The organism is Methylobacterium sp. Gmos3 (assembly GCF_056430985.1).
The window spans coordinates 1-222,061 of record NZ_JBWJYL010000003.1; the positions used below are offsets into that span (position 1 = coordinate 1).

General features: G+C 69.3%; 220 protein-coding genes and 1 tRNA gene (1 of these 221 cut by a window edge). 131 read left to right on the forward strand and 90 right to left on the reverse strand.

Annotated elements, in window-relative coordinates:
* Nucleotides 1–119: 119 nt before the first annotated feature.
* The 3 genes from ACS5Q7_RS06290 to rpoZ form a co-directional block, all read right to left on the reverse strand.
* Nucleotides 120–752, reverse strand: coding sequence for a LabA-like NYN domain-containing protein (locus tag ACS5Q7_RS06290; RefSeq protein WP_478338567.1), 633 nt, complete (start codon nt 750–752; stop codon nt 120–122).
* Between the two features lie 392 nt (nt 753–1,144).
* Nucleotides 1,145–3,367 (reverse strand): RelA/SpoT family protein, encoded by a 2,223-nt coding sequence (locus tag ACS5Q7_RS06295; RefSeq protein WP_478338956.1) that lies wholly within the window; start codon nt 3,365–3,367, stop codon nt 1,145–1,147.
* Between the two features lie 159 nt (nt 3,368–3,526).
* Nucleotides 3,527–3,937, reverse strand: a complete 411-nt coding sequence (gene rpoZ, locus ACS5Q7_RS06300; protein ID WP_478338568.1) for a DNA-directed RNA polymerase subunit omega — start codon at nt 3,935–3,937, stop codon at nt 3,527–3,529.
* A gap of 304 nt (nt 3,938–4,241) precedes the next feature.
* On the opposite strand from rpoZ, the gene rpoN reads away from it, so the two are divergent.
* The 5 genes from rpoN (at nt 4,242) to ACS5Q7_RS06325 (ending at nt 11,068) form a co-directional block, all read left to right on the forward strand.
* A complete protein-coding gene (gene rpoN / locus ACS5Q7_RS06305; RefSeq protein ID WP_478338569.1) occupies nt 4,242–5,804 on the forward strand; it encodes an RNA polymerase factor sigma-54 in 1,563 nt (520 codons plus the stop codon).
* A 48-nt stretch (nt 5,805–5,852) separates the two neighbouring features.
* Entirely contained in the window at nt 5,853–7,226 is a 1,374-nt protein-coding gene (gene glmU, locus ACS5Q7_RS06310; RefSeq protein WP_478338570.1) for a bifunctional UDP-N-acetylglucosamine diphosphorylase/glucosamine-1-phosphate N-acetyltransferase GlmU, read from the forward strand.
* Between the two features lie 27 nt (nt 7,227–7,253).
* Nucleotides 7,254–8,039 (forward strand): aldolase, encoded by a 786-nt coding sequence (locus ACS5Q7_RS06315; RefSeq protein WP_478338571.1) that lies wholly within the window; start codon nt 7,254–7,256, stop codon nt 8,037–8,039.
* A gap of 247 nt (nt 8,040–8,286) precedes the next feature.
* On the forward strand, nt 8,287–10,113 hold the full coding sequence (gene glmS / locus ACS5Q7_RS06320; RefSeq protein ID WP_478338572.1) for a glutamine--fructose-6-phosphate transaminase (isomerizing): 1,827 nt from the start codon (nt 8,287–8,289) through the stop codon (nt 10,111–10,113).
* Between the two features lie 205 nt (nt 10,114–10,318).
* Entirely contained in the window at nt 10,319–11,068 is a 750-nt protein-coding gene (locus ACS5Q7_RS06325) for a collagen-like protein (RefSeq protein WP_478338573.1), read from the forward strand.
* Here the strand turns inward: ACS5Q7_RS06325 and ACS5Q7_RS06330 are convergent.
* The gene (locus ACS5Q7_RS06330) at nt 10,999–12,273 is read right to left on the reverse strand and encodes a TIGR03862 family flavoprotein (protein WP_478338574.1); all 1,275 of its coding nucleotides are present in this window, start codon (nt 12,271–12,273) and stop codon (nt 10,999–11,001) included. The two genes, ACS5Q7_RS06325 and ACS5Q7_RS06330, sit on opposite strands and share 70 nt — an antisense overlap.
* A 190-nt stretch (nt 12,274–12,463) precedes the next feature.
* Between ACS5Q7_RS06330 and ACS5Q7_RS06335 the strand changes: the two genes are divergently transcribed.
* Nucleotides 12,464–13,495: a TerC family protein gene (locus tag ACS5Q7_RS06335; protein ID WP_478338575.1), complete on the forward strand. Its 1,032-nt coding sequence runs from the start codon at nt 12,464–12,466 to the stop codon at nt 13,493–13,495.
* Between the two features lie 3 nt (nt 13,496–13,498).
* On the opposite strand, the gene ACS5Q7_RS06340 is transcribed toward ACS5Q7_RS06335, so the two are convergent.
* Nucleotides 13,499–14,254: an N-acetylmuramoyl-L-alanine amidase gene (locus ACS5Q7_RS06340; protein ID WP_478338576.1), complete on the reverse strand. Its 756-nt coding sequence runs from the start codon at nt 14,252–14,254 to the stop codon at nt 13,499–13,501.
* A 101-nt stretch (nt 14,255–14,355) separates the two neighbouring features.
* Here ACS5Q7_RS06340 and ACS5Q7_RS06345 point away from each other — a divergent pair, with 101 nt between their 5' ends.
* Both ACS5Q7_RS06345 and ACS5Q7_RS06350 read left to right on the forward strand, forming a co-directional pair.
* Nucleotides 14,356–14,601 carry a type II toxin-antitoxin system Phd/YefM family antitoxin gene (locus ACS5Q7_RS06345; RefSeq protein ID WP_478338577.1) on the forward strand — a complete coding sequence of 82 codons (246 nt, stop codon included), beginning with the start codon at nt 14,356–14,358 and terminating at the stop codon, nt 14,599–14,601.
* A complete protein-coding gene (locus tag ACS5Q7_RS06350; protein ID WP_478338578.1) occupies nt 14,598–15,002 on the forward strand; it encodes a type II toxin-antitoxin system VapC family toxin in 405 nt (134 codons plus the stop codon). Before ACS5Q7_RS06345 ends, ACS5Q7_RS06350 begins: the two co-directional genes overlap by 4 nt.
* On the opposite strand, the gene ACS5Q7_RS06355 is transcribed toward ACS5Q7_RS06350, so the two are convergent.
* Nucleotides 14,994–15,749: a TerB family tellurite resistance protein gene (locus ACS5Q7_RS06355; RefSeq protein ID WP_478338579.1), complete on the reverse strand. Its 756-nt coding sequence runs from the start codon at nt 15,747–15,749 to the stop codon at nt 14,994–14,996. The two genes, ACS5Q7_RS06350 and ACS5Q7_RS06355, sit on opposite strands and share 9 nt — an antisense overlap.
* A 103-nt stretch (nt 15,750–15,852) precedes the next feature.
* Nucleotides 15,853–16,122, reverse strand: coding sequence for a hypothetical protein (locus ACS5Q7_RS06360; protein WP_243958803.1), 270 nt, complete (start codon nt 16,120–16,122; stop codon nt 15,853–15,855).
* 194 nt (nt 16,123–16,316) lie between these two features.
* On the opposite strand from ACS5Q7_RS06360, the gene ACS5Q7_RS06365 reads away from it, so the two are divergent.
* The 3 genes from ACS5Q7_RS06365 to ACS5Q7_RS06375 all read left to right on the forward strand — a co-directional run bounded on the left by ACS5Q7_RS06365 (nt 16,317) and on the right by ACS5Q7_RS06375 (nt 18,309).
* Nucleotides 16,317–16,967 (forward strand): urease accessory protein UreE, encoded by a 651-nt coding sequence (locus tag ACS5Q7_RS06365; protein ID WP_478338580.1) that lies wholly within the window; start codon nt 16,317–16,319, stop codon nt 16,965–16,967.
* Complete coding sequence (locus ACS5Q7_RS06370; protein ID WP_478338581.1) at nt 16,957–17,745, forward strand: CDP-diacylglycerol diphosphatase; 789 nt, start codon at nt 16,957–16,959, stop codon at nt 17,743–17,745. Before ACS5Q7_RS06365 ends, ACS5Q7_RS06370 begins: the two co-directional genes overlap by 11 nt.
* Before the next feature lie 90 nt (nt 17,746–17,835).
* Entirely contained in the window at nt 17,836–18,309 is a 474-nt protein-coding gene (locus tag ACS5Q7_RS06375) for a hypothetical protein (protein ID WP_478338582.1), read from the forward strand.
* A 25-nt stretch (nt 18,310–18,334) separates the two neighbouring features.
* Here ACS5Q7_RS06375 and ACS5Q7_RS06380 read toward each other — a convergent pair whose 3' ends face one another.
* Nucleotides 18,335–19,201, reverse strand: a complete 867-nt coding sequence (locus tag ACS5Q7_RS06380) for an NAD(P)-dependent oxidoreductase (RefSeq protein WP_478338583.1) — start codon at nt 19,199–19,201, stop codon at nt 18,335–18,337.
* 326 nt (nt 19,202–19,527) lie between these two features.
* Between ACS5Q7_RS06380 and ACS5Q7_RS06385 the strand changes: the two genes are divergently transcribed.
* From ACS5Q7_RS06385 to ACS5Q7_RS06410, 6 genes are all read left to right on the forward strand, one after another.
* Nucleotides 19,528–21,585, forward strand: a complete 2,058-nt coding sequence (locus tag ACS5Q7_RS06385) for a carbon starvation CstA family protein (protein ID WP_478338584.1) — start codon at nt 19,528–19,530, stop codon at nt 21,583–21,585.
* Nucleotides 21,586–21,592: 7 nt separating this feature from the next.
* The gene (locus ACS5Q7_RS06390) at nt 21,593–21,811 is read left to right on the forward strand and encodes a YbdD/YjiX family protein (protein ID WP_478338585.1); all 219 of its coding nucleotides are present in this window, start codon (nt 21,593–21,595) and stop codon (nt 21,809–21,811) included.
* Between the two features lie 58 nt (nt 21,812–21,869).
* A complete protein-coding gene (locus ACS5Q7_RS06395; RefSeq protein WP_478338586.1) occupies nt 21,870–22,304 on the forward strand; it encodes a tellurite resistance TerB family protein in 435 nt (144 codons plus the stop codon).
* 93 nt (nt 22,305–22,397) lie between these two features.
* Nucleotides 22,398–23,678 (forward strand): DUF898 family protein, encoded by a 1,281-nt coding sequence (locus ACS5Q7_RS06400; protein ID WP_478338587.1) that lies wholly within the window; start codon nt 22,398–22,400, stop codon nt 23,676–23,678.
* 15 nt (nt 23,679–23,693) lie between these two features.
* Nucleotides 23,694–24,905 (forward strand): M48 family metallopeptidase, encoded by a 1,212-nt coding sequence (locus ACS5Q7_RS06405; protein ID WP_478338588.1) that lies wholly within the window; start codon nt 23,694–23,696, stop codon nt 24,903–24,905.
* Nucleotides 24,906–24,992: 87 nt separating this feature from the next.
* Complete coding sequence (locus ACS5Q7_RS06410; protein ID WP_478338589.1) at nt 24,993–28,271, forward strand: efflux RND transporter permease subunit; 3,279 nt, start codon at nt 24,993–24,995, stop codon at nt 28,269–28,271.
* Here ACS5Q7_RS06410 and ACS5Q7_RS06415 read toward each other — a convergent pair.
* The 4 genes from ACS5Q7_RS06415 to glcE form a co-directional block, all read right to left on the reverse strand.
* Nucleotides 28,268–29,380, reverse strand: a complete 1,113-nt coding sequence (locus ACS5Q7_RS06415; protein WP_478338590.1) for a methyl-accepting chemotaxis protein — start codon at nt 29,378–29,380, stop codon at nt 28,268–28,270. The genes ACS5Q7_RS06410 and ACS5Q7_RS06415 overlap by 4 nt on opposite strands.
* Nucleotides 29,381–29,713: 333 nt before the next feature.
* Entirely contained in the window at nt 29,714–32,593 is a 2,880-nt protein-coding gene (locus tag ACS5Q7_RS06420) for an Rne/Rng family ribonuclease (RefSeq protein WP_478338591.1), read from the reverse strand.
* 549 nt (nt 32,594–33,142) lie between these two features.
* Nucleotides 33,143–34,471 (reverse strand): glycolate oxidase subunit GlcF, encoded by a 1,329-nt coding sequence (gene glcF, locus ACS5Q7_RS06425; RefSeq protein WP_478338592.1) that lies wholly within the window; start codon nt 34,469–34,471, stop codon nt 33,143–33,145.
* 40 nt (nt 34,472–34,511) lie between these two features.
* Nucleotides 34,512–35,699, reverse strand: coding sequence for a glycolate oxidase subunit GlcE (gene glcE / locus ACS5Q7_RS06430; protein ID WP_478338593.1), 1,188 nt, complete (start codon nt 35,697–35,699; stop codon nt 34,512–34,514).
* A gap of 222 nt (nt 35,700–35,921) precedes the next feature.
* On the opposite strand from glcE, the gene ACS5Q7_RS06435 reads away from it, so the two are divergent.
* Nucleotides 35,922–36,155, forward strand: a complete 234-nt coding sequence (locus ACS5Q7_RS06435) for a hypothetical protein (protein ID WP_478338594.1) — start codon at nt 35,922–35,924, stop codon at nt 36,153–36,155.
* Here ACS5Q7_RS06435 and ACS5Q7_RS06440 read toward each other — a convergent pair.
* Nucleotides 36,125–36,751, reverse strand: a complete 627-nt coding sequence (locus ACS5Q7_RS06440) for a TetR/AcrR family transcriptional regulator (RefSeq protein ID WP_478338595.1) — start codon at nt 36,749–36,751, stop codon at nt 36,125–36,127. The two genes, ACS5Q7_RS06435 and ACS5Q7_RS06440, sit on opposite strands and share 31 nt — an antisense overlap.
* A gap of 141 nt (nt 36,752–36,892) precedes the next feature.
* Between ACS5Q7_RS06440 and ACS5Q7_RS06445 the strand changes: the two genes are divergently transcribed.
* The 5 genes from ACS5Q7_RS06445 to ACS5Q7_RS06465 all read left to right on the forward strand — a co-directional run bounded on the left by ACS5Q7_RS06445 (nt 36,893) and on the right by ACS5Q7_RS06465 (nt 42,812).
* Nucleotides 36,893–38,215 carry an HlyD family secretion protein gene (locus ACS5Q7_RS06445; protein ID WP_478338596.1) on the forward strand — a complete coding sequence of 441 codons (1,323 nt, stop codon included), beginning with the start codon at nt 36,893–36,895 and terminating at the stop codon, nt 38,213–38,215.
* The gene (locus ACS5Q7_RS06450) at nt 38,212–39,789 is read left to right on the forward strand and encodes a DHA2 family efflux MFS transporter permease subunit (protein WP_478338597.1); all 1,578 of its coding nucleotides are present in this window, start codon (nt 38,212–38,214) and stop codon (nt 39,787–39,789) included. The genes ACS5Q7_RS06445 and ACS5Q7_RS06450 overlap by 4 nt, the downstream gene beginning before the upstream one ends.
* A gap of 136 nt (nt 39,790–39,925) precedes the next feature.
* Nucleotides 39,926–41,488: an efflux transporter outer membrane subunit gene (locus ACS5Q7_RS06455; RefSeq protein ID WP_478338598.1), complete on the forward strand. Its 1,563-nt coding sequence runs from the start codon at nt 39,926–39,928 to the stop codon at nt 41,486–41,488.
* 65 nt (nt 41,489–41,553) lie between these two features.
* Nucleotides 41,554–42,105 carry a sigma-70 family RNA polymerase sigma factor gene (locus tag ACS5Q7_RS06460; RefSeq protein WP_478338599.1) on the forward strand — a complete coding sequence of 184 codons (552 nt, stop codon included), beginning with the start codon at nt 41,554–41,556 and terminating at the stop codon, nt 42,103–42,105.
* Nucleotides 42,102–42,812: an anti-sigma factor gene (locus tag ACS5Q7_RS06465; protein WP_478338600.1), complete on the forward strand. Its 711-nt coding sequence runs from the start codon at nt 42,102–42,104 to the stop codon at nt 42,810–42,812. The genes ACS5Q7_RS06460 and ACS5Q7_RS06465 overlap by 4 nt, the downstream gene beginning before the upstream one ends.
* A gap of 146 nt (nt 42,813–42,958) precedes the next feature.
* Here ACS5Q7_RS06465 and ACS5Q7_RS06470 read toward each other — a convergent pair whose 3' ends face one another.
* Nucleotides 42,959–43,513, reverse strand: coding sequence for a fasciclin domain-containing protein (locus tag ACS5Q7_RS06470; protein ID WP_478338601.1), 555 nt, complete (start codon nt 43,511–43,513; stop codon nt 42,959–42,961).
* A 184-nt stretch (nt 43,514–43,697) separates the two neighbouring features.
* On the opposite strand from ACS5Q7_RS06470, the gene ACS5Q7_RS06475 reads away from it, so the two are divergent.
* The 4 genes from ACS5Q7_RS06475 to ACS5Q7_RS06490 all read left to right on the forward strand — a co-directional run bounded on the left by ACS5Q7_RS06475 (nt 43,698) and on the right by ACS5Q7_RS06490 (nt 50,528).
* Complete coding sequence (locus ACS5Q7_RS06475; RefSeq protein WP_478338602.1) at nt 43,698–44,936, forward strand: metallophosphoesterase family protein; 1,239 nt, start codon at nt 43,698–43,700, stop codon at nt 44,934–44,936.
* A complete protein-coding gene (locus ACS5Q7_RS06480) occupies nt 44,936–48,418 on the forward strand; it encodes an AAA family ATPase (RefSeq protein ID WP_478338603.1) in 3,483 nt (1,160 codons plus the stop codon). The genes ACS5Q7_RS06475 and ACS5Q7_RS06480 overlap by 1 nt, the downstream gene beginning before the upstream one ends.
* Nucleotides 48,419–49,194: 776 nt before the next feature.
* Nucleotides 49,195–49,869: a class I SAM-dependent methyltransferase gene (locus ACS5Q7_RS06485; protein ID WP_478338957.1), complete on the forward strand. Its 675-nt coding sequence runs from the start codon at nt 49,195–49,197 to the stop codon at nt 49,867–49,869.
* Nucleotides 49,870–49,916: 47 nt separating this feature from the next.
* The gene (locus ACS5Q7_RS06490; RefSeq protein ID WP_243958755.1) at nt 49,917–50,528 is read left to right on the forward strand and encodes a hypothetical protein; all 612 of its coding nucleotides are present in this window, start codon (nt 49,917–49,919) and stop codon (nt 50,526–50,528) included.
* Between the two features lie 210 nt (nt 50,529–50,738).
* Here the strand turns inward: ACS5Q7_RS06490 and ACS5Q7_RS06495 are convergent, their stop codons facing one another.
* Nucleotides 50,739–52,400, reverse strand: coding sequence for an aminotransferase class III-fold pyridoxal phosphate-dependent enzyme (locus ACS5Q7_RS06495; protein WP_478338604.1), 1,662 nt, complete (start codon nt 52,398–52,400; stop codon nt 50,739–50,741).
* A gap of 35 nt (nt 52,401–52,435) precedes the next feature.
* Here ACS5Q7_RS06495 and asd point away from each other — a divergent pair, with 35 nt between their 5' ends.
* The 7 genes from asd to phnE (ACS5Q7_RS06530) all read left to right on the forward strand — a co-directional run bounded on the left by asd (nt 52,436) and on the right by phnE (ACS5Q7_RS06530) (nt 58,270).
* Nucleotides 52,436–53,311, forward strand: a complete 876-nt coding sequence (gene asd / locus ACS5Q7_RS06500; protein ID WP_478338605.1) for an archaetidylserine decarboxylase — start codon at nt 52,436–52,438, stop codon at nt 53,309–53,311.
* A complete protein-coding gene (locus ACS5Q7_RS06505) occupies nt 53,308–53,988 on the forward strand; it encodes a DUF1045 domain-containing protein (protein WP_478338606.1) in 681 nt (226 codons plus the stop codon). The genes asd and ACS5Q7_RS06505 overlap by 4 nt, the downstream gene beginning before the upstream one ends.
* Nucleotides 53,981–54,598: a DapH/DapD/GlmU-related protein gene (locus tag ACS5Q7_RS06510; protein ID WP_478338607.1), complete on the forward strand. Its 618-nt coding sequence runs from the start codon at nt 53,981–53,983 to the stop codon at nt 54,596–54,598. The genes ACS5Q7_RS06505 and ACS5Q7_RS06510 overlap by 8 nt, the downstream gene beginning before the upstream one ends.
* Nucleotides 54,599–54,675: 77 nt before the next feature.
* The gene (gene phnC / locus ACS5Q7_RS06515) at nt 54,676–55,506 is read left to right on the forward strand and encodes a phosphonate ABC transporter ATP-binding protein (protein WP_478338608.1); all 831 of its coding nucleotides are present in this window, start codon (nt 54,676–54,678) and stop codon (nt 55,504–55,506) included.
* A gap of 76 nt (nt 55,507–55,582) precedes the next feature.
* Nucleotides 55,583–56,515 (forward strand): phosphonate ABC transporter substrate-binding protein, encoded by a 933-nt coding sequence (phnD, locus tag ACS5Q7_RS06520; RefSeq protein WP_478338609.1) that lies wholly within the window; start codon nt 55,583–55,585, stop codon nt 56,513–56,515.
* Between the two features lie 7 nt (nt 56,516–56,522).
* Nucleotides 56,523–57,404 (forward strand): phosphonate ABC transporter, permease protein PhnE, encoded by an 882-nt coding sequence (phnE, locus tag ACS5Q7_RS06525; protein ID WP_478338610.1) that lies wholly within the window; start codon nt 56,523–56,525, stop codon nt 57,402–57,404.
* The gene (phnE, locus tag ACS5Q7_RS06530; RefSeq protein WP_478338611.1) at nt 57,401–58,270 is read left to right on the forward strand and encodes a phosphonate ABC transporter, permease protein PhnE; all 870 of its coding nucleotides are present in this window, start codon (nt 57,401–57,403) and stop codon (nt 58,268–58,270) included. The genes phnE (ACS5Q7_RS06525) and phnE (ACS5Q7_RS06530) overlap by 4 nt, the downstream gene beginning before the upstream one ends.
* Nucleotides 58,271–58,448: 178 nt before the next feature.
* On the opposite strand, the gene phnF is transcribed toward phnE (ACS5Q7_RS06530), so the two are convergent.
* Nucleotides 58,449–59,186 carry a phosphonate metabolism transcriptional regulator PhnF gene (gene phnF, locus ACS5Q7_RS06535; RefSeq protein WP_478338612.1) on the reverse strand — a complete coding sequence of 246 codons (738 nt, stop codon included), beginning with the start codon at nt 59,184–59,186 and terminating at the stop codon, nt 58,449–58,451.
* Between the two features lie 96 nt (nt 59,187–59,282).
* Here phnF and phnG point away from each other — a divergent pair, with 96 nt between their 5' ends.
* From phnG to ACS5Q7_RS06580, 9 genes are all read left to right on the forward strand, one after another.
* Nucleotides 59,283–59,735 (forward strand): phosphonate C-P lyase system protein PhnG, encoded by a 453-nt coding sequence (phnG, locus tag ACS5Q7_RS06540; protein ID WP_478338613.1) that lies wholly within the window; start codon nt 59,283–59,285, stop codon nt 59,733–59,735.
* A gap of 1 nt (nt 59,736) precedes the next feature.
* The gene (phnH, locus tag ACS5Q7_RS06545) at nt 59,737–60,321 is read left to right on the forward strand and encodes a phosphonate C-P lyase system protein PhnH (RefSeq protein ID WP_478338614.1); all 585 of its coding nucleotides are present in this window, start codon (nt 59,737–59,739) and stop codon (nt 60,319–60,321) included.
* 4 nt (nt 60,322–60,325) lie between these two features.
* Complete coding sequence (locus ACS5Q7_RS06550; protein ID WP_478338615.1) at nt 60,326–61,414, forward strand: carbon-phosphorus lyase complex subunit; 1,089 nt, start codon at nt 60,326–60,328, stop codon at nt 61,412–61,414.
* On the forward strand, nt 61,411–62,454 hold the full coding sequence (locus tag ACS5Q7_RS06555) for an alpha-D-ribose 1-methylphosphonate 5-phosphate C-P-lyase PhnJ (protein WP_478338616.1): 1,044 nt from the start codon (nt 61,411–61,413) through the stop codon (nt 62,452–62,454). Before ACS5Q7_RS06550 ends, ACS5Q7_RS06555 begins: the two co-directional genes overlap by 4 nt.
* On the forward strand, nt 62,451–63,221 hold the full coding sequence (gene phnK / locus ACS5Q7_RS06560) for a phosphonate C-P lyase system protein PhnK (RefSeq protein WP_478338617.1): 771 nt from the start codon (nt 62,451–62,453) through the stop codon (nt 63,219–63,221). The genes ACS5Q7_RS06555 and phnK overlap by 4 nt, the downstream gene beginning before the upstream one ends.
* Nucleotides 63,218–63,922, forward strand: coding sequence for a phosphonate C-P lyase system protein PhnL (gene phnL, locus ACS5Q7_RS06565; RefSeq protein ID WP_478338618.1), 705 nt, complete (start codon nt 63,218–63,220; stop codon nt 63,920–63,922). The genes phnK and phnL overlap by 4 nt, the downstream gene beginning before the upstream one ends.
* A 142-nt stretch (nt 63,923–64,064) precedes the next feature.
* A complete protein-coding gene (locus tag ACS5Q7_RS06570; RefSeq protein WP_478338619.1) occupies nt 64,065–65,201 on the forward strand; it encodes an alpha-D-ribose 1-methylphosphonate 5-triphosphate diphosphatase in 1,137 nt (378 codons plus the stop codon).
* Complete coding sequence (gene phnN, locus ACS5Q7_RS06575) at nt 65,201–65,737, forward strand: phosphonate metabolism protein/1,5-bisphosphokinase (PRPP-forming) PhnN (RefSeq protein ID WP_478338620.1); 537 nt, start codon at nt 65,201–65,203, stop codon at nt 65,735–65,737. Before ACS5Q7_RS06570 ends, phnN begins: the two co-directional genes overlap by 1 nt.
* 59 nt (nt 65,738–65,796) lie before the next feature.
* On the forward strand, nt 65,797–66,036 hold the full coding sequence (locus ACS5Q7_RS06580; protein WP_243958719.1) for a hypothetical protein: 240 nt from the start codon (nt 65,797–65,799) through the stop codon (nt 66,034–66,036).
* A gap of 182 nt (nt 66,037–66,218) precedes the next feature.
* On the opposite strand, the gene ACS5Q7_RS06585 is transcribed toward ACS5Q7_RS06580, so the two are convergent.
* From ACS5Q7_RS06585 to ACS5Q7_RS06600, 4 genes are all read right to left on the reverse strand, one after another.
* Nucleotides 66,219–67,709, reverse strand: a complete 1,491-nt coding sequence (locus tag ACS5Q7_RS06585) for a carboxypeptidase M32 (RefSeq protein WP_478338621.1) — start codon at nt 67,707–67,709, stop codon at nt 66,219–66,221.
* Between the two features lie 130 nt (nt 67,710–67,839).
* Complete coding sequence (gene ggt, locus ACS5Q7_RS06590) at nt 67,840–69,429, reverse strand: gamma-glutamyltransferase (RefSeq protein ID WP_478338622.1); 1,590 nt, start codon at nt 69,427–69,429, stop codon at nt 67,840–67,842.
* 174 nt (nt 69,430–69,603) lie between these two features.
* A complete protein-coding gene (phbB, locus tag ACS5Q7_RS06595; protein ID WP_478338623.1) occupies nt 69,604–70,332 on the reverse strand; it encodes an acetoacetyl-CoA reductase in 729 nt (242 codons plus the stop codon).
* A gap of 134 nt (nt 70,333–70,466) precedes the next feature.
* A complete protein-coding gene (locus tag ACS5Q7_RS06600) occupies nt 70,467–71,651 on the reverse strand; it encodes an acetyl-CoA C-acetyltransferase (protein ID WP_478338624.1) in 1,185 nt (394 codons plus the stop codon).
* A gap of 355 nt (nt 71,652–72,006) precedes the next feature.
* Here ACS5Q7_RS06600 and phaR point away from each other — a divergent pair, with 355 nt between their 5' ends.
* Together phaR and ACS5Q7_RS06610 are read left to right on the forward strand one after the other, a co-directional pair.
* On the forward strand, nt 72,007–72,594 hold the full coding sequence (gene phaR, locus ACS5Q7_RS06605; RefSeq protein ID WP_478338625.1) for a polyhydroxyalkanoate synthesis repressor PhaR: 588 nt from the start codon (nt 72,007–72,009) through the stop codon (nt 72,592–72,594).
* Between the two features lie 92 nt (nt 72,595–72,686).
* Nucleotides 72,687–72,977: a hypothetical protein gene (locus tag ACS5Q7_RS06610; RefSeq protein ID WP_478338626.1), complete on the forward strand. Its 291-nt coding sequence runs from the start codon at nt 72,687–72,689 to the stop codon at nt 72,975–72,977.
* Nucleotides 72,978–73,468: 491 nt separating this feature from the next.
* Here ACS5Q7_RS06610 and rpmF read toward each other — a convergent pair whose 3' ends face one another.
* Nucleotides 73,469–73,657, reverse strand: a complete 189-nt coding sequence (rpmF, locus tag ACS5Q7_RS06615) for a 50S ribosomal protein L32 (RefSeq protein WP_003601373.1) — start codon at nt 73,655–73,657, stop codon at nt 73,469–73,471.
* Between the two features lie 152 nt (nt 73,658–73,809).
* On the reverse strand, nt 73,810–74,352 hold the full coding sequence (locus ACS5Q7_RS06620; protein WP_478338627.1) for a PAS domain-containing protein: 543 nt from the start codon (nt 74,350–74,352) through the stop codon (nt 73,810–73,812).
* Between the two features lie 229 nt (nt 74,353–74,581).
* On the opposite strand from ACS5Q7_RS06620, the gene ACS5Q7_RS06625 reads away from it, so the two are divergent.
* Nucleotides 74,582–74,938 carry a ComEA family DNA-binding protein gene (locus ACS5Q7_RS06625; protein WP_478338628.1) on the forward strand — a complete coding sequence of 119 codons (357 nt, stop codon included), beginning with the start codon at nt 74,582–74,584 and terminating at the stop codon, nt 74,936–74,938.
* 18 nt (nt 74,939–74,956) lie between these two features.
* On the opposite strand, the gene ACS5Q7_RS06630 is transcribed toward ACS5Q7_RS06625, so the two are convergent.
* A complete protein-coding gene (locus ACS5Q7_RS06630; protein ID WP_478338629.1) occupies nt 74,957–75,523 on the reverse strand; it encodes a hypothetical protein in 567 nt (188 codons plus the stop codon).
* The gene (locus ACS5Q7_RS06635) at nt 75,520–75,771 is read right to left on the reverse strand and encodes a hypothetical protein (protein WP_478338630.1); all 252 of its coding nucleotides are present in this window, start codon (nt 75,769–75,771) and stop codon (nt 75,520–75,522) included. Before ACS5Q7_RS06635 ends, ACS5Q7_RS06630 begins: the two co-directional genes overlap by 4 nt.
* Before the next feature lie 110 nt (nt 75,772–75,881).
* Here ACS5Q7_RS06635 and ACS5Q7_RS06640 point away from each other — a divergent pair, with 110 nt between their 5' ends.
* The 4 genes from ACS5Q7_RS06640 to ACS5Q7_RS06655 all read left to right on the forward strand — a co-directional run bounded on the left by ACS5Q7_RS06640 (nt 75,882) and on the right by ACS5Q7_RS06655 (nt 82,236).
* A complete protein-coding gene (locus tag ACS5Q7_RS06640) occupies nt 75,882–78,752 on the forward strand; it encodes a phosphoenolpyruvate carboxylase (RefSeq protein ID WP_478338631.1) in 2,871 nt (956 codons plus the stop codon).
* A gap of 236 nt (nt 78,753–78,988) precedes the next feature.
* Nucleotides 78,989–80,086 (forward strand): glycosyltransferase family 4 protein, encoded by a 1,098-nt coding sequence (locus ACS5Q7_RS06645; RefSeq protein ID WP_478338632.1) that lies wholly within the window; start codon nt 78,989–78,991, stop codon nt 80,084–80,086.
* Nucleotides 80,087–80,107: 21 nt separating this feature from the next.
* A complete protein-coding gene (locus tag ACS5Q7_RS06650; protein ID WP_478338633.1) occupies nt 80,108–81,193 on the forward strand; it encodes a glycosyltransferase family 2 protein in 1,086 nt (361 codons plus the stop codon).
* Nucleotides 81,190–82,236: a glycosyltransferase gene (locus tag ACS5Q7_RS06655; RefSeq protein ID WP_478338634.1), complete on the forward strand. Its 1,047-nt coding sequence runs from the start codon at nt 81,190–81,192 to the stop codon at nt 82,234–82,236. Before ACS5Q7_RS06650 ends, ACS5Q7_RS06655 begins: the two co-directional genes overlap by 4 nt.
* 9 nt (nt 82,237–82,245) lie before the next feature.
* On the opposite strand, the gene ACS5Q7_RS06660 is transcribed toward ACS5Q7_RS06655, so the two are convergent.
* Nucleotides 82,246–82,428 (reverse strand): hypothetical protein, encoded by a 183-nt coding sequence (locus ACS5Q7_RS06660; RefSeq protein ID WP_478338635.1) that lies wholly within the window; start codon nt 82,426–82,428, stop codon nt 82,246–82,248.
* A gap of 125 nt (nt 82,429–82,553) precedes the next feature.
* Here ACS5Q7_RS06660 and ACS5Q7_RS06665 point away from each other — a divergent pair, with 125 nt between their 5' ends.
* The 4 genes from ACS5Q7_RS06665 to ACS5Q7_RS06680 all read left to right on the forward strand — a co-directional run bounded on the left by ACS5Q7_RS06665 (nt 82,554) and on the right by ACS5Q7_RS06680 (nt 88,162).
* Nucleotides 82,554–83,795, forward strand: coding sequence for an efflux RND transporter periplasmic adaptor subunit (locus ACS5Q7_RS06665; protein WP_478338636.1), 1,242 nt, complete (start codon nt 82,554–82,556; stop codon nt 83,793–83,795).
* 9 nt (nt 83,796–83,804) lie between these two features.
* Nucleotides 83,805–86,939: an efflux RND transporter permease subunit gene (locus ACS5Q7_RS06670; RefSeq protein ID WP_478338637.1), complete on the forward strand. Its 3,135-nt coding sequence runs from the start codon at nt 83,805–83,807 to the stop codon at nt 86,937–86,939.
* A 71-nt stretch (nt 86,940–87,010) separates the two neighbouring features.
* Entirely contained in the window at nt 87,011–87,568 is a 558-nt protein-coding gene (locus ACS5Q7_RS06675; protein ID WP_478338638.1) for a DUF4337 domain-containing protein, read from the forward strand.
* A gap of 57 nt (nt 87,569–87,625) precedes the next feature.
* Nucleotides 87,626–88,162 (forward strand): phosphate-starvation-inducible PsiE family protein, encoded by a 537-nt coding sequence (locus tag ACS5Q7_RS06680; protein WP_478338639.1) that lies wholly within the window; start codon nt 87,626–87,628, stop codon nt 88,160–88,162.
* A gap of 12 nt (nt 88,163–88,174) precedes the next feature.
* Here the strand turns inward: ACS5Q7_RS06680 and ACS5Q7_RS06685 are convergent, their stop codons facing one another.
* Nucleotides 88,175–88,693 carry a TspO/MBR family protein gene (locus ACS5Q7_RS06685; RefSeq protein WP_478338640.1) on the reverse strand — a complete coding sequence of 173 codons (519 nt, stop codon included), beginning with the start codon at nt 88,691–88,693 and terminating at the stop codon, nt 88,175–88,177.
* Between the two features lie 79 nt (nt 88,694–88,772).
* Here ACS5Q7_RS06685 and ACS5Q7_RS06690 point away from each other — a divergent pair, with 79 nt between their 5' ends.
* From ACS5Q7_RS06690 to ACS5Q7_RS06715, 6 genes are all read left to right on the forward strand, one after another.
* Complete coding sequence (locus ACS5Q7_RS06690) at nt 88,773–89,978, forward strand: trans-sulfuration enzyme family protein (RefSeq protein ID WP_478338641.1); 1,206 nt, start codon at nt 88,773–88,775, stop codon at nt 89,976–89,978.
* Nucleotides 89,979–90,067: 89 nt separating this feature from the next.
* Complete coding sequence (locus ACS5Q7_RS06695; RefSeq protein ID WP_478338642.1) at nt 90,068–90,523, forward strand: hypothetical protein; 456 nt, start codon at nt 90,068–90,070, stop codon at nt 90,521–90,523.
* A gap of 521 nt (nt 90,524–91,044) precedes the next feature.
* Nucleotides 91,045–91,974 carry an AEC family transporter gene (locus tag ACS5Q7_RS06700; protein ID WP_478338643.1) on the forward strand — a complete coding sequence of 310 codons (930 nt, stop codon included), beginning with the start codon at nt 91,045–91,047 and terminating at the stop codon, nt 91,972–91,974.
* 108 nt (nt 91,975–92,082) lie between these two features.
* Nucleotides 92,083–93,312, forward strand: coding sequence for an acyl-CoA dehydrogenase (locus ACS5Q7_RS06705; protein ID WP_478338644.1), 1,230 nt, complete (start codon nt 92,083–92,085; stop codon nt 93,310–93,312).
* 859 nt (nt 93,313–94,171) lie between these two features.
* Nucleotides 94,172–94,618: a DUF6978 family protein gene (locus ACS5Q7_RS06710; RefSeq protein ID WP_478338645.1), complete on the forward strand. Its 447-nt coding sequence runs from the start codon at nt 94,172–94,174 to the stop codon at nt 94,616–94,618.
* Nucleotides 94,615–95,376 (forward strand): DUF1829 domain-containing protein, encoded by a 762-nt coding sequence (locus tag ACS5Q7_RS06715; protein WP_478338646.1) that lies wholly within the window; start codon nt 94,615–94,617, stop codon nt 95,374–95,376. Before ACS5Q7_RS06710 ends, ACS5Q7_RS06715 begins: the two co-directional genes overlap by 4 nt.
* Nucleotides 95,377–95,450: 74 nt before the next feature.
* On the opposite strand, the gene ACS5Q7_RS06720 is transcribed toward ACS5Q7_RS06715, so the two are convergent.
* From ACS5Q7_RS06720 to ACS5Q7_RS06740, 5 genes are all read right to left on the reverse strand, one after another.
* Nucleotides 95,451–97,868, reverse strand: a complete 2,418-nt coding sequence (locus ACS5Q7_RS06720) for a penicillin-binding protein 1A (RefSeq protein WP_478338647.1) — start codon at nt 97,866–97,868, stop codon at nt 95,451–95,453.
* 144 nt (nt 97,869–98,012) lie between these two features.
* Nucleotides 98,013–99,269 carry an N-acetylmuramoyl-L-alanine amidase gene (locus ACS5Q7_RS06725; protein ID WP_478338648.1) on the reverse strand — a complete coding sequence of 419 codons (1,257 nt, stop codon included), beginning with the start codon at nt 99,267–99,269 and terminating at the stop codon, nt 98,013–98,015.
* A 188-nt stretch (nt 99,270–99,457) separates the two neighbouring features.
* A complete protein-coding gene (locus ACS5Q7_RS06730; protein ID WP_478338649.1) occupies nt 99,458–99,832 on the reverse strand; it encodes a hypothetical protein in 375 nt (124 codons plus the stop codon).
* Nucleotides 99,833–100,058: 226 nt separating this feature from the next.
* On the reverse strand, nt 100,059–100,412 hold the full coding sequence (locus tag ACS5Q7_RS06735) for a phasin (protein ID WP_478338650.1): 354 nt from the start codon (nt 100,410–100,412) through the stop codon (nt 100,059–100,061).
* 338 nt (nt 100,413–100,750) lie between these two features.
* A complete protein-coding gene (locus ACS5Q7_RS06740; protein ID WP_478338651.1) occupies nt 100,751–101,992 on the reverse strand; it encodes a glycosyltransferase family 4 protein in 1,242 nt (413 codons plus the stop codon).
* Between the two features lie 104 nt (nt 101,993–102,096).
* Here ACS5Q7_RS06740 and ACS5Q7_RS06745 point away from each other — a divergent pair, with 104 nt between their 5' ends.
* Nucleotides 102,097–103,398, forward strand: coding sequence for a glycosyltransferase family 4 protein (locus tag ACS5Q7_RS06745; protein ID WP_478338652.1), 1,302 nt, complete (start codon nt 102,097–102,099; stop codon nt 103,396–103,398).
* Nucleotides 103,399–103,447: 49 nt separating this feature from the next.
* Nucleotides 103,448–103,621, forward strand: a complete 174-nt coding sequence (locus ACS5Q7_RS06750) for a hypothetical protein (protein ID WP_478338653.1) — start codon at nt 103,448–103,450, stop codon at nt 103,619–103,621.
* A 39-nt stretch (nt 103,622–103,660) separates the two neighbouring features.
* Here the strand turns inward: ACS5Q7_RS06750 and ACS5Q7_RS06755 are convergent, their stop codons facing one another.
* From ACS5Q7_RS06755 to ACS5Q7_RS06770, 4 genes are all read right to left on the reverse strand, one after another.
* Nucleotides 103,661–105,343 (reverse strand): acyl-CoA dehydrogenase family protein, encoded by a 1,683-nt coding sequence (locus ACS5Q7_RS06755; RefSeq protein WP_478338654.1) that lies wholly within the window; start codon nt 105,341–105,343, stop codon nt 103,661–103,663.
* 109 nt (nt 105,344–105,452) lie between these two features.
* Nucleotides 105,453–105,659 carry a hypothetical protein gene (locus tag ACS5Q7_RS06760; protein ID WP_478338655.1) on the reverse strand — a complete coding sequence of 69 codons (207 nt, stop codon included), beginning with the start codon at nt 105,657–105,659 and terminating at the stop codon, nt 105,453–105,455.
* Nucleotides 105,660–105,749: 90 nt separating this feature from the next.
* The gene (locus tag ACS5Q7_RS06765; protein WP_478338656.1) at nt 105,750–107,303 is read right to left on the reverse strand and encodes an FAD-dependent oxidoreductase; all 1,554 of its coding nucleotides are present in this window, start codon (nt 107,301–107,303) and stop codon (nt 105,750–105,752) included.
* A gap of 86 nt (nt 107,304–107,389) precedes the next feature.
* Nucleotides 107,390–108,286 carry a DMT family transporter gene (locus ACS5Q7_RS06770; protein ID WP_478338657.1) on the reverse strand — a complete coding sequence of 299 codons (897 nt, stop codon included), beginning with the start codon at nt 108,284–108,286 and terminating at the stop codon, nt 107,390–107,392.
* A gap of 200 nt (nt 108,287–108,486) precedes the next feature.
* Between ACS5Q7_RS06770 and ACS5Q7_RS06775 the strand changes: the two genes are divergently transcribed.
* The 6 genes from ACS5Q7_RS06775 to ACS5Q7_RS06800 all read left to right on the forward strand — a co-directional run bounded on the left by ACS5Q7_RS06775 (nt 108,487) and on the right by ACS5Q7_RS06800 (nt 112,870).
* On the forward strand, nt 108,487–109,425 hold the full coding sequence (locus tag ACS5Q7_RS06775) for a YihY/virulence factor BrkB family protein (protein ID WP_478338658.1): 939 nt from the start codon (nt 108,487–108,489) through the stop codon (nt 109,423–109,425).
* 31 nt (nt 109,426–109,456) lie between these two features.
* Nucleotides 109,457–110,326 (forward strand): dienelactone hydrolase family protein, encoded by an 870-nt coding sequence (locus tag ACS5Q7_RS06780; RefSeq protein ID WP_478338659.1) that lies wholly within the window; start codon nt 109,457–109,459, stop codon nt 110,324–110,326.
* Between the two features lie 247 nt (nt 110,327–110,573).
* On the forward strand, nt 110,574–111,017 hold the full coding sequence (locus ACS5Q7_RS06785; RefSeq protein WP_478338660.1) for a response regulator: 444 nt from the start codon (nt 110,574–110,576) through the stop codon (nt 111,015–111,017).
* A gap of 118 nt (nt 111,018–111,135) precedes the next feature.
* Nucleotides 111,136–111,333: a hypothetical protein gene (locus ACS5Q7_RS06790; RefSeq protein ID WP_478338661.1), complete on the forward strand. Its 198-nt coding sequence runs from the start codon at nt 111,136–111,138 to the stop codon at nt 111,331–111,333.
* Nucleotides 111,334–111,431: 98 nt separating this feature from the next.
* Nucleotides 111,432–112,577 (forward strand): alpha/beta hydrolase family protein, encoded by a 1,146-nt coding sequence (locus ACS5Q7_RS06795; protein ID WP_478338662.1) that lies wholly within the window; start codon nt 111,432–111,434, stop codon nt 112,575–112,577.
* Nucleotides 112,578–112,669: 92 nt separating this feature from the next.
* The gene (locus ACS5Q7_RS06800; RefSeq protein WP_243958624.1) at nt 112,670–112,870 is read left to right on the forward strand and encodes a hypothetical protein; all 201 of its coding nucleotides are present in this window, start codon (nt 112,670–112,672) and stop codon (nt 112,868–112,870) included.
* Nucleotides 112,871–113,065: 195 nt separating this feature from the next.
* On the opposite strand, the gene ACS5Q7_RS06805 is transcribed toward ACS5Q7_RS06800, so the two are convergent.
* The 7 genes from ACS5Q7_RS06805 to ACS5Q7_RS06835 form a co-directional block, all read right to left on the reverse strand.
* On the reverse strand, nt 113,066–114,064 hold the full coding sequence (locus tag ACS5Q7_RS06805; RefSeq protein ID WP_478338663.1) for a YncE family protein: 999 nt from the start codon (nt 114,062–114,064) through the stop codon (nt 113,066–113,068).
* 53 nt (nt 114,065–114,117) lie between these two features.
* The gene (locus tag ACS5Q7_RS06810; protein ID WP_478338664.1) at nt 114,118–114,651 is read right to left on the reverse strand and encodes an SRPBCC family protein; all 534 of its coding nucleotides are present in this window, start codon (nt 114,649–114,651) and stop codon (nt 114,118–114,120) included.
* 21 nt (nt 114,652–114,672) lie between these two features.
* Nucleotides 114,673–115,263 carry a DUF447 domain-containing protein gene (locus tag ACS5Q7_RS06815; protein WP_478338665.1) on the reverse strand — a complete coding sequence of 197 codons (591 nt, stop codon included), beginning with the start codon at nt 115,261–115,263 and terminating at the stop codon, nt 114,673–114,675.
* Nucleotides 115,264–115,267: 4 nt separating this feature from the next.
* On the reverse strand, nt 115,268–116,773 hold the full coding sequence (locus tag ACS5Q7_RS06820; RefSeq protein ID WP_478338666.1) for a DUF6513 domain-containing protein: 1,506 nt from the start codon (nt 116,771–116,773) through the stop codon (nt 115,268–115,270).
* Nucleotides 116,770–117,339, reverse strand: a complete 570-nt coding sequence (locus ACS5Q7_RS06825; RefSeq protein ID WP_478338667.1) for an amino acid kinase family protein — start codon at nt 117,337–117,339, stop codon at nt 116,770–116,772. Before ACS5Q7_RS06825 ends, ACS5Q7_RS06820 begins: the two co-directional genes overlap by 4 nt.
* Complete coding sequence (locus ACS5Q7_RS06830; protein WP_478338668.1) at nt 117,336–118,022, reverse strand: (5-formylfuran-3-yl)methyl phosphate synthase; 687 nt, start codon at nt 118,020–118,022, stop codon at nt 117,336–117,338. Before ACS5Q7_RS06830 ends, ACS5Q7_RS06825 begins: the two co-directional genes overlap by 4 nt.
* 80 nt (nt 118,023–118,102) lie before the next feature.
* A complete protein-coding gene (locus ACS5Q7_RS06835; RefSeq protein WP_478338669.1) occupies nt 118,103–118,630 on the reverse strand; it encodes a DUF3280 domain-containing protein in 528 nt (175 codons plus the stop codon).
* Nucleotides 118,631–118,822: 192 nt separating this feature from the next.
* Between ACS5Q7_RS06835 and ACS5Q7_RS06840 the strand changes: the two genes are divergently transcribed.
* From ACS5Q7_RS06840 to ACS5Q7_RS06880, 9 genes are all read left to right on the forward strand, one after another.
* Nucleotides 118,823–120,040, forward strand: coding sequence for an ABC transporter substrate-binding protein (locus ACS5Q7_RS06840; protein ID WP_478338670.1), 1,218 nt, complete (start codon nt 118,823–118,825; stop codon nt 120,038–120,040).
* A 131-nt stretch (nt 120,041–120,171) separates the two neighbouring features.
* On the forward strand, nt 120,172–121,155 hold the full coding sequence (locus ACS5Q7_RS06845) for a YVTN family beta-propeller repeat protein (RefSeq protein ID WP_478338671.1): 984 nt from the start codon (nt 120,172–120,174) through the stop codon (nt 121,153–121,155).
* Nucleotides 121,156–121,314: 159 nt separating this feature from the next.
* Nucleotides 121,315–121,722 (forward strand): cupredoxin domain-containing protein, encoded by a 408-nt coding sequence (locus ACS5Q7_RS06850; RefSeq protein ID WP_478338958.1) that lies wholly within the window; start codon nt 121,315–121,317, stop codon nt 121,720–121,722.
* The gene (locus tag ACS5Q7_RS06855; RefSeq protein ID WP_478338672.1) at nt 121,722–121,967 is read left to right on the forward strand and encodes a hypothetical protein; all 246 of its coding nucleotides are present in this window, start codon (nt 121,722–121,724) and stop codon (nt 121,965–121,967) included. Before ACS5Q7_RS06850 ends, ACS5Q7_RS06855 begins: the two co-directional genes overlap by 1 nt.
* Complete coding sequence (locus ACS5Q7_RS06860; RefSeq protein WP_478338673.1) at nt 121,964–122,710, forward strand: ABC transporter ATP-binding protein; 747 nt, start codon at nt 121,964–121,966, stop codon at nt 122,708–122,710. Before ACS5Q7_RS06855 ends, ACS5Q7_RS06860 begins: the two co-directional genes overlap by 4 nt.
* A 175-nt stretch (nt 122,711–122,885) precedes the next feature.
* Entirely contained in the window at nt 122,886–123,773 is an 888-nt protein-coding gene (locus ACS5Q7_RS06865) for an ABC transporter permease (RefSeq protein WP_478338674.1), read from the forward strand.
* Nucleotides 123,770–124,396, forward strand: coding sequence for a hypothetical protein (locus ACS5Q7_RS06870; protein WP_478338675.1), 627 nt, complete (start codon nt 123,770–123,772; stop codon nt 124,394–124,396). Before ACS5Q7_RS06865 ends, ACS5Q7_RS06870 begins: the two co-directional genes overlap by 4 nt.
* A 406-nt stretch (nt 124,397–124,802) precedes the next feature.
* Entirely contained in the window at nt 124,803–127,355 is a 2,553-nt protein-coding gene (locus tag ACS5Q7_RS06875) for a TonB-dependent receptor (RefSeq protein ID WP_478338676.1), read from the forward strand.
* Between the two features lie 157 nt (nt 127,356–127,512).
* The gene (locus ACS5Q7_RS06880; RefSeq protein ID WP_478338677.1) at nt 127,513–127,872 is read left to right on the forward strand and encodes a hypothetical protein; all 360 of its coding nucleotides are present in this window, start codon (nt 127,513–127,515) and stop codon (nt 127,870–127,872) included.
* Nucleotides 127,873–127,911: 39 nt separating this feature from the next.
* On the opposite strand, the gene glpX is transcribed toward ACS5Q7_RS06880, so the two are convergent.
* The 3 genes from glpX to ACS5Q7_RS06895 form a co-directional block, all read right to left on the reverse strand.
* Complete coding sequence (gene glpX / locus ACS5Q7_RS06885) at nt 127,912–128,901, reverse strand: class II fructose-bisphosphatase (RefSeq protein ID WP_478338678.1); 990 nt, start codon at nt 128,899–128,901, stop codon at nt 127,912–127,914.
* Between the two features lie 134 nt (nt 128,902–129,035).
* On the reverse strand, nt 129,036–130,352 hold the full coding sequence (locus tag ACS5Q7_RS06890; RefSeq protein WP_478338679.1) for a homoserine dehydrogenase: 1,317 nt from the start codon (nt 130,350–130,352) through the stop codon (nt 129,036–129,038).
* Between the two features lie 58 nt (nt 130,353–130,410).
* Complete coding sequence (locus ACS5Q7_RS06895) at nt 130,411–131,136, reverse strand: ceramidase domain-containing protein (RefSeq protein WP_478338959.1); 726 nt, start codon at nt 131,134–131,136, stop codon at nt 130,411–130,413.
* A 92-nt stretch (nt 131,137–131,228) separates the two neighbouring features.
* Between ACS5Q7_RS06895 and xth the strand changes: the two genes are divergently transcribed.
* Both xth and ACS5Q7_RS06905 read left to right on the forward strand, forming a co-directional pair.
* Nucleotides 131,229–132,023 (forward strand): exodeoxyribonuclease III, encoded by a 795-nt coding sequence (xth, locus tag ACS5Q7_RS06900; RefSeq protein ID WP_478338680.1) that lies wholly within the window; start codon nt 131,229–131,231, stop codon nt 132,021–132,023.
* A 17-nt stretch (nt 132,024–132,040) separates the two neighbouring features.
* Entirely contained in the window at nt 132,041–132,664 is a 624-nt protein-coding gene (locus ACS5Q7_RS06905; RefSeq protein ID WP_478338681.1) for a glutathione S-transferase family protein, read from the forward strand.
* Between the two features lie 6 nt (nt 132,665–132,670).
* On the opposite strand, the gene ACS5Q7_RS06910 is transcribed toward ACS5Q7_RS06905, so the two are convergent.
* The 3 genes from ACS5Q7_RS06910 to ACS5Q7_RS06920 all read right to left on the reverse strand — a co-directional run bounded on the left by ACS5Q7_RS06910 (nt 132,671) and on the right by ACS5Q7_RS06920 (nt 136,988).
* Nucleotides 132,671–133,555 carry a tetratricopeptide repeat protein gene (locus ACS5Q7_RS06910; protein WP_478338682.1) on the reverse strand — a complete coding sequence of 295 codons (885 nt, stop codon included), beginning with the start codon at nt 133,553–133,555 and terminating at the stop codon, nt 132,671–132,673.
* On the reverse strand, nt 133,542–135,272 hold the full coding sequence (ilvD, locus tag ACS5Q7_RS06915; protein WP_478338683.1) for a dihydroxy-acid dehydratase: 1,731 nt from the start codon (nt 135,270–135,272) through the stop codon (nt 133,542–133,544). Before ilvD ends, ACS5Q7_RS06910 begins: the two co-directional genes overlap by 14 nt.
* 855 nt (nt 135,273–136,127) lie before the next feature.
* Nucleotides 136,128–136,988: a transglutaminase-like domain-containing protein gene (locus ACS5Q7_RS06920; RefSeq protein WP_478338684.1), complete on the reverse strand. Its 861-nt coding sequence runs from the start codon at nt 136,986–136,988 to the stop codon at nt 136,128–136,130.
* A gap of 249 nt (nt 136,989–137,237) precedes the next feature.
* Between ACS5Q7_RS06920 and ACS5Q7_RS06925 the strand changes: the two genes are divergently transcribed.
* Complete coding sequence (locus ACS5Q7_RS06925; protein WP_478338685.1) at nt 137,238–137,630, forward strand: DUF2267 domain-containing protein; 393 nt, start codon at nt 137,238–137,240, stop codon at nt 137,628–137,630.
* A 204-nt stretch (nt 137,631–137,834) separates the two neighbouring features.
* Nucleotides 137,835–138,053 (forward strand): hypothetical protein, encoded by a 219-nt coding sequence (locus ACS5Q7_RS06930; RefSeq protein ID WP_478338686.1) that lies wholly within the window; start codon nt 137,835–137,837, stop codon nt 138,051–138,053.
* A gap of 9 nt (nt 138,054–138,062) precedes the next feature.
* Here the strand turns inward: ACS5Q7_RS06930 and ACS5Q7_RS06935 are convergent, their stop codons facing one another.
* Together ACS5Q7_RS06935 and ACS5Q7_RS06940 are read right to left on the reverse strand one after the other, a co-directional pair.
* Nucleotides 138,063–138,923, reverse strand: coding sequence for a hypothetical protein (locus ACS5Q7_RS06935; protein WP_478338687.1), 861 nt, complete (start codon nt 138,921–138,923; stop codon nt 138,063–138,065).
* A gap of 86 nt (nt 138,924–139,009) precedes the next feature.
* On the reverse strand, nt 139,010–141,085 hold the full coding sequence (locus ACS5Q7_RS06940; protein WP_478338688.1) for a M3 family metallopeptidase: 2,076 nt from the start codon (nt 141,083–141,085) through the stop codon (nt 139,010–139,012).
* Between the two features lie 139 nt (nt 141,086–141,224).
* Here ACS5Q7_RS06940 and ACS5Q7_RS06945 point away from each other — a divergent pair, with 139 nt between their 5' ends.
* From ACS5Q7_RS06945 to ACS5Q7_RS06955, 3 genes are all read left to right on the forward strand, one after another.
* The gene (locus ACS5Q7_RS06945) at nt 141,225–142,022 is read left to right on the forward strand and encodes an extensin-like domain-containing protein (protein WP_478338689.1); all 798 of its coding nucleotides are present in this window, start codon (nt 141,225–141,227) and stop codon (nt 142,020–142,022) included.
* 82 nt (nt 142,023–142,104) lie between these two features.
* The gene (locus ACS5Q7_RS06950; protein ID WP_478338690.1) at nt 142,105–143,172 is read left to right on the forward strand and encodes a L,D-transpeptidase; all 1,068 of its coding nucleotides are present in this window, start codon (nt 142,105–142,107) and stop codon (nt 143,170–143,172) included.
* 289 nt (nt 143,173–143,461) lie between these two features.
* Nucleotides 143,462–143,851, forward strand: coding sequence for a response regulator (locus tag ACS5Q7_RS06955; RefSeq protein ID WP_243958547.1), 390 nt, complete (start codon nt 143,462–143,464; stop codon nt 143,849–143,851).
* Nucleotides 143,852–143,857: 6 nt separating this feature from the next.
* On the opposite strand, the gene ACS5Q7_RS06960 is transcribed toward ACS5Q7_RS06955, so the two are convergent.
* Together ACS5Q7_RS06960 and rsmI are read right to left on the reverse strand one after the other, a co-directional pair.
* A complete protein-coding gene (locus ACS5Q7_RS06960) occupies nt 143,858–144,241 on the reverse strand; it encodes a YraN family protein (RefSeq protein ID WP_478338691.1) in 384 nt (127 codons plus the stop codon).
* Nucleotides 144,238–145,173 (reverse strand): 16S rRNA (cytidine(1402)-2'-O)-methyltransferase, encoded by a 936-nt coding sequence (gene rsmI / locus ACS5Q7_RS06965; protein WP_478338692.1) that lies wholly within the window; start codon nt 145,171–145,173, stop codon nt 144,238–144,240. Before rsmI ends, ACS5Q7_RS06960 begins: the two co-directional genes overlap by 4 nt.
* 138 nt (nt 145,174–145,311) lie before the next feature.
* Here rsmI and ACS5Q7_RS06970 point away from each other — a divergent pair, with 138 nt between their 5' ends.
* Nucleotides 145,312–146,547 (forward strand): penicillin-binding protein activator, encoded by a 1,236-nt coding sequence (locus ACS5Q7_RS06970; RefSeq protein ID WP_478338693.1) that lies wholly within the window; start codon nt 145,312–145,314, stop codon nt 146,545–146,547.
* Here ACS5Q7_RS06970 and ACS5Q7_RS06975 read toward each other — a convergent pair.
* From ACS5Q7_RS06975 to ACS5Q7_RS06990, 4 genes are all read right to left on the reverse strand, one after another.
* Nucleotides 146,541–148,055 carry an undecaprenyl-phosphate glucose phosphotransferase gene (locus tag ACS5Q7_RS06975; protein WP_478338694.1) on the reverse strand — a complete coding sequence of 505 codons (1,515 nt, stop codon included), beginning with the start codon at nt 148,053–148,055 and terminating at the stop codon, nt 146,541–146,543. The two genes, ACS5Q7_RS06970 and ACS5Q7_RS06975, sit on opposite strands and share 7 nt — an antisense overlap.
* A 221-nt stretch (nt 148,056–148,276) precedes the next feature.
* Complete coding sequence (locus ACS5Q7_RS06980; protein WP_478338695.1) at nt 148,277–149,464, reverse strand: glycosyltransferase family 4 protein; 1,188 nt, start codon at nt 149,462–149,464, stop codon at nt 148,277–148,279.
* A gap of 120 nt (nt 149,465–149,584) precedes the next feature.
* On the reverse strand, nt 149,585–150,268 hold the full coding sequence (gene trhA, locus ACS5Q7_RS06985) for a PAQR family membrane homeostasis protein TrhA (RefSeq protein ID WP_478338696.1): 684 nt from the start codon (nt 150,266–150,268) through the stop codon (nt 149,585–149,587).
* Between the two features lie 150 nt (nt 150,269–150,418).
* Complete coding sequence (locus tag ACS5Q7_RS06990) at nt 150,419–151,531, reverse strand: COX15/CtaA family protein (protein WP_478338697.1); 1,113 nt, start codon at nt 151,529–151,531, stop codon at nt 150,419–150,421.
* Nucleotides 151,532–151,686: 155 nt separating this feature from the next.
* Between ACS5Q7_RS06990 and ACS5Q7_RS06995 the strand changes: the two genes are divergently transcribed.
* Together ACS5Q7_RS06995 and ACS5Q7_RS07000 are read left to right on the forward strand one after the other, a co-directional pair.
* Nucleotides 151,687–151,890 (forward strand): DUF2842 domain-containing protein, encoded by a 204-nt coding sequence (locus ACS5Q7_RS06995; protein ID WP_478338698.1) that lies wholly within the window; start codon nt 151,687–151,689, stop codon nt 151,888–151,890.
* Nucleotides 151,891–151,998: 108 nt separating this feature from the next.
* Nucleotides 151,999–152,334, forward strand: coding sequence for a hypothetical protein (locus ACS5Q7_RS07000; RefSeq protein WP_478338699.1), 336 nt, complete (start codon nt 151,999–152,001; stop codon nt 152,332–152,334).
* A gap of 6 nt (nt 152,335–152,340) precedes the next feature.
* Here the strand turns inward: ACS5Q7_RS07000 and ACS5Q7_RS07005 are convergent, their stop codons facing one another.
* Complete coding sequence (locus tag ACS5Q7_RS07005; protein WP_478338700.1) at nt 152,341–153,402, reverse strand: polysaccharide deacetylase family protein; 1,062 nt, start codon at nt 153,400–153,402, stop codon at nt 152,341–152,343.
* Nucleotides 153,403–153,665: 263 nt separating this feature from the next.
* On the opposite strand from ACS5Q7_RS07005, the gene ACS5Q7_RS07010 reads away from it, so the two are divergent.
* Nucleotides 153,666–154,796: a GNAT family N-acetyltransferase gene (locus ACS5Q7_RS07010; protein ID WP_478338701.1), complete on the forward strand. Its 1,131-nt coding sequence runs from the start codon at nt 153,666–153,668 to the stop codon at nt 154,794–154,796.
* Between the two features lie 6 nt (nt 154,797–154,802).
* On the opposite strand, the gene ACS5Q7_RS07015 is transcribed toward ACS5Q7_RS07010, so the two are convergent.
* Nucleotides 154,803–157,139 (reverse strand): lipopolysaccharide biosynthesis protein, encoded by a 2,337-nt coding sequence (locus ACS5Q7_RS07015; RefSeq protein WP_478338702.1) that lies wholly within the window; start codon nt 157,137–157,139, stop codon nt 154,803–154,805.
* Nucleotides 157,140–157,324: 185 nt separating this feature from the next.
* Between ACS5Q7_RS07015 and ACS5Q7_RS07020 the strand changes: the two genes are divergently transcribed.
* On the forward strand, nt 157,325–157,903 hold the full coding sequence (locus ACS5Q7_RS07020) for a polysaccharide biosynthesis/export family protein (protein WP_478338703.1): 579 nt from the start codon (nt 157,325–157,327) through the stop codon (nt 157,901–157,903).
* Here the strand turns inward: ACS5Q7_RS07020 and ACS5Q7_RS07025 are convergent, their stop codons facing one another.
* Together ACS5Q7_RS07025 and ACS5Q7_RS07030 are read right to left on the reverse strand one after the other, a co-directional pair.
* Complete coding sequence (locus ACS5Q7_RS07025; protein WP_478338704.1) at nt 157,904–158,464, reverse strand: hypothetical protein; 561 nt, start codon at nt 158,462–158,464, stop codon at nt 157,904–157,906.
* Between the two features lie 132 nt (nt 158,465–158,596).
* Nucleotides 158,597–158,845, reverse strand: coding sequence for a hypothetical protein (locus ACS5Q7_RS07030; protein WP_478338705.1), 249 nt, complete (start codon nt 158,843–158,845; stop codon nt 158,597–158,599).
* A gap of 260 nt (nt 158,846–159,105) precedes the next feature.
* Here ACS5Q7_RS07030 and ACS5Q7_RS07035 point away from each other — a divergent pair, with 260 nt between their 5' ends.
* Nucleotides 159,106–159,333 carry a hypothetical protein gene (locus ACS5Q7_RS07035; RefSeq protein WP_478338706.1) on the forward strand — a complete coding sequence of 76 codons (228 nt, stop codon included), beginning with the start codon at nt 159,106–159,108 and terminating at the stop codon, nt 159,331–159,333.
* A 3-nt stretch (nt 159,334–159,336) separates the two neighbouring features.
* On the opposite strand, the gene ACS5Q7_RS07040 is transcribed toward ACS5Q7_RS07035, so the two are convergent.
* Both ACS5Q7_RS07040 and ACS5Q7_RS07045 read right to left on the reverse strand, forming a co-directional pair.
* Nucleotides 159,337–160,407 (reverse strand): hypothetical protein, encoded by a 1,071-nt coding sequence (locus ACS5Q7_RS07040; protein WP_478338707.1) that lies wholly within the window; start codon nt 160,405–160,407, stop codon nt 159,337–159,339.
* Between the two features lie 26 nt (nt 160,408–160,433).
* Nucleotides 160,434–163,472 (reverse strand): penicillin-binding protein 1A, encoded by a 3,039-nt coding sequence (locus ACS5Q7_RS07045; RefSeq protein ID WP_478338708.1) that lies wholly within the window; start codon nt 163,470–163,472, stop codon nt 160,434–160,436.
* Nucleotides 163,473–164,074: 602 nt separating this feature from the next.
* Between ACS5Q7_RS07045 and ACS5Q7_RS07050 the strand changes: the two genes are divergently transcribed.
* From ACS5Q7_RS07050 to gyrB, 3 genes are all read left to right on the forward strand, one after another.
* A complete protein-coding gene (locus ACS5Q7_RS07050; RefSeq protein ID WP_478338709.1) occupies nt 164,075–164,719 on the forward strand; it encodes an MBL fold metallo-hydrolase in 645 nt (214 codons plus the stop codon).
* A gap of 4 nt (nt 164,720–164,723) precedes the next feature.
* Nucleotides 164,724–165,692 (forward strand): aldo/keto reductase, encoded by a 969-nt coding sequence (locus ACS5Q7_RS07055; RefSeq protein ID WP_478338710.1) that lies wholly within the window; start codon nt 164,724–164,726, stop codon nt 165,690–165,692.
* Nucleotides 165,693–166,092: 400 nt separating this feature from the next.
* Entirely contained in the window at nt 166,093–168,537 is a 2,445-nt protein-coding gene (gyrB, locus tag ACS5Q7_RS07060; protein WP_478338711.1) for a DNA topoisomerase (ATP-hydrolyzing) subunit B, read from the forward strand.
* Between the two features lie 86 nt (nt 168,538–168,623).
* Here the strand turns inward: gyrB and ACS5Q7_RS07065 are convergent, their stop codons facing one another.
* The 5 genes from ACS5Q7_RS07065 to ACS5Q7_RS07085 are packed head-to-tail and all read right to left on the reverse strand — an operon-like array spanning nt 168,624 to nt 172,415.
* On the reverse strand, nt 168,624–169,961 hold the full coding sequence (locus ACS5Q7_RS07065) for an NTP/NDP exchange transporter (RefSeq protein ID WP_478338712.1): 1,338 nt from the start codon (nt 169,959–169,961) through the stop codon (nt 168,624–168,626).
* Entirely contained in the window at nt 169,958–170,695 is a 738-nt protein-coding gene (locus ACS5Q7_RS07070; RefSeq protein WP_243958484.1) for an NADPH-dependent F420 reductase, read from the reverse strand. Before ACS5Q7_RS07070 ends, ACS5Q7_RS07065 begins: the two co-directional genes overlap by 4 nt.
* Nucleotides 170,685–171,590, reverse strand: a complete 906-nt coding sequence (locus ACS5Q7_RS07075) for an aldo/keto reductase (protein WP_478338713.1) — start codon at nt 171,588–171,590, stop codon at nt 170,685–170,687. Before ACS5Q7_RS07075 ends, ACS5Q7_RS07070 begins: the two co-directional genes overlap by 11 nt.
* 31 nt (nt 171,591–171,621) lie before the next feature.
* Entirely contained in the window at nt 171,622–171,957 is a 336-nt protein-coding gene (locus ACS5Q7_RS07080) for a hypothetical protein (RefSeq protein ID WP_478338714.1), read from the reverse strand.
* A gap of 29 nt (nt 171,958–171,986) precedes the next feature.
* Complete coding sequence (locus tag ACS5Q7_RS07085; RefSeq protein WP_478338715.1) at nt 171,987–172,415, reverse strand: CHRD domain-containing protein; 429 nt, start codon at nt 172,413–172,415, stop codon at nt 171,987–171,989.
* A gap of 132 nt (nt 172,416–172,547) precedes the next feature.
* On the opposite strand from ACS5Q7_RS07085, the gene ACS5Q7_RS07090 reads away from it, so the two are divergent.
* From ACS5Q7_RS07090 to ACS5Q7_RS07105, 4 genes are all read left to right on the forward strand, one after another.
* A complete protein-coding gene (locus tag ACS5Q7_RS07090; protein WP_478338716.1) occupies nt 172,548–174,515 on the forward strand; it encodes an OPT family oligopeptide transporter in 1,968 nt (655 codons plus the stop codon).
* Between the two features lie 94 nt (nt 174,516–174,609).
* Nucleotides 174,610–174,686 (forward strand) — tRNA-Met (locus tag ACS5Q7_RS07095).
* 284 nt (nt 174,687–174,970) lie between these two features.
* Nucleotides 174,971–175,150: a hypothetical protein gene (locus tag ACS5Q7_RS07100; protein WP_055959102.1), complete on the forward strand. Its 180-nt coding sequence runs from the start codon at nt 174,971–174,973 to the stop codon at nt 175,148–175,150.
* Nucleotides 175,151–175,273, forward strand: coding sequence for a hypothetical protein (locus ACS5Q7_RS07105; protein ID WP_272481521.1), 123 nt, complete (start codon nt 175,151–175,153; stop codon nt 175,271–175,273). It begins immediately after the preceding gene.
* 76 nt (nt 175,274–175,349) lie between these two features.
* On the opposite strand, the gene ACS5Q7_RS07110 is transcribed toward ACS5Q7_RS07105, so the two are convergent.
* From ACS5Q7_RS07110 to ACS5Q7_RS07155, 10 genes are all read right to left on the reverse strand, one after another.
* Nucleotides 175,350–175,817 (reverse strand): hypothetical protein, encoded by a 468-nt coding sequence (locus tag ACS5Q7_RS07110; protein ID WP_055959100.1) that lies wholly within the window; start codon nt 175,815–175,817, stop codon nt 175,350–175,352.
* Nucleotides 175,818–175,851: 34 nt separating this feature from the next.
* Entirely contained in the window at nt 175,852–176,073 is a 222-nt protein-coding gene (locus ACS5Q7_RS07115) for a hypothetical protein (RefSeq protein WP_243214760.1), read from the reverse strand.
* A 75-nt stretch (nt 176,074–176,148) separates the two neighbouring features.
* Nucleotides 176,149–176,940, reverse strand: coding sequence for a hypothetical protein (locus ACS5Q7_RS07120; RefSeq protein WP_055959093.1), 792 nt, complete (start codon nt 176,938–176,940; stop codon nt 176,149–176,151).
* 61 nt (nt 176,941–177,001) lie between these two features.
* Nucleotides 177,002–177,196: a hypothetical protein gene (locus ACS5Q7_RS07125; RefSeq protein ID WP_055959090.1), complete on the reverse strand. Its 195-nt coding sequence runs from the start codon at nt 177,194–177,196 to the stop codon at nt 177,002–177,004.
* Nucleotides 177,193–177,648, reverse strand: coding sequence for a hypothetical protein (locus tag ACS5Q7_RS07130; protein ID WP_478338717.1), 456 nt, complete (start codon nt 177,646–177,648; stop codon nt 177,193–177,195). Before ACS5Q7_RS07130 ends, ACS5Q7_RS07125 begins: the two co-directional genes overlap by 4 nt.
* Nucleotides 177,645–177,875 (reverse strand): hypothetical protein, encoded by a 231-nt coding sequence (locus tag ACS5Q7_RS07135; protein ID WP_055959084.1) that lies wholly within the window; start codon nt 177,873–177,875, stop codon nt 177,645–177,647. The genes ACS5Q7_RS07130 and ACS5Q7_RS07135 overlap by 4 nt, the downstream gene beginning before the upstream one ends.
* On the reverse strand, nt 177,872–178,231 hold the full coding sequence (locus ACS5Q7_RS07140) for a fasciclin domain-containing protein (protein ID WP_146180520.1): 360 nt from the start codon (nt 178,229–178,231) through the stop codon (nt 177,872–177,874). Before ACS5Q7_RS07140 ends, ACS5Q7_RS07135 begins: the two co-directional genes overlap by 4 nt.
* Nucleotides 178,232–178,233: 2 nt before the next feature.
* The gene (locus ACS5Q7_RS07145) at nt 178,234–178,614 is read right to left on the reverse strand and encodes a hypothetical protein (RefSeq protein ID WP_055959078.1); all 381 of its coding nucleotides are present in this window, start codon (nt 178,612–178,614) and stop codon (nt 178,234–178,236) included.
* Nucleotides 178,615–178,616: 2 nt separating this feature from the next.
* Nucleotides 178,617–178,895, reverse strand: a complete 279-nt coding sequence (locus ACS5Q7_RS07150) for a hypothetical protein (protein WP_146180521.1) — start codon at nt 178,893–178,895, stop codon at nt 178,617–178,619.
* A gap of 9 nt (nt 178,896–178,904) precedes the next feature.
* Entirely contained in the window at nt 178,905–179,099 is a 195-nt protein-coding gene (locus ACS5Q7_RS07155; RefSeq protein WP_146180522.1) for a hypothetical protein, read from the reverse strand.
* Between the two features lie 110 nt (nt 179,100–179,209).
* Between ACS5Q7_RS07155 and ACS5Q7_RS07160 the strand changes: the two genes are divergently transcribed.
* Nucleotides 179,210–179,509, forward strand: a complete 300-nt coding sequence (locus ACS5Q7_RS07160; protein ID WP_055959069.1) for a hypothetical protein — start codon at nt 179,210–179,212, stop codon at nt 179,507–179,509.
* A gap of 11 nt (nt 179,510–179,520) precedes the next feature.
* On the opposite strand, the gene ACS5Q7_RS07165 is transcribed toward ACS5Q7_RS07160, so the two are convergent.
* The gene (locus tag ACS5Q7_RS07165; RefSeq protein ID WP_156375894.1) at nt 179,521–179,691 is read right to left on the reverse strand and encodes a hypothetical protein; all 171 of its coding nucleotides are present in this window, start codon (nt 179,689–179,691) and stop codon (nt 179,521–179,523) included.
* Nucleotides 179,691–180,023, reverse strand: coding sequence for a hypothetical protein (locus tag ACS5Q7_RS07170; RefSeq protein WP_055959066.1), 333 nt, complete (start codon nt 180,021–180,023; stop codon nt 179,691–179,693). Before ACS5Q7_RS07170 ends, ACS5Q7_RS07165 begins: the two co-directional genes overlap by 1 nt.
* A gap of 362 nt (nt 180,024–180,385) precedes the next feature.
* On the opposite strand from ACS5Q7_RS07170, the gene ACS5Q7_RS07175 reads away from it, so the two are divergent.
* From ACS5Q7_RS07175 to ACS5Q7_RS07205, 7 genes are all read left to right on the forward strand, one after another.
* Nucleotides 180,386–180,679: a helix-turn-helix domain-containing protein gene (locus tag ACS5Q7_RS07175; protein WP_055959065.1), complete on the forward strand. Its 294-nt coding sequence runs from the start codon at nt 180,386–180,388 to the stop codon at nt 180,677–180,679.
* A gap of 185 nt (nt 180,680–180,864) precedes the next feature.
* Complete coding sequence (locus tag ACS5Q7_RS07180) at nt 180,865–182,553, forward strand: AAA family ATPase (protein ID WP_055959062.1); 1,689 nt, start codon at nt 180,865–180,867, stop codon at nt 182,551–182,553.
* Between the two features lie 27 nt (nt 182,554–182,580).
* Nucleotides 182,581–182,847, forward strand: a complete 267-nt coding sequence (locus ACS5Q7_RS07185; RefSeq protein ID WP_055959058.1) for a hypothetical protein — start codon at nt 182,581–182,583, stop codon at nt 182,845–182,847.
* 52 nt (nt 182,848–182,899) lie between these two features.
* A complete protein-coding gene (locus ACS5Q7_RS07190) occupies nt 182,900–183,499 on the forward strand; it encodes a hypothetical protein (RefSeq protein WP_055959056.1) in 600 nt (199 codons plus the stop codon).
* A complete protein-coding gene (locus ACS5Q7_RS07195) occupies nt 183,486–183,845 on the forward strand; it encodes a hypothetical protein (RefSeq protein WP_055959052.1) in 360 nt (119 codons plus the stop codon). The genes ACS5Q7_RS07190 and ACS5Q7_RS07195 overlap by 14 nt, the downstream gene beginning before the upstream one ends.
* Entirely contained in the window at nt 183,820–184,611 is a 792-nt protein-coding gene (locus ACS5Q7_RS07200) for a metallophosphoesterase (RefSeq protein WP_055959048.1), read from the forward strand. Before ACS5Q7_RS07195 ends, ACS5Q7_RS07200 begins: the two co-directional genes overlap by 26 nt.
* 2 nt (nt 184,612–184,613) lie before the next feature.
* Nucleotides 184,614–184,934, forward strand: coding sequence for a hypothetical protein (locus ACS5Q7_RS07205; RefSeq protein WP_055959045.1), 321 nt, complete (start codon nt 184,614–184,616; stop codon nt 184,932–184,934).
* 263 nt (nt 184,935–185,197) lie between these two features.
* Here ACS5Q7_RS07205 and ACS5Q7_RS07210 read toward each other — a convergent pair whose 3' ends face one another.
* On the reverse strand, nt 185,198–186,064 hold the full coding sequence (locus tag ACS5Q7_RS07210; RefSeq protein WP_055959042.1) for a phage antirepressor: 867 nt from the start codon (nt 186,062–186,064) through the stop codon (nt 185,198–185,200).
* On the reverse strand, nt 186,061–186,693 hold the full coding sequence (locus ACS5Q7_RS07215) for a hypothetical protein (RefSeq protein WP_162238979.1): 633 nt from the start codon (nt 186,691–186,693) through the stop codon (nt 186,061–186,063). The genes ACS5Q7_RS07210 and ACS5Q7_RS07215 overlap by 4 nt, the downstream gene beginning before the upstream one ends.
* A 205-nt stretch (nt 186,694–186,898) precedes the next feature.
* On the opposite strand from ACS5Q7_RS07215, the gene ACS5Q7_RS07220 reads away from it, so the two are divergent.
* The 3 genes from ACS5Q7_RS07220 (at nt 186,899) to ACS5Q7_RS07230 (ending at nt 190,156) form a co-directional block, all read left to right on the forward strand.
* Nucleotides 186,899–187,162 (forward strand): helix-turn-helix transcriptional regulator, encoded by a 264-nt coding sequence (locus tag ACS5Q7_RS07220; protein WP_146180523.1) that lies wholly within the window; start codon nt 186,899–186,901, stop codon nt 187,160–187,162.
* A gap of 802 nt (nt 187,163–187,964) precedes the next feature.
* Nucleotides 187,965–189,203 (forward strand): hypothetical protein, encoded by a 1,239-nt coding sequence (locus ACS5Q7_RS07225; RefSeq protein ID WP_055959032.1) that lies wholly within the window; start codon nt 187,965–187,967, stop codon nt 189,201–189,203.
* A gap of 599 nt (nt 189,204–189,802) precedes the next feature.
* Nucleotides 189,803–190,156 carry a DUF4376 domain-containing protein gene (locus ACS5Q7_RS07230; RefSeq protein ID WP_056251355.1) on the forward strand — a complete coding sequence of 118 codons (354 nt, stop codon included), beginning with the start codon at nt 189,803–189,805 and terminating at the stop codon, nt 190,154–190,156.
* A 517-nt stretch (nt 190,157–190,673) separates the two neighbouring features.
* On the opposite strand, the gene arsH is transcribed toward ACS5Q7_RS07230, so the two are convergent.
* The gene (gene arsH, locus ACS5Q7_RS07235; protein WP_055959029.1) at nt 190,674–191,426 is read right to left on the reverse strand and encodes an arsenical resistance protein ArsH; all 753 of its coding nucleotides are present in this window, start codon (nt 191,424–191,426) and stop codon (nt 190,674–190,676) included.
* 47 nt (nt 191,427–191,473) lie between these two features.
* Here arsH and ACS5Q7_RS07240 point away from each other — a divergent pair, with 47 nt between their 5' ends.
* From ACS5Q7_RS07240 to ACS5Q7_RS07265, 6 genes are all read left to right on the forward strand, one after another.
* Nucleotides 191,474–191,821, forward strand: a complete 348-nt coding sequence (locus tag ACS5Q7_RS07240; RefSeq protein WP_055959026.1) for an ArsR/SmtB family transcription factor — start codon at nt 191,474–191,476, stop codon at nt 191,819–191,821.
* Complete coding sequence (gene arsC, locus ACS5Q7_RS07245; RefSeq protein WP_055959023.1) at nt 191,821–192,246, forward strand: arsenate reductase (glutaredoxin); 426 nt, start codon at nt 191,821–191,823, stop codon at nt 192,244–192,246. The genes ACS5Q7_RS07240 and arsC overlap by 1 nt, the downstream gene beginning before the upstream one ends.
* A 36-nt stretch (nt 192,247–192,282) precedes the next feature.
* Nucleotides 192,283–193,578, forward strand: coding sequence for an arsenic transporter (locus ACS5Q7_RS07250; protein ID WP_055959020.1), 1,296 nt, complete (start codon nt 192,283–192,285; stop codon nt 193,576–193,578).
* A gap of 7 nt (nt 193,579–193,585) precedes the next feature.
* On the forward strand, nt 193,586–194,758 hold the full coding sequence (locus tag ACS5Q7_RS07255) for an MFS transporter (RefSeq protein ID WP_055959019.1): 1,173 nt from the start codon (nt 193,586–193,588) through the stop codon (nt 194,756–194,758).
* 113 nt (nt 194,759–194,871) lie between these two features.
* Complete coding sequence (locus tag ACS5Q7_RS07260) at nt 194,872–195,258, forward strand: ArsR/SmtB family transcription factor (RefSeq protein ID WP_055959016.1); 387 nt, start codon at nt 194,872–194,874, stop codon at nt 195,256–195,258.
* Nucleotides 195,255–196,232: an arsenic resistance protein gene (locus ACS5Q7_RS07265; protein ID WP_055959013.1), complete on the forward strand. Its 978-nt coding sequence runs from the start codon at nt 195,255–195,257 to the stop codon at nt 196,230–196,232. Before ACS5Q7_RS07260 ends, ACS5Q7_RS07265 begins: the two co-directional genes overlap by 4 nt.
* A gap of 127 nt (nt 196,233–196,359) precedes the next feature.
* Here the strand turns inward: ACS5Q7_RS07265 and ACS5Q7_RS07270 are convergent, their stop codons facing one another.
* Complete coding sequence (locus ACS5Q7_RS07270) at nt 196,360–196,773, reverse strand: MerR family transcriptional regulator (RefSeq protein WP_055959010.1); 414 nt, start codon at nt 196,771–196,773, stop codon at nt 196,360–196,362.
* Between the two features lie 44 nt (nt 196,774–196,817).
* Between ACS5Q7_RS07270 and ACS5Q7_RS07275 the strand changes: the two genes are divergently transcribed.
* The 7 genes from ACS5Q7_RS07275 to ACS5Q7_RS07305 all read left to right on the forward strand — a co-directional run bounded on the left by ACS5Q7_RS07275 (nt 196,818) and on the right by ACS5Q7_RS07305 (nt 203,851).
* A complete protein-coding gene (locus tag ACS5Q7_RS07275) occupies nt 196,818–197,255 on the forward strand; it encodes a mercury transporter MerT (protein ID WP_162238978.1) in 438 nt (145 codons plus the stop codon).
* 8 nt (nt 197,256–197,263) lie between these two features.
* The gene (locus tag ACS5Q7_RS07280; protein ID WP_055959007.1) at nt 197,264–197,494 is read left to right on the forward strand and encodes a GDCCVxC domain-containing (seleno)protein; all 231 of its coding nucleotides are present in this window, start codon (nt 197,264–197,266) and stop codon (nt 197,492–197,494) included.
* A 286-nt stretch (nt 197,495–197,780) separates the two neighbouring features.
* Nucleotides 197,781–198,176 carry a hypothetical protein gene (locus ACS5Q7_RS07285; RefSeq protein WP_055959004.1) on the forward strand — a complete coding sequence of 132 codons (396 nt, stop codon included), beginning with the start codon at nt 197,781–197,783 and terminating at the stop codon, nt 198,174–198,176.
* Between the two features lie 81 nt (nt 198,177–198,257).
* A complete protein-coding gene (locus tag ACS5Q7_RS07290; protein WP_055959001.1) occupies nt 198,258–198,662 on the forward strand; it encodes a FixH family protein in 405 nt (134 codons plus the stop codon).
* On the forward strand, nt 198,659–200,185 hold the full coding sequence (locus ACS5Q7_RS07295; protein ID WP_055958997.1) for an efflux RND transporter periplasmic adaptor subunit: 1,527 nt from the start codon (nt 198,659–198,661) through the stop codon (nt 200,183–200,185). The genes ACS5Q7_RS07290 and ACS5Q7_RS07295 overlap by 4 nt, the downstream gene beginning before the upstream one ends.
* On the forward strand, nt 200,182–203,358 hold the full coding sequence (locus ACS5Q7_RS07300; RefSeq protein WP_055958995.1) for an efflux RND transporter permease subunit: 3,177 nt from the start codon (nt 200,182–200,184) through the stop codon (nt 203,356–203,358). Before ACS5Q7_RS07295 ends, ACS5Q7_RS07300 begins: the two co-directional genes overlap by 4 nt.
* Before the next feature lie 160 nt (nt 203,359–203,518).
* Nucleotides 203,519–203,851, forward strand: coding sequence for a four-helix bundle copper-binding protein (locus tag ACS5Q7_RS07305; protein ID WP_055958992.1), 333 nt, complete (start codon nt 203,519–203,521; stop codon nt 203,849–203,851).
* Nucleotides 203,852–203,879: 28 nt separating this feature from the next.
* On the opposite strand, the gene cueR is transcribed toward ACS5Q7_RS07305, so the two are convergent.
* Nucleotides 203,880–204,353, reverse strand: coding sequence for a Cu(I)-responsive transcriptional regulator (gene cueR, locus ACS5Q7_RS07310; protein WP_055958989.1), 474 nt, complete (start codon nt 204,351–204,353; stop codon nt 203,880–203,882).
* A 137-nt stretch (nt 204,354–204,490) separates the two neighbouring features.
* On the opposite strand from cueR, the gene ACS5Q7_RS07315 reads away from it, so the two are divergent.
* Complete coding sequence (locus ACS5Q7_RS07315; protein WP_055958985.1) at nt 204,491–205,240, forward strand: MauE/DoxX family redox-associated membrane protein; 750 nt, start codon at nt 204,491–204,493, stop codon at nt 205,238–205,240.
* A gap of 5 nt (nt 205,241–205,245) precedes the next feature.
* Nucleotides 205,246–205,989 carry a DUF4396 domain-containing protein gene (locus ACS5Q7_RS07320; protein ID WP_055958982.1) on the forward strand — a complete coding sequence of 248 codons (744 nt, stop codon included), beginning with the start codon at nt 205,246–205,248 and terminating at the stop codon, nt 205,987–205,989.
* A gap of 92 nt (nt 205,990–206,081) precedes the next feature.
* Here the strand turns inward: ACS5Q7_RS07320 and ACS5Q7_RS07325 are convergent, their stop codons facing one another.
* Entirely contained in the window at nt 206,082–206,348 is a 267-nt protein-coding gene (locus ACS5Q7_RS07325) for a hypothetical protein (protein WP_055958979.1), read from the reverse strand.
* A gap of 232 nt (nt 206,349–206,580) precedes the next feature.
* Entirely contained in the window at nt 206,581–208,764 is a 2,184-nt protein-coding gene (locus ACS5Q7_RS07330) for a heavy metal translocating P-type ATPase (RefSeq protein ID WP_055958976.1), read from the reverse strand.
* A gap of 99 nt (nt 208,765–208,863) precedes the next feature.
* On the opposite strand from ACS5Q7_RS07330, the gene ACS5Q7_RS07335 reads away from it, so the two are divergent.
* A complete protein-coding gene (locus ACS5Q7_RS07335) occupies nt 208,864–209,265 on the forward strand; it encodes a MerR family transcriptional regulator (RefSeq protein ID WP_055958972.1) in 402 nt (133 codons plus the stop codon).
* Nucleotides 209,266–209,487: 222 nt separating this feature from the next.
* On the opposite strand, the gene ACS5Q7_RS07340 is transcribed toward ACS5Q7_RS07335, so the two are convergent.
* The 3 genes from ACS5Q7_RS07340 to ACS5Q7_RS07350 all read right to left on the reverse strand — a co-directional run bounded on the left by ACS5Q7_RS07340 (nt 209,488) and on the right by ACS5Q7_RS07350 (nt 214,590).
* Nucleotides 209,488–212,733: an efflux RND transporter permease subunit gene (locus tag ACS5Q7_RS07340; RefSeq protein ID WP_055958969.1), complete on the reverse strand. Its 3,246-nt coding sequence runs from the start codon at nt 212,731–212,733 to the stop codon at nt 209,488–209,490.
* 11 nt (nt 212,734–212,744) lie between these two features.
* On the reverse strand, nt 212,745–214,052 hold the full coding sequence (locus tag ACS5Q7_RS07345; protein ID WP_055958966.1) for an efflux RND transporter periplasmic adaptor subunit: 1,308 nt from the start codon (nt 214,050–214,052) through the stop codon (nt 212,745–212,747).
* 139 nt (nt 214,053–214,191) lie between these two features.
* Entirely contained in the window at nt 214,192–214,590 is a 399-nt protein-coding gene (locus ACS5Q7_RS07350) for a hypothetical protein (RefSeq protein ID WP_243214755.1), read from the reverse strand.
* Between the two features lie 388 nt (nt 214,591–214,978).
* Here ACS5Q7_RS07350 and ACS5Q7_RS07355 point away from each other — a divergent pair, with 388 nt between their 5' ends.
* The 5 genes from ACS5Q7_RS07355 to ACS5Q7_RS07375 all read left to right on the forward strand — a co-directional run bounded on the left by ACS5Q7_RS07355 (nt 214,979) and on the right by ACS5Q7_RS07375 (nt 217,975).
* Nucleotides 214,979–215,296, forward strand: a complete 318-nt coding sequence (locus ACS5Q7_RS07355; RefSeq protein WP_055958963.1) for a type II toxin-antitoxin system MqsR family toxin — start codon at nt 214,979–214,981, stop codon at nt 215,294–215,296.
* Nucleotides 215,293–215,895, forward strand: a complete 603-nt coding sequence (locus tag ACS5Q7_RS07360) for a type II TA system antitoxin MqsA family protein (protein ID WP_082473294.1) — start codon at nt 215,293–215,295, stop codon at nt 215,893–215,895. The genes ACS5Q7_RS07355 and ACS5Q7_RS07360 overlap by 4 nt, the downstream gene beginning before the upstream one ends.
* Complete coding sequence (locus ACS5Q7_RS07365) at nt 215,892–216,557, forward strand: hypothetical protein (RefSeq protein WP_056149076.1); 666 nt, start codon at nt 215,892–215,894, stop codon at nt 216,555–216,557. The genes ACS5Q7_RS07360 and ACS5Q7_RS07365 overlap by 4 nt, the downstream gene beginning before the upstream one ends.
* A gap of 168 nt (nt 216,558–216,725) precedes the next feature.
* Complete coding sequence (locus ACS5Q7_RS07370; RefSeq protein WP_146180524.1) at nt 216,726–217,469, forward strand: hypothetical protein; 744 nt, start codon at nt 216,726–216,728, stop codon at nt 217,467–217,469.
* A gap of 260 nt (nt 217,470–217,729) precedes the next feature.
* Complete coding sequence (locus ACS5Q7_RS07375) at nt 217,730–217,975, forward strand: SDR family oxidoreductase (protein ID WP_055958954.1); 246 nt, start codon at nt 217,730–217,732, stop codon at nt 217,973–217,975.
* Between the two features lie 229 nt (nt 217,976–218,204).
* Here ACS5Q7_RS07375 and ACS5Q7_RS07380 read toward each other — a convergent pair whose 3' ends face one another.
* Nucleotides 218,205–220,472, reverse strand: coding sequence for an AAA family ATPase (locus tag ACS5Q7_RS07380; protein WP_478338718.1), 2,268 nt, complete (start codon nt 220,470–220,472; stop codon nt 218,205–218,207).
* A gap of 677 nt (nt 220,473–221,149) precedes the next feature.
* Between ACS5Q7_RS07380 and ACS5Q7_RS07385 the strand changes: the two genes are divergently transcribed.
* Both ACS5Q7_RS07385 and ACS5Q7_RS07390 read left to right on the forward strand, forming a co-directional pair.
* Nucleotides 221,150–221,305: a hypothetical protein gene (locus ACS5Q7_RS07385; RefSeq protein ID WP_156375892.1), complete on the forward strand. Its 156-nt coding sequence runs from the start codon at nt 221,150–221,152 to the stop codon at nt 221,303–221,305.
* Between the two features lie 369 nt (nt 221,306–221,674).
* Nucleotides 221,675–222,061: the 5' portion of a 2,3-bisphosphoglycerate-dependent phosphoglycerate mutase gene (locus ACS5Q7_RS07390; RefSeq protein WP_055958948.1), read on the forward strand. The gene runs 252 nt beyond the window's last position; the window shows 387 of its 639 coding nt (coding positions 1–387); its start codon is at nt 221,675–221,677; the stop codon falls past the right edge of the window.

Consider the following 222,061-nt stretch of genomic DNA (forward strand, 5'->3'; position numbering starts at 1 on the left):
GAGCGAAGCGAAGCAATCCAGGGATCCGCCACATCCGTTCAGGTCCCGCTGCCCTGGATTGCTTCGCTGTCGCTCGCAAAGACGGTGAAGCAGGTGATCCGGATCAAACCGAAACCGCTCTAGGCGTCGTCCTCCGGCTGGCGGATGCCGTAGCGGTTCTCGAGGTTCGGGCGCGATTCGGCGCGGTGGCGGGTCGGCGTCTCGCCCGTGGGGCGCGGGGCGCGCTCGGTGGGCTCGCGGCCGATCCGCGAGGCGAGGGTCGACAGGTCCACGAACTCGTCCGCCTGCCGCCGCAACTCGTCGGAGATCATCGCCGGCTGCGTCTGGATCGTGGAGATCACTGTGACGCGCACGCCCCGGCGCTGCATCGCCTCGACCAGCGAGCGGAAATCACCGTCGCCCGAGAACAGCACCATGTGGTCGAGGCGCGGAGCGAGTTCGAGGGCGTCGATCGCCAGCTCGATGTCCATGTTGCCCTTGAAGCGGCGGCGCCCGGCGGAATCCGTGAATTCCCGCACCGGCTTCGTCACCACGCGGTAGCCGTTGTAGTCCAGCCAATCGACCAGCGGCCGGATCGAGGAGTATTCCTGATCCTCGATCATGGCCGTATAGTAAAAGGCCCGGATCAGATTCTCGCGCGACTGGAAGTCCTTGAGCAACTTCCGATAGTCGATGTCGAAGCCGAGTGCCTTGGTGGTCGCATAGAGATTGGCGCCATCGATGAAGATGGCGCACCGTTGATCGGATGACATTTATATCTTTCCAAATACCAATAGTAAAAATAAATCAGGATGCGCAAACAGGATACGGCTAATGTTTCATTAAAAATCGAGTTTCAAGAAACAATGATGTAAACTGTATCTTCGTTGCACACCGCCCAAGTCGAGGCGCAATAAAGATCGCGGAGCCATGCCCCGGTGTCAAGGCGGTCGGGCCTACGCGTCCGAGGATGGTGCTTTCGTCAACCTGAGAGCCTGGCTGGAAAGTCGCAACGGCGCCTCACGCCTCACCGTCTTTGCGAGCGTGAGCGAAGCAATCCAGGGGCGGGCGAGTCGCTTCCGACCGTGGAGCGTCCCTGGATTGCTTCGTTCCTCGCAATGACGGACGCGGACGCGACCCTCCCGGCCAGACTCTGAGGTGTCCTTCATCCGTTGACGCGCTGGACGCTGCTCACCGGCCGCTTGCTGCGCAGCTCCGCCACGATGGCGTTCAGGTGCTGGAGATCCCACACCGACAGGTCGAGGGTGATGTCGGTGAAATCCTGGGTGCGGCGCTTCATCGAAATGTTGTCGATGTTGCCGTCATGGTCCGCGATGACTTGGGCGATCTGGGCGAACACACCGGGCTCGTTGATCGATTGCAGCGAGAGTCGCGCCGGGAAGCGCTCGCCGCTCGATGCGTCGGTATCCCAGCGGACGTCGAGCCAGCGTTCCGGCTCGTTGTCGAAGGCCGCGAGCGCCGCCGACTGGATCGGGTAAACCGTCACGCCGACACCGGGGGTAAGGATGCCGACGATCCGGTCTCCCGGCACGGCGCCGCCGTTGGGCGCGAAGGTGACGGGCAGGTCGCCCGCGAGGCCCCGGATCGGGATCGCGTCCGGCGAGGCTTCGCCGCTGCCGTTGAAGGTCAGGCGCATGGTCTGGTCGGGGGAGCGGACGAGCCGTCCCGCGCCGGTGGCGCCAGGCTGCCCGGCCGAGGGGCGGCGTTCCTCCCGGTGGTCGGGATAGACCGCGCGCACGACGTCGCCGGAGAACATCTCGCCGCGCCCCACGGCGGCGAACACGTCCTCCGTGGAGGACCGGGCGAGGCGAGGCAGGGCGCCGCGCAACTTGTCCTCGGAGAAGCTCTTGGCCGCGCGCTCAAAGGCCCGCTCCAGGATCTGCTTGCCGAGGCCGGCATATTGCCGCCGCACCGCCGCGCGGGTCGCCCGGCGGATCGCCGAGCGCGCCTTGCCCGTCACCACCAGGGATTCCCAGGCGGCGGGCGGGGAGGCGCCGTCCGAGCGGCTGATCTCGACCTCGTCGCCGTTCGAGAGTTCGTGCAGCAGCGGCACCATGCGGCCGTTGATCTTGGCGCCCACCGCCGAGTTGCCGACATCCGTGTGAACGGCGTAGGCGAAGTCGATCGGCGTCGCGCCCCGGGGCAGGGCGATGAGTCGGCCCTTCGGGGTGAAGCAGAACACCTGATCCTGGAAGAGTTCGAGCTTGGTGTGCTCCAGGAACTCTTCCGGGCTGTCGCCCTCGGCGAGCAATTCGATGGTGCGGCGCAGCCATTGGTAGGCGCCGCTCTCGGTGGCGAGCTTCGGGTGGACGCTGCCGACGGTGTCCCGCCCGCTCACGTCCTTGTAATGGGCGTGGGCGGCGATGCCGTATTCGGCGATGTCGTCCATCGCCTGGGTGCGGATCTGCAGTTCGACGCGCTGGCTCTTGGGGCCGATCACCGTGGTGTGGATCGAGCGGTAATCGTTCTGCTTCGGGGTCGAGATGTAGTCCTTGTAGCGCCCCGGTACCATCGGCCAGCTGGTGTGGACGACGCCCAGCGCCGCGTAGCAATCCTCCAGGGCCTTCACGATCACCCGGAAGCCGAAGATGTCGGACAGCTGTTCGAAGGCGAGCGACTTGCGCTCCATCTTCGCCCAGATCGAATAGGGCCGCTTCTGCCGCCCCGTCACCTCCGCCTCGATGCCGCGGGCCGAGAGTTTTTCCGACAGCACCTTCTCGATGTCCTCGACCATCCGGCCGGACTTGGCCGTCAGCCGGGACAGACGCTCGGTGATGGTGGCGTAGATCTCCGGTTCGAGGAAGCGGAAGCCGAGGTCTTCCAGTTCCTCGCGCAGCTCCTGCATGCCCATGCGGGCGGCGAGCGGCGCGTAGATGTCCAGCGTTTCCTGGGCGATGCGGCGACGCTTGTCGTCGCGCATGTGCTCCAGGGTTCGCATGTTGTGCAAACGGTCGGCGAGCTTCACGAGGAGTACGCGCACATCCGCCGCGACGGCGAGCAGCAGCTTGCGGAAGTTCTCGCCCTGGGCGGCCTGTTTCGAGACGAGGTCGAGCCGCTTAAGCTTGGTCAGCCCGTCGACCAGGGCGCCGATCTCGTCGCCGAACAGGCGGCGGATCTCATCCAGCGTGGCTTCGGTGTCCTCGACCGTGTCGTGCAGGACGGCGGCGATGATCGTCGCGTCGTCGAGATGCAGATCGGTGAGGATCGCGGCGACTTCGAGGGGATGGGCGAAGAACGGATCGCCCGAGGCCCGCTTCTGGGTGCCGTGGGCCTGCATCGCATAGACGTAGGCGCGGTTGAGCAGATCCTCGTCGGCGGCGGGATTGTAGCGCTTGACCCGCTCGACGAGTTCGTACTGGCGCATGATCCGCCGGGAAATCGGTGCCTCCTGAACGCTGTACGCGCCGCCGCCTCGGGGGAAAGTCTCCCGCAATGCGGCGGCGGACACCAGAGGCAAGGCGCCGCAATCGGCGCATCAACCGCTTTTTTCTTTGCGCCGGGGGCGAATCGCCCCCGACTGCCGGCCTTACTCGGCCTCTTCGTCGGTTTCGACCGGCGGGGCGAGGTTTTCCAGGCCGCGCAGGAGGTCTTCCTCGCTCATGCGGTCGAACTGCACGCCGGCATCGTCGCTGGACGATTGCGGCGCGTGGGCGGCGGCGGCCGGCGAGCTCGACAGGAGCGGCACGGTCTCGGCCTCCGGCTCGTCCACCTCGACGTACTTCTGGAGCGAGTGGATCAACTGCTCCTTCAGATCCTCGGAGGTGATGGTGCCGTCACCGATCTCGCGCAGGGCGACGACCGGATTCTTGTCGCGGTCGCGGTCCACCGTCAGCGGCGCGCCGGCGGCCAGCAGGCGAGCGCGGTGGCTCGCCAGGAGGACGAGCTCGAACCGGTTCTCGACCTTTTCGATGCAATCTTCGACGGTGACGCGCGCCATGCCTGACGGCTCCTTCGCGGAACGAATTCTCTCGGGATGGCCCGCGTCTTACACCGGATGCGGTTTGGCAACAAGCTGAGAGGCTTGACGGCAGGGCCGCCTCTCCCGCCTCATGCCGTTCAAAGCTTCCTTAAGCGCGGAACGCCAGAGTGCGAACCCGCCCCGATCTCGGCATGGGACGCGCGAATGCCCGGCTTTGACGCGCCGCGGCATTCGGTCTAAAGATCGGGCAGAACGAACAAGCAAGAACCGTGCCGGGCACCAGCGCCCGGACAATCCGAACTGTGCGCAATCGGGGCCTGTTATGAGTTTGCTGCAAAGGCTGGAGGTGCGACAGGGCCAAGCCCTGGTCATGACGCCTCAGCTCCTGCAGGCGATCAAGCTCCTGCAGCTCTCCCATCTCGATCTCGCCGCCTATGTCGATGCGGAGCTTGAGCGCAACCCGCTCCTGGAGCGCGCCGAGGCCGAGCCGCCGGGCGGGCAGGACTCCCCCGAGGCGCCCGCCGCCTCGGACGATCATGCGGGCGACGATGGGTTCGACGGTGGCGAGTCGGAAACCTGGCTCGCGCCGGAACTGAACCCCGGGCGCGGCGAGATCGAGGGCGAGATCGACACCCGCCTCGACAACGTCTTCCAGGACGAGACCCCCACCCGCATCCGCGAATCGGAGGCCGGCGACATGCTGAGCCTCACGCCCGCACCCTATGGCAGCACCGGCGGCAGCTTCGACGCGGAGGCGCCCGATTTCGAGGCGACGCTGACCTCGGAGGTGAGCCTGCGCGAGCACTTGGCCGCGCAGCTCGATCTCGCCACCCGCGATCCCATCGAGCGGCTGATCGGCGGCTTCCTCATCGATGCCGTGGACGAGGCCGGCTACCTGCGCGAGACGGTTGAAGCCGTGGCCGAACGGCTCGCGGCCGCGCCGTCCCTGGTGACGAAGGTTCTCACCCTGGTGCAGGGCTTCGACCCGGCCGGCGTCGCCGCGCGCGATCTCGCGGAATGCTTGAGCATCCAGTTGCGGGAAAACAACCGCTTCGATCCGGCGATGGAGGCCCTGGTCTCGCGCCTCGACCTCGTGGCCAAGCGCGACTTCGCGGCGCTCCGCCGCCTCTGCGGCGTCAACGACGAAGACCTCGTGGACATGCTGGCGGAGATCCGCCGCCTCGACCCCAAGCCCGGCCGCGCCTTCGGATCGAGCGCCGTGGAGGTGCTGGTGCCGGACGTGTTCGTCCGCGCCGCGCCGGACGGCTCCTGGCTCGTGGAGCTCAACAGCGAGGCGCTGCCGCGCGTGCTCGTGAACCAGAGCTACTACGCCCGCGTCTCTCGCACCGCCCGCGCCGAGGGCGACAAGGCCTTCCTATCCGAGGCCTTGCAGAACGCGAACTGGCTCACCCGCAGCCTGGAACAGCGGGCCCGCACGATCCTGAAGGTCGCCACCGAGATCGTGCGCCAGCAGGACGGGTTCTTCGCCCACGGCGTCGCCCACCTCCGGCCCCTCAACCTGAAGACGGTGGCCGAGGCCATCGGGATGCACGAATCGACCGTCTCGCGCGTCACCTCGAACAAGGCCATCGGCACCAGCCGGGGCACGCTGGAGATGAAGTACTTCTTCACCGCCGCCATCCCCGGCGCGGCGGGGGCGGCGGCCCATTCCTCCGAGGCGGTGCGCCACCGCATCAAGCAGCTCGTGGACGGCGAGACTGCCGACAACGTCCTGTCGGACGACGCGCTGGTGCAGAAGCTGCGAGACGAGGGCGTCGACATCGCCCGCCGCACCGTGGCCAAGTACCGGGAATCCCTGCGCATCCCCAGCTCCATCGAGCGGCGGCGGGAGCGCTCGGCGCAGGCCGTCCGGGTGCTTGCCTGAACGGCCGGTTCGGCCCATTCAGCCCGGCGACCCCGATCGGACTCCGTGATGACGACCTCTCCCTCGCCGCGCAGCCTGACTGCCATCGTCCTCGCCGCCGGCAAGGGAACGCGGATGCGCTCCGACCTGCCGAAGGTGCTCCACAAGGTTGCCGGGCGGACCATGCTCGGCCATGTGCTCGCCGCCGTGCGTGAGGCCGGCGCGACGCGGATCGGCGTCGTGGCCGAGCCCGGCCGGGCGGATGTCGCCGCCGAGATCGAGCGGCAGGCGCCCGGCGCGGCCGTCTTCGCCCAGGCGGAACGGCTCGGCACCGCGCACGCCGTGCTCGCGGCCCGCGCGCTGCTCTCGGAATTCGCCGACGACGTGATCGTCGCCTTCGGGGACACGCCCCTCGTGACGCCCGAGACCTTCACCCGCCTGCGCGCTCCGCTCGCCGCCGGCGCTTCCGTCGCCGTGCTCGCCTTCGAGACCGAGACCCCCACCGGCTACGGGCGGGTGCTCACCGAGGGTGAGCGCGTCGTCGCGATCCGCGAGGAGAAGGACGCGAGCCCCGCCGAGCGGCAGGTGCGCCTGTGCAATGCCGGGCTCATGGCGCTCAACGGCGCGGAGGCCCTGTCGCTGCTGGATCGGATCGGCAACGACAACGCGGCCGGCGAATATTACCTGCCCGACGCGGTGGCGCTGGCGGTGGCCGACGGCCTTACCGTCGCGGTCGTGCCCGTGGACGAGCCGGAGGCGCAGGGCGTCAACGACCGGGTGCAGCTCGCCGCCGCCGAGGCGGTGGTCCAGTCCCGCCTGCGCCGGGCGGCGCTCCTGGGCGGCGCGACCCTGGTGGCGCCGGAGACGGTGTTCTTCAGCCACGACACGGTGCTCGGCCGCGACGTGATCGTGGAGCCGAACGTGGTGTTCGGCCCCGGCGTGACGGTCGCCGATGGCTGCACGGTGCGGGCCTTCGCGCATCTGGCGGATGTTCGCCTGGAGGCGGGGGTGAAGGTCGGTCCGTTCGTGCGGATGCGCGGCGGCGCGGTGCTGGAGCAGGGCGCCGAGATCGGCAACTTCGTGGAACTCAAGAACACCCGCATGGGGCCGGGCGCCAAGGCCGCGCACCTGACCTATCTCGGCGATGCCGAGGTGGGGGCGAAGGCCAATGTCGGCGCGGGCACCATCACCTGCAATTACGACGGCGTGTTCAAGCACCGCACCAGCATCGGCGCGGGGGCCTTCATCGGCTCGAACTCGGCCCTCGTCGCCCCCGTCACCATCGGGGCCGGGGCCCTGGTCGGGGCCGGCTCGGTCATCACGCAGGATGTGCCGGAGGGCGCCCTGGCGGTGGCGCGCGGCCGGCAGGAGGTGCGGCCGGGCTGGGCCGTGAAGATGCGCGAGCGCTTGCTGGCGCTCAAGGAGCGGCGCAAGGGCGGGTGAGCGCGGCCGGCGAGGGGGAGATGCGACATGGCTCATGAATTCCGCGTGGTGGAGGGCGGCAAGGCCGACCTCGGCGCCATCGACCGCGAGGCGCTGCGTCAGGCGCGGATCGACCTCGCCGCCTGCTTCCGCATGGCCGCGCGCTACGGCCTGGAAGAGGGCATCTGCAACCACTTCTCGGCCATGGTGCCGGGGCGGGACGACCTGTTCCTCGTGAACCCCTACGGGCTGGCCTTCTGCGAAGTGACGGCGTCGAGCCTCCTCGTCTGCGACTTTCACGGGCGGGTGGTGGAGGGGGAGGGCCAGCCCGAGGCCACGGCCTTCTTCATCCATGCCCGCGTGCACCGGAACGTGCCGCGCGCCCGGGCGGCGTTCCACACCCACATGCCCTACGCCACGGCGCTGAGCATGACCGAGGGCGAGCCCCTGGCCTATGCCGGGCAGACGGCCCTGAAGTTCTACGGCCGCACGGCGTTGGACGATGCCTATAACGGCCTCGCCCTGGACGAGGCCGAGGGCGACCGCATCGCGGCGACGCTGGGCGACGCCGACCTCGTGTTCCTGCGCAACCACGGGGTGATGGTCACCGGCCCGACCATCGCGGAAGCCTGGGACGACCTCTATTATCTGGAGCGCGCCGCCGAGGTGCAGGTGAAGGCCCTCTCCACGGGCCGGCGCCTTCTGCCGGTCGATCCGGCCATCGCCAAGGCCGCCGCCGCGCAGATGCGCGAGGGCGACCCCGAGAGTGCCCGCCTGCATTTGGAGAGCATCAAGCGGGTGCTGACGCGGGATGGCGACACCTACGCGGAATAACGCTATCGGATCGCAGGCCTCTCATCCTGAACCTCATCCTGAGGTGCGGCGAAGCCGCCTCGAAGGAGGGCTCCAGGGATCGCGGAGGCTTCTGGAGCCCTCCTTCGAGGCCCGCTGACGCGGGCACCTCAGGATGAGGATGGGCGCTGGAACGATACGAGTGATCCGCCTGGTGCGATGCGGTAACCTCGACCGCATATAAGGGCCTGGTCCCGGCCGGGCGGACCTTTCGAATGGAAGACGGATCATGTGCGGCATCGTCGGCATCGTCGGGCGCGACGCGGTGGCGGGACAGGTGGTCGAGGCGCTGCGCCGCCTCGAATACCGGGGCTACGATTCCGCCGGCATCGCCACCCTGGAGCACGGCAGCCTTCAGCGCCGCCGCGCCTCGGGCAAGCTCGTCAACCTCGAAGCCAAGCTCGCCGAACAGCCGCTGACCGGCACGATCGGCATCGGCCACACCCGCTGGGCGACCCATGGCCGCCCCACCGAGGTGAACGCCCATCCCCATGCCACCAAGCGACTCGCCGTCGTGCACAACGGCATCATCGAGAACTTTCGCGAGCTGAAGGCCGAGCTTGAGGCGGACGGGATCCGCTTCGAGAGCGACACCGACACCGAGGTCGTCGTCCAGCTCGTGAGCCGCCTGATGGACAGGGGCGCCGGCCCGGTCGAGGCCGTGGCCGCCGCCCTGCCGCGCCTGCGCGGGGCTTTCGCCCTCGGCTTCATCTTCGCGGGGCAGGAGAACCTGCTGATCGGCGCCCGGCACGGCGCGCCGCTCGCGGTCGGCTACGGGAACGGTGCGACCTATCTCGGCTCGGACGCCCTGGCGCTCGCGCCCTTCACCGACGCCATCGCCTATCTCGACGAGGGCGATTGGGCGATCCTCACCCGCGAGGGCGCCGAGTTCCGCGACGCTTCCGGCGCCGTGGTAGAGCGCCCCCGGCAGACCATCGCCACTCAGGCGTTCCGGGTCGACAAGGGCGAGTACCGCCACTTCATGGCGAAGGAGATCCACGAGCAGCCGGAGGTCGTGGGCCGCACGCTGGCCCATTACGTCGACATGGCCGAGGGCCGGGTGATCCTGCCGGAGGCGCTGCCCTTCGACTTCGCCAAGCTCAGCCGCGTCTACATCACCGCCTGCGGCACGGCCTTCTATGCCGGCCTCGTCGCCCGCTACTGGTTCGAGCAGATCGCTCGCCTGCCGGTGGAGATCGATGTCGCGTCGGAGGCCCGCTACCGCGAGGCGCCCCTGGAGCGGGACGGGCTGACGCTGGTCATCTCGCAATCGGGCGAGACCGCCGACACCCTGGCCTCCTTGCGCTACGCCAAGAGCCAGGGCCAGCACACGCTCAGCGTCGTGAACGTGCCGACCTCGACCATCGCGCGGGAATCCTCCGTGGTGATGCCGACGCTCGCCGGGCCGGAGATCGGCGTGGCCTCGACCAAGGCGTTCTCCTGCCAGCTCACCGTGCTCCTCTGCCTCGCCATCGCGGCGGGCCGGGCGCGGGGCACCCTCGACGCGGCCGGCGAGCGGCGGCTGATCGACGGGCTCATCAAGGCGCCGGGCCTGATGGCCGAGGCGCTGGCGCAGGAGCCGGACATCGAGGGGCTGGCCCGCGAGGTCGCGAAGGCGCGGGACGTCCTCTACCTCGGGCGCGGCACGAGCTACCCGATGGCGCTGGAAGGCGCCCTGAAGCTCAAGGAAATCAGCTACATCCACGCCGAGGGCTACGCCGCGGGCGAGCTGAAGCACGGGCCGATCGCCCTCATCGACGAGAGCGTGCCGGTCATCGTCATCGCGCCGCACGACGCGGTGTTCGAGAAGACCGTCTCGAACATGCAGGAAGTCGCGGCGCGGGGCGGGCGCATCGTGCTGATCGGCGACGCGAAAGGTGCGGCGGAGCACGGGCTCGACACGATGGCGACCTTCACCATGCCGGCGCTCGATCCCGTCGTCGCGCCCATCGTCTACGCGGTGCCGGTGCAGCTCCTCGCCTATCACGTCGCCGTCGTGATGGGGAAAGACGTCGACCAGCCCCGCAACCTCGCGAAATCCGTCACGGTGGAGTGACGGATCCTCGGGCCGGTCGCGCACCTCTGGGGTGTAGAACTACCGAGTTTTCAATTGACGATACTGGGCGGCACAGCCAAGGTCCGCCGCCGCCCGACCGGCGCGGTGGAGATCCGGGAAGAGCATGCGCGCAGCCCTCGTCCTGCCATTGCTGTTGGGCCTGACAGCCCCCGTTTTCGCCCAGCCGGCGACGACGGATCCGGGCATGAGCCAGAGGGCGCCGGCCCCCGTACGCCGCACCGCGCCGCCGCGCCGGCCGCAGGCGCCGAGCCAGCCGATCAACGTCTACGACGCGCGGATCGAGGCAGGCGACCTTCGCCTGTCGGGCTCGGTGCGCAAGCCGGGCGCCATCGTGGAGATGGACGGCGACATCTCGATCCAGGCCGACAATCGCGGCCGGTTCGTGTTCAAGCTGCCATACAAGCCCTCGACCTGCGTCGTGACCCTGAAGAGCGGCGAGGACGAGCGCGAGGCGGTGGTGGCCAATTGCGCGCCGGAGGGCGCCCCCGGTCCCGCCGGGCCGCAGGGTGCGCCCGGACCCGCCGGGGAGAAGGGCGAGACCGGACCCAAGGGCGACGCTGGGCCCAAAGGCGACGCTGGTGCGAAGGGCGAGGCAGGGCCGAAGGGCGAACAGGGTCCGCACGGCGAGCAGGGACCGGCCGGACCGCAGGGTGAGCCCGGCACGCCGGGTCTGCCCGGCCCGAAGGGCGAGGCGGGACCTGCCGGACCCCGTGGTCCCGTCGGCGGGCGCGGCGAGCCCGGCAAGCCCGCGACCTCCTCCTTTAGAGTGCTGCGCAAGACCGAGTGCGGTGGCGCCTGCACCGCCACCTGCGACGAGGGCGAAGTGATGGTCGCCGCCCGCTGCCTCGGCGGCGGGACCGTGGCCTACGAGGGGGAGGGGGCGTCCTGCCCGTCCGAGGCGACCGGCCTCGTCGGCTTCTGCGCCAAGCCCTGATCGGCGAGCCAGCGCAGCATTGCCCCGGCGGCCGCCCGGCCGCCGGCCATCGCGCCCTGCAGGAGGTAGCCGCCGGTCGGCGCCTCCCAATCGAGCATCTCGCCCGCCAGGAACAGGCCGGGCCGCGCCCGCAGCATGGCGTTGCCGTCGAGGGCGCCCAGGTCCACGCCGCCGGCGGTCGAGATCGCCCGTTCGAGGCCCATCATGCCGGTGAGGGTGAGTGGCGCCGCCTTGATCAGATGCGCGAGGGCTTCGGGTTCGGCCGGCAGCGCGGTGCCCGCCGCTTCCCGCATCAGTCCGATGGCGACGGGCGGCAGGCCGGCGGCCTTGCGCAGCCGTGCCGACGCGGAATCGCCCTTCCGCCCGCCGGAAAGCCGGGCCGCCAGCGCCTCGACGCCGAGGTCGGGGCGCAGATCCACCACGAGCCGCGCCGCGCCCTCCGCCAGGATCGCCTCGCGCAGGCGCCGTGACAGGGCGTAGACGGCCCCGCCCTCCAGGCCCGTCCGCGTCACGATGGCTTCGCCGGGCACCGTTTGGCCGTCGAAGGTGAGGGCGATGCGCTTCAGCGGCGTGCCGGCATGGCGCTCGCGAAACATGTCGGACCACGCGCAGGCGAACCCCGCATTGGCCGGGCGCAGGGGCGAGACCACGACGCCGAGCCCTGCGAGCAGCGGCACCCAGGCTCCATCGGAGCCGAGACGTGGCCAGCTCGCCCCGCCGAGCGCCAGCAGGGTCGCGGCGGGGCGCACGGTGAGGTCGCCCTCCGGTGTCTCGAAGGTCAGGTCGCCGTCGCCAAGGCCGACGAGGCGATGGCGGGTGCGGATCGCCACGCCGTGCTCGCCAAGACGGGCGAGCCAGGCGCGCAGCAGCGGCGAGGCCTTGAAGCTCTCCGGGAAGACCCGGCCGCTCGACCCGACGAAGGTCGGCTGCCCAAGCCCTGCGCACCAGTGCCGCAGGGCCTCGGGCGGGAAGGCCTCGACGGCCCCGGTCAGGCTCTGCGGCGGGTGATAGCGGGCGAGGAAGGCGGGCAGGGGCTCGCTATGCGTGAGGTTGAGCCCGCCGCGCCCGGCCATCAGCAGTTTGCGCCCGAGGGAGGGCATCCTATCGTAGAGCGTGACCGTGCGGCCGGACGCCGCCAGAATTTCCGCCGCCGCCAGTCCGGCCGGGCCGCCGCCCACCACCGCGATGTCGCATCCTTGCACCATGGCGCCGAGAGGCGCGTCGGGCGGTTGCGTGTCAAGCACTGCCGATGCGCGAGGGGGCGCCCTTGATTCGCCGCGTTCCCCCTCTTACGTCGCGGCCATCGACTGCGGGCCCCTCTGGCGGACGCTCCTTGAGGCGTCCGTGATGTCGGAGTCGATGCTTTCCTCCCGGAAGGAGCATCAGGTCCCGCCCATGGTCGATTTCCTATACGTCGAATGGCTCGGCAAGCCGCTCTGGATGTGGCTCGGCTTCCACGTCCTCATCGCGTCCCTGCTCGCCTTCGATCTCGGCCTGCTGCACCGGGACAAGGAGCACGAGATCGGCGTGCGCGAGAGCCTCGGGCTCACGGCCTTTTACCTGACGCTGGGCCTCGCCTTCGGCGGTTTCATCTGGTGGGAGCTCGGCTGGCAACCGGCCGAGGAATACGTCACCGGCCTCGTGGTCGAGAAGTCGCTGTCCATGGACAACGTCTTCGTCATCGCGATGATCCTCACCGGGCTCGGCGTGCCGCGCGTGGCGCAGCACCGGGTGCTGCTGTGGGGCATCCTCGCGGCGGTGCTGCTGCGCGGGCTGATGATCGGCCTCGGCGCGGCCCTGGTGCATCAAGTGCATTGGATCCTGTCGGCGTTCGCGGCCTTCCTGATCTATGCCGGCCTCAAGATCCTGTTCTCCGGCGAGGAGGAGCAGGGCGACTTCGGCAACAGCAAGATCGTCTGCTGGATGCGCCGCCGCTTCCGCGTGACGCCGGAACTGCACGGCCAGAAATTCGCCGTGCGCAAGGCCGATCCCAAGACCGGCCGGAAGGCTTTGTGGTTCACGCCCCTCGCCCTGGCGTTGGTGCTGGTGAACGGCGCGGACGTGATCTTCGCCGTCGACAGCGTGCCGGCGATCTTCGCGATCACCACCGACACCTTCGTGGTCTACACCTCGAACATCTTCGCGATCCTGGGCCTGCGCGCCCTCTACTTCGCTCTCGCGGCGATGGTGGACCGCTTCGCCTACCTGAAGACCGCGCTCGCGTTCATCCTGATCTTCATCGGCGCGAAGATCGTGGTGGCCGACACGTTCGGGCTGATCGAGATCCCGCCGTGGGTGTCGCTGGTCGTCACGCTGGTCCTGCTGCTCGGGGGCGTCGTCTACAGCCTGTGGCGCACGCGCAGCGAGGCCAGGACCGAGCCCCAGGCAGCCCTGCCGGAGGGCGAGGCGCGGGCGCACCGCGCCTGAGCTTCAGGCGGCCGGCAGGCTCGCCAGCAGGTCGCGGAGCGTCGTGATGGTGGAGCTGTCGGCGACGCCATCCACACGCGCCTGCCGGAAATGGCGCTGGAAGGCGGTGACGACCGCCTTCGTCCGGGCGTGGAAGGTGCCGTTCACCGGCAGGTCGTAGCCGTATAGAGCGAACATCGCCTGCAGCGCCTCCACCGGCTGGCCGGCATCGCCCTCTGCGAAGAAGCGCCCGTCCCGCAGCGGCGCGGGCGGCACGCAATGGCCGAGGCCGGCTTCCGCGAGGCGCAGCCACGGAAAGGTTTCGCCGGGATCTTCCTTGCGCTCCGGCGCGACGTCGGAATGGGCCAGCACCCGCTCCCGTGGGATACCCCAGCGCCCCGTGATGTCGAGGCCCAGCGCGATCACCGCCGCGATCTGCGCATCGGGATAGGGCGGCAACCCGCCGACATGGCCGGGATGGACGATCTCGATGCCGATGGAGCGCGAGTTGATGTCGGTGACGCCCTTCCAGGCCCCGGCCCCCGCGTGCCACGCCCGCGCCCCCTCGGCCACGAGCTGCACCGTGCCCCCATCCTCGAACACGACGTAATGCGCCGAGACCTCGCTCATCGGATCGCGCAGCCGCGCCAGGGCCGCCGCGCCGCTCTCCATGCCGGTGTAGTGCAGGATCAGCATGTCCGGCCGCAGGCCTCGCCGGTCCCCCTGGTTCGGGGAGGGCGCCACCTTGCGGGCGAGGGGGGTGTCGGGGGTGAGGGTCATCTAAACCTCGTCTGAGCGAGGCTCCTTAGCACGATGGATGCGCGACGCGATTGACGCTCCAGCCTCGTGTACGCATAGTGCGTACACTTTGGGAGCAAACCGTGCCGTCGCAACAAGTGGGAATCCGTGCCTTCCGCGAGCACCTCTCCGGGTATTTGCGGCAGGCCCGCGACGGCGAGACCTTTCTGGTCACGTCGAACGGTGAGGTGCTGGCCGAAATCCGGCCGCCGCCGCTCGCCGCCCGGCCGCCGCGCCGCCCCGGCGCCCTCCGTGGTCAGATCGTTCTGGCGCCCGATTTCGACACCCTCCCGGCGGATGTCGTCGCGGCCATGGAAGGCGAGGAGTGAAGCTTCTCCTCGACACTCACGCCCTGCTGTGGTGGCTGAGCGACGATCCCTCGCTCGGTGACTTTGCGCGGGACCTGATCGCCGATCCAGGCAACGACGTCCTCGTCAGCATCGTCTCCCTGTGGGAGATCGTGCTGAAGGCCCGCATCGGAAAGCTCCAGGCCGATATCCGCGCGATCACCGCCGCCGTGGAGGAGGGCGGCTTCTCGCGTCTCGATCTCGCCGTTGAGCATCTGCTCGGCCTCGACCGGTTGCCGGTCGATCCGGCCCACCGCGACCCGTTCGATCATCTGCTGGTCGCGCAAGCCATCGCGGAGGAGGCGATCTTCATGACCGAGGACCGGCGCATGGCCCTCTATCCCGTGCGCACCCTGTCGTGCGCCGCGACGGCCCTACCGTAACCCCCGCTCCGCCGCGACCAGATCGTAGGCCGCGTTGATCGCCGCGAGGCGCTGGCTGGCGATGGCCACGGCCTCCGGGGGGAGGCCACGGGCCAGCGCCCGGTCGGGATGGTGCTCGGAGACGAGGCTCCGGTGGCGGGCCTTCACCGCCGCATCGTCGGCGCTGCGCTCCAGGCCCAGCACCTCGTAGGGATCGTCCTTTAGGCGGACATGCCGCGCGGCGATGCGCCGGAACGCGGCCTCGTCGAAGCCGAAGATCGCCGAGACGGCGCGCAGATACCGCTCCTCGGCCGCGTGGATCGCCCCGTCCGCGCCTGCGATCTGGAACAGGCCGTCGAGCACGTCCTCCAGCAGGGCCGGCTCGTCGCCGAAGGTCGCCGCGAGCTGGTGGGCATAGGCTTCGTAGCCGTCGGTGGTGCGCTTGGCGAGGTCGAACAGGCGCGTCACCCCGGCCTGGGCCGAGGGCTCGACATGCACCACGCGGGCGAAGGCCTCGACCTCGGAGGGTGCGACCACGCCGTCCGATTTGGCCATCTTGGCCGCCAGCGCCACGAGTCCGGTGGTGAAGATCACGTCGCGCGGGGTCGGGCCGAAGGGCGCGCCGACCCTGTCGACGAGGAAGTGGCCGGCCACGCCGCCGATCAGCCCGCCGAGGGGGCCTCCGACCGCCAGCCCGATGCCGGCGCCGCCGAGCTTGCCCCAGATTCCGGAGGCGCGAGGCGAAGGCGTCCGGCTGTCGTGACTCATGGGGCGGCTATGGCGTCATCCGCCGGGATGGCCCCGGCCGCCATCGGATAGACCGGCGGCGCCCGGGGTGGAAGGGCCGGGATGGCGCCCGGCCGAGCAGGATTTAGCGGCAGTACACGTTGCCGTAGGCGTCACGGTAGGTGCCGTAGGGGCAGCGCGGCGCGGTCGAGGCGCCGACGATGGCGCCACCCGCGCCGCCGATGGCCGCACCCGCCAGGGCGCCGCCGGCCCGGCCGGTCGCCGCGCCGCCGATGGCCGCACCGGCCAGCGCGCCGAGGCCCGCGCCGCCGAGAGCCCGGTCCTCGGGCGTGTTGCAGGCGCCGAGCGAGAGCGCCGCAAGGCCGGCGAGGGCGGCCGCGATGGTCTTCTTCATGTCTCTACAACTCCCCTGTGCATCCGTTTTGGCTTTAGCCGTTTTGGCTGCGAATCGAGCTTAGCAGGAACACAACGCCATCCCTACGGCCAAGGTTCCGAACTGTGAACGGGGCAGTTGCGTCCTGTCATCCTCCCGCCCTATGCCACCGGGAAGGCGGCCTGCCCGGGCTGCCGCCGGATTTCGAGGCTCCCATGCTGAAAGCCACCACGATCGTCCGCCGCCCGGCCGTGCGGGCCGACCGCATCGCCGATACGGTCGAGCTCGACCATGGCGCGAGGGCCGCCCTGCCGTCGAGCCTCACCGCCGCAGGCGGCCTCGCCTTCGAGGTCGCGCTGCCCAAGGCCGGTTCGCTGGAAGACGGCGACGCCCTGCGCCTGGACGACGGGCGCCTCGTCGTGGTGAAGGCGGCGGCCGAACCGCTCCTCGAAGTGCGCGCCGAGAATCCGGCCCGGCTGATGCGCCTCGCATGGCAACTCGGCGGCAACCATGTCGACGCGGAGATCGGCACCGACGCTCTCCACATCCCCGCCTCGCCGGCGAATGCCGAACTGGTGCGCGGTCAGGGCTGCCTCGCGACCCCGGTGACCCGCGCCTTCCGCCCGGAGAAGGCCGCGCACGACCACAGCACCTGCGGCCACGATCACGGGCATGACCATCACGGGCATGACCATGGCCACGAACATCATGACCACGCGCATGGGCACGATCATCATGACCACGATCACGGCCATTCGCATGGTCACGATCACGCCCACGATCACGGCCATTCCCATGACCATGCGCACACGCATGATCACCACCACGATCACGGCCATTCGCACAGCCACGAGCATGACCACTGATCCGCGGCGCGGGCGGCGGATCGCGCTGACGGCGGGGTTGATCGGGCTGGTCGTCGCCTACCCCGCCTCGGCTGGGTCGGACCCGACCCGCGACGTGCTGTGGATGGCGCTCAAGACCTGCGTGCTCGCCAAACGGCTCGCCAACCGCACCTTCCCCTGCCTCGACGTCGACCTCGGTGGCGGCGAGCGGCCGGGCACGGCGGTGCTGCGGGCGCCGGGCGAGCCGACGCACATCGTCGTCATGCCGACCGATACGGTATCGGGGCTCGAATCCTCACCCCTGCGCGGCGCGCGCGGGGTGTCGTATTGGAAAGCCGCACTCGCGGCTCGGCATTTCGTGACGGATTCGCTCCCGAAACACGTGCCGGAGGGCGACATCGGCCTCGCGGTGAACTCGGCGCGCGGACGCAGCCAGGATCAACTGCACATCCATCTCGATTGCCTGCGGCCGAAGGTGCTCGACGCCCTCGACGCCCACGGCCGCGCCGTCGGCAGGACCTGGGCGCCGTTCCCGGTGCCGCTGGCCTATGACCGCTTCCAGGCGATGCGGGTGCGCGCGGCCGATCTCGAGACGTTCAATCCCTTCGCCGCCCTCACGACGCTCCCAGGACGCCGCGACCTGACGCGGACCACCTTCGCGGCGGTGGCGACCCGGCCCAACGACCCGGAACCGGGGCTGATCCTGCTCGCCTATCGCGGACGACAGGCCAGCGCCGAGGACATCATGGACCACGGCTGCTCCATCGCGGACCCGCGTCGGGCCAAGCCGACCGGGTAGTCTCTGCCCGCTCCGCAGAGGAAGACTGTCCTTGCCCAGTCTAGGTGCGGGCCAAGCGGAACCATTAGCTTGGCCTCACGTTGAAGCGGCATGGAACACTTCAAGTCCACCATCGCCACGACAGCGATTGCAGCTTTCGGCCTCCTCGCCGCAGCGCATATCCTGCATCCGGGCAATTTCGAGCCCACGACATACCCGTCGCGGCCCGTCGCGACGGTGGCGGACCAAGCCTGGGTCAACCCGCCCGCCGCGCCGACGGTTTCCATCCCCGCCCCCGTCGTCCAGGCGGAGGCCCCGCAGGCGGTGCCGGCTCCCGTGGCCTGGACGTCGGCCCGCGCCGAGACGGCGGCCCCGGTTCGGACGGCGGAAGCCGCGCCGGAGCATCGCCGGAAGGCCGGTGTCCACCGCCGCAAGCTCTCGCAGCGTCCTGCGCCGGTCCGTCAGGCCGCCCTCGCCCAGGTGGCCCAGCCTTCGGCGGTCGCCCCCGCGCCGAAGCCGGCGGCGAACCGCATCGATCCGATCGGCGACATCATTCGCGGCCTGGGGCTCGGCAGCGACAGCTGATCCGCTGCCGCCGCGCCCTCGTCCGTCAGCGTTCCAGGCGGGCGACGAGGCTCGACGTGTCCCAGCGGTTGCCGCCCATCGCCTGCACCTCGGCGTAGAACTGATCGACCAGGGCCGAGACCGGGAGCTTGGCGCCGTTGCGCCGCGCCTCGTCCAGCAGGATGCCGAGATCCTTGCGCATCCAGTCGACGGCGAAACCGAAGTCGAATTTGCCCTCGTTCATGGTCTTGCCGCGGTTCTCCATCTGCCAGGAGCCGGCGGCGCCCTTCGAGATGACATCGAGCACGGCCTCGACATCGAGGCCCGCGCGCTTGGCGAAGTGCACGCCCTCCGAGAGGCCCTGCACGAGGCCCGCGATGCAGATCTGGTTGACCATCTTGGTGAGCTGGCCGGAGCCGACCGGACCCATCAGCCGGCAGGCGCGGGCGAAGCTCTTGATGGCCTCCTCGACCTTCGCATAGGTCTCGGGCTCGCCGCCGCACATCACCGTCAGGACGCCGTTCTCGGCGCCGGCCTGCCCACCGGAGACGGGGGCGTCGATGAAGCCGAGGCCCTTCTCCTGCGCGGCGCCGGCGAGTTCGCGGGCGACCTCGGCCGACGCGGTGGTGTGGTCCACGAAGACCGCGCCCGGCTCCATGCCGGCCAGCGCCCCGTCCTCACCCAGCACGACGCTGCGCAGATCGTTGTCGTTGCCGACGCAGGCGAAGACGATCGCGGCGCCCTTCACGGCTTCGCGCGGCGTGGCCGCATGGGCGCCGCCGTGCGCCTTCACCCAGGCCTCCGCCTTGGCGCCCGTCCGGTTGTAGACCGTGACATCGTGGCCCTTCTTCGCGAGGTGCCCGGCCATCGGGCCGCCCATCACGCCGAGTCCCAGAAAAGCGACCTTGGCCATCATTCGTCTCCACCCGCACGAAGCGGGCCATTTGGAGCGGCCCGCTTTCCCCTGCCTATGCCCGGCAGGTGCTCGACCTATAGCGCAAGCCGGCGGGGGCGACAGGGTGGGGGTTGGGGCCGAACGGGAAAAATCACGTTTGGATGAAGGGCGGTTTCCCCTCTCCCCGCCTGCGGGGAGAGGGGGAGTCACGGCGACAACGCCCCGCCGTTTGTCCGCGTCCGGCCGCCTGAAAATCTTTGCACGCCGTAAAAATTCCGGCAGAACGCAGGCCAGATCACAGGCCCTGTCAGGGTCGTTCGAGTGTGGGCCGGGGAGGCCACGCCATGACCGCCATTCAGAAGCACGGGCCGTGGGCCCTCGTCGGGGCGCTCGGCGCCGCCGCCCTGTCCATCGTGGCCGTCGAGCGCGGCGAGGCCGTGAATGCCCTCTGGATCGTGGTCGCGGCGGTCTGCGTCTACCTGATCGCCTACCGCTATTACTCGAAGTTCATCGCCGACAAGGTGATGCGCCTCGACGCCAAGCGCGAGACCCCGGCCCTGCGCCACAACGACGGGCTCGATTACGTCCCCACCAACAAGAGCGTGCTGTTCGGCCACCATTTCGCGGCCATCGCGGGCGCCGGCCCGCTGGTCGGCCCGGTGCTCGCCGCGCAGATGGGCTACCTGCCCGGCATGCTGTGGATCCTGGCGGGCGTCGTCCTCGCGGGCGCCGTGCAGGATTTCATGGTCCTGTTCGTTTCCATGCGCCGGGACGGGCGCTCGCTGGGCGAGCTGATCCGCGCCGAACTCGGGGCGGTGCCGGGCGTCATCGCCCTGTTCGGCACCTTCCTCATCATGATCATCCTGCTGGCGGTGCTGGCGCTGATCGTGGTGAAGGCGCTGGCCGAGAGCCCGTGGGGCACCTTCACGGTGATGTCCACGATCCCGATCGCCTTCTTCATGGGCCTGTACACCCGCTACATCCGGCCGGGTAAGATCGGCGAAGTCTCCGTCGTCGGCTTCGTCCTGCTGATGGCCGCGATCTTCGGCGGTGGGCAGGTGGCGGCGAGCCCGGTCTGGGCGCCGGCCTTCACCTACACCGGCACGCAGCTGTGCTGGATGCTGATCGGCTATGGCTTCGTCGCCTCGGTGCTGCCGGTGTGGCTGCTGCTCGCCCCGCGCGACTACCTCTCGACCTTCCTGAAGATCGGCACCATCGTCGGCCTCGCGCTCGGCATCGCCGTCGTGGCCCCGCACCTGCAGATGCCGGCGATGACCAAGTTCGTGGACGGCACCGGCCCGGTCTGGGCGGGCAGCCTGTTCCCGTTCCTGTTCATCACCATCGCCTGCGGCTCGGTCTCGGGCTTCCACGCGCTGATCTCGTCGGGAACCACGCCGAAGCTCATCGCCACCGAACTCGATGCCCGCTTTGTCGGCTACGGCGCGATGCTGATGGAATCCTTCGTGGCGATCATGGCGCTGGTCTCGGCCTGCGTGATCGACCCCGGCGTGTACTTCACCATGAACTCCCCGGCGGCCCTCGTGGGCACCACGCCGGAGACCGCCGCCGCCGCCGTGACCAAGCTCGGCTTCGCCACGACGCCCGACGTCATCACCCAGACCGCCGCCGATGTCGGCGAGCACACCATCATCTCCCGCGCGGGCGGCGCCCCGACGCTGGCGGTGGGCATGGCGCACATCATCTCGTCGGCCATCGGCGGCAAGGCGATGATGGCCTTCTGGTACCACTTCGCCATCCTGTTCGAGGCGCTGTTCATCCTCACCGCCGTCGATGCGGGAACCCGGGCCTGCCGCTTCATGGTGCAGGACCTCGTGGGGCTCGTCGCGCCGGGCTTCAAACGCACGGACGCCTGGGTGCCGAGTATCCTCGCGACCGCGATCTCGGTCGGCGCCTGGGGCTACTTCCTCTACCAGGGCGTCACGGATCCGCTGGGCGGCATCAACACCCTGTGGCCGCTCTTCGGCATCTCGAACCAGATGCTGGCGGCGGTGGCGCTGACGCTGTGCACGGTGGTGATCTTCAAGATGAAGCGCGAAAAATACGCCTTCGTCACGATCATCCCGACCGTGTGGCTGTGCATCTGCACCCTGACGGCCGGCTGGCAGAAGATCTTCTCGGCCGACCCGAAGATCGGCTTCCTGGCGCACGCCGAGCGCTACGCGACGGCCGCCGCCGAGGGCAAGCTGCTGGCGCCGGCCAAGACCGACGCCCAGATGAGCCAGATCATCCTCAACGACCGGATCGACGCGGTGCTGGCCGCGTTGTTCATCGCGCTCGTGGTGGCGATCGCGGTCTTCGGCATCATGGCCTGCGTGAAGGCGCTGCGCGCCGACCGCTGGACCGCGCTGGAGACCGAGCCGCGCATGGTGGCGGCGGAGTGAGGCGGTGATGCCGGCGCAGGGCTTTCGCAACCAGCTGCGGACGCTGACGAAATGCGTCTGCGACGGGGCGCGGCTGATGGTGGGGCAGGGCGACTATTCCGCCTATGCCGAGCATATCCGCCGCACCCATCCCGACCGGGAGCCGATGACCGAGACGGAGTTCTTCCGCAACCGGGAGAACGCCCGCTTCGGCGTCGGCAACACCTCAGGCTTCCGCTGTTGCTGAGGCCACGCTTGACTCAGAGCGCCCTTCTCCCGCCATCTCGGATCAACGGGAGAGGGGCATGAGTATTTTCCAGGACGCCATCCTTCGCTTCGGCCGGACCATCATGTCCTATGCCGGCGATGCCCTGTTCCTTCAGGCGGCCGTCTCGGCGGCGGCCAACGTCATCGTCGCGGACGGCGACGTGGCGGAGGAGGAGGTCGAGGCCGCCATCGTCGGCATCCGCGCCAACCCGATCCTCGAGAAGTCCTACGACACCCTGCGTGTCGAGCAGGAGTTGTACGAGGCCATCGCGCGCGCCAAGACCCGCGCCGGCCGGATCGAGAACCTCCGCGCCGCCTCGGCCATCGCCGACCGGCCCATCGAGCAGCGGCAGGACGTGTTCCTGATCGCGGCGGACGTGGCCGATTTCGACGGCATCAGCGCGGTCGAGCACACGGCGCTCGACGAGATTGCGAATGCGCTGGAAGTGGAGAAGTCGGCGCTGCTGAGGTAATCGTCGGGAAATCAATCCTAGATTGCTTGTTGTGGAAAGTCGTTTCCGTTATCGGCGGACCCGATTGCGCGGCTCTGCGCATCGAGGTCGCCGATGTCCACGTCAATCCTGGCCGCACCCGTCACTTCAAGCGGCCACGCTGCGATTCACTACGATGAATCCACCGAGGGTTCTTTCTGGTTCATCATCAAGGGTGTGATCCTGACCTTGCTGACGGTCGGGATCTACCGTTTCTGGTTCACGACGGCGCTTCGGAAGAACCTATGGGCTCGGGCCTTCATCGATGGCTCACCCGTCGAGTACGTGGGCAAGGCGCATGAGCTTCTGCTCGGATTCCTCGTCGCCATCGCGGTTCTGCTCCCAGTTTACATCGGTGCGTTCATCGCCACGATGTATTTGCCGGATCCGATACTCGGCTACCTCACCGTGTACATCCTGCTCTTCCTGCTCGTTCAGTTCGCTCGATATCGGGCGCGGCGCTACATCGCCTCGCGGACGCTCTGGCGCGGCATCGGGTTCCAGCAGGACGGGTCGGCTCTGGCCTACACCGCGCTGGCAACCGGCTGGACCCTCATCACTCTGGTCACACTTGGTGTGGCCTATCCGTTCATGCGCGCAAGCCTTGAGCGCTATCGCATGGGCCACACCCTGCTCGGCGAAGCTCGCTTCGCATCCGATGCCAGGGGCCAGAGCCTCATCGGTCATTGGTTGATCGTCTACGCGCTGGGTGTGCTTCCCATTCTCGGCTGTGCTGTTGCATTGATCATTTTTAACAATTTTAAAATTCCAATGGCGGCGCTTCAAGGTGAGTCGATCAGTGAAAACGCTACTATGTTGTATGTATATTACATCCAGACTTTGCCAAAGCCCACAATCAGGGCGATAATTTTCACTGCCGCTGGCTCTTTTGCGTTGTGGATTGTCTTGACGCCGTATTATCGAGCGAGAGAAACCCGTTCTTTCTGTTCTGCGGTAAAGGTCGGCGGTACGCAGTTGAATTCGAAACTTTCAGCAACTGAAATATACATCAATAGTTTCTTTTTCTATTTTTCTATCGCGATGACATTCTCTTTGATGATCGTGTTGGGTTTCGTGGCGGGGATCATCCTTTCAAAAATGAAGTTGGAAATCGACATAGCGCAATATGTATACGTGTATGTTGCATTTTGCTACGCCGTATTCATTCTCTTGGTCTCTTGGTTTTACTTCCGCTTCCTGCAAGTGGGGAGACTTGCGATCGTCGTCGGATCGTTGTCGATCAGCGGTGCCGAGGCCCTTGCGGACGTGACGGTCTCGACTCGCAAGGTCGGCGGTCGCTTCGCCGAGGGCGTTGCGGACGCGGTCGATCCCGGCGGGATCGAAATCGGCTTCTAGAGCGAGCGTCAGGCCATGGCTCGCCGCTGGCGCTTCGCCGGCAAGTTCCCGATGGTCCGGCGGGGCCATCCTGTCGCCTTGCCGGATGGCGATGCGAAGGATGTCGCACCGCCGGACGTCGTGGGCGAAGGGATCTTCTTCAACGGGGCGAGCGCCAAGCCCATTCCCGTCTCCGTCCGCGTGGCGGGCGGGCGGCTGATCCTGGATGGCCCCGTGCAGCGCGCGTGGGACTGTCGGGAGTTGCGCGCTTCCGAGACCGTTGGCTCCTTCATGAGGGTTGGCCCGGCCCAGGACAGCGAACGACTCGAATTGCGCGATGAGGCTATCGGCGCGGCGATCAAGGCGGCCTCGCCCGAGCTCCGCTCCCGCGACCGGGTTCCTTACCGGCTCATCGGTGGCAGCATTGCGGCTGCTGTGGCGCTGCTGGTGTTTGCGGTCTACGGCTTGCCGATCCTCGTCGATTTCATCGTGCCTGCGATCCCGCTCAGTTTCGAGCGCCGGGTGGCCGAAGTGGCCCGGAAGCAACTCACCGCCACGCTGCTCACATCGCAGGAATGCATGGAACCGGCGGGGTCTGCCGCCCTCGACCAGATGGTCGCTTCCCTCAAGATCGCGGCCTGGGATCCGGCACTCCACCTGCCGCCCGTCGAGGTCGATGTGCGGGTCTTCGAGTCGCCCTCGGCCAATGCTTTCGCCCTGCCCGGGGGCAACATCATCGTCACCTCACGGCTGGTCGCCCGCGCGCGGAGCGCCGACGAGTTGGCAAGCGTCATCGCGCACGAACTTGGCCACGTGGCGGCACGCGACCCCACGCGCTTGATGCTCCAACAATTGGGGCGATCCCTTCTGCTCGGGTTCTTCATGGGCGACGTCTCGGGGGCGACCGTCCTCGTCGCCCTGGGCAACGAGGTTGTCACAGCGCGATACGGGCGCGCGGCCGAGGGCGCAGCGGACGCTTTCGCGGCCCGAACCATGAAAACGGCGGGAGCGGACGCCACCGCCCTTGCCGCATTCCTCGAACGGATCGATCCGGACGAAGCCGGACCCCCGGCGTTCTTACGCAGCCACCCATTCACACGCGACCGAGCCGCCGCGATCCGTGCGCAGGCGTTGGCCGACCGTAAAACGCATTCGATCCTCGATGACGAGGCCTGGGCTGCCCTGAAGGCGATTTGCCCACCCCGGCGGGGGTCACGCCTGAAGATCGACTCCGCTCCCGGGCAGTGATCCCTGCGGCATCGCGGCTCGGTACTTGTCGGCCCGGGCGGGTTAGCTCACCCTGGTGCTCGCACGTCCGGGGGGCCGGGAGATCGCATGGGCCTCGTCCTCTACGCCCTCAAGTTCCGCATCACGACCTACGTGCTCGCGGTGCTGATGATGCTCGGCGGGCTCGGCGCCATCGTCGTCATGCCCAAGGATGTGCTGCCCGTCGTCGATATCCCCGTCGTCGTGGTGGTGTGGACCTATACCGGCCTGTCCACGCCGGAGATGGAGACCCGCGTCACGACCTATGCCGAGTTCGGCATCTCCAATAACGTCAACAACATCCGCCGCATGGAATCGACCACCCTGCAGGGCACGGCGGTCCAGCGGATCTATTTCGATCCGAGCGTGAGCATCGACCTCGCCATCGCGCAGGTCGTGTCGTCCACGAACTCCATCCGCGCCGCGATGCCGCCGGGCATCCAGCCGCCGGTGATCGTGCGCTACTCGGCCTCTTCCGTGCCGGTGATCCAGCTGGCCCTGTCCTCGGCCAGCCAGAGCCTCAACGAGATCTACGATTACGCCCAGTACCGCATCCGCCAGACCCTGGCGCAGGTGCCGGGCTCGACCCTGCCCGCGCCGTTCGGCGGGGCGCCGCGCCAGATCATGGTCGATCTCGACCTCAACGCCCTCCAAGCGCTCGGCCTGACGCCGCTCGACGTCACCAACGCCATGACGGAGCAGAACCTCACCGTCCCGTCCGGTCTCGCCAAGATCGGCGAGCAGCAATACCCGATCCAGCTCAACGCGACGCCGCCCTCCATCGAGACCCTGAACACCGCGCCGATCAAGATCGTGGCCGGGCAGCCGGTGCTGGTGCGCGACGTGGCCTTCGTCCGCGACGGCGGACCGCCGCAGATCAACGTGGTCCGCGCCGACGGCAGCCAGGCCGTGCTGATGCAGGTCATCAAGAACGGCAACGCCTCGACGCTCAGCGTCGTGAACAACGTCAAGGCGGCGATGCCGACGATCCAGGCCGCCGCCCCCGAGGGCATGAACATCAAGCTGCTGTTCGACCAGTCGGTCTTCGTGTCGAACGCCATCGAGGGGGTGCTGCACGAGGCGGCCATCGCCGCCGCGCTCACCGGGCTCGCGATCCTGCTGTTCCTGGGTTCGTGGCGCTCGACCCTCGTCGTGCTGATCTCGATCCCCCTCTGCGTGATGACCTCGCTGGCCGTGCTGGCGGCGCTCGGCCAGACCATCAACATCATGACGCTGGGCGGCCTCGCCCTGGCGGTGGGTATCCTCGTGGACGACGCCACGGTCGCCATCGAGAACACCTATCGGCTGTTCGAGGAGGGCGAGGAGTTCCGGGAGAGCGTGGTTCACGGCGCGGCCGGCATCGCCAAGCCGGCACTGATCTCGACGCTGTCGATCTGCGCGGCCTTCACCGCTGTCTTCGCCCTCACCGACACGCCGAAATACCTGTTCACCCCGCAGGCGCTCGCGGTCGTGTTCGCGATGCTGACCTCCTACCTGCTGTCGCGGACCCTGGTGCCCCTGCTGATCGACGTGATCGTGGCGCCGGAATACGCGGCCAAGCACGCCAAGAACCGGCACGAGAAGGGCGAGGCCCCCCGCCGGACGCGGATCGGCCGGGTCGTCGGCGCCGTGGGGGCGCCGCTGATGCGCTTCGCGGGCGCCTTCCACCGGGGCTTCGAGGCGCGCTTCACCCGCTTCCATCGCGGCTATGTCGGGCTGCTCCACGCCGCCCTGCGGCACCGCGTCGTGACCGCGATCATCACCGTCTGCGTGCTGGCGCTCGGCGGCACGCTGTTCGTGTTCACGGGGCAGGATTACTTCCCCGACATCGAATCCCGCCAGATGACGATGCACCTGCGCGCCCGCGCCGGGCTTCGCATCGAGACGACGCAGCAGGTCTTCGCGCAGGTCGAGGACGTGGTGCGCGAGGTGATCCCCGAGCACGAGCTGGAGCAGATCCTCGATAACATCGGCGTGCCGTCGATCAACTACAACTTCGCCTTCTCGGACGGGTCGTTCGTGTCCTACAACGACGGGCAGATGCTCATCAGCCTCAAGGAGGAGCACGGCTCGGTGGCGGGCTACAAGAAGCGCCTGCGCGAGGTGCTGATGCAGCGCTTTCCCGACCTGACGGTCTATTTCCAGCCGGCCGACATCATCACCCAGATCCTGAACTTCGGTGTCATCACGCCGATCGACATCCAGGTGTCGGGCCGCAACAAGGAGAAGGACCTGGAGGTCGCCCAGAACATCGTCCGCCGCCTGCGCGACACGAAAGGCCTCGTGGACGTGCATCTTCAGCAGATCGTCAACGTCCCGCAATTCTACGTGGACGTGGACCGGCGGCTCGCCTCGGAACTCGGGCTCACCGAGCAATCCGTGGCGCAGAACATGAACATCTCGCTCTCGGGCAGCTATCAGGTCACGCCGAACTTCTGGCCGGACCCCAAGACCGGCATCCCCTACCAGCTGTGGGTGCAGACGCCGGAATACCGCAACGCCTCCCTCACGGACCTGCGCAACACGCCGCTCTTCGTGCGCGCCGCCGCCACCTCGGGCTCGGGGCCGGGGGTGCTGACGCTGCTGTCCAGCGTCGCGGACATGAAGCGCGTGCCGACGCAGACGGTGATCAACCACGTCAACATCCAGCCGACCTTCGACATCTTCGCCTCGGTGCAGGACCGGGACCTCGGCTCCGTCGCCCGCGAGATCGATACGATCGTGCAGGAGGAGCAGAAGAACCTGAGCGCCCCGGACAAGATCACCGTGCGCGGCCAGATCGAGAACATGCGCTCGGCGTTCCTGCGGCTGGGCATCGGCCTCGGCATCGCGCTGATCGCCGTCTACCTGCTGATGGCGGTGAACTATCAGAGCTGGGGCGACCCGTTCGTGGTCATCGCCGCCCTGCCCATCGCCTTCTGCGGCATCACCACCGGCCTGTTCGTGACGGGCACGACCTTCTCGATCCCCTCGATCTTCGGGGCGATCATGTCGGTGGGCATCGCCTCGGCGAACTCGATCCTGCTCGTCACCTTCGCCAAGGAGCACCGGGAGGCGACCGGGTGCAGCGCCGCCGAGGCCGCCATCGCGGCGGGGGAGACGCGCCTGCGGCCGGTGCTGATGACCGCCTCGGCGATGTTCCTGGGATTGATCCCGATGGCGCTGGGCACGGGGGAGGGCGGAGAGCAGAACGCGGCGCTCGCCCGCGCGGTGATGGGCGGCATCGCCTTCGCGACGCCCGCCACGCTGCTTCTGGTGCCGTTCCTCTACACGCTGCTGCGCAGCGGCCCCGCCCAACCGGTGGAGGATTACCTCCCGCCGGGCGGAGCCAAGCCGGAGGCCGCCTAAACCGCCGCCTGCGCGGTCGCAATGGCCGCCTCGAAGGCCTGGAACGCGGCGGTGGCCTCGTCCCAGCGCGAGGCCTGGACGTGGGTCATCATCGCCCGGCACTCGGCGCGCGCCTTGGCGAGGGCCGTCTCCGCCGGGCCGTGGAAGGCCGGGTGCGGGGCGATCTCGCCCTGGTCGGCATCGGCCGGGCGCATGCCGATCAGGACCGTGGCAAGGCGGCGGCGCCAAGCCGCGCAATCGGCAGGCAGGCGGGCGCGGCGAAGCTCGATCTCGTCGCCCTTCTGCTTGTCGAGGAGGGTCTGGCTGAGGGTCTCGATCCGGTCGATCCGGTCGATGGCGTCGCTGATCTCCTTGTGGGCCTTGTCGGCGCCCGCCGAGACCCGGCCGACGCTGTCGGCGATCTCGCTCGTGGCCTGGATCTGCTGGTCGAGGAGGCTGGAGGCCATGCGCATCTCGGCGGACACGCTCGCGACCTTGGCGCTCTCCGTCTCGACGCGAGCGCTGGCCTGCGACATCGCCAGGGCACCGGACTTCACCGCTTCGCGGCTCTGGCTCACGGCCTCGCGCATGGCGGACATCTCGTCCCGCAGGCTCTTGATGCGCTGGTGGATCTCGTCGGTCGCGCGTGCGGTCTGGGCCGAGAGCGCCTTCACTTCGGCGGCAACCACGGCGAAGCCGCGTCCCGCCGCGCCGGCCCGGGCAGCCTCGATGGTGGCGTTCAGGGCGAGAAGATTGGTCTGGCCGGAGATCGCGGCGATGGCGCCGGCCATCTCCTCGATCCGCGCGGCGGCCTGGGAAAACCCGTCGAGGCGGCGGCCGATCTCGTCGGCGCCGCCCTCGATCCGGCGCATACCGTCGGAGGCGCGATGGATGTCGTCCGCGCAGGCCGCGATGCCGCCGCTCGCCGCCTCGGAGCTGCTCGCCACGTCGGCGGAGCGCGCCGCGATCTCACGGGTCGTGGCGGCCAGTTCCTCGGTGGCCGCCGCCATCAGGCGGGCCTGCTCGGCCATGCCGGTGGAATCGTAGGCCATCCAGCCCAGGGAGGTGCCGGCCTCGGACGCCGCCGCCGACAGGCGCCCGGGCAGGCCCATCAGTTCGCGATCGATCACCGGCGCGGGAACCGGCGCGAGGGTGACGACCGGCGTTTCGCTGACGGGAACAGGCCGAAGGGCGGGGGCCTGGTCGACCGGCTGGGCTTTTCTCTGGAGGCCAAACATCCGGCAGCTCAACTTCAGTTTCGGAAACGCGCCCGAAACTGTGCCGCATGTCTATGAAGGAAAAGTTCACGCGCAAGATGGGTTGCACGTGATCGGGCGTAACTTATGATATCTGGCATACCATTCGACTGGCCAGGCGGGAGGGTTCAGCCGCAGCCGTCGACGAATGCTTCGGTGTTGTCCCGGTAAGTGAAGGCTTACCGGGACGAATACCTTTGAGGTCGATCACTCGCCCGTGAGCGCAGCCTTGGTGCGCGACCACCAGCCTGCCCGCTTCGGACGGGACGGGTCGGAGGGCGGAGTCAAGACGACGGCGACGGGTTCGGTCGGCGGCTCGGCGGGAGCCGGAGCGGCCGTCTCCGCAGGCGCTTGCGCGGCATCCGTGTCCGGCGCGGGCTCGGCTGTCGCCTGCGCGACCTCTTCGGCCGTCACCGGCTGCTCCGCCGCAGGCGCGACGGTGCGGGCCGGCGCCGGCTCCGCGACGGCCTCGATGGTCTCGGCGCTGACGGGTTCCTCGGCAACGGAGATGGCCTCGTCCGAAGCCTCGCCGGCCTCGGCCTCGCCCTCGTCGTCACGCTGGCCGGTGCGCTCCACCCGGCCGCGACCGCCACGGCGACCACGACGGCGGCGGCGGCCCTTGTCGCCGTTTCCGGCAGACGCATCCTCACCCTCGGCGCCGGGCGCGGCCTCGGCCGCTTCCTCGTCACCCTCGGAGGCGCCGGCCTCGGCGGGCTCCTCCTCGCCCTCGTCCTCACCCTCGTCGGCGCCGCCCTCGCGGGCCTCCTGGCCCTCGGTGCGACCGCCCCGGCGGCGGCGGCGGCGGCGGCGGCGACGGCCTTCGCCGTCCTCGCGCGCCTCTTCGGAACCCGCCTCACCGGATGCGGCCTCGGACGTCTCGGTGGCCTCGACCTCATCAGTCTCGTCCTCGGCCTCGTCCTCGAACTCCATGGACGGGGAGATGGCCGTGGCGCGCACGCCCGTCACCGGACCCTCGGCCCGCTGGGCGGGCTCGCCGCGATCCAGCTGGAAGGCCGAGGTCGCGGGCAGGCGCTCGTCGGCGGCGATGGTGACCGTGACGCCGAAATGGACCTCGATCTCGTGCAGATGCGCGCGCTTCTGGTTGAGGATGTAGAGCGCCACCTCCGTGCGAGTCCGCAGGATGAGGTTGTGGCTCGCGGACTTGAGCAGCGCCTCCTCGATGGAGCGCAGGATGTGCAGGGCCACCGAGGCGGTGGCGCGCACGAAGCCCGAGCCGCCGCAATGCGGGCAGGGGATCGAGGAGGATTCGAGCAGGCCGGTGCGGATGCGCTGGCGGCTCATCTCCATGAGGCCGAAGGGCGAGATCCGGCCGACCTGGATCCGGGCGCGGTCGTTCTTCAGGCAGTCGTTCAGCTTCTTCTCGACGGCGCGGTTGTTCCGCTTCTCCTCCATGTCGATGAAGTCGATGACGATCAGGCCCGCGAGGTCGCGCAGGCGCAATTGCCGGGCGACTTCCTCGGCGGCTTCGAGGTTCGTCTTGAGGGCCGTGTCCTCGATGTCGTGCTCGCGGGTGGCGCGGCCGGAGTTCACGTCGATCGAGACCAGCGCCTCGGTCGGGTTGATGACGAGGTAGCCGCCCGACTTCAGGGAGACGTGGGTCGAGAACATCGCGTCGAGCTGCGCCTCGACCCCGAAGCGGGCGAAGATCGGCGTGGTGTCGCGGTAGGGCTTCACGACCTTGGTCTGGTCGGGCATCAGCATCCGCATGAAGTCTTTGGCCTCGCGGTAGGCGTCCTCGCCCGCCACGAGCACCTCGTCCAATTCCTTGTTGTAGAGGTCACGGATCGCCCGCTTGATGAGCGAGCCCTCCTCATAGACCAGCGACGGGGCGATGGAGGTGAGGGTCAGCTCCCGCACCGATTCCCACAGGCGCATCAGGTATTCGAAGTCGCGGGCGATCTCCGGCTTCGAGCGCGAGGCGCCGGCCGTGCGCAGGATGACACCCATCCCCTCCGGCACGTCGAGGTCGGCCACGACCTCCTTCAGCCGCTTGCGGTCGGCCGCCGAGGTGATCTTGCGGGAGATGCCGCCGCCGCGCCCGGTATTGGGCATCAGCACCGAGTAGCGCCCGGCGAGGGACAGGTAGGTGGTGAGCGCCGCGCCCTTGGTGCCGCGCTCTTCCTTCACGACCTGCACGAGGATGATCTGGCGGCGCTTGATCACCTCCTGGATCTTGTAGTGGCGGCGGGGGGCGCGGGGACGCTCGGGGATCTCGGCGAGCGCGTCGCCGTTGCCGCCGACCTGGGCGATCTTGGGCTCGGCGTCCGGATCGTCGGACTCGTCCTCGCCTTCGTCGTCCTCGTCGCCCTCATCCTCGTCTTCGTCGGACTCGTCCTCGTCGTCTTCCTCGTCGTCGGACTCGTCCTCATCCTCGGCATCCGCCTCGTCGGCTTCATCCGACTCGAACGGGGCCGGGGCCTCCTCGACGGCGGTCAACTCCTCCGTGACGGCGATCACCGCCTCGGGAGGGACCTCGGAATCGAGTTCGGTCGCGGCCGAAACCGGCTCGCCGGGGGCGGGCTCGTCATGGGAGTGCTCGTCGTGGGCGGCCGGTTCGGCGGCATGACCCTCGGTGGCGAATTCCTCGCGCACGGCCTCGGCGTTGTCGGAGAGGGCGTCGGGCAAGGTTTCGGTGGCGAAGGCCTCACCGTCCACGGCCGAGACGGTCTCTTCGGCGCTCACCGTGTCGTCACGGCGCGAGCGCGCCTCGGCCCGGCGCCCGCGCGAACGGCGGGGCGAGCGGCGGCGGCGCTCCTCGCGCTCGCGGTATTCCTCGGCCTCGCGGGCCTCCTCCTCGAGGAGGGCCTGACGGTCGGCCAGGGGGATCTGGTAATAGTCCGGGTGGATCTCGTTGAAGGCCAGGAAGCCGTGGCGGTTGCCGCCATACTCCACGAAGGCCGCCTGGAGCGACGGTTCCACGCGCGTGACCTTGGCGAGATAGATGTTGCCGCGCAGCTGCCTGCGGCTGGCGGATTCGAAGTCGAACTCTTCGACCTTAGACCCTTGGACCGTGACTACCCGGGTCTCTTCCGGGTGCATCGCGTCGATGAGCATCTTGTTGGCCATGACGAACTCTCGGCATGGCGGCCGACGTCGCGCTCCGTGCCCGGAGCCCCGGCGGCGCCTCGCCCGACCGTGTACGCGTCGAGCCAGGGGCCGGCCTCGTCACCGAGGCCGCGGGGAGGAGGGATGGGATTGTGCCGTCAACCGCCTTAGGGCGCCCTTGGCGCCTGGGGTTGAAACTGGCCGGGCGGATGGTGGGGACGGCGCAACGCGACATGCGTGCGCGCAGGGCACGAGCAGCGGCAAGCGGTGCTGTGCGTCCCTCCATCCTCTCCCGACCTCACGAAAGCATCTCGACCGGTCTGGTCCGGTCGTGAATTCCTGTGCGGCGAACTACGCCGCGTAGTTTGACACCCGTCCGGCCGGTGAGTGGTCCGCCATCGCTTGCGCGGGCAACACACCCGCTGCGACGCCGCGTCCGTTTTCTCATCAGAATTCGGAAGCGTCCGCGGGTTGCATCTGCGACCGGCGGGACCGGAAAGGGGTCCTTACCATTACAAACCGTAGCAGCGGTTTGGCAAGGGCCAGCCGCGCGAACTCGTCACGCAATTGTCATTCCGCAGCCGCGAGATGCGGGCGAATGGCCTGGAGCGCGGCGGGCTTCGGACCGCCGGTCGCCCAATCGAGCAGTTCCACGGTGTGAACGATCGGGATGACCGTTCCCTTCCCGATCTGCGTGGCGCATCCGATATTGCCGGTGGCGATCACGTCGGGGCGGATCCGCTCGATGTTGGCGACCTTGCGCTCCCGCAGCTTCTCCGCGATCTCCGGCTGGAGGATGTTGTAGGTGCCGGCCGAGCCGCAGCAGATGTGGCCCTCGGGCACCTCCTTCACCGTGAAGCCGGCCCGGCTCAGCAGCGCCTTCGGCTCGGTGCGGATGCCCTGGCCGTGCTGCATCGAGCAGGCCGAGTGGTAGGCGACGACGAGGTCGCTCTCCACCACCGGCTCCGCCAGCGGCAGGGTGGCGACGAACTCGGTCACGTCCTTGGCCAGCGCCGAGACCCGCGCCGCCTTCTCGGCATAGGCCGCGTCTTCCCGGAACATGAAACCGTAATCCTTGATCGTCGTGCCGCAGCCGGAGGCGGTGACGAGGATCGCGTCGAGCCCCTTGGCGATCTCGGCGTCCCAGGCGTCGATCGCCTGTTTCGCCAGGGCGTGGGACGAGTGCTCCTTGCCCATGTGGTGGGTCAGCGCCCCGCAGCAGCCTTCCTGCGCGTGGACCACCTCGACGCCGTGGCGGTTGAGCAGGCGGATCGCGGCCTCGTTGAAATCGGGCCGCAGGACGCTCTGGGCGCAGCCCCGCAGCAGCGCGACGCGCTTGGTCGCGGCGCCCTTCGGCGGGAAGGTGCCGGCCCGGTTCGTGGGGTTGCGGCCCGGCATCGAGGCCGGGGCGAGGTCGAGCATCGCCGCGAGCCGGCGGCCGACCTGCGGCACGCGGGCGACGAGCCCCTTGAACGGCTGGCCGAGCTTCGCGGCCCGGAGCGCGAGGCGGAACCGGCCGGGATAGGGCAGGACCTGCGCGAGCAGCGCCCGCAGGAACCGGTCGCCCGCCGGGCGGGGATAGGTCGTCTCGATATGCGCGCGGGCATGGTCGACGAGGTGCATGTAGTGCACGCCCGAGGGGCAGGTCGTCATGCAGGACAGGCAGGAGAGGCAGCGGTCGACATGGCGGACCACCTCGGCGCTCGCCGGCTTGCCGCCCTCCAGCATGTCCTTGATCAGGTAGATGCGCCCGCGCGGGGAATCGAGCTCGTCCCCGAGCAGCAGGTAGGTCGGGCAGGTCGCGGTGCAGAAGCCGCAATGCACGCAGGTCCGCAGGATCTTCTCGGACGCCGCCATGGCGGGATCGGCGAGCTGGGCGAGGGAGAAGTTGGTCTGCACTGTCGGATCCTGAGCGTTCTGATCCCCGGAGCGGACGGCGTCAGACGCCCGCGTACATCCGGCCGGGGTTGAAGATTCCCGCCGCGTCGTGGGCGGCCTTGATGCCGGCGGTGACGCGCATCAGCGGCTCCGGCAGCGGCTCGAAGACCGGCACGGCGGCGCGCACCGCGTCGGGGGCGCGGACCAGGGTCGCGTGGCCCCCCTGCGCCCGCACTGCGGCGCGGATCGCTTCCGCGCCGGCATCGCCTTCCGCCGGAGTGGCGAGCCAGACGAGGCCGCCGCCCCAATCGTAGAACCAGCGCGCCTCGCGCCGGGCCGCGACGGCGGCCGTGAGCGCCGGGCCCTTCGACGGGGCCGTCGAGATCCGCCACAGGGCGTCCCCGCGCGGCTCCACCAGGGGGGCGGCATCGCGCACGCCGCGCCAAAGGGCGGCGCTGGCCTCGCCGTCCAGGGTCTCTGGGGCGCCGAACCGCTTCAGCAGGCGGCGCAACTCCCCGAGCCGGTAGGTGATGGAATCCGAGAATCCCTCGATGCGGATGAGGGTGCGAGCCTCCCCCGCCCCGCGCCCGGCGGGGAGATGGGCCGCGCCGGTCGGCTCGAAGGGCGAGCACAGCGCCGCCGCCAGCAGTTCGATGGCCTTGGCGTCGTCGAGGCCGGAGAAGACCAGGGTCGAGACCCGCTCGTTGACGGGCAGCACCTTGAACGTCACCTCGGTGAGGAAGCCCAGCGTCCCGTGGGCGCCGGCCATCAGCTTCACGAGGTCGAGGCCGGTGACGTTCTTCATCACCCGCCCGCCCGACTTGATCGCCTCGCCTCGCCCGTTGACGAAGCGCACGCCGATGAGGCTGTCGCGGGCGGCGCCGGCATTGATGCGCCGGGGGCCGGAATTGTTGATCGCCGCCACGGCGCCGATGGTCGGCTCGCCATCCGTGCCGAACACGCCCCGGTAATCCACCGGCTCGAAGGGCAACATCTGCCCCTTCGTGGCGAGAAGCGCCTCGACCTCGGCCAGCGTCGTGCCCGCGCGGGCACCGATCACCATCTCGGCCGGCTCGTAGAGGGTGATGCCGGTCAGGCCCCGCGCCGAGAGGCTGGCCTCGTCCTGCGGCGGGCGGCCGAGCCCCGCCTTGGTGCCGCCGCCGACGATCCGCAGGCGCTCCGACCGGGCCGACGCCGCGCGCACGCGCTCACAGGCTTCCGCCTCGGTGCCGGGCTCAGTGCCGCCCATCGTCTCCCGCCCCGTCTCTTGTTTGGATCGTATCCAGACACGGGTGTCGCCGGAACGGCGGGACGTTTCAAGCCGGGCAACCGGCCGCGCCTGTCAGCCGGCGCGTTTTCTCCCATCGGCGGAGGCATTCTGTCGCGTCACCGGCGATTCAGCCGTTTCACTTCGCTTTTGGAGCGGCGGCGGTGATGAAATGCTGGGGACTTCTTGTTACGGTTCGCTCCGATGGAGAAGATCGCAGCAAGTATCGCGCAAATTGCAGCCGAAGCCCTGCTCAAGGCGGGCGCGAACGCGCGTGAGCTCGGCGCAGACCTTCCCGAGCCCGTGGCGGCGGCGCTGAAGGCGTGGATCGCCGACCAGCCGGAGCCTCGCCCGTCATGGCCCGAGGCGGTGGAGCGCGGCCTGTCGGAATGGCTCACGGGGAAGGGCTACCTTCCGGCTCCAACCTCGGCGGGCTGACCGTAGCGGCCCAGGAACAGGGCGACCGCCTCGTCGACCCGCCTGTCGATCTCGGCGGCCTCCATCGGGCGCTCGGGCGGGCGCAGCAGGTTGATGAGCGAGGCGTTGCCCAGGACGGCGCCGATGTAGAGCGAGGCCGCCAGCTCGGCATCTAATCCGTGGAAATCCCCGCGGCCTTTCGCCGCCTCGAGATAGGCCGAGAGCCGCCGGGTCGTCCGTTCCGGCCCCGCCGTGAACAGGGCCAGGCCCAGCGCCGGGTTCCGCACCGTCTCTGTCACGACGATGCGCAGGAGGGGGATCACCTCGTCGTTTCCCATCGCTGCGAGGAGGTTGCGGCCGATCTCGCGCAGCACCGTCGCCAAGGGCGCGCCGCTCTCGAAATTCGCGTCCAGCGCCTGCCTTAGCGCCTGTGTGCGGGCGAGGACGACCTCGATCAGCAGGTCGTCCTTGCTGTTGAAATGGCGGTACAGGGTCTCCTTCGAGGCTCCCGCCTCCTCCGCGACGCGCTGCATCGTCGTCTCGGTGAAACCCTGGCGGAGCAGGGTCCGCTCGGCCACCGCGAGGATCTCGCTCCGGCGCCGCTGACCCCGGGGCACCGGCCCGTCGCGGCGTCTTGGGGGTGTATCGCCTCCAATTGACATCTTCTGCGCGACTCCCCTTAGTAAGCGTACTTAACGGTTCGCTTGTGCCGCGGCAATTGTCGCCTGCCGGCCAGCGCCAGGATCGAGCAGCCCAGAATGCGTGACAGCGACGACGAGGCGTTCGGGCCGCGCCAGGGGCGTGGCCGGTCGGGCTCCCGGCGTCGGGATTATCTCGACGTGGGCGCCCGCCGGGATGACGACGACGCGGACGAGAATGGCGAGGAGCAGCAATCCTCGAACGGGCGCCGCTCCGGCGGCGAGACGTCCAAGGATGGCGAGTCGAAGGACAGCCGGTCGAAGGACGGCCAGCAGGCGTCCAAGGACAAGAAGGACGATGAGTCCGACCACAAGAAGGACCAAGAGGAAGGCGAGCGGCGTCGCAAGAGCCGGCGACCGCTGGTCATCGGCATCGCGGCGGTGGTGGTGCTGCTCCTGATCGGCGGCGGCGTTTATTACTGGCTCTCCACCCGTGGCAAGGCTTCCACCGACGACGCCTATACGGACGGCAACATCGTCACCATCGCGCCCCAGGTTTCGGGGCAGGTCGTCAGCCTCGACGTCACGGATAACCAATTCGTGCACAAGGGCGATCCGTTGTTCCGTATCGATCCCCGACAATTTGTGTTCAGCCAAGAACAGGCGCAGGGGCAGCTCGATACGACCAAGGCTCAGGCGGCCAGCCAGAAGCTCGGCGTCGAAATCGCCAAGAAGAACTTCCCGGCAGCCCTCGAACTGGCGAAGGCCAATCTCGACGCGGCCAAGGCGAACCTGCAACTGCAGCAATCCAACTACGACCGGCAGAAGAGCCTGCCCAAGCTCGCCACGACCCAGCAGGAGGTCGACACCACGGCGGCGAACCTCGCCCAGGCCAAGGCGCAGGTGGAGCAGGCCCAGGCCCGCCTCATCCAGGCCGAGCCGGTGAAGCAGAATATCGGCCAGTCCGAGGAGCAGGTCACGCAGATCGAGGGCCAGATCGAGCAGGCGCAGGGGCGCCTCGATCAGGCCAAGCTCAACGTCGAGTGGACGGTGGTGCGCGCGCCGCAGGACGGCTGGGTGACGCGCCGCAACGTCAACGCGGGCAACTACGTCTCCTCCGGCCAGCAGGTCATGTCCCTGGTGACGACCGATGTCTGGGTGACGGCGAACTACAAGGAGACCGAACTGAACGGGATGCAGCCCGGCCAGAAGGTGACGATCACCGTCGACGCCTATCCCGACCTCGACCTGCACGGCCACGTGGATTCGATCCAGCGGGGCTCCGGCTCGAAATTCTCCGCATTCCCGGCCGAGAACGCCACGGGCAACTTCATCAAGATCGTGCAGCGGGTGCCGGTGAAGATCCTGATCGATTCCGGGCTCAAGCCCGATGAGCCGCTGCCGCTCGGCATCAGCGTCGAGCCGACGGTGATGCTCAAGTGAGCGGCGCGTCGGACCAGGCCTGGAAGCCGCGCTACAACCCGTGGCTGATCGCCATCGTGGTGACGATGGCGGCGTTCATGGAGATCCTCGACACCACCATCGTCAACGTGGCGCTGCCCTACATTGCCGGGTCGCTCGCCGCCTCGAACGACGAGGCGACCTACACGCTCACCGCCTATCTCGTCGCCAACGGCATCGTCCTCACCATCGCCGGGTGGCTGTCCGACACGATCGGGCGCAAGCGCTACTTCATCATCTGCATCGGCATGTTCACGGTCTCGTCGCTGCTCTGCGGCCTCAGTCAGAGCCTCGGGCAGATCATCCTGTTCCGGTTGATGCAGGGCTTCTTCGGCGGCGGCCTCCAGCCGAGCCAGCAGGCGATCATCCTCGATACCTTCCCGCCGGCCAAGCGCGGCGCGGCCTTCGGCGTCACGGCGGTGGCGACCATCGTCGCGCCGGTGCTGGGGCCGACGCTGGGCGGCTACCTCGTCGAGCACCTCGACTGGCGCTGGATCTTCTTCGTGAACGTGCCGGTGGGCATCCTGGCGGTGATCCTGAACTCGATCCTCGTGGAGGATCCGCCCCACGAGCAGGCCAAGAAGAACCGCAAGCGCGGGATCGATTACATCGGCCTGTCGCTGATCGTGATCGGCATCGGCTGCCTGCAGATCGTGTTCGACCGGGGCGAGGACGACGGCTGGTTCGGCTCGCCGTTCATCGTCACCATGACGATCATCGGCGGCCTCGGGGTTTTCTTCGCGATCTGCTGGCTGCTCACCGCGAGGAAGCCGATCATCGACCTCGACGTGTTCCGCGACAAGAACTTCGCCATCGGCTGCATACTCATCGGCGCGATGGGCTTTGCCCTCTACGCCAGCGCCGTGATCATCCCGCAATTCGCGCAGAACGTGCTCGGCTACCCGGCCCTGCAATCGGGCCTGATCCTCTCGCCCGGCGGCATGGTGGTGATCGTGCTGATCCCCATCGTCGGGCAGCTGATGAAGGTGGTGCAGACCCGCTATCTCGTGATGTTCGGCTTCTCGCTGATGGGCGTGGCGCTGATGTATTCGAGCAAGCTCGCCCCCGACATCGACTTCAAGACCCTGGTGATCATGCGGTCCATGCAGACCGCCGCGCTCGGGTTCCTGTTCGTGCCGATCTCGACCATCGCCTACCTGACCCTGCCGCAGAAATACCGCAGCGACGGGGCGGCTTTGTTCTCGATGTTCCGCAACGTGTTCGGCTCGCTGGGGATCTCCCTCTCGACCGCAGCTGTCACCGAGCGGCGGCAGGCGGATCAGGCGCACCTCTCCGGCTTCATGACGCCCCTGCGGCAGGGCTACAACACCCTGATCCAGGAGAGCGAGCACACGCTGCGTTCCCTCGGGCGCGCGGCGGATGCCGTTCACCAGCAGGCGGTGGCCCACACCTACCAGACCTACATGAAGCAGGCCTCGATCCTCGCCTACGGCAACGTCTTCCAATACACGGCCATCATCGCCTTCCTCGTGGTGCCGTTCTGTTTCCTCATCTCGGCCAAGACCGCCTCGGGCGGCGGCGGCGGAGGGCACTGACATGGCGATCCGCCTCCTGAATGTCCGGCCGATGCCGGCCCAAGCAACTCCGTCTTTGCGAGCGCAGCGAAGCAACCCAGGGCAGCGGGACGTTTCACGGCGTGGCGGATCCCTGGATTGCTTCGCTGCGCTCGCAATGACGGCATTGGGGGCGACCGGCCTCCTCGGCGGCTGCGTCGTGGGGCCGGATTTCGTGCGCCCCGTCCCCACGGTCGCGGCCTCGGCGACCTATGTCGAGCCCGCGCCGGGGCGCCCGGTCCACACCTCGCTGCCGCTCCTGCGCGGCACGACCGACGCCCCGCCCGACGTCGAGTGGTGGCGCGCCTTCCGCGATCCCGTCCTCGACGGGCTCGAAGCGCGCATCGCCGCCCAGAACCTCGACGTGCAGACGGCGACCGCCCGCCTGCTCCAGAGCCGGGCGCAGCTCGGCACCAGCGCGGCGGCGGCCCTGCCGACGCTGTCCGGCACGGGCTCGGCGTACCGGCAGCAATTCAGCAAGAACGGCACGATCGGCCTGCTGTCGAACTCCCTCGGCGGCCTGACCGGCGGCACCGACCCGACCGCGCCCCTCACCAACGGCTTCGAGAGCTACACCCTCGGCTTCGACGCCTCCTGGGAACTCGACCTGTGGGGCCGGGTCCGCCGCTCGGTGGAATCCGCCCAGGCCCAGGCCGAGGCCTCGGCGGAGGGGCGCCGGGGCACCCTGGTCTCGGCCCAGGGCGAACTCGCCCGCGACTACATCCAGCTGCGCGGCACGCAGGATCTCGTCCGGATCTACCAATCCTACGTGCGGGTGAACCAGCAGATCCTCGACGTCGTGCGCATCCGCCAGCAGAAGGGCCTCGTCACCGGGCTCGATGTGGCGAGCGCCGCCTCGCAGGTGGAGGCGATCCAGGCGCAGATCCCGCAATTGCAGCAGCAGGAAATCCAGCAGATCAACGCGATCTCACTGCTGCTGGGCGAGCCGCCGCTGGCCCTGGCGCAGGACCTGACCGGCGGACGCGGCGTCCCCCCCGTGCCGCCGAAGGTGCCGGTGGGCATTCCCTCCGAACTGATCCGCCGCCGGCCCGACATCCGCCAGGCCGAGGCGACGCTTCACTCTGCCATTGCCGAGATCGGTGAGGCCGAGGCCGAGTTCTTCCCGCGCGTGACGCTCACCGCGAGCCCGACGGTCAACGCCATCGACCCGGCCAAGATCTTCCGGGGCTCGTCGCTGCAATACATGAACATCGGCCCGTCCCTCTCGATCCCCCTGTTCGAGGGCGGGCGGCTGCGCTCCAACCTCGTCCTGCGGCAGGCGCAGCAGCAGGAGGCGGCCATCGCCTACCAGAAGGCGGTGCTCCAGGGCTGGCACGAGGTCGTCAACGCGCTCGCGTCCCTCCAGGGCGATGCCGGCCGCCGGGCGCGGCTCGCCCGGCAGGTGGTCGACGCGCGGCGGGGCCTCGACCTCGCGCGGGCGCGCTACACGCAGGGCGTCGAGATCTTCACCACCGTGCTGCAGAACGCGCAGGTGGTGCTGCAGGCCGAAACCAACCTGTCCCAGGCCAACGCCGCCGTCTCGACGGATTTCGTCGCGCTCTCGAAGGCGCTCGGCGGCGGCTGGGAGGGCGCCTTCCCGCCCCAGCCCGCGCCACCCGGCCCGCCGGAGGGGGCGCAGGTGCCTGTGGCCGAGATCATCCCCCGGCCGGTGGTGCCGTAGCGCCCTCACCGGGGCGCGGTTATGGTGCCGCCCCGAGCGGCTTGGCCGCAGCAGGGGGGAGTGCCTTGGGGAGCGCCCAGCGCGACGGCGATTTGGCGCGGCTGATCGAGGCCGTCGCCGGGGGCGATCAGGCGGCCCTGCGCGCCCTTTATGATCAGACCGCCCCGAAACTTCTGGGGATCGTTCTCCGTATCCTTCGGGATCGGGGCGCGGCGGAAGACACGCTGCAGGAGGTGTTCGTGCGCATCTGGCAGCGGGCTGGCAGCTATGACTCACGGGCCGGCGCCCCGCTCGTCTGGCTGGTCGCCATCGCCCGGAATGGCGCCATCGACCGGCTGCGGCAGGAGAAGGCCGCCCGCCTGACGCAGGTCGAGGAGGGCTGGCTGGAACGCCTGCCCGATCTCGGCGACGGCGAGGGCGACCTCGCCCGGCGCGATGCCCTGGCCCATTGCCTCGGCACGGTGGAGGTGCCGCAGCGCGAATGCCTCGTCCTCGCCTATTGCGAGGGCTGGTCGCGGGAGGAACTGGCCGCGCGGTTCGGCTGCCCCGTCAACACGGTGAAGACGTGGCTGCGCCGGGGCCTCATCAGCCTGCGCGGCTGCCTGGAGGCGGCATGAGCACCCCGCATTCCTGGCCCGACGATCCGGACGGCACGGCCGGCGAATACGTGCTCGGCACCCTTCCGCCGGAGGAACGCGCCGCCTTCGCCCGCGCCCTCGACGGGGATGCGGACCTGCGCGCCCTCGTGGCCAGCTGGGAGGCGCGGCTCGCGCCGCTCGCCGTGGCAACGCCTCCGGTGGCGCCGAGCCCCGCCACCTGGGCGGGCGTCGCGGCGCGGACCGGCGGGACGCCCGGCGCGGTCGCGGGCGGGGCGCAGATCATCCGCCTGGAGCGGGCGGCACGGCGCTGGCGCGTGGCGGCGATGGGGGCGGGGGCGCTCGCGGCGGGCCTCGCCCTGTGGATCGCCGCCGGGCCGCGCCCGGCCGGCGAGGGTGCGCAGTATCTCGCGGTGGTGGATCGGGGCGGTGCCCTTCCGGCGCTGATCGTGCGCGTCGATCTCGGCAGCGGCCTCGTGCAGGTCCGCAGCCTCGCGGCGGAGACGCCGCCGGATCGCAGCCTGGAACTCTGGTACGTGGGGGCGGGAGCGGCGCCGCGCTCGCTGGGTCTCGTGACCGACGCCTCGGCCCGTCTGCCCGTGCCGGCGGCCCTGCGCCAGGGCGCCGAGGGGGCAAGTCTCGCGGTGTCGGTGGAGCCGAAGGGCGGCTCGCCGACCGGTTCGCCGACCGGCCCGGTGATCTACTCGGGCAAGCTCGTCCGCGATTGAAAAGGGGCGGACCCCGGCTAGGGCAGAGACGCATTCACTCCGTTCATGTGTCTCTGCCCTAGCGTCTTGTTGATGCATCGATTTTTCCAGACACGGCCGAGGCCTTAGTCCGGATCGATGCACTGGGCCGGGGCCCGCAGGCCCGATCAGGGCATCATCACGCCGTTGATGACGTGGATCACGCCGTTCGACTGCATGACGTTCGGGATCGTGACCTTGGCCATGTTGCCCTTGGTGTCGGTGAGCATCACGGCCTTGCCCTTGGTCGTCACGGTCAGGGGCTCGCCCTGCACGGTCTTCAGCTCAGCCTGGCCGCCGCCCTGGCGCACCGCCGCCATCAGCTCCTTGGCGGTGTAGACGCCCGGAACGACGTGGTAGGTCAGGATGCTGGTCAGCTGCGCCTTGTTCTGCGGCTGGACCAGGGTCTCGACGGTGCCCGGCGGCAGCTTGGCGAAGGCGGCGTTGGTCGGCGCGAAGACGGTGAACGGGCCGGGGCCGGACAGGGTGTCCACGAGGCCAGCCGCCTTCACGGCCGCGACCAGGGTGGTGTGGTCCTTCGAGTTCACCGCGTTCTCGACGATGGTCTTGTTGGCGTACATCGGCGCGCCGCCGACCATCGGGTTCTTGGCAAGGGCCGGGCTCGCGGCGGCGGCGGCGGCGAGGCCCAGCGCGAGGGCGAGGCGACGGATCGACTTGGACATGGTGGCTCCCTTGATCAGCGCCCATCGGGGCGTCGCTGGCCTCTACGGAGGCCGGGGGCCGGAAAGTTTCAGCGGCAGGAAACCGGGTGCGAAAAAATTAACGCGGCGGTGGACGCCCCCACCCGCTCCCTTGAGCCGCCGCACCGGAACGTCCTAAGAACACCGGCCGTCGCCCAGGACCCGGATGTCGCGTTTCAAGTTCGTCCACGCCGCCGACCTCCATCTCGGCAGCCCGCTCACCGGGCTCGCCGGGCGCGATGCCGACCTTGCCCGGCGCCTCGCGGCGGCGGGGCGGGGGGCGTTCGAGGATCTCGTCACCGCCGCCATCGCGCGGAAGGTGGCCTTCGTCGTGGTGGCCGGCGACATCTATGACGGCGACTGGGCGGATGCCTCCATCGGCCTGTTCTTCGCCCGGCAAGTCGGGCGGCTGGACCGCGCCGGCATCCCCGTCGTGATGGTGCGCGGCAACCACGATGCCGAGAGCGTAATCACCCGCTCGATCACCCTGCCGCCCTCCGTCCACGTCTTCCCCTCCAACCGGGCGACGACGCACCGGCTCGACGCCTGGAAGGTCGCCCTGCACGGGCGCAGCTTCCCGAACCGGGCGGTGGAGGAGAACATCGCGCTCGGCTATCCGGCCGCCGTGCCGGGCTGGTTCAACCTCGGCGTGCTGCACACCTCCTGCGCCGGCTACGCCGAGCACGCGACCTACGCCCCGTGCTCAGTGCAGGATCTCGCGCTGCGCGGCTACGAATACTGGGCGCTCGGCCATATCCACGAGTATCAGGAACTCTCCCAAGACCCGTGGATCGTCTTCCCCGGCAATCTCCAGGGAAGGAGCGTGCGCGAATGCGGCCCGCGCGGCGCCGTGCTCGTCACGGTGGAGGACGGGCGGGTGCGCGAGGTCGAGCGGCTGGTCTTCGACCGGGCGCGGTTCGAACGCCTCGCCGTCGACCTCTCTGGCGTGTCCGAGCCCTCGGCGGCCCATGAGCGGGTGGAGGCGGCCCTGCGCCCGCTCGCATCGGTCGCGGCCTCGCGCCTGATCCTCGTGCGCGTCCACCTGACCGGCGAGAGCGCCGCCCATGACCGGCTCTGCGCCGACCGGGACGACCTCGCCGCCGAGGTGCAGGCCGCCGCGCACCGGGTGCATGAGGAGATCTGGCTGGAACGGCTGAAGGTCGAGACGCGCCGGCCCCGAGCCGAGATCCCCGCCCTCGCGGCGGGCATCGACCCCAGCGCCCTGTTGGCCGACATCGACCGCGATCCGGACTTCCGCGAGCGCGCCCAGGCGGCGCTCGCCGAGATCGTCCGCAAGATGCCAGCCGGCGTCGCGGAGGAGGCCGCCATCGAGGCCGAGTTCGACGCCCTCTGCGCCGAGGCGCAGGCCCTCGTCCTGGGCCGCCTCTCCGGGCGGAGCTGCTGATGCGCCTCCTCAGCCTCACCCTGGAGCGCTTCGGCGCCTTCACCGACCGCACCCTGACCTTCCGGCCGGATGCCCGGCTGCATGTGGTGCTCGGCGCCAACGAGGCCGGCAAGAGCACCGCGCTCGCCGCCGTCACCGACCTGCTGTTCGGGTTCGGCAAGAGCACCGATTACGCCTTCCTGCACGACATGCCGTCGCTGCGCATCGGCGCCGAGATCGCGGCGGCCGACGGGCGGCGCCTCGCCTTCCGCCGCCGCAAGGGCAACGCCCGCACCCTCGTCGACGGAGCGGACGCGGCCCTGCCCGACGACGCCCTGGCGCCGTTCCTCGGCGGACTGTCGCGCCCGGTCTTCTGCCGCGCCTTCGGCCTCGATGCCGAGGCCCTGCGCAAGGGCGGCAAGGAGATGGTCGCCGTGGAGGGCGAGGTCGGCGCGAGCCTGTTCGCGGCGGGCTCCGGCCTGCGCGGCCTCACCGAGTTACAGGCCCGGCTCGACGGCGAGGCCGAGGCGATCTTCACCCCGCGCAAGGCGGGGCACCGCACCTTCTACCAAGCCCTCGACAGCTGGCAGGACTCGCGCAAGGCCGAGCGCGAGACCGGCCTCTCCCCCGCCGAGTGGCGGCAGCTCAACGAGACCATCGACGCGGCGGGCGCGGACCTCGACGCGCTCCGCACCGAGCGCGGGCGCCTCGCCGCCGCGCGGGCGCGCCTGGAGCGGCTGAAGCGGGCGGGGCCGGTTCTGGCCGAGATCGACGCCCTGGAAGCGCGCCTCGCGGAGGATCCCCTCGCCGTCGAGGCGGACGGCGCCTGGATCGCGCGGCTCGGGCAGGCGCTGGCCGAATGCCGCGCCGCCGAGGTCGAGGCCGCCCGCGCCGCCGCCGCCCTCGCCAGGGCGCGGGCCGAGGTCGAGGCGCTGCCCCCGGCGGCGCCCCTCGCGCTGCGGGCCGAGGAGATCCTGGAGGCGTTCCGGGGGATCGACCGCTTCGAGAAGGACGGGACCGATCTCACCCGCCTGCGCGGCGAGGCCGAGCGGGCCGAACAGGCCCTCGACCGGCTCTGTGCCCGGCTGGGCTTGCGCAGCCGCGAGGCCTTGGCCGACGCCCTCCCCACCGACGCCGCCCGCGCCGGGATCGAGCGCCTTTTGCGCGAGGGCCGGGCGCTCGATGCCGCCGAGGCCCAGGCAACGCGGGAGGCCGAGACCGCCCGCGCCGAGCGCGACCGCCTGATCCGCGAGGGCGAGGCGGCCGGCTCCGTCCTCGATCCCGCCCCCTTGCGCGAGATGCTGCGCCCCTTCGTGAGCCTTCGCGAGACCATCGCCCGGCACCGGGAATTCGAGGACGGCATCCGCCGGGCCGCCGATTTCCTGCGCGACCGGGCGGGGCGCCTCTCCCCGTCCATCGCCGACCCCGCCGCCCTGGCGCGGACCCCGCTTCCCTCGGCCGAGGCCATCGGGCGGTTCCAGACCCTTCTGGACGAGGCGGCGCGGGAGCGCGGGCGGGTCGCCGACCGCCTCGCCGCCGCCCGCCGCCGGGTCGCGGAGATCCGCGTCCGCCTCGACGAGCGCGAGGCCGCCGGGCCCGTGGCGACGCAGGAGCGCCTCGCCGCCCTGCGCGAGGCCCGCTCCGGCGCCTTCGCCCCCCTGCGCGATGCCCTCATCGCCGGAACCGGCGCCGCCCCCGAGGCCGTCGCCGCCTTCGAGCGGGCGGTGGAGGCCGCCGACCGTCTCGCCGACGCCCGCGCGGAGGATGCGGCGCGGGTCGCGGCCCATGCCGCCGACCAGCACCGCCTCGCGGCCTGCCTCGCCGAGGTGGCCGAGGAGGAAGGCGCGCTCGCGGCCTGCGAGGCCGACGTCGCCGAGGGCGAGGCCGCGTGGCAGGAGGCTTGGCGGGAGGCGGGCATCCGCCCCGGCCCGCCCGTCGAGATGGCCCGCTGGCTCGCCGAGGCGCAGGCGGTGATCGGGGCCGAGCAGGACCTCGCCGACGAGCGCATCAGCCGCGATCGCTACGCCGCCGAAATCGCGGCCGCCCGGGAGCCCCTGGCGGCCCTCTGCACCCGCGCCGGGATGGAGGTGCTGCCGGGGCTCGACCTCACCGCCCTGCTGGACGGGCTGGAGGGGCACCTGCGCGCCCTCGCCACGAAGTGGGAGGCCGGGCGGGAGGCGACCGGCCGGCTCGGCGCCGCCCGTCAGGCGGCCGAGCGGCAGGAGGCGATCCTGGCCGAGACGGCCGCCCGCCGCGCCCTCTGGCGCGACGCCTGGGCCGGCGCGGTCACGGCCCTGGCGTTGCCCGCGAGCGCCGGCTTGGAGGAGGCCGAGGGCGCCTTGGCCGCGTGGCGCGATGTGCCCCAGGCCCTGGCGCAGCATTCGGACCTCGCCCGCCGGGTGAGGGGGCTGGTCCGCGACCGGGACCTGTTCCAATCCGCCGCCGCGTCCCTGGTGGGCGACCTTGCGCCCGACCTCGCCGACATGTCGCCGGGCGCCGGCATCCGCACCCTGCACACCCGTCTCGAAGCGGCCCAGGCCGAGGCCGTCCGCCGGACGGAGCTGACGCGGTTGCAGGACGCCGCCGGACGCGCCGCCGCCGAGGCCGCGAGCGAGGGCGAGGTGGCGCGGGGCCGGCTCGTCGCCCTCGCCTCCGAGCGGCTGCCGGACCACGGGGCGCCCTCCCTGGACGACCTCGCCGCCCTGCATGCCCGGCTCGACGCCCGCGAGCGTCTGCGTGGGGACCTCGCCCGGTTGCGCGGGCGCGACCTCGCCACGGCCGGCGATGGGCTGTCGGAGGCGGATCTGCGCGCGGGCCTCGCCGAGACCCCGCCCGAGGCGATCGAGGCCGGTCTGGCGGCCTTGGCCGCCGAGGCCGAGGCGGTCGAGGACCGCAGCCGGGTCGTCTATTCCGACCGCGAGCGCGAGCTTGCCCGCCGCGCCGAACTCGAAGGCGGCACCGGCGCCGAACTGGCGCTCGCCGCACGCAAGGGCGCCGAGGCGCAGATGCAGGAGGCGGCGCGCTCCTGGGCGGTGCTGCGGCTGGCCGGGATGATGCTCGGCGCGGCCGTCGCCAAGCACCGCGCTGGACAACAGGATCCCATGATCACACGGGCCGGGATCCTGTTCCGGCGGCTCACCGGCGGCGGCTTCGACGGGCTCGCCCAAAGCTACGACGCGGACGACACGCCCCGCCTCGTGGGACGGCGTGCGGCGGGGGGCGAGCTCGTCGGCATCGAGGCCATGAGTGAGGGCACCCGCGACCAGCTCTACCTCGCCCTGCGCCTCGCCCATCTGGAGGATTACGCCGGCCGCGCCGAGCCCGCGCCCTTCGTCGGCGACGACCTGTTCTCGACCTTCGACGATGCCCGCACCGCCCACGGGCTCGAAACCCTGGCCGAGATCGGCGGCACGGTGCAGCCGATCCTGTTCACCCACCACCGCCACGTCGCCGAGATCGCGACCGCGCGGCTGGGGAGCGCGGTGGACGTGCTGTCGCTGTAGCGCTCGACGCCACCGTCATTCCGAGCGAAGCGAAGCAATCCAGGGAAGCGGGGAGTCTGGAGGTGGCCCGACGGCCCTCGATGGCCACGCGAGTGTGGCTGCCGTTCAGGTTGAGGCCGCTCCAACCCTTCGCCTCATCCTGAGGTGCCCGCGTCAGCGGGCCTCGAAGGAGGGCTCCAGGGATCACGCGGCAGGCTGGAGCCCCCCTTCGAGGCCACCGCTTCGCGACGGCACCTCAGGATGAGGGCGAGAGAAGGGAGGGAGATTGAATCAACTCGGTCGTTTGCCGGCCTAGTGTGGTTTTGGTTCGATCTGGCTCGTCCGCTCAACTGTCATTGCGAGCGAAGCGAAGCAATCGAGGACAGCGCTACGGTTCGGAAACGTCCCGCTGTCCTCGATTGCTTCGCTTCGCTCGCAACGACGGGAGGCGGTGCTTGAGCCGCGTTTCCCCGAAAATGCGCTGACTCTCGCAAAGACGATTCGGCCGCGAGATACAAGTCACTCGGACGCTGCACCAACCCTGGATTGCTCCGCGTCACACGCCATGACAGCGCAGCAGGTTGTTTGCCGACTTGTTTGGCATAATTCGCGGTTTTCAGCGCTAAGCCGGCTAGTTAAATCTTGCAACGCGCAATCCAATAGTGCGGCTGTCGTGCATGGTGTCACAGAACATTCAAAAATCAACCATACATCTGCTGTCGGCTTCGCATCGAGGCGGGCGGGCTCGCCGCCTGACGCCACCGCCTGAGGGAAGGTTTCGACACTTGGCCATCGGATTGGACAGCCGGGATTCCTCCCGGCCGGGTGCGCTCGGCGCTGCCCTGAACCGTGATGGGGTTGCGCGGGCCTACGGGCGCTGGGCGCCCGTCTATGATCTCGTCTTCGGGCCCGTCTTCGCCCGGGGCCGCAGCCTCGCCGCCTCGGCGGCCGAGCGCGTCGGCGGGCGGGTGCTCGAAGTGGGTGTCGGCACCGGCCTGTCGCTGCCGGCCTATGCCAAGTCGCGCAGCGTCTTCGGCATCGATATCTCGGCGCCCATGCTGGACAAGGCGCGCGCCCGCGTCGCCCGCCTCGGCCTGCGCAACGTCGAGGGTCTGGCGGTGATGGACGCCGAGCGCCTCGAACTGCCCGACGAATCCTTCGACGTCGTGGTGGCGCAATACGTGGTGACGGCGGTGCCGAATCCCGAAGCCGCCCTCGATGAGTTCGCCCGCGTGCTCCGGCCCGGCGGCGAGATCATCATCACCAGCCGCATCGGCGCCGAAACCGGCCTGCGCAAGGCCATCGAGCACGCGCTCGCCCCCATCACCAGCCGTCTCGGCTGGCGCACGGAGTTTCCGTGGGCGCGCTACACCACCTGGGCCGCCGCCGCGCCCGGCATCGAGATCGTGGAGCGACGGGAATTGCCGCCGCTCGGCCACTTCTCCCTCATCCGCATGCGCAAGACGGCCTGACCGGCCGCTTCCTTCTCCACAGAAATCACAGAACGGAGTGTCGAGGCATGGCCAGCTTCAGGGAAGCGCTGCGCACCCAGCGTTGGGATGACCACCGCTACTATCACCACAACCTCATCAACCAGAGCCTGCACGTGGTCAGCGCCATCTGCTTCCTGGTGGCCTACGTGCTGGCGTTCAAGGATCCGGCCAAGGCCGCCCTGGTCGGCTGGCTCCTGGCGATGACGAGCCGTCAGGCGGGGCATCTGTTCTTCGAGCCGAAAGGCTACGATCACGTCAACCACGCGACCCACGAGCACAAGGAAGAGATCAAGGTCGGATACAACCTGCAGCGCAAGATCGTGCTGCTCTCGATCTGGGTGCTGTCGCCCCTGCCGCTCTACTTCAGCCCGAGCTTCTTCGGCCTGCTCACCCCGGCGGCGGATTGGTCCGGCGTGGTGCACAATGTCGGCTGGGTCTGGCTGTGGCTGGCGCTCGGCGGCCTGCTCTTCCGCGTCGGCCAGCTCTGCATCCAGCAGAGCGTGCAGACCGGCGTGGTCTGGGCGACCAAGATCCTCACCGACCCGTTCCATGACATCAAGCTCTACCACAAGGCGCCGCTGCGGCTGCTCCAGGGCGAGATGATCGACGAGGAAGAGCAGGCCGAACACCACGCCTGATCGGTTTTCCTGGCCAAGACGCGCCTCCTTTCCCCGTCGCAGGGGGAAGGGGGTGCGCTGCGTTTCAGGGGAGGTGCTGCCGTCATCGCGAACGCAGTGAAGCGACCCAGGGCAGCGGGCCGCTTCCTGATGTGGCGGTTCCCTGGATTGCTTCGCTTCGCTCGCAAAGACGGCGGTGCGAACCGAGGCGTCCTGCTAGAATCGGCCGCATCACCCCCGCGGCGCCAGCCCGAGCCGCACCCGCGCCGCTTCCTTCAGCACCGAGCGGCGGATCGCCTTGTCGGTGGTCTCCGGCCCGTCCCACCAGCGGTCGGCCTTCATCGCGGCACAGGCGGCGACGAACCGGTCGGCCACGGTGGCGAAGTCTGTATCGCCATAGGCGAGGCTGAAGATCAGCCGGCCGGTGCCGACCCAGGACAGGTGAAGGCCCGCCGACCGCAGGTAGAATTGCAGCATCCAATTGTAGCGGGAGGGCCGGGTGTAGAGCACGGTCCAGACCGTCGAAAGGTTGGCGACCCGCACCGGCAGGCCCGCCTCCTCCAGCCGCCGGTTCAGCGCGGCGGCCCGCCCGTCCCAGGTGGCGTCGAGGCCGTCGTACAGCGCCGCGACCTCCGGCTTCTCCAGCCTGTCGAGGAAGGCGGCCATGGCGCCCATCACCTGCGGGTGGGCGTTGAAGGTGCCGCGCGCGAAGCAGATGTCGACCGGCCGGTCCTCCCGGTAGCGGCGCATCAGGTCGGCCCGGCCGCAGAGCACGCCCACCGGCAACCCGCCGCCGAGCGTCTTGCCGTAGGTCACGAGGTCGGCGCGGACGTTGAAGTATTCCTGCGCGCCCCCTTTCGCGAGGCGGAAGCCCAGGAAGACCTCATCGAGAATGAGAACGATGCCGCGCTTGGTGCAGACCTCGCGCAGCTTGGCGAGCCACTCCGTGTAGGCGGCGCGGTCGAAATGCGCCTTGCGGGCGCTGTCGACCAGGGCCGAATCGGACGGGGCGCCCGCGTTCGGGTGCATGGCCTGCAACGGGTTCACGAGGACGCAGGCCACATCCTTGCGGGTGGCCAGCACGTGCAGCGTCCGCTCGGACATCTCGGCCAGCGTCAGCGTGTCGTTGGCCGCGACGGGGTTGCCGATGCCCGGCTGCACGTCGCCCCACCAGCCGTGATAGGCGCCGCAGAACCGGACGATCCGGCGCTTTCCCGTATGATAGCGGGCGAGCCGCACCGCCTGCATCACCGCCTCGGTGCCGGACATGTGGAACGACACCTCGTCGAGGCCGGAGAGGGCCTTCAGCCGGGCGACGTTGTGGGCCACCACCGGGTGGAGCGAGCCGAGCACCGGCCCCAGGGCCGCGACGCGGGCGGCTCCATCCTCCAGGCAGGCCCGGTAAAAATCGACGCCGAACAGGTTCACGCCGTAGGAGCCGGCGAGATCGTGGAACGTGTTGCCGTCGAGATCGGTGATCGTCACCCCGTTCGAGGCGGCCATGAAGGCGCCCGCGCCGAGATTCCGGCGGACGGGCTCCGCGAACTGGAACGGCACCCGGTAGAGGCCGGTGAATTGCAGGTCCGAGAGGCCGGAGCGGACGCTCTCGGTCTCGGCGCGGCTCTTGGCGAAGCGCGTGCGGAACTCGTCCGACAGGCGGGCGAAGGCGTCCTCGCGGGCCAGCGCCACCTCCTCGGCCGGATCGTCGGCGCGGAAGAACTGTCGTGAATCGTAGGCATAGGCTGGGATCTGGCGGGCGATTCGCCGGGCCATCCGGGCATGGCCGGTCAGCGACGGGTGCTTCGCTCGCGAGAGCTGAAGGCGCCGCACGGTGGGCGGCAGGGCGAGGGCGACCGCCGCGGCGGCCGACAGGGAAGTGAGAAGCGCGTCCATCACGGTCGCGGCTAACGGGAACGGTTCACGGGATGATGACGCTTCGCACCGCGTTGGGCCGAATCGGCGCGCAGGAAGACCTGAACTTCCTTCTCACCAACCGCCTGCCCCGCAGGCTCGCCACCCAGGCCATGGGCCGAGTCAGCCGCATCGAGCAGCCGCTGGTGCGCGATGCCTCCCTCTTCCTGTGGCGGCTGTTCTGCGATGTCGATCTTTCCGACGCGAAGGAGACGCGCTTCAAGAGCCTGCACGATGCCTTCGTGCGCGAGTTGCGGCCCGGCGCGCGGAGCGTGGACCCGGACCCCGCCGTACTGGTCAGCCCCTCCGACGCGATCCTCGGGGCGAACGGCACCGTCTCGGCCGGGCAGGTGCTGCAGGTGAAGGGCAGCGCCTATCGCCTCGCCGACCTTCTGCAGGACGAGGCCCTGGCCCGCGCCCACGAGGGCTGCGCCTACGCGACGCTTCGCCTGACGGCGGGAATGTATCACCGGTTCCACGCCCCCGCCGACCTGCGGGTCGATTCGGTGCGCCACCTCTGGGGCGACACGTGGAACGTGAACCCCATCGCGCTGAAGCGCGTCGAGGCCCTGTTCTGCCGCAACGAGCGGGCGGTGATTCGCGTGCGCCTGGACGATGGGGCGGCGATGACCCTCGTGCCCGTGGCGGCGATCCTCGTGGCCGGGCTGAAGCTCGGCTTCCTGGCCGAGGGACAAGACCTGCGGGCGACTGGCGGGCGCCTGCTCCCCTGTTCCGCGCACCTGACGAAGGGCGCGGAGATGGGCTGGTTCGAGCACGGCTCGACCATCGTGGTGCTGGCCCCGCCGGGCTACACCCTCGCGCCGGGCTTGCGCGAGGGCGCGCGGCTGCGCATGGGCGAGAGGCTTCTTCTCAGCCCCGGAGCCTCCCGATGAGCGAACCCCGCTACGCGATCTACGCGCTGCCGGAGCCCGGCTCGGCGCTGGAGGTCTTCGGCCGGGCGGTGCTCGGCTATGACAACGTGGCGGGCGAGGCCGTGCCGCAGGAGCCCGGTCTCGCGGAGGTCACGGCGGGGGCGCGGGTCTACGGCTTCCACGCGACGCTGAAGGCGCCGATGCGCCTCGCCGCCGGGGTGGGCGAGGCCGCCCTGCTGGCGATGGCCGAACGGCTCGCGGCCGCGCATCCGCCGGTCGAGGTGGGGCCTCTCGCGGTGGCGGCACTGGGCCGCTTCCTCGCGCTGGTGCCGGTGGCGCCGCCCCCCGCCCTCGGTCTGTTCGCGGCGGAATGCGTCGCCGCGTTCGAGCCGCTGCGCGCGCCGCTCACCGAGGCCGAGCGGGCCAAGCGCCGGCCGGAGCGGCTGAGCCCCCGCGCTCGCGCGCTCCTCGACGCCTGGGGCTACCCGCACGTGTTCGAGGAATTCCGCTTCCACATGACCCTCACCGACGCCCTTCCCGAGGAGGCGCAGGCCGACTGGCACGCCCGCCTGACGGAGGCATTCCGGGACAGCGGCGCCGGGCCGCTCACGATCCGCTCCCTCGGCATCCTGCGCCAGGACGAGGCAAAGCCGTTCAGGCTGCTGGCGCGCATTCCATTCGGAGACGGACATGGCTGAGCGGCTGAGCGAGACCCCCACAATCGATCCGAGCGCAAAGGTCACGGCGTGCCGGCTCGGCCGCTTCACCGAAGTCGGCGCCCGCACCCGCCTGACCGAGACCGAACTCGGCGATTACTCGTACATCGTCGAGGATGGCGAGGTGATCTACACGACCATCGGCCGGTTCACCTCCATCGCCGCGAGCGTGCGCATCAACCCGGGCAACCATCCCATGGAGCGGGCGAGCCAAGCGCATTTCACCTACCGCGCCCGCGCCTACTGGCCCGACGAGGCGAACGAGGACAGTTTCTTCGACCGTCGCCGCGCGAGCCCGGTCGCCATCGGCCACGATGTCTGGATCGGCCACGGCGCGATCATCCTGCCCGGGCGAACCATCGGGACCGGGGCGGTGGTCGGCGCGGGGGCCATCGTGACCCGCGACGTGGCCCCCTACGCCATCGTCGTCGGCAACCCGGCGCGGCCGGTGCGCGAGCGATTCCCCTCGGCCATCGCCGAGCGCTTGCAACGCCTGGCATGGTGGAATTGGGATTACAACCGTCTTCGCCAAGCTTTGCCGGACTTCCGAAGCCTATCGATCGAGGAATTCCTTGAACGCCACGAAGCGTAGAGATACTTCGCCGGCAATCGTCATCCAAGTGTCGTGCAAGCTGTGTCTACGGAACCCATCCTTTTCCGGGTTCCCGAATGCTCGTCATCGATAACCTGACGCGTCAATACGGTGATCGCCGTGCCCTGGACGGGGTGTCCCTGCGGATCGAGCCGGGTAGCTTCGTCGGGGTGATCGGCCGGTCTGGCGCGGGAAAGTCGACGCTGCTGCGCCTGGTCAACCGCCTCGCCGAGCCGAGTTCCGGACGCATCCTGCACGGCAGCACGGACGTCACCGCCCTCCGCGGCCGCCGCCTGCGCGACTGGCGGGCGCGCTGCGCCATGATCTTCCAGCAATTCAACCTCGTCGGCCGGCTCGACGTGATGACCAACGTGCTGATGGGCCGGCTGAGCCATGTGCCGAGCCACCGCTCGCTCCTGAGGCTGTGGTCCGAGGCCGACCGGGCCATGGCGCTGGCCGCCCTCGACGGGTTCGACATGGGCCAGTTCGCCGCCGTGCGGGCGGACCAGCTCTCCGGCGGCCAGCAGCAGCGCGTCGCCATCGCCCGCGCCCTGGTGCAGGAGCCGGAGATCATCCTGGCGGACGAGCCCGTCGCCTCCCTCGATCCGCGCAACACGCGCCTCGTGATGGACGCCCTGGCGGAGGTGAACAAGCGCTACGGCATCACCGTGGTGTGCAACCTCCATTCGCTGGATCTCGCCCGCGCCTATTGCGACCGCCTCGTCGGGCTGGTGGCCGGGCGGGTGGTGTTCGACGGGCGCGGCTTCGACCTGACCGAGGACGTGGCGCGCCGCCTCTACGGCCTGGAGGCCGGCGAGGTGCTGGACGACGACGCGGCGGGAAACACCCCCTTCCCGCCCATGCCGATCCCGGCGGGCCCGATGCGCGAAGCCGCGCTCGGCGCCTGAGAACCGGACACGAGGAAACGCCCCGTGATGCGTCCGGCCTTCAGGCCGGATGCCGACCTGCGAACGGAGATTCACAATGATCACGAGACGGTTTCTCACCGGCGCCGCCCTGGCGTTCGGGCTCCTCGGTGGCGCGGCCCAGGCGGATGACGCGTGGAAGGCGCAGGTGCCGGAACTCACCCTCGCCGTGATCCCGGCCGAGAACGCCTCCGGCACGACCGACCGCTACGCGCCGCTCACCGAATACCTCACCAAGGAAATCGGCGTGCCGGTGAAGCTGCGCGTCGCGAACGACTACGCGGCGGTGATCGAGGGTCAGCGCGCGGGCAACATCCAGCTCGCCTTCTACGGCCCGGCCTCCTTCGCCCGCGCGGTGATGACCGGCGTGAAGATCGAGCCCATCGTCAACCAGAAGCACGACACCGGCGTCTCGGGCTATTACTCGGTCATCTACGTGAAGGCCGACAGCCCCTACAAGACGATCGACGATCTGAAGGGTAAGAACCTCGCCCTGGTCGATCCGAATTCCACCTCCGGCAACCAGGCCCCGCGCTTCTTCCTGAAGAAGGCCGGGTACGAGGTCGACAAGTTCTTCGGCAAGACGGTCTTCGCCGGCAGCCACGAGAACGCCGTGCTCGCGCTCACCCAGGGCACCGCCGACGCGGCGGCGAACCTCTGGAATGCCGAAGACGACACCATGGTCACGCGCATGGTGGCCAAGGGCGTGCTCAAGAACGCCGACGGCACCCCGATGAAGCAGTCGGATTTCCGCGTGGTGTTCAAGTCGGAGTTCCTGCCGGAAGGCCCCTTCGCGATGCTGGATTCCCTGCCGGCCGAGCTGAAGACGAAGCTCCGCACCGCCTTCGAGGAGCTGCCGACCAAGGACAAGGCCGCCTTCGACCGCCTGTCCGACGGCAAGGACAAGGGCCTCACCCCGGTGACGCTGAAGGATTACCAGCCGATCATCGACATGCTGAAGTTCAACGACGAGCAGCGCCGGAAGTCGTGACACAGCCTTGCGCCGCCTGACACCCCTTCCGCCCCAGCGGGCCGCCGACCTCGTCGGACGCTACGCCGCCGAGCGGGCGGGCGCCCGGCGGCGCGTCCTCATCGGGCTCGCGGTGATGGCGGTGCTCGTCGTCCTCGCCGGCTATGCTGCCGAGGTGCGCCCCCTCGTGCTGGCCGCCAACATCGACAAGTTCACGGCCTATCTCGGCCAGATCCTGCCGGTGTTGCGGCCCGCCCATCTCGGGGAAGATGTCGCCGAGTGGTATTGGGGCCTGCCAAAATGGCTGAAGCTCCTCGGTGAAACCCTGCTGATGGCCTATCTCGGCACCCTGCTCGGGGCGGTCGGCGGGTTCGTCCTGTGCTTCGTCGCGGCGGGCAACCTCGTGCGGAGCGCCGCCCTGCGCTTCGCCGCCAAGCGCTACCTCGAAATATGCCGCACGGTGCCGGAGATCGTCTTCGCGCTGATCTTCGTCATCGCCTTCGGCCTCGGCCCGATGGTCGGGGTGTTGGCGCTGGCGATCCACACCACGGGGGCGCTCGGCAAGCTGTTCTCCGAGGTGGTCGAGAACATCGACATGAAGCCGGTCGAGGGGCTCACCGGTACGGGGGCGAGCTGGGTCGAGACGGTGCGCTTCGCCGTGCTGCCGCAAGTCCTGTCGAACTTCGCCTCCTACGCGCTGCTGCGCTTCGAGATCAACGTGCGCGGCGCGGGCGTGATGGGGTTCGTCGGCGCGGGCGGGATCGGGCAGGAATTGCTGATCGCGATTCGCAACTTCTACTACTCTGATGTCAGTGCGATCCTCCTGCTGATCGTGCTCACCGTGTTCGCCATCGATCTCGGCACCGAGAAGCTGCGCCATCACCTCATCGGCGCGGAGGGGACGCAATGACCGGGCGCACCCCGTCCTCCCTGCGCGCCACGGCGGTCGCCGAACTGGATGTGATCCGCGCCCGCCATCCGGAGCAATTCCGCACGGATATCGCGGGCCGCCTGCGGCTTCTGGCGGTGCTCGGTGCCATCCTCGGGCTCGCCGTCTACGGGATGTGGGCGCTCGAATTCTCGCTGGCGCGCATCCTCGGCGGCCTCGGGCGTCTCGGCGGCTTCGCGCTGGAGATGCTGCCGCCGAGCGCCGGCGGGCGCTTCGGCGTATTCCTTCACGCGCTCGCGGAAACCCTCGGCATCGCCTTCCTCGGCACGCTCACGGCGGCGATCCTCGCCTTCCCCGTGGCCTTCCTGGCGGCGCGGAACGTGGTGCCGAACCCCTTCGCGCGGTTCGCCGTGCGACGGGGGCTCGACGTCATCCGCTCCGTCGATGTGCTGATCTGGGCGCTCATCTGGATCAACGTCGTGGGGCTCGGCCCCTTCGCCGGGGCGCTCGCCATCGCCTGCTCGGATGTCGGAGCCTTCGGCAAATTGTTCTCCGAGGCCATCGAGACCTGCGACCGCAGGCCCGCCGAGGGCGTCGTCGCCTCGGGCGGGTCGGCGCTCCACCGCATCCGCTTCGGCCTCATCCCCGGCGTGCTGCCGGTGCTGGCGAGCCAGGTGCTGTACTTCTTCGAATCGAACACCCGCTCCGCGACGATCATCGGCATCGTCGGGGCGGGCGGCATCGGCCAGTACCTCACGGAACTGATCCGCGTGCTGGAACTGCAGCAGGTCGCGTTTCTGGTGCTGATGATCCTCGTGACCGTCGCGGTGATCGATTGGGTTTCCGGGCGCCTGCGCCGGGCGATCATCGGCGGCGCGGGGCGGTGAGGGCGACCCTGGAGCGGTTTCTGGGAGATTTGGATCACCGCTCCTCAACCGTCTTTGCGAGCGCAGCGAAGCAATCCAGGGCCAGCGGGCCGTTTCCGGGTGTGGCGTTCTCCTGGATTGCTTCGCTCCGCTCGCAATGACGAAGTGGCTGCTCGATCCAACGATTGTGAAGACCGCGCTAAGTCCCCACCACCACTTCCACTCGGTCCGCCGCGAACACCGCCCGGTTGGCCTGCACCGGTACGCCCGCGCCGTCGACGTTCACGCTCGAGACCACGATGACCACGCGCCCCGGCGTCAGGTCGAGCCGCGCGGCCTCGGCCGGGTCGGCGAGGCGGGCGCGGATGCGCGTCGAGAGGCGGGTGTAGTCGGGCACGCCGCAGGCGGCGAGCGCCCGCGTGATCGAGCCGGACGCCGCATAGGCCTCCGCGAACCCGGCGAAGCGCGGCAGGGGCAGCCATGTCCGGGCGGTGGAGAGCGGCACGCCGTCCGCCCTATGGACGGTGACGAGTTCGATCAGAGGGGCGCCCTCGGCGATTCCGAGCATCGCCGCGCCTTCGGCGTCGGCTTCGATCTCCGCATGGGCCACGAGATCCCCCCAGGGCTCCCGCCCGGCCCCGGTGACGATCTCGGAGAAGCGCGTGCGCCGGCCGATCGGGTAGGCGAGGGGCGGCGCCTCCACGAAGGTGCCGCGCCCCTGGCTCGCGCGGATCAGCCCGCGCTCGGCGAGCGTCCCCAGCGCCCGGCGGACGGTGTGCCGGTTCACGCCGAAGCGCATGGCCAGCACCGCCTCGGTGGGAAGCTGCGCCCCCTGCGCCAAGCTGCCCGTCGCGATCTCCGATTCGAGGGCATCCGCGATCTGCCGCCACGCGGCGAGACCCGCCCCACGGCTCAACGCTTCGACCGGTTCACTCACGCAGGCCCCGCCCTCCTGAAACAGCGGCGTCATACAAACTTCATTTGCGCTCCCGGCGCCAGTTGTCTAAACATATAGACAAGCACGGAGGTCGTCATGAACGTGGCTGATCGGGACGCGGGGACGGAGGCGCGCAGAAGCGTCATGGCCCTCTGCACCGCCGCGACAGTAGACGAACTCGCCCGCGCCCTCGTCGGGCTCGGCGCGCCGGAGGCCGAGGATCTGCGCGCGCCGGAGATCGGGCTCGTGATGGCCACCGGCCGCATCGGCGGCGACGGGCGGCCCTTCAACCTTGGGGAAGTCAGCGTCACCCGCGCCGCCGTGCGGTTGGCCGATGGGCGGACGGGCTTCGCCTACCATCTCGGCCGCGACCGCCGCCGGGCGCGGCAGGCCGCCATCCTCGACGCCCTCTGGCAGGGCGACCGCGCGGGGGTCGAGGCGGCTCTCGCCCCCGTCGCCCGGCGGCAGGCGGCGGAGCAGGCCGCCGAGGCGAGGCGCATTGCCGCGACGCGAGTCGATTTCCTGACGCTCGCCCGTGGGGAGGATTGAGATGCTTCGCCCTGGCTTCCGCGATCCCGTCCACGACGCGCAGGGCGTGTTCCGCGCCGTGCTCGACGCCCTGGCCCGGCCGGGGACGATCCACGCCATTTCGACACACCTCGATCCGCCGGAGCCCCTGACGCCCGAACTCGCGGCCATCGCGCTCGCGCTGACCGATGGCGACACGCCGGTCTGGCTCGATCCCGCGCTGGCCGCAGCCCCCGAGGTCGCCGCGTATATGCGCTTCCACACCGGGGCGCCGCTGACCGACGATCCGGCGCGGGCCGCCTTCGCCCTGGTGCGGGAGTCCGGACGCTGCCCGCCGCTCGCCACCTTCGCGCAAGGCTCGCCCGCCTATCCCGACGGCTCGACCACCCTGGTTCTCGCGCTGGACGCCCTCGACGCCGGCATGGGCCTGCGCCTCACCGGGCCGGGCATTCGCGGCACGGCGGATCTGGCGCTGGCGCCGATGCCGCCAGGCTGGCCCGAAGCCCTGCGGGAGAACCATGCCGGCTTCCCCCTCGGGGTCGATGGCCTGCTCACCGCCCCCGGCCGCGTGGCCGGGTTGCCGCGCTCGACCGCCGTGGAGGGCTGAGCCGATGTATGTGGCCGTGAAGGGCGGCGAGGCCGCCATCGACAACGCCCACCGGCTCCTCGCGGAGGTGCGCCGGGGCGATCCGGCGGTGCCGGAACTGACCGTCGCGCAGATCCGCGAGCAGATGGCCCTGCTGGTGGACCGGGTGATGGCCGAAGGCTCGCTCAACGATCCCGACCTCGCGGCGCTGGCGCTGAAGCAGGCGCGGGGCGACGTGGTGGAGGCGGTGTTCCTCGTGCGGGCCTTCCGCACGACGCTGCCGCGCTTCGGCGCCTCGGTGCCCCTCGACACGGGGGCGATGGCCCTGCGGCGGCGGGTCTCGGCGACCTTCAAGGACCTGCCCGGCGGGCAGGTGCTGGGGCCGACCTTCGACTACACGCACCGCCTCGTGGATTTCGCCCTCGCCGAGGACGGCGCCCCCGAGACGGCGGCCGAGGCCGAGCCCCGCGAGGACGCCGCCGCGACGCCCCGGGTGACGGACCTCCTCGGCCGGGACGGGCTGATCGAGCCCTCGCCGCAGGATGACGGCACGCCGCTGCCCGACATCACCCGCGAGCCGGTCGACTACCCCTGCGACCGGGCGACGAGGCTGCAAGCCCTGGCGCGGGGCGACGAGGGCTTCATCCTGGCGCTCGGCTACTCGACCCAGCGCGGCTACGGGCGCACCCACCCCTTCGTGGGCGAGATCCGGGTCGGCACGGTCGAGGTCGAGTTCGTGCCGGAGGAACTGGGCTTCCCCGTGCCGCTCGGCACCGTGCAGGTCACGGAGTGCCAGATGGTCAACCAGTTCAAGGGCTCGCGCGCGGTGCCGCCGCAATTCACGCGGGGCTACGGGCTGGTCTTCGGCCAGAGCGAGCGCAAGGCCATGGCCATGGCGCTGGTGGACCGGGCGCTCCGGGCGGGCGAGTTGGGCGAGCCGCTGGCGAGCCCGGCGCAGGATCAGGAATTCGTCCTGGCCCATTGCGACAGCCTTCAGGCGACGGGCTTCGTGGAGCACCTGAAGCTGCCCCACTACGTCGATTTCCAGGCGGAACTCGAACTGGTGCGCCGCCTGCGCGCCGAGTTCGAAGCCGGGCGGGAGGCTGCGGAATGAGCGAGGCGCGCGATGTCCAGCTGAGCACCGACCCCTCTCCCCGCCTGCGGGGAGAGGGCCGAGCCTCCCTTGTCGGGGGCGAGGCGAGCCCGAAGGGCGAAGGTGAGGGGGGCGCCATCTCCGAAGAGCCCCCTCACCTTCGGCTGCCGCCTCGCTCCGGCGACGACAAGGTCGCCGGAGCCCTCTCCCCGCAGGCGGGGAGAGGGGATGCTGCCTACAACTTCGCCTATCTGGATGAGGGCACCAAGCGGATGATCCGCCGGGCGCTGCTGAAGGCGGTGGCGGTGCCGGGCTATCAGGTGCCCTTCGCCTCGCGCGAGATGCCGATGCCCTACGGCTGGGGCACGGGCGGCGTGCAGGTGACGGCGGCGATCCTCGGCCGGTCGGACGTGCTCAAGGTCATCGACCAGGGGGCCGACGACACGACCAACGCCGTTTCGATCCGTCGCTTCTTCGCCAAGACCGCAGGAATCGCCACCACCACCCGCACCACCGAGGCGAGTGTCATCCAGACCCGCCACCGTATCCCCGAGACGCCGCTGCACGAGGGCCAGACGCTGGTCTATCAGGTGCCGATCCCGGAGCCCCTGCGCTTCCTCGAACCGCGCGAGACCGAGACGCGCCAGATGCATGCTCTGGCCGAATACGGCCTGATGCATGTGAAGCTCTACGAGGACATCAGCCGCCACGGCCACATCGCGACCACCTACGCCTATCCGGTGGAGGTCGCCGGCCGCTACGTGATGGACCCGTCGCCGACGCCGAAGTTCGACAACCCCAAGATGGACGATTGCCCGGCGCTTCAACTCTTCGGCGCGGGGCGCGAGCGGCGGATCTACGCCGTGCCGCCCTACACGACGGTGCGCAGCCTCGATTTCGAGGACCATCCGTTCCGGGTGCAGACCTTCACCGAGCCCTGCGCCCTGTGCGGAGCACGCGGGCACTACCTCGATGAGGTCGTCACCGACGATGCGGGCGGGCGGATGTACATCTGCTCCGACACCGATGCCTGCGAGACCCGCCGGGAGGATGCGCAATGACCCCGCTGCTCTCGGCCCACGGCCTCACCAAGGCCTACGGCCCCCGCAAGGCCTGCGATGGCGTCGACATCGACGTCACCGAGGGGGAGGTGCTGGCGATCGTCGGGGAATCGGGCTCGGGCAAGTCGACCCTTCTGTCGATGCTCGCGGGCGAGTTGGCCCCGGATGACGGCGAGGTCCGCTACCGCGACCGGGAGGGCCGGGTGCGCTCGCTCGGGGAGATCGGCCCGGCGGAACTCCGGGCGCTCGCCCGCACCGATTGGGGCTTCGTCCGGCAGGACGCGGCGCAGGGCCTGCGCATGGCGGTCTCGGCCGGCGGCAATGTCGGCGAGCGGCTGATGGGGCTCGGGCAGCGCCACTACGGCAACATCCGCGCCCAGGCGCTCGATTGGCTCGACCGCGTGGAGATCGCCGCCGACCGGATCGACGATCCGCCGACGCGCTTCTCCGGCGGCATGCGCCAGCGGTTGCAGATCGCCCGCAACCTCGTCACCGCGCCCCGCCTCGTGCTGATGGACGAGCCGACCTCCGGCCTCGACGTCTCGGTGCAGGCGCGCCTCCTCGACCTGATCCGGCGGCTCTCGGGCGAACTCGGCCTCGCCGTCGTCATCGTCACCCACGACCTCGCCGTGGCGCGGCTCCTGTCCCACCGCATCGCCGTGATGCGTGCGGGCAAGGTGGTCGAAACCGGCCTGACCGATCAGGTGCTGGACGACCCCGCCGACGCCTACACCCAACTCCTCGTCTCCTCGGTGCTCGCCGCATGACCACCGCCCTCGAATTTCGCGACGTCGCCAAGAGCTTCACCCTGCATCTGCGCGGCGGCACCGTGCTGCCGGTGGTCTTAGGCGCGACCTTCTCCGTCGCGCCCGGCGAATGCGCCGTGCTGTGGGGGCCGTCCGGGGCGGGCAAGTCCTCGCTGCTGCGCATGGCCTACGGCAATTATCGCTGCGATTCCGGCGCGATCCTCGTCCGCGACGGCGAGCGCGTGGTGGACGTGGCCCGCGCCGCCCCCCGTGACGTGCTGGCGCTCCGGGCGCGGACCATGTCCTACGTCTCGCAATTCCTGCGGGTGATCCCCCGCGTGTCGGCCCGCGACGTCGTCGAGGCGGCGGGCCGCGAGGGCGGGCTGTCCGAGGGCGAGGCCCGCGACCGGGCGGGCGACCTGCTGGCGCGGCTCAACCTGCCGGATCGGCTGTGGGGCCTGCCGCCCGCGACCTTCTCCGGCGGCGAGCAGCAGCGGGTGAACATCGCCCGCGGGCTGATCGCGCCCCGGCCGATCCTCCTGCTGGACGAGCCGACCGCCTCCCTCGACGCGGAGAACCGCACCGTGGTGGCGGATCTCATCGCCGAGCGAAGGGCGGCGGGCGCGGCGATCCTCGGGATCGTCCACGATGCGGCCATGCGCGAGGCCATCGGCGGGCGGATCATCGACGTAACGGCGTTCGGCACGGCGCGGGCGGCATGAAGACTGCGCTATTGCGGAAAACACCGTCATTGCGAGCGAAGCAAAGCAATCCAGGGTCGCGGGACGTTCCCGAATGTGGCGCTTCCCTGGATTGCTTCGCTTTGCTCGCAAAGACGGACGGAACGAAGAGGACGGGAGGCCCATGACGGATTTCGTGATCGAGAACGCCACCCTCGTGCTGCCCGACAGGGTGCAGCACGGCTGGCTCGCGGTGGTCGACGGGCGCATCGCCGAGATCGGCGAGGGGCGGGCGCCGGAGCGCGGCCTCGACCTCGGCGGCGACCACCTGATCCCCGGCCTGATCGAGCTGCACACCGACCATCTGGAGAGCCATTACGCGCCCCGGCCGAAGGTGCGCTGGCATCCCCTCGGCGCCGTGCTCGCCTACGATTCGCAGATCGCGGCGTCGGGCATCACCACCGTGTTCGATTCCCTGCGCGCGGGCAGCGACCCGGACGGCAGCGGGCTCGGCCCCGAACTCGATGCCCTCGCGGAGGCCATCGACACGGCGCGGCAGGGCGACCTGCTCCGGGCCGAGCACCGGACGCATCTGCGCTGCGAATTGCCCTCGGACGACGTGATCGCCACCGTCGAGTCCTTCGCAACCCGCTACACGATCGACCTGATCTCGCTGATGGACCACACCCCCGGCCAGCGGCAGTTCCGGGACATCGGCAAGTACGAGACTTACGCCACGCGTGGCGGCCGCTCCCTCGACGAGATCCGCAAGGCGACCGCCTGGAAGATCGAGAAGGGCAGGGCGCTCAACGCCGTGAACCGCCCGGCCCTGGTGGCGCTCGCGCAGGCGAAGGGCATTCCGCTCGCGAGCCACGACGACACTACGCTGGGCGATGTCGATCTCGCCTCCGGCGAGGGCGTGGCGCTCGCCGAATTCCCCACCACCCGCGAGGCGGCCGAGGCCGCCCACGGGCGCGGCATCACCGTGATGATGGGGGCGCCGAACCTCCTGCGCGGGGGCTCGCATTCCGGCAACGTCGCGGCGCAGGACCTCGCCGAGGCCGGCTTCCTCGACATCCTCTCCTCGGATTACGTGCCCGCGAGCCTCGCCATGGCCGCGTTCGTGATCCCCGAGCGGGTGCCGGGCATCGGCCTGCCCGAGGCCATCGCCACGGTGACGGCCAACCCCGCCCGCGCCACGGGCCTCACCGACCGGGGCGAATTGCGGCCCGGCCTGCGCGCCGACCTCGCCCGCGTGCGCCTCGCCGCCGGCATCCCGGTGATGCGCGAGGTGTGGCGCGCCGGCCTCCGGGTGGTGTGATGGGCTTCGTCCTCGTCGTCGGCCCGAGCGGAGCGGGCAAGGACACGCTGATCCGCATGGCGCGGGAGGCGCTGGCCGGCGAGCCCGGCATCGTCTTCCCGCAGCGCCTCGTCACGCGCCCGCCCTCGGCGGACGAGGACAACGCGCCCATTGATGACGACGCCTTCGCCCGCGCCGAGGCAGAGGGGCGCTTCGCCCTGTCGTGGCGGGCGCACGGCCTCGGCTATGCCCTGCCGGCGCGCTGCGGCCGGCTCGCTCGCAGCGGGCGCGTGGTGGTGAGCAACGTCTCCCGCCGGATCGTGGCCGAGGCCCGGTCCCGCTACCCCGGCACGCGGGTGGTGAAGATCGCCGCGCCGCCGGAAGTGCTGGCGCAGCGCCTCGCCGCGCGGGCGCGGGCGCAGGACGGCGACCTCTCGGCCCGCCTCGCCCGGCAGGCCAGCGTCGAGCCCGACCTGACCATCGACAATGCCGGGGCGCCGGAGGAGGGCGCCAGACTACTGATTCAATTCTTGCTTGATCTTCGGGCCGGCCAATAAGCGGAACCGTATTCGGGCGTTCACCGTTGCTGGGCACCTGTTATTGCAAGGAGCCCACCATGCGTCTGTTCGTCCCCGCCGCCGCGCTTCTGCTGGCCGGCCTGACGCCGCATTTCGCCGCCGCCCAGACCACCGTCATCGAGCGCGACCGCCCCGACACCGTCGTGGTCGACCGCCCGTCCACCGAGAGCAAGACCGTCGAGACCCGCGAGAGCAGCGACGGCTGCTCCTCGAAGACCGTTACGAAGACCAACGACATGGGCGATCGCAAGACTGTCCATAAGGAGAGCTGCGACTAACACGGCAAGTCTGGCCAGTACTGAAAGCTGACCCGTCATTGCGAACGCAGTGAAGCAATCCAGGGCAGCGGGACATGTCCGGCTGTAGCGGATCCCTGGATTGCTTCGCTGATGCTCGCAATGACGGAAGGTTTTATGGGTTCACGATGGGAAGGGGTTGAAACGTCGCGGCTCAGCCGTCGTCACGCCCCCAGGTAGCGCGCCTCCAGATGCGACCGGAACGCCGCCGTCCCGAGCGGTGAGCCGGTCGCGTCGCTCAGGAGCGCGTCGGTCGGCAGAAGGCTGCCGCGCTTGTGGATATGGGTCCGCAGCCACCCCCGCAGCGGGCCGAAATCGCCCTGCGCGAGGCAACCCGGCAGGGCCGGCTCCGCGTCCTTCGCCGCGCGGAACAGCTGCGCGGCTGCCAGCGCCCCGAGGGTGTAGGTCGGGAAGTAGCCGAAGGCGCCGCTCGGCCAGTGGATGTCCTGAAGGCATCCGAGCCGGTCGTTCGGCACGGTGAGCCCCAGCAACTCGCGGATCCCGTCGTTGAAGGCGCCCGGCAGGTCCGCCACCGCGAGGTCGCCCGCGATCATCGCCGTCTCCAGCCGGTAGCGCAGCAGGATGTGCGCCGGGTAGGTCGCCTCGTCGGCATCGACCCGGATGAAGCCCGGCTCGACGCGGGTGTAGAGGCGGAACAGGTTCTCCGGCTCCCAGGCGGGGCCTGAGCGGCCGAAGGCCTCGCGCAGCAGCGGGGCGAGGTAGGCCATGAACTCGCGGCTGCGGCAGGCCTGCATCTCCACGATCAGCGATTGGCTCTCGTGCAGGCTCATGCCCCGCGCCGAGCCCACTGGCTGGTGGCGCCATGCGGCCGGGCGGCCCTGCTCGTAGAGGGCGTGGCCGGTCTCGTGCAGCACGCCCATCAGCGCGCGGGAGAAGTCGCCCTCGTCGTAGCGGGTGGTGATGCGCACGTCGTCCGTGGCCCCGCCGCAGAACGGGTGGAGGCTGATGTCGAGCCGCCCGCGCCCCTCATCGAAGCCGAGCCCCCGCATCAGCGCCAGCCCGAGCTGCCGCTGCGTCTCGATGGGGAAGGGGCCGTCGAGGGGCAGGGGCGCGCCCGCCGCCTCCTGCCGCGCCCGCGCCTGCGCGATCAGGCCCGGCAGCCACGCGGTGAGGTCCGCGAAGAGCGGGTCGATCACCGCCCGGCGCATCCCGGGATCGTAGCTGTCGAGCAGGGCGTCGTAGGGGTCGAGGCCGAGCACGGCGCCCTTGGCCTGCCCGATCTCCCGCTCCAGCCGCAGCAACTCCGCGAGGTAGGGGGCGAGGCGGGCGAAATCCGCGTCCCGGCGGGCCTCCCGCCAGACCATCTCCGAGCGGGACCGCGCCCGCGATTCCGCCTCCACGAGGTCGCGGGGCACCGCCGCCGCGTGGATGTAGGCGCGGCGCATCTCGGTGAGGTTGGCGGCGGGCCAGCCGTCGAGCCCGCCCGCGCTCTCGGCCTCCGCCAGGGTGTCGACGGTCTCGGGCGCCGTGAGGATTTCGTGGGCGAGACCGCGCAGCGCCGCGAGCTGTTCGCCCCGCGTCTCGGCGGCGCCCTCCGGCATCAGGGTCTGCGCGTCCCAGCCGAGGATGCCGGCCGCGCCCTCGACGGCCGAGAGCCGCGCGAACCGGGCTTCGAGGGAAGTGTAAGCCGTCATGGAACTCTCATCTTCAAATCGCCTCCGCAGTTATCGCGAGCGACAGCGAAGCGACCCAGGGCAGCGGGACGTTGTCGAGTGTAGCGCGTCCCTGGATTGCTTCGCTTCGCTCGCAAAGACGGCGCAGGGTCTAATAGCCCAGCGCGCTGCCATCCTTGCGCGGATCGGAGCCGGCCGACAGCGTGCCGGCCTGCCGGTCGATCCAGATGATCTGCCCGCCGCCGAGCGGCAGCGGCGCCCGCAGCACCGGATGGCCACGCTCGGCCAGCCCCGCCATCACCGCATCGGGAATGGCGTTCTCCAGTTCGAGGCCGCCGCCATAGGCGAAGCTTCGCGGGGCGTCGAGGGCTTCCTGCACGTCGAGCCCCCGGTCGAGGATGCCGCTCAGCAGCTCGACATGGCCCATGGCCTGGTAATGCCCGCCCATCACGCCGAACGGCGCGACGGCCCGCCCGTCCTTCATCACCATCCCGGGGATGATTGTGTGCATCGGCCGCTTGCCGGGGCCGATGCTGTTCGGGTGGCCGGGATCGGTGCGGAACGACAGGCCGCGATTGTGCAGCAGCACGCCGCTCTCCGGCGCCAGGATGCCGGAGCCGAACCCCTGGAAGATCGAATTGATGAGGGACAGCGCGTTACCGTCCCGGTCGACCACGCAGAGATAGACCGTGTCCTTGTGGGCGACGGTCTCGGCGGCCTCCGGATAGAGCACCGGCTCGCGGGCGCGGGCCATGTCGATGTCCCCCCGCGCCGCCGCGTGCCATGCATCCGACAGCAGGTGCGAGATCGGCACCTTCGCGAGGTCGGCATCGCCGAACAGCGCGTCGCGGTGGTGGTAGGCCTGCTTGCACGCCTCGGCGAAGAGGTGGGTGCGGTCGAGGTCCGACAGCGCGCCGACATCGTATGGCGCCAGCACGTTGAGCATCATCAGCGCGGCGAGGCCCTGGCCGGCGGGCGGGCATTCGTAGACGTCGTAGCCGCGATAGCGGGTCGAGACGGGCGTCACCGTGTCGGCGCGGGCGCGGGCGAAATCCTCCAGCGTGTGCAGACCGCCGAGGCGGGTGAGCTTGCTCACCATGTCCTGCGCGACCGGCCCCTCGTAGAAGCCCTTCGGCCCGAGCTCCGCGATCCGCCGCAGCGTGGCGGCGAGGCGCGGCAGGCGCATCACGCTGCCGATCAGCGGAGCCTGCCCCTCGCGCAGGTAGATTGCGGCGGCGTCTGCATCGCCCGCCACGCGCGGCACGCAGCGCGCCCAGTCCCAGCCGACGCGCGGCTGCACGACGAAGCCGTTCTCCGCGTAGCCGATGGCCGGCTGCAGCAACTCGCCGAGGGACTTGGTGCCGTGCTCGCGCAGCATCGTGTCCCAGGCTGCGACGGCGCCGGGGATGGTGACGGCATGGGGGGAATCCGGGGCGATGCCCGTTTTGTGCTCGGCGTACCAGTCCGGCGTCGCGGCGGCCGGGGCGCGGCCCGACCCGTCGATGGAGACCGGCACGGAGGCGCCCGCCGGGGCGTAGAGGGCGAAGCAATCGCCGCCGATGCCGGTCATCAGCGGATCGACCACGCATTGCACGGCCACCGCCGCGATGCCGGCATCGACGGCATTCCCGCCCGCGCGCAGCACCTCGATGGCCGCGAGCGTCGAGAGCGGATGGGACGTCGCCACGGCGGCGTTGGCCGCATGGACGGGGGAACGGCCGGGGCGGGAGAAGTCTCTCAACGTCGATACTCGCGCGAAGCGTGGTGGGAGGGGCCGAGACCCGTCGGCTGGCCCGACCGGGCTAGCCTGAGCCCGTGGGATGCCACATGCAAGCACGGGACATGCCGCCGTGCTTCGCTTCGCGCGCAATGACAACAAGAAGGCGGGAGCCTGTCGCCCCCGCCCTCTGGATCCTCAGACGAAGTGCTGGCCGCCGTTGATGGTCAGCGTCGAGCCGGTGACGAAGCCGGCCTCGTCGCTGGCGAGGTATTCGACCGCGTGGGCGATCTCGTCGGCCTCGCCGAGGCGGCCGGTCGGGATCGTGGAGATGATCTTGTTCCGGATATCCTCCGGCACCGCCATCACCATCTCGGTGGCGATGTAGCCCGGCGCCACGACGTTCACGGTGATGCCCTTCGAGGCGCTTTCCTGCGCCAGCGCCTTGGCGAAGCCGACCACGCCCGCCTTGGCCGCCGAATAGTTGGTCTGCCCGGCCTGGCCCTTCTGGCCGTTGATCGACGAGATGATGATGATGCGCCCGAAGCCCCGGCTGCGCATGCCGTCGATGAGCGGACGGGTGCAGGTGAACATCGAGTCGAGGTTGGTCTTGATGACCTGCTGCCACTTCTCGAAGGTCATCTTGTGGAAGGCGCCATCGCGGGTGATGCCCGCATTGTTGACCAGCACGTCGACCGGCCCGACCTCGGCCTCGATCGCCCTGATGCCGGCTTCGCAGCTTGCCATGTCGCCGACATCGAACTTGAACACCGGAATACCGGTCTCGTCTTTGAACTTCTGGGCGGCTTCGTCATTGCCGCCGTAATTGGCGGCGACCTTGTAGCCCTTGTCTTTCAAACGCTTCGAAATCGCCGCGCCGATGCCGCGGGTGCCGCCGGTGACGAGGGCGACGCGTCCTTGAGCCATTGTGTTTCCTCCTAAAGCCGCACGATCTGTGCTGCGTACGGATGACGTCCGCACGTCATTTTTTTCGCACCGATCTTCAAGACAACTTTTGTAGCCCCCTCGAACGCTGTCGAGGGGGCGCCGTTACAAATCGATCAGGGCCGCTCAAGGCACATCGCCACGCCCATGCCGCCGCCGATGCACAGCGTGGCGAGGCCCTTCTTGGCATCGCGGCGCTTCATCTCGTGGAGCAGGGTGACGAGGACGCGGGCGCCCGAGGCGCCGATGGGGTGGCCGATGGCGATGGCGCCGCCATTCACGTTCACCTTCGCGTCGTCCCAGCCCATGTCCTTGTTCACGGCCAGAGCTTGGGCCGCGAAAGCCTCGTTCGCCTCGATCAGATCGAGGTCGGAGGGCTTCCAGCCCGCCTTGTCGAGGGCCTTGCGCGAGGCCGGGATCGGCCCGGTGCCCATGATCTTCGGATCGACGCCCGCCGTCGCCCAGGACTTGATCTTGGCGAGCGGGGTGAGGCCGCGCTTTTGCGCCTCGGAGGCCGACATCAGCACGATGGCCGCCGCGCCGTCGTTGAGGCCCGACGCGTTGGCGGCGGTGACGGTGCCGTCCTTCGAGAAGGCAGGCTTCAGCTTGGCCATGGCTTCCAGGGTCGCGCCGTCGCGGATGTACTCGTCCGTGTCGACGATGGTGTCGCCCTTGCGGCCCGGCACGGTGACGGGGACGATCTCTTCCTTGAACCGGCCCTCCTTGCGGGCGGCCTCGGCCTTGTTCTGCGAGCGGGTCGCGAACTCGTCCTGCTGCTCACGGGTGAGCTGGAACGCCTGCGCGACGTTCTCGGCGGTGGTGCCCATGTGGTAGCCGTTGAAGGCGTCCCACAGGCCGTCCTTGATCATCGTGTCGATGAGCTTGATGTCGCCCATCTTCTGCCCGGCGCGCAGGTACTGGCAGTGCGGCGACAGGGACATCGATTCCTGGCCGCCGGCCACGATCACCGTGGCATCGCCGTTTTGGATCTGCTGCATGCCGACCGCGACGGTGCGCAGGCCCGAGCCGCAGACCTGATTGAGGCCCCAGGCGGTCGCCTTCTCGGGGATGCCGGCCTTGATCGCCGCCTGACGGGCCGGGTTCTGGCCGGCGCCCGCCGTGAGCACCTGGCCGAAGATCACCTCGTCCACATCGTCGGGCGAGACGTTCGCCCGCTCCAACGCGGCCTTGATCGCCGTCGCGCCGAGCTCGTGGGCCGGCACTGCGCCGAACGCGCCGCCGAACGAGCCGACCGGGGTGCGTGCCGCCCCGACGATGACGATCTCTTCGCTGCCTGCCATGACGTTCTCCTCTCGCGGCCGGCGCGTCGCGTCAGGGCGCGCGCCTTTCCTCGTGCCGTTCCAGCGATGAAGTGCGCGGAACGATCGAAGTCAAGAAGCCCAAGAGGGGGAGGCGGTGACGGCGACGCCCGGTTCACCACCCATGCGTCACCCTTTGCCCCGCCACCGGCGGTACCCATGCCTCCGCCACGCACTGCAAATGCAATATTCTGCACGGGACGGCAGCACTTTGCTGTTTTCTGCGCTTGTGGAAGGTCTTATGCTTGTGTGCGGGCGCGATATCGCGACTGCGATGTGGACCGGCGACGCACGTCGAGTCGCTACGGTTGTTCGAGTTCAGAAAGGCCGATCTGCGATGGCGGATACTGTGAAGACGCCTCAGACCGTCATCAAGAAATACGCCAACCGGCGGCTCTACCATACGGGCACGTCGACCTACGTGACGTTGGAGGACCTCGCCACGATGGTCCAGAACGGCGAGGATTTCGTGGTCTACGATGCGCGCACGGGCGACGACATCACCCGCTCGGTGCTCACGCAGATCATCTTCGAGCAGGAGAACAAGGCGGGCGCCGAGAACCTGCTGCCGGTCGCCTTCCTGCGCCAGCTGATCCGCTTCTACGGCGACAGCATGCGCGCCATGGTGCCGAGCTTCCTCGAATTCTCCATGGCGAACTTCGCCAAGGATCAGGATGGGCTGCGCGAGAAGTTCGCCCACAGCTTCGGCCCGTCGGCGTTCCAGCACGCCATCGAGCAGCAGGTGCGCACGAACATGAGCTTCTTCGGCGACGCCATGAAGATGTTCACGGGGTTCACGCCCCCCGGCGCCACGGTTGCGCCGCCGACCAGCGCCCCGGCTCCCGTGCAGGGCAGCGACCTCGACGACCTCAAGCGCCAGATGCTGGAGATGCAGGCGCGGCTGGAGCAGCTCGCCCAGAAATAAGGGGTGCGCCGTTAATCCGAAAAGGTTGACGAAACGTTAGCGGCGGCCCCACGCTTGCACCTGCAGCCATCAGGGCAGGCGAGGGTGCTGCGATGGGACGAATCGGATCGGTCGGAAGTGCCGGAACGGGACGGGTCGAGACGATCCGCCCGGTCTCCGCTGCCGCCGAGGCGCGCAAGGCGCCCTCGCGGGCCATGATCGTCATCGACGGGGGGCGGAGCAGCGATCCGCGCTCGACCGCTTTCCTGCGCGACGGACGCACCGAGGCCGGCTTCGTGGCCCAACTCCTCGTGGGGGCGGACCCGACCCTCCAGACCTCGCGCATCGTGCGGACGCAGCAGGCGGCGAACCGCTATGCCGAGATGGCCCGGCTCCTCGCCTGACGGCCGTTCACTCACCGTCGATCCCGCCCTCGGCCTCGTCCTGAGTGTCTGGCCGAGAAACCGGCGGTTCTTTCACCCTCGACCTCATCCTGAGGTGCCGGAGCGCAGCGGAGGCCTCGAAGGAGGGCTCCAGCGATCGCGGCGCCGTCTGGAGCCCTCCTTCGAGGCCGCTTCGCGGCACCTCAGGATGAGGGGGAGTGAGGGGAGAACGCGGCTTTCCGGCCAGACTCTGAGGTGCGGCGAAGCAGCCTCGAAGGTGGGTTTCCCGGATTCGAAACGACTTCTGGAATCGTCCGACAAGGCCCGCCTGGGATCCGTGTCGAACAGGTCGGGACCGCTCAGGCTTCTCAGTCAGACACTCAGGTTGAGGCCCGGAATGGGACTGAGCCGCGTTCGTCGTCAGGCGCCCGCCCACGAAAAAGGGCGCTGGCCGTGCAGGCCGCGCCCCTCTTCCCAGAGCATATCCGTTTCGAACGTGGCGAGGCGCCGGCTCAGGCCTCGGCCGACTTCACCTTGAGCACCTGGCGGCCGCGATACATGCCGGTCTTCAGGTCAATGTGGTGCGGACGGCGCAGCTCGCCCGAATCCTTGTCCTCGACATAGGTCGGCGCCTTCAGGGCGTCGGCCGAGCGGCGCATGCCGCGGCGGGAGGGGGAAGTCTTTCGCTTCGGAACGGCCATGGCGGGGATCCTTCAGATATGCCGGCGGACAAAGCGGCGCGCGGGCGAGTCCCGTCGGAGGGGAGCCACCACGCACACCGCAGGATACGGATGAGCGGGCGCTTATAGCGGCGGCGCCCCGTTCTGGCTAGAGCGCTCCGCGCGCTCACGTGTCAGTGCAGCTCTGAACGGGTGGAGGCTTCGATCATGGTTTCCCCGGCCAGATCCTCGCCGAGCCGCCGCAGGGCGGTCTCGACCGCTTCGAGGGTCTCCTGCCGCCCGGACCGCGCGATCAGGCTGTGGGCGGCGAGCAGGTAATCGGCCGCCCGTTCGAGGGGCGACCCGTCCTGCCAGGGAGGTTCGGGCGGCTTCAGGGTGCCGGCGGCCTTGGCGATGTCGTCGGGCGGCTCGTCCAGGGGCATCAGCGAGCCGAGGAAGCCGAGGAAGGTCCGGCCCGGCGGCCCGAAGGAGGGCACCGCCCCGGACATGACCCAGACGTAGCCGCCCGCGGCGGCGCGCAGGCGGAAGCGGAGGGAAAAGCCGCTCTGCGTGCGGATGGCCTCCAGCACGAGATCGCGCACGAAGTCACGGTCATCGGGGTGGACGACCCGTGTCCAGCCGAAGTTGCGCGCCTCGGAAAGGGTCTGGCCCGTCAACTTGGACCAGTGGCGACCGAGATGGGTGACGAGGCCAGCGGCGTCGGTGACGAAAACCATCTCGTGCTTTCCCGTCTTGCGGCGCGCGAAGTTCGCGCACCGAAGAGCCCCCGCTACGATGGGTGACTCTTCAAGTTCGGCAAGTATCCACTCCGACTTTTATTTTGCGAGCCGAAGCGATTTGGCGGAGGGCTCTGGACCCAATTCCGTTAAGCGCGGGTTCAAATCCGTTGGCTCAAAGCGTGGCTACGGTTCCGCAGAGCGGGCCGTCACTGCCAGGAGAATCCCCATGGCTTCCTCCAAGACGTCGTCCGCCCTTCGCGCTCTCGCGCTCCTCACGGCCCTCGTGGCCACCCCCGTCCTGGCTCAGGCTCCCGCGCCCGCCACACCCACAGCCCCGGCCAAGCCGATGGCGCCGAGTGCCCCCGTGGCCGGCGCGCCGAACGCCGCCAAGGCGCCGCTCCTCGACTTGAACAGCGCGAGCGCCGAGGAACTGGACAAGCTGCCGGGCATCGGTGCCGCCCGGTCCGCCGCGATCATCAAGGGGCGGCCCTATAAGGGGAAGGACGAGCTGGTCCAGAAAAAGATCATCCCGCAGAACGTCTACGACGGGATCAAGGACAAGGTCATCGCCAAGCAGAAGTGACCGGGCGAGACCGTCCTTTCACTCCGCGACCGCGCCCTGGGGGATGGTGAAACCCTGGGGCGTCTTCGCCGGCTTGGCGTCCGCCTTCGCGCCGCCCTCCGCCGCCTTGGTGCCGCGTGCCTTGCGCGGGGCGCCCTTCTTCGCGGCCTGCGGCGTCGGCTCGGGCGCAACGACCGGCGGCGCCTCGCAGAGCTTGAAGGTCAGTTCCGCGATCGGCGCTCCGTCCTCGGCGACGATGCCGAGGGTGTCGGGCAGGGCCGGCACCTTCGCCTCCCATTTGATCGGCGAGCCGAGAAGCGCCTGCACGGCCGATGGCGTGCCGCCCCGGCGCAGGCTCGTGAAATCCGGCCCGTAGGCCGTGGCGCGCTTCGCGCCGATCACCACTTCGAGCACCTGTGTCACGTCGGGCGTCAACGGGCGCAGGGGATTCTCGACCCGCGTTTCGCCCGCGCGGATCACCGCGAACGAAAAGCCCTTGCCGTTCTCGTAGCGTGCGGCCTGTTCGCCGCAGGCCTCCGCAGCCAGGGCCGGGGCGGGCGGGATCGCGAGGACGAGGGCCAGGGTGGCCAGGATGCGGGCCTTCACCGTTCGCCTCCATGCGGGCGCGCCTCGGCGTGCGTCTCCTCGGGGGTGATGTCGAGAACCTCGGCCGAGCGGTCGATCGGACTCGTCCGGCGCCGGCCCACCGGGCCGATCAGCAGGTCCGTGTCGTCCTGGTGGAATTCACTGTCCATGTGCAGCGGCGGGCGGCGGCTTCGGGCCGCCATCGCGGCGACGATTGCCCCCACCACGATGAGAACCAGGACGGCGAGGAAGATCAGCAGTCGCTCCATGAGGGCGCCAGTGATAACGCCAAGCGCGCGGCACGTCACCCGACGACGGCACCGGAACGCTCCTTGCGTCCGCCCTCCCGGTGAAGACGGGCGCTCAGCGAGGATTCGTCATGCAGCAGCAGGTGGGCCGCGGCCCCGAGGAGCTTGAGGCGCATCTCCTGGGGCTGATCGAGTCGGCGCGGGAGCAGGCGAGCGAGGATCCGTTCCGCAATCCCGTCCTGGCGGTGACGCTGGCGATCACCCGCTCCTTCGACCGGAACGAGATCGAAGAGGGCGACCTCGACGGCCTGTTCGCGCGACTGCGTGCCGAGTCCCTCGAGGCGCGGGCGCGGCGCCTGCGCGATTACGTCGGGCTGAACGGCAGGCCGGATACCTCCGTGGCGGCGGCCCTTGTGGCTGCGGTGCCGGACCGGACGGGCGCCTTCGAGGACTTCGCCGCCTTCATCCACCGCACGGCCTTCGCGATTGTGTTCACCGCGCACCCGACCTTTGGCATGCCCCGGGCCGTGGCCGAACTGCTCGCGCAGGCGGCGGGCCTGCCCGAGGCCTCCGAGCGCGCCGACCCCATCGGCAAGGCCGCCGCCCTGTCCACCCGGCCCGATTCGCCCGTCACCCTCGATCTCGAATTCGAGCAGGCCTGCGCCGCCGCGAACAATGCCCGCCTCGCCCTTGATGCCTTCAACGGCGCCCTCGTCGACGCCGCCCGCGCACGCTGGCCGGACAGCTGGGCCGAGCTTCGGCCGCGCCCCTTCGCCGTGGCGAGCTGGGTCGGCTGCGATACCGACGGGCGCACCGATATCGGCTGGTGGGATACGGTCCGCTACCGCCTGATCTCGAAGCGGATGCAGTTCGACCGGGTGATGCGGGACTTGCCCGACATCCCGGCCGCCCGCGAGGCGCGGAGCCTCGCGGCAGGGGCGCTGAGCGCCGTCAACCGTCAGCTCGCCGTCGCGCCGAGGCTCGGGGACAAGCCGTCGCTGGAAGCGGTGCATCGCTTTGCCCTCGCGCTCATCATCGAGCGCGAGCGGGCGCAGACCGACGCCGCCCCCCTCATCGCCACCCTCGATGCGGCGCTCGCCGGAGCGAGCGAGGCGACCGAGCGGAAGGCCATCGCGGTGCTGAGGGCCGGTGTCGAGACCCACGGCCTGTCGAACGCCCTGCCGCATTTCCGGCTGAACGCCTCGCAGATCCACAACGCCGTTCGCCGGGTGATCGAACTCGAGGGCGAACCCACCGACGCCGCCCAGCGTCGCTCGCACCTCGCCACGATCCATACGCTCCTCAACGACGTGACGCCCGTGGCAGTGGATTTCGGGGCGCTGGCCGCCGAGCGCGCCTCAGCCGCGCGGCTGATGATGACCATCGCGCAGATCCTCAAGCACGTGGACGGCACGCATCCCGTGCGCTTCCTCATCGCCGAGACGGAGACCGGCTACACCCTGCTCGCCGCCCTCTGGCTCGCCCGGCATTACGGCATCGCCGACAAGCTCGAGATCACGCCGCTGTTCGAGACCGCGAGTGCCCTCGAACAGGGCATCAGGGTCCTCGACGACGCCCTGCGCAACCCGCATTGGCGGGCGTATCTGAAGCGCATCGGGCGGCTGACGGTGCAGTTCGGCTATTCCGATTCCGGCCGCTATGTCGGGCAGCTCGCGGCGACCTTCTGGATCGAGCGCCTACGCCTGCGCATCACCGAGATGCTGGTGCAGAACGGCCTCGCCGATGTCGAACTCGCGATCTTCGACACCCACGGTGAATCGATCGGCCGGGGCGCGCACCCGACCTCGCTGCGCGACCGCCTCGCCTATCTCGCCCCGGAGGATGCCCGCGACCGTGCTCGCAAGGCGGGGCTGAAGGTGCGGCTCGAATCGAGCTTCCAGGGCACGGACGGCTATCTGCTCTTCGGCACGAAGGACCTCGCCCAGGCGAGCCTCGCGCGCATCGCCGAGCACGTCTACGCCCTCGACGTGGCCGAGGAAGACGCCTTCGCGGGCTACGCGCTCACCGAGTCCGGCGAGGGCACCGCCCCGACCGACGACCCGATCTATTCCGAGCCCGACTTCGCCCTCGAATTCTTCACCGTCGTCCGCCAGGACATGGAGGCGCTGGTGGACGAGCCGGGCTACGCCGCGCTGCTCGGCACCTTCGGCCCGAGCCTCCTCGACCGCACCGGCTCGCGGCCGGTGGCGCGCCAGACCGATGCCGGCGGCCCGGCGCGGATCACCCATCCGCGCCAGATGCGGGCGATCCCCAACAACGCGATCCTGCACCAGCTCGGCTTCCTGGCGAACTCCCTGCATGGCCTCGGACGGGCGGCGGGGCGGGGGCCGGACCTGTTCCGGGAGATGCGCCGCGATTCGCTGCGCTTCTCCCGCGCCTTCCGCCTCGTGCAGCACGCCGCGTCCGTCGGCGATCTCGACGTGCTGCGCGCCTATATCGACACCCTCGATCCGGCCGTGTGGCTGGAGCGCGCCCGGCGGACGCAGAAGGATTTCCGCCGGGACGAACTGGTGGTGATCGCCGGCGCCCTGGAACGGCTCGACCTCGCGCCGGATCTGCGCCGCCTGTTCGGCCGGCTCACCCGCGACTGGCTGGCCCTGCGTGCCGCCGCCCCCGATCTCTCCGGCATGTCGGCGCGGCTCACCCTGCTCCACGCCCTGCGGCTCGCGCTGATCCACCGGATCTGGTTCCTGGCGGTGCACATCCCCGGCTTCCGGCCGCAGGCGGGCATTTCCCGCGAGCAGATGATGGAGCGCTTCCTGCGCCTCGACATCGACGGGTGCCTGACGATGCTCGACGAGATCTTCCCCAATCAGCCCGATCCGACGCTCGGCCTCAATTTCGGCGAGCCCGCCGGCCCGCGCGACACCGGGACGTACGAGGCGGAGCACGCCACTCTGTTCCAGCCGATCCGTCGGATGTTCGCGCAGGTGCGGGAGATTTCGGGGATGATCCAGCACGAGGTCGGGGCGTTCGGGTGAGGGGCGCCCACACCTGAACATCGTCTTTACCGGTATGATCATCCTTCGTTCAGAACGGAGTGGCTAAACCGTTCCGGCATGCTTGCCGTGCGAAGGGGTCTTCGCGCCCCGGAACGCGGCAAGCTTGGCCATAAGAACATGTGCGTGATAACCGCCGAGCTCGCCTCAGGCCTACCCCTCGTCTCCAGCGACCGGCAGGTCCGTTCTCATCCGTCCACAACCGTATCGGTGCACGCGTGAAGATCGCTGTCCTCGCCCATCTCAAGTATCCGATCGGTCAGCCCCATGCGGGTGGGCTGGAGATGCACACGCATCTCTTGACGGTCGCCCTGCGTCGTCGCAGGCACGAGGTGGTTCTCTTCGCGAGCGAGGGTTCGGATCCTGCCCTGGAGCCGGTGATGCTGTGCGCGCCGACCGGCTGCGCCGTCGCCAATCCCGAACGCGAAGACGAGATCGACCGCGCCGAGGCCAAGGCCTACCGCCGGATGATGGACATGGTGGCGGCCGGGGGCTTCGATCTCGTCCACAACAACGCGCTGCACGCCCTGCCGCTGCAGGAGAGCGCCCGCCTCGGCCTGCCGTGGGTCACGGTGCTGCACACCCCGCCCTTCGACAGCCTGACGAAGGGCGTCGTCGCGGCGGACCCGGACATGGCCTTCCTCGCCGTCTCGTCGTCGCTGGCGCAGGAATGGACCGAGATCGTTCCTCACGCGCAGGTGGTGGGCAACGGCGTGGACCTCTCGACCTTCGCCTACGGCGCCACGCCGGACGACCCGCCCTACGCCTTCTGGTCGGGCCGGATCGTGCCGGAAAAGGGCCTGCACCTCGCCATCGACGCCGCCCGCGAGGCCGGCTTCCCGCTGGTCTTCGCCGGGCCGAAGATGAATCCCGTCTACTGGGACAAGGAGATCGCGCCCCGCCTCGGGCCGGACCTCACCCATCTCGGCCACCTCGCGCACCGCGACCTCGCCCGGCATCTCGGCCGGGCGCGGGTGGCGATCGTCTCGCCGCGCTGGGAGGAGCCGTTCGGTCTCGTCGTCGCCGAGGCGCTGGCCTGCGGCACCCCCGTCGCCGCCTTCCGCCGGGGCGCCATGCCGGACATCCTGGACGAGACCTGCGGGCGCCTGGCCGAGCCCGACGACGCGCACAGCCTCGCCGAGGCGATCAGCGGCGCCGCCGGCCTCTCCCGCCGCGCTTGCCGCGACCGGGCCGAGGCGCTCTACGACGCTGAGGCGATGTTCGAGCGCTACATCGAAATCTACGAAGACGTCATCGCCCACGCCTCGGAGCGTGCCCGGCCGAGCCTGCGCCGGGTGGCGGGCGGTCGCGGCTGAGCGGTATTTCAGAGGTCTTTCATGGTGCGTCCCTGCGTCGTCTGCGTTCCGGCCCGGAACGAGGCCGAGCGCCTGCCCCTCCTCCTCGACAGCTTGGTGAGCCAGGATGCCGAGGCCCCGGTCCGGGTGGTGGTGCTCGCCAATAACTGCACCGACGGGACGGTGGAGGCCCTGCGCGAGGGGCAGGGGAGCGGGCGCTTCGGCACGCTCGACCTGCGGATCGTCGAGGCAACCCTCGAGGGGGCGGATGCCCATGTCGGCACCGCCCGGCGCATGGCGCTCGATGCGGGTGCGGACTGGCTCGCCGAACTCGACGCGGGAGACGGCATCCTCCTGACCACCGACGCCGACGCGCGCCTTCCAGCCAACTGGGTCTCGGCCAACCTCCGCGCCCTGGAGAATGCCGAGATCGTCGGCGGGCGGCTGGTGATCGACGGCGAGGACGACCTCGCGCCGGGCGTCGCCGATCTCAACGCGCGGGTGGAGCGCTACTGGGCCGGCGTGCGCCGCCTGGAGGAATTGCTCGATCCGGCTCCGCACGATCCGGCTCCCCGCCACGGCGACCATACCGGCGCGAGCCTCGGCTTCCCGGTTTCCCTCTACCGCGCGGTGGGCGGGCTGCCGCCGCTGCCCTGCGGCGAGGACAACGCCCTCGTCGCCCTGATGCGGGACGGCGGCGCGCGGCTGCGCCATTGCCCCGACGTCCACGTTCTCGTCTCCGCCCGGCGCGATGGGCGGGTCGCGGGGGGCATGGCCACCGAGATGGAGCGCCGGGCGCGCGCCGTCTCCGGCGCGGCCTATCTCCTGCCGGAGGCCGTCTTCTGGGAGCAGCTGGTGCTGCGCCGGGCCGCCCTGCGCCGGGCTTACGACCTGCCCGAGCGAGAGCGGGAGGCGGCCTGTGCCAAGCTCGGCCTCGGCTCGGGCGACCTCGCGGCGGTGCTCGCCACGGGTTGCCCCAACGCCATCGCTTTCGTGGAGCGCGCCGACCGTCTCATCGGGACGCGCTCGCCCCCGGCGCCGGTCTGCGACATCGATATCGCGCTCAAGGATCTCGCCGCCATCGCCAAGCGGATCGAGCGCCGTGGCCGCGCCAGGAAGGCCGCGTGACCCGCGGCATCGGCTGGTACGTCCACCATCAGGGCGCGGGCCATCTGCAGCGCGCCCGCGCCGTCGCCGCGCATCTCAAGCGCCCCTGCACGATCATCGGCACGCTAACGGGGTTCGACACCGCCGGCCTCGACATCCTCGACCTGCCCGATGATCGACCGCTGGGGCCGGGCGCGGGCTTCGACGGGAACGACGGGCAGGCCGAGCGGCCGGAGGCCTTCCACTACGCGCCCCTGCGCCATCCCGGCCTACGCGGCCGCATGGCCCGCATCGCCGCCTGGGTGGAGCGGACGGACCCGGCGCTGATCGTCGTGGACGTCTCGGTCGAGGTGGCGTTGTTCGCCCGCCTGCTCTCGGTCCCGACCGTCGTGGTGCGCCTGTCGGGCGAGCGCACCGATCCGCCGCATCTCGAAGCCTTCCGCAGCGCGAACCGGGTGCTCGCCCCGTTCCCCGCTTCGCTCGAATCGCCCGGCACGCCCGAGTGGGTGCGGGCTAAGACCTTCTATGCAAGCTTCCTCGGCGGCGGGCGGCCCGCGTCGGGCGGGGAGGGCCAGGACATCGTCGTGGTGTTCGGCAAGGGCGGCGAGGGTGGCGACAGGGCGGCCATCGCGGCGGCGGCACGCGCCGTGCCGGAGCGGACATGGCACGTCCTCGGCCCGGTCCACGGCGAAGCGGAGATCCCCGCGAACCTGTCCCTTCACGGGTGGGTCGCGAACGTTGACGCCCTGGTCGCGAAGGCGGCGATCCTGGTCGGGGGAGGGGGTGACGGGCTCGTCGCCCTGGCCGCAGCCCATGGCAAGCGCTTCGTCTGCCTGCCGGAGGCGCGCGCCTATGGCGAGCAGACAGAGAAGGCCGAGGCCCTTCGACGCCTCGGCGCGGCGACGGTTCGGCCGTCCTGGCCGGCACCGGACCAATGGCCCGACGTCATCAGAGAGGCCCTGGACCTCGACCCGGCGGTCATCGCCGGCCTGCACGACCCCGTGGGGCTCGGGCGGTGTGCCGCCTTCCTCGACGGATTGGCCGAGGAAGGCGATTTGCGGTAATCTCGGATTCTAGGAGATCAGATCGAGCTTGTCGGCCTGAACGCCTTCGGTCCGGAGTGTATCGGGAAGAGCTGAGAAATCACGATAGCCGGCCTCGCGCGCCATGGCGTCGAGGGCGGACTGCTCATCCGGTGCCGAGCCCGTCCAAAGGATGGCGCCGTTGGTCTTCTGCCTGATCTGAAAGATGCTCACGAGACGGTCTCCCTGTGTGGTCAGGCTTTCGTCGCGACAACGCGGGATCGAGACACTGGTTGCAGCTTGGCCTTATTGGCCGAAGGCCAAGCAGACCCGCCATCAAAACGCCGGGTGACCCGTCGATGACGACTTCTCCGAACCCATACCGGCGCCAGCGAGCTTTGCCCTTGTCGATCCGTACCTCGCACGCCGCGTGCATCCTCGCCGTGACGCTGCTCGCTTCTCCCGCGTACGCCGTCGAGCCGGCCTCCGTGCCGGAGCCCGCCGCCATCGCCCCGGCCGTGACGGTGGTGAGCGCCGAGCGGCGCGAGATCGTCGAGAACGCCGTCGTGACCGGCACGCTGGTGCCGCGCGACGAGATCCTCGTCGCTCCCGAGGTCGAGGGCCTGCGCATCACCGAGTTGCTGGTGGAGGAGGGGGATCGCGTCGCGAAGGGGCAAGTGCTCGCCCGTCTGTCGAGCGAGATGATCGCGACGCAGGAAGCCTCCAACGTGGCCTCCATCGCCCGGGCCGAGGCGGCGATCGTCCAGGCGCAGAGCCAGATCGTCCAGGCCGAGGCGGCCGAGACCGAGGCGCGGCTCTCCTACGAGCGCGCCCAAACGCTGAGCAAGACCGGCAACGCCACGGCGGCGGTGCTGGAACAGCGCGCCTCCGCCGCGCAGGGGGCCACCGGCCGACTCGCCGCCGCGCGGGGCGGGCTCCAATCGGCCCAGGCCGACCTCGCGACGGCCAAGGCGGCGGGGGCCGAGATCGCCCTGCGCCGCGCCCGCACCGACATCCGCGCCCCCGAGGCCGGCATCGTCAACCGCCGCACCGCCCGCGTCGGCGCCACGGCGACGGCGGTGGGCGAGCCGCTGTTCCGCCTGATCGCCCGGGGCGAGATCGAATTGGAGGGCGAGGTGCCGGAGACCTGGCTCGCCCGGATGAAGGTGGGCGATTCGGCGATGCTCAGCCTCGACCAGGGCCGCGCTGTGGCGGGCTCGGTGCGCCGGGTCTATCCGGAAGTCGACCGCATGACCCGGCTCGGCAAGGTGCGCATCCGCCTCGCCGACGATCCGGCCCTGCGGATCGGCGCCTTCGCGCGCGGCAGCGTCGAGATCGCCCGGCGCGAGGGCGTGGCGGTTCCGGTGTCGAGCCTGATCTACGCTGCCGATGGGCGGGCGAGCCTGCTCGTCGTGAAGGACGGGCGCGTCGAGGCGCGCAAGGTCACGCCGGGCCTCTCGGCCGAGGGCTTCACCGAGATCCGTGACGGCGTGGCGGCGGGTGAGCGGGTGGTGGCCCGCGCGGGCAGCTTCCTGCGCGATGGCGACCGGGTGCGCGCGGTGGAGGCGGCGGCGCCGAACTCCGTCGCCGACGCGCGCTGAGGACGAGCGATGCGCCTCAACGTCTCCGCCTGGGCGATCCGCAAGCCGCTGCCCTCCATCGTGCTGTTCCTGGTGCTGATGGTGCTCGGGCTGGTGAGCTTCCGCTCCCTGCCGATCACCCGCTTCCCGAACATCGACATTCCGATCGTCTCGGTGACGATCACCCAGGCGGGCGCCGCGCCCTCAGAGTTGCAGACCCAGGTGACGAAATGGGTCGAGGATTCAGTGGCCGGGGTGAAGGGCGTCAAGCACGTCCTCTCCACCATCACCGAGGGCATCTCGACCACGACCATCGAGTTCCGGTTGGAGATCAACCAGGACCGCGCGGTCAACGACGTGAAGGATGCGATCTCCAAGATCCGCATCAACCTGCCGCGCACCATCGATGAGCCGATCATCTCTCGCGTGGAGATCGCCGGTCTGCCGATCATGATCTACGGCGCCTCGGCGCCCGCCATGACGCCCGAAGACCTGTCGTGGTTCGTGGACGACGTCGTCGCGCGCGGGTTGCAATCGGTGAAGGGCGTCGGCGGCGTGGAACGCCTGGGCGGCGTCGCCCGCGAGATCCGCGTCACCCTGAAGCCCGACCGGCTGCTGTCGCTCGGCATCACGGCGGCCGACGTGAACCGGCAATTGCGCCTCACCTCCGCCGACATGGCCGGCGGCCGCGCCGAGGTCGGCGGGCAGGAACAGTCGATCCGCGCGCTGGCGGCCTCGGCCAGCCTCGACACCCTGGCGGCCACGTCCATCGTCGTGCCCGGCAACCGCAAGGTGCGCCTCGACGAGCTGGCGACCCTTTCCGACACGGCCGAGGAGCCGCGCACCTTCGCGCGCTTCAACGGTGAGCCGGTGGTGGCCTTCGCCATCTCCCGCGCGACCGGCGCGAGCGATGCCGACGTCTCGGTGGGCGTCGCCAAGAAGATCGAGGCCCTGCACGCGGCCAACCCGGACGTGCGCTTCGACCTGATCGACACCAGCGTCACCAACACGATCGGCAATTACCACTCCGCGATGATGGGGCTGATCGAGGGCGCGGCGCTGGCCGTGATCGTCGTGCTCCTGTTCCTGCGCGACTGGCGGGCGACGGTGATCGCCGCCGTGGCGCTGCCGCTCTCGGTGATCCCGACCTTCTGGGCCATGAGCGCGATGGGCTTCTCGCTCAACGCGGTCAGCCTGCTCGCCATCACCCTCGTCACCGGCATCCTCGTGGACGATGCCATCGTGGAGATCGAGAACATCGTCCGGCACATGCGGATGGGGAAATCGCCCTACCGCGCCTCGCTGGAAGCGGCCGACGAGATCGGGCTCGCGGTCATCGCCATCACGGCGACGATCATGGCGATCTTCGCCCCCGTCTCCTTCATGGGCGGCATTGCCGGCCAGTATTTCAAGCAGTTCGGCCTCACCATTGCGGCGGCGGTGTTCATGTCGCTGCTGGTGGCACGGCTGATCACGCCGCTGCTCGCCGCCTATTTCCTGCGCGACCACGGGCCGGACCACAGCCATGAAGGCCCGGTGATGCGGGGCTATACCCGCCTCGTGCGCTGGTCGGTGCGGCACAAGTTCATCACGCTGGTGCTGGGGCTGGCCTGCTTCGTCGGTTCGATCATGTCGACCGGCCTGCTGCCGGCGGGCTTCCTGCCGGCCGAGGACCAGGCGCGCACCCTGTTCGTGGTGGAATTGCCGCCGGGCGCCCGGCTTCCCGATACGGTGGCCGTCAGCGACAGGCTGGTGGAGCGGATCCGCACCCTGCCGGAGGTGAAGAGCGTCTTCGTGGACGGCGGCCGGCAATTGCCCGGCAAGAAGGAGGTGCGGCTCGCCAGCCTCACCATCAACCTGACGCCGAAGAACACCCGCCACCGCACGCAGAAGCAGGTGGATGCCGAGGTCGCCGCGATCCTGCGCGAGGAGCCGGACATCCGCTTCTGGGCCCTGCGCGAGGGTGGGCAGCGCGATCTCGCGCTCATCGTCGCCGGCCCGGACAAGGCCGTGGTGGCCGATGTCGCCGCCCGGCTCCAGCGCGAGGCGGCGCAGGTGCCCCACCTCGTCAACGTCATGTCGACGGCGCCGCTGGACCGCACCGAGATCCGCATTCGCCCGAAGCCGGCGGTGGCGGCCGATCTCGGCGTCTCCACCGACACCATCGCCGAGACGGTGCGGGTGGGGACCATCGGCGACATCGGGCTGAACCTCGCCAAGTTCAACGCCTCAGACCGGCAGATCCCGATCCGGGTGCAACTGCCCGAGACCCTGCGCGGCCACCTCTCCGAGATCGGCGCCATGAAGGTTCCGGTGAAGGGCGGGCAGGCCGTGCCGCTGGAGACGGTCGCCGACATCACCCTCGGCCAGGGTCCGACCGCCATCGACCGCTACGACCGCGCCATCCGCGTCGCCATCGAGGGCGACATGCAGGGCTCGGACGCGCTGGGCGAGCTGATCTCGCAGGTGCTGAAGCTGCCGGCGGCGAAGGACCTGCCGCCGGGCGTCACCATCAAGCAGACCGGCGACGCCGAGGTGATGGGCGAGGTGTTCGAAGGCTTCGCTCTAGCCATGGGCGCCGGGCTGATGATGGTGTTCGGCGTGCTGATCCTGCTGTTCGGCAGCTTCTTCCAGCCGCTCACCATCCTGTTCTCGCTGCCGCTCTCCATCGGCGGCGCGATCCTGGCGCTGCTGATCGTGCAGAAGCCGATCTCCATGCCCGTGGTCATCGGCATCCTGATGCTGATGGGCGTGGTGACGAAGAACGCGATCATGCTCGTGGATTTCGCCGTCGAGCAGATCCGCGAGGGCGTCGACCGCACCACCGCCATCATCGATGCCGGCCGTAAGCGCGCCCGACCCATCGTGATGACCACCATCGCCATGGCCGCCGGCATGATTCCCTCCGCCATGGCGCTGGGAATCGGCGGCGAGTTCCGCTCGCCCATGGCCATCGCGGTGATCGGCGGGCTCATCGTTTCCACCGGCCTGTCGCTCGTCTTCGTGCCGGCGATCTTCGTGCTGATGGACGACCTCTCGCGCCTCGTCGGCCGGCTGCTGGGCCGCTTCGTGGGCGAGCGCGACGACCCGCTCGACGCCCCCGTCTACGATCACCCCCCGGCGTCGAACGATGGCCACAGGCCGCCGCGCGTGGCGGCGGAGTAGCGTGGCCGCTCTTGCGCTCAGCGCGGCAATAAGGTGTCTCCCGCTCGGGACATGAACGGGGGAGCAGGGCAATGTCGGGTGGTCACGGGGCCGGTGGAAGTTCGAACAAGCGTGTAGCGCTGCTGATCTCGGTGCTGGCCCTGTTCCTGGCCTTCAGCGAGACGCTGGGCAAAGCCGCGCAGACGGAGGCGCTCGGCGCCAACGTCGAGGCCTCGAACCTCTGGGCGTTCTTCCAGGCGCGGACGATCCGCATGACGGTGATCCGCACCGCCGACGAGGCCATCGCCCTCCTGCCGCCCGGCACGAGCCAGGAGGCGATCCAGGCCAAGCGCGCCGAATGGGCCAAGACCCTCGCCCGCTACGAGTCGGAGCCCGCCACCGGCGAGGGCCGCAAGGAACTCACCGCCAAGGCCAAGCTCGCCGAGGAGCGCCGCGACCTCTCGCTGCTGCGCTATCACCATTACGAACTGGCCTCGGCCGCCTTCCAGATCGGCATCGTGCTCGCCTCGGCGGAAGTCATCACCGGCATCGCCGCCCTGGTCTTCGCGGGCGGGGCGCTGGGCATCGCGGGCGCGGTGCTGCTCGCCTTCGGCTACCTCGCGCCGCACAGCCTGACGTTCCTGCACTGAGACCGGTATTCCCTTCGAACGGCCGCGCTCTACACCCAATCACGACGGGGGAATGCCATGGCCGAGCAGGACGAGGACCAGGATCAGGGCCGCCTGACGCGGGCGGCGAGCTTCATCTTCCTGCATACTGAGCACGCGATCTACGCAGCGCTCGGCCTGCTGCTCGCTCTCACGGCCCTGGCCGCGCTCACCGAGGCGGTGGTGCTGACCTGGGGCGCCCTGCGCTCGCTCGGCGGGGCGGACCAGATCCTCGAAGTCGTGGACCGGTTGCTGTTCCTGCTCATGATCATCGAGATCCTGCACACGGTGCGGGTCTCGATGCGGTCGGGCAAGCTCACCGTCGAGCCGTTCCTGATCGTCGGGCTGATCGCCTCGATCCGGCGGGTGCTGGTGATCACTTTGCAATCCTCCGAACTCACCCACGCGAAGGACATGACGCCGGACAAATATGCGCTGTTTCAGGCGGCGATGATCGAACTCGGCGTGCTCGCCGGGCTGATCATCGTGATGGTCTTCGCGATCTTCCTGCTTCACCGCGCCCGCGACGACGGCAAGCCGGCGGGCGAGGAATCGCACGAACATGCGGGCGGGTGACGCCGCGCCCCCTCAGTTGAGGCGCAGCACCGCCGCGTTCAGGATCGTCGCGAAGGCGACCCAGCAGGCATAGGGCACGAGGAGCCACGCCGCCGCCCGGTCGAACCGCCATGTCAGGCGGATCGTCCACAGCACCATCACCAGCAGGGCCGCCACCACGATCAGGCCGAGGCCGATGGCGTGGGCGCTGAAGAAGACCGGCGTCCAGGCCGCGTTCAGGGCCATCTGGACGAGGAACGCGGCGAGCGCCAGCCGCCATCCCTCGCGGCTCGGCCCGGTGAGCGGACGCGCCCCGAGCAGCCGCCACAGCGAGACAGCGATCATCGTGTAGAGGAGCGTCCAGGCGACGGGAAACACCCAGTCGGGCGGGTTGAACCACGGCTTGTTGAGGCCGGCATACCAGCCGCCGATCTCGGCCTGGGTCGAGACGGAGCCAATGAACGCCGTCGCGGCGACCGGCAGCACCGCGCAGGCGAGGCGCAGCCAGGGCCGCAGCGCGGGGCCTTCCGGGACATGGGTGGCGGCGGTCATGGCGGCTCGTCGGTTGGCGTGGGTTGCGGCGGCCCCGCCGTCGTGTCAGCGCGGGCGCGGAACGGGCAGGACAAATCGGATGTCAGGCACTAACGCACCAGAGGCGCCGGGTGGCATGCCGGAGGACACGCAAGCGGTGGATTTCTCGCGGCGGAGCCTCGCCGCGCAGGCGATGGGCCATGTCGACCCCATCACCCGCGCCGTGGTGATGCCGCTCCATGTGGCGACGACCTTCATTCGCGACCCGGATAACGGCTACTCGTCGGGCTTCTCCTATGCCCGCCCCGACAACGCCACCGTCCGCGAGGCGGAAGGCGTGCTCGCGATGCTGGAGGGCGCGCAGGCGGGGGCGATGCTGTTCGGCTCGGGCATGGCGGCGGCGACCGCCGTCTTCGGCGCCCTGGAGCCCGGCGACCACGTGGTCGCGAGCCACGTGATGTACTGGGCGCTGAAGCGCTGGCTGCGCGCGGAAATGCCCCGGCGCGGCATCGCGGTGGATTTCGTCGGCACCGACGACCTCGATGGCCTGAAGGCCGCCATCCGCCCCGGCGCGACGAAGCTCGTCTGGATCGAGACGCCCGGCAACCCGCTCTGGACCGTCACCGACATCGCCGCCGCCGCCGCCCTCGCCCACGGGGCCGGCGCGCGGCTGGCCGTCGACTCCACCGCCGCCTCGCCGTACCACACGCGCCCCCTCGACCTCGGCGCCGACATCGTGATGCATTCGGCCACCAAGATCCTGAACGGCCATTCCGATGTCGTGGCCGGCGTCCTCATGGGGGCGAAGGCCGATGCGTTCTGGGAGCGGATCGCCGGCATCCGCGCCGGCAGCGGCGGCATCCTCGGGCCGTTCGAAGCCTATCTGCTGATGCGCTCCCTGCGCACCTTCCACCTCCGTGCGGCGGCGCAATCGGCCGGCGCGGCGATCCTGGCCGCGCGGTTCCAGGGGCATCCCCATGTGGCGCGGGTGCTCTATCCCGGCCTGTCGGGCGATCCCGGCCATGCCGTGGCCGCCCGCCAGATGCAGGACGGGTTCGGCTTCATGCTGTCGCTGCGGGTCGCGGGCGGCGAGGGCGCGGCTATCGCCACCGCCGCGCGGGTGCGGCTGTGGAAGCGGGCGACGTCCCTCGGCGGCGTCGAGAGCCTGATCGAACACCGCGCCTCGGTGGAGGGGCCGGACAGCCCGTGCCCGCCCGATCTCCTGCGGCTCTCAACGGGAATCGAGGCCCCGGACGACCTCTACCGCGACCTCGACACCGCCTTGCGGGCCGCCCACGCCGGGTGATGGATCGCGGCTGGTGCCGAAAGCCGGGCTGGCGCGTTGTCGCGCCAAACCGACAGGGCCGTGAGGCCCTCAAGCCCGCGAGAGACCCGATGAGACCGTATCTCCCCGCCGCCCTGCTGCTCCTGGGCTTCGCCGCCCACGCCCAGGCCGACACGGTGCCCGACCTCGACGTGGAGAAGACCTGCCGGTCGTCTCAGATCGCGGATCCCAGCGTCAACGACAAGGCGAGCTACGACGGTTGCCTGCGCTCCGAGAAGGAGGCCAAGCGGCAGGCCGAGAAGAATTGGGATTCCTACGCCCCCGCTGCGAAGCGCCAATGCGAGGCGCAATTCAAGGCCGGCGGCTACCCGTCCTATGTCGAGATGATCACCTGCCTCGAACTCGCGACGGGCGTGGTGCCGGGTCAGAACTCCAATGACACCGCCGTGGGCGGTCAGGGCTCCGCCAAGTCCGCCGGCGTCGAGGGTCAGGACGCGCAAAACCTCACGAAGGAGCCAAGCCCCAGTCAGCGCACCGATCCGTTGAAGGTGCTCGAAAAGAAGTGAGGCCGGCGCAAACAACCGCGAAGAGTATTTCCCAGATAATAGCAAACGTCTAATTGAAAATATGCAAGTACTCACCGCTCAAGGGCCTCGATCCCTTGAGCGGATTACATTCATATGCAAAGCAATTCGCGTGATCGTGCGGAAACGCCAGGATGTCCAGATCCCGTGCCCGGTGAGCCGCCGGGTGCCTGCGGGCGACGGCATCGCTCGGTCATTTGGAGACGCCGAGATGTGGTTCCTGCCACGGATCAGCGTTCTTGTGGTGATGAGACGAGTGCGGAGGACCAGCTGGCACCTGATCCTCCGCGTTAAGCTCGGGTAATCACCGACAAGAAGGTCCGGGGCGGCGAAAGCCGCCTCGGACCGCTCCGAAAATATGGGGCCGGTGCCGAACAGCGGTCAAGAGCCCTGTAGGTTGTACTGCGAAGTCTTCCCTGCGTTCTTCGAGGGTCTGCTTGGCGCATCGCCGTGCTATGCGCCGGCAAAGCTCGCTGTCGAGCCTGCGCCAGATTGCCGGATCCGTGAACGCCCTCACCATCATCGCCCCGATTTTCGGGATCGTCCTGATCGGCTGGGGCGCCGCGCTGACGGGGCTGATCTCCGACAAGGTCAGCGACGGCCTCTCGGAATACGTGTTCGCGGTGGCGGTGCCCGCGCTGATCGTCGCGACACTGACCCGGCCGGGGATGAGCGGCGAGGTCGCGTGGTCCTATTGGGTCTCGTATTTCGGCGGCGCGGCGCTGTCGTGGCTCACAGGCACGCTCATCGCCAAGCGACGGGCGGGCGTGGAGCGGCGGGGCGCGATCCTGCACGGCTTCGCGGCGAGCCAATCGAACACCGTGTTCGTCGGCGTGCCGATGATCCTGCAGGCTTACGGCGAGGAGGGGGCCTTCCCGCTCTTCATGCTGCTCGCCGTCCACCTGCCGCTGATGATGGGCAGCGCCACGTTCCTCATCGAATCGGATTCCGACAAGCCGATCCTCGCCCGCCTGCGCGGCCTCGTGCTGGTGCTGCTGAAGAACCCGATCTTCGTCGCCCTGATCGTCGGCATGGTATTGAAATCGACGGGCATCACGCCCTCGGGCATCCCCAAGGCGCTGATCGATTCCTTCGCCGGCACGGCCTCGACCTGCGCCCTCGTCGCCCTCGGGGCGGGGCTCAAGCGCTACCGGGTGCTGTTCGATCTGAAGGGCGCGCTGGTCATCGCCGTGCTGAAGAACATCCTGCACCCGCTCGCGGTGTGGCTGCTCGCCTTCCACGTCTTCTCCATGCCGCCCGCCTATGCGGGGGTGGCGGTGCTGTTCGCGGCGATGCCGGTGGGCATCAACGCCTACCTGATGGCCGCCCGCTACAAGACCGAGATGGGCATGATCGCGGCCTCGGTGCTGGTGTCGACGCTGATGGCGCCGCTCTCGGCGCTGTTCTGGCTCACCGTGCTTGGCAAGGCCTGACGGGAAGGGCGCCGCGTCACCCGTTGCGTTGGAAGCGGGCCGCGAGGGGTTTAGGGTCTGCCCCACGACAGCGGGCCACGAGACCCGCGCGAGAAACGCGAGGAACCCATGAACGCCCCGATGCGCCCTCCGGGCAGCGCCTCCCCCTCCGCTCCGCCCTCCGCGCGCTTCGTCTGGGACGACCCGTTCCTGCTCGACGAGCAACTGACCGAGGACGAGCGCGCCATCCGCGACGCCGCGCAGGATTTCGCCCGCGAGCGGCTGCTGCCCGGCATCGTCGAGGCCTACGCGCAGGAGAAGACCGATCCCGGCCTGTTCCGCGAGATGGGCGAACGCGGCCTCCTCGGCGTGACCCTGCCGGAGGAATATGGCTGCGCCGGCGCGAGCTACGTCGCCTACGGGCTGGTGGCGCGGGCGGTCGAGTCCGTCGATTCCGGCTACCGCTCGATGATGAGCGTGCAATCTTCCCTGGTGATGTACCCGATCTACGCCTATGGCTCGGAGGAACAGCGCCGGAAGTTCCTGCCGAAGCTCGCCTCGGGCGAGTGGATCGGCTGCTTCGGCCTCACCGAGCCGGATGCGGGCTCGGATCCCGCCGGCATGAAGACCAAGGCGGTGAAGACCGCCGACGGGTATCGGCTCTCCGGCGCCAAGATGTGGATCTCGAACGCCCCCTTCGCGGACGTCTTCGTGGTCTGGGCGAAATCGGAGGAGCACGGCGACGCCATCCGCGGCTTCATCCTCGAGAAGGAGATGAAGGGCCTCTCGGCGCCGACCATCAAGGGCAAGCTCTCCTTGCGCGCTTCCACCACGGGCGAGATCGTCATGGACGATGTGGAGGTCGGGGAGGATGCGCTGCTGCCGAACGTCTCCGGCCTGAAGGGTCCGTTCGGCTGCCTCAACCGGGCGCGGTACGGCATCTCCTGGGGCGTCATGGGCGCCGCGGAGGATTGCTGGCGCCGGGCGCGAGACTACACGCTGGAGCGCAAGCAGTTCGGCCGCCCCCTGGCGCAGACGCAGTTGGTCCAGAAGAAGCTCGCGGACATGCAGACCGAGATCGCGCTGGGCCTTCAGGCCTCGTTGCGGGTCGGCCGCCTGATGGACGAGCACAAGATGGCGCCGGAGATGATCAGCCTGGTCAAGCGCAACAATTGCGGCAAGGCGCTCGACATCGCCCGCGTCGCCCGCGACATGCACGGCGGCAACGGCATCATGGGCGAATACCACGTGATGCGGCACGCCCAGAACCTCGAGACGGTGAACACCTACGAGGGCACCCACGACGTCCACGCGCTGATCCTCGGACGGGCGCAGACGGGGTTGCAGGCGTTCTTTTAGAGTCGCACTCGAACGAGTCGCTTCAGCCAGTCTTCTCCCGATCATCCCCTCATCCTTCGAGGCCCACTAGAGGCGGGCACCTCAGGATGAGGTGAAAGGGTGGGGGCCGACTCAATGTGATCGGTCGATGCTCTAGCAGTCTGCCGCGACAGTCCGGCGAGGGCGATGATCGTTCGCAGGATGCGGGGCGAGCCAGCCTCCGCCGCCGTCTTTGCGAGCGGAGCGAAGCAATCCAGGGACGCGCTCCGTTCGATGACGTGACACAACCCTGAAGTGCATCGCTCCGCTCGCAATGACGAGGTGGAGAAACAGGCCGAATTGCTTCGAATACGCGCGATAAAGTCTTCGTTGTGCTTGACCTGAACCGCGCCGACCGGCTTTAATTCGGGCGGGGCGGTACGCGCCGCCCTGGGGCGCGGAAACCCCTTCGACGATGGTTTGGCGCCGGCCGATGCGGCGCCACCTTCCTTGACCATGCGGTCGGGGAGCCTGCGACGCATGTCCAGGTACCCCGGTGCTAAAGGTCGTAGGGGCCGTTTTGTGGCGGTTTTCCAACTCCCCGACTAGGGATGGCCAAGGCTCGTCAGCGGGGGCGCACCGCGGACACGGGCCTTCGGGAGCGACCGATGGGCGCCGATCAAGAACCTGACGACATAGCACACCGCATTGCGACGCTTCGCAATATCGTCAATGCGGCTTCGTCACGAATGCCCAGCCATCCGCTGAGGGCTCGGTCACTCCTCCTTCTTGCATGGATCCTCGGAATGCTTGACGATAAATCAAAAGGAAGATCGAGCTAGACGGCCGTTTCTCCGAAGCTTCGGCAGGGCGCGCCAGCACCATCTGCGAAGGCGAAGGAATGACGGTCGCGCTGTCTCAGTCTGAGGCCGATGCACTCATCGTGATGGATAAGCGGCGTATGGACGACAAACGCTGGCGCTTGCCGGATCTAGGGGGCAGCATCACCGTTCCGCTTGCGTCGCTGGACGGATCGGAAAGCTTCCAACTCGACATTAGTCGGAGTCGCATCAACCTGACGAAAGGTAAGTTCCAGCATCGCGCCCGTGTTACGTTTGTGCTGGCCCGGATTGACATTGGTGGGGCGCCACATCGCAATCCCGACGATCAGGAAATTCCCTGTCCCCACATCCATTTATACCGTGAGGGATATGGGGATCGATGGGCGTATCCCGTGGCAGCTAATCAATTCAGCGATCCGTCGGATCACTGGCAAACGCTGCATGATTTCATGCGCTTCTGCAGGATTGTTGAGGAGCCTGCGTTCGATCGCGGATTATTCACATGAGTGAAATCGATGATCTCATTGGCGGCTATTACGAGTGGCTGAGAGATAAATCGGCAACCAAAATCCTGGGTGAGTGGACGGAGATAACCACGCCTTATCTTGATCGTCATAATGATTATATTCAAATATATGCTAAGAAAACCCATAGAGGGTTTGTGATTACGGACGGCGGCGAGACCCTCATGGATCTCGAGCAATCCGGCTGCCTGATTGATAGTCCTCGGCGGCAGGGAATTCTCCGCACTATCCTCAACGGGTTTGGCGTCGAGCATAGCGAAGGCGAGTTCCGAGTGCTTGCGAATCGGGATGACTTTCCAATTCGCAAACACAATCTAATTCAGGCTGTCCTCTCTGTACAGGACATGTTCTATCTCGCGTCCGCGGCGGTGGAGTCGATATTTCTGGAAGACGTCTCGGCATGGATGGAGAGCGCTGATATTCGCTACACGCCGCGCATCAAGTTTTCCGGGAAGAGTGGCTTCGATTTTATGTTCGATTTCGTTATTCCGAAATCGAAACTCGCGCCGGAGCGAATCATACGAGCGATCAATAACCCTAGCGCGTCCGCTGCGCGGAATCTTATTTTTGCTTGGCTCGATACAAAGGCAGTGCGGCCAGAGAACTCCGAGCCATTCGCTTTTCTGAACGACAACGAGAAGGTCGTCTCATCCAGCGTGACCGGTGCGCTATGGGCTTACGGCATCACTCCTATTGTCTGGAGTGAACGTGACCAGTTTCTTACGCGGCTAGCCGTATGACCGACTGCAAAGCTTGACGAACAGGGACCACGCGCGCTCAGGCGAGCGACGCGTGGTTTTGGGACGGTTCTGCTTCAGTAGACCCCGCCGGCCTGGGCGGCCGCATCGGCGTCGGGTGCGGCGGAGGCGGCCGGCGCGCTGTTGGCCGGGGCCACGTAGGCATCCGGCGGGGCGGTGCCCGGCTTGAACGCCTCGAGGATCGTGCCGGCGCCTTCGCCCGAGCCGGCGCGGGTGCCGGAGGCGAGGTTGACGCGGATCAGCTTGATGCCCGGCGGCACGCGGAACGGCGTCGGCGGCTTGTCCTTCAGCGCCTGGCGCAGGAAGTCGAGGGCGATGGGGGCCGCGAGGCCGCCGCCGGTCGCCCGGTCGCCCAGCGAGCGCGGCTTGTCGTAGCCGATATAGATGCCCACCGCGAGATCGGGCGAGAAGCCCACGAACCACGCATCCTTGGCGTCGTTGGTGGTGCCGGTCTTGCCCGCGAGCGGCTTGTTGAGCTGCTTCAGGATCGTGGCCGTGCCGCGCTGGACGACGCCCTCCATGATCGAAACCATCTGGTAGGCGGTGAGAGGGTCGAGCACCTGCTCTGAATCGTCCACCAGCTTCGGCTCGTCCTGGCCCGACCATTTGTCCGCGTCGCAGCCGATGCACTTGCGGTTGTCGTGCCGGTAGATCGTCTCGCCGATCCGGTCCTGGATCCGGTCGATCAGCGTCGGGCGGATGCGCCGCCCGCCATTGGCGAGCATCGAATAGGCGGTGACCATGCGCATCACCGTCGTCTCACCCGCGCCGAGGGACATCGGCAGCACCGGGAGCAGATCGTCGTAGACGCCGAAGCGGCGGGCATATTCCGCGATCAGCGGCATGCCGACATCCTTGGCGAGGCGCACCGTCATCAGGTTCTTCGAATGCTCGATCCCGTAGCGCAGCGTGTGCGGGCCACCGGACTTGCCATCGTAGTTCGAGGGCGTCCACGCCTCCTGGCCGGGGCCGGCCTCGATGGTGATCGGCGTGTCGAGCACGATGGAGGAGGGGGTGTAGCCGTTGTCCAAAGCCGCCGAATAGACGATCGGCTTGAACGATGAGCCGGGCTGGCGCATCGCCTGGGTGGCGCGGTTGAACTCGGATTCGTCGTAGGAGAAGCCGCCGACCATCGCGTGCACGCGGCCGGTGTTCGGGTCCATGGCGACGATGCCGCCGGAGACCTCCGGCCGCTGGCGCAGGCGGTACTGGTTACGCCCGCCATCCATGGCCTCGACATAGACCATGTCGCCCGGCCGCAGGTTCGGCCGCCCGGCCCAGCGCATCCCCTCGGGGGTGATCACGCCGGTCTCGCGGTCCTTGGAGATCTGGCCGGAGGCCTCGCGGCGGGGCTGGAGCCCCACCTGGATGCCGCCCGCGCCGGAGCCCAGCACCACGGCGAGACGCCAGGGGGCGACGTCGCCCAGCGACGGCACCTCGGAGGCGGCCTGCCCCCAATCGCGCCCGGTCAGGTCGACGTGGTTCGCCGGGCCGTGCCAGCCGCGCGCCTGATCGTAGCGCACGAGGCCGTCCACCAGGGCCTTGCGCGCCCAGGCCTGCATCTTCGGATCGAGGGTGGTGCGCACGGAGAGGCCGCCCTCGTAGAGCTTCTTCTCGCCGTAGCGCTCGGAGATCTCGCGGCGGACCTCCTCGGTGAAGTAGTTGGCGATGGAGCCGTTCGGGAAGGCCACGCGGGGGTTCACGCCGAGGGGCTGCTTCTTGGCGTTCTCCTCCTCCTCGCGGGTGATGTAGCCGTTCTCCCGCATCAGGCGGATGATCTCGTTGCGCCGGTCCAGCGCCGCCTGGGTCTTGCGGTAGGGGTGGTAGTTGTTCGGCCCCTTCGGCAGCGCGGCGAGATAGGCAGCCTCGTTGATCGTCAATTCGTGGACGGACTTGCCGAAATAATCGAGGGCGGCGGCGGCGACGCCGTGCAGGTTCCGGCCCGGCACGATGGTGCCGAGGAAGATCTCGTTGAGGTAGAGCTCGAGGATCTTGTCCTTCGAGTAGGCCGCCTCGATGCGAAGCGCGAGCAGCGCCTCCTTGATCTTGCGGTCGTAGGTCTGCTCCGAGGAGAGCAGGAAGTTCTTGGCGACCTGCTGGGTGATGGTCGAGGCGCCCTGCCGCTTGCCCGACTTGGCGTTGGTCAGGAAGGCGCGCACGATCCCCTCGGGGTCGATGCCGCCGTGCTTGTAGAAGTTCTTGTCCTCGGCCGAGAGGAAGGCCGCCACGACGATCTTCGGCATGGCCTGGATCGGCAGGTACAACCTGCGCTCGCGGGCGTATTCGGCCAGCAGCGATCCGTCCGCCGCGTGGACGCGGGTCATCACCGGCGGTTCGTAGTTCGCGAGCTGGGCGTGATCGGGCAGATCCTGGCTGTACTTCCAGTAGAAGTAGCCGGCGAAGACCGCGCCGACGCAGAACAGCACCGCACCGGCACTGAACAGAATCCCGAAGAAACGAAGGATCAGACGCATCCGGTTTTCCGCTCGCCGTCAGCCCGGAGATGCGCCGATTCTCGGCGCAATCGGCTCCCGGACGCTGCCCTCAGGAGCCCCGCGAGGAGCCGCTTTGCAACCTCGCGTGCCGGGGCATCCGAACGCCCCGTATCCACACCGGATCTATGGTGAAACTGGGGCGATGGCGGCGGAGCGTCGCGTCCCGGTGCCCGGCTTGCCGATACTCGTGCGGGTTGAGAAGAATTGATCGATGGCCCTGGCCATCGAGCCCGTCACCCCGGCGCGCCATTCCGGGTCCTGCAACTTCTCGAGGTCGCGCTTGCTCGAGAGGTAGCCGAGTTCCACCAGCACGCTCGGCACGTCGGGGGAGCGCAGCACCACGAAGCGGGCCTCGCGGTGGGGCTTGGTGCTCATCTCCATCACGGGGGCGAGCTGGCCCATGAGGTTGCGCGCGAAGCCGGACGAAAAGCCGCGCGTCTCGCGCAGGGTCAGCTCCTGGAGGATATCGGCGATGTCCGGCGCGGCTTCCGCCGCCTCCGCGCCGGCGGCGGCGTCGGCGCGGTTCTCGCGCTCGGCGAGCTTGGCCGATTCGGCGTCGGTGGCCTTTTCGGACCCGGTATAGATCGTCGCCCCGCGCACCTGCGGCGCCGACGAGATCGAATCCGCGTGGATCGAGATGAACAGGTCGGCCTTGGCGTCGCGGGCGATGCGCACCCGCTCGTTCAGCGGCACGAACACGTCGCGATCACGGGTCATCTGCACCCGGTAGCGGCCGGACGCGTTCAGCTTGCCCGCCAGATCCTGCGCGAAGCCGAACACGATGTCTTTCTCGAACACGCCCGTCGTGGCGATGGCGCCGGGATCGGTGCCGCCATGGCCGGCGTCGATAACGATGAGCGGGCGCGGATCGGTCCCCGTCGCGGCGGTGGCCTGGGCGGGGGCGGGCCGGGGATCGGCGGCGGCGGCGGCCTTGCGGAAGGTCTCGCGATCCACCTTCTGGAGCGGGATCGTCATCAGCACCGCGCCGTCGCGGGGGCGGGTGACGCTGTCGATCCTGCCGACCGTGGCGGGCGACGCGAGATCGATGACGATGCGCGAGCGCCCCGGCGCGAACAGGCCGTAGCGGAACGATTGCACCACCCCGTCGCGCCGACGCCCGGTGTCGGAATCCAATTGGAAGTTGACCTCGGGCAGGTCGATCACGACGCGGTCGGGCCGCTCCATCACGAAGGCGCGAGCATCGACGGCGCGCGAGAGGGTGAGGGTGAGCTTGCTCTGCGCGCCCTGGCTGGACAGGTCGGCCGCGATGGCGATGGCCGACGACCGCTCGCTGTCCTGCGCGCGCAGGGGGAGGGCCACGGCCAGCAAGGCGGCCAGGCCGAGGAGTGCGGAGCGGATCAAATGCGCGTGGCCAACCATCGGACCATGTCGTTTCCCATGCGCCTCGATAGGCAATAGGAGCGACGTGGTTAACCGAAGCTTTCCATCACAGGTTCGTTCCGGCCGGGGTTGTGGCCCTGAAGCGACAGGCGAAGGCAGGGAGGAACGGAAGGGCCGCCCGGGCTTCCCGGGCAGCCTCCAAGGGTGGCTCTCGTCCGCGATGAGCGTCAGCGGGCGTTCACGGTCCGGGTCGCCGAGACGGTCAGCATCCCCCAGCAGGTCAGGGTCGAATCTGCCGCGCGCTGGAATTCGCCGATCTGCAAGCGGACGAAATCGGCCATGGATCTGGCGCCCGCGAGGGCGCGCATGTGCGCGGCGAACGCTTCGCCCTCGCCGATGAAATAGTTCATCACCGTGGTGCCGAAGGATTCGGCGTTGAGCAGCCGGGGCGACGTCGACGCGATGGCGGCGGCCGGAACCGGCATGATTTCGGCGATCGCTTCAACCGGAGCGGGAAGGATCTCGGCGGGCGGATCGATAAATGTGGGGGAGAGGTCCTGGAACGCGGCGGGCGCCTCGAAGGAGGCGGCTTCGGGCTCCACGGGCTCCTGCGCGGCCTCGTTCGGGCTCGGCGCGGCCTCGCTCGGTGCCGGCTCGATAGCGGGCATCTCGGCGGGCTTCGGGGCCTGTCTCTGGTATTTGGGTCGGCGCGGCTTCGACAACGCGTGAGCTCCTCGTCGCGGGCGCCCTCAGCGACATCGCGCCTGCGAGGGCCGGCCGGCGTGGGACGCGCCCCCGAACAGGGAGCGCGCCGTTTCCCTCAAGCGATCAGCGCGCGGCGTTCTGGGCCAGCGAGCCGAACTCCTTCGCCTGCGACTGAAGCGCGGCGAATTGGCTGCGGACGTACTCGGACTGCAGCTCGAAGGCCTCACGCAGGTCGCGGGTGCGGACCAGCTTCTGAGCATGGTCGAACGCGGCGTTGGCGTTGTTCTGCGCGTGGTCGAAACCCTTCGCGATCGCGGAGGTGAAGGTCGACTGGAAGGTATGACCGGCCGTCTGCATCTGCTCGCTGGCCTTGATGGCATTGGCCATCATCGTGCCGACAGCGGTGCGGGCCTGATCCACGCTCTTCTCAGCGAAATCACGCATCTCGTTCGGGATCTCGAAATTCGGGGTCTGCATGGGGGTCTCCAGCCAGATTGACATCAGGCGCGAACGCTCGGTTCCGCCGTTGACGCAACTGATCTATGTTGCGTTGCAATAAAAGTCAATCGGGCCTGATGGAGAAAATATCCTGCCAGTCTGGACGTTCTCGCGCAAGGGATAGGCAGCCGATTTCCTATCGACCATAGACCTCCCGCCTATCCAAAGATCCGCGGATTGAATCCGCCGAGCGGGTTGGGGCGTCTGTTCTAAAGCCTACTGGACAAGGACGATGTGATTACGCGAGCAGCCAAGAAAGATGCAAGCGTGGCGATAGAGACTTGATTGGCAGCGCTCCCAAAACGCGAGTGATTCGGTCAGGCGGCGGCGGAGTGTTTGTGCGGCGCACCACCCGGTTCGCTCAACCGGCGGTAGAGATCGCGCAGCTGCCCGGCGTGGAGATCCAGGCCCATCGGTGAGTCGCGGAAGCGAGCGAGAGCCGCTCGCCCCATGGCTCCCGCGGTGGAATCGTCGCGCAGGGCGGTGAAGGCCGTGGCGAGGGCCTCCCGTTCGGGCGCGACGACGAAGCCGGTCTCGCCGTGGCGCACCTTCTCCGAGGCGCCCGCGCGCGGGGAGGCGACCACCGGCAGGCCGGCGGCCAGGGCTTCGTACACCGTGAGCGGCCCGGTCTCGTGCCAGCGCGAGGGGGCGGCGAGCGCCCGCGCCCGGCCGCGGAGGATATCCCAGACCTCGCCCGGCGCCTTCCAGCCAATCACCTCGGTGCCCGGCCGCGCGCGCAACTCGTCCTCCAGGGGGCCGGAGCCGACGAAGAGGGCGGTCAGCCCGGCGTCCCGGGCGGCCTCGGCCACGAGATCCGCGCCTTTCTCCCGCGTCAGGCGGCCGACATAGGCGATGGCGTCCCCGCGCGCCGGGTCGGCCGGCGGCCCTTGAACGGGGCGGACCGGGTTGTCGATGCGGTGATGCGTCAGCGGCAGATGGCCGAGCATCGCGCCCATCCGCCCGAGGCTGGCATCGCAGACATGGACGACATGAAGCGGACGCCCCGCCAGGGTGCGCGAGAGGAGGCCGGTGCGCGCCACCCGCACCGCCTTGTGCAGGTGGCTGCGCGGATCGCAGGGCGCGGCGAGGCAGGCCCCCGACATCGGGCGCAGGGCGCAGGGCTCGTTTCGGTCGAACCGGTAATGGACGCCGTTCGGGCAGGCGAGGAAGTAATCGTGCAGCGTCGCCACCACCGGGGCGCCGTGACCGAACAGGACCGGCATGATCGCGGGCGACAGGGTCCGGGTCCATTGGTGCAGGTGCAGGCAGGCGACATCCGCCGGCAGCGACGCCAGCGCCCCCCGCAGGGCCTTCGCCGCCGCCCCGTGCCACAGGCCGGTCGTCGCCGCCTTGGCCGCGCCGAGGGACCAGATGTCGGGCAAGCCGAGATCGATCCGCGTGATCGCCGGATGATCGAGGAGAGGATCCGGCGTGCCGGAGATCGCCTGGATGTAGGTCACGCGCGTCCCGGCTTCGGCGAGACCGCGTGCCGATTCCAGGGCGACTTTCTCCGCGCCACCGCTGGCGGTCGCGAATTCTGCGATGATCACGACGTGCATGCGGCGCCTCATTGTCGCGCCGACACTAGTGGTGGCAGGTTTACGCAGGCTCAACTGGTGCTGGTTTACAGACGAGGGATCGTCCCCGCGCAGGGAGTTTCTTCGTGCAGATCGTCCTCGTCGCCGACCATGGCGCCATCAATGGCGGGCAGGCCAAGGTCGCGATCGAGTCGGCGCTCGGACTGGCGGCACGCGGGCACCGGGTCAGCCTGTTCGCGGCGGTCGGGCCGGTGGATTCGAGGCTGGAAGCGGCGGGCGTGCGGGTGGTCTGCCTCGGGCAGGACGACGTCACCACGGCGCGCAACCCGCTCGCCTTCGCGGCGCAGGCGATCTGGAACGGCTACGCGGCCGAGGCGCTGGCCACGGAACTGGCGCGCGACGCGCCGGGCGAGGTGCTGGTCCATGTCCACGCCTTCGCCAAGGCGCTCTCGCCGGCCATCGGCCGGGCTCTGCGCGCGGCGGGGCATCCGTGCCTCTACACGATGCACGAGTTCTTCCTCGTTTGCCCCACGGGCGGCTTCTACGACTATCGCGCCGGGGCGATCTGCCACCGCACGCCGATGTCGGCCTCCTGCATCGCCACGAATTGCGATGCCCGCAGCTACCCGCGCAAGGTCGCGCGGATGGTGCGCCATGTCGGCATGAACCACGTCGCGCGGCTGCCGCAGCTCTTCGACCATGTCGTCACGATCAGCGCCCTCCAGGAGAGCGTCGTGCGACCGCTCCTGCCGGCGGGCACGGCGATGCACCGGGTCGACAACCCCGTCTCGGTCACGCAGCATCCGCCGAAGGAGGGCGCGCCCGGCGATTTCCTGTTCGTCGGCCGCATCTCGACGGAGAAGGGCGCCCCGATCTTCGCCGAGGCCGCCCGCCGGGCTGGGGTGAAGGCGGTCTTCGTCGGCGACGGTCCCGAGCGGGAGGCGCTCGCGTCGCGCTATCCCGAGGCGGTGATGCTGGGCTGGCGCGACCCGGAGGCGGTGGCGGCGATGATGCGCGCGGCCCGTGCCCTGGTCTTCCCGAGCATCTGGTACGAGGGCCAGCCCCTCACGGTCCTGGAAGCGCTCGCCTGCGGCACGCCGGTGATCGTCAGCGATGCCTGTGCCGGCCGCGAGGCGGTGGTGGACGGCGAGACCGGCTACTGGTTCCGGTCCGGCGATCCCGAGGCCCTGGCCGCGCATCTGCGCCGGCTCGCCGACGATGCCCTCGCCCTGCGCATGGGCCGTGCCGCCCATGCCCGCTACTGGACCGCGCCGCTCACCCTCGACGCCCATCTCGACCGATTGACGGGCGTGTACGAGACGGTGCTGCGCGCGTCCGCGTCGCGTCAGCGGGCGGGAAGGAGGCGAGTCGCGGCGGCCCAGAAAGTCGGCGCCTCCCTCGGAAACACCGGCGGCGCCTCGCGTTGATGGGCACCCGCACCCGCCTGGGTGCATCCCACACGCGAGAGGACTCGCAATGGCCGACGACCAGAAGACCCGCGATCAGGCCGGCTTCCAGCAGGACAGCGCCAAGCCGGGCGACAAGCAGAACCCGGACAACAAGCAGGATAAGCTGAACGAGCGTCTCGACGACGCCCTCGAGGAGACCTTCCCGTCGAGCGATCCGGTCTCCGTCAAGATCACGAAGTAAGGCGAACCGGGCGGCCTAGAGCCGCCCGGCTCCTTCCCGTCACGCCGCGTCGAGCAGGCGGCGGGCGATGACCTGGGCCTGGATCTCGGCCGCGCCCTCGAAGATCGAGAGGATGCGGGCGTCGCAGAGGATGCGGCTCACCGGGTATTCCAGGGCGAAGCCGTTGCCGCCGTGGATCTGCAGGGCGTTGTCCGCCGCAGCCCAGGCGACGCGGGCGCCGAGCAGCTTGGACATCCCGGCCTCGAGGTCGCAGCGCTTCCCCTCGTCCTTCTCGCGGGCGGCGAAGTAGGTGAGCTGCCGGGCGATGTTGATCTCCACCGCCATCATCGCGAGCTTGTCGGAGACGCGGGGGAAGTTCACCAGCGCCTTGCCGAACTGCACCCGCTCCTCGGCGTAGCGCAGGCCGACGTCCAATGCCGCCTGGGCCACGCCGATGGCGCGGGCGGCGGTCTGGATGCGAGCCGATTCGAAGGTCTGCATGAGCTGGGTGAAGCCCTTGCCCTCGACCTCGCCGAGAAGGTTCGCCGCCGGAACGGCGAAGTTCTCGAAGGCCAGCTCGTATTCCTTCATGCCCCGGTAGCCGAGCACCTCGATCTCGCCGCCCGACAGGCCCTCGACGGGGAAGGGCTCCTCGTCGGTGCCGCGCGGCTTCTCGGCGATGAGGAGGGAGAGGCCCTTGTGGCCCTTCTCCTCGGGCTTCGTGCGCACCAGCACGGTCATGATGTCGGCGCGGACGGGGTGGGTGATCCAGGTCTTGTTGCCGGTGATCCGCCACGTGTCGCCTTCCTTCACCGCGCGGGTGCGTAGCGAGGCGAGGTCGGAGCCGGTGTTAGGCTCGGTGAAGACGGCGGTGGGCAGGATGTCGCCGCTGGCGATCTTGGGCAGGAAGCGCTGCTTCTGCTCCTCGGTGCCGCCGCACAGGATCAGTTCGGCGGCGATCTCGGAGCGGGTGCCGAGCGAGCCGACGCCGATATAGGCGCGGGACAATTCCTCAGAGACCACGCACATGGCGGCCTTCGGCATACCCATGCCGCCGTATTCCTCGGGGATCGTCAGGCCGAACACGCCGAGTTCGGCCATCTTCTCGATCACCGACATCGGAATGTAGGCGTTCTGCAGGTGCCATTCGTGGGCGTGGTCGGCGACCTCGGCCTTGCCGAAGCGGCGCATCTCGGAGCGGATCGCCTCCATGTCCTCATCGAGGCCGGAGATGCCTACCGTGGCGCTGCCGCTGCCGTCGCGCATCCGGTTGACGAGGGCGGCGCGGTTCTCGGCGGTGTTGCCCTCGGCGATCAGGGTCTCGACCGCCTCGGTGCGGAACTCCGCGACCTCCTTGGCCGACAGGCCGAGGGAGCCGACCGGGCGCACCATCTCGCCCTGGCTCATCGGGATCGCCAAGAACATCTGGTCGAGGTATTCGCCCGCGCCGATGCGCACGAGCAGGTCCTCGGTCTCGCCGAACTGGCCGGATTCGGTCAGGCGCTCGGCGTAGTCGCCGAGTTCGCGCACGGCCTCGGCATAGGTCGCGAGCCAGGCGAGGCCGTGGGCGGCATGCTGCTGGGCTTCGAGCTTGGCGGGGTCGATCTTGCCGTCGGCGCCGATCACGCGGGTGCGGACGCGCCGGATGGCCTCGTCGCTGAGGCGCTTGGCGGCTTGGCCGGCGGCCTTCGTCACCGCCACGGTGTCGAAGGGCTCAGCCTGGATGGCGGGGGAAGCGGACATGGCGTTCTCTCGCGTTTGGCGTCTGTTATGGCGCCCCTTCTAACCGCTTCGGCGCTGACGCCGAAATAGATTCCATTGCCGGACCCTTGAACCAAAGTTCAAGAACCGCTCAGTGCTTCACCTCGCACCGGGTCTTCACATACGCGCCGTCTTCGCCCTTGAAGCCGGAATTGGCGGCGAGAACCGGCCCCTGGATCAGGCATTCCTGCAAGGTGTGCGCCGGGCCGGTGATGACGTCGAGGGCGGTGTCGCGCGAGCAATCCTGGCCCTGCACGGAGGCGGCGCAGATCAGCGCGACGACGATAATCTGATTCATGGCGCGTCCCTGAAGGCGCCGGAGGGGCGCAAGCAGGGAGAAGCCGAGGCGCCTCCGCCCGGTTCCGTGCCGTGCTGACGCAGACCCTTCTCAGGCGGCGTCCCTCGCGAGGCCGGGGAGATCGGCGCCCGACTCGATCTCGGCGGCCGAGGGCAGGCGCCCGAGCCCGAGAAGGTGCAGGAAGGCGGTGAAGGCGCCATTGCGGCCGATGCTGCAGGCGGCGGTGACGCTCTCGCCCGTGACGTAATACGCGATGAAATCGAGCGCGGCCGGATCGCCCTGTAGGATGATCCGGTCGAAGCCCTTGGCGTAGCCGCCGTAATCGAGCCGCTTGTCGCCCTGGTTGCTCCAGAAGAACGGCGCGCCCGCAAATTCCCCGCCGTGGCCGAGAATGGCCTGGGCTACATGCGTCCCATGCTGCTGCGCGAGGCGCCAATGCTCGATTCGCGCGGTCTCGCCGCTCGCCTTCTCCGGGAATGACGCGATGTCGCCCGCGATCCACACGCCCTCCGCGAGCTTCAGATCGCCGCCGACCTTGAGGCCGCCGCTGTCGTCGGGCGCGATGCCCGCGATCAGATCCGTCTCCGGCTTGGCGCCCGCGCCGACGAGGACGATGTCCGCGGGCAGGCGCTTGCCGTCCTCGGTCTCCACCGCCTCGACGCGGCCTTCACCGGCCATTCCAGCGACGGAGCCCTTCACGAAGGTGACGCCGTTGCCGGCGTGGTACTGCTTGAGCGCCGCGCCCACCGCCTCGCCGAAGCGCTTGGCGAAAGGCACGTCTTCGCGCGCCAGCACGGTCACGGAGAGCCCGCGCTTCGTGAGGAAGGCGGCGGCCTCCAGGCCGATGAAGCCCGCGCCCACCACCACGACAGTCTTGCCCTCGCCCGCCGCCTCGCTCACGCGCACCGCGTCATCGAGGCTGCGCAGGGTGAAGACGCCCTCGAGGTCCTTGCCGGGGAAATCCGGCATCGCCGCCCGGCTTCCGGTGGCGACGAGGATCGCCTCGGCCGTCAGCGTCCGCCCATCCTTGAGGCGGACCTCGCGGGCGGCGGGATCGACCTCGCTCACATCCGCCGTCAGTCGCTCGACACCGTTGGCTTCCGTGAAATCGGGCTCGATCAGCACCTTCTCCGGCGGAGTGGGCTTGGCGAGGAACTGCTTCGACAGCTTGGTCCGGTCGTAGGGCGGATGCGCCTCGCGGCCGACCATGGTGATACGGCCATCGTAGCCCTCGCGGCGCAGGGTCTTCACGCAGGCGACGGCCGCCGCACCCGAGCCGACGATCAGCACGGAGTCCACGGCGGCGCCGACTGTCCTCGTCGGCGCCGGCTCCGGCGTGAGGGTCGCGACCGCCTCCGCGCCCTCGATGCGGACGGGGTAGCGCGTCAGGGCATCGAGGGCCGGCGGTTCTTCGAGGCTGCCATCCGCGAGGGCGAAGGCGGCCTTGTGCCAGGGGCAGTAAAGCCGCCCGCCGCAGATCTCGCCCTTCGCGAGCGGCGCGCCGAGATGCGGGCACTTGGCCTGGAACGCCCGCACGCCCGAGGCGTCGCGCACGAACAGCACCTTGTCGTCCCCGGACGCGCCTTCCTTCATGCCTCCCATCGGGATCGCGTCGAGGGCGAGGCGGATCTCGGTTCCGGGCATGGCGGCGTCACTCCTGGCGAGCGCCGTTGCGCCCGGCCGGTCAAGTCGCGGAGCCCGATCCGGTTGCGATCCGCGACGTCGCGCGCCTAGCCCTTGTTCGCCACGGCGACGCCGACGGCCGCCACGGCCATGCCGGCGATCTGCACGAGGGTCAGGGTTTCGCCGAACAGCAGGTAGCCGAGCCCCGCCGAGACCGGCGGCACGAGGAAGAACAGCGAGGCGACGCCCGCCACCGCCCCCCGGCGGATGAGGAACAGGAACAGCAGCACCCCGGTCACGGAATTCACGAGCACCGCCCAGCCGAGGCTGAACCAGAGCGGCCCCACCGCGTCGAACTTCTCCCCGCCGAAGGCCAGCGCCAGCGGGATGGCGCAGGCCGTGCCGCCGAGGAATTGCAGGACCGCGCTCGCGAGAAGATCGCCGCCGCCGCCCGTGCGCTTCTGCCAGAGGGTGCCGAGCGTCAGCGCGACGACGCTGGCGAGCGACACGGCGAGCGCCCCGGGCGGGATGCCGGCCGGATCGGTGGCGCCGAGCTTCGGCGCGAGCACCAGCCCCGCGCCGAGGAAGCCCACGGCGATGCCGGCCGCCCGCCGGCGGCTGACCCTCTCGCCGAGGAGCGGCCCGGCCAGGGAGGCGGTCAGCAACGGCTGGAGGCTTCCGACCAGGGCGGCGATGCCGGCGGGAAGCCCGTGGCTGATCGCGACGAAGGTGCCGGAGAGATAGACGCCCTGCATCAGGAAGCCGGCGACGAGCGGGCCACGCCAGCCCTTCCAACCCGCCGGGAAGCGCGCCCCCGCCGCCAGGGCGATGAGCCCGAGGATGAGGGCGACGCAACCGAACCGGAGGGCGGTGAAGACGAACGGGTCGGCATGGGGCACAGCCCCGCGCGCGACCACGAACCCCGTCGACCAGATCAGGACGAACAGGCCCGGCACCAGGGCGGACGCGACCGGCGAGGGGGAGGGAGGGCGCGACGGGTTCACGGGCGATCGGATGACGCAACGGATCGCCAAGGCCAAGCATGGGCGCGCCGCCACGGCAACATGGATTCGTCACATCGCCGTTGCTTCTACGCGTCACTCCGGCGCGAAAGGCGCCGGGTTCGGCGGCCGGCGTTGACGGGGGGCACCCCTCGCCGCCATCGACGGCACGCTGACTTGACCCACGGGAGCGGACCGGATCTTTGGATAGGCTTCGCAAAGGTCTCGGGCTGGCGGGTCTCGCCGCGCAGCGGTTCGTCGCCCATGACGGCTGGGCCATCGCGAGCCATATCGCGCTCTCGATCCTGACCTCGCTGTTCCCGTTCCTGATCCTGCTCGCGGCGCTGGCGGGCCTGTTCGGCACGGCGTCCCTCGCGGACGAGGCGGGCACGCTGATCTTCGAGGCGTGGCCGCGCGAGATCGCCTCGCCCATCGTTGCCGAGGTCCACCGCGTGCTCACGACGCAGCGCGGCGGCGTGCTCACCCTCGGCGCCCTGTTCGCGCTCTACTTCTCCTCGTCCGGCGTCGAGAGCCTGCGGGTGGGGCTCAACCGCGCCTATGGCCTGCGCGAGAGCCGGCCGTGGTGGCTCACCCGGCTCGAATCCATCGGCTACGTGATCTGCGGCGCCTTCGCGATCCTTGCCTTCGCCCTCCTCGTGGTGCTCGGACCGCTGATCTGGAGTCGGGTGATCCTGGTGGCGCCGGGGCTCGAACCGCTGGGCCTCACGGTGGCCATCGTGCGCATCGCCGTCACGGCGCTGCTGCTGGCCTTCGTGCTGGTCATCGCCCACAAATTCGTCGCGGCCGGACGTCGCAGCATCGTCTCGGTCCTGCCGGGAATCGGCGTGACGCTGCTCCTGTGGTTCCTCGCCGGGCTCGGCTTCGGCTTCTACCTGGAGCGGTTCTCCAACGCCTACGCCTCCACCTATGGCGGCCTCGCCACGGCGATGGTGTTCCTCGTCTTCCTCTACTGGCTCGCCGCGATGTTCCTGTTCGGCGGCGAGATCAACGGCACCGCCATCGCCGCCCGGCGCAGCCATCTTCAGGCGCGGATGCGGGCTCGGCAGGCGGCGGCCCTCGACGCGCAGCGGCAGGCCGAGGATCCCTCCGCCGGTTTGACCGCACCGCCCCGGGCCGGCTAGCCCATTCCCACAAGGACAACCGAGGGTTGATATGCGGGACGAAGACAATGCCGGTCTCGACGGTCTCATCGTGTCACCCCTGTCGCGGCGGGGCTTCGTGATGACGAGCTTGATGAGCGGGCTGACCCTCGCCACGACGCGGGTCGAGGCGCAGGTGATCCACACCGATGCCGAGGGCATCGAGGCCGGCGAGGTCGCGATCCCGGCCGGCGACGGGCCGATGCCCGCCTACCGCGCGGTGCCGAAGGGCGAGGGGCCGTTCCCGATCATCCTCGTGGTCGAGGAGATCTTCGGCGTCCACGAGTACATCAAGGACATCTGCCGCCGCCTGGCCAAGGCCGGGTACTGCGCGGTGGCGCCGGAACTCTACGCCCGCCAGGGCGACCTCTCGAAGATGACCGACGTCAAGCAGATCATCGCAGACGTGATCTCCAAGACCCCGGACGCCCAGTGGATCGGCGATCTCGACGCCACGGTGGCCTGGGCGACCTCGGCCGCCAAGGGCGACGGCCAGCGCCTCGGCGTGATGGGCTGGTGCCGGGGTGGCCGGGCGGTGTGGCTCTACGACGCGCATCGCACCGATCTGAAGGCGGCGGTCGCTTGGTACGGCCCGCTCGGTGGTGATCGCACGGCGATCCAGCCGCGCACCGCAGGGGACGTCGCGGGGGAGATCCACGCGCCGCTCCTCGCCCTCTACGGCGGGGCCGATACCGGCATCCCCGTCGCGTCCGCCGAGGCGGCCCGCGATGCGGCCAAGGCGGCGGGCAAGAGCGTGGAACTGGTCGTCTACCCGGACGCGCCGCACGGCTTCCACGCCGATTACCGGCCGAGCTACCGCAAGGAGGCGGCCGAGGACGGCTGGTCGAAGGCACTCGCCTTCTTCAAGGCGCACGGCGTCTGACGATCCGGAGGGAAGGCGCCACGGCTCCAGCGTCTTTCCCCGGTTCTTTCGACATGATCACTTCTGAACGGCCAAGTTGATCGGATGTTCGACGGCGGCTGTGTTCGGAATGACACTGCCGTTTCCTGTTACCTGTGCGATGTAACGGAAAGGATCTGTGCCTGCGCGGGTCCGGCGGGTGCGGCATCGCTTTAGAGATGAACCGATCGCCGCGTTCGCCGTTCAGACCTAGTGGATTAGCGGCTCGATGAGCGACGCGCGACAGCCTGGACAAAAGCCCGTCATCCTCGTCGTGGAGGACCAGCCCGACGAGCGCTTCCTCGCGGCCACGCTCCTGGAAGATACCGGCTTCACCGTGATTGAGGCCGAGACCGCCGACCGCGCGCTCGCCATCCTCAACGACAGGGCCGAGGAGGTCAGCGTCGTCTTCTCGGACGTGCGCACGCCCGGCCCCATCGGCGGCTTCGAACTCGCCCGCATCATCGGCGTCACCTGGCCCAAGGTGCGCGTGCTGCTCACCTCCGGCGATGCCGGCGACCAGCCGAGCGACCTGCGCGTTTCCGCGACCTTCATCCCCAAGCCCTGGCGGGCCGAGGACATCCTGGCCTGGGTGCAGGAAGCGGCGGGCCAGCCTCCGTCGGCCGGCGGACCCGGCGTGATCGGCTCGGGCAAGGTGCAGCAACAGGCCTGATGGGGCGATCAGCCGGCGAGGCTGAAACTTTCGCCCCGGTCCCGCGTTCGTGGCTCTCCGTCACAGTATGCCGCCGCGCCGCGTCATCAGCGCCGACCCACTCGCCAGATCGCCAGCCATGAACATCGTTGCCGAAAATCATGCCGATACGCTCGGCCGCCGGGGCGGACAGTCCCGGGACGCGCTGGTCGCGGCCGTGATCGGCGAAGGCCTGCGCGAGACCTTCGAGCGGGAGCGGGACGAGTTGCCCGATTCGCTCCTGGTCCTCCTGCGCTCCCTCGACGGCACGCGGTCCGATCGCAACGCGATGACTTGACGAGATCGCCACGCGCTCCATCGCCAAAGACGCCGAATCTGTTATGGGGACAACCACCGGTGCTAACCGGCCTGGACATACCGTCGCCCGAGGCCTTCATGCGTCTTAAAGTCCTTCGCGCAACGTTTGCCGCCGGCCTGCTCGCCGTGGCGAGCGCTGCCCAGGCTGCCAGCCCTCCGGCTCAGCCGAACGAGGGGCCGGGCGGGGCGGGCGACCGCAAGCTCAGCATCACCAAGCGCGCCCTCGGTCGGCCGAGCGCGCCGACCTTCGCCTTCTACGCTGCGAGCCCGGCGCCCGAAGCCGGCCGCCCGGTCGCGGTGTTCCTGCACGGCTGGGGCGCGGTGAACCCGCAGAGCTACGGCGCCTGGATCGATCATTTGGCCCGCCAGGGCTGGCTGGTCCTGTTCCCGCGCTTCCAGGAGGTGAACCGCACCAAGCCCTCGGACGCCCCCGCCACCGCTGCCCAGCTGGTGAAGGCCGCCCTCGGCGAGGTCGCCGGGGACCAGGAGGCCAAGCCCGACCTGTCCCGCGTGGCGATGATCGGCCATCTCGCGGGCGCGCCGCTGGCCATGGATCTCGCTGCCGGCGCCGCGAAGGACGGGCTTCCGGCCCCGAAGCTGATCTTCGCGGCGGTGCCCGGCGGCATCGCCAGCGGGCCGAAGTCGCGCGGCATCCCGCTGGAGGATCTGGAGCGGATTGCCCCCGAGACGCTGATCGTCGCCATGGTGGGCGACAAGGATTCCCGCGCGGCGGACGCGGCCTCCCGCCGCCTCCTGCGCGAGGCGAGCGCGGTGCCGGCCGAGCGCAAGCTGTTCGTGCGTGCCCTCTCGGACGATCACGGCTTCCCGGCCATGACGGCGACCCTCGCCGCCCCGGCCGGCACCGATACGGCCTACGATTCGGGGGCGATCAAGATGCCGCCCGAGCCGAAGGACGCGCCCAAGCCGCCGCCCTTCCGCTGGTCCGCCGAGATGGCGCTGACCGGTGAGCAGCAGACGCTGGTCTCGCAGATCAACCTCGCCCGTGCCGACGCCCTCGATTACCTCGGCTTCTGGAAGACCTTCGACCTCGCCGCGGCCGCCGCCTTCTCCGGCGGGGATGCCACAGCGCTCAAGGCGAACCCGCGCCTAGCCGACATGGAGCGGTGGAGCGACGGCTGGCCGGTGAAGCGCCTCGCCGTCGAAATCCCGAAGCCGACCAAGCCTCCGGCGGTGGCGAACGGGGCCGATTCCGGGCGGCGTTGACGCACCCCTTCCCCTTGGCGCGGGCTTTGCTAAGCTTAGCCGGCATGGCGGCGTGAGCCGGCCATGCGGACCCGCTTCGAAGGGGACGCGCCATGCCGGAATTCGTCGCCACGCTGCTTGCCGCCGCCGCGTTCTGCGTCACGCTGCTTCTGCTCAACGCCGTAACGCGGCTGCTGCTGCAGGCGCATCTCGGCCCTCCCGATTTCGCGGAGAACGGCTTCCTGCAATATGGCGGCGCCCTGGTCGCAGCCCGCGCCACCTACCGGCGGGCGCCGCAGCGCCGGCCGGTCTAGGGCGGCCACCGCTCAGAGTGAGGCGGCTCCAACCCTCTGACCTCATCCTGAGGTGCCCGCGTTAGCGGGCCTCGAAGGAGGGCTCCCGCTTGCCGCGCGATCCCTGGAGCCCTCCTTCGAGGCGGCTTCGCCGCACCTCAGGATGAGGGGGCGATCTGGAGAAGGCTGGCTGAACCAACTCGTTCGAGTGCGGCCCTAGCGCAGGAAGTCGCCGAAGGCCCTCGGCCCGTTGCCGGTGGCGATCTGCGCCACCGCCTTCAGGCTGGCCGCGTCGATCACGCTGAGGCGGTTGTCGCCCCAATCGGCCACGTAGAGGCGTCCCGTCGCCGGGTCGGCGGCGATGCCCTCGGGGTGGTCGCCGACATCGATCTCGGCGAGGGGCTTCAGCGTCGCGAGGTCGAAGGCCGTCACGCTGTCCGCGTATTGGTTGGTGACGAAGCCGCGCCCGTTCAGCAGCGCCACCACGTAGGGGCGCCGCCCCGTGGGCACACGGCCGATTTCCTTGGCCGCCGCGACGTCGATCACCGACACGTCGTCGCTTGTGACGTTCGCCGTGTAGGCGCGCCCGCTCTGCGCATCGAGGGTGATGCCGAACGGATGGTGGCCCACGGGGATCACGGCGATCTCCCGCCGCGCGCCCGCATCCACCACGGAGATCGTGTTCGCCTCGCGGTTGGCGACGTAGAGCCTGCCGCCATCCGGCGCGACGGCGATGCCGGAGGGCGATTGCCCGACCGTGATCTCCCCATCGGGCGCCAGCACGCCGTCTTTTTCGGTGAGGACGAAGATGCGGGCACCGTACCAATCGGCCACGTAGACGTGACCGCCGCGCGGGTCCGCCGCCACGCCGAGGGGGCCGCCGGGAAGCGGGATCTCGGTGAGCACCGTGCCCGCGTCGAGGTCCAGCACGGCGAGGCCGTGCCCCTCGGGCCGCGTGACGTAGGCCCGCTTCCGGTCGGGCGAGAGGGCGATGCCGGCCGGCGCGCCGTCGACGGCGATCCGGCGCAGCACCGTGTTCGAGGCCAGATCCACGACCTCCACCGCGTTGGCGAGTTGCACCGTCACGATGGCCTCCCGCGCCGGCCCGGCCTGGGCCGGCGCGAGGGTCAGGAGCAGTGCCGCGAAGCCGGCCCCTAGTGCAGAGACGCACTCACTCCGTTCATGCGTCTCTGCACTAGCTCCTTGTTTCTGCATCAATTTTTCCAGCCACGGCTGACGCCTTCGTCTGGATCGATGCGCTAGGCGGCTCAAGAGCCCTTCTCGACCTTGTTCTTGAGGTTCTGCAGGCTCGCCTTCACCCAGGCGCTGACGCCCTTCTCGGAGGCTTCGTCGTTCAGGTCCGCCGGCGGATCGTTGTTCATGTAGCCGCGATAGAAGGCCGACTTCCACTCGACCTTCGACTTGGCATCGCCCTCGGGCTCGACGGTGATCGTGCCGGAATAGTCGTTGGCCGGCAGGTCCTTCACGTCGACCTTGTCGATGTAGAACATGAACAGCTTGTCGTCCGGCTTGTACTTGCCGCCGGTCTCGCTGATCGTGTTGCCGTTCTTGAGGGTGAGCGTGCGCTTGGACTTGGCCGGATCGTCGCCCTGGGTCTCGGTCTTGGTGACGTTCTCGAGCCAGTCCGCGTCCTTCCAGTTGCCGACGACCGCCCAGACCTTGTCGGCGGGGGCGTTGATCTCGATGGACTCGGACACCTTGCGCCGCGTCGGGCCGTGCGCCTGGGCCGTGAAGGCCACGAGGGTGGCGAGCGCCGCCGTCGCCAGGGTGATTGTCTTCATCGTTTTGCTCTCCTGCCGCCTTTAGCGGTCCTCCCGGCCGAGGATGCGGGCGTCGGGGCCAAGCGCCGCCGCCACCTTGTCCTCGATCCAACCCCAGGCCTCGCGCTCGCGCGGGCCCGCCGTCTTGGCGATGGCGATGGCGAGATAGGTCATCTCGCCGAGAATTTTAGCGGGCTCCAGCATGTGGAGCCGCGTCGAGAGCACGGCCGCCTCCAGCACGGCGGCCTGCGCCCGGTTGTAGCCGATGAACGCCGCATGCGCCGCCCGGTGGCGGATGCGCCCCCGGTAGCGCGGGCGCTGCGCGTCCTCCTCCACCCCGGCCACCTCGAACTCGGCATGGCCGAAACTGTCCGCCAGCCGCCGGCCGGGGATGGTCTCGCAGGGCTCGGTCGGCCAGTCCCGCCGGCCGGTGACGGCCCCCGCGATCACCCGGATGTCCCGGGGGCTCGAGGCCGCGAAATACGGGCTCGCCTCCAAGTTCTCGATGGTCGGCGAGGGCCGGAACGGGGCGAGCACGTAATCCTCGCCCTCTTGGATCAGCCCGAGCGGCACGAGGTGCAGCGCGCCCGTCGGCGAGAGCGTGGTGACGATGGTCTCGAGGATCAGCGGCATCGGCTCAGCCCTCGTCCGAGGGCACGAGGCACCCGCAGACGATCCGCTCGCCCGCCGCTTCCGGCTCGGGCGCGCGGGCGTCGCGGGTGCCGGGGAACGGCGCGTCGGGGCCGGAATGCTTGGTGTGCCCGGCCTTCTTGAAGGCGGTGGTGTCCTCGCTCGGCCGGTCGGCGGAGGCGCCCCAGTCGAGGGGTTCGTCCTGCACGTAGCGCTTGCCGAGCCGCCACGCCGTCTCGGCCTTGGCGAGTTCGCCGCCGAGGTAGAAGGCGTGCGCCCCGTCGCTCTTCACGTCGAGATCCGGGAAGAAGGCCATCGCGTCGGTGCCGACCCTGTGGATGTCGCGGTTGTAGACGTGGATGCCGTCCTCGGCCACGGCGATCCGGTAGTTCGGGTCGCGGACCTCGGCGGCGGCGGCCGCGATCTCCTCGGGCGTTTGCACGAAGGGGCGCTTGTCGTGAAGTGCCAGAAGCTCCCGGCCGTAGCCCTTGGGTAGGGCGGCGTCGGCCTTGGCGGCGTACATCACCCGGCGGGCGGCGTCGTGCTCCTCCACCGTGCGGCGGGTGTGGTTCGAGACGTGGACGATCAGCACGTTGCCGATCGACAATTCCGAGCACATCCCCATCAGCAGGGCGGTGACGCCGAGGCTGTCCGCCTCGGTGAGCTCGGTGAGGTTGCCGGTGCCCATCATCATCTCGATGTCGGGCCAGCGGGCGCGGGTGTCGCGGTAGCGGGCGACCGACTCGACCAGCCCGTGGTGGATCGGCTCCAGGATCGCGTCGGCGATGAACGGCTTGCCGGCCTTCAGCATCCGCTCGATGGCCCGGTCGAGAGAGGGCAGGTCCTCGGGCCGGGTCGGCACGAGGATCGGCACCGCATCGGTCTCGAAGGCGAGGTCCAGCGTGTCCTCGTTGAGGCTCAGCAGATAGTCGGCCCCGGCCCTGGCCCCCCGCGAAAGCTCGTCGCGGGAGAAGGAATCGACGCTCACCTTCAGCCCGGCGCCCTTCAGGGCCCGCACCGAGGCTTCGAGATGCGGGAAGGGCGTATCCGGCAGGCCGCCGAGGTCGATGACGTCCGCGCCGCGCCGGGCGAGGTCGAGGCCCCGCGCCAGGATCTGCTCCGGCGACATCTTCGAGGCGTCCACGATCTCGGAGAAGATCCGCACGTCGTGCCGGGAGAGGTCGAGGCTGCGGCCGGCGAGGCCGAGCCAGGCCGGCAGGTCCACGATCTCGTCCGGCCCGCGCTCGACCGGCAGGCCGAAATGCTGGGCCAGCGCCTCCGGGTTCGCCCGGCAGCGGCCGGGCAGGACGATGCGCGTCGCGCCGTCCGGGATCGCGACGCGGCGCTTGATGATTTCCTCGGTCATCAGCGCGGCGACCTTCACGCCGGCATCGGCGATGCTCCAGCGGATGCGCGCGGGCAGGCTCGCCGCGATTTTTTCGAGGCGCGGCCGGGCGAGCTTGCCGGTGACGAAGACGATGTGCTCGGACGCGCCCTGCGCGGGGTCGCTCATGCGGCCCTCCTGCCGGGGATCGGGACCGGGCCGCCCGGCCCGTCGATGACGATGGTCCCTCCGAAGCAACGCGCGAAGGCGGGGAAGGCGGCATCTACCAGCCCGAGCCGCGACAGCATGTCGGCATCGCAGCCCGCCGGGGCGTCGGCGGATTTGACGAGGGTGCAGGACGGCGCGCCGAGCCGCGCGGCGAGCCATAGGGCGAGGCTGTCGGAGGTGACGTCCCAGGTCTCGGGGATGTCGGGATGGCCCGCGCGCAGGAGCGCCGGGTCCCAGACGAGGGCGGTCTCGTCGCGCGCCTCGTCCCAGGGCGTGGTGTCGATGGCGAGGCGCGGCTCGATGGCGAGGAACCGCGCGGCGGTGCGGCCCATGGCGTCGAGGGCCAAGCGATGGGCCTCTGCGTCGGAGAAGCCCTCGCGGGCCTGAGCGGCGCGCACGGCGTCGGCGTCGGGGCCGCCGCCGGGCACGATCACGCAGAGCGGGCCTGCGGCGAGGCCCGCCAGCACGGCGCGCAGGCGTGGCACGTCCGCGAGGAGGCTTCCGCCGACCTTGACGACAGCCCTCACGCCGCGTCCTGCGCTTGCGGCCTCAGCGCCCGCACGGCCTCCGCGACGCGCAGCGGGTCGATGCCGTTGGTGCGGTCGAAGCCCCGGCACAGGCCGCCCCGGAAGCCGAGGTAATCCGGCCCGGCGGCCGAGAGGGCGGGGATGTCGCCGATCCTGAGGGAGCCGGCGAGGCCGCAGAGCAGCGCGTTCGCGCGGCAGGCGGCGACGAAGCCGGCCAGCTCCTCCGGCCCGAGGAGGTCCGGCAGGCGCACGCCCGCTTTGCCGGAGGTGTCGATCATCGCCCCGGCGAACCCGGCTCGCACCAGGGCCGGCACGCAATGGGCACCCGGCTCGTCCTCCGCGAACAGCACCGCGATCACCCGCCCCGGCACGGAGCCGGCGATGCGGGACAGGCGGTCGGCATCCTGCCAGAGGTCGCGCGGGATGCCGTGCTTCACCCAGCGGGCGCCGCTGCGGGCCATGGCCGCGAGGCTCTCGGTGGAATCCGCGACCGCGCTCGTCTCGACGCCCTGCTCGGGCAGGCGGGCCATGATCTCGGCCACGATCTCCGGGGCCAGCGCGCCGAGCGCGCCCCGGTCCGGGTCCTTGGCATCGATCAGGTCGGCGCCCGCCAGCAGGGCGGCCTCGGCCTCGGCCGGGTCGCGCACGCTCACGAGGAGCCGGGGGAAGGAAACAGGTGTCACGATGGCGGGCTATCCGGGACCACGCCCCTGGGCTAGCCCAGAGTGCGCCCGAGGGGAACACGTTTCGCGCAAACTCCGGCTCACGGCTTGGCCGGCAGCGGCTCGGCGAGCAGCCGGTTCTTCACCAGCCAGCGCATCCCATGCGCCCAGGTGTTGTCGTCGTCGGCGCGGATCGTCACTTGGCCCCCCCGGATGATCTTGCCGGTCGCGGCCTCGGCGATCGTCACGTTGAGGTTGAAGATCTGGTTGGCGCCGCGCTGGGCGTAGCCCGTCACCGTCAGGTCGGCGCCGAGGCCCTTGGCGATGTCGTCCGCGCAGCCGTTGCACTTGTAGAGCGGCCCCTTCTGATCGACCTCCTTGGCGGCGGGGGCGGTGTCCACCAGCTCCACGCCGGCCTGCGCCTTCAGGGCGTTGCGCAACTCGTCGGTGACGAGGGTGAGCTTCTTCGCGTCCGCCGGGCGGATGCGCGCCCCGTAGGAAGCACCGGGGTCGTTCATCTCGATGGGGAAGACCGCCGCCTTCTCCGTGGCCGCGACGGCAGGCCCCATCCCCGCCGCGAGACCGGCGAGCATCACAGCGAAGGCCACAGGGCGGGGCGTCGGTCGCATCGGGCGTCTCCTCCGGTCGCCGGCCCTGCAGGGGCCGTGTTGTGGGCAATCAATTCGTTCGCTGGGACGTTTTGGCAATGGACGAGAGGCGCAAGACGCCCCAACTCCCGCTACCCAGAGGCGTTTTTCCGCGCGGACATTCTGCGCGGACAGGTTGAGCGCCCCCCGTCATTGCTGATACAGGCCGCGTGCATGCAAGATCGTGCATCTTATTCCGGTCCCGTTGCGGCCCTCCTCGCCCTGGTGCTCGCCGGTCCGGCCCTGGCGCAGGAGCCGGTGACGACACCTGCGCCCGCCACGCTCGAAACGCAGATCGGCCTGATCTACCGGCCGCAGGAGGCACCCGCCTCCTACGATGCCGAGGCCGTGCCGGAAGACGAGGGCGTCGCCGGCGCCCGGATGGGCATCGCCGACGACAACACGACCGGCCGCTTCACCAAGCAGATCTTCAAGCTGGAGGAGCGGGCGCTGTCGGACGCCTCGCCGGACCCGGTGGCGGCGGCGAAGGACCTCGTCGCCAAGGGGATCCGCTACCTCGTGCTGACCCTTCCGGCCGATCAGGTGCTCAAGGTCGCCGATGCGGTGAAGGATTCGGGTGCAGTCGTGTTCAACGCGGGCGCCCCGGACGACCGGCTCCGGGGGGCGGATTGCCGGGCGAACGTGTTCCACGTGGTGCCCTCGCGGGCGATGTTCACCGATGCCCTGGCGCAGTACCTGACGGTGATGCGCTGGCGGAAGGTGTTCCTGATCGTCGGCCCGACCGACGCGGACAAGGCCTATGCCGATTCCATGCGCAACTCGGCGCGGAAGTTCGCCCTGAAGGTCACGGCCGACAAGCCCTGGACCTTCGGCCCGCTCGCCAAGGCGCGGGGCGACACGCCGACCCGCGCCGAGGCGATGGTGTTCACGCGGGGGCTCGACTACGACATGGCCGTGGTCGCGGACGAGGAGGGCGATTGGGGCGATTACGTCCCCTATCGCACCGTCGATCCCCGTCCCGTGGGCGGCACGCAGGGTCTCACACCGACCACATGGTCCCCGGTTCTGGAGACCTGGGGCGCCGCCCAGGCGCAGAACCGCTTCAAGCGGTTGGCCGGGCGGCTGATGCGGCCCCTCGACTACCAAGCCTGGATGGCGGTGCGCACGGTGGGCGATGCGGTGACGGCCAAGAAGGCCAACGACCCGGCCACGGTCACCCCGTTCCTGACCGATCCCGCCTTCGGCCTGCCGGCCTACAAGGGCGTGCAACTGAGCTTCCGCCCCTGGGACCACCAGATGCGGCAGCCGATCATCGTCGTGCAGCCGAAATCCATGGTCTCGGTGGCGCCGGAACAGGGCTTCCTGCACCAGCGCACACCCCTCGACACGCTGGGGATCGACTTGCCCGAAACGACCTGCAAGTTCCAATAGGGCAAGTTCCAGTAGGGCAAGTTCCCGTGAGGCATTTGCCTGCGTCGCCGTCCGGTCTCGCATCCGGCGGCGGAGACACTACAATCCGGTTCGAGAAGCGCCCCGCGAGGGCGCCCCAGGGAGGAGAACGGATGGGCCGCCAGCTTTTGGCAGGATGGGGCAGCGTCGCCCTCGGGCTGTGGTTCGCGTCGAGCGTGCCGGCCTTCGCCTTCACGGCCTACGTGACCAACGAGAAGGGCAACTCGGTCAGCGTCATCGATTCCGCGACCATGGCGGTGACGGCGACGTGGAAGGTCGGCCGGCGCCCGCGCGGCGTCACCCTCTCGAAGGACGGCAAGGAGCTGTTCGTCTGCGCCAGCGACGACGACCGCATCGATGTGCTCGACACGGCGAACGGCAAGGTTCTGCGCTCGCTCCGTTCGGGGCCCGACCCGGAGCAGTTCATCCTCGATAGCTCGGGCAACCCGCTCTACGTCGCCAACGAGGACGACAGCCAAGTCACGATCATCGACATCGAGAAGAACAAGGTGCTCGCCGAGGTGCCGGTGGGTGTCGAGCCGGAGGGGATGGGCCTGTCGCCGGACGGGAAGATCCTCGTCAACACCTCCGAAACGACCAACATGGCCCACTTCATCGACACCAAGACCTTCCAGGTGATCGACAACGTGCTGGTCGACGCGCGCCCGCGCTTCGCGGAATTCACGGCGGACGGAAAATTCCTGTGGGTCTCGGCCGAGGTCGGCGGCACGGTGAGCGTCATCGATGTCGCCTCCCGCCGGGTGGTGAAGAAGATCACCTTCAAGATCCCGAGCGTGAACGACGAGGCGATCCAGCCTGTCGGCATCCGCATCACCAAGGACGGCAGCAAGGCTTTCGTGGCGCTCGGCCCGGCGAACCGCGTCGCGGTGATCGATGCCAAGACCTACGACGTCCAGAAGTACCTGCCGGTCGGCCAGCGGGTGTGGCAGCTCGCCTTCACCCCGGACCAGAAGCAGCTCTTCACCACCAACGGCACCTCGAACGACGTCTCGGTGATCGATGTCGAGGCGGAGAAGGTGGTGAAAAGCATCCCCGTCGGGCTGCTGCCCTGGGGCGTGGCGATCTCGCCGAACTGACTTTTTTTGGGACTTCACTCGCCTGCGATGGATGGGGTGCGGATGCGCGGACTTCGACAATTCCTCAACCAGCTCCGTCATTGCGAGCGGAGCGAAGCAATCCAGCAGCGCCACGGTTGGGAACGTCCCGCTGCCCTGGGTCGCTTCGCTACGCTCGCGATGACGGCGGTGCTGGCGGCGAGTGTCGCGCCGGCCTCGGCCCTCGACCTCACCAAGAAGCGCGAGAACCTGCCCGATCTCGTCCTCGGCAACGATCAGGGCAACGACTTCGTGGTCGAGAACAAGGACATCGAACTTGAATCCGGCAAGGCTTACCGCCTGCGGATCGTCGCCAAGGGCGGGCAGGAATACAAGTTCTACGCGCCGGAGTTCTTCCGCTACATCTGGCTCAACCAGATCGTCATCGAGCACAAGGAGATCCATGGCGGCGGCCCCCCCGATCACCTCGAATTCGATGAGCCCGGCGAGATCGCCATCGAGTTCGTCGCCATCAAGCCCGGCGCCTACAAGTGGGAGGCGCGGGGGCTCGAGGCGAAGGGCATGACCGGCACCCTGACGGTGAAGTGATGAGGGGACCTGCGCTCGTCATCCTCGGCCTGCTGATCGCCACCCCCGCCCTCGCGGCGGACGATGCCTCGTCCTGCGCGGAGGGGATCACGATGATCCGCGACGCCCTGGCGAACAATCCGCCCGAGGCCGCTTTGCCGAAACTGAAGAAGGCGATGAAGAACGCCGAGCGCGAGCAGCGCGAGGGCGAATTCGACGAGTGCCTCGACGCCGTCGCCGATGCCCGCAAGGCGCTCGGGCAATGACGGGCGAGGCGCCCGCCCTGCTCGTCGCGAATGTCGGCCACCGCTTCGGCGCGCGGGCCGCGCTGGACGACGTGTCGATGAATGTCGAGCGCGGCCGGTTCACGGCCCTGCTCGGCCCCAACGGCGCGGGCAAGACCACGCTCTTCTCGGTGGTCACGCGGCTTTACAACAACCAGAGCGGCCGGGTGGCGATCTTCGGCCACGGGCTCGACCGGGAACCGTCGCGGGCGCTCGCCCGCCTCGGCGTGGTGTTCCAGGCGCGCACGCTGGATACCGACCTCACCGTGGAGCAGAACCTGCTCTACCACGCGAGCCTGCACGGCATCCCCCGCAAGGCGGGCAAGGCGCGGATCGGCGACTTGCTCGACCGGGTGGGTCTCGCCGACCGGCGCGGGGACAAGGTGCGCACCCTCTCCGGCGGCCAGTCCCGCCGCATCGAGATCGCCCGGTCGCTCGTCCATCGGCCCGACCTGCTGCTCCTCGACGAGCCCACGGTCGGCCTCGACCTCGAATCGCGGGCGGATATCGTCTCCATTGTCCGGGCGCTGGTGCGCGAGGAGGGCCTGTCGGTCCTCTGGGCGACCCACATCTTCGAGGAGATCCGGCCCGAGGACGACGCGGTGGTTCTGCATCTCGGCCGGATCGTCGCCCGCGGCACGGCCGGCACCATCGCGCAGGGGACCGAGAGCCTGGAGGAAGCCTTCCGCCGGCTGGTGGCCGAGCGCGGGAGGGCGGCGGCGTGAGCGGCCCCCTGCGCGAAGGCGCCGCCCGGTTTTGCCTGCCCTGTCCCGTCTTTGCGAGCGTCAGCGAAGCAATCCAGGGCGGCGGGACGTTGCCGAACCGTGGCGGATCCCTGGATTGCTTCGCTTCGCTCGCAATGACGGGGTGGGGCGACTGGGATAGTCAGGGACGCCGCCGATGAGTTCATCCCCCACGATCGTCGATCTCGGCGCGAAAGCCCGCGCGTCCCGGGGGCAGCTCGGGCGGCTCGATGCGGTCGGCTACCTGATCTGCCTCGGCGGTATCGTCCGCCGGGAGTTGCTGCGCTTCTTCAACCAGAAGGAGCGGTTCTTCTCGGCGCTGGTGCGGCCGCTCGTTTGGCTGTTCATCTTCGCGGCGGGGTTCCGCAACACGCTCGGCGTCTCCATTGAGCCGCCCTACCAGACCTACGTGCTCTACGAGGCTTACGTGGTGCCGGGGCTGGCCGTGATGATCCAGCTGTTCAACGGCATGCAATCCTCCCTCTCGATGGTCTATGACCGCGAGGTCGGGTCGATGAAGGTACTGCTGACCTCGCCCTATCCGCGCTGGATGCTGCTGCTCGCCAAGCTCATCGCGGGCGTCTCGGTGTCGATCGTCCAGGCCTATGCCTTCCTCGCGGTGGCGTATTTCTGGGAGACCGACATCCCGCCGCTCGGCTACCTGACGGCGCTGCCGGCCTTCCTCGCCTCCGGCCTGATGCTCGGCGCCATCGGCCTGTTCCTGTCGTCGCTGGTGCGGCAGCTGGAGAATTTCGCCAGCGTGATGAACTTCGTGATCTTCCCGATGTTCTTCGCCTCGTCTGCCCTCTACCCGCTCTGGCGGATCCGGGAATCGTCCGAGACGCTTTACTGGATCTGCGAGTTGAACCCGTTCACCCACGCCGTGCAGCTCGTGCGCTTCGCGCTGTACGAACAGCTCGAGCCGCTGTCCTGCGCCGTCGTCGTCGGGACCACGCTCGCCTTTTTCGCGATGGCCGTGATCGCCTACGATCCGGGCCGGGGCCTCATGGCCCGGCGCGGCGGACCGGCCGGAGAAGCCTCATGATCAGAACCACCGCTCTCGCCCTCCTGCTCTCGGTGACGGCCGGCGCCGCCCTGGCCCAGCCGAAGACCGATCCGGATTGGCCCTGCGTCCAGCGCAAGGTCGAGAATCTGAGCGCCGGCCAGTTCTGGACCGGCCCCGACATCGCCGCCGCCGGCGATTGGGGCAGCGACAACGATGCCGCCGTGCTGGCGCAGAAGATCGCTTCCCGCCGCACCGACCTGTCGGCGGTCGACCCGCTGCTCGATGCCTTCGCCGCCAAGTTCGGCTCCGACAAGGACGCCAAGGACAAGGCGCTGACCCGCGTCTATGCCGGCGTGTTCGAGGTGCTGAACGGCGAGCGCAGCAAGATCATGAGCGGCATCGCCCGCTACGCCCAGGGCCAGCGCCGCATGGCCGAGCGCATCCGCGACGAGGCCGACAAGGTCAGCCAAGTCAAGGATGCGCCGAGCAACGGCGACGCCACCGAGTTGCCGAAGGACCAGACCGAACTCGAGACCAAGTTCGCCTGGGACCGTCGGATCTTTCAGGAGCGGAGCCAGTCGCTGACATATGTCTGCGAGGTGCCGCAGCTTCTCGAACAGCGGCTCGGCGAACTCGGCAAGCGGATCCAGGCCCGGCTCTAGCAGGCTGCCGGGACCGCTCCTGACCGGTTCGAAGCAGACATCCACCGCAGTGAGCGAGTGCGAGCGAAGCAATCCGGGGACGTGCCATGTTCGGCAGCGGCGCGCCGCCCTGGATCGCTTCGCGATGCTCGCAAGGACTGTAAAAACGGCGCGGTCGAGGAGTCTCATACACGCCGCCAGACTTGCCGAATCTCCCCGGCTAAGCTTGCCATATCTCCCCTAAGTGTTTGATTTGACTTCATAAAACTGTGGCGATGGGGCCACGGGGTGGAGAAGAACCGCAGTATTCGCGGCAAAGTCCCATTCCGTTCACGTCTACGCGATTGCGGTTTGGGGGGCACCTCGACATCACTGACTGAAGCCCGAGGGAAACGGGCGAATGGTTTGGGTGTCGAGGGGTTCGGGAATGTCTTTGCGGGCGCTAAGGGGAGCCTTGACGGCATCGGCGTCGGTCCTCGCGGGATCGATGGCGGTGGGCACGGCACACGCGCAGCAATCCGTCACCCTCGGCGAAATCAGCGTCGTGGCGACCTCGCCGGTCGGTGCGGGCGGCGGCAATTCCAGCGCCGTACAGAACTTCAACCAGATTGCGCCGGTCGCCGCCGTGCCGTCGCCGCGCCTTCGCGGCAGCGAGCAGCCGCTCTACAAGATCCCCAGCACCGTCGAGACGGTGACGGCCCAGGACATCCGGGCCGACCTCGGCACCGACAACGTCGTGGCGACCCTCGCGCGGCGCACCCCCGGCCTGAACCTCTCCGACAGCCAGGGCAACTCGAACCGGCCGGACGTGACCTATCGCGGCTTCGTCGCCTCGCCGGTGCAGGGCGTGCCGCAGGGCTTGGCCGTCTACCAGAACGGCGTGCGCATCAACGAAGCCTTTGGCGACATCGTCAACTTCGACCTGATCCCGCCGCAGGCGATCCAGCGGATCGACGTGGTGACGGGCAACCCGGTCTTCGGCCTCAACGCGCTCGGCGGCGCGGTGAACATCCAGATGAAGAACGGCTTCACGTGGCAGGGCACCGAGATCAGCGCCTGGGGCGGCTCGGATGCGCGCACGGCCGGCTATCTCGAATACGGCAAGGTCTCCGGCCCGTGGAGCTTCTACTTCACCGGCGACGGGCTGAACGATCGCGGCTGGCGCTACGAGAGCCCGAGCACGATCGGCCGGATGTACGGCGATCTCGGCTACCGCTCGCAGGATGCCGAGTTCCACCTGATCGGCCTCGCCGCGCGCAGCTTCTTCGGCGCCGCCGCCGCGACCCCGGTGGACTTCACCCGCAACGACCCGCGCGCGATCTTCACCTATCCGCAGACCACGACCACCGAGGTGGGCACGATCCAGCTCACCGGCCGGGTCGACATCTCCCCGACCTGGGACCTCGCCGGCAACGCCTATTTCCGCCGCTTCCACCAGACCTACGTGGACGGCAACGACGGCAATTTCGAGCAGTGCAGCCGGCAGAGCAGCTTCCGCGGCTTCCTCTGCTTCGAGGATGACGGGTTCAGCCCGGCCGCCGGCCAGACGCAGCTCGCCTTCCGCAACCAGTTCCTCATCCTCGGCCAGCAGAACCGGGCTATCCCGTTCACGGCGAACGTGCCCTACGGCACCCTCGACGTCACGAACACGGAGGCCACCGGCTACGGCGGCTCGCTCCAGGCCTCGAACCGCGACCGGATCTTCGGCTTCGGCAACGCGTTCGTGGTCGGCGGCAGCATCGACGCCGCGAATTACTCGTTCAAGTCGTCGAGCACGCTCGGCGTCATCAACCCGAACCTGTCGATCACCACCGATCCGAACAACCCGTTCTACGGCACGATCCCCGGTCTCGGCACGACCTTCATCCGCACCGCCGGGGCGCTCGGCATCGCGCCGAGCTCGGTCAACGGCTCGAACCTCTATCTCGGCCTCTACACCCAGGACACCCTGGACCTGACCGACCGCCTCTCGGTGACGGCGGGCGCCCGCCTGAACTTCGCGCGGATCCAGAGCGAAGACCTCACCGGCTTCTCGCCGGACGTGACGGGCACGCATTACTTCAACAAGATCAACCCGGTGGCGGGCCTGACCTACCGGTTCTTCGATGCGCTGAACCTCTACGGCAGCTACTCGGAATCGAACCGCGCTCCGACGCCGCTCGAACTCGCCTGCGCGAACCCCGACCGGCCGTGCCTGCTGCCGAATTCGCTGGTGGCCGATCCGCCGCTGAAGCAGGTGACGGGCAAGACCTACGAGGTCGGCTTCCGCGGCCAGCTGCCGAACACCTATGACGGCGGCATCATCACCTACAAGATCGGCGCCTTCCGCACCGACCTGTCGAACGACATCCTGTCGCTCGCCACCCCCGGCAATGCCGCCCGCGCCTATTTCGTGAACGTGCCTGCCACCCAGCGGCAGGGCATCGAGGTCGGTGCCGAATACACGGCCGATTACCTCCGGGTCTACGCCAACTACGCCTTGATCGACGCGACCTTCCAGTTCAACGGCACCCTGTCCTCGCCGAACAACCCCCTCGCGGTGGACGGCGCGATCCAGGTGACGCGGGGCAACAGCGTGCCGCTGGTGCCGAACCACCAGATCAAGGCCGGCTTCGATTACTACATCACGCCGGAATGGCAGGTCGGCCTCTACCTCCAGGCCTTCTCCTCGTCCTTCTACCGGGGCGACGAGTCGAACCTGAACCGGAAGCTGCCGCCCTACTACGTCATGAACTTCCAGACGAAGTATCAGGTGACAAAGAACCTCGAAATCTTCGGGCTCATCACCAACCTCACCAACAACCGCTATGCCACGTTCGGCACCTTCGCCGAGACGGGCCCGGTGGCCGGCAACCTCTCGATCAACAACCCGCGCACCACGACCCTGTCGCAGCCGTTCTCGGTCTATGGCGGCTTCAAGTATGCCTTCGGTGCCGATCCGGTGCCGATGTCGGCGGAGCCGATCATCCGCAAGTACTGATCCGTTCTCCATCAGACAAACGGGCCGCGCATTCCCGGATGCGCGGCCCGTTTCTTTGGCGCGGCGTCCTGTCTCGGGAACAGGGATGCGCGTGCCGCGTCGCCATCCCGAAGGCGAGCCGGCATCGATCCCGCCGCGCCGCCACGGGAGATCGCTTATGACGCTGCGCCTCGCTCTTGCCCTCGCCGCCGTGACGGCCGCCACCGCAGGCCCGGCCCTGGCCACACCCTGCGCCGACGAGGTGAGCACGCTGGAGCGGCGCCTCAACAGCGCGGGCGCGGCCGAAGTGACGGGCACGACGCCGCCCGGCGGCACGACCTCGTCCAACAGCCCGAAGGCCCTCGACACGCCGCCGAAGCTGACGCCGGGCGACAAGAACGTGAAGCCGACCGCGTCGGGTGTCGAGGAAGCGAAGAAGCTCGTCGCCCAGGCGCGCGAGGAGGACAAGGCCGGCAAGGCGGAAGAGTGCCGCCAGACCATCATGAAGGCCAAGGAGAAGGCCGGCGCGCTGCCGTAGCGCCTGACGGATGGAGGGTCGGGGCGGTGCCCCGACCCCTCAGTTGCGGCCGAAATCCCGCCGATGCTCGCCGAGGATCCGGCGGATGGTGCCGGCTTCGGAGCGATAGACCACCGTCTCCGTCTGGATCCTGTCCTGGCGGAAGCGAACACCCTTCAGCAGGGAGCCGTCCGTCACGCCCGTGGCGGCGACGATCACGTCCCCGCCCGCAAGGTCGGTCAACTCGTATTTCCGGTCGAAGTCGCGGATGCCCATGTCCTGCGCCCGGCGGCGGCGCTCGGATGTGTCGAGGATCAGCCGGCCCTGCATCTGCCCGCCCATGCACCGCATCGCGGCGGCGGCGAGCACGCCCTCGGGGGCGGCCCCGGTGCCGAGATAGATGTCGACCCCCGTCTCCTCCGGGCTCGCCGTGAAGATGATCCCGGCGACGTCGCCGTCGGTGATCAGCCGCACCGAGGCGCCCGCCTCGCGCACCTCCGCGATCAGGCCGGCATGGCGCGGCCGATCGAGGATCAGCGCGGTGATCTGGTCGGTGGGGCAGCCCTTGGCGCGGGCGAGGGCGCGGATGTTCTCGATCGGGCTGGCGTCGAGGTCCACGATGCCGGTCGGATAGCCCGGCCCGATGGCGATCTTCTGCATGTAGACATCGGGCGCGGCCAGCAGCGATCCACGCTGGGCCAGGGCCATGACGGCGATGGCGCCAGGCATGTCCTTGGCGCAGAGGGTCGTGCCTTCCAGCGGGTCGACGGCGATGTCGACCTCCGGCCCCTCGCCGGAGCCGAGCAGCTCGCCGATGAACAGCATCGGCGCCTCGTCGCGCTCGCCCTCGCCGATGACGACGGTGCCGCGGATCGGAAGCCCGGCGAGTTCCGCCCGCATCGCGTCCACGGCGGCTTGGTCGGCGGCCTTCTCGTCGCCCTTGCCGCGCAGGCGGGCGGCGGCCACGGCGGCGCGCTCCGTCACCCTCGCGAGTTCGAGCGCGAGGGTGCGCGGCACGGTCTGCGGACGCGGCGTTCCGGTCTCGGTCATCGTTTCCTGTCCCTTGCCGGGCCCGGTCTTGATGCCGGATCCCGGTCTCGATCATGGCGGGGCTGAGCGGTCCGCGTGCCCCCCTATGTTAACGCCCCCGTCCCTGAATATTCGATGAGGATCACGCGGCGCGTCTACTCACGTTCGATGCGGATCAACTGCGGCGATTCCGCGAGCAATCCGTCTTGCGCGATGGCGTCCAAGGCTTCGCGGATCGCGCCCTCGGTGGCGGCGTAGGTGATCAGCACCAGCGGCACCGGGCGGCCGGAGCGGCCGTGCGGATCGCTGTCCGCCCCCTCGACACGGCGCTGCAGGATGCTCTCCAGGGAGATCTCCCGCTGCGCCATGCGCTGGGCGACGCCCGCCGCCACGCCCGGCCGGTCGTGGACCGTCAAGCGGATGTAATAGCCGCCCTCGTGCCGCTGCATCTCGGCGCGCGAGGGAGGGGCCATGCGCGCGGCGGCGGTGCCGAAGGTCGGGCGCACGATGCGGCGGGCGACGTCGGCGATGTCGCCGAACACGGCGGAGGCGGTGGCCTCGCCGCCCGCGCCGGGGCCGATGAGGGTCAGTTCGCCCACGGCGTCGGCGTCGATGGTCACGGCGTTGGTCACGCCCATCACCTGCGCGATGGCCGAGGATTTCGGCACCATGGTCGGGTGGACGCGCTGCTCGATCCCCGCCGGGGTCGCCTGGGCGACGCCGAGGAGCTTGATGCGGTAGCCGAGTTCGTCGGCCATGCGCAGGTCGAGGGGCTGCACCCGCGAGATACCCTCCACCGAGACGCCTTCGGCATCGACTTGCGTGCCGAAGGCGAGGCTCGTGAGGATCGCGAGCTTGTGAGCGGTATCGAAGCCCTCGACATCGAAGGTCGGATCGGCCTCGGCGTAGCCGAGCGCCTGCGCGTCCTTCAGGCAGGCCTCGAAGGTCAGGCCCTCGCGCTCCATCCGGCTGAGAATGTAGTTGCAGGTGCCGTTGAGGATTCCGTAGACGCGCTCGACCTTGTTGCCCGTCAGCCCTTCGCGCAGGGCCTTGATCACCGGGATGCCGCCCGCGACCGCCGCCTCGTAGGTCAGCGCGACGCCGGCGGCCTCGGCGGCGGCGGCGAGCGCCGCGCCGTGCTTGGCGAGCAGCGCCTTGTTGGCGGTGACGACCGGCTTGCCGGCCTCGAGCGCCGCCTCGACGGTCTCCTTCGCCGCGCCCTCGGCGCCGCCCATCAGCTCGACGACGCAATCCACGGACGCCGAGCGGGCCAGCGCCACCGGATCCTCGAACCATTCGACGCCGGACAGGTCGATGCCGCGGTCGCGCGTGCGGTCGCGGGCCGAGACGGCGGTGACGGTGACGTCGAGGCCGGAGGCGAGGAGCGCTTCCCGGCGGCGGGCGATCATGCGGACGAGGGACGCCCCGACGGTGCCGAGGCCGGCGACGCCGATGCGGAGAGACTGCGACATGGGACCTTCCGTAGCCGCGGGCCACGGCTACCGTGCCGTCCATCCCGCGAAGCGGGGCTCAATCGCCCGTGGCGCGCAGTTCTGCAACCTTTCCCTCGCGCCCGCAAGAAGTTGCGCCCTCCTCCCTTTGGCGGCTTCTCAGGGCGAGGACGACCAGCGCGTAGAACACGCCGGCGTTCAGCACGTGCCACAGGAAATGGGTGCCGATGGGAATCAGGTCGCAGGCGGCCCAGTCGAGGGTGCGGAAGGCGAGCGAGACGAGGAACAGCAGGGCGACGAGGGCGAGGCCCCGGGCCGTTCCCGGGTCGCGCGGGGCGAGCGCCGCCGCCACGCCGAGAAGCGCCGCGAAGGCGGGGAGGTAGTCGAGGGATCCGTTGGTCCAGCGCGCCAGCGGCAGGCCGGTCGCCGCTTCGAGGATCGGGGTGAAGGCGATGTCGGCCACCGCGAAACCCAGCGTCAGCGGCACGGTGGCGGCAAGGCCGAGCGCCAGGAAGCGCCGCAGCGCCAGGGCGAAATAGGCGACCACGAACAGGGCGATGGGGATCACGTCGGCCAGCATCGCCCATTGCACGGCGAGCGTGTGGAACAGGAACGAGCCCACCCCGATCACCGCGATCGTCCCGGCGAAGGCGAGGCATACGCGGTCCCGCGCGGCGTAAGCGCGCCAGCCGGCCGCCGCCGCCGCGACGAGGAAGGCGGCATTCGAGACCGCCCCGAACGGCTCGGCCCAGAACGAGGCGTCGCCCCGCTCACAATAGGCGCGGATCGGCGCATCCCAGTCGATCAACCCGATCCCCCGTCCCGCCTCGCGTGCCCGATTCAGCTTGTCACCCGGCCGCGAAGGCCCGATGACGGGCCGCCTGCCGGATGAGGCCGATGCGCATCACGACCTGGAACGTCAATTCGATCAAGCAGCGGCTTCCGCACCTGCTCGGCTTCCTCGATGAGGCGAAGCCCGACGTGGTGTGCCTGCAGGAGCTGAAATGCCAGGACGAGGCGTTCCCCCGCGCCGAGGTCGAGGCGGCGGGCTACGCCGTCGAGACCCTGGGGCAGAAGGCCTATAACGGCGTCGCCCTCCTGGTGCGGGCACCGCTCGCGCTGTCCGAGATCCGGCGCGGCCTTCCCGGCGACGACGAGGATGAACAGGCCCGCTACATCGAGGCGCTGATCGGGGGCGAAGACCTCGCGCCGGTGCGCGTCGCCTCGATCTACCTGCCGAACGGGAATCCGGTCGACAGCCCGAAATACCCCTACAAGCTCGCCTTCCTCGAACGGCTGCGGCTCCACGCCAGGGCGCTGGCTGAAGCCGAGATCCCGGTGGTGCTGGCGGGCGATTACAATGTCATCCCCGAGCCGGAGGACGCGGCCGACCCGGAGGCATGGCGCAGCGACGCCCTGTTCCTGCCCGCCTCCCGTGCGGCGTTCCGCGCCCTGCTCGCCGAGGGCTATACGGACGCGATCCGCGCCTGCGACCCGCGCGACGGGCTCTATACCTTCTGGGATTACCAGGCCGGCTGCTGGCCCCGGAACCAGGGAATCCGCATCGATCATCTCCTGCTCTCGCCGCAGGCGGCCGACCGACTTATCTCAGCTTCCGTGCAGAAGCACCTGCGCGGCCTCGACAAGCCCTCGGACCATGTCCCCGTGACCGTCGAGTTGGCCCGCGCCTGACAGAGCCAGAGGAAACGATGATCGTCTACGGCACCAGCGTCTCGCCCTACGTCCGGAAAGTCCTCGTCTCGCTGTTCGAGAAGGGCGTCTCGTTCGAGCACAAGCCCGTCCCGTTCCACGCGGACGATCTGGGCTTCCAGGCCGCGAGCCCCACCGGCAAGATCCCCGCATTGGACGATGACGGCTTCCGGCTGCCCGATTCCAGCGCGATCCTGCACTACATCGAGGCCAAGCACCCCGAGCCGGCGCTGATCCCCACCGAGGCGAAGGCCCGGGGCCGCGCCGTCTGGTTCGACAAGTACGGCGATACCGAACTCTTCCCCGTCCTCATCATCCCCTTCGTGGAGCGCTTCATGAAGCCCCGGCTGATGAAGCAGGAAGGCGACGAGGCACGCGCGCAGAGCGCCATCAACGAGAAGTTCCCGCCGCTCCTTGACTATCTCGAAAGCCAGATCGAGGGCGATTACCTTGTCGGTAACGCCTTCAGCATCGCCGACATCGCGGTGGTGACGAACTTCCACAACCTGCGACTGGCGAATTACACGGTGGATGCCGGCCGCTGGCCGAAGCTCGCGGCCTACGTCAGCCGCACCCTGGAGCGCCCGTCCTTCGTGAAGGCCATCGCGGCGGCGAAGAGCTGACCTTCGTCAGTTCCGCCGCTTGATCGACCCGACGGTCTGGAGCTGGGTCTGCGCCTCGTTCCGGTCGTCGGGGGACGCGGCGGCCCAGTTCTTGTCGTAGAGGGCGACGATCCAGTCGTCCTTGCGCGACTGCACGCCGTCGCGGGCCAGCGAGAGCCAGACGAGGCCCTTCACCCGCTGCTGCGGCACGCCGCCCGCGCCATTGACGAGCATGTCGCCGAGGAGCGCCTGCGCCGGATGGTGGCCCTTCTCGGCGGCGAGGTTGAACCACCGCGCCGCCTGCCGCGAATCGGCCTCGACGCCGTTGCCGTCGAGGTAGAGCCGGGCGAGGTTGTACTGCGCGTTCGGGTCTCCGTAGTAGGAGGCCGCGTAGTTGAACATGTCGTAGGCGCGCTCGGGGTTCGGGCGCACGTAGGTGCCCTTGATCCCGTCGAGGAAGTAGGAGCCCAGCGCCGTGAAGGCGCTGCCCGTCACCGCCGCGTTCTGCGAATCCCCGGCATCGTCCGTGCTGGCATCCGCGATCCGCGAGAAGAACTCGAACGCCTTCAGGTCGTCATGGGGCACCCCGTCGCCCTCGGCGTACATCCGCCCGAGCTTCCACAGGGCGAGGGCATGGCCTTGGCCAGCGGCGTATTCGAGGGCGCGGGCGGCGCCCTCCTTGTCGCCCGCATTGTATTCCCGCACGCCCGCCCGCAGGGCGTCCCGCGCGGAGCGGTAGCTCTTCTCGGCCGCGGCCGGCACGGGGGTCCGCACGAAGGCATCGAGCGCCCGCGCGGCGGGCGCCTGCATCAGCAGGCCACCCGACACGGCCACGAGGAGAAGCGCGCGGAGCCGGCGCGGAGAGGTCCCTGCCGGCGCGGGCCGGTCGAGGACCGTCCTAGACGTCAGCATAGCTCTCCGTCTCCTGCGCCCCACCCGGATGGGTGACGGCGCCGTACAGTGCGGAGCCGACCCCCTGCGCATACTTCCAGAGGTAGCCGGAGGTCGCCGCGTTGCCGCGCGGCGCCCACGCCTTGCGGCGCTCGGCCAGTTCCTCGTCGCTCAGCGCCACCGACAGCGTGCCGTCGATCGCGTTGAGGGTGATCATGTCGCCGTCCTTGAGCAGGCCGATCGGGCCGCCGACCGCCGCCTCCGGCCCGACATGGCCGACGCAGAAGCCGCGCGTGGCGCCGGAGAACCGCCCGTCGGTGATGAGGGCGACCTTCGAGCCCATGCCCTGGCCGTAGAGGGCGGCCGTGGTGGACAGCATCTCGCGCATGCCGGGGCCGCCGCGCGGACCCTCGTAGCGGATGACCAGCACGTCGCCTTCCTTGTAGGAGCGGGACTGCACGGCGGCGAAGCAGGCTTCCTCGCCGTCGAACACGCGCGCCGGCCCGGTGAAGACCTGCGCCTCCTGCGGCATGCCGGCCACCTTCACGATGGCGCCCTCGGGAGCGAGGTTGCCCTTCAGGCCGACGACGCCGCCGGTCGGGGTGAGCGGCCGATTGGCCGGGTGCACCACGTCCTGATCCGGGTTCCAGGCGACCTTCTCGAGGTTCTCGGCGATGGTCCGGCCGGTGACGGTCAGGCAGTCGCCGTGCAGGAAGCCGTGGTCGAGCAGGGTCTTCATCAGCAGCGGGATGCCGCCGACCTCGAACATGTCCTTGGCGACGTAGCGCCCGCCGGGCTTCAGGTCCGCGATGTAGGGCGTGCGCCGGAAGATCTCGGCGACGTCGAACAGGGTGAACTCGATGCCGCATTCATGGGCGATGGCCGGCAGGTGCAGCGCGGCGTTGGTCGAGCCGCCGGAGGCCGCCACGGTGGCGGCGGCGTTCTCCAGCGCCTTGCGGGTCACGATGTCCCGCGGGCGGATCTGCTTGGCCAGCAGCTCCATCACCTTCTCGCCGGCGGTGGCGCAGAACTTGTCGCGGATCTCGTAGGGCGCCGGGGCGCCGGCCGAGTAGGGCAGGGCGAGGCCGATGGCCTCTGAGACGGTGGCCATCGTGTTGGCGGTGAATTGCGCGCCGCAGGCACCCGCCGAGGGGCAGGCGACCTGCTCCAGCTCATCGAGGTCCTCGAGGCTCATATCGCCGACGGCGACCTTGCCGACCGCCTCGAACAGGTCCTGCACGGTCACGGGCTTGCCCCGGAACGAGCCAGGCAGGATCGAGCCGCCGTAGATGAAGATCGACGGCACGTTGAGGCGCACCATGGCCATCATCATGCCGGGCAGGGACTTGTCGCAGCCCGCAAGGCCGACGAGGGCGTCGTAGGCGTGGCCGCGCATGGTCAGCTCGACCGAGTCGGCGATGACCTCGCGCGACGGGAGCGAGGCGCGCATGCCGCCATGGCCCATGGCGATGCCGTCCGTGACGGTGATGGTGCAGAACTCACGCGGGGTGCCGTGGGCGGCGGCGACGCCCTTCTTCACCGCCTGCGCCTGGCGCATCAACGAGATGTTGCAGGGCGCGGCCTCGTTCCAGCACGAAGCGACGCCGACCAGCGGCTGGTGAATCTGCTCACGGGTCAGGCCCATGGCGTAGAGATACGAGCGGTGCGGCGCGCGATCCGGCCCCTCGGTCACGTGGCGGCTCGGCAGTTTCGACTTGTCGTTCAAACGCGCGTCCATGACCAACACCGCAGCTCTGCTTGCCCTGACGGAGGGTGCGGCGGCGCGCGGCCCATCGCTCACGGCGATGCGCCGATACTGTGCCCGCTCTCTCCGGAGGCTGACTTTTGTACGCAGTAAATCTTTGGCAAGACTGCCGTTTACCGCAGGGTCCGAAGTGGGCTTGGACTATGGCGGGATCGCGGCGCCCACGCGCAGGATCGGGGGCGGCACCGGGATGCTTTTGCGGTGTTGCGACCCCGCCACAGCCACGCTTCGGGCCGGCGATTCATCGTTAGGGGCCGACCGAGACGCAGGTTTCCCCTCGCCCCGCTTGCGGGGAGAGGGCCGCGACGACCCCGTCGTCGGCGCGGCGAGGCGGCAGCCGAGGGTGAGGGGGCGGGACGGGTGAGACTCCTCCGGCGAGCCCCCTCACCATCGCTTCGGCTTCGCCTGCGCTTCCCGCTGACACGACAAGGTGTCAGCGGGCCTCTCCCCGCAGGCGGGGAGAGGGGTTGCCCGCGCCTGTCCGGCCGGATGCTGAGGTTGAGAATGGAAAATCCATCAACCCTCCTACGCCGTGCGGCCGGCGTCGTCGTAGGGCCCGACCGAGACGCAGGTTTCCCCTCGCCCCGCTTGCGGGGAGAGGGCCGCGACGACCCTGTCGTCGGCGCGGCGAGGCGGTAGCCGATGGTGAGGGGGCTCGCCGAACGGAGCTCTCCCGGCGAGCCCCCTCACCATCGCTTCGGCTTCGCCTGCGCTTCCCGCTGACACGACAAGGTGTCAGCGGGCCTCTCCCCGCAGGCGGGGAGAGGGTTTGCCCGTGCCAATCCGGCCGGGTGCTGAGGTTGGGAATGGGAGAACCGTTTCTCCCTCCTATGCCGCTCCGGCATGGGGCGCGGGCACCTCGGTCGAGATCGCATCGACGGTGCGGGGGTTCGGGCTACCCTGGCCGTCCGACCGCTGGATGCGGATCTGCTGGTTCACCGGCTGCATGTTGCCGAAGGGCGTCGAGAAGGCGATCTCGGCCGCGTCCCGCCCGACGCCGATCCGCACCAGCCCGTCCGGGTCCGCCTGCCGCGTGGCGTCGAACAGCCACCAGCGCCCGTCGAGATAGGCCTCGAACACCGCGTGGAAGTCGCTCGGCACGAGGCCGTGGGCGTAGCAGCTGACGAATCGGGCCGGGATGCCGAGCGCCCGGCAGAAAGCGGTGCCGAGATGCGCGAAATCGCGGCAGACGCCGGCCCGCTTCAGCAGGCTCTCGTCGGCGGTGGTCTGCTCGTCGCTGGAACCGGGCTGATAGGCGAGGTGATCGTGGATCCAGTTGCAGATCGCGTTCACCCGCTGGTGCCCCTTTGGCAGCGCGCCGAACTCGGCTTGGGCGAAGGGCGTCAGCCGGTCGGAGGAGACGAAGCGGCTCGGCAGCAGATAGGGCAGGATGTCGATGGGCAGCTTGGCGACCGGCGTCTCGTTGATCGTGGCCGGATCGGCCCGGTGGACGGTGAGATCGACCTCGGCCTCGTATTCCAGGGCGAATGGCCCGGTCGGGACGTTCAGGCCCAGGTAGCGGTTCTGCGCGTCCGGATGAATGTAGACCTCCCGCTTGAGGTCCGGCTTAAGCGTCAATGTTTCCCGCAAGATCTCGACGCTGCGGAGCTTGGCGACTTCGAGATTGAAGATGAAGGTGGTGTCCGCAAGGATGTTGTAGGACAGGCTGCAGCCCAGCGTATAGCGCATCGGACGGTCTCTGACGGTATGGATGACCCACACCGGCAAAGCGCGGCGGCACGCCGCAGTTCCGCTTCCGCCTGCCCGAAATTGCGCCGCCCGCGCAAGGTTTTGCCTATTGCGGGGGCGCCCTTCCATCGGCGGCGGCTGGCGCCCCCGCGCGGCGCCCTTCGTGCCGTCGAAGGCGGTGCCCAAGCTTGATTTCCCCGGTTCCCCGGACAATGGACTGTTTGGACTTCCTCCAATCAGGACATCCCCATGGAAGAACTGTTCGCCCGCGTTTGCGCCCGCACCGGCCTCGATGCCGCGACGACGCAAACCGCCATCGGCCACATCCTTGCGTTCCTCCAGAAGGAAGGCCCGCAGCCCCAGGTTGGGCAGCTCATGGCGGCCCTCCCAGGCTCCGAGGCGCTGGCCGCGCAATCCGATGCCGGGGAGAGCAACGGCGGTGGCCTGATGGGCATGCTCGGCGGGATGCTGGGCGGGGGTGGCGTCATGGCGCTCGGCCAGAAGCTGATGGCGGCCGGCGTCCCCATGGGCCAGATGCAGCCGCTCGGTCAGGAGCTGTTCGCGGTCGGCCGGGAAAAGGCGGGCGAAGATGTGATGGGGCCGATCGTCGGCTCGATTCCCGGTTTGAATCAATTCGTCTGATTGCGAACACTGTCTTCGCGGCGCGCAATGACTGTGCGCCGCGGCGATTGTGCGATTTCGCACTGCGAAACGGGGCCGACGCGCTGAAGATGAAAAAATGGTTCCGAAGCGAAAGCTTGACGGAACCGGTTCACGCAATCCCCGTTGTTAGGTTGCGCGGCCGGGCTCGATGGTGAGAAGCCCGCCGCCTCCCGCAGGCCCGTCATGCCCGTTTTCGAAGCCAAGAACCTGGATAGGGAATTCGAGGGTCAAGCTCTTCTGGGCGCCATCCTCCATCCGTCGCGCGGCGCCCGCACCCGGGCCCTTCGCCTGGGCCGTCGGCGCGCGGAGCGGAACTCGCTGATGGCCGATCCCTTCGCCATCGAGCCGCGCTTCCCGATGTCGGGCGACGACCTCACCCCCGTGGTCGTCCCCCAGACGTAAGGGCCGATCTCACCATTCCTTGGGCGTGACGAAGCCCTGACGGGTCACGACGACCCATTGCCGCCCCTGGCGCTCGATCGCCTCGACCCGGCCCGCCCCCGGCAGCGTATCGCCCGGCATCACCTGAAACAGTCGCCGGCTGCGGTTCTCGATGATCGCGGCGCCGTCGAACACGTCGCGCAGGGCGTATTGCTCCAGCACGGGCGGTTTGGCGGGCGCGGCGGCTTTCGCCGGCTCCGGCTGCGGCTTTGCCTCGACGGGCTTGGCCTCCGTGACCTTGGCCTCCACCTTCGTCTCGCGCGGCTCCGCGAGGCTGCCGGTCTGCGTCGGTTCGGCCTTGGCTGCGACGGGGCGCGCGGTGAGGGCGGCGATCCGCGCCGCGTGCTCCTTCTCCGCCTGATCCAGCTTCTCATTGAGGCTCGCGAGCTTCGCCGTCAGGCTGCGGTCGAGCTGGGCGATCTTCTCGTTGAGGCTTCCGCCCTTGCCGGCGCTCTCCTTGCGGGCGCTGTCGGCGGCGCTGCGCAACTCGCCGACACTCTGGTCGAGCTTGGCGACGCTCGCCGCGAGCTTGGCGGCATCGGTGCGGCTCGCGTCGATGGCCGAGGCGAGGGAGGCGACGGCCGCCGTCGAGCCCTGGTCACGCGAGGCTGCGCCGAAGCCGAGCATGGCGCCGAGCGCCAGTGCGCCGCCCGCCACCGCGACGAGGCGCGATTCGACGCGCATCAGCGATTGGGCGAAGCGCCGGGGCGCTTCCAGGAACGGCTGCTTCTCGGTGATGATCTCGACGTTAAGACCTTTTTTCGGGGTCTTTTCGACCACTTCAACTTTCGGTCGTTCGCCGGTCGATGCCGTCGGCTTGGAATCAGTCATCGTCCGTCCCTCCCGCTCGCAGCCTGTGCTGTAAGCAGTCGTTAAGGACGTTTCTTTACGAATTCCTTACCTCTGGGATCGGCGGCTCAGGCCGCCAGACCCCGCTTCTTGAGGAGCGGCGCGATGCTCGGCATCCGGCCCCGAAAGGCGGTGTAGGCCTCGCGCGGGTCGCGCAGGTTGCCGGCCCCATAGACGAAGGTCCGCAGGCGCTTGGCGGTCTCGGGGTCGAAGATGTCGCCGGCCTCGCGGAAGGCGTCGAAGGCATCCGCATCCAGCACCTCGGACCAGAGGTAGCTGTAATAGCCCGCCGCGTAGCCCTCGCCGCCGAAGATGTGCGCGAAGTGGGGTGAGCGGTGGCGCATCCCGATCTCGGCGGGGATCGCGATCCGGCGCAGGGCATCCGCCTCGAAGGCCGGCACATCCAGCCCCGCCTCACCCTCGGCCGAGAGGTGCAGCGTCATGTCGACCAGCGCCGAGGCGGTGTATTCCACCGTGGCGAAGCCCTGGTTGAAGGCCCGCGCGGCGAGCAGCTTGCGCAGAAGGTCCTCCGGCATCGGCGCGCCGGTCTCGTGGTGGCGGGCGTGGGCGCGCAGGATCTCCGGCTGTTCCAGCCAGTGCTCGTAGAGCTGCGAGGGCAGTTCCACGAAGTCGCCGGAGACGGAGGTGCCGGCCAGCAGCGGATAGGTCACGTCCGAGAGCAGCCCATGCAGCCCGTGGCCGAATTCATGGAACAGGGTGCGGGCGTCGTCGAAGGACAGCAGCGTCGGCTGGCCCTCCGGCGCCTTGGCGAAATTCATCACGTTGACGATGATCGGCGTGACGATGCCGGTCAGCTTCTCCTGCGAGCGGAAGGCGCTCATCCAGGCGCCGGAGCGCTTCGAGGCGCGGGCGAAATAATCGCCCAGGAACAGGCCGACCTCCCGGCCCTCCGCATCGCCCACCCGCCAGACCCGGACATCCGGGTGGTAGCGCGGCACGTCGTGCAATTCCTCGAAGGTCAGGCCGAACAGGCGGGTCGCCGTGTCGAAGGCCGCCGCGATCATGCGCTCCAGCGGCAGGTAGGCCTTGATCTCCCCCTCATCGAGGTCGTGCTCGGCCCGGCGCAGCTTCTCGGCGTAGTGGCGCCAATCATGCGCGCGGAGGGCGAAGTTGTGCCCCTCCTGCTGGACGATGGCCTGGAGCCGGTCCCGCTCCTCGATGGCGCGGATGCGGGCGGGGGTCCACACGTCGCGCAGCAATTCCATCGCCGCGTCGGGGCTCGCCGCCATCGTGTCCGCGAGCTTGAAATGCGCGAAGCTCTGGTAGCCCAGCAGCCGCGCCCGCTCGGCGCGCAGCCTCACGATCTCGGCCATGATGGCGCGGTTGTCGGTCGGCCCGCCGGATTCGCCCCGGTGGGTCCAGGCCTCGTGGGCCTTCTCGCGCAGGTCGCGGCGGGTGGAGAAGACCAGGAACGGCTCGATCAGCGAGCGCGACAGGGTGATGACGTGGCCGTCGAGCCCGCGCTCCTTGGCGGCGCTGGCGGCGGCGGCGCGCAGGAAGGGCGGCAGGCCGGCGAGGTCATCCTCCCCCGCCAGGGGCAGGGTGAAGCCGCTCTCGTCCGCCAGCAGGTTCTGGCTGAACTGCGTCGCGAGTTCGGACAGGCGTTCCGCGATGGCCGCCATCCGCTCCTTCGCCTCCGGGGCGAGCTCGGCGCCGGCCCGGCGGAAGCGGATGCGGTAGCGGTCCAGCACGCGGCGTTCCTCCGGCCCGAGGCTTTCCGCGTCCGCATCGACGGCCGAAATCCGCGCCCAGAGATGCGGGTTCAGGTAGATGGCGCTGCCGTGCCGGGCGAGCTTCGGGCCGACCTGCCGCTCGATGGCCTGAAGGTCCGGGTTCGTGTGGCTTCCGGTGAGGTTGTAGAAAACGCCCGCCACCCGATCGAGCGCCTGACCGGCCCGCTCCATGGCGGCGACGGTGTTGGCGAAGCGCGGCGGCGCGGGATCGTTCGCGATCGCGGCGATCTCGGCCTCGTGCGCGGCGAGGGCAGCCTCGAAGGCCGGAAGGTAATGCTCGGGCCGGATCCGTCCGAAGGGCGGCAACGCGTAGGGCGTGTCCCATTGCGCCTGCGCGAACGGATTGTCCTGCGGAAGGCTGTCGAGCCCGGCGGCGAGAGTGTCCGGCATTCGCATCCTCGGTTTCGGGCGCTGCGCCCGTCGCGCCTGTTCTGGTCCGATCCGCCGCCTGCCGCAACCGGGGCGAACGATCCGAACGGCACCTCGGCCGTTATGGCTCGGGTGGGGAAGCGTCAGGGGCGATATGACGATGCGTATGAGGACGGCGGCGGGCTTGTGTGCCGTGCTGCTCACGGTCCCGGTGGCCTCGGCGGCGCCGACGCCGCCCGAACGCCCGGCCGAACTCACCCCGCCGCCTCCGCCGGAGCCTGCGCCCGTCCCGCCGCCGCGCCCGCCGGAACTGACGCCCGCCCCGCCCGCCACCGTCATGCCGGTGCCGCCCCCGGTGCCGCCGGAGCGGCCCGCCGACATGGCGGGCGAGGCCGCGCTGGCGCTGAAGGTCGCCCCGCCGGACGACGAGGCCTGCCGGACTCGTCTCAAGCGCCTCGGTGCGAGCTTCGAGCCGCTTCCGCCCATCGCGGAGGGACAATGCACGGCGCCGCTACCCCTGAAGGTCACGGAACTGGCCGATGGGATCGCCCTGCGGCCCGCCGCGACCCTCACCTGCCGCGCGGCCGAGGGATTGGCACGCTGGGCGAGCGAGGTGCAGGTCGAGGCGCAGCGCTCCCTCGGCAAGCCGCTCGCCGCCCTCGACCTCGGCGGCACCTATGTCTGCCGGGGCCAGAACCACGATGTCGACGCCAAGCTCAGCGAGCACGCCTTCGCCGACGCCGTGGACGTGATGGGCTACACCTTCACCGGGCGCGCCCCGGTGCCGGTGAAGGACACGCCCGGCGACGGGCCCGAGGCGACCTTCCTGAAGACGACGCGCACCAAGGCCTGCGCCTTCTTCCGCACGGTTCTCGGGCCGGGCTCGAACGCCGCCCATGCCAACCACCTCCACCTCGACGAGCGCGAGCGAACCGCCGGCCACCGCCTCTGCGAATAGGTGCGACAGAGCGGTCTGGAACGCTGTCACGCCTCCGGCGCTTGAGGGCGTCGGAGCCGTCTGCTCCGGGAGCCCAACGACGATGACGCGTGTCTGGCTGAGTGTGCCGGCCCTCCTGGCGATGCTGGCCCTGCCGGCCTTGGCCGCCGAGAAGGACACCAAGTCCAAGGAGCCAGCCCCGCCGGCGCTGACCGAGGAGGCGGTGAACGCCGCGACCTTCACCGATGGCAAGACCGGCGAGGACACGTCGAAGAAGGGCGAGCCCCCGGCGCAGCCGATCACCGTGCGGGCGCAGGTGCTCCTCGACCGGGCGCATTTCTCGCCGGGCGCCATCGATGGGCGCGAGGGGGACAATTACCACCGCGCGCTGGCGGCCTACGCTGCCGCGCGAAAGCTCCCAGCCTCCGATCATCTCACGAAGGAGGTGTGGGAGGCGCTCCAATCGGGCGATTCCGCGCCGGCCCTCAAGACCTACACGATCACGAAGGAGGATGCGGAAGGCCCCTACCAGCGCCGCATCCCGCCCAAGATGGAACAGCAGGCCGATCTCAACTCGCTGGGCTACACCAATGCCCGCGAGATGCTGGCCGAGCGCTTCCACATGAGCCGCGACCTGCTCAGCGCCCTCAACCCCGGCAAGACATTCGATGAGGCGGGCACGCAAATCGCGGTGGCCGGCGTCGAGCCGATGGGCCTGGACAAGCCGAAGGCCAAGGATCTGCCGCAGGATCCGAAGGTGGAGCGCATCAGCGTCGACAAGACCAACCGCGACGTGCGTGCTTTTGGCGCGGACGGCGCTCTGCTCGCGTATTACCCCGCCTCCATCGGCAGCAGCGAGAAGCCGGCGCCGAGCGGTGAGACCACGGTGAAGGGCGTCGCCTTCGATCCGGTCTACACCTACAACCCGAAGTATGGGTTCAAGGGTGTGAAGACGAAGCGGAAATTCTCGATCCGCTCAGGGCCCAACAATCCGGTCGGCCTCGTCTGGATCGACCTCGCCATCCCGAGCTACGGCATCCACGGCACGCCCGAGCCGGAGCGCGTCAGCAAGACGGAATCGCATGGCTGCATCCGGCTCACCAACTGGAGTGCCCGCGACCTTGCGAAGCATGTCGCCCGCGGGGCCAAGGTTGCCTTCACGGACAACTAGAAACTAGTACGCTCGTACCAGGACAGCGTTGCCGTTGGATGAATTCCGTCAGGTTCGATCCTGAAGGTAGGTTGCATCCGCGCCGCATGTCGTCGAAAATGTATCGGAGTTTAACATAGGGTTGGGATGCAGCGCGCTGACGTGGCGAGCTGTCGCTTGACACGCCAGCGTGGACGGGCGACCCACCCTCAAGGTCTCGCAAGTCCCGCCTGGTGGTTTGCGTACCGGTACACGATGTTATCGCGCGGCAACGACCCCGTCGGGGGCAGCGAAGGGAAGACGGCCCGGCGTGAGTGCTGACCTCAACGACGAACTGCTCAACGGTGTCCGCGTCCTCGTGGTCGAGGACGAGGCCGCGATCTCGATGCTGCTTGAGGACATGCTGCTCGACTTCGGCTGCACGGTCGTAGGACCTGCGGCCCGGTTGTCGACGGCCCTCGAAATGGCGGCGCGCGAAACGTTCGATGTCGCCATCCTCGACGTGAACGTGGCCGGCGAGCCGATCTATCCGGTGGCCGAGGCCATCGTCGCGCGGGATCGTCCGCTGGTCTTCTCGACGGGCTACGGGGGCGCGGGCATCCGCGAGCCGTTCCGCGACCGTCCAGTCGTCCAGAAGCCGTTCAGCCAGGCGGACCTGAAGCGCACCCTGATCGGGGCGATGCGCAAGGCCGAGGGCTGAGGGGCCTCACAGCCCCTCGATGACGAAGGCGGCCGGGCAATGTTCCGGCCAGCCGCGCGCTCCGACGAATACCGCATCGGCGCGAAGCGTCATGCCCGCCGCCGAGGGATGGCGGGACACCCAGGCGCGTACGGCCTTCGAGAAGCGCCGCCGCTTGACCGCGCCGATAGCCTCCCGCGCCTCGTCGAGCCGCCCCCGCGCCTTCACCTCCACGAAGGCGAGCGTGCCGCCCCTGCGGACGATCAGGTCGATCTCGCCCCCCGCCAGGGAAACCCGGCGGGCGACCGGCACGTAGCCGCGCAGCACCAGCGCCAGCAGGGCGAACCATTCCGCGCGATGCCCAAGCCGGTACGCGGCCCGGCGCGCCTCGCGCCCGGCGGCCTGGGTCACGCCTCGTCCTCGCGGGCGAGCGCCAGGGCGCGGGAATAGACCTGCCGGCGCGGCTGGCCGGTCTCGTCGGCGACGAGGCTCGCCGCATCCTTGATCGAGTGGCGCGCGAGGGCGACCCGGATCGCCGCGTCGAGGGCGGCGTCGTCCTCCGGCCCCGCCGCCTGGGCCGAGGCCGGGCCGATCACCACCACGATCTCGCCCTTGGGCGGCCCTTCGGAGGCGAAACGCTCGGCGAGGCTGCCGAGGCTGTCGCGGCGCACGGTCTCGTAGAGCTTCGTCAATTCGCGGGTGACGGCGGCGGCCCTGTCGGCGCCGAGCGTCGCGGCGGCATCGGCCAGCATCTCGACCAGCCGGTGCGGAGATTCGAATAGAACCAGCGTGCCCGGCACCTGCGCCAGGGCCTCCAGGCGATTGCGCCGGGCTCCGGCCTTCTGCGGCAGGAAGCCCTCGAAGAAGAAGCGGTCGGTCGGCAGACCCGCCGCGACGAGGGCCGTCGTCACGGCCGAGGGGCCGGGCACGGGCACGATGGTGATGCCCGCCTCGATCGCCGCCTGGACCAGCTTGTAGCCGGGATCCGACACCAGCGGCGTGCCGGCATCCGAGACGAGGGCCAGGGCCTCGCCGGCCTTGAGGCGGGCGACCATCCGCTCGCGCACGGCCTCGTTCGAATGCTCGTGATAGGCGAGCAGCGGCGTGGTGATGCCGTAATGGGCCAGCAGCGTGCGCGTCACGCGGGTATCCTCGGCCAGCACCGCGTCGGCGGCGGCGAGGGTGGCCAGCGCGCGGATCGTCACGTCGCGCAGGTTGCCGATCGGCGTGGCGACGATGTGCAATCCGGGGGACAGGGGCTCCGCCTCGCTTGCGAGGCCGAAGGCGGTGAAGGTGGCGCTGCGGGCGGATGCCGGCCGCGCGGGTTCGATTCGACGGTTCATCGATGGCGAGATTGCCACAGCCGGGCTCCCGCGTCGCCGCCGGGGAAGTGGAGAACGGGGGAAGAGCTTCAACCGGCATTTACAAGCCGGACAAGGACCGACAGGCTTCCCCCGGATTTCCTCTGAGGAGAACTCCCGATGGCGCAGGCATCGCGCTCGCGGGGTCTGGTCGTCCCGGCCGTGCTGATCTGCACCACGGCCCTGTCGGGCTGCGTCGGCACCGAGAGGGTTGCGCGCAACCGTCCGCCGCCGCCGCCGCCCGTGGCCGAGGCGCCGGTGGATCCGGCGGCGGCGCCGGCTCTGGCGGGCGAACGCATCGGCAGCGGCAGCGTGAAGGTCGCCCTCGTGGTTCCCCTCACGGGGCAGGGGGCCAATGTCGGCGCGGCCATGCGCAACGCCGCCCAACTCGCCTATGACGAGGGCCAGCAGCCCGACCTCACCATCCTCGTGGAGGACGACGGCGGCACCCCGGCCGGCGCCGCGAGCGCCACGGAGCGCAGCCTGAAGGCGGGGGCGGACCTCGTGCTCGGGCCGCTCTTCGCGGGCAATGTCCGCTCGGCCTCCGTGGCGGCGCGGGCGGCGGGCAAGCCGATGATCGCGTTCTCGACCGATGTCGGTGTGGCCTCGCGCGGGGTCTACCTCCTGAGCTTCCTCCCGCAGCCGGAAGTCGCGCGCATCGTGGAGGAGGAGGTCGCCTCCGGCCGCCGCTCCTTCGCGGCGTTGATCCCCGAGACCGCCTACGGCAACGCCGTCGAGGCGCAGTTCCGCGAGGCGGTGACGAACCGGGGCGCGCGGATCGCGGCCATCGAGCGCTATCCGGCCGGAGCGCCGGGCGAGGCGGTGAAGCGCCTCGCCGGGGTGATCGCCGGGCCGCGCGCCAACGCCGACGTCCTCTTCATCCCCGAGACCGCCGACGGGCTTCCTGCCGTCGCCGCCGCCCTGACGCAGGGCGGGTTCTCGCCCGCGAAGGTCAGGCCTGTCGGCACCGCGCCCTGGAACGAACCGGCCCTGTTCGCCCTCCCGGCCTTGCAGGGCGGTCGCTTCGCCGCCCCCGACCGGTCCGGCTTCTCGGGCTTCAGCGCGCGGTATCAGGCGCGGTTCGGCGCGATCCCGCCCCGCGTCGCCTCGCTCGCCTATGACGCCGTGATGCTCTCCGCGACGCTGACGCGGCAATTCGGTTCCCAGCGCTTCGCGGAGCCCACGCTGACCAACGCCTCGGGCTTCGCCGGGCTCGACGGCACGTTCCGCTTCAGCCCGGAGGGCACCAGCGACCGGGCGCTCGCCGTCTACGAGATCCGCAACAACGCGGTGAGCGTGGTGAGCCCGGCGCCGAGGGTGCTCGGCAAGCCGGGCCTCGCGGCGGCGCCTCAGTAGGCGTTCTCGGTCTTGAACAGCGCGAAGGGCGTCGTCAGCAGGATCTGCATGTCGAGCAGCACCGACCAGTTCTCGATGTAATAGAGATCGTGCTCGATGCGGCGCTGAAGCTTCTCCGAGGTGTCGGTCTCGCCGCGCCAGCCGTTGATCTGCGCCCAGCCGGTGATGCCGGGCTTCACCCGGTGGCGGGCGAAGTAGCCGTCGACCACCTGGTCGTAGAGCGTGTCCGCCGCCTTGGCCTGAAGGGCGTGCGGGCGTGGGCCGACGAGGGACAGGTCGCCCTTCAGCACGTTGAACAGTTGCGGCAACTCGTCGAGGGAGGTCTTGCGGATGAAGCGGCCGACCGCCGTCACGCGCGGATCGCCCTTCGTCACCATCCGGTTGGCGGTGGCGTCGCAGAGGTCGGTGTACATCGAGCGGAACTTGTAGATCTCGATCAGCTCGTTGTTGAATCCGTGGCGCTTCTGCTTGAACAGCACCGGCCCGCGCGAGGTGAGCTTCACGGCGAGCGCCACCGCAATCATCACCGGAGAGAGCATCAGCAGCGCGAGAAGCGCGACGCAGCGGTCGAAGGCGGCCTTCACCACCACGTCCCAATCGGCGATGGGCTTGTCGAACACGTCGAGCACCGGCACCGAGCCGAGATAGGAATAGCTCCGGGGCCGCAGGCGCAGCTTCGCGGCGTGCGCCGAAAGGCGGATATCGATGGGCAGCACCCAAAGCTTGGCGAGCATCTGGAGGATGCGGCCCTCGGCCGAAATCGGGATCGTGAACACGATCAGGTCGAGGGGATGGCTACGAGCATAGGCGACGAGATCGTCCACGTTGCCGAGCTTCGGCACGCCGGCCACCGTTTCCATCGAGCGGTCGTCGTTGCGGTCATCGAACACGCCGATGATGCGGATCCCCGTATCCACCTGGGACGCGAGCGCGGCGATCAGCGCCTCGCCCGCCTCTCCGCCGCCGACCAGGGCGGTGCGGCGGTCGAACCGTCCGGCGCGAGTCTGCACCTCCACGTAGCGCGACAGGACCACCCGTCCGCCGAGCAGGAGGGCGAGGCCACCCGCGTAATAGGCGGCGAGCCACAGGCGCGAGGTCTGGTCCGCGAGCTTGGCGAAGACGAGCAGGGCGGCCAGCACGAGGAAAGTCGTGGTCCAGGCGGCGACCATGCGGATCGCGACGCGCACGAATCCGCGCATCGCCTGGAGGCGATAGGCGCCGGCCGCCTGCGCGATGGCGACGGTGGCGGCGGGCACCAGGCAGATCGCGGCGGCATAGGTCGCGACCGACGCGACGCGTCCGTGGAGCATCGCCGCGTAGAGCAGCACGCCGAAGCCGAGGAGCGCGACTCCTTCGAGGATGCGCACCGTGCCGCACAGGACCAACGGCGAGACCGCCTTGGGCCGCGCCACCCGCACCGGCCTGTCCTGCGCCGCCATCCCGGAGCCGGCATAGGTGGATGCGGGACCCGCAGCCTTCATGATGTCGCGGACGTCGAAAGCACTCATCGCGCCGTGTTCCAGCCTCGGTGACTGACCATGTCGCCTGAGGCTCGCACGGTTGTTTCACAGAATGCTTAAAGCCGGGGGTTGTGGCTCCCGGTCATCGTGACAAGGCCGCCAGTGCATCGATCCAGACGAAGGCTTCAGCCGTGTCTGGAAAAATTGATGCAGAAACAAGGAGCTAGGGCAGAGACGCGTGAACGGAGTGAGTGCGTCACTGAACTAGGTCAGGCGGTCTCCGTGGCGCCGACTACGACCACCTCGCGCGACTTGGCGCGGATGGTGGCGGCGTAGCCGGACAGCACCTCGGCGCCCATCCGCTCCAGCGAGAAATGCAGCCGCACGGAATCGCTGAGCGCCCTGAAGCGCGCGGCGCGCTCGTCGACGGGTTCGTCGAGCACGCCGGCCATCGCCTGTGCCAGGGCGTCCGCGTCGCCGGCCGGCACGAGGCGGTTGGCGGCGGGACCGAAGATTTCCGGCATTCCGCCGACATTGGTCGCGACCATCGGCTGCGCGGCGGCGGCGGCTTCGAGCACGACGTAGGGCAGCGACTCGGCGAGCGAGGGCACGACGAGGATCTGGCCGCGCGCCAGGACGGAGCGGATCGGCTGCGCGGGTTCGAAGGCGACGGCATCGGCAATGCCGAGGTTCTCCGTGGCTTCACGCAGGGCCGCCTCGTCCGGGCCGGAGCCCACCATCAGCAGGCGGATGCCGCGCCCCTGCGCCCGCAGCCGGGCGAAGGCCTCGAGCAGGAACGGCAGGCCCTTCGCCTCGCGCAATTCGCCGACATAAAGAAGGTCGTAGCGCTCGGCGGCGGGGGTGAGGGGAGCGAATTCGGCCTCGCCGAGACCGTTATGGACGATCCGCGTGATCCGCTCCGGGCCGCCGACGAAGGCGCGGTGGCGCCCGGCGACGAAGTGGCTCTCGAACAGGAACACGTCGGTCCGCCGGGCGAGCAGACCCTCGGCGGCCATGTAGAGCCGGTGCAGGGCGCTGCCCGGGCGGTAATTGTAGCTGCCGCCATGGGGCGTGTAGGCGCGGATCACCGGCCGCGCGGAGGGCGCGAGCCGGGCATAGACGCCGCCCTTGGCGCCATGGCCATGGAGCACGTCGGCACCCATCTCCGCTGCCCGGTCGCGGACGGCGAGCAGCGCGGTACGGTCCGACAGATGCGGGTTGCGGCGCATCGGCAGGCGCCGCACGCCCAGCGCGAGATGCGGGGCGAGTGCCGCGAGCGCCCGCTCGGCCTGCGCCCCACCGGTCGTGGAATCGCAGACGATGCCGACTTCATGGCCGCTGGCGGCCTGGAGCCGGGCGAGATCGGACACGTGGCGGAACAATCCGCCCACGGGCGCGCGGAACACGTGCAGGATCCGCAGGCGGGCGGGCGCATTGCTCGAAGTCAGGAATGCCACGGCAGGTTCCTCGGCCTAATGCCGCGAAACCTGCTCTCGTGCCGATGTGCGGTGTATTAAAGCGTCTCGCACCGCCGGGAAATTCGGCAGCGACAGTTAAACGGTCCTAAACGAGTCCGTTCAACCGAGCGTGATGCCGCGCAGGCTCGACCAGATCGTGCCGTAGTGACAGGCGGTGGCGATGAGGACGAAGGCGTGCCAGATCGCGTTCTGGAAGGGCAGGGTGCGCCAGACGTGGAACACCACGCCGATCGAATAGAGCGCGCCGCCGATGGCCAGCAGCCACAGGGCGGTTGGCTGAAGCGCGGCGATCACCGATTCATAGGCGAACAGGCCGCTCCACCCGAGGATCAGGTAAAGGGCGATGGACAGGCGGTCGAACCGGCCGGGCAGGAACAGCTTCACGGCAATGCCGATCAGCGCCACCACCCAGATCACGGCGAGCAGCCCGTAGGCGACGGGGCCGGAGCCGACCAGGATCACGAGGGGCGTGTAAGTCCCCGCGATCATCAGGTAGATCAGGGCATGGTCCGCCCGGCGCAGCAGCCACTTGCGCGGCCCCACCGGATAGAGATTGTAGGTCGCGGAGACGCCGAGCATCAGCACCAGGGCGCACGCGTAGACGAAGAGTGCGGCCTGCGCCCCGAGGGCGAGGTGCGCGCTCACGGCGGTGAGCATCAGGGCCCCCGCGCCGAGCACACCGAAGGCGACCCCCAGGCCGTGGATGATCCCATCGGCCAGTATTTCGCGGGGGGTGTAATTCCACGTCAAAGTGAGCGGACGGCCGTCATCTGTGAGGGACATCGCGGAGCCTCCTGCACAACGCGCAGGAGTGTAATCCTGAAGTGATTATCCCGTTCCACAGTAAGACTGCGCAATAAGGAACCAACCTGAGTTTATCGTGGATAAGCAGTGTTTTGTGCCCTGCGGCATGAATGTCGCAGGGCGAAAAGCTTACGCACCCCGCGCCGCGAGGCCCCGGTAAGGCCGTTCCGTCGCCCTTCTGGCCACGAGACCGGCCGGCACGCCCCGGCTGAGGCGGGCATGGACCGTTGCGGCGGTCAGCACGGCCATCGCCATCACCTGGTGCGCCAGCGCCGCCCAGAGCGGCACGGCCAGCAGCAGGGTCGCGATGCCGAGCCCGGCCTGGGCGAGGACGAAGGCCGCGACCACGAGCGCCCGTCTTGCGGCAGCGGTGCCGCGCGCCGCGATCACTGCGTCGGCGGCGTGCAGCAGGGCGACCGCGAGGAGCAGGTAGGCCACGAGGCGGTGGTCGAACTGCACGAGCATGTGGTTGTCGACGAAGTTTTCGATCCAGGGAGTCACGGCGAACAGGTGATCGGCGGAGGGGATCAGCACGCCGTCCATGTCCGGCCACGTGTTGTAGACGAGCCCGGCATGGGAACCGGCGACGAGGCCGCCGAGGAAGATCTGCGCCAGAACCAGCGGGGGCAGGAGGAGCGCCGTGGCCCGCAGGCGCGACGGCGCCGGGGCGAGCGTGCCCGGCCGCTCGCCGGACGCGAGCCAGACGAGGCCCGCGAGGATCAGGCTCGCCGTCGTGAGATGGAGCGCGAGTTTCAGCGGCGCGACGGCGGTCATGCCCGGCTGTAGGCCGGAGGCGACCATGATCCAGCCGATGGCGCCCTGCAGGCCGCCGAGGACACCCAGGGCCAGCAGGCCCCAGCCGAGGCGGCGGCGGATCATCCCCTTCCACCAGAAGACGAGGAGCGGCAGGAAGAAGACGAGGCCGAGCAGCCGCCCGAGCAGGCGGTGGCCCCATTCCCAGCCGTAGAGCACCTTGAAGGCCGAGAGGCCCATGCCCTGATTGAGGATGTTGTATTGCGGCGTGTCGCGGTACTTGGCGAACTCGGCGGCCCAATCGGCCTCGGAAAGGGGCGGGATCACGCCCGTGACCGGCCGCCATTCCGTGATCGACAGGCCCGATCCGGTGAGCCGCGTCGCCCCGCCGACCGCCACCATGGCGATCACTAGGGCCGCGATCACCGCGAGCCACAGGCGCACGGCCGAGGATGCCCCGCCCGCCGCTCGATCCGGTATCGCGCCCATCTGGTCCTCCGCGCCATGGATGCGCCGGGGTTAAGGGATCGGCCGGGCGTGGGCAACGCGCGCGGCGCCGCATCCTCGCCCGCGCGGCATCGCGCCGGTTGCTTCCGCCCCATCAGGGCGTTAGCCCCTCGCGGAGGTGAAGCGAGGAGGGGGCGATGCCGCGACGCTGGCGCGTGCTGATCGGGACGGTGGCGATGCTGACCTTCGTCTGCCTCTACGCGCCCATCGCCATGGCGCTCGCCGACAGCCGCATCGCCGAAACGCCGGCCGCGATCCAGGCTGTCCTCTACTCCATCCTCGGCATCGGCTGGATCGTGCCGCTCATGCCGCTGATCAAGTGGATGGAACGGCCCGATTAGCGGGTGCGGGGCCGCACGCCCCCTCGTTTTTGCCGCACTCGCAGCCGAGACAGAGCTTGAGCGATTCGCACCTCGCGATCGCGCGCCCGTCCCGTGAGTTTCGGCTGCATGTCTCAAGCGCGTATCGTTGCGTCGATCCTGTGCCTCGTCCCGTTCGCCGCCCTGGCGCAGGGGACGCCCCGGAGCATCGGAGAGTGCGAGCGCCTGAAGAACGACCTGGCCTACAACCAGTGCCTCGCGATGTTCGGCCCGGCGGCGAAGAACGTCGCGGCGGGTTACGCCTCGGTCGACGCCGCCGCCGCGCCGGCCCTGCCGGAGGCCACCCCCGCCGAGCTGCAGCCGGAGGCCGACGCCGCCCCCCGTCGGGGCCGCCGCTACCGCCGCCACGGGCGGCAATATGCGATGTTCTCCACCGGCGAGTACCGCCGTCACCGCCGCCGCTGAGGCGGCTCAGGCGACGTTGAGTCGCCGGCCCCGGTTCCAGGCGAGGAACGGCACGCCGGAGAGGAGCCCCGCCAACGCCTCGCGCGTCTGGTGGCAGCCGTTCACCGAAACGCGCGGCAGGGCATGCAGATGCCCGGCATGGCCGGCGAAGAGGTGCCCCGGCCTCGTCGTGACGGCGGTGGCGAAGCCCTGGCTGCGTGCCAGGGCGAATTCCCGCGCGCCCGCCGAGGACGGATCGCCGACCGGATAAGAGAAGTGCCGCACCGGCCTCCCGAGTTCGGCCTCGATCCGCGCCCGTCCCTCCGCGATTTCGCGGGCGGCCTCGTTCACGGGGTGCTTGGCGAGCATCGGATGGCTCACCGTATGCGCGCCGATGGTGACGGACGGATCGCGGGCGAGGTCGCGCAGCGCGTCCCAGCCGAGGCAGAGATCCTGCGCGAGCAGGCCCGGCTCCAGCCCCGCCGCGCGGCAATGGCCGGCGATCTCGTCGAGCAGGCGAGCCTCGTCGCCCCCGCGCAGGTCGCGATAGAGCGCCTCGAAGGCCATGGCCTTCTCCTGCGGGCTGCGGGCTGGCAGGTCGACGCCGCGCCCCCCGAGGATGACGCGCACGCTGTCGAGCCGCGCCACCGCGCGTTCCAGTTCCACCCACCACAGCCGGCCGCGCCCATCGGCGAAATCGGTGGTGACGAACAGGGTCCAGGGCACGCCGTGCCGCGCCAGCACCGGCCGCGCATGGGCGATGTTGTCGCGGTAGCCGTCATCGAAGGTGAGCACCGCGAAGGGCGGGCCGTAATCCGGCCGGGTCAGGCGCTCGGGCACCTCGTCGAGCCCGATCACCTCGAAGCCCCGCGCGTCGAGTTCGGCCAGCGTCGCATCGAGGAAGTCGGGGGTGATCGAGAGCAGCCGGTTCGGCGAGAAGGCCTCCGGCGGCGCCGGATCGACCCGGTGAAAGGTGAGGATCAGGCCGAGTCCCTGGGTCGCCGGGGCGAGCCAGCGGTCCGCGCCCGTCGCCGCGACCGCGCGAAACCCCGCCTCGAACATGCGGTGCTTGGCGCGGGAGGACAGCATGGCGGGAGGTCCGGGCGCCGGGAAGCCCCGGCCGGACAGGACTTTCCCGCCGCCGCGTAAAGAATCCGCAACTATGCGTTACCCAAACCGCGCGATTGCAGGCGACGGTTGGTGCATTCGTGCCGGTGGTAAACCCTCGCTTCAGGCGCTCCGCCTCAGATCGTCCGGCCTTGGTGGAGGGGACGATGGCGGCGATCGTGCACGGGCCAATCGAGCGGAGAGTCGGGAATGACGCCATCAGGTCCGCGCCTGGCGTCGTCCCGATGCTGAGCGCCGAGATCCTGCCGAGCCTCGGCGCGGCCGAGCCGCTGTGGCGTGCCTTCGAGGCCGCGCCGGATTGCTTCGCCTCGCCCTATCAGCGCTTCGCGTGGGCCTCCGCCTACCTGCATGAGACGGGGGTCGCGGCGCAGGCCCGCGTGGCGATCCTGCGCGATCAGGCGGGACGCGTCCGGATGCTCATGCCCCTGGTGGTGCAGACGCGGCACGGGCTCACCCTCGCCCGCTCGGTGGGGGACACCCACGCCAATTACCATCTGCCGCTCTTCACCCGCGACACCGCCGCCGTGCCCCCGGAGGAAGTGCAAGCCGCCCTCGTCGCAGCGGGGGGCGGTGCCGGCATCGACGCCTTCGCCTTCTCGCATCAGCCGCGCCTGTGGGAGGGCACGCCGAACCCGCTGGCACGGGGCGGCGAGCCGGAGGCCAGCGATGCCTACGGTCTCGTCCTCGGGCCGGATCCGGAATCCACCCTCAAGCGCGTGTTCAGCGCGGATGCGCGCAAGAAGCTGCGCTCCAAGGAGAAGCGGCTGATCGAGGCGCTCGGCGAGATCGCCTATCATCGGGCGAGCGATGGCGAGGAGGCTCGTGCCATCCTCTCGGCCTTCTATCGCCAGAAGGCGGCACGCTTCGCCGGCATGGGCATTCTCGATCCCTACGCCCCGGAGGCGATCCGCCGCTTCCTCGAACGGGCCGCATCGGGCGACGATCCCGCGATGGAGGTCCACGCCCTGCGGGTGGTCGCGACCGGGCGTGTCCTGGCGGTGTTCGGCGGCGCGGTGAACGCCACACGCTACAGCGGGATGATGACGTCCTTCGAGGCCGACCCGGAGGTGAGCCGGTTCAGCCCCGGCGACCTGCTGCTTCATCACCTCGTGCGCGAGCAGACGGCACGGGGGCGGATGAGCTTCGACCTCGGCGTGGGTGAGGCCCGCTACAAGGCGAGCATCTGCGACGAGACGATCGCGCTGGTCGAGACCGTTTGGCCGGTGAGCCTGCGGGGGCACGCCTTCGCCCTGATCCGCACGGGCCTGACACGGCTGAAGCGGCGGGTGAAGGGCGATCCCCGCCTCTTCGCCGCCGCTTCGCGCCTCCGTTCGGTCCTTCGCCGGAAGGGCTGATGCCGCTCACGCCGCCTTGAGGTGGAAGTCGGCGAAGGTCGTGTGCTCCTCCACCTCGGCCGGGGCTTCGGCACTCGGCCGGTCCTGGGCGATCAGCACCTGACCGGCGCCGGCCTCCAAGGCCGTGGCGTAGAGGTCGGCCAGGGTCTCGTCGGCCGGGTCGGCGTTGGAGGCGATCACCACGCTGTCGGCCAGCGTCGCCACGAGACCCAGGATCTCGGCGGCCTCCGGCTGCGGGCGCAGGTGGCAGACCACCCAATCGTAGGCCTCGGCCATGGCTTCCAGGGTGAAGGCCAGGGCGCGGGGCTCCTCGAACAGGGTTCCGGCCGGGGCGATGCCGGCGGCGACATGGTGCGCGCCTCCAGGACCGTCCGCCTGGATCGCCTCCACGAAATCCGCATCGCCGCAGACCACGTCGGTGAAGCCGGGCTGCTCGGTCGCGCCGTCCGGGCCGGCGAGATCCACCACGAGGACGCTTCCGCTGCGGCCGAAGGCGGTCGCCAGGGCACGCGCCAGGGTCGGCATGACGGCGTGCTCGGTCTCCATCAGCACGACCATCCGGCCCTCCGGGGCGCCGGCGATGTTCGGGCGCCGCGACAGGCGGTCGATCAAGGGCGTCAGGTCGAAGCCGTCCGCAGGCGCGGCCTCGGCGATCCTGGCGGCCACGGGGGCCGGCTCGACCGTCGCGATGGGCGCGTCCTCGGTCGTTTCGACATCGGAGCGAGCGATCTCGACCGAGGGCTCGTCCACCGGCTCCGGCTGGGCCTCGGTCTCGGCGAGGAGGGGCTTCGCCTCGGAGGCGACCGGCTCGGCCCAATCCTTGGCGGGCATCGCCTCCGGGAACAGGAACGGATTGGCGGCGACGGGGGTGAAGGCCTCTGCCTCCTCCTTGCGCTCCTCGCGGCGGGTCCGAACCACCTTGCCGGGCTCCTTCAGCAGGGCACGGGCGAGCACGCCGCCGATGCAGAGCAGCAGGGTCAGCAGGGTGGCGAAGCCGACGATCGGCACCTTCTTCGGGAAGGAGGGCAGGGTCGGCGTCACCGCCCGCGAGACGATCCGGGCATCGGCCGGAGCGGCGCTCTCGGCGTCGCGGGCCGAGGCCTCGCGGAACCGGCCGAGATAGGATTCGAGCTGCTCGCGCTGGACCTTCGCCTCACGCTCCAGCGCGCGAAGCTCGATCTCGCTGGCATTGCCCTTCACCACCACGTCCTGCTGGCCGTCGACGGCGGCCTGCAGGCTGGTCACACGCGCATCGGCGATCTTGGCGTCGTTCTCCAGGATGCGCACGGCGCGCTCGGCCGCGTTCTTGATCTGGGCGTCGAGGTCTTCGAGCTGCGCCTTCAGCTCCTTGATGCGCGGATGCGCCGGCAGGAGCGAGCGGGATTCGAGGGCCAGTTGCGCCCGCACGGTGATCCGGGTCTCGATGGTGCGCCGGAGCATCTCGTTGTTGGCGACCTCGGTGATCTCGTAGGCGCGGCCGTCCTTCAGGAGGTCCTTGATGGCGGCGGCACGGCCGGCGATGTCGGCGCGCAGGACGCGGGCCTGCGACAGCTGGCTCGACAGTTCCGAAAGCTGCTGCGCGGTGAGCGGCTGACCGGCCGGGCCGGCGGTGGCGACGAGGCCGTGCTTGGCGCGGAAGGCCTCGACCTTCGCCTCGGCCTCGGCCACCTTGCGGCGCAAAGCCGTGATGTTGCCGCCGAGCCAGGTCGAGGCGTAGCGGGCGGTGTCGACCTTGTCGGCCGACAGCGAGGCGAGATAGAGCTGCGCGACGGTATTGGCGGCTTCCGCTGCGAGCGCCGCATCCTTGGACCGGAACTCGACGGTGATGATCCGCGACTTCCCGGCGGGATAGACCAGCAGATGCTCGAAATAGGAATCGATCACCCGGTCCTCGGCGGGCCGGTCGAACGGGTTCGGGCCGATCCCGAGCAGCATCAGCGCCTGCTGCACCGGGCCGATGCCATCGGCCGTGGCGTCGAATTCGGGATTGCCCACGAGCTTGAGCCGCTTGACCGCCTCGCGGGCGATGTCGCGGGACATCATCACCTGCACCTGGCTCGCCACCGCCTGCTCGTCGATGGGGGCAATGCTCTCCGGCCTGTCCTGCGCCGTGCGGGTGAAGGCCGGCTCGCGGCTTTCCAGGATCAGCTTCGCCTCGCCGGTATAGCGGGGGGAGACGACGTTCACGAACACGCCGGCGCCGAGGGCGACGAGGGTGGTCGGCACGACGATCCAGGCCAGGGACTTGCGCAGGATCTGAGGGACCTGCGCGACATTTACGCCGTCGTTGCGCCGTGCCGCCCGGAATGCGGAGGCGGTTGTACGCATTCTGATCCGGGACATGGGCAGCTCTTTACGCAGAAGTGGTGCGGACGGCCTTGAAGCCGCAACCCACATTTGAAAGCGTTAAGGTTGCTTGAGCGTTAATCGCGCCACGAATTCTATCGAGACCGGTTTTCGGGCGTTCGGATAGGGTTCGTTAACCTTAACACCGTACCAGCGGTTGCATCGACATTCTTAACACGGCGATGGTGATGAACCGGCGCGCACTTGTCTTCGCACTCGGCACCAGCCTCGCACTCGGAGGCTGCCTGCGTCCCGATTTTCGGACCAGTGAGCTCGACGCAACCGGCACTGGCTCGATCAGCGCTCGCTATACGCTCGCGGCCGGCGACCGGCTGCGGGTCATCGTATTCGGGCAGGACAACTTGTCGAACATCTACACCGTGGACGGCGCGGGCAAGATCGCGATGCCGCTGATCGGCACCGTGCAGGTCGGCGGCCAGACGACGGGCCAGGCGGCGCGCGCCATCGAGGGCAAGCTGTCCTCGGGCTTCGTGCGCGAGCCGCATGTCACCGTCGAGATGGACGCCTATCGGCCGTTCTACATCCTCGGCGAGGTGACGACCTCGGGTCAGTACGCCTACGTCAACGGCATGACCGTCGAGACGGCGGTGGCCATCGCGGCGGGCTTCAACCCGCGTGCCGCCCGCGACTACGCGGTGCTGACGCGCACCACGTCCTCGGGCCTCGTCTCCGGCATCGTGCCGATGACCTATCCGGTGCGCCCCGGCGACACGATCGTCGTCAAGGAGCGCTTCTTCTGATCAGGGCGTCGTCCGCCAGGGACTGATCACGCGGATCTCTTCCGAGCGGGCGACCTGCGCCTTCGCCTCGTTCTTGGCGGGCGCCGCCTTGCGCATCCGCGAGACCATCCGTCTCGCCTCGTCGGCGGGAAGCGCTCCCGCCGGCGTGGTCATGGAGGCCAGGAGCTGGCGCGTCTTGCGATCGACCATCGCCGAGCGCCGCACCGGCTCGAAGTCGCTCATCGTGTGCTGGCGCCCGGTGCGCCCGGCGAAGACCTGGGCGCCGGACTTGAACACCACGATGTCGCCGGGCCGCAGGGTCTCGTCCTTCAACAGGGCGGCCGCCGGGCCGTTGCTCATGTCGAGGGGCTGCTGGCGCTCGCTGACATGGATCTTCACCGGCAGGGCGGCGTAGCGGGTCTTCAGCCTGTGCCGGCCGAAGCCGAGATGGCGCGACCGGGCGACCGGCTGCTGGCCGAGATACGGGTTCACCGCAGGGGCCGGCAGCGGCGCCTGCGGCGCGGGCCTCGCGCCGAACAGCATTTCGAGGAAACCGCCCTCGGCGGCATGGACCGTCGCCATCGGGGCAGCGGTGCAAACGACAATCGTGATCGCGGCGACGCGCGCCGCCCTTGCAGTCCGAGATGGCATCCGCCCCGCTCCGGTTGCGCCGCTTCGCCGCTACAACCTAGGCGGGTATCGGGTGGTTCCGGGTCAGGCCGGGGCGACCTGCTCGCCCTCGCCGATGCAGTCCAGGGCGCGCTCGACCGCCGAGATCGCGTCGAGGAGATGTTGCACCGTGCGCTCGACCTCGATGGGCGGGCGGCCGGTGGCGGAGGCACGGGCGCTCACGTCCTCAAGCTGCTCCAGCAGGGTGAGGAGGTCTCCGGCGACGGCGACGACTTCGCAGCGGGCGAGTGTCGCGACGGCCGGACGCGGGCGGAAGGGCAGGACATTGCTCATCGCCAGCCCTTTTCGCCCGAAACCGGACCGCTTCGCCAGGGGGGAGGGCGCCGCGGCCCACACTTTGGCGCCGGCCCAGGCCCGAAAGCGGTGGAGTGGTTTGTTTTCCGTGGCCGAAGAGCCTCGCAGGTGCCTCAAACCGCTTCACCGATTGGGAAGAAGCCTTGACGCGGGACGCCTAGGCCTGACCTTGCCGGCTTCCGCCCGTTAAGGTCGGCTAAGCGGCCGGTCTTCGTCCGCCATTCCCATCGGGGTTCGCGATGCGTCTTCTCCACATTACCCTCGCCGCCGTCGCGGTCATCGTTGCGCCCCTGGGCCTCTGCGCGTGCTCCAGCACCGATAGCGATCGCGGCAGCGGCCTCGCCGAGTCCTTCAGCCTCGACAATTACCGGGCATCCGGCAACACGAACGGCACGCAGACCCGCCGCGACGTCAACCGCGCCTACACGCAGCCCTCGCTGCCGACCATCGCCAACCGCGGCATGTGAGCCTCAGCGCTTGCCCACCGCGTCCGCGAAGGCGGCGATGCGGTTCCGGGCATAGACTGGCAGCCCGGCGCTGATCGAGTTGCCGGTGTTGAAGGTCGACTTGCCCATCAGAACCTGCGCCGGCAGCAGGTTCTTCAGCACCGGCACGCGCGCGTACTCGGCCTTGCGGTCGAGGACGTCGCCCTTGATCGCCAGGGCGACGTAGGCGGTGACGATCGTCTTCTGCGGATCGTTCGGCATCGGCTGGAACACCGCCAGGAACTTGCCGAACCGCAGGATCTGGTTGACCCAGAAGATCGTCTGTTCGAGCCCGCCCGCCGGAGGTGTCTCGATCTTGGTGAGCGCCGTGAGCGAGGCCGCCTGGGTCGGATCGAGCAGGCGCAACTCGCTCTGGAACGAGACGAACTCGGCGATCTTCTTGGCCGAGCCCTCTTCGAGCTTGTTGGCGAGCCGCACGCCGAGCGGCAGCTTGCCCTCCAGGTCGTAGCGCGACTCGATGCAGGCCGAGGCACCGTCGCACCAGGGCTTGTCCGGCCGCTGCGCGAAGGCGGCGGCGGGGTCCTTCGTCGGCGTCACGTCGGCGGGGGTGATCGTCCGGTGCTTGATCGCCGGGTCCATCGCCTGGACGAAGCCGAGATTGGCGAAGGCCTTGAGGTCGATGGCCTCGGCCGGGCGCGCCACCACGAAGCGGCCCTCCGCGACATAGACCTTCAGGGTCTCGTGCCGAGGCTTGCTCACGCCGTTCAGCGTCACCGTGTAGTCGGGCTCCTTGTAGCCGGGATAGGGCGAGAGCGCCTGCGCCTCGGCGGGCCGCGCCTTCAGCCAGTCGAGATAGGGGATCAGCCCGCTCTCGACCCCGCCGGCCTTGTCATGATGGTCGGTGAACAGGATTTCGCCCGGCTTCAGCGACGCCGGATCGACCGCCACCACCGAGGGCACCTCGCGGATCCGTCCCGCGGAGGCGGGGGCTGGCGCGGTGTTGGCGGCGGGCGTCGTCTGCGCCAGCGCGGGTGGGCACGCCGCCCCGAGGCTCAGGGCGAGAACGAGGGCGGCAGGTTTCTGCGGACGCGGCATTGTCATCTCGGACGGAAGGTCGGGCGTCAGTAGCCGGGATCGTCGCCGAACAGGTAGTCGGGATCGCGGCGCCGGGGGCGACGAGGCGCATCGTCGTCGCCGAAGGGGGAACGGTTGGTCTGGCCGGGCCAGGGGCGATACGGATCCTCCGTGCCGCCATAGCCGTAGGAATCGGCGCCGGCCCGCCGGCTGCGCTGCTGCGGCGCCGGCCGGTCGCCGAACGGGTCGAGGAGATCGGGCCGGGGGCGCTCGCCGGTCATGTTCCCGAAGACGTCGCCCGCCACGTCGGCGCCATCCTCCGAGCCGGCGAGATCGCCGTCGTTCGAATCGGGCCGCATGGCGTAGAGCGTCTCGCGCGGCACCAGCTTGTAGCGGGTGTCGGCCATCTGGCCGCCGCCGCCCGTGCGGAAGTGCTCGATGAAGCTGCCCGCGCCGGGCGTGCCGCTGCGCGGGTCGATGGCGATGTCGGCGATGAGCGGCCGCGCCTCCGGGGAAGGGCCACGCAGGGGCGTGCGCGGCACGCCGTTCGCCCAGGCCGCCTGGAAGATCGCCCCGGCGATCGGCACGGAGACATGGCCGCCGGTCTGGCCGCGCCCGAGGGTGCGGCGGGTGCCGTCGGCGTTGTCGTAGCCGACCCAGACCACGACGGTGATCTCGTTCGAGAAGCCCGCGAACCACGCGTCGTTCTCGTTCTCGGAGGTGCCGGTCTTGCCCGCGACGCTGTTCGAGATCTTGGCGAGGGCGGCGGCGGTGCCGTGCTGGGTCACGCCCTGGAGCATGGTCTTGAGCTGGTAGAACGCCACCCGGTCGGCCGAGCCGATCCGCACCGGCTCGCGGTTCGGATGGGTGAAGACCGGCTTGCCGTCGCGCTCGACCGATTCGAGGGCGTAGGGCGTCGGCCGCACGCCCTCGTTGGCGACGGCGGCGTAGAAGCCCGCGAGGTCGAGCATCCGCACCGGCTGCGCGCCCAGCACGAAGGGGTAATAGGGCTCGCACTCGGCGTAGATCTGCGCTTCGAGGGCGATGTCGCAGACGCGCTTGAGGCTGTCCGGTGCCTTCGGGGCGATGCCGCCCTGAAGCAGGCGCGCGGTGACGAGGTTCTTCGAGAATTCGAGGCCCCGGCGCAAGGTCGTCGGCCCGGCGCCGCCGCCCTCGTAGTTCTTGGGCGACCAGGAATCGCCGACGCCTCCGATGGGCGGCAGGGTCACGGGGCTGTCGAGCACCAGGGTGTTCGGCTGCAGCCCGGCATTCAGGGCCGCGAGATAGGTCAGCGGCTTCAGGGTCGAGCCCGGCTGGCGCACCGATTGGGTCACGCGGTTGAGCTGGCTCATCGGGTAGGAGAAGCCGCCCGCCATGGCCAGGATGCGGCCGGTCTTGTTCTCCAGCACCAGGGCCGCACCCTGGACGGTGGGCTTCACCCGGATCTGCGCCCGGGGCGTCCCGCGCCCCTCGGTGAGCTTCACCCGCACCACGTCGTAGGGCTGGAGCTTGCCGCGCGCGATGCCGGGATCGAGGGTCGCGACGCGCCCGTCCTCCAGACCGACCTTCACCGCGCCCTTGCCCCCGTCGAGGACGATGGCGAGGGGCCAGTGCACGTCGTAGAGCGAGGGCCGGGCGCTCTCCAGTGCCCGCTGCCAGGCCGGCTTGCCGGCGACGAGGGCCGGGGCGGCCTTGCCCTTGCGGGTCGTCTTGGTCGCTTCGGGCTTGGTCGCTTCGGGCTTGGCCCCCGTCACCGCCGGGGCGGCCTGGGGCGAGGCTTCCGGCGCGGGCGCGGCGGATTCGATCCGGCGGACGCTGTCGGCGAGGTTCAGTTCCGGGCCCGTGAACGTCTGGCGGCCGGTGGAGCGCTCGTAGTTGGCGAGACCGTCCTGCAACGCGGTTTCCACCGCGCGCTGCAAGGGTGCGTTCACCGTCGCCTTCACGGTGAAGGAGGCGGAGGTCAGGCTGTCGAGCCCCGCCACGGTGCGGGCTTCCCGAGAGAGATAGTCCACGAGGTAGAAGCCGGAATCGCGCCGCGCGATCTCGACGGATTTCAGCCCGAGATCGGCGGCGTTGGCCTTGGCCAACTCGGCCTCGGTGATGACGCCCTCTTCCTTGAGGCGCGCGAGCACGTAGCCGCGGCGCTCGCGAGCGCGCTCGGGATATTTGTCGGGGCTGTAGAAGTTCGGCCCCTTCGGCATGCCGGCCAGCAGGGCGGCCTCCGGCAGGGTGAGGGCGCCGACCGGCTTCCCGAAATAGCTCTGCGCCGCCATCTCGATGCCGTAGGCGCCCCGGCCGAGATAGATGCCGTTGAGGTAGAGGCCGAGGATCTGCGGCTTGGTGAGCAGCTTCTCCAGCCGCGCCGCGACGATCATCTCGCGGATCTTGCGCTCGTAGGTGACGTCGTCGCCGACGGAGAGGTTCTTCACCACCTGCTGCGTGATGGTGGAGCCGCCGGCCGGGCGCCCCGGCGAGGCGAGGTTGGCGATGAAGGCGCGGATCACCCCGCGCTCGTCGATGCCGTGGTGGCTCTCGAAGCGCTTGTCCTCGGCGGCGATGAAGGCCTTCTGCACCAGGGTCGGCACGGCGGTGATCGGCACGACGAGGCGGCGCGCGTTCGGCTCGAAGGTCTCCGCGAAGGGCTTGCCGGAGGCGTCGAGGATGCGGCTCATCCCCGGCAGCGCCTTGTCGCGCAGGGTCTCGGCCGCCGGCAGGTCCTTGGTCGCGTTGTCGTAGAACTCGATGACCGCCTTGGCATCGAACGGCGAATTCGGCGGGTCCTCACCCTTGCAGAACTGCTTGTAGCTCGTGTTCAGCTCGTTGAGGTCGAGCCCGTGCAGGATCTTCGGCGCCGATGGGCCGGCGACGCTGGTCGGATCCTCCATCGCCGTCGAGATCAGGTCGTCGAGGTTGATGTCCTCGATGTCGAAGGCCTTGCGCATGTGGGCGCAGCCGTCGCGCAGGATGCGCACCACCTCCGGCCCGTCCTTGGCCGGGTCGAACTGCGTCCGCAGGGAATCCGGCCGCGTCGTCACCTGACTGAGCGTCAGGGCCGTCGCGAACAGCTTGATGAGGATGATGTTCATACAGGCCGGTACGGCGGATCGCGGGGCGCAGGGGACGTTGGGGCGTCCGGCCTGAACAGGGCGTGCACAACGCGGCTGTTTTATGATGGGCGGGCTTACGTGGTGGACCGCAAGGGGGTGGGCTTGTGGCCGCGCTCCGCCGCGGATAGGTTCCGCGCCCCGGACAGAAAAAAGGCCGCCCCAGAAGGAGCGGCCCGAAGTCTAGGGAGGAAACGCCCAAGAAGGGCAGCAGGACCGCGACGCCATCGCGTTCCTGCGATGCAACAGGTACGATGACGCGCCGCAGCAATCAAGGCGCGGTGCGTCGAGCCCGCATTGCGCTGAGTGCATGGCTGGCGCAGATCCCGGTCCCGGCACGGCGTCCGTGGGTGGTGGGGGCTGTCTCTGCCGTCTTTTGCATCCTCCCGCCGTCATTGCGAGCGAGAGCGAAGCAATCCAGCCGGCACCGCCTCATCCGGAGAGGTCTCGCCCTGGATTGCTTCGGCTCCGCCTCGCAATAACGGCGGAGGGTGAGGCGGCCGACGGTGCAACAGCCGAGGGTGCGGCGGGCGATCCGGCCCTATATGAGGGACACATCGTCCGATCATTCACGAGCCCGCCTCATGCCTGGAACGCCCCGCGCCGGGATCATCCCGGTCACGCCCTTTCAGCAGAACTGCACGCTGATCTGGGACGACGCCACCAAGGTCGGCGCCGTGGTAGACCCCGGCGGGGATCTCGACCGGATCCAGGCGGCCATCGCCGAGCAGGGCGTGACCGTGGAGAAGATCCTTCTCACCCACGGCCATGTCGACCATGCGGCGGGCGCGGACGAGCTCCGCGAGAGGCTCGGCGTGCCGATCGAGGGGCCGCACCTCGCGGACAAGTTCCTCCTCGACTCCCTGCCAATGACGGCGGCGCAATACGGTCTCGAACCGGCCCGGCCGGTGACGCCCGACCGCTGGCTCGACCAGGGCGATACGGTGCAGGTCGGCGAATTGACCTTCGACATCCTGCACTGCCCCGGCCACTCGCCCGGCAGCGTGGTGTTCGTGAGCCGCGACGCACGCTTCGCCCTCGTCGGGGACGTGGTGTTCAAGGGCTCCATCGGCCGCACCGATCTGCCCGGCGGCAACCACGAGCAGCTGATCCGCGCGATCAAGGAGAAGGTGCTGCCGCTCGGCGACGACATCGCCTTCATCGCCGGCCACGGCCCCACCGGCACGCTCGGCGAGGAGCGCGTCTCCAATCCCTTCCTTCAGGGCTGATCCTATGGACAAGCGCCGCATTGGCCGTTCCGACCTCACGGTCGCCCCGTTCTGCCTCGGCGGCAACGTCTTCGGCTGGACGGCGGACGAGGCCACGTCCTTCGCGATCCTCGACCGGTTCGTGGACCAGGGGTTCGACTTCATCGACACGGCGGACGTCTATTCCCGCTGGGCGCCGGGCCATAAGGGCGGTGAGTCCGAGGCGGTGATCGGCCGTTGGCTCGCGGCCCGGCCGGGGGCGCGCGACAAGATCGTGCTCGCCACCAAGGTCGGCATGGACATGGGCGAGGCCGGCAAGGGCCTGTCCGCCGCCCATATCGAGCGCGCCTGCGAGGCGTCGCTGCGGCTGCTCCAGACCGACCGGATCGATCTTTACCAGTCTCATCTCGACGATGCCGAGGTGCCGTTCGAGGAAACGCTGCCCGCCTACGACCGGCTCGTTCGCTCGGGGAAGGTGCGGGCCATCGGCGCCTCGGACTACGCCGCCGGCCGCCTGTCGCAGGCGCTGGCGGTCTCGCGGGACAAGGGCCTGCCGCGCTACGAGTGCCTGCAACCGGAATACAGCCTCGCCGCCCGCGATTACGAGGCCGAGCTGGAGCCGGTGTGCCGGTCCGAACAGATCGGCGTCATCGGCTACTTTTCCCTCGCGGCGGGCTTCCTCACCGGGAAGTACCGCGAGGCGGGATCGGCCACCGGCCGGGCGCGGGAGAACCGGGTCTCGCCCTATCTCAACCCGCGCGGCTTCGCCCTCCTCGACGTGCTCGACGCCGTTGCGGGAGAGCACGGGGCGAGCCCCGCCCAGGTGGCGCTCGCCTGGATCATCGCCCGGCCCGGCATCACCGCGCCCATCGCCAGCGCGACCTCCGTGGCGCAACTGGACGAGCTGCTGGGCGCCGCGCGCCTGACGCTCTCGCCCGAGGCCGTGACCCGTCTCGACGCGGTCAGCGCAGGTGGGATTGCCGAGAAGGGCTGACGCCACCCCTCGTACCCCGTTCAGTCATTGCGAGTAACGAAGCAATCCAGGGTAGCGGGACGTTCCCGAACCGTGGCGGATCCCTGGATTGCTTCGCTTCGCTCGCAAAGACGGAGGGCGTTCTCGGCTTTCCGGCCGGACTCTCGGGACGTGGCGCTGCCCTGGATTGCTTCGCTGCGCTCACTCAGACGGGGGTGGTTCCGGGCGCTGGAACCGCCCCTTAGCGACCCCATCCACAGGCTGCCGAAAGGCCGTGCACGGCCTGGTATGGCCCGGCCATAAGTACGTGCATCGGCAGCACAAAACCCCTATATGGAGCTGACAGGAAGCATGAGCAGGCTGGCGCCTCCGCTGCGTACACGCACCGCGCGAGATGTCCGCCGCCTGCCCGAGGAAGTTCATGGCCGATACACCCGAGAACCAGCCCGCCGAGTACGGCGCTGAATCGATCCGTGTACTCAAGGGGCTCGATGCCGTCCGCAAGCGGCCCGGAATGTACATCGGTGATACCGATGACGGCTCCGGCCTCCACCACATGGTTTATGAGGTGGTCGACAATGCCATCGACGAGGCGCTGGCGGGCCACGCCGACCTCGTGACGGTGACGCTGAACGCCGACGGCTCCGTCACCGTCACCGATAACGGCCGCGGCATTCCCGTCGACATCCACAAGGAGGAGGGCGTCTCGGCGGCCGAGGTCATCATGACCCAGCTGCACGCGGGCGGTAAGTTCGACCAGAACTCCTACAAGGTCTCCGGCGGCCTGCACGGCGTCGGCGTCTCGGTGGTGAACGCCCTCTCGCAGTGGCTGCGCTTGCGGATCTGGCGTAACGACACCGAGCACGCGATGGAGTTCCGCCACGGGGACGCGGTGGCGCCGCTGAAGGTGATCGGACCCGGCGGCGGCCGGCAGGGCACGGAAGTAACCTTCCTACCCTCCACCGACACCTTCACGATGATCGAGTTCGATTATCCGACGCTGGAAAAGCGCTTGCGTGAGCTGGCCTTCCTCAATTCCGGCGTTCGCATCGTCCTGACCGATGCCCGCCATGCCGAGAAGAAGCGCGAGGAACTGTACTACGACGGCGGCATCGAGGCGTTCGTGCGCTACCTCGACCGTTCGAAGAAGCCGATCGACGGCATGACCAACCCGGTGGTGGTCCGCGCCGAGCGCGACGGTATCCGCGTGGAATGCGCCTTCTGGTGGAACGATTCGTTCAACGAGACGGTGCTGCCCTTCACGAACAACATCCCGCAGCGGGATGGCGGCACCCACATGGCTGGCTTCCGCGCCGCCCTGACCCGCCAGATCACCGGCTATGCCGACAGCTCCGGCGTCTCGAAGCGCGAGAAGGTGTCGCTGACCGGCGAGGATTGCCGCGAGGGGCTGACGGCGGTCATCTCCGTGCAGGTGCCGGACCCGAAATTCTCGTCACAGACCAAGGACAAGCTCGTCTCGTCCGAGGTGCGCCCCGCCGTCGAGAACGTCCTGAACGAGGGCCTCTCGACCTGGCTCGAAGAGAATCCGCAGCAGGCCCGCGTGGTGATGAGCAAGGTCGTGCTCGCGGCCTCGGCCCGCGAGGCGGCGCGCAAGGCCCGCGAGACCGTGACCCGCAAGGGCGCGCTGGACATCGCCTCGCTGCCCGGCAAGCTCGCCGATTGCCAGGAGCGCGATCCGTCCAAGTGCGAGATCCTGCTAGTCGAGGGCGACTCGGCCGGCGGCTCGGCCAAGCAGGGGCGCGACCGCGCCTTCCAGGCGGTGCTGCCGCTGCGCGGCAAGATCCTCAACGTCGAGCGCGTCCGGGCCGACCGGATGCTGTCCTCGGCCGAGATCGGCACGCTCATCACGGCGCTGGGCGCCGGGATCGGCCGCTCCTCGACCGACCGGGAAGGCTTCAACCCGGACAAGTTGCGCTACCACCGCATCATCATCATGACCGATGCCGACGTGGACGGCTCGCACATCCGCACCCTGCTGCTCACGTTCTTCTTCCGGCAGATGCCGGAGCTGATCGACCGGGGGCACCTCTATATCGCGCAGCCGCCGCTCTATAAGGCCGAGCGCGGGCGCCGGGCGATCTACCTGAAGGACGAGCGGGCGCTCGAAGACTACCTGATCGAGCAGGGCGTCGAGGGCGCGGTGCTGCGCCTCTCCACGGGCGCCGAGTTCGCCGGGCCGCAATTGCGGGCGCTGGTGGACGAGGCACGGGCCTTCCGGGGCATCCTCCAGGGGCTGCACACCCGCTACGACCGCTCGGTGGTGGAGCAGGCCGTGCTGGCCGGCGCCTTCGATCCCGAGATCGAGAACCGCCCCGGCGAGGCCGAGGTGCTGGCGGACATGACCGCCAAGCGCCTCGACGCTATCGCCGACGAAATCGAGCAGGGCTGGGAGGGCGAGGTGGCCGAGGGCGGCTACCGGCTGAGCCGGACGCTACGCGGCGTCAAGCAGGTGGCGACGCTGGATGCCGGCCTCGTGACCTCTCAGGAGGCCCGCCGGCTGGCCGAGCGTGCCGACGCCTTCCGCGAGATCTACGGCGAGGCGGTGACGCTGGTGCGCAAGACCGACGAAACGGTGCTGCACGGGCCCGTCGGCCTATTCGAGGCGGTGATGGCCTTCGGCCGCAAGGGCCTGCAACTCCAGCGCTACAAGGGTCTCGGCGAGATGACCGCCCAGCAGCTCTGGGAGACGACGCTGGACCGCGACGTGCGCTCGCTGCTGCAGGTGAAGGTGAAGGACGCCACCGATGCCGGCGACCTGTTCGTGAAGCTGATGGGCGACGTGGTGGAGCCGCGCCGCGAGTTCATCCAGGAGAACGCGCTCAGCGTAGCGAATCTCGACGTGTAAGAGGGCTGATCGTCATTGCGAACGCAGTGAAGCAATCCAGGGCAGCGGGCCGCATCCGAATATGGCGCGCCTCTGGATTGCTTCGCTTACGCTCGCGATGACGGCGAGGATTGTTCGTCGGCCTCACGCCGCTTCTCCTGCGCCCGCCCGAGCCAAAGGCTGTTGGCGAACCACAGCACCGACAGCGGCACCGCGACACCGGACACCCCCGCCACCCCGAGGCCGATCGCGCTGAGGCCGGTGAAGGACCACGCCCCCGCCTGATCCCCCAGGCGATAGACCACCGTATCGATGAAGCTCTTCGCCTTGTAGCGGTCCTCGCGCGGCACCACCGTGAACAGCACCTCACGGATCGGCCGGGCGATGGCGAAGTTGCCGGCCCGGCGCAGCACCTGGAACCCCACGATCACGCCGATGGTCGGCGCATAGGCCAGCGCGGCGAAGCCGAAGACGCTGAAGACCGGCAGGATCGCCAGCGTCGCCGCCACCCCGAGCCGCCCGACGATCCGTCCGGTGAGGAGCAGCTGCACCCCGAGGGTCAGCACGTTCACGGCGAGGTCGACGGTCGCGAAGAAGGCGGTCTGCGATTGCTGGTCCGGGAAACTGCGCTTCGCGATGCCCGCCTGCTCGAAATAGAGGTAGGTCGAGGTGATCGAGAACAGCAGCAGGAACAGCGCGATGTTGAGGAGGTAGGGCGAGGCCACGGTGCGGGTGATGCCCGACCAGATGCTGCCGCCGATGGCGGTGTCCCGCGTGGTCCCCTCGTTGCCGCTGCCCGGCACCTCGTGAAGCTGCTGCGCCAGCCGGGCGAGGCCGTGCATCGAGAACACCGCCGCCTCCAGCAGCACGACGGCGCAGAGCATCAGCCCCCAGGTTGGGACGTTCCTGGCGAGCCCCGCCGTGGTGGCCGAGCCGGCGATGGCGCCGAGCGTCGCCCCGGCCGCGATGAAGCCGAACAGGCGCCGCCCCTGCTCGTTGGTGAAGACATCGACGATGGTCGCCCAAAAGATCGACACCACGAACAGGTTGAAGATCGACAGCCAGATGAAGAACACCCGGCCGATCCACACATCCCAGTCCGGCGGCGCGAGGTAGAGCGCGGCGGCGAAGCCGACGATGTTCAGGGCGAAGAAGCGGTAGGTGAGCGGCACGAACCGCGCGCGCGGCATCCGCTTCACCAGCCACGCGAATGGCAGGTTCAGCGTCAGCATCCCGACGAGGGTGGCGGTGAACAGCCAGGGCAGGTTCTGGATGCCCCCCGCGACGCCCATCTGGTCACGGATCGGCCGCAAGACGGAGTAGGCGGCGAGAATCGAGAAGATGTAGGCCCAGGACCACGCCAGCGCCGACCCTTCTCCGGGCCGGATGTCGATGAGTCGTGCCAGGGGGCCGCGTTGAGGCGCGGCCGCCTGCCCATCGCTCACTTGGCGAGCCCGAGCTTCTCTTTCAGTTCGGGCGCGGTGACGTCGTGGCCGAAGCCGGGCGAGCCCATGGCGAACTTGTCGGCATCCTTCAGGCCGCCGACCACCACCGGTTCGAAGCCGGCGTCCCGCACGAGGCCCTCGGCCACCTTAAGCGCCTGCGGGTCGTCCCCCGCGATCGGAATCGCCATACGCCCACCCGCACGGTCCTTGCCGCCGTTGGCGCCGGCCTTGGCGAAGATCTTGTAGTTCGCCGCGTTGAAGGCCCGGACCAGCTTCGCGCCGGGAAAATACTTCGCCGATGTTTCGCCGATACCGTTCTTCTGCGCCTCGGCGTAAAGCTCGCCGTCGCGCCGCTCGGTGGCGTTGCCGGCATCGAGCACGACCTTGCCCTTGAGGAGCGGGCCGACCTCCTTCGAGAGCTCGGGATAGGCCTTGTAGGGCACCGCCAGGAACACCGCGTCGGCGAATTTGATCGCCTCCTCCGGCGTGCCGGCCTTCGCCTTGGCGCCGAGCTCGTCCACCAGGGGCTTCAGGTTCTCGGGGTGGCGCGAAGCGAACATCACCTCGTGCCCGTCCTTCACCCACAGCCCACCGATCGTGCCGCCGATATTGCCGCCACCGATCACGCCGATCTTGATCTTGCCGCCGGATTCCTGCGCCAGCGCCGGGCTTACGGTAAGCGCGAGGGCGCCGAGGACGAGCGCCGCGCGGCGCGAGAGCATGTCAGAGCGCATCGATGAAGGCCTCCATCTGCTTGCGCTGACCGGGATCGGGCAGCGGGTCGTGGACGGCGCCGAGGTTGTCCTCGACGTAGGACGCCTTGGCCATTCCGGGGATCGGGCACGTCACCGCCCGGTGGCCGAGGACGTATTTCAGGAAGAATTGCGGCCAGCTCCGGCAGCCGATTTCCTTGGCCACGGGCGGGAGTTCCTTGCCGCGCACCGCGTTGAACAGACGATCCCGCCCGAAGGGCACGTTGATCATCACCGCGATGCCCTTGTCGGCGGCGAGCGGCAGGATGCGCTCGGCGGCGGCGCGGTTGTCGATGGCGTAATTCACCTGCACGAAGTCCAGCAGCTCGGCCTGCATCACCGGCTCGAGCCCGTCGAACTGGTTGTCCCGCCAGACGGTGACGCCGACATAGCGAAGCTTCTTCTCGCCCTTCAGGTCGCGCAGGACGGCGAGATTGTCCTTCGTGTCGATGAGGTTGTGGACCGCCACCAGATCGAGGTGGTCCGTGCGCATGCGCTGGAGGGAGCGGGCGAACTCGGCCCGCGTCTCGTCGCGGCCCTTCGTATCGACCTTGCTCGCCAGGAAGACCTTGGAGCGCAGGTCGCCCTCGGAGAGGATCAGGCCGAGCACATCCTCGGCGGTGCCGTAGCTCGGCGCCGTGTCGATCACCGTCCCGCCGAGCCGGACGAAGGTCTCGACCGCCTCGCGCAGGGGCTTCACCTGTTCCGGCGCCGGCTCGACCTCGTAGCGGCGCGACGTGCCGATGCCGAGGGCGGGCAGCATTTCGCCGGAGGAGGGGATCGGACGGCGGATCAGGCCGGGCTCCGCCGTGGCGGCGCGGAGCGCGACCGGGCCGAGGGCGGCGGCGCCGAGGAGGGCGCGGCGGGACAGGGGCATCGGGCTTGTCCTTGAGGCGTGAGGGGCCGTGTCAGTCTTCCTCGGGCGGGTCCTCGAACTCGGCACCCTCGGTGTCGGGGGCGATCCGGAAACGGTACTCGTCGATGGCGAGGAAGGCCCGGTGCGCGGCCTGGACGTCGATCCCGTCGCGGACGACGAGGGTTTGGAAATCGATGAACAGCCGGGCGATCCGACCCTCCTCGGTCAGCGTGGCGAGAGCAGAGGAACTCGCCCCCGCCCGCATGGCATAGCGCTTGGCCGCCTCCGTCTCGGACAGGGGCATCACTGCCACCTGTCCGGCGGTCTCGGGCCGCAGGTCGGCCCAACGGGCCGGTGTCCAGGCTATGATGGCCTCGAGTTGCTTCATTGTTTCGGGCGTCTCGCGTGGGGCCGGGCTCAGCGCGCCGGCTCGACCTGGCCGCGGAGCTCGCCCTTCGGGTTCGCCGCGGTATGCAGGTTGAAATACACCTTGCCGCCTTCGAGATCCGCCGCCTTGGCGTCGTCGAGGGTCGCTTCACCCGAGAACGGGCTCGCCTTGGCATCCACCGGGACCAGCACCCCCGCGTTCTCGCCGGCCTTCGCCGGGCCGTGGAAATGCGCCGCCGTTACCGGTCCGGTGAGGCCGCTGTAGCTGCCCTTCCAGCTCAGGCGTTTGGAAGCGGCATCGTAGGTGGCGGTCACCTCGCCCGTGCCCTTCGAGCCCGTGGGAGGGACCTCGCCCGCGCCGGTGAGCTGGGCGCTGAAACGGCCGGCATCGGCCGCCTGGGCGCCGGAGGCGGCGATGAACGCGAGGGCGAGGCCGAACAATGCGGTGCGGTGGGTCATGGCAGTCTCCCGGGGTCCCCCACGGGACCCGCCCTGGCAGATAGGGGAATCGGCCGCCGTGGCCATGACATTGTCGCGGCGGCCCGGACGTGATGTCCTTCCGGCGTCACGAAGGGCGACCGACGGGAAGCGATGGACGCGAGGAACGAGATCGCCACGGCGGGCCGCCATGGTCGCGAGATCACGATGCGGGGCCTCGCCCTCGGCGCCGTGATCACCGTCGCCTTCATGGCGGCCAACGTCTACATGGGCCTGAAGACGGGCATGACGTTCTCGTCCTCGATCCCGGCGGCGCTGCTGTCGATGGGCGCCCTGCGTTTCGTGGGCGGCGGCATCCTCGAGAACAACATCGTACAGACGCAGGCCTCGGCGGCCGGGACGCTGTGCAACGTCATCCTCGTCCTGCCGGGCCTCGTGCTCATCGGCTATTGGAACGGCTTCCCGTTCTGGGAGACGAGCCTCGTCTGCCTCGTCGGCGGCTGGCTCGGCGTCGCCTTCTCGATCCCCCTGCGGCGGGCGCTCGTCACCGGCAGCAAGCTGCCCTACCCGGAAGGCATCGCCGCCGCCGAGGTGCTGCGCGCCGGGCATACGGAAGAGGGCAGGGGTGGCCTTTCCACCCTGTTCGCGGCGGCAGCCGGCTCCGGCCTCGTCGCCTTCCTCACCAACGGGCTGCGGGTGCTGGCGGACGGGGTGCTGACCGCCTTCTCGTTCGGCGGCGCCGCGTTCAGCATCGGCAGCGGGTTCTCCCTCGCCCTCATCGGGGTCGGGTATCTCGTCGGCATCGGCGCCTGCCTCGCGCTGCTCACGGGCGTCGCCATCGCCTGGGGCCTCCTCGTGCCGCTCCTCACCGCCTTCGGGCCGACACTCGGCGCGAACCCTGGGGAGGCGGCGCAGGTGGTCTGGTCGGGCCAAGTGCGCCTCGTCGGCGCGGGAATCATCGCGGTGGGCGGCTTCTGGACGGTCGCCGCGCTGGTGCGGCCGATCCTCGCGAGCATCGTCGCGGCGGCCTCGGCCTCCCACCGTCCCGCCCGCGACCTGCCCCGGCAGGAACGCGACCTGCCGATCCGCTGGGTGGGGATCGGCACGCTGCTCCTCACCCTGCCGCTGACGGGGCTCTTCCTGCGGTTCAGCTTCGCGGCCGGGCTGTCCGGTCCGGCGGCGGCCTGGGTGACGGCGGCCTGCGTGCTGTTCTGCATGGTGTTCGGCGCGGCGATGGCGGCGGTGTGCGGTTATCTCGCCGGCCTGCTCGGCTCGTCCACCAGCCCGATCTCGGGAATCGGCATCCTCGCGGCGATGGTCGGAGCGCTGGCGGTGCCCCTGGTCATCGGCGCTACCGCACCGCCCGAGATCCAGCGCTTCGCCATGGCGGCGGTTCTGCTTGCGGCCTCGGTGGTGGTCACGGCCTCGTCCATCGCCAACGACAACCTGCAGGATTTGAAGACCGGCCAGATCGTGGACGCGACGCCTTGGCGGCAGCAGACGGTGCTGCTGCTCGGCGTGGCGGTGGGCTCGGTGGTGATCGTGCCGCTGTTGTCGCTGCTCTACAACGCCTACGGCTTCGTCGGCGCGCTGCCCCGGCCGGGCATGGACCCGCGCGAGGCGCTGGCGGTGCCGCAGGCGGCGCTGGTCACGCAGATCACGCAGGGCATCGTCCATGCGACGCTGCCCTGGCCGATGCTGCTGCTCGGCGGCGTCCTCGGCCTCGCGGCGGTGGGGCTGGAGGTGGTGCTGAAGCGGCGCGGCCTCAGCTTCCCGGCGCTGACGGTCGGGATCGGCATGTATCTGCCGCTGTCGGTGGAGATGACGATCGGGCTCGGCGGGATCCTCGGCTTCGCCTGTGAGCGTGTCCTGCGGCGGCGCGATCCGGGCGCCATTGCGCCATCCCGCCGCCGGGGTGTTCTGATCGCGTCCGGACTTCTTGTGGGCGAGAGCTTCGTGGGTGTCGGCCTCGCGGCCATCGACGCGGCGTCGGGGCGAACCGGGTCACTTTCGCTGTCGGGATTGGTCGGTGGCGAGGCCGCGTTGTGGCTGGGCCTGGCGACGTTCGGCCTCGGACTCGGCACCATCGCGGCGGCCCTGACCCGCCCCCGCAGGATTTGAACCGGAACCGCCTTACGCCCCGTTGACACCGAGCGCCCGCTCTTCCTATACCGCGCCGGTCGCACGCAGCCCCCACGGGGCGGCAGCGCATTGGGGCGGGGTAGCTCAGCTGGTTAGAGCAGAGGAATCATAATCCTTGTGTCGGCGGTTCAAATCCGTCCCTCGCTACCAACAATTCCAAGTCATCACAGCGACTTAGACGACAAGCCCTGGACACCGTGTCCGGGGCTTTTTGCTTCTCGGGCGGAGTTCGGGCGGACTTTTCTGCACGGCTGCCGGGAGGCCCGCCCGAAATCCATTCCCGGGCGGGTCGAAATCCGACGCTGGCACGCGCCGTGGACAGTCCCAAGCCCAACCGGTTGGATTTGAGTGATCGGCTTAGCCAGCCCTCAACGCGGGCCTGCCACGGTGACCGCGTGAGCCGCGCACCTTCACTCCCCCCGTCCTATGCCCGCATGCGGAACCTGCAGCGCGAGGTTCACGACCTCTGCTACCTCGCCCTGCGGAAGGACCTGACGCGTCCTGAGCGGCGCGCCCGTCTGCAGGAGATCGACAGCCGGATGAGCGATCGGCTGCCCCTCGACGGGCGGGGGATCGACGCCACCATCGAACGGCTGGAGGCCGACCGGGCCTAGGTGCTGGAGGACCACCGCATCAGTCGCGGCGTCATCTACGACGGGCTGACCGACTTCACCCGGCCCTACCGGTGCATGGCCGAGGACCCCGGGCCCTACGTCTACCAAGCCGAGCACGTCTAGAGGCGGGCGGGTTTCAGCCGAGCGGGTGATTTCGGCGCCGGCCGCTTGGATTCCCGCGAGCGGCTAAACCCGGATCTCAGGGTGCGAGGCCGCCGAGGTCCCCGCGATCCTCGGGATCGATCGGGGCCGACAGGTGCCGCTCGCTCTCGACAACGTGCGTCACGCTCTGGCCTAGCCGGCGCTCGGTCAGGAGCCGGTAGGTGCCGTTCCGGAGCAGCGTCACGCCGAGGCAGCGCTCCTGCTTCTTGGCGCCTGGTACCGACGTCAGGAAGATCCCGGCGTACTCGCCGCGCCACGGCTTGAACCAAACCGTCAATGCGACGGTCGTCGCCGGGCCGTCCTCCTGCGGTTTCGGGAGCCACTCCGTCGTCGCGACCCAGGCCTCCTCCGCCTCCTGGAGCACGCGCTTCCGGTTGACGCCCGACAGCGTGGAGGCCGCCCACAGGGGATGCGCCTCGATCGCGTCGACAGGAATCGGCGTGAAGACGACCTCGCCGTCGGGGGCCCAGGCGCGCGTGAATTTTTCGGTGACCGGATCTCGCATGCCCGCATGATGCGGGCGAGCCGTTAACCGGCCGTCAGCCGGCGGAGCGGGCAGCCTCTCGGGCCCGGCGCTCCGGCCCCAGCTTCCGCGCCAGGTCCGCCGGCCGGGACGCCCTCACGAACCCGCGGCTGACCTTCCCCGAGATCTCAGCCATCTCGATCAGGGCGTCGCCGAGCGCCCGCCTCAGGGCGTCCCGCGCGTCGCCGTCGGCGGCTTCCATGTAGGCCCGCTCCATCTCGTCCACGATCCGCTCCATCGATTCTGTCATAGAACGAATGGAGAACAAATCCGCTCGGGAGTCGATCCCTGGACGCGACGTTTCGGCCCTTGGTCAGACGAACCAGCTGACCACCAGTGCGACCGCGATGCAGAGGCCGACCTGCAGAACGGTGGAGCGCAGGCGGTCGATCGCTGCGGCGAGGTTGGCGGTATCCAGGTTGGGGGCGGGATCCGCGGGAGCCTGAAGCGGCGGCCCCTGTTCCGGCACCCCATCATCCTCGTCGACCTTTGGCTGCGGCGCGTCGCTCCAGCTGAGATGCCGGACCGTGCCCCGTGCCACCTCTGGGCTCTCGCTCGCGTGGTCCGCGTGGGGAGCCAGATACCAGGTGACCCCGTAGCCGGGCGGCGTGTGCTCGTCGCCCTTCGTGATCCAGAGATCGAGCTTCACGCCGAGGTGGAACGACGGCATCTCGCCAGCGCGGTAGGCCGCGAGCATCGCGGCCATGTCCATCTCGGGGATCCAACACTCCAGGAACCAGGCGTCCTCGCTCCTGAACTCCCGGTCTCCGGCGATGAAGCCGAGCACGCCGGTGAACGGGGTGTAGCCGTTGCCGTCCTCCTGAGGGATGGCGGGCCGGATCGTCACGGGCAGGACCCGGCAGGTGTCGCCCCATCCAGCGAGCCGGACAGTGTCCCTCCGGATCGCGGCCATCCCGGACAGCTGGGGTGTCCGGCTGATGGTCCCGTAGTCCGTGGAGACGGCCTGGCCCATCTTGAGGTTCGAGACCTCGACCCAGAGGGTCCGATAGGGGTCGTGGTGCCACTCTCCCTCGACCTCCGGGATCGCCATCGTCCCGTCCGTGACGATCGATTTCAGCCGCGCGCGCTTGTCCTGTCTCACCATGTGCCCCCCGAGGTTGAGGCACTCTCGCGGGCTGGCAAGGCCCCGTCCAGGGTTCCCGTCCTTAAGCCTGCCTGCGTCCCACGCGGCGCCGGTCGTTGATGACCTCCCGCTTCACGGCGTGCGAGATCCACAGGGCGAGCTCCCTCCGGAGGCGGGCCGGTCGCTCCACCGGGGTGTCCGCCGGGTTCTCGGAGATGACCTTCTCGACGGTCCAAGCGGCCCCGCCGGCGATCTCGTCGATCGTGGACTGCCTCATGCCACCACCATCAGCTGGACCTCGACGACCTCCGCCTCCAGCCGCTCGGGGAAGAGCGTGGGGTGGTGCAGGCGGAGGTCCTCCCACTGCTCGCGGACCTGCCGCGCCGTCGCCTCGGCCGCCTCGCGCTTGAGGTAGACCTGCGCGGTCGCCAGCCCGTCCCACTCCTTCCGGTTCGGGTGCATGGACCGGTTGCAGAACAGGAGCCCCGTCACGTTGTCCCGGACAGCGAACCTGGTCACCGGCGCGGAGGCCTGCTCGGCGCTCGGCGGGTAAGCCTCCGCCTTTCGCAGGGCGGCGACCGCGCAGGTGCGGCAGCGCTGCGAGCGCTTCTCGCCGACCGCGCGTTCCCGGCAGTCCCGGCATCGGAACGAGTACAGCCCCGACGACCACCCGAACGGACGGAGGGCGTCGTCGGTGTAGCCGTCGTGGATCGGGCAGGATCTGATCATGCTCGCCTCCGCGCCTTGGCCTCGGCGGCCCGGCGCGCCTTCCGGTTTGGGCCGGCGTCGTCGGGCCGGCGGAAGGCCAGAGACGCGACGAACGGGCTCATCTCCCGGCAGGTCACCTCGAACTCGGCCGCGAGCTCGGTGGATCGTGCCATGCGCTCGACCACCTCGCGCACGCCCATGCGCCTCAAGGGGATCCGGCGACCGGCGATGTGGATGCTCTCGCTCATGCCCGTAGCCCCTGCAGCTGCCTCTCGATGCCGAGGCGGACGGCGATGGCGTGGCGAACCTGGCGGACGAATTCCTCGGAGGGGTCCTCGCGGAAATCGTTCGGGGTGCAGTGCCAGGCGCAGTAGACGATCACGGCGTCGCCCTGCGTCACCCTCGCGCCGTTGACGGTGACGACGTCGCCTTGGGTCCCGATCCGGATCTCTTCGCCGTCCGAGGGGAGGCCGATCGCTTCGAGGGCTTCCCTCGCGATCGGCCCGTTGATGGGGGCAACCCATAGGGACGACATCTCTCCCGGCATGACCACGGCCATCCGGGGCGGCGTCATGCGGAAGGGCGTCTCGGTGTAGATGCGCATGGTCAGGCCCTCCACTCGTACCGATTGACCTCGTCGTTGAGCTTCTCCTCGGAGAGGACGATCTCCCCGGCAGGCGTGCGGACGTCGGCAGGCCACCAGTCCCCGTTGTCTCGACCCCAGAACGCCGTGCTGATGGCCTCGTCGAGGGAGTAGACCTCCACCGTCATCGGGGAGTGGAAGCGCATCCCGTGCACCACGTGAGTGACGACCCGGGCCGCCAACTCGGCCTCCCGCTTCAGAAAGGCCGACACCGCCTTGCTCAGGGCCGTCTCGGCCGCGCCGAGGTCGGTCCATACGGTCTTGTCGCCCCAGGGGGCCGCGCAGGCCTTCACGCGGACCTCGTTCCAGGAGACGGCGGCCGCCTCGATCGGGGAGCGGTGCATGCTCAGGCCTCCACCTTCGGCAGGTGCTTCGAGATATCGTTGAGGAAGCACCACAGGCCTGCGGCGCCAACGTCGTCCTCGTCATTGAAGTGCGCGATGATGGCCGCCTTCACCACGGCGGGGTCCCGGGCGAACAGGGCGTCGAGATCCCGAAGGGTTGCGAGCTTGCTCTCGTGCCGGCCGGCCCGGTACTGAGCGTCATCGCCCTCAAAGACCGTGCCGTCCTCGGCCGTGCGGATCTCCACTTGGACCTTGCGGGTCACGGTCTTGTAGCTGCTCACCGCCATCGCTCAGGCCCCCCTGCGCTGCTCGGCGAGCAACCCGTCGAGGCTGTCCCGGAGCGCCCGGACGTGCGTCGTCCCGTCGAGGTCGTCGGGGTCCGTGCAGGCCTCGGCCTCGCGCAGGGCGGCCCGCACCGCGGCGATGTCGTCCTCGATCGCGACGTGGCGCTTTGGCGCCTCGGTGTTCGTGTCCCTGATGTCCATCGTCCTCTCCATCACCACGCCGACCACACCGCCGGCAGACCGCCCGCCGGGGCCTTCTCCGCATCGTCCCGGGCTTGCCTCCCCGGCGGGGCGCGCCCAGACTCCCGGGCATGCCCGAGGACGCCTACGACGCCGCCGACGCCCGCCACCTTGAGGGCATGCCGCTGCCCCGGGCCCGGCCGGCCGGGCATGTCGAGGACCGCTACCCCGTTGAGGACGGCCCGGGCTCCGGGGAGCGCGTCGAGCTGGTCGTGCGGGTGCTCCGCGGAACGGCACGGTCCACCGTCATCGTGGCCGACCCGGCCACCGGGCGGGCCCTAGCCCAAGACGTCGTCCCGCACGGGGGCGAGGCCGGCGCGGCGGCCGCGGCCGTCTACGCTGCGCTGAAGAAGGCCAACGCTTGCCTGTAGAGATCCGAGGCTCACGGGCAGTCCTCCCCGCGGGCGGCCTGACGGCGCTGGACGGCCGCGACGATGCGGGTGACCTCCGTCGGCGGCCGCGGGCCATCCAGGCGCGAGAGGACGCCCACGCCGAGGATGAGCGCGAAAACCAGGGCGATCGAGACCATCGCGACGATGAGCGTGAGGTCCATCAGGACGAGGCCCCCGCGGACCCGGAGACGGCACGGCGTGCGATCTCGCGTGCGACCGAGGCGTCGATCCAGAACGTGCGCCCGTCCTCCATCCGGTAGGCACCGCCGACCTCGGCCTCGATCGCGGCCGCGGTCCGGGCGTCCTCAACCGCCATCACGGCCGCAGCGTCGTCGAGGAAACCCTGGCGGTAGGAGTGCGGCAGGTTCTGAACCTGCTCGCCCTCAGTGTAGGAGAAGGGCCCCTGAAAGGCCGTCCTGCGAGCGTTCGACCGCCGAACCCAGCGCACGAACAAGGCCTGCGCGATAGCAAGCTGGCGCTCTTGAACGCTCACGTCCGGCCCTCCGAGATGAGGCCCTTGGCCACCAGCACCGCGTAGACGCCCCCGGCGAGCTGCAGGTCGTCGAGCCCATCCTTGCGTCCCTACGTGAGGACGGCGCGGATGAGCTCCCACGGGGCGGGGGACGGCGGCGGGGCCGGGGCCCACCGGGGCTCGTTGGGGAACCGCCGCTGGAGGTGGACCCTCAGTTCCTCGGTAGCCTGTGCCTGGTGCGCCATTCCATTTCCCCCATCGAATCCGTGCAGATGAGAGTCTGCCATGGATCGCCGATTTCCACTGGACGGTGTCCAAAAAATCGCGCAGCCGACTGAGTCGCGGGTAGGTGCCTTGCATGCTGATGCGGTAGGCTCCGGGTCATGAGCATCTTCAACCTCGGCGAGGAGCTTGCCCTCGCCCGCCGCCACCGCCGGCTCTCGCAGCGCCAGCTCGCCGCGAAGGCGGACGTGAGCGTGTCGTGGCTCTCGGCCTTCGAACGGGGAGACAGCTACGAGCCGAGCATGCACCGGGTGATGAGGTGCCTGCACGCCCTCGGGCTCGACCTGCGGCTGTCGACGTACAACCAGGGCCGGCCGTCGCTGGACGACCTCCTGGCGCAGGACGAGGAGGCCGACCGCAGCCCGGCCCTGAAGGCCGCGCTAGGGCTTGGTTAACCCTAGGAACGCGACCCAGTCCGCAACGAATGCACATCCCTTGCACATTGGACCGGCCTGGTGCACATAGGGGTCACACCGGAGTTCTCGCCATGACCTTCCCTCGCTCGAAACGGATGCACCGCCCCGCCGCCTGAGCCCTGCTCGGCGCGCCCCGCGTGCACTCCTTTCCAGCGAGACCTCCCATGACCGACGACGCCTCCCGGGCGCGCGCCGCTGCCGTCCAGGCCGCCCGTGCCACGCTCCTCGACTCCACCGCGCTGACGGGGCCCCGTCAGCCCGAGGCTTCCCTCGGACCGCGAAAGAAGGGCTACGGCGCCGAGTTCGTCGGGTACGACGCCCGCCGCGACGCGGGCCTGGCGATCGCCGCGTTCCTAGCCGAGGAGCCTCAGCTCCCGGCGGCGCTCGTCAGGACCCTCGGGCGGACGCGGCGGGACGTGACGATCGCGTCCCTGCAGAAGGCAGACGACGCGCTCCGCGAGCACGCCAACGCCGATGGCGTTTCGGACGCTGGGCAGGACGCCGCGGCGCATCTGGCGGACGACCTCTTGTTCGCCCAGGCGGCCCTGGGGAACGCCAAGGCCGCGGCCTACTGCGCCAGCATCTGCCTGCGCCTGTTCCACGCCTCGTTGGCGAACGGCAACCATGCGGCTGCCTGGCTCGCCCTGCGGAACGGTATCCGGTACTCCACCGACGCGACGGTGGACCTGCAGGAGTCCGAGTACGTCTCCGATCAGCAAGCGTCGCTGCTCGCTCCCTACGATGGGCTGGCGCTCAAGCTCGGCGAGACGGCCGCGATCGTCGCGGCTGCGCACAGGCAGATCGGGGTCGAGGAAGATCTGCTGCGCGGCGGCGCCGGCGGCGCCGGCGGCAGCGCGAGGGCGTGGGTCGACGAGCAGGCCGACGACCTGGCGGCGCTGGCTCAGCTGGACTGGCCCCTCGGCGACGGCGGGTGGCGGGACCGGGCGGCGCGCCCCGCCCCGACGCTCGTCGTCCTGGCCAAGGGGGCATTGGACCACCTGCCCGGGTCCGAGACCTCGGGGTCGTCCCGGTCGACGCGGGGATCGACGCCGCGCGCGGAGTTCAACGCGCTCGCCGGCGAGGCCCTCCCGCTCGTCCACGGCGTCGACGTCGTGGCCGTCGGCAAGCTGCTCGATGCGCGGTTCCCGTGGTTCAGGGATCTCACCGCGCTGCTGCTGCGGGACCTCGCCAACGGAGGTGTAGCCCGGCTGCGGAACACTCTCGCGGTGAGCCCGCCCGGCAGCGGGAAGACGAGCTACCTGCAGGCGTTCTGCCAGGCGGCCGGGATCCCGTGCGTCCTCTACAACGCCGCCGGCGTCGCCGACGCTGCGTTCGGCGGGACGTCGCGCCAGTGGAGCACGGGGCGCGCAAGCGTCCCGTTGCAGACGATCCAGCGGCTCCGCGTCGCCAACCCCGTCATCATCATCGACGAGATCGAGAAGGCGGGCACGAGGTCGGAGAACGGGCGCCTCACGGACTCCCTGATCGCCCTGCTGGAGCCGGCAGGGAGCCGCGCCTTCCACGAGGTCTATCTGGAAACGAACGCCGATCTGAGCGGCACCCAGTTCCTGGCGACGGCCAACGGGACGGGAGGCGTCCCCGGCCCCCTCCTGGACCGCTTCCGCGTCGTGCACGTCGGCCTTCCCAGGGCCGAGGACCTGCCGGTCGCGGCGGCCAACCTCGTCAGCGAAATCCGCGACGAGCGAGGCCTCGACTCCGGCTGGCTCCCCGATCTCGACGGCGACGAGCTCCACCTCCTTGGCCGCGTGTGGAAGGGGGGCTCGCTCCGCCCGCTCCGCCGCGCCGTGACGACGCTTCTCGACGGCCGCGAGACCCTCGCCCGTCGCCACTGACACCCCACCCCCTGAAGGAGAGATCCCATGACCGACGCACACCCGAGCCGCGCCTCGATCATCGTCCTGGAGGCGGCGATCACCCAAATGCGAGCCCGCCACGAGCAGGACGAACTACGCGACGAGCTCGCCGTCACCGGCCTGTCCGTCCTCCACCTGGCGAGCTGTGCCTACGCCCGCGGGGCCTTCCCGCCATCGGAGGCCCGCTACCTCTGCCCGGGCCTGCTCGCCCTCGCCGACGCGCTGCCTGCGAACCCGGACGACCGCCGTGAACCCCGCGAGGTCCGCGCGTGAAATCGGCGCGCGGTCCCCCCTCTGCTCACCCCTCAGCCCCCAGGAGACCCCCATGCTCATCGACGAATTCCGCACGATCGCTGACGACGCCGTGTGCCGGCACGTAGGCCACGTCGACGTCGTCCCCACGGGCGTCAGCCCGAGCGCCCACGGTCCCCTCGTCACGTGGACGGGTGGCTCCCCGCTGCCCCGTCAGGACGACGGCCGCTTCGTCCCGCCGCCCCCCGCGCAGGACGTCCTCCGCGTCCTGGCGCGCGTCCTCGCCCTGCGCTGGCAGACCGGCCGCGCGGTCGTCCCGGACGATTGGGACGCCACGCTGCGCGGGCGCTACCCGACAACGTTCGAACCCGGGGGGCCGTACTCGGGCGGCGGCTGGCGCTGGCTGTGGGAGGCGGGCGCGAGCCTGGTCTCCGAGGCTGGGGCGACGGGATTCCGGACCGAACAAACGAAGGAGAAGTTCGCGCAGGCCCGCTGGCATTACTCAATCGAAGGCAAGACTAGGAAGGCAACGCGCAATGAAGTCTCGACTATAGTTGACTGCGTGGAGCACCTGTCGGCCTATGTCTGTGAGACCTGCGGGGCCCCCGGCCGTATCCGCAAGGGCGGGTGGGCGAAGACGTGCTGCGATCTCCACGCCAATGGCAAGGCATGACGTCTACCGGAACCTGACCCGCCGCGCCTGGAGCGTGCGCGAGCGGGGCAGGGTCGTCGGCCACGTGCCGGCGATCGTGCTTGCCGACGTCGTCCTCCGAGCGTCGGAGGCGGGGCGCCAGCGGTGCCTGCGGACGGGGGCCCGGGACGTCCACGCATGGGCCACGGGCACGGTGGCCGAGGGGGCGCGGCCGCCCTCGGCGGTGAGGCTCCGGTACGGCCTCTGGTGTCCCGGATTTAGGACGAACGGCCTCCTGGTTACCCGGGCGTCGATGGCGTGGTTCGAGGCGGACGGGTCCGCGTGGATTGAGGGAGGTTGGGATGACAAGGGCATGGATTTTCTCTGACGTGCACGACGATGCCGACTGCTGGGAGGCCCCGGCCGTGCCGGTGTGCGACGTGGCGATCGTGGCCGGCGACGTCGCCGATGGCTTGACGAAGCGCAGCCTGCCCTGGCTCGCGGCGTGCGTCGCGCCGTACGTCCGGCATGTCGTCTACGTGCCCGGGAATCATGATTTTTACGGGAGCCGCTGGCAGAGCGAGCTCGAACGCGGGCGCGAGGCCGCTGCGGCCGCGGGCATCCACCTGCTCGCCGTCGGGGAGGTCCTGGCCATCGAGGGCGTACGGATCATCGGCGCCACGGTCTGGACGGACTACGCCTTGCTTGGCGAGGCATGGCGGGCTCCGACGATGGCCTCCTGTGGTGACCGCAACGGGGGGATGCGAGACCATCGGAAGGTCAAGGTCCGTACGGCCTCGGGCGAGACGAACGCCTTCAGGCCGAGCGCCGCCGCCGCCGAGCACGTCGCCCAGCTTGGGCGGATCGAGCGCGCGCTTGCGGAGACGTGGGACGGCCCGACGGTCGTCGTCACGCATCACGCCCCCCACCCCGCGTCGCTCGGGAGGCAGGGCCCCCTGCAGGCGATCGACGCGGCGTACGCGACCGACCTTACGCGCGTCCTCGAAGGTCCGGACGCACCCGCCCTGTGGATCCACGGCCACATCCATCGGTCCGCTGACTACGTCGTCGGCGGGACGCGCGTGCTGGCGAACCCACGCGGCCGGCATGGCGAAAACCCGGCGTTCGACCCCGCCCTCATCGTGGAGATCTGACCGTGCGTGCGCTCGCCATCTTCGCCCTGCTCGCCGGCCCCGTCGAGGCGGATGCCTTCCAGCCCGCCCCGGGCCTCTACTGCCCCGAGGGGGCCGACGTCCCCGCGATCGTCGTCGGTCCCGAGGCCGGGGTCGTCGGCATCGACCTGATGGAGTGCCACGGCGCCCGGATAGCCGGCGGCCGGGTGACGTCCCGCCAGTGCTACGGCAACGGGGGCAGCGTCGTCCCCTACGACGCGGAGCTCGTCCTCCTGCCCAGCAGCGTCCTACTGCACGACGGCGTCCGGTACCGGCGGCGGCTCGAAGGGGAGCCGTGCCCGTAGGCCGCCGAGCGCCTGGATCGGGGGTGCTGCAGCGCGCCCCACGAGCGAGGCCGGATTCCGCTCTCGGTGTAACGCCGATCGCGCGGACTGAAACGCGCGAAAATATGCTGAGAGCGTGCCGAAACCGTGCGCAGGCGTGCCCGGGCCGGGTTGCCAATGATAGCGAACCGGCCTTCGCTCCCATTTCGCTGCACAAGATTTCAGGCACGAAAAAGGGGCCCGGTCACCCGGGCCCCTCGTCACCACTCAGAGTCTGAGTGGTGTCAGTCGAACAGGTCGGGCTCCCGTGCGGCCCGCCAGTCGACGGAGACGCAGAGCTCGCGTCCGTAGTGGAGGATGCCCTTCGACGTCATCTTCGGCGTCGCACGGGGCTTGCCGCCGTACTCCTCGATCCGGACGCGGAACGGGGCACGGTCGATGAGGTCCTGCCGGGGGAGGTTCGACCTGTTCAGATCCAACAGGTCGCCGCGCTCCTTCAGCCAAGCGATGAACTTGTTCGGCTTTTGCCCGAGGGCCTTGCCACCGGCCTGGAGGCTGTAGAGCCCCTCGCTCTCGGCGAACCGCTCGACGCACTCCACCGCCGGCCGGGCCCGCTGTACCTGCCGCTGCGAGGCGGTGAGCTGGCGAGAGGTGTCGATGAGCTCCTGGTCTGTGATGACGAGGCGCTCGACGAGGGCGTCCTCCCGATCCATCCGGGCCAGGAGCATCCTCCTCAGCACCCTGTTATCGTCGAGGTCCTCGGGGATCGCGACCGGCGTCGGGGCGGGTGCCACGGCGTAGGAATCGGTCCGCCGGATCTCGGGGAGGACCTCGTTCATCGCCCACCGACGGAACCGCCATGCCGTCGCGCCCTTCACGAGGGCACGCTGGCTGCGCATCAGCAGGGTGTAGAGACCGCCCTCGGTGATGACCAGGACCTCGCCCTGGGGATGCCCTAAGAAGATCTTAGCCCTCTCGTCCTCGTCGAGCGCCTTGAGCGAGACGGACGGGTTCGAGAGGCGGGCGGCCTTGCAGACGTCGGCGCCGACGAACCAGGGCAGCCCGTCGATCTCCACGACGCGGATGTCGTGGTTGTCGAAGCGGAAGATCGAGATCGCCGGCGCGGCCGGGATGCGGACGATGGCGTTCACGCGCGCCTCCCGTCGGTGGCGAGGGGTACGGCCACGAAGGCGATGTTCGGGGGCAGTAGGCCGGCGATGTCCCGCGCGGTCTCGGGCGCACCGATGACGATGCCCCGCTCGTACTGTCTGTTCTCGGCCAGGCATTCGACCATGTCGTGCAGGTCGCTCACGACGGCGGCCCGGCAGACGTAGACGCAGGGCACGTCCTTCCCGTCGATCAGGACGTGCCAGAAGGCCCGGGCGAACGGGCGGACTTTGCTGACCTCGGCGCCTGGCAGAAATGCGCCCGGGTCCCGGCGGAAGATCGCCTCGCGCGCCTTGTCGCTCTTCCCGCCCGGCGCGTCGTCGCCGGTCACCAGGAGGAGGCGGTCACGCGCAGCGGCTTTGGCGGCCTCGATCCGGAGCTCGATCGTACCGAGGACGCTCCTGCGCAGCATCGGGAACGCCGGCTCGGCAGTGCGCTCCAGGAGGAACGACCGCGCCGCGTGGGGATCCTCGACGCTCATGGCCGCCGCGATCTCAAGGACCGAGGCCTCCTCGAAGCGCTCGGCGTACTGCGAAATTCCCTGGGCGAGGGACGCGGCGAGGCTACCGTTCGGGGCGGTCGTGGTGGTAAGGTGGGTGCACGGTTCGGTCACGGGGATGCTCCTGTGGCTGACCAGGCCTCGGCGGCGTTCGCGCGCCTCCGGGGCCATTTTTTTTCGCCAGTGGATCCGGCGATGTCGGCACGAATCGGAGGATATCACCTTCTTCTGAGAACGCGAGTCGATGTGCCGTCATTGCACGTTTCGGGCGCTTTGGTGATAATGGCCTTCCATCGAATCCGGCTCGGAGTGCCTCGTCGTGTATCCCTCCCCAATGCAGCTGCGCGCCGCGCGGACCCTCGTCGGCCTGACGCAGGACGAAATTTCCCGACGCGTCGGCCTGTCCCAGAGGACCATGGTCGCCGTCGAGATGAGGAAGTCGTCCCTGAGCGCGCTCCACTCCGTGATGGGGTTTTACGCCGGCTTGGGCATCAGCTTCTCAGGCACGCCCGACTACACGGTGCAGACCGTCACCTACACGCAGGCGACGCCTCCGGACGTGCCCCCGATCCCGGCCACGTAAGGGGATGTCTGGCGGGCGGTGACCTGCGCGCGGCGCGGTTCGCTGCCGCGATGAGTTTGCCTCGGTAGCGCCCGCCCCACCGTGCCAGGACGCTCTCCACGCCCTCGCTCGCCAGCGTTGCCCGCACGGCGGCCGCGGTTGGGGTGACCCTCAGCCGACTCTCCCAATCCTCCTCGTGGACTAAGCGGACCGCGCGAATCGGTCAGGTGTAGTCAACGGGCACGAATGCGTCCCCAAGGGCGGCGCAAGCCGATCGGCATGCCCGGTAGGTCGGGACAGGGTCGGCGAGGATGCCGACTCGCAGCAGGCCTGCGAAGGTGAGTAGGAACGCCTGGTCACTGGGCATCACGCCTCGGCTCCGATCCTACCGGCGTCGATGTGCTTCACGGCCGACAGGGCCCGCTCCAGGGCCGCCGCGAGGTCGTCGGGTAGACCCCGATCGGGTTAGGAGTTCGAGCCACCAGCTCACCAAGCTGTTCGCGGATTCGATATGTCCTCACGGCATCAGGCGACGGCCGCATGCGAGCACAAATAAATTTTCGACCGCATTAGAGCCCCGTGGAGCCGTCCACGGGGCTCGTTGGCTGAATCCTCCGGTGCCTCGAAGTTAGGCCGTGGGCGAGGCTGAAATCGATGCTTTACCCCCGTGAGATCATGCACCCCGTCGGGGCGGTTGAACTACTGGTCTCGCGAAGTATATCAGCGGATCTCCAAAGCACATACCCATAGACTAAGGCTAATGTCGAGCGGATCATCGGTCCCGACACGGCGGTGTGGTGCCTGACGTGTCGATGGATACGACATGCTCAACACGGCACAGGCGCGCGACCGCGCCCTCGATTTCCACTGGCGCATCCCGGAGAACATCCTCTCGGCCGCCGGCATCCCCGACATCCCCGATCGCAGGCAGGACGTCGCCAGGCGCAGCGTCCTCGCGGCCGCGTGCATCGCGGCCGACATGGCGCCCGGCGAGGATCGCTGGGTCAGCTACTCGCGCCGCAAGGCGTTCTACGCCGGTCAATCGCGGTACATGGGCCTGCCCTACACCTACGACCGCGTGCTCGCCGCCGTGGCTGAACTCGTCGAGCTCGGGCTGATCGAGGAGGTCCGGGCCCGCCCTGGCGACCACCTCTCCACCGGGATGCAGAGCCGCCTGCGTGCGACCCCCGACCTCGTCCACGCCTTCCGCGACGCGCCCTTCGAGTACGAGACGCGTCGCTGCCGCCTCATCCTCAAGGACGAGGCCGGCGACGTCATCGGCTACGACCCGACACGTCAGACGCGACGCCTGGAGGCCGAGCTCGACCGCATCAATGCCTACCTCGGCAAGGTCTCGGTCACGATGCCGACGGGCAACGGGTGGGAGCACGCCACGCGCGTTGTCCGAGCCCGCAACGACCGCAAGGAGAAGGGGACGTGGGCCAGCGTCGTCCCGACCCCGAGCCCCGAGGTTTACCGCGTGTTCGGCCGTGGCCGTTGGGACCGCCATGGCCGGCTCTACGGATGGTGGCAGAACCTCCCCAAGGGACGCCGCCGGGAGCTCCTCATCAACGGCGAGGCGGCCTTCGAGCCGGACTTCGCCACCCTCCATCCGCGGATCCTCTACGCAGCCCGTGGTCACGTCTTGCGCCACGATCCCTACGTCACGGGGACATTCCCCCGTGACGAGGGCAAGCTCGCCCTCAACGTCGCCTTGAACGCGAAGACCATGAACGCGGCAGCGGCGGCCATTATGGACAAGGACGACTGGGAGCACGGCTGGGACTACACCCGCGGCCTGCTCAAGGCCGTCGTGGCGCGGAACACCCCCATCGCCGCAGACATCGCTGCAGACCGTGGGATCCGCTGCATGGCCGTAGACAGCGCCATGGCGGTGGATGTCCTCAAGGCCTGCGAGAAGGCGTCCATCCCCTGCCTGCCCGTCCACGATAGCTTCATCGTACCGGCCTCCAAGGGCCCGTGGATGGAGGCCAAGATGGACGAAATCCTGACGGGCGTTCTCGGCGCTGTAACCCGTTCTCCCTCAACGATAATCGGGTAATTGGTTCCACATATGGGCCCCTGGGCCCCCGTTGTACCCTTGGGCCCGGGCCTCCTGGTTCCCCGCAGGTCGTCATCCCGCCGTCGTCCCCCTGCTACCTTCCCCGTCGCTGCCGCCTGCCCCGTTCCCCGGTGTAGCTCACTACCGTGACGCTCTGCGCCGCCCTCCCTGGATGTGGCTGGCCGTCGACGCTCGGGGGGGGTCGTAGGAATGGCTCTACCCCCTACTGGACCGCCGTCGTTCCAAGTCTAGAACCGCCGCTTACCCCTTGCTAGACCGTCGTTATTCGCCCTCTTTTGCTTGTCCGATGCTGTTCGGTGGGGTATATTCTAGACTGTCGACGTATCCGTCGTCCTCGCGATGCACCACATCCTGAGCGCACCCTCCGGCCCCCGGGGTCGGGGGGTGTTATGTTTCAGGGCCCCACGTGACGTTCACCCCCTTAACGCCCCCGGTCCACGCTATCTTACATGGTTAGTCTCTCCCTCGACGTCATCTGCGACGCGGTCGGCGCCTGGCTGTGGCTCAGGTAGGCCCAACAGGCCGATGGCTCCTGGCTCGATCCGAACGCTCCGGCTCCGCCCGACGCGGCCGCTGTCCTGGCCTACGCATACGAGGCGCACCTAGCGGCCGAGGCGGGCGGCACAACGTGGGACGGCTGGGCGGTCGCCGTCAACGAGCGGGCCCTGACGCGCACGCTAAGCGAGGTCACCGCGACGCTGCTCGACGCCCGGAAGGACAGCGACCCGTGGACGTTCGCCGACGGGGTAGATCGGCCCCTCACGAACGACCGCTTGAAGGTGCTGAGCCTGCAGATCCGGAGGCATATTGGCGTCTGTCTGGCGGTCTACAACCAGGTCGCTGCCGGCATCGGCGCCGGCGCCATCACCACCGCGGAGGTCGACGGCGCCTTCGCCGACGTCGACGCGATCGTCTTGAAGGCGGCGTCGTGACCATCCCACTCCTGGCCATCCTCGCTCGCCCCCTGACCGCGTCGACCCTCTCCGAAGTGGCGGTGCTGGAGACAGCGACGCACGGGACCGTCCGGACCTGGGCGGGGTTCGTTCGGCGCAAGGCCAAGGAGGACGTGATGCCTAGCGAAATTTCTGCTCCTGACTGCGGAGCCGATCGCCTCCATCGCCGAGGCCGACGCGCCGGGCACGGACGTCGGCGACCTCGTCTACGTCTCGGGGACGCTCCACTCCGTCCGGTCCCCCTCGCTGACCGAGGCGGCATGCGGAAGCTCCAGCTGAGCCTAGTGAAGCTGACCGCCGTCGACGTTGGCGAAGGATCCGTCCACGTCGCGATCGTCGGCGCCCCGACGAGACGGCCCCCGTGGTCGCCATCGTGGCGGCCGACATGCCCCAGCGCTCAGACTCTTGTGCTTACGGTCGTGGAGCCCTTGAAATAGGGATCGCTATCCTACCGGGCGAGGCGATGGCGTAGAAGAGGTCGGCGTGGACGTGCAGATCAGGAGGGTCGCTTCACGAACCCGATGTCGACGGCGACGGCCTTGAGCCTTTCGGGCTCGCGCTCCTTGCGTTCCGAATACCGGTCGACGAGGTAGTCGGATCGCTCGCGGGTGAGGAGCGTGAACTTCATCAGCTCCTCGCAGACATCGACCACCCGGTCGTAGAGCGGACCCGGCTTCATCCGGCCGGCCTCGTCGAACTCCTTGTACGCCATCGGGACCGAGGACTGGTTCGGGATGGTGATCATCCGCATCCAGCGACCGAGCACGCGGAGGCTGTTGACCGCGTTGAACGACTGCGAGCCGCCGGAGACCTGCATCACGGCGAGCGTCCGCCCCTGCGTCGGGCGCACCGAACCCTCCGAGAGCGGCAGCCAGTCGATCTGGCTCTTGATGACCCCGGTCATGGCGCCGTGTCGCTCGGGGCTGACCCAGACGTGGCCCTCCGACCAGATCGAGAGGTTTCGGAGTTCCCGGACCTTCGGGTGATCGGCAGTGGCGTCGTCGGGCAGCGGCAGGCCGTGCGCGTCGTAGATCCGCACCTCGCCGCCCATCGCCTCCAACAGGCGCGCGGCCTCGTAGGCGAGGAGGCGGCTGAACGAGCGCTCACGGAGCGATCCGTACAGGATCAGGAAGCGCGGGGCGTGGGTGAACGGTGTCTTCACGTGCAGGGCGTCGGTCGTCGGGACCACGAAATGCCCCTCGCTTAGGTTCGGCATTCCATCGGCGAAGGGCTGCAGGGGCTTGTCCAAGACGTTTCATTCCTCTACGTTTCAACGATGGTTGAGATATTGACATCATGATGGACGAACGGCAAGCCGTGGCGGCCTTCGCGGCCCTCGGCCAGGAGCATCGCCTGCGTATCGTGCGCCAGCTCGTCACCGCCGGCCCTGACGGCACGGCGGCCGGGACGCTCGCCGAGGCGGTCGGCGTGTCGGGCACTAACCTGTCGTTCCACCTGAAGGAGCTCTCGCATTCCGGGCTGGTCACGTCCCGGCGCGAGGGGCGCTCGATCATCTACAGCGCCGCCTACCCGGACCTGTCCGAGCTCATCCAGTTCCTGATGCGCGACTGCTGCCAGGGACGCCCTGAGGTCTGCGCCCCGGCTGTCGCTGCCCTTGCCGCCTGTTGCACGGAGACCACCTGATGGACGTCGTGATCTACCACAACCCGGATTGCGGCACGTCCCGCAATACCCTAGCCCTCATCCGCAACGCCGGCATCGAGCCGCACGTGGTCGAGTACCTGAAGACGCCCCCAAACCGGACCCTGGTGCGCCAGCTTGCCGAGCGGGCGGGCGTGAAGGTCCGTGATCTGCTCCGTGAGAAGGGAACGCCCTTCGGCGAGCTCGGCCTCTCGGACCCGAGCCTGACGGACGATCAGCTTCTGGATGCCATCGGCGAGCATCCGATCCTGCTGAACCGCCCCTTGGTCGTCACCCCACTGGGTGTTGCCCTATGCAGGCCCTCCGAGGCGGTCCTCGACCTCCTTCCCGCCCAACAGGGCGAGTTCGTCAAGGAGGATGGCGAGCGCGTCGTCGACGAGCACGGGCGCCGCGTCGCTACCGCCTGACCCCACCCACACCCCCAAGAACAAGAAACAGTCCCGATGCTCGCGCTCGCCATCTTCGTGGTCACCCTCGTCTTCGTCATCTGGCAGCCGCGGGATTTCGGCATCGGGTGGAGCGCCCTGATCGGGGCCGCCGTGGCACTGGGCACCGGGGTCATCCATCCCGGGGACATCCCGGTGGTCTGGCACATCGTCTGGGACGCCACCTTCACCTTCGTGGCCCTCATCATCATCTCGCTCCTGCTCGACGAGGCCGGCTTCTTCCACTGGGCGGCGCTCCACATCGCCCGGTGGGGCGGCGGCCGGGGGCACCTGCTGTTCCCGCTGGTGATCCTCCTCGGTGCCGCCATCGCGGCGGTGTTCGCCAACGACGGGGCGGCCCTGCTGCTCACCCCCATCGTGCTCGCCATCCTGCTGCGCCTCGACTTCAAGCCGGCGGCGGCCCTGGCCTTCATCGTCGCCTGCGGGTTCGTGGCGGATTCGACCAGCCTGCCGCTGGTGATCTCCAACCTCGTCAACATCGTCTCGGCGAACTTCTTCGACATCACCTTCAGCCGCTACGCCGCCGTGATGGTCCCGGTGAACCTCGTCTCGCTGGCCGCGACCCTGGTGGTGCTGTGGTTGTTCTACCGGAGCGACCTGCCAACCACGTACCCGGTGACCGAGCTCGAACCGCCGCGCCACGCGATCAAGGATCCGCTTGTCTTCAAGGCGGCCTTCCCGCTCCTCGCCCTGCTGCTGGTGGCCTACTTCATGACGGCCCCGTTCGGCGTGCCGGTCTCGGTGGTCACCTGCGCCGGCGCACTGGTCCTGCTGGCGCTGGCGAACCGAAGCCGCGTCATCCCGATCCGCAAGGTGCTCGCGGGTGCCCCCTGGCAGATCGTCCTGTTCAGCCTCGGCATGTACCTCGTAGTCTACGGCCTGAAGAACGCCGGCCTGACCGATTACCTGGCGCAAGGCCTCGTGCGGCTCTCGGGCTTCGGTCCGTTCGTCGCCACCCTCGGCACGGGGGTCGCCGCCGCGATCCTGTCGTCGGTGATGAACAACATGCCGAGCGTGCTCGTCGGCGCGCTCTCCATCCAGCAGGCCCCGGACCTGTCGCCCCTGATGCGCGAGCTGATGGTGTACGCCAACGTCATCGGTTGCGACCTCGGCCCGAAGTTCACGCCCATCGGCAGCCTGGCGACCCTGCTCTGGCTCCACGTCCTCGACACCAAGGGCCAGCGTATCACCTGGGGCCAGTACATGCGGGTGGGCCTGGTCATCACGCCACCGGTCCTCTTGGTCACCCTGGCGGCCTTGGCGGTCTGGCTACCCGTTCTCGGGGCCCGGTAGCGATCCGATGGCCCCGGCGCGCCGATGGCCCGTGATCTCGGCCCTGGGCGTGATCCAGATCCTGACCTGGGGCTCCTCGTTCTACCTCCTGTCGGTGCTGGCCGCGCCGATGTCGAAGGATACGGGATGGCCCCTCGGCTGGGTTATCGGAGGGCTGTCCCTTGGCCTCCTCGTCGCAGGCCTCGTCTCGCCGCGGGTGGGAGCCTTCATCGGGGAGCATGGCGGGCGGCCGGTGCTGGCCTTCGCCGCCATCGCGCTGGCGCTGGGCCTCATGGGCCTTGCCCTTGCCCCGAACCTCACGGCTTACCTCGCGGCCTGGCTCCTCGTCGGCCTCGGCATGGGCACCGGCCTGTACGACCCCGCCTTCGCCACGCTCGGGCGCCTCTACGGCGCCGAGGCAAGGCCCGCCATCACGACCCTGACCCTGTGGGGCGGCTTCGCCAGCACGGTGTGCTGGCCGCTCTCGGCCTTCCTGATCGAGCGGGTCGGCTGGCGCGGGACCTGCCTCGCCTATGCCGGGCTGCACCTCTCGGTCACGCTGCCGCTCGTCCTGCTCGCGATCCCCCGGCCCCCCGCGCATCCGGTCACGCGATCCGAAGGCGCGATCCCCGGCGTCCGGCTCGATGGCCGGGAGCGTCGTGCCTTCCTCCTCATGGCAGGGGTGCTGACCCTCGGCGGCACGGTGATGGCCATGGTCTCGGTGCACCTCATCACCCTGCTCCAGGCCCGTGGCGTGGCTCTCACCTCGGCCGTCGCCTATGGTGCCCTGATCGGACCGGCACAGGTGGGTGCGCGCATCGTCGAGATGGCCGGCAAGGGTCGGCACCATCCCCTCTGGACCCTGACCGCCGCCATGGTCCTGGTGGTCCTCGGGATCGCGATGCTGACGGCCGGCCTACCCTTGGTCGGGCTGGCGCTGGTCCTCTACGGGGCCGGCAACGGGATCTACTCGATTGCACGGGGTACGGTGCCCCTGGCCCTGTTCGGTCCCGAACGCTACGCCGCGCTCGTCGGCCGCCTCGCCCGCCCGGGGCTGGTGGCCCAAGCGCTTGCACCCTCCGTCGGAGCCTTGGTCCTGACCCACGCGGGCGCGGACGCGACCTATGCACTGCTCAGCGTGCTCGCCGTGGCGAACGTTGCGCTTGCCCTATCGCTCTGGCGTGTCCGGCCGCGAAGCTAGGAAAGCGGAGGCTGCCTGGGACGTCCGCCGTGATCCGGTCCAGATCCGGTCCTTGCCTCCGACCCGTCGTGAGCCTACTGACGCTTAAACGATTCCATAACGGTTTAAGTGTCGTGCAGGAAAAGCAAGCGCTCGACGGCTTCGCGGCCATCGCGCAGGAAACCCGCCTACGCATCATCCGCATGCTGGTGACCGCCGGGGCGAAGGGCATGGCCGCCGGTGCCATCACCGAGGCCATCGCAGGTGCCTCGGCGCCGCGCATCTCGTTCCACCTCAACCACCTGGAGAACGCCGGCCTCGTCGAGAGCCGCCGCGAAGGTCGCTCGATCATCTACAGCGCGATCTTCCCGGCCCTGTCCGACCTCGTCGCCTTCCTCATGCGCGATTGCTGCGAGGGTCACTGCGAGGTCTGCGACCGCGCCATCGACCTGTTCGCCAAATGCACCGGACGGCCCCAGCGGGTCGAGCAAGCCCCCAGGATCGCCTGCGAGGAAGCATGACCACCTTGCGCGACATCCTCGAAGGCCGCCAGATCCCGATCTACTTCGCCGCCATCGGCCTGGCCGTCGTCGTTGCGCTGTTGGTCCCCGGAACCACGGCCCTGGACGTCGGGATCAACCCGGCCCTGGCGTTGATGCTGTTCGTCACCTTCCTCCAGGTACCCCTGCCCGAGTTGGGGAAAGCCTTTACGCGGGTCCGTTTCCTGGCGGCGCTCCTCGCCACGAACTTCGTCGCGCTGCCGATCCTGGTGGCCTGCCTGATCCAGTTCCTGCCCGCCAATCCGATGCTGCGGCTGGGCGTGCTCATGGTCCTGCTCACGCCGTGCATCGACTACGTTGTCACCTTCGCCCACCTCGGCCGCGCGGACGCCAAGGTGCTGCTGGCCTCCACCCCGGCGCTGCTGATCGCGCAGATGCTGCTGCTGCCGGTCTACCTCAACGTCTTCCTCGGCGAGGACGCCGCCAGGTTCGTCCAGGTCGGTCCGTTCGTGCACGCCTTCGTCTGGCTCATCGCGGTTCCCCTCGGACTTGCTGCGGCCGTGCAGATCTGGGCCGCACGCAGCCGCACCGGCCAGCGGATCGCCGCCGGGCTCGGGCTTCTGCCGGTGCCGGCAACGGCCCTCGTCCTGTTCGTGGTGATCGCGTCCGTCCTGCCCCAGCTCGGGCCCGCCCTGGACGACGCCCCGCGGGTGGTCCCCGTCTACGTCGTCTTCGCCGTGGCGGCTCCGCTGCTGGGTTGGGCGGTCGGGCGCGCGTTCCGCCTGGATGCCCCCACCGTCCGCACGCTGGCCTTCAGCGCCGCCACGCGAAACTCCCTGGTGGTCCTGCCGCTGGCGTTTGCGGTTCCGGGTGCCGTGCCACTCCTGCCCGCCGTCATCGTCACGCAGACGCTGGTCGAGCTCCTCAGCGAACTCATCTACGTCCGCCTCATGCCAAGGTTCGGCGCCCCGGCATCCTCGCCGGTCGACGCCTAGGTCGACGGTCGTTCCACGGACGAGCGGCTGCGTGACCCCGCATCGCCACCCGCTTCCGGCCTCTTGGGACCAAGACAAGGACGACCGGCGGTCCCGTTCCACTGCTGGGTGTCGGATGGGCCGGCTTTCACATCGGTGCATCGAGCATATCGAGAACCGGGCAGGCCGGCGTCGGGGCGCCGCTGCACCGCTCCACGGTGTCGCTCAGGATGCGCTCAAGCCGCGCGAGACGGGCGAGCTTGGCGCGGACCTCGGCAAGGTGGGCGGCTGCGACGTCCCGGACCTCGCCACAGGACCGGTGCCCGGGCGCGGCCAACGCCAGCAGGGTCCGGATGTCCTCGATCCCGAAGCCCAATGCGCGAGCCTGACGGATGAACGCCAGGCGCCGGACATGGGCAGGATCGTAGGCCCTGTGACCGCCCTCCGTGCGAGCCGGCGGCGGCATGAGCCCGATGCGCTCGTAGTAGCGGACGGTCTCCAGGTTGATCCCGGCCGCCGCCGCGATCTGCCCTATGGAGAGACCTCGCGCACCCTTCGCCATTTTTCGCTTGATCCCGTAGTGGCTACGGGATGCAGGGTGGCACGATGATGATCGACACACCATCCATGGCGCCTCCCGCAAGACCCGCCTCACGTCCGCGGGACGGCCTGCCGATTCCCTCGGGAAGCTGGTTCGCCGGGCTGGGCACGGTCGCCGGGCTGGGTGCCCTGGCGGCCTCGTCCTGCTGCGCCCTCCCGGTGGCGCTTGCCGGTCTCGGCGCGACAGGGGCGGTTTTCGGAGGATTGGCCATGTTGGCTAGCATCCGGCCGATCCTGCTTGGCGGGGCCGCCCTGGCCCTCCTCATGGGTTGGGCGCTGTTCTTCCGTTACCGGGCGACGGCATGCGACATGGCCGAACCATGTGCTCGCATGGGGCCGTCATGGCGTACCCCTGGCCTTCTGGGACTTGGGACGGTGCTGGTCGGTTTGGCGCTCGCGTGGGAACCATACCTTGAGCCTGTCGTGCTCAAGGCGATGCGGTGAGGCGGACGATGCAGCTTCGGTCCACCCTGACCTGCCCGCACTGCGGTCATCGAGCGACGGAGACGATGCCGACCGACGCCTGCCAGTTCTTCTACGAGTGCACCGGCTGCGGCACGCTCCTGCGCCCGAAGGCGGGCGACTGCTGCGTCTTCTGCTCCTTCGGCGAGGTCCCCTGTCCGCCCATCCAGGAAGCCCGCGAGAACGGCGGGTCCGCATCCTGCTGCTCGGGGTCCTCCTGAGCTGCGGACCGGACAGGAGGCATACCCGCTTGGTCCCGGTCCGGGCATGGTGCCGTGCTGGACGATCCGTCCTCTCCCGGTCACGATCCGACGCTCGATGGAGCGCGTCCGGTAGCCTCGGGTGCATGGCTCCGGGTCCCCGGGCGCGGGGCGTCCGGTCGTCGCGCGACACCTACGTCTTCCGTCCCGTGCCCGTCATCGCGAAACTCGCGCTCGTCGTATCCCCTTGGCGCGTCCGGTAGTCCCGTCCCTTCCTTGCCGGTCTGTGATGTGGCATCGTCGGACGGTGACCTTCTGGCTCGCCCTTCGCAGGCTGCTCCCGCTCCTGGCGGTCCTCAGCCTCGCCCTTGCGCCGGTGACCGCATCCGCGGCTGCCGCAGGCATGCGCGCGCCGACGGGCGTTCACGGTCACGCCATGGCGATGTCCGACGAGGCCATGGACGGCATGGCCGGGATGGCCATGGACGAGATGCCGTGCTGCCCCAAGGAGCGGCCGGACATGCCCGACTGCTCGAAGGGCTGCCCCCTGATGGCGCTTTGCCTGGCTAAGGTCGCCACCGGACTTCCGGTCGCCCTCGGACTTCCGGGTCGCGTCGCCCGCTTCGAGGGACCCACCTGGGCCGTCATCGCGTCCTTCGACAGCCTCTCGCAAGGGCCGCCCACCGAGCCTCCCCGAGCCTGAACCCGATGCCGCCGGCGTGAGCGCCGGCATGACGCCGCGCGTCCACGCGCGGCCCGCCATCGCGTTCAGGAGACAACACCCGTGACCCAGAAGCCTTTTCCGCGCGCCGTCTCGGCGGCGCTGCTCGGTGCCGCCCTGTCGGCGACCGCGTTCCCGGCGCTTGCCGACATCAAGGACTACCGCTTCGAGCTCTTGCAGCAGGAGGCCAAGGTCGGCGAGGCTGTCCTGTCGGTGCGCCTTCTCGATAAGCGCAGCGGCAAGCCGGTTCCCGACGCCGTGATCTTCGCCAAGCGCATCGACATGGCGCCCGACAGCATGGACGAGATGACCTCGAAGATCGAGCAGCTCCCCACGACCGAGCCGGGCGTCTATCGCTTCAAGGCGAAGCTCACGATGGCCGGCGGCTGGCGCCTGTCGCTCGGGGCCAAGGTCCAGGGCGAGACCGGCACGGTCGAGGACAAGCTGGTCTTCAAGGCCGTCAAGTGAGCCGCGCGGCCTGGTTCGCCGGGACCCTCGCCGCACTCGCGGCGGGGGGCGCCGGCTATGTCGCGGGGCATGGGGAGAACCCCGTGCCGGCGCTCGCCGAGCGCGCCCGGACGGAGCTCGCCCGGTGGTCTCCGGCCCCCATGCCGGCCGCGCAGGCTACGGCCCCCACGAAGGCGGCCGGACCGGTGGTCTACTACCAGGACCCGGACGGGAAGCCGGTCTACTCGCTGTCGCCGATGGCGACCGCGGATGGCCGGGAGTTCCGCGCGGTCCACGCCAGCGAGGACGTGCGCTTCGACGCTTCGGACGACGGCGAGGCCATGCCTGCCGACATGGCCGGCCAGGGGATGGCCGGGCATGACTTGGCCGCCCAGGACATGGGGAAGGCCGGGGACGCGAAGCCCGCCGCGGGCGCCCGCCGCATCCGCTACTACCGCAACCCGATGGGGCTGCCGGACACCTCGGCCACGCCCAAGAAGGATTCGATGGGGATGGACTACATCCCCGTCTACGAGGGTGAGGACAGCGACGGCAACGTCGTCACCGTCTCGCCCGGCAAGGTGCAGCGCACCGGCGTGCGGACCGAGGTCATCGAGCGCCGGGTGGTGGCGCAGCCCGTCCGGGTGCCCGGCACGGTCGCCCTCGACGAGCGGCGGGTGACGGTCATCGCGACCCGGTCGGACGCCTACGTCGACCATGTCGAGAACGTCACCACCGGCGACCGCGTCCGCAAGGGCCAGGCGCTGGTCCACGTCTACTCGCCCGAGATCAACGCGGCGGCGGCCCAGCTCATCGCCAACCCGGGCTTCGACGGCGCGAGGCGGCGCCTGCGGAACCTGAACGTCTCCGAGGCGGTGATCGACGAGATGGAGCGGACCCGGAACGTGCCGATGGCCATCACCTGGTCGTCGCCCCGGGACGGCATCGTCCTGCAACGGACCGCCATCGAGGGCATGAAGGCCGCGGCCGGCGATACCCTGTTCCGCATCGGCGACATCGCGACGATGTGGGTGCTCGCCGACGTGCCCGAGCGCGACCTTTCCAACGTCCGCGTCGGGCAAGCCGCCACGATCCGCCTGCGCTCGGCCCCGGGGCGCATCTACTCCGGCAAGGTCGGGACGATCTATCCGCAGGTGAACCCGGAGACCCGGGCCACGCGGGTGCGCATCGAGCTCCCGAACCCCGACGGCACCTTGCTGCCCGACATGTATGCCGACGTCGAGGTCGCGACCGGCGACACCAAGCCCGTGGTCGCGGTGCCGGACGACGCCGTCATCGACACCGGCGAGCGGCAGGTGGTGCTCCTCGACCGCGGGGAAGGCCGTTTCGAGCCGAAGGAGGTCAAGGTCGGCGTGCGCGGCACCGGCTACACCGAGATCCGCGACGGCATCTCGGCCGGCGACCGCGTCGTGACCTCCGCGAACTTCCTCATCGACGCCGAGAGCAACCTGAAGGCGGCCCTCCAGGGCATGGCGCCGCCCAAGGACGACCGGCTGGCCGCCGACGCGGGAGGCACGCCATGATCGCGCGCCTCATTGGCTGGTCGGCACGTAACCTCGTCCTGGTGCTGGTTGGGACCGTGTTCGCCGTCGCGGTCGGGGTGATGTCGCTGCGCACCCTGCCGCTCGACGCCATCCCCGACCTCTCGGACGTGCAGGCCATCGTCTACACGGAGTACCCGGGCCAGGCGCCACAGGTCGTGGAGGATCAGGTCACCTACCCGCTGACCACCGCCATGTTGACGGTGCCGAAGGCGAAGGTGGTGCGCGGCTTCTCGTTCTTCGGCGTGTCGTTCGTCTACGTCATCTTCGAGGACGGCACCGACCCGTACTGGGGCCGCTCGCGGGTGCTCGAATACCTCAACGCCGCGGCGAGCCGCCTGCCGGCCGGGGTAACCCCGACACTCGGCCCCGACGCCACGGGCGTGGGTTGGGTCTACCAGTACGTCGTCGTCGCAAAGGAACGGACGCTCGCCGAGCTTCGCTCCCTGCAGGACTGGGTGGTCCGGTTCGGGGCCTCGCGGGCAGAGGGCGTCGCCGAGGTCGCCGGCGTCGGCGGCTTCGTCAAGCAGTACAACGTCGTGGTCGACCCGAACCGGCTTCGTGCCCAGGGCATCTCCCTCAACAAGCTCCGGGACGCAATCCGGTCGAGCAACGCCGACGTCGGCGGCCGCACGGTCGAGCTCTCCGAGTTCGAGTTCATGGTCCGCGGTCGCGGCTACCTGAGGGGCGTCGCCGACATCGAGAACATCGTCCTCAAGACTTCCGGCGGCACGCCGCTGCGGGTCCGGGACGTCGCCCGGGTCGAGCTCGGACCGGACGAGCGTCGGGGCATCACCGAGATGAACGGCGAGGGCGAGGTCGCCGGCGGCATCGTCCTGCAGCGCTTCGGCGCGAACGCGCTGAACGTCATCGAGGGCGTGAAGGCGAAGCTTGCGGAGGTGGCGAAAAGCCTGCCCGCGGGCACCGAGATCCTGCCGGTCTACGACCGCTCCCAGCTCATCGACGCGGCCATCGACACCCTGCGGCACACGCTGGTCGAGGAGAGCGTCGTCGTCTCGCTCGTGTGCGTCGTGTTCCTGCTGCATGTGAGGAGCGCGCTCGTCGCCATCCTGATGCTGCCGGTCGGGATCCTGATGGCGTTCGTCGGCATGCGAGCCCTGGGTCTCGGCGCCAACATCATGAGCCTGGGCGGCATCGCCATCGCGGTCGGCGCCATGATCGACGCCGCCATCGTGATGATCGAGAACGCCCACAAGCACCTGGAACGGGCGCCGCCAGGCAAGCCGCGGACGGAGATCCTGGTGGAGGCGGCGTCCGAGGTCGGCCCATCCCTGTTCTTCTCGCTCCTCATCATCACGGTCAGCTTCCTGCCGATCTTCACACTGGAGAGCCAGGAAGGCCGGCTGTTCGGGCCGCTGGCCTTCACCAAGACCTTCGCCATGGCGGCAGCCGCGATCCTGTCGGTGACCTTGGTCCCCGCGCTGATGGTGCTGTTCGTGCGGGGCCGGATCATCCCGGAGCACAGGAACCCGCTGAACCGGCTCCTGATCTGGCTCTACCGGCCGCTCATCGCGGGCGTCCTGCGGGCGCGGGTGCTGACTGTCCTGCTCGCCCTCGGGGTGCTGGCGGCGACCGTGTGGCCGGCCCGTCAGCTCGGCTCGGAGTTCATGCCCGACCTCAACGAGGGCACGCTGATGTACATGCCGACGACCCTGCCGGGCCTGTCGGTGACCAAGGCCGGCGAGCTCCTCGCGACCCAGGACCGCATCATAAAATCCTTCCCGGAGGTAGCCTCGGTCTACGGCAAGGCGGGCCGCGCCAACACCGCGACCGACCCGGCGCCGATGGAGATGTTCGAGACGGTCATCGCGCTGAAGCCGCCGTCCGAGTGGCGCCCCGGCGTGACGCTGGCGAGCCTCAAGGCCGAGATGGACAAGGCCCTGCAGTTCCCGGGCGTGTCGAATGCATGGACGCAGCCGATCCGCGCCCGCATCGACATGCTCTCGACCGGCATTCGCACGCCCGTCGGCATCAAGGTGCTGGGCACCGACCTTAAGGAGATGGAAGGGGTCGCTCGCCAGGTCGAGGCGGTGGTGCGCAACGTGCCGGGCACGTCGAGCGCCTACGCCGAGCGGGTCATCGGCGGCTACTTCCTCGACATCACGCCGGACCGGGAGGCGCTCGGGCGCTACGGGCTGATGGTCGGGGACGTGCAGGACGTCATCGCGACGGCGCTTGGCGGCCAGAGCGTGACGAACACCGTCGAGGGACGCGAACGCTACACCGTCAACGTCCGCTACCCCCGGGCCTTCCGGTCCGATCCGCGGGCCATCGCCGACGAGGTGCAGGTGCCACTCCCGGCTGGGGGCACGGTGCCGTTGCGCGAGGTCGCCAAGGTCGAACTCACCCGGGGCCCGACCTCGATCCGCACGGAGAACGGACAGCTTGCGGTCTACATCTTCGTCGACATCAATGGGCGCGACCTCGGCGGCTACGTGGCCGAGGCGCGCAAGGCCGTGGTGGACGAGGTCAAGCTCCCACAGGGCACGACCCTGCAGTGGAGCGGGCAGTACGAATACCTGGAGCGGGCCGAGGCGCGCCTGAAGGTCGTGGTGCCGCTGACGCTGCTCGTCGTGTTCCTGCTGCTGTTCATCAACTTCCGGCGCCTGACCGAGACGCTCATCGTCATGCTGTCGCTGCCGTTCGCCCTGGTCGGCGGCATCTGGCTGATGTGGTGGATGGGCTTCAACATGTCGGTGGCCGTGGCGGTGGGCTTCATCGCGCTCGCCGGCGTCGCCGCCGAGACAGGGGTGATCATGCTGGTCTACCTCGACCACGCGCTCGACGAGGTCCGGGCCGCCTGCGCACGCGAGGGGCGGCCCCTGAACCGCGAGGACCTGCGGCGGGCGATCATGGTCGGTGCGGTCGAGCGGGTTCGCCCGAAGATGATGACCGTGACCGCCATCATGGCCGGCCTGATCCCGATCCTGTGGAGCACGGGCGCCGGCTCCGAAGTGATGCAGCGCATCGCCGTGCCGATGATCGGCGGGATGGTGTCCTCGACCGTGCTGACGCTGGTCGTCATCCCGGCGGTCTACGCCCTCGTGAAGGGATGGGGTCTGTCCGCGGCCGCCGAGACGCCGGCGAGCGTCGCCCCGGCCGAACGACCCGCTTACCGCGAGGCGGCGGAGTAGGCGCTTGCGGACGGATTGAGTATCCCGGGCATGAGAGAAGGAATTTATTAGAACGAACTATAGCCGTCTGAGTTGACAGAATGAGCAAGGCAATACTGGAGGGGTACTGTCATCCAGTGCTGACGCTCGTTTCTTTTTGTCTAACATCAAGGAGCTTCACATGAGCAATATGTCGAGCGAGATGCAGTCCTGCATCGACGAATGTCTTCGCTGCTACCAGACCTGCCTCGGCATGGCCTCGAACCGCTGCCTGCCGGCCGGCGGCAAGCACGTCGAGCCCGAGCACTTCCGCCTGATGCTGGCCTGCGCCGAGATGTGCCGGACGTCGGCGCACTTCATGCTGATCGGGACGAGGCATCACAAGCACACCTGCGCCGAGTGCGCCGACGTCTGCGAGGATTGTGCCCGAAGCTGCGAGCAGGTCGGCGACATGCAGCATTGCGTCGAGCAGTGCCGCCGCTGCGCCGAGAGCTGCCGGAAGATGGCTGCCTGACCGAAGCGCCGCCGGGGCCGGTTCGGACTCAGCGACCGGCCACGGCCTTCCGGCGCGGTGCGGGGGGCGGCATCGCCCCCGGGGAGGCGCCCGGATGGCAGGGCGGGACGTTCGCCCCGGTCTCCAGGCTGGCGATGATCGGGCAGTCCGGCCGGCCGTCGCCATCGCAGGCGTCGGCCAGGGACCGGAGGGCGTTCGCCATCTCGTTGAGTTGGCGGGCCCGCTGTTCGAGCTCCTTCACGTGGGCCCTCGCGATGGCCTTCACCTCGGCGTTGCTGCGGGCAGGGTCGCTCCAGAGCCCGAGCAGCACCCGGATGCGGTCCAGCGAGAAGCCCAGGTCCCGGGCGTGCCGGATGAAGCCGAGCCGGTGCAGGTCGGCGGTGCCATAATCGCGATAGCCGCTGTCGCGCCGGTCCGCCGGGGGCACGAGCCCGATGCTCTCGTAGTGCCGGATCATCTTGGCCGAGACCCCGGAGGCCCGGCTCGCCTCGCCAATGTTCATCGTGAGAGTCCCTCCGTTGACCTTCCTATGATGGGAAGGTGCAGGAAGGTCCGCAAGCCCAATCGGCCGCTGCCCGCACCCTGCTTCCACTTCGAGGCCCGGACGGCATCGCGCCCCGACAACCCACGGAGTTTCCGATGCAAGCCACCGCGTCCCGCAAGGCCGTCCTGTACCGCATGATGATGCCGCAGCACACGTGCCCCTACGGCCTCAAGGCGAAGGACCTCCTCGAACGCCAGGGCTTCCAGGTGGAGGACCATTGGCTGACCACCCGCGAGGAGACCGACCGCTTCAAGGCCGAGCATGCGGTCAAGTCGACGCCCCAGACCTTCATCAACGGCGAGCGCGTCGGGGGTTTCGACGACCTCAGGCGGCATTTCGGCCAGGCCGCCAACGACCCGAACGCGACGACCTACACGCCGGTGGTGGCGGTGTTCTCGATGACCGCGCTGATGGCGCTCGCGGCGAGCTACGCCGTGTACGGCACGCCCCTGACGGTCCGGGCGGGCGAGTGGTACATCGCCTTCAGCATGTGCGTCCTCGCCCTCCTCAAGCTGCAGGACGTCGAGACCTTCTCGTCGATGTTCCTCGGCTACGACCTGCTGGCCAAGCGCTGGGTGCGCTACGCCTACGCCTACCCGTTCCTGGAGGGCATCGCCGGCGTCCTGATGGTGGCCGGCGCCCTTAACTGGCTGTCGATCCCCGTGGCCCTGTTCATCGGCACCATCGGCGCGGTCTCGGTGTTCAAGGCGGTCTACGTCGACAAGCGCGAGATCAAGTGCGCCTGCGTCGGCGGATCGAGCAAGGTGCCGCTCGGCTTCGTCTCGTTGACCGAGAATGTGATGATGGTCGCCATGGCCGTCTGGATGCTGGCGATGGGGCATTGAGCGGCATGGCCACGACGTTCCCCGCCTGGCTCCACGCGCTCTCGATCCTGGCCCTGCTGCTCGGGGCCGCCTGCTCGTTGCTGCTGTCGGTGCAGGTCATTCGGCATCCGCAGCACATGACCGTGATGAACGTGGTCTGGCCGGTCAGCGCCTTGTTCGGCACGGTGGTCGTGGTCTGGGCCTACTTTCGCTATGGCCGCCTCGCGACCATGGAGGCGCATCACCGCGCGATGGAGCGGGACGAGAAGCCGCCGAACATGACGCAAACGCCGTTCCCGGTGATGGTGGGCAAGGGCGCGCTCCACTGCGGGAGCGGCTGCATGCTGGGCGACGTCGCCGCCGAGTGGCTCGCCTTCCTGGCGCCGGTGGTGGCGGTCTGGTTCGGCTGGCAGTCGCTGTTCGAGGAGAAGATGTACGCGGTCTGGGCGCTGGACTTCGTCTTCGCCTTCGGGCTTGGGATCGTGTTCCAGTATTACGCCATCGTGCCGATGCGCGGGCTCTCCCCGGGCCGGGGCATCGTCGCCGCGCTCAAGGCCGACACCTTGTCGCTGATCGCCTGGCAGGTCGGCATGTACGGCTTCATGGCGCTCGCGCAGTTCGCCGTGTTCCCGCACCTTGCCGGTCAACGGGCGCCGGTGAACTCAGTTGAGTTCTGGTTCGCCATGCAGGTCGCCGTGGTCGCGGGATTCATGACCAGCTACCCGGTGAACTGGTGGCTCGTCGGCTCCAGCATCAAGGAGCGGATGTAAGCTCGCTTCCGCCAGGCCGCGCGACCTGCCTGCCTTGAGGTCCGTCGTTTTAATAGAGAAGGAATAAGGGGCCCCGAAGGGCCCCTGGACGATCACATGCGGTGGTGGCGATGACCATGACCGTGGCGCATCATGTGGCCGCGGTGGTGATGGTGGCGCATCATGTGGCCGTGCCCGTGACGATGGCCCATCATGCGGCCATGGCCGCGGTGGCCGTGCATCCCGTCCATGCGGACGTCGACGATGCTGGTCTGGGCCTCGACGGCGCCGACCATGCCCGGGGCTGCCGACGCGGGGGCGGCGATGCCGATGGCGCCGAGCGCGGCCAGGGCAGCGACGGCGAAAAGGGACTTCCTCATGGGGGCTTCCTCGTGGGTTGTTGGTGGCTCGGTCTCGCCCGAGCCGATCATGGGACCGGCACGGACGGTACGGGAGCGACGAGGAACGGCTCCGCTTCTGAGACGGTTCCGTGGGTGCGCAGTCTCCCGGTCGCCTTGGATAAGGAAAGCTTTTCCGGAAACTCGGCGTCGTGGTTTCCGGCCTCCGGTCACAACGATGGCACCGGCGCGTAGCCAGCACGAAACCGTCGTCTCAGGCCCGAAGCAGGCGAAGGGCGTTGGCCGTCACCAGGACGGTCGCCCCGGTATCCGCCAGAATGGCCGGCCATAGCCCGGTGATGCCGGCGAGTGTCGTCACCAGGAACACGCCCTTCAGCCCGAGGGAGATGGCCACGTTCTGATGGATGTTGCCGAGCGTCGCCCGGGAGAGCGCCACGAGCGCCGCCACGTCCGTCACCCGGTCGTTGAGGATGGCCGCATCGGCTGTCTCCAGCGCCGCATCGGTGCCGCCGCCCATCGCGATCCCGACGCTGGCGGAGGCGAGCGCGGGGGCATCGTTGATGCCGTCGCCGACCATCGCGACCGGCCCGACCTCCTTCAACGCGCCGATCTCGGCGAGCTTGTCGGCCGGCAGCAGGTCGGCCCGGACCGATAGTCCCAGGCCCTTGGCGATGGCCTCGCCGGTGCGCCGGTTGTCGCCGGTCAGCATCACGCATTCGACCCCGAGCCGGCGCAGGGCCGCGACGCCGGCGGCCGCATCCTGTCTGGGCTCGTCCCGGACCGCCACGACGCCGAGCGCCTCTCCGTCCCGAACCACGACGACGGCGGTCTTGCCCGCTTCCTCAAGGGCCCGCACCGTTGCTTCCGCTTCCGGCGAGAGGCTGGCCAGTGTCGCGGCGTGGCGCGGGGATGCCACCGCGACCGTGCGTCCCGCAACCGTGGCCTGGACGGCCTTGCCGGGAACCGCACGGGCATCGCGTACGGGGCGCAGGGGGATGGCGTCGGCCTCCGTACGTTCGAGGATCGCACGAGCGATGGGGTGGCTCGATCCGGCCTCCACCGTCGCCGCGAGCCCGAGCAGGGTGCGATCCGTCATGTCCGGGGCAAATCGGAGGACGTCGGTGACCCTTGGACGCCCTGCCGTGAGCGTCCCCGTCTTGTCGAACGCGACGGTACGCACCCGTCCGATGGTCTCCAGGGCGGCGCCGCCCTTCACCAGCAGTCCCCGCCGCGCTCCGGCGGCAAGACCCGAGGCGATGGCGGCCGGGGTCGAGAGCACGAGGGCGCAGGGGCAGGCGATGAGGAGCAACGCCAGTCCGCGATAGATCCAGGTGCCCCAGTCGGCGCCGAGCAGCAGCGGCGGGCCAAGCGTCGCCAGCGCGGCGACCGCGAAGGCGACCGGGGTGTAGACGGCGCTGAAGCGGTCGATGAACCGGGCGGTCGGCGACTTCGACGCCTGCGCCTCCTCCACCATGTGCAGGATGCGGGCGACGGTGTTGTCCGACGGCATCCGGGCGACCCTGACCTGCAGGGCCCCGTCCGCATTGACGCTGCCGGCATAGACGGCGTCCCCGACCTCCTTTGGCCGGGGCACCGATTCCCCCGTGATCGGGGACTCGTCGAGGCTCGACGTGCCGTCCGTGACCTCGCCGTCCGCAGGGACGCGGTCACCCGGGCGCACCAGCACGGTTTGGCCGATCACCAGGGAGGCGGCCGCCACCTCACGCACGGCGCCGTCCCCCTCGACCAGGCGCGCCGTCTTCGGCACCAGGCCCACGAGGGCCTTGATGCCGGCCCGGGACCGGCCGGCCGCAAAGCCTTCGAGCATCTCGCCAACGGTGAAGAGGAGGACCACCACCGCCGCTTCCTCGGCGGCATGGATGGCGAGCGCCCCGATGGTGGCGACCGACATCAGCATCTCGATGGAGAAGGGCGAGCCGTTGCGGGCGGCGGCGATGGCGCGGCGTCCGTAGAAGGCGAGACCCAGGAGCGCGCCGGGCCAGTAGGCGTATTCCCCGGCCAGCCCGGGCCGAACCGTCTGCAGGAGAAATCCGCTTGCGAACAGGACGGCGATGCCCAGCGCCAAAAGCCCCTTGCGGCTGCGCCAGGCGGGGGTCTCCGCCTCCTCCTCGACGATGGCCGGGGCCGCGATGCCCGTCGTCTGCGAGCGGGCGAGGTCGGCCGCGATCGGCAGGGACCCGACGCCATAGCCGAGCCCCGTGATCCGGTTCTCCAGGTCCGCCCTGGGCGTCGAGCCCTCGTCGAGCACGAGGTCGAGGACCTGGGCCGTGTAGTTCACGCGCACGTCGCGGACGCCGGGCAGGCGGGTTACCGCCGTTTCGATCTTGGTCGCGCAGCTCGGGCAATCCATGCCCTTCACGCGGTAGCGCAGCGCGGCGCCCGCGGGGACCGCTCCCGATGTTCCTAGCCCTGACATGGCAAGCTCCGTCGACCCGGGCCTCGCGCCGAAGGGTCTGAGGCCCTACATGCACCCTGTAGGAACTACAGGGTCAAGGCCATGGCGCACGCACCCCCCATGACCATCGGCGACCTGGCCGCGGCGACGAACACCCGCGTCGAGACGGTCCGGTGGTACGAGAAGGTGAAGCTCCTGCCGGCGCCGGAAAGGTCGGCGGGCAACTACCGTCTCTACGGTCCGGAGCACCTGCGCCGCCTGAGCTTCATCCGGCGGGGACGGGACCTCGGCTTCACGGTCGACCAGATCCGGGAGCTTCTCGCCATGGCCGACGACCGCGACCGGTCCTGCGCCGAGGTCGACACCATCGCCCGCGCCCACCTGGCGCAGGTCGAGCGCAAGCTGGCCGACCTGACCCGGTTGGCGCATGAGCTGCGTGACGTCATCGGTCAGTGCGGCTGCGGGTCCGTCGCCGACTGCCGCATCATTGAGGCTTTGTCTCCCCACGGGGATCCGTCCTGAGGATGGATCGGCCTCGTCGGCATCAGGTGGAAGTGCGTCCTCCCGCCGATGTTGCAGAGGCAGTACAGAAGGTAGACGCAGGCCGGGATGGCGATGAGGGCCAGGGCGAACGCCCGGCCGGCCGCGCGACGGACGTGGGGCCTGACGCGGCGTCGGCGACGTGAGCCGCCGCCGCCCCAGTCAGCGATGGTTCGGGCGACCTTCTTGCTCATGCCGACCCTCCTACTCGGCGGCGCGGAGATGCGGTTGGACCGGCATGGGCCGATCCTTCCTCTCGGGGGCGACCGCACCGGCGAACCTGGCATAGAGGGCCGGCAGGACGACGAGGGTCAGAAGGGTCGCCGAGATGAGGCCGCCGATGACTACCGTCGCCAGGGGGCGCTGGATCTCTGCCCCGGTCTCGGTCGCCAGCGCCATCGGTACGAACCCGAGAGATGCCACCAGCGCGGTCATCGCCACTGGACGGAGCCGGGTCATGGCGCCCTCCATGATGGCCTCGCGCCTTGGCCGTCCCTCGGCGATGAGCTGCTTGATGTAGGTCAGCATCACCAAGCCGTTGAGCACCGCCACCCCGGACAGGGCGATGAAGCCGACGGCCGCGGGCACCGAGAACGGCATGCCCCGCAGCCATAGGGCGGCGATGCCCCCGGTCAGCGCCAAAGGAACCGCGCTGAACACCAGGAGCGCGTCCCGGGCCGAGTTCAGGGCCGAGAACAGCAGCAGGAAGATCAGGAAGAAGCACACCGGGACGACCACCATCAGGCGCTGGCGGGCGGAAGCCAGGTTCTCGAATTGCCCGCCCCAGGTGACGTAGTAGCCGGCCGGAAGTGAGACCCCCGTGGCCACCTTGTCTTGCGCCTCGGCCACGAGCGAGCCGATGTCGCGGCCCCGGACGTTGGCGGTGACCACGACCCGGCGCCGGCCGTTCTCGCGCGAGATCTGGTTCGGGCCCTCCGTCACCGAGAAGCTCGCGACCTGCTTCAGGAGCACGGACGCGGCGCGCCCGTTCGGTCCGGGAGGCAACGGCACCGGGATGTTCTCCAGGGCCTCGCGGTCCTCGCGCACCTTGTCGTTGAGGCGCACGACGATGGGGAAGCGCCGGTCGCCCTCGAAGACGACGCCCGCCTCGCGGCCCCCGATGGCCGCCCCGATGACGTCCTGGATCGCGGACGTGCTCAGGCCCAGGCGGGCCGCCTCGGCCTTGTTGATCCCGATCTCCAGGAACGGCAGCCCAGCCGTCTGCTCGACCTTCACGTCGTCCGCGCCCTCGACCCCGCGCAGGATGCCGGCGATCTGGTTCGCGGCCGCGGTCATCGCGCCCAGATCATCGCCGAAGACCTTTACGGCGAGGTCGCCGCGGGTGCCGGCCAACAGCTCGTTGAAGCGAAGCTGGATGGGCTGGGAGAACTCGTAGACGTTGCCCGCGAGCGCCCCGAGGGCCTTCTCGATGCTCTCCTGCAACTCGGCCTTGGACAGGTCCGGGTCCGGCCATTCGGCTTGCGGCTTCAGGATGACGAAGGTGTCCGACGAGCTCGGCGGCATCGGGTCCGAGGCGACCTCGGCGGTGCCGGTCTTCGAGAAGACGTAGGCGACCTGGGGGAACCGGCCGATGGCCTGCTCGACCTTCAATTGCATCGCCTGCGATTGCGACAGGGACGTCGACGGGATGCGCTGGGCGTTCAACGCGATGCTCTTCTCGTCGAGCTGCGGGATGAACTCCTGCCCCAGACCCCTGAACAGGACGCCGGCTCCGACGAGCAGCACCAGGGCGACCGCGACGAAAAGCATGGGCACGCGCAGGGCGGCCCCGAGGACCGGGCGGTAGGCGGCCTTGATCGCCCGGACGAAGAAGTTGTCGGTCTCGGTGACCTTGCCGGTGATGACGATGGAGATCATCGCCGGGACGAAGGTGAGCGACAGGACGAAGGCCGCGACCAGGGCGATGATGACGGTAAGCGCCATCGGCTCGAACATCTTGCCCTCGACCCCGGTGAAGGTGAGGAGCGGCACGTAGACGAGGATGATGATGGCCTGCCCGTAGAGGGAGGGCTTGATCATCTCCTCGGCCGAGGCCCGCACGGTGGCGAGGCGCTCCTCCAAGTCGAGCTTTCGCCCGAGTTCCCCTTGGCGTTCGGCGAGGTGGCGAAGGGCGTTCTCGGTGATGATGACTGCCCCGTCGACGATAAGGCCGAAATCGAGGGCCCCGAGGCTCATCAGGTTGGCGCTGATGCGCCCCTGGACCATGCCCGTCATGGTCATCAGCATCGCCACCGGGATGACTAGGGCCGTGACGATGGCCGCGCGGATGTTGCCGAGCAGCAGGAACAGGATGACCACGACGAGGGCGGCGCCCTCGGCCAGGTTCTTGGCGACCGTTCGGATGGTGGCCTCGACCAGGACCGTGCGATTGAGGACCGTCTGGACCTCGACGCCGGGCGGGAGCGTGCGCCGGATGCCGGTCATGCGCGCGTCGACCGCGGCGGCGACGGTGCGGCTGTTCTCGCCGATGAGCATCAGGGCGGTGCCGATGACGACCTCCTGCCCGTCCTCGCTGCCCGACCCGGTGCGCAGATCGCGCCCGATCCGCACCTCGGCGACGTCGGAGATGCGGACCGGCACGCCGCCGCGTGTGGTCACGACGACCGACCCGATGTCCTCCATGCTCTCCAAGCGGCCGGCGGCGCGCACGACGTAGCCCTCGCCGTTGTCCTCCAGGTAGCGCGCGCCCTGGTTGGCGTTGTTGGCCTCCAGCGCCCTGCCGATGTCGGCGAAGGACAGGTCGAGGGCCGTCAGCCTCATCGGGTCGGGCTGGACGTGGTACTGCTTCTCGAAGCCGCCGATGCCGTCGACGCCGGCCACACCTGGGACGGTCCTCACCTGTGGGCGAATGATCCAGTCCTGGACCGTGCGCAGGTAGGCCGTGCGTTCGAGCTCCGTCGAGAGCCTGTGGCTCTCGGGTGTGAGGTAGCTGCCGTCCGGCTGCCAACCGGGTTTACCGGGCTTCGAGACCTTGCGCTCGGCAGGTTTCGCGTAGTGCACCGACCACATGTAGATCTCGCCCAGGCCCGTCGAGATCGGCCCCATGCGCGGCTCGACCCCGGACGGCATCGCCGCCTCGGCCTCCTGAAGGCGCTCGGCGACCTGCTGGCGGGCGAAATAGATGTTCGTCGCCTCGGAGAAGACGGCGGTGACCTGGGAGAACCCGTTCCGGGATAGCGAGCGGGTGTATTCCAGGCCCTTGATGCCTGCGAGCGCGGTCTCGACCTGGTACGTGATGATGCGCTCGATGTCGTTCGGCGAGAGCGAGGGCGCCGTGGTGTTGATCTGCACCTGGTTGTTGGTGATGTCCGGCACCGCGTCGATGGGAAGCTTCGTCAGTGAGAACACGCCGAACCCGGCCGCGAGCAGCGACAGGAGCACCACGAGCCAACGCTGGCGGACGGAGAAGTCGAGGATCTTCGAGATCATGGCGGCCGCCCTCAGTGGTCGTGGTCGGCTTCGGCCTTGCCGAGCTCGGCCTTCAGGACGAAGGAGTTGGCCACCGCGACCTCGTCGCCGGGCTCCAGGCCGGCGACGACCTCGTAGGCATCGTCGTCCGCCTTGCCGAGGGTCACCTCCCGCTTCGAGAAGCCCTCCTCGGTCCGCACGAACACCACCTTCTCGCCACCGATGGTCTGGATGGCGGACTTCGGCAGCCGCACAACGACCTTGTCCTGGGCGATCTCGATCTCGGTCGTGACGAAGGTGCCCGGGCGCCAGGACATGTCCTTGTTCGGCAGGGCGACGATGACCCGGGCCGAGCGCGTCTCCGGGTTGAGGATCGGGCTGACGAAGACGACCTTGCCCTCGGGGCGGGGAGCGTCCTCGCTCCCGACGATAGTCACCCTGGCGCCCTCGCGGACCTTGGACAGCTCGGTGGTGGGGACGGGGAGCTCGATCCAGAGGGAGGAGAGGTCGGCCACGGTATAGACGTCGGCCGGGTCCCCCTCGCTGCCGACCTTCGTTCCGACGTCGACCTTGCGCTCCACGATCCGCCCTGCGAGGGGGGACCTGAGCTCGAAGCGGCGAAGCGACGACAAGTTCGGAGTGGTTTCGTCCTTCTTGGCCGCGGCGGCGACCTCGGTCGCGTTCAGCCCGAGGGCCGATAGCTTCTGGCGGGAGAGATCGACCCGCAGGCCCGCCTCGGAGTAGGCGGCCTTCGCGTTGAGGAAGGCCGATTCCGCCGAGATCCTCTTGTCCCAGAGGGCCTGCTGCCGGTCGAAGTTGGTCTTTTCCAGATCCGCCTTGACCGTCGCGGTGAGGAAGTCGCTCTTGGCATCCGCGACCTCGCGGCTGTCCAGGACGGCGACGATCTCGCCCTTGGCGACGTCTTCGCCGAGACGCTTGCGCATCTCCGCCACTGTCCCGGCGACCCGCGCAGGCACCCGGGCGATCCGGTCGGCGTCCTGGGTGATGGTGCCGGGCACCAGGAGATGGCGCGAGAGGATGCCGCCCTCGACATGCGCCAGCTTGATGTCCTGCTCGGCGGCCTGCTCGGCCGTCATCTTGATCTTGCCCTCGCTTGCCTCGTCGTGGCCGTGCGCCTCGCCCTCGGCGTGTTTGTGGTCGCCGTCGACCTTGGTGGCCTGCGCCCCGGTCACGGCCGCGTTGGTCGCCGGAGTCTTGGCCGCGGTGGAGGACAGGCCGGCGGCGGCCAGCGCGCCCCGCACGGTCTCGGACACGCGGGGGACGGCACCGCCGATGGCGACGCCTATGGCCAGGAGGGCCACGGATATGATTGCACGCATGGAAGGGAGGCCGTTCGCATAGGACCGCGGTCACCGCCTGGGGCTGGGTCGACGGTCCGGATCAAGTCAAGCTCGCTCAAGGAGCCGGCATCCGCTGGGATGTCCGGTCTGCATCCGCCACAGCCGTGGCGGTGCCGCCTCAGGCGCGAGGGGGCCTTGGAAGGCGACCGGCGGAGATCGAGGCTACGGTGACGTCGGCCGTGGCATAGGACGGGCGTCCGGCGGTGGCGATCGGAATCCCGGGTGACGCCTCGATGCAAATGGCCAGATGGCAGCCGCAGGTCGCATGGCAGGCCGGGCACCCGTCGGGCTGGTCCGGCGCACCCTTATGCGAGGACGTGGCGAACGCGGGCGCGTGATCAGGAAGGCGATGGGCGTCGGCGGAGGAAATCGCACAGGGCGCCATGAGCGCCAGGAGGAGGACGAACGACAGCAGGCGGACGGCGGTCGCCCACCAGCCGCGCGACGCCTCGTAGGCCCTGATCGGGAATCCCGCGCTCATGACTGCCTTATGGACGATCCGGAGGCGCTCGTACATGCCGGACGGGCGTCCCAGGACGCCTATCCGAATGCCGACATGCTCGGGGGTGCGTCCGCGGAGACGTCGCCCCCCTCTGCGACTTGGGTCGCCGTAGCGTCGCGATTCCCGCCCGCCCGAGCAGGTCGGCGAGGAGCGGGACCGGGCATCGGACATGCTGCGCACCTAGTTTTGGAACCGGTCCTGGCGATCGTCCGACAAGCCAAAGATGGAGCTGGGTTAGGCACGGGCGGCCCCTTCCACGAAGGGACGGAACCGCGCACCGGCCCATGCGTAAAACGCTCCAGGCCACGCTTACCGAGGATCAACCAAGGGAGCCGGGCCGCCAGCCTCAGCAGAATGCCGCGGTTGAAGTTCGGGTAGCATGGTGCTACCTCTTGGAGGCTGGATGGCGCCGCACAATCCCCTGGCAAAGGTCCGCGCGCTCGCCGCCGACGAGGAGGCCTGTTCGTTCTTTTCTCCCGTCCTCGAAGAGCTCAGGACCCGTAAGCTCGACACTGACGACCTGCGGGCGATCATCCAGACGGAATTGGGCGAGGCGCACTTCAGCAAGTCCGAGCCGACGCGAAGACACCACCCGACCACCGTGTCGGACTACTACTCGATCTGGGTCGACGACTGCGCCGACTGGATGTTCCTGAAGCTGCTGGTCACCGGCGCTGACGTCCTGGTCGTCACCTCATTCAAGAAGGATATCGATCGATGACGATGGAGGCCTGCCAAGCCTGCGAGGCGATCGCGGTCTGCGAGCGCGTCGAGCCCTTCGTGGTCGAACGGTCGGGGAAGAGCCTCGCCATCCAGGACCGTCGCATGGTCTGCGCCGAATGCGGGAACGTCAGCTATCAGGGCTCTCAGATCTCTGAGCACGAGCTCGCCGTCGCCAACGCCGTGCGAGAGATGGACGGGCTCCTGTCCGCCGCCGAGCTCAACGCCATCCGCCTCAAGTACAAGCTCCGCCAGGCCGACATGGAACAGATCCTCTCCACCGGCCCGAAGACCTGGACCCGCTGGGAGCGCGGCAAGGTTCCTCAGAGCAAGGTCGCCGACCGCTACATCCGCGCCCTAGCCCGGGACCCCTACCTCGCCCGCCGCGAGATGCTTGCGGCCGGGGTCGTAAACCCGGAGGCCGAGGGCGTCTTCGCCCAGATCGAGCTTGACGATCGCAAGCGCGCCCACGCCGTCATGCGCGACGCCCTCGGGCGGCGCACCGAGATCGACCACGAGCGCTTCGCCGCCCTCGCTGCCGACGCGGCCTTCGACGCCTTCCACGGTAACCACGCGAACCCGGAAGCCGTCGCCGCATGAGCGAGAAGCCTCCCATGGGCGTGCTCCACCACCTTCCGCCGAGGAAACCCCTCGCGGATATGGAGGATTTCCGGCGCGACGTGGGAGAGACCATCGCGGCACAGTTCCGGGAGCAGAACGAGATCCTCCGCGCCGAGCGCGGTGAGCATCTAGCGCGTGTCCGGGAACAGGATGAGCGCCTCCAGCGGCAAGGCGAGCTCATTGAGCGGCTCACCCGCGGCGTCGAGCTCCTCGTCACCGAGATGCACGGCGTCCGGACCGGCAAGGCGGAGGAGGCCTTCGCCCGCGTCGGCGGCGAGGGCGCCGCCCCGGACCTGCCCACCGTCTCCGCGGAGTCCGCAGTGGTCTACATCTGTACCGCGGGCAGTATCGGCCGGAAGCTCGACTTCCGCGCCAGCGAGATCGGTACCCTGCTCGGCGCCAAGGGCCTGCGCTGGGCGGGCAACGGCGCCTACCAGGAACTCGGACGCGAGGTCGGCCCGAACCATACCAAGTTCTGGCACCGCGACGTCCCCGCCCGGCTCCGGCGCGTCCTGGACGAGAACAACCCAGCCCGCCACGGCATCACCGATCGCAGTGTCCTCGCGATCTTCCGCAAGTGGAGCGCCCGCCGGACCGGCGGCCCAGACCTCCTCGACAGCATCGAGGCGCTCAAGGCCTGAGCCCGGGCATCAGTTTCGGTGTGCCGCGGCGATTTGCTGTAACCTTAATAACGGGGTTTTGATGAAAGCGCATCTAAGAAGCTATAAGCGTTGTCACGCGATCTATATCATCGGATTGTATTGTACTTGTATATATCAATCACGAACTAATTATCACGCATTCTCTACGTGAACCTCTCAACGAGAGATAATAATGGCATGATAGGTATCGGAGGCACGGAATTCTACAAAATATTTCACGAGGAAATAGAAAAACCTCGAATATTTGCTGATATAAATCAGCTTGCGCCGTCCGACATCGAACTCAGAATTCGCGCAATCTTCACTGCGCATAATTTTGATTTGGATGCTGTCGGCTTCGTACAAGCCTGTATGTATCAGCGAGAACAGAAGCTACCTTTCATAAAAATTGGACCCAAGCGACTTACTGAAGATGTTGACCTACTCGTTAAGGCCGTCGCATTCGGAATAGTTGACTGTCAAGAAATATCAACTGATCTCAGATTTAGTCTGTCAAGACCAGAGTCAAATCTATATGTAAACGGATTTCCTGCATGTTGCTTGAGAGATATAAATCGGATGCACGATGATGATCAAGATATGGATCACTTAGAATTCACGCGATTACATGGGGCTGCCGTGCTTGATCAAATCCAGCCTGTCATTCGTGATTTAAAAACATATTGGGGGAAAGAACCTCTCAATAAAAGCGTTCTGAAAAAGAGTTTGTTCTTACCAATAAAAGATCAAACAATTTCAGATATTCTCGAAACTGTCCCCGGTGAAATCATGCGAAGTTCACTCAGAGGACAAATTGAAAGGGCAGCATATGTAAGACATGAAAGATTGAGACTGCTTAGGAGCCCCCGATTACCTTCGATAGACGATGAAAAGGCGATTTTTGATATTTGAAAAATTGCCTTTTAGACTGATCAGTGCAAACTACAAACGGCCGGAAGTGAACAGAAGCCGGGGCTGGCTCAATAGCCGGGAAGTCAGCCGACGACGCTGGTTCCCATCGCGTCGGGAGCCTTCAGGTCACACGACTGCATCCCGTGGGGCGATCACGTTAATTGCGCGGCCTCGAAGGGCGGCACGACGACGCTGATGTGCACCCTCGCCCAGGAATTCGCCCCGCGCGGGGTGCGCGTGAACGCCATCGACCCGGCGCCGTGAGGACCGGCATTAACGCGGGCGAGATGCAGGGTAAAAATCTCCGCAGTGCGGTGTCGCAGATCCCGTATGGTCGCATCGGACGGGTCGAGGACATCGCCGCGGCCATCGCGCTCCTGGCCTGCGACCTGTCCGACTACATCGTCGGCGACACCCTTCTCGTCGATGGTGGGATGACCACTCCTGGCACGATGCCTATCGGCGGTAGGCCGGGGCCCGCACCTCCAAATCCGATTGATAGGTGAAAACCGTTAAGGCGCATCAGGGCTCGTCGCAGCCTGCGATGTTCCGGTCGGCATCCCGCTCGAAGGTCGAGGTGGTCAGCGCGTCGGGGATCCGCTCGGCGATCATTAGAAAGGGGCCTTGCATGGTGTTGGGGGCGAGCAGGGCCAGGCTGCCGCGGCGGAGGGCGCCGTCGCTCTCAACCAGGTGGCCGCGGCACCTACTGCGGCAGGCGACGATGACAGAAGGCCGTCAAACGCCCTTTTGCTGCTCACGAAGCTGGTCCACCCAGGCCCTCAGGTCCCCGACGGCCTTGAGCAGTTCGTCTGGGCGCAGGGGAGCAGCGTTCCGCCCGGGAGATGGATCGTGGGCTTCCGTCTGATCGCAGCACCGTTTGAAGCCGGCGGCGAAATCCTCGACGTTGGCAACGGTCAGGCTCGCCACCTTTCTCAGGTCCTTGGTGCTGATGTAGTCGCGGTGCCTTTGGATGACACAGTTGAAGGCCACCTCCTCAAGGGCCCGTTCCCACGTACTTCGTAACCTGCTGAAGAAGTGGGAGGCCGCAGCCCCGTACTCATCATCCCGATTGTCGTCGTAGAGGACCTTGGCCGCCCGCGCGTCCTTCTCAAGAGCGTCGAGGCGCTCCCGGACCTTAGCCCCGATCCAGGGCAGTCCCTGGTTCACGACGCCCGCGCCGACAGAGGTGTGGGTGAGCGAGATCAGGGAGACCGGGATCCTGCCGTCGATTGACAGCGCATGCAGGTCGTTCAGGAAGACGAGGTCATGCGTGAAGACGATAATCTGCCGGACGCCCCCTTCCTCGACCAGCCGCTCGGCGACCTTGCGCCGCCACCGATGGTCCAGCGAGGAGACCGGATCGTCGAAGACCAGCGTCGATCCATGAGCCGCGGTAGCGAGCTCGGTCAGGAAGGCGGCCAGGGCCACGCAGGTCTGCTCGCCCTCGCTCAGGATCTCGCCGACCTTCGCCCTCTCGTTGGCGAACAGCCGGACCTGGTACTGCGGGGAGCCGTACCTGCCGCCCGAACGGACGATGTCGACCCTCACCCTGTGGGCGGCCAGCTTCTGGATCTCTTCCTGAAAGCGATCGCGGACCTTCGGCGTGATGACCTTGTCGGCGATCGTGTTGCCGAGCGTCGTGATGGCATTCGTCGCCATCTCGGACAGGCAGTCCTTCAAACCCGCCAGCTCGCTCAGCCGTGCCACCTCGATCCTCGCCTTCGGCAGCAGTGCCTCCAAGAGTGCGCGGTCACGCAACTCGTCCCGTTCCGCAACCAGCCGTACCCGACCGGCGGGATCGACCGCCGTCAGAAGCTCCTTGGCATAGGCCTGCGTATCATCCGCAAGAGTCGTTAGCGTGCCGATGATGCCGGCCGCAACCACGGGCATTGGACCCGCGCCGCGGTCGGCGAGTGCCCGCGTGCAGATCCATCGCCGAAGCCGGACGGTCGCCAGCCCGCGCAGGATCGCGGCGGCGACATCCGGATGGGTCACCGACAGCTGGCGGCGCAGCGGAAACCCGGACATCCGCAGCGACAGACCCGACAGCTTCCCCAGGGCCTCCTCGTAGGCCACCTCGGCCTTCCGCGCCTCGCGCTCGCTGTCGGCCTTCACGAACTCCTCAAAGGTCAGCTTCAGATCCCCGGTCCCTTCGGAGATCGGCTGGTGGCAGAGCACGCAGACCGCTTCCGCGTCCGTCCGCGGGAAGTCGTGCCCCTCGTAGGCGACATGCTCCGAGTAATGCCGCGCCGCGTCCCATAGGGCTCGCCAGGTCGCCTCCCCGACCCCCTTCAGGGCGCTTCCGCCGAAGGCGCGTTCGGCCGCGAGCGAGGCGGCGGAGCGTTTGGAGCGGGCGGTCCCGGCGAGCGCCGCAAGCTGCGTGAGCTCCGCATCCGACACCGCCCCGAAGACCCTATCAAGCTCCTCGGAGAGGCGGCGTACGGCCCGGGCCAGCTCGCGCTGCTCCCCCGAGGCCCGGACCGGGTCGCGGGCCAGGTCCTCCTCAAGCCGGCGAAGCCTTGCGCGCTCCTCCGCTGACAGGTTCGACAGCTTCTCCAGGGGTCCGAGGTCGGTACCCGGAGCGAGCGCGCCGAGAAGCCGCCCGACCCGGGTCCCAGACCCGAACGCGGGTTCCGTGAACGCCGAATCCCGCGCCTGCTCAAGCGCCCCCTGTTCCGCCGTCAGCGCCGTGCGGATCGCTTGGCAGACGCCGGCGAGCTCATCGGGGATGTCGAGCCCGAACGGACGGAACGCGACCTCGTTCCTCTCGCGCACATGGACCATTCCGCATTCGCGGTCGAAGACGCTGACGCTGGAAAGGAGGGCGTGGGGAGAGCCCGCGTCGGTCCAGGCCAGCGGCGCGATCGGATCGCCCGATACGACGCATCCGATCGTGGCGGATCCCGCATCGGCACCGCCGCCGAAGGCGTTCGGCAGGATCTCGCCGGGGGAACGCGCGCGGCACGCCCGCTTCAGGATGCGGGCGTACCCGGATTTCCCCACCCCGTTGTCGCCGTAGACGATCGTGATCCCATCGGGTTGAAACTGGAGTTACTGGCCGGGAGCCAGCCGATTGACACCCATGACGTCCCTGATCGAGGTTAGCGCCACCTTCTCGCTAGTGGTGGCCATGGACGGAACATGCTCGACGCCAAAGGGCGACGGGGTCACCTCGATCCCTGGGAAGCCGCATCCCCTCTTACAGAGTAGCGCAAGCTCGCGGTGATCGTCGGCGTCGAGGGTGCGCTTTGCCACGATGCGACGCAGAGCGTCCCGCTGCCAGTCAGGCTTATTCCTCGACCATTGTAGGATGATCTCGAAGACCGAACCCGTCGCCGCCATCGAGACCCATTCCCCCGCATGGGTTCGAGCTTAGCAGCAGGCCACGGATCTGTAAGGGGCGCCGACGTCGTCGCGGGCTCCGCCCCGTTAGTCCTCGGGTCGCCGCCTATAGGCCTTGTCCACTTTGTTGAAGAAGTTCACGTGGCTCAAGCGCATGTCCATCTTCCTGCGCGGCGTTAGAGCGTCAAAGGGCTTCTTTTAGAGCGTCACGCTACCCACACTTCGTCGATCAGGTCGCCCGCGCCCAAGCCGCCCAGGTCATCTCAGCCACCCGCCGCCTCCTCGGCATCCGCAACGACCGCATCATCAAGAGCTACGACGCGTCCCGGGGCGCGGCGATGGCCGACCGGACCCGCGACGACGCGGCCCAGCAACTCGCCGTCGCTCATGCCGGCACGATGGACGCCTTCTGCGAGCGGGTGAAGAAGGTCGTTCCCTCGGCCAAGCCGTGCCGCCTCAGCTACCGCGAGGGGATAAAGGATTCCCACGGCTAGACCGAGTTGAGGGCCGGGCACCTAGTACTGCTGTGTCACAAAATTTTCTATGTTCCTGATATTGCTCACTCTTTCTCGGCGCGGCAGCGAGAGAAAAACGCAGGTTCTGCAGTCTGTTATGGGCTTCGTGACACAGTCGTACTAGTGGTCGGAACCTGACGCTTGGTACTCATCCGTGAACGTCCGAGAAGGGTGGCAAGCAGCTTGGCTGCTTTCAGTCGCAAGACGTTCTAAAGCGGACCAAGGATGAATCACCGTCTCCGGACGGTCGGTCCAACTCATCTCAGGGTCGAATTTTGTTAAAGCCGGATGCCGACTTCATCAGAGGCGATGCCACCGGCGCGAAAGTGCTCTGCCTCGGGAGACAGCGTGATTCACGATTGCAAAGCCCCGGTCACGCGACGTCTCGTGCTGGTCCGGCATGGCCAGAGCGTAGCCAACCGATCCGGCCTGTTCACGGGATTGCTGGACTCGCCCTTGACCGAGCAGGGCCGGATGGAAGCCGAGGCAGCCGGCCGGCGTTTGGCCGAGCGCCGCTGGCGCTTTTCTGTTGCCTTCACCTCGACGCTGACGCGGGCCGTCGTGAGCGGCCGGCTTATCCTCGATGCGCTCGGGCAACCCGGATTAATCCCCCAACGCTTCGCCGCGCTCGACGAGCGAGACTACGGCGACCTCAGCGGGCTCGACAAGACCACCGCCGATGCGCGCTGGGGGGCGGTGCGGATTGAGACCTGGCGCCGCTCCTACGCTGATGCG

Coding starts and splice junctions, on each gene's coding strand:
- ACS5Q7_RS06290 (WP_478338567.1), bottom strand. CDS start 752: ATGTCATCCGATCAACGGTGCGCCATCTTCATCGATGGCGCCAATCTC.
- rpoZ (WP_478338568.1), bottom strand. CDS start 3,937: ATGGCGCGCGTCACCGTCGAAGATTGCATCGAAAAGGTCGAGAACCGG.
- rpoN (WP_478338569.1), top strand. CDS start 4,242: ATGAGTTTGCTGCAAAGGCTGGAGGTGCGACAGGGCCAAGCCCTGGTC.
- glmU (WP_478338570.1), top strand. CDS start 5,853: ATGACGACCTCTCCCTCGCCGCGCAGCCTGACTGCCATCGTCCTCGCC.
- ACS5Q7_RS06315 (WP_478338571.1), top strand. CDS start 7,254: ATGGCTCATGAATTCCGCGTGGTGGAGGGCGGCAAGGCCGACCTCGGC.
- glmS (WP_478338572.1), top strand. CDS start 8,287: ATGTGCGGCATCGTCGGCATCGTCGGGCGCGACGCGGTGGCGGGACAG.
- ACS5Q7_RS06325 (WP_478338573.1), top strand. CDS start 10,319: ATGAGCCAGAGGGCGCCGGCCCCCGTACGCCGCACCGCGCCGCCGCGC.
- ACS5Q7_RS06330 (WP_478338574.1), bottom strand. CDS start 12,273: ATGGTGCAAGGATGCGACATCGCGGTGGTGGGCGGCGGCCCGGCCGGA.
- ACS5Q7_RS06335 (WP_478338575.1), top strand. CDS start 12,464: ATGGTCGATTTCCTATACGTCGAATGGCTCGGCAAGCCGCTCTGGATG.
- ACS5Q7_RS06340 (WP_478338576.1), bottom strand. CDS start 14,254: ATGACCCTCACCCCCGACACCCCCCTCGCCCGCAAGGTGGCGCCCTCC.
- ACS5Q7_RS06355 (WP_478338579.1), bottom strand. CDS start 15,749: ATGAGTCACGACAGCCGGACGCCTTCGCCTCGCGCCTCCGGAATCTGG.
- ACS5Q7_RS06360 (WP_243958803.1), bottom strand. CDS start 16,122: ATGAAGAAGACCATCGCGGCCGCCCTCGCCGGCCTTGCGGCGCTCTCG.
- ACS5Q7_RS06365 (WP_478338580.1), top strand. CDS start 16,317: ATGCTGAAAGCCACCACGATCGTCCGCCGCCCGGCCGTGCGGGCCGAC.
- ACS5Q7_RS06370 (WP_478338581.1), top strand. CDS start 16,957: ATGACCACTGATCCGCGGCGCGGGCGGCGGATCGCGCTGACGGCGGGG.
- ACS5Q7_RS06375 (WP_478338582.1), top strand. CDS start 17,836: ATGGAACACTTCAAGTCCACCATCGCCACGACAGCGATTGCAGCTTTC.
- ACS5Q7_RS06380 (WP_478338583.1), bottom strand. CDS start 19,201: ATGGCCAAGGTCGCTTTTCTGGGACTCGGCGTGATGGGCGGCCCGATG.
- ACS5Q7_RS06385 (WP_478338584.1), top strand. CDS start 19,528: ATGACCGCCATTCAGAAGCACGGGCCGTGGGCCCTCGTCGGGGCGCTC.
- ACS5Q7_RS06390 (WP_478338585.1), top strand. CDS start 21,593: ATGCCGGCGCAGGGCTTTCGCAACCAGCTGCGGACGCTGACGAAATGC.
- ACS5Q7_RS06395 (WP_478338586.1), top strand. CDS start 21,870: ATGAGTATTTTCCAGGACGCCATCCTTCGCTTCGGCCGGACCATCATG.
- ACS5Q7_RS06400 (WP_478338587.1), top strand. CDS start 22,398: ATGTCCACGTCAATCCTGGCCGCACCCGTCACTTCAAGCGGCCACGCT.
- ACS5Q7_RS06405 (WP_478338588.1), top strand. CDS start 23,694: ATGGCTCGCCGCTGGCGCTTCGCCGGCAAGTTCCCGATGGTCCGGCGG.
- ACS5Q7_RS06410 (WP_478338589.1), top strand. CDS start 24,993: ATGGGCCTCGTCCTCTACGCCCTCAAGTTCCGCATCACGACCTACGTG.
- ACS5Q7_RS06420 (WP_478338591.1), bottom strand. CDS start 32,593: ATGGCCAACAAGATGCTCATCGACGCGATGCACCCGGAAGAGACCCGG.
- glcE (WP_478338593.1), bottom strand. CDS start 35,699: ATGGGCGGCACTGAGCCCGGCACCGAGGCGGAAGCCTGTGAGCGCGTG.
- ACS5Q7_RS06435 (WP_478338594.1), top strand. CDS start 35,922: ATGGAGAAGATCGCAGCAAGTATCGCGCAAATTGCAGCCGAAGCCCTG.
- ACS5Q7_RS06445 (WP_478338596.1), top strand. CDS start 36,893: ATGCGTGACAGCGACGACGAGGCGTTCGGGCCGCGCCAGGGGCGTGGC.
- ACS5Q7_RS06455 (WP_478338598.1), top strand. CDS start 39,926: ATGACGGCATTGGGGGCGACCGGCCTCCTCGGCGGCTGCGTCGTGGGG.
- ACS5Q7_RS06465 (WP_478338600.1), top strand. CDS start 42,102: ATGAGCACCCCGCATTCCTGGCCCGACGATCCGGACGGCACGGCCGGC.
- ACS5Q7_RS06470 (WP_478338601.1), bottom strand. CDS start 43,513: ATGTCCAAGTCGATCCGTCGCCTCGCCCTCGCGCTGGGCCTCGCCGCC.
- ACS5Q7_RS06475 (WP_478338602.1), top strand. CDS start 43,698: ATGTCGCGTTTCAAGTTCGTCCACGCCGCCGACCTCCATCTCGGCAGC.
- ACS5Q7_RS06480 (WP_478338603.1), top strand. CDS start 44,936: ATGCGCCTCCTCAGCCTCACCCTGGAGCGCTTCGGCGCCTTCACCGAC.
- ACS5Q7_RS06490 (WP_243958755.1), top strand. CDS start 49,917: ATGGCCAGCTTCAGGGAAGCGCTGCGCACCCAGCGTTGGGATGACCAC.
- ACS5Q7_RS06495 (WP_478338604.1), bottom strand. CDS start 52,400: ATGGACGCGCTTCTCACTTCCCTGTCGGCCGCCGCGGCGGTCGCCCTC.
- asd (WP_478338605.1), top strand. CDS start 52,436: ATGACGCTTCGCACCGCGTTGGGCCGAATCGGCGCGCAGGAAGACCTG.
- ACS5Q7_RS06505 (WP_478338606.1), top strand. CDS start 53,308: ATGAGCGAACCCCGCTACGCGATCTACGCGCTGCCGGAGCCCGGCTCG.
- ACS5Q7_RS06510 (WP_478338607.1), top strand. CDS start 53,981: ATGGCTGAGCGGCTGAGCGAGACCCCCACAATCGATCCGAGCGCAAAG.
- phnC (WP_478338608.1), top strand. CDS start 54,676: ATGCTCGTCATCGATAACCTGACGCGTCAATACGGTGATCGCCGTGCC.
- phnD (WP_478338609.1), top strand. CDS start 55,583: ATGATCACGAGACGGTTTCTCACCGGCGCCGCCCTGGCGTTCGGGCTC.
- phnE (WP_478338611.1), top strand. CDS start 57,401: ATGACCGGGCGCACCCCGTCCTCCCTGCGCGCCACGGCGGTCGCCGAA.
- phnG (WP_478338613.1), top strand. CDS start 59,283: ATGAACGTGGCTGATCGGGACGCGGGGACGGAGGCGCGCAGAAGCGTC.
- phnH (WP_478338614.1), top strand. CDS start 59,737: ATGCTTCGCCCTGGCTTCCGCGATCCCGTCCACGACGCGCAGGGCGTG.
- ACS5Q7_RS06550 (WP_478338615.1), top strand. CDS start 60,326: ATGTATGTGGCCGTGAAGGGCGGCGAGGCCGCCATCGACAACGCCCAC.
- ACS5Q7_RS06555 (WP_478338616.1), top strand. CDS start 61,411: ATGAGCGAGGCGCGCGATGTCCAGCTGAGCACCGACCCCTCTCCCCGC.
- phnK (WP_478338617.1), top strand. CDS start 62,451: ATGACCCCGCTGCTCTCGGCCCACGGCCTCACCAAGGCCTACGGCCCC.
- phnL (WP_478338618.1), top strand. CDS start 63,218: ATGACCACCGCCCTCGAATTTCGCGACGTCGCCAAGAGCTTCACCCTG.
- ACS5Q7_RS06570 (WP_478338619.1), top strand. CDS start 64,065: ATGACGGATTTCGTGATCGAGAACGCCACCCTCGTGCTGCCCGACAGG.
- phnN (WP_478338620.1), top strand. CDS start 65,201: ATGGGCTTCGTCCTCGTCGTCGGCCCGAGCGGAGCGGGCAAGGACACG.
- ACS5Q7_RS06580 (WP_243958719.1), top strand. CDS start 65,797: ATGCGTCTGTTCGTCCCCGCCGCCGCGCTTCTGCTGGCCGGCCTGACG.
- ACS5Q7_RS06585 (WP_478338621.1), bottom strand. CDS start 67,709: ATGACGGCTTACACTTCCCTCGAAGCCCGGTTCGCGCGGCTCTCGGCC.
- phbB (WP_478338623.1), bottom strand. CDS start 70,332: ATGGCTCAAGGACGCGTCGCCCTCGTCACCGGCGGCACCCGCGGCATC.
- ACS5Q7_RS06600 (WP_478338624.1), bottom strand. CDS start 71,651: ATGGCAGGCAGCGAAGAGATCGTCATCGTCGGGGCGGCACGCACCCCG.
- phaR (WP_478338625.1), top strand. CDS start 72,007: ATGGCGGATACTGTGAAGACGCCTCAGACCGTCATCAAGAAATACGCC.
- ACS5Q7_RS06610 (WP_478338626.1), top strand. CDS start 72,687: ATGGGACGAATCGGATCGGTCGGAAGTGCCGGAACGGGACGGGTCGAG.
- rpmF (WP_003601373.1), bottom strand. CDS start 73,657: ATGGCCGTTCCGAAGCGAAAGACTTCCCCCTCCCGCCGCGGCATGCGC.
- ACS5Q7_RS06620 (WP_478338627.1), bottom strand. CDS start 74,352: ATGGTTTTCGTCACCGACGCCGCTGGCCTCGTCACCCATCTCGGTCGC.
- ACS5Q7_RS06625 (WP_478338628.1), top strand. CDS start 74,582: ATGGCTTCCTCCAAGACGTCGTCCGCCCTTCGCGCTCTCGCGCTCCTC.
- ACS5Q7_RS06635 (WP_478338630.1), bottom strand. CDS start 75,771: ATGGAGCGACTGCTGATCTTCCTCGCCGTCCTGGTTCTCATCGTGGTG.
- ACS5Q7_RS06640 (WP_478338631.1), top strand. CDS start 75,882: ATGCAGCAGCAGGTGGGCCGCGGCCCCGAGGAGCTTGAGGCGCATCTC.
- ACS5Q7_RS06650 (WP_478338633.1), top strand. CDS start 80,108: ATGGTGCGTCCCTGCGTCGTCTGCGTTCCGGCCCGGAACGAGGCCGAG.
- ACS5Q7_RS06665 (WP_478338636.1), top strand. CDS start 82,554: ATGACGACTTCTCCGAACCCATACCGGCGCCAGCGAGCTTTGCCCTTG.
- ACS5Q7_RS06670 (WP_478338637.1), top strand. CDS start 83,805: ATGCGCCTCAACGTCTCCGCCTGGGCGATCCGCAAGCCGCTGCCCTCC.
- ACS5Q7_RS06675 (WP_478338638.1), top strand. CDS start 87,011: ATGTCGGGTGGTCACGGGGCCGGTGGAAGTTCGAACAAGCGTGTAGCG.
- ACS5Q7_RS06680 (WP_478338639.1), top strand. CDS start 87,626: ATGGCCGAGCAGGACGAGGACCAGGATCAGGGCCGCCTGACGCGGGCG.
- ACS5Q7_RS06685 (WP_478338640.1), bottom strand. CDS start 88,693: ATGACCGCCGCCACCCATGTCCCGGAAGGCCCCGCGCTGCGGCCCTGG.
- ACS5Q7_RS06690 (WP_478338641.1), top strand. CDS start 88,773: ATGTCAGGCACTAACGCACCAGAGGCGCCGGGTGGCATGCCGGAGGAC.
- ACS5Q7_RS06695 (WP_478338642.1), top strand. CDS start 90,068: ATGAGACCGTATCTCCCCGCCGCCCTGCTGCTCCTGGGCTTCGCCGCC.
- ACS5Q7_RS06705 (WP_478338644.1), top strand. CDS start 92,083: ATGAACGCCCCGATGCGCCCTCCGGGCAGCGCCTCCCCCTCCGCTCCG.
- ACS5Q7_RS06710 (WP_478338645.1), top strand. CDS start 94,172: ATGACGGTCGCGCTGTCTCAGTCTGAGGCCGATGCACTCATCGTGATG.
- ACS5Q7_RS06715 (WP_478338646.1), top strand. CDS start 94,615: ATGAGTGAAATCGATGATCTCATTGGCGGCTATTACGAGTGGCTGAGA.
- ACS5Q7_RS06720 (WP_478338647.1), bottom strand. CDS start 97,868: ATGCGTCTGATCCTTCGTTTCTTCGGGATTCTGTTCAGTGCCGGTGCG.
- ACS5Q7_RS06725 (WP_478338648.1), bottom strand. CDS start 99,269: ATGGTTGGCCACGCGCATTTGATCCGCTCCGCACTCCTCGGCCTGGCC.
- ACS5Q7_RS06735 (WP_478338650.1), bottom strand. CDS start 100,412: ATGCAGACCCCGAATTTCGAGATCCCGAACGAGATGCGTGATTTCGCT.
- ACS5Q7_RS06740 (WP_478338651.1), bottom strand. CDS start 101,992: ATGCACGTCGTGATCATCGCAGAATTCGCGACCGCCAGCGGTGGCGCG.
- ACS5Q7_RS06750 (WP_478338653.1), top strand. CDS start 103,448: ATGGCCGACGACCAGAAGACCCGCGATCAGGCCGGCTTCCAGCAGGAC.
- ACS5Q7_RS06755 (WP_478338654.1), bottom strand. CDS start 105,343: ATGTCCGCTTCCCCCGCCATCCAGGCTGAGCCCTTCGACACCGTGGCG.
- ACS5Q7_RS06760 (WP_478338655.1), bottom strand. CDS start 105,659: ATGAATCAGATTATCGTCGTCGCGCTGATCTGCGCCGCCTCCGTGCAG.
- ACS5Q7_RS06765 (WP_478338656.1), bottom strand. CDS start 107,303: ATGCCCGGAACCGAGATCCGCCTCGCCCTCGACGCGATCCCGATGGGA.
- ACS5Q7_RS06780 (WP_478338659.1), top strand. CDS start 109,457: ATGCGGGACGAAGACAATGCCGGTCTCGACGGTCTCATCGTGTCACCC.
- ACS5Q7_RS06785 (WP_478338660.1), top strand. CDS start 110,574: ATGAGCGACGCGCGACAGCCTGGACAAAAGCCCGTCATCCTCGTCGTG.
- ACS5Q7_RS06790 (WP_478338661.1), top strand. CDS start 111,136: ATGAACATCGTTGCCGAAAATCATGCCGATACGCTCGGCCGCCGGGGC.
- ACS5Q7_RS06795 (WP_478338662.1), top strand. CDS start 111,432: ATGCGTCTTAAAGTCCTTCGCGCAACGTTTGCCGCCGGCCTGCTCGCC.
- ACS5Q7_RS06800 (WP_243958624.1), top strand. CDS start 112,670: ATGCCGGAATTCGTCGCCACGCTGCTTGCCGCCGCCGCGTTCTGCGTC.
- ACS5Q7_RS06805 (WP_478338663.1), bottom strand. CDS start 114,064: ATGCAGAAACAAGGAGCTAGTGCAGAGACGCATGAACGGAGTGAGTGC.
- ACS5Q7_RS06810 (WP_478338664.1), bottom strand. CDS start 114,651: ATGAAGACAATCACCCTGGCGACGGCGGCGCTCGCCACCCTCGTGGCC.
- ACS5Q7_RS06815 (WP_478338665.1), bottom strand. CDS start 115,263: ATGCCGCTGATCCTCGAGACCATCGTCACCACGCTCTCGCCGACGGGC.
- ACS5Q7_RS06820 (WP_478338666.1), bottom strand. CDS start 116,773: ATGAGCGACCCCGCGCAGGGCGCGTCCGAGCACATCGTCTTCGTCACC.
- ACS5Q7_RS06835 (WP_478338669.1), bottom strand. CDS start 118,630: ATGCGACCGACGCCCCGCCCTGTGGCCTTCGCTGTGATGCTCGCCGGT.
- ACS5Q7_RS06840 (WP_478338670.1), top strand. CDS start 118,823: ATGCAAGATCGTGCATCTTATTCCGGTCCCGTTGCGGCCCTCCTCGCC.
- ACS5Q7_RS06845 (WP_478338671.1), top strand. CDS start 120,172: ATGGGCCGCCAGCTTTTGGCAGGATGGGGCAGCGTCGCCCTCGGGCTG.
- ACS5Q7_RS06850 (WP_478338958.1), top strand. CDS start 121,315: ATGACGGCGGTGCTGGCGGCGAGTGTCGCGCCGGCCTCGGCCCTCGAC.
- ACS5Q7_RS06855 (WP_478338672.1), top strand. CDS start 121,722: ATGAGGGGACCTGCGCTCGTCATCCTCGGCCTGCTGATCGCCACCCCC.
- ACS5Q7_RS06860 (WP_478338673.1), top strand. CDS start 121,964: ATGACGGGCGAGGCGCCCGCCCTGCTCGTCGCGAATGTCGGCCACCGC.
- ACS5Q7_RS06865 (WP_478338674.1), top strand. CDS start 122,886: ATGAGTTCATCCCCCACGATCGTCGATCTCGGCGCGAAAGCCCGCGCG.
- ACS5Q7_RS06870 (WP_478338675.1), top strand. CDS start 123,770: ATGATCAGAACCACCGCTCTCGCCCTCCTGCTCTCGGTGACGGCCGGC.
- ACS5Q7_RS06875 (WP_478338676.1), top strand. CDS start 124,803: ATGTCTTTGCGGGCGCTAAGGGGAGCCTTGACGGCATCGGCGTCGGTC.
- ACS5Q7_RS06880 (WP_478338677.1), top strand. CDS start 127,513: ATGACGCTGCGCCTCGCTCTTGCCCTCGCCGCCGTGACGGCCGCCACC.
- glpX (WP_478338678.1), bottom strand. CDS start 128,901: ATGACCGAGACCGGAACGCCGCGTCCGCAGACCGTGCCGCGCACCCTC.
- ACS5Q7_RS06890 (WP_478338679.1), bottom strand. CDS start 130,352: ATGTCGCAGTCTCTCCGCATCGGCGTCGCCGGCCTCGGCACCGTCGGG.
- xth (WP_478338680.1), top strand. CDS start 131,229: ATGCGCATCACGACCTGGAACGTCAATTCGATCAAGCAGCGGCTTCCG.
- ACS5Q7_RS06905 (WP_478338681.1), top strand. CDS start 132,041: ATGATCGTCTACGGCACCAGCGTCTCGCCCTACGTCCGGAAAGTCCTC.
- ACS5Q7_RS06910 (WP_478338682.1), bottom strand. CDS start 133,555: ATGCTGACGTCTAGGACGGTCCTCGACCGGCCCGCGCCGGCAGGGACC.
- ilvD (WP_478338683.1), bottom strand. CDS start 135,272: ATGGACGCGCGTTTGAACGACAAGTCGAAACTGCCGAGCCGCCACGTG.
- ACS5Q7_RS06920 (WP_478338684.1), bottom strand. CDS start 136,988: ATGCGCTATACGCTGGGCTGCAGCCTGTCCTACAACATCCTTGCGGAC.
- ACS5Q7_RS06925 (WP_478338685.1), top strand. CDS start 137,238: ATGGAAGAACTGTTCGCCCGCGTTTGCGCCCGCACCGGCCTCGATGCC.
- ACS5Q7_RS06930 (WP_478338686.1), top strand. CDS start 137,835: ATGCCCGTTTTCGAAGCCAAGAACCTGGATAGGGAATTCGAGGGTCAA.
- ACS5Q7_RS06935 (WP_478338687.1), bottom strand. CDS start 138,923: ATGACTGATTCCAAGCCGACGGCATCGACCGGCGAACGACCGAAAGTT.
- ACS5Q7_RS06940 (WP_478338688.1), bottom strand. CDS start 141,085: ATGCCGGACACTCTCGCCGCCGGGCTCGACAGCCTTCCGCAGGACAAT.
- ACS5Q7_RS06945 (WP_478338689.1), top strand. CDS start 141,225: ATGCGTATGAGGACGGCGGCGGGCTTGTGTGCCGTGCTGCTCACGGTC.
- ACS5Q7_RS06950 (WP_478338690.1), top strand. CDS start 142,105: ATGACGCGTGTCTGGCTGAGTGTGCCGGCCCTCCTGGCGATGCTGGCC.
- rsmI (WP_478338692.1), bottom strand. CDS start 145,173: ATGAACCGTCGAATCGAACCCGCGCGGCCGGCATCCGCCCGCAGCGCC.
- ACS5Q7_RS06970 (WP_478338693.1), top strand. CDS start 145,312: ATGGCGCAGGCATCGCGCTCGCGGGGTCTGGTCGTCCCGGCCGTGCTG.
- ACS5Q7_RS06975 (WP_478338694.1), bottom strand. CDS start 148,055: ATGAGTGCTTTCGACGTCCGCGACATCATGAAGGCTGCGGGTCCCGCA.
- trhA (WP_478338696.1), bottom strand. CDS start 150,268: ATGTCCCTCACAGATGACGGCCGTCCGCTCACTTTGACGTGGAATTAC.
- ACS5Q7_RS06990 (WP_478338697.1), bottom strand. CDS start 151,531: ATGGGCGCGATACCGGATCGAGCGGCGGGCGGGGCATCCTCGGCCGTG.
- ACS5Q7_RS06995 (WP_478338698.1), top strand. CDS start 151,687: ATGCCGCGACGCTGGCGCGTGCTGATCGGGACGGTGGCGATGCTGACC.
- ACS5Q7_RS07000 (WP_478338699.1), top strand. CDS start 151,999: ATGTCTCAAGCGCGTATCGTTGCGTCGATCCTGTGCCTCGTCCCGTTC.
- ACS5Q7_RS07005 (WP_478338700.1), bottom strand. CDS start 153,402: ATGCTGTCCTCCCGCGCCAAGCACCGCATGTTCGAGGCGGGGTTTCGC.
- ACS5Q7_RS07010 (WP_478338701.1), top strand. CDS start 153,666: ATGCTGAGCGCCGAGATCCTGCCGAGCCTCGGCGCGGCCGAGCCGCTG.
- ACS5Q7_RS07015 (WP_478338702.1), bottom strand. CDS start 157,139: ATGTCCCGGATCAGAATGCGTACAACCGCCTCCGCATTCCGGGCGGCA.
- ACS5Q7_RS07020 (WP_478338703.1), top strand. CDS start 157,325: ATGGTGATGAACCGGCGCGCACTTGTCTTCGCACTCGGCACCAGCCTC.
- ACS5Q7_RS07025 (WP_478338704.1), bottom strand. CDS start 158,464: ATGGCGACGGTCCATGCCGCCGAGGGCGGTTTCCTCGAAATGCTGTTC.
- ACS5Q7_RS07030 (WP_478338705.1), bottom strand. CDS start 158,845: ATGAGCAATGTCCTGCCCTTCCGCCCGCGTCCGGCCGTCGCGACACTC.
- ACS5Q7_RS07035 (WP_478338706.1), top strand. CDS start 159,106: ATGCGTCTTCTCCACATTACCCTCGCCGCCGTCGCGGTCATCGTTGCG.
- ACS5Q7_RS07040 (WP_478338707.1), bottom strand. CDS start 160,407: ATGCCGCGTCCGCAGAAACCTGCCGCCCTCGTTCTCGCCCTGAGCCTC.
- ACS5Q7_RS07045 (WP_478338708.1), bottom strand. CDS start 163,472: ATGAACATCATCCTCATCAAGCTGTTCGCGACGGCCCTGACGCTCAGT.
- ACS5Q7_RS07050 (WP_478338709.1), top strand. CDS start 164,075: ATGCCTGGAACGCCCCGCGCCGGGATCATCCCGGTCACGCCCTTTCAG.
- ACS5Q7_RS07055 (WP_478338710.1), top strand. CDS start 164,724: ATGGACAAGCGCCGCATTGGCCGTTCCGACCTCACGGTCGCCCCGTTC.
- gyrB (WP_478338711.1), top strand. CDS start 166,093: ATGGCCGATACACCCGAGAACCAGCCCGCCGAGTACGGCGCTGAATCG.
- ACS5Q7_RS07070 (WP_243958484.1), bottom strand. CDS start 170,695: ATGCGCTCTGACATGCTCTCGCGCCGCGCGGCGCTCGTCCTCGGCGCC.
- ACS5Q7_RS07075 (WP_478338713.1), bottom strand. CDS start 171,590: ATGCCCCTGTCCCGCCGCGCCCTCCTCGGCGCCGCCGCCCTCGGCCCG.
- ACS5Q7_RS07080 (WP_478338714.1), bottom strand. CDS start 171,957: ATGAAGCAACTCGAGGCCATCATAGCCTGGACACCGGCCCGTTGGGCC.
- ACS5Q7_RS07085 (WP_478338715.1), bottom strand. CDS start 172,415: ATGACCCACCGCACCGCATTGTTCGGCCTCGCCCTCGCGTTCATCGCC.
- ACS5Q7_RS07090 (WP_478338716.1), top strand. CDS start 172,548: ATGGACGCGAGGAACGAGATCGCCACGGCGGGCCGCCATGGTCGCGAG.
- ACS5Q7_RS07100 (WP_055959102.1), top strand. CDS start 174,971: ATGCGGAACCTGCAGCGCGAGGTTCACGACCTCTGCTACCTCGCCCTG.
- ACS5Q7_RS07110 (WP_055959100.1), bottom strand. CDS start 175,817: ATGCGAGATCCGGTCACCGAAAAATTCACGCGCGCCTGGGCCCCCGAC.
- ACS5Q7_RS07115 (WP_243214760.1), bottom strand. CDS start 176,073: ATGGAGCGGATCGTGGACGAGATGGAGCGGGCCTACATGGAAGCCGCC.
- ACS5Q7_RS07120 (WP_055959093.1), bottom strand. CDS start 176,940: ATGGTGAGACAGGACAAGCGCGCGCGGCTGAAATCGATCGTCACGGAC.
- ACS5Q7_RS07125 (WP_055959090.1), bottom strand. CDS start 177,196: ATGAGGCAGTCCACGATCGACGAGATCGCCGGCGGGGCCGCTTGGACC.
- ACS5Q7_RS07130 (WP_478338717.1), bottom strand. CDS start 177,648: ATGATCAGATCCTGCCCGATCCACGACGGCTACACCGACGACGCCCTC.
- ACS5Q7_RS07135 (WP_055959084.1), bottom strand. CDS start 177,875: ATGAGCGAGAGCATCCACATCGCCGGTCGCCGGATCCCCTTGAGGCGC.
- ACS5Q7_RS07140 (WP_146180520.1), bottom strand. CDS start 178,231: ATGCGCATCTACACCGAGACGCCCTTCCGCATGACGCCGCCCCGGATG.
- ACS5Q7_RS07145 (WP_055959078.1), bottom strand. CDS start 178,614: ATGCACCGCTCCCCGATCGAGGCGGCCGCCGTCTCCTGGAACGAGGTC.
- ACS5Q7_RS07155 (WP_146180522.1), bottom strand. CDS start 179,099: ATGGACATCAGGGACACGAACACCGAGGCGCCAAAGCGCCACGTCGCG.
- ACS5Q7_RS07160 (WP_055959069.1), top strand. CDS start 179,210: ATGCCCGAGGACGCCTACGACGCCGCCGACGCCCGCCACCTTGAGGGC.
- ACS5Q7_RS07165 (WP_156375894.1), bottom strand. CDS start 179,691: ATGGACCTCACGCTCATCGTCGCGATGGTCTCGATCGCCCTGGTTTTC.
- ACS5Q7_RS07175 (WP_055959065.1), top strand. CDS start 180,386: ATGAGCATCTTCAACCTCGGCGAGGAGCTTGCCCTCGCCCGCCGCCAC.
- ACS5Q7_RS07180 (WP_055959062.1), top strand. CDS start 180,865: ATGACCGACGACGCCTCCCGGGCGCGCGCCGCTGCCGTCCAGGCCGCC.
- ACS5Q7_RS07185 (WP_055959058.1), top strand. CDS start 182,581: ATGACCGACGCACACCCGAGCCGCGCCTCGATCATCGTCCTGGAGGCG.
- ACS5Q7_RS07190 (WP_055959056.1), top strand. CDS start 182,900: ATGCTCATCGACGAATTCCGCACGATCGCTGACGACGCCGTGTGCCGG.
- ACS5Q7_RS07195 (WP_055959052.1), top strand. CDS start 183,486: ATGGCAAGGCATGACGTCTACCGGAACCTGACCCGCCGCGCCTGGAGC.
- ACS5Q7_RS07200 (WP_055959048.1), top strand. CDS start 183,820: ATGACAAGGGCATGGATTTTCTCTGACGTGCACGACGATGCCGACTGC.
- ACS5Q7_RS07225 (WP_055959032.1), top strand. CDS start 187,965: ATGCTCAACACGGCACAGGCGCGCGACCGCGCCCTCGATTTCCACTGG.
- ACS5Q7_RS07240 (WP_055959026.1), top strand. CDS start 191,474: ATGATGGACGAACGGCAAGCCGTGGCGGCCTTCGCGGCCCTCGGCCAG.
- arsC (WP_055959023.1), top strand. CDS start 191,821: ATGGACGTCGTGATCTACCACAACCCGGATTGCGGCACGTCCCGCAAT.
- ACS5Q7_RS07250 (WP_055959020.1), top strand. CDS start 192,283: ATGCTCGCGCTCGCCATCTTCGTGGTCACCCTCGTCTTCGTCATCTGG.
- ACS5Q7_RS07255 (WP_055959019.1), top strand. CDS start 193,586: ATGGCCCCGGCGCGCCGATGGCCCGTGATCTCGGCCCTGGGCGTGATC.
- ACS5Q7_RS07265 (WP_055959013.1), top strand. CDS start 195,255: ATGACCACCTTGCGCGACATCCTCGAAGGCCGCCAGATCCCGATCTAC.
- ACS5Q7_RS07270 (WP_055959010.1), bottom strand. CDS start 196,773: ATGGCGAAGGGTGCGCGAGGTCTCTCCATAGGGCAGATCGCGGCGGCG.
- ACS5Q7_RS07275 (WP_162238978.1), top strand. CDS start 196,818: ATGATGATCGACACACCATCCATGGCGCCTCCCGCAAGACCCGCCTCA.
- ACS5Q7_RS07280 (WP_055959007.1), top strand. CDS start 197,264: ATGCAGCTTCGGTCCACCCTGACCTGCCCGCACTGCGGTCATCGAGCG.
- ACS5Q7_RS07300 (WP_055958995.1), top strand. CDS start 200,182: ATGATCGCGCGCCTCATTGGCTGGTCGGCACGTAACCTCGTCCTGGTG.
- ACS5Q7_RS07305 (WP_055958992.1), top strand. CDS start 203,519: ATGAGCAATATGTCGAGCGAGATGCAGTCCTGCATCGACGAATGTCTT.
- cueR (WP_055958989.1), bottom strand. CDS start 204,353: ATGAACATTGGCGAGGCGAGCCGGGCCTCCGGGGTCTCGGCCAAGATG.
- ACS5Q7_RS07315 (WP_055958985.1), top strand. CDS start 204,491: ATGCAAGCCACCGCGTCCCGCAAGGCCGTCCTGTACCGCATGATGATG.
- ACS5Q7_RS07320 (WP_055958982.1), top strand. CDS start 205,246: ATGGCCACGACGTTCCCCGCCTGGCTCCACGCGCTCTCGATCCTGGCC.
- ACS5Q7_RS07325 (WP_055958979.1), bottom strand. CDS start 206,348: ATGAGGAAGTCCCTTTTCGCCGTCGCTGCCCTGGCCGCGCTCGGCGCC.
- ACS5Q7_RS07330 (WP_055958976.1), bottom strand. CDS start 208,764: ATGTCAGGGCTAGGAACATCGGGAGCGGTCCCCGCGGGCGCCGCGCTG.
- ACS5Q7_RS07335 (WP_055958972.1), top strand. CDS start 208,864: ATGACCATCGGCGACCTGGCCGCGGCGACGAACACCCGCGTCGAGACG.
- ACS5Q7_RS07340 (WP_055958969.1), bottom strand. CDS start 212,733: ATGATCTCGAAGATCCTCGACTTCTCCGTCCGCCAGCGTTGGCTCGTG.
- ACS5Q7_RS07345 (WP_055958966.1), bottom strand. CDS start 214,052: ATGCGTGCAATCATATCCGTGGCCCTCCTGGCCATAGGCGTCGCCATC.
- ACS5Q7_RS07350 (WP_243214755.1), bottom strand. CDS start 214,590: ATGTACGAGCGCCTCCGGATCGTCCATAAGGCAGTCATGAGCGCGGGA.
- ACS5Q7_RS07355 (WP_055958963.1), top strand. CDS start 214,979: ATGGCGCCGCACAATCCCCTGGCAAAGGTCCGCGCGCTCGCCGCCGAC.
- ACS5Q7_RS07360 (WP_082473294.1), top strand. CDS start 215,293: ATGACGATGGAGGCCTGCCAAGCCTGCGAGGCGATCGCGGTCTGCGAG.
- ACS5Q7_RS07365 (WP_056149076.1), top strand. CDS start 215,892: ATGAGCGAGAAGCCTCCCATGGGCGTGCTCCACCACCTTCCGCCGAGG.
- ACS5Q7_RS07385 (WP_156375892.1), top strand. CDS start 221,150: ATGGCCGACCGGACCCGCGACGACGCGGCCCAGCAACTCGCCGTCGCT.